Here is a 226,673-nt window from a genome sequence, read left to right as displayed (position 1 = left end):
TACGACAGCGTGCCCTCGTCCGTCACGAGAGCCGGGTCGTCGGCGCGGCCTTCGACGACGTGGCGGTCGAGGATGCGGAAGGCGAGGCTCGGCATGGGTCAGCGCCCCTGGAAGACGGGAGCGCGCTTCTCGGTGCGTGCTCGGGCGGCTTCCTTGACGTCCTCGCTCGCCCAGACGCGGGCGAACTCCGCCTCGATCGTCGCGTCGTCGGCGCCGGAACCGTTGAGCACCAGTTTGTTGTAGGCGAGCGTCAGGGGCGCGAGCGCGGCGATCTCGCGGGCCCACGCCAGCGCGTCGTCCAGCGTTCCGGGCCGGTCGACGAGACCACACGCCAGCGCCGCGTCACGATCGAGCGAGTCGGCGGCGAGCATCAGCCGTCGAGCCGGTCCCATGCCGGCCAGCTTTCCGAGCGTCCGGATGGTCCACGCGTCGACGGCCATACCGTTCTTGGCGGTCGGGACGGCGAAACGGGCCGTCGCATCGGCGACGCGCAAGTCGCAGGCGATGGCCAGCTGCGTGCCGGCGCCGATCGCGGCCCCGTTCACCGCGGCGATGATCGGGATGGGCAGCCGCGTCAGTCCGTGCAGCATGCCGTAGAGGGCCTCGAGGAACTCGTCACCGTAGACGCCGCCCAGATCAGCACCGGCACAGAACGCCGTGCCCTCGCCGGTGACGACCAGCGCTCGCGCTCCGTCCGCGACCGCCTCGTGGGCGGCCGCGTCGATCGCGCGGCACAAAGCGAGGTCGAGGGCGTTGCGTCGATCGGGGCGGCGCAACGTGAGCACGGCGACATCGCCGTCCCGGGAGGTGTCGAGGATCGCATCGGAGGCCATGGCGACACCGTAGCGAGTGACGTCGGCTCCGGCGCTGCGGGTCCGCGCGGTCGGCCTCAGGCGTCGGCGGCAGCGAGCTGGCCGCAGGCCCCGTCGATGTCGGATCCCCGGGTGTCGCGCACCGTGGTGGGGATGCCCTTGGCGACGAGGCGGCGCACGAACTCGCGCTCGTCCTCCGGACGCGAGGCGGTCCACTTGGAACCGGGCGTCGGGTTGAGCGGAATGAGATTCACGTGCACCCAGCCCCAGTCGCCGTAGGAGTTGAGCACGTCGGCGAGCATGTCCGCGCGCCACGCCTGATCGTTGATGTCGCGCATCATCGCGTACTCGATCGAGACGCGGCGCTTGGTGGTGCGGGCGTACTCCCAGGCCGCCTCCACGGTCTCCGCGACCGAGAAGCGGGTGTTGATCGGGACGAGTTCGTTGCGCAGCTCGTCGTCGGGCGCGTGCAGCGAGAGTGCCAGGGTGACGGGGATGCCCTCGCCGGCCAGCTGGCGCATACGCGGCACGAGACCGACGGTGCTGACGGTGATGTTGCGGGCGGACATGCCGAGCCCGTCGGGCGCCGGCGCGACCATCCGCCGCACCGCCCCGATGACCGCCTTGTAGTTGGCCATCGGCTCTCCCATGCCCATGAACACCACGTTGGACAAACGTCCGGGGCCGCCCGGTACGAGCCCGCGCGCCATCGCGGCGGCGCCGTCGACGACCTGGTCGATGATCTCCGCGGTGCTCATGTTGCGCTGCAGGCCGCCCTGACCGGTGGCACAGAACGGGCAGGCCATCCCGCACCCGGCCTGGCTCGACACGCAGATCGTGGCACGATCGGGATAGCGCATGAGCACCGACTCGACGAGCGCGCCGTCGAAGAGCCGCCACAGGGTCTTGCGGGTCGTACCGCCGTCGGCCTCCATCGTGCGGACGGAGGTGAGCAGCGGCGGAAGCAGCGACTCCACGATGCGGTCGCGGCTCGCCGCGGGCAGGTCGGTCATCTGGGCGGGATCGCGCTCGAGCCGACCGAAGTAGTGGGTGGCGACCTGCTTGACCCGGAAGGCGGGCTCGCCCATCGCCTCGGCGGCGGCCTTGCGTTCGGCGGCATCGAGGTCGGCGAGGTGCCGCGGCGGCTTGCCGCGCCCCTTGGGCGGCGTCAGCACGAGCGGGAGTGCTCGGGTCTGCTCGGTCATGGCGTCCATTCTCCCAGACGGCCCCTGAGTCGAACGAATCGTCAGGCGACCGGGACGAGGAGGTACAGCACCAGGTACGCCACCGGGGCAACCGCGATGAGCGAGTCGAGGCGGTCCATGACACCACCGTGACCGGGGAGGATGGTGCCCATGTCCTTCACGCCGATGTCGCGCTTGATGAGCGACTCGCACAGGTCGCCCACCGTGGCCATGATCACGGCCGCCGCGCCCAGGACGACACCGACCCACACCTCGCCGTGCAAGGCCAAGACGACCACCAGCGTGCTGAGGACGATGCCGGTGAGCATCGAGCCGGCGAAGCCCTCCCAGGACTTCTTCGGGGAGATGGTCGGCGCCATCGGATGTCTGCCGAAGAACACTCCGGCCGCGTAGCCCCCGATATCCGAGGCGATGGTGGCGACGATGAACGCGACGATCCGCCACGCCCCGTCGGGGTTGTCGAGCATGCGGACGACGAAGGAGCCCATGAGGAACAGATACGCGAGGCAGAACACGCCGCTCGTCGCGTCGCGGACGAAGCCGTCGGCCCCGCGCGGGAGCCGGTAGACGAGCGTCGCCAGCACCGTCAGGGCCAGGACGGCCGCTGCCGTCTCCATCTCGTCGAAATAGGCGACGCCGAGCATCACCAGACCGCCGACGAGCACCGGGGGCACCGGCACCTTGATGCCGGCAGTGGACAGTGCCTTGCTCAACTCGAGCACCGCGACCGTCAGCGCCAGCGCGACGACGAGGACGAAGACGTCCTTGACGAAGAACAGCGATGCCAGGACGACCGCGACGAGACCCACCCCGACGCCGATCGCCGCCGACAGGTCGCGCCCGGCCCGCCCGGAGGGCGGAACGGGCGCAGCCGGCTCAGATGTCAAGGAGCTCTGCTTCCTTCGCCTTGAGTGCCTCGTCCACTTGATCGACGTACTTCTTGGTGAGCGCGTCGAGGCGCTTCTCGGCGCCGACGTTCTCGTCCTTGCTGATCTCGGAGTCCTTCTCGGCCTTGTCGAGCGCCTGCTTGGCGCCTCGGCGGACGCCACGGATCGCGACGCGGCCCTCCTCGGCCTTCGCCCGAGCGAGCTTGATGTACTCCTTGCGGCGCTCCTCGGTCAGCTCCGGAAGCGTGACCCGCAGGACCTTGCCGTCGTCGGTCGGGTTGACCCCGAGATCGGAGTCGCGGATCGCCTTCTCGATCGCACCCTTGGCACCCTGGTCGTAGGGACTGATGATGACGGTACGCGCCTCGGGCACCTGGAATCCCGCGAGCTGCTGCAAGGGGGTCGGGGTGCCGTAGTAGTCGGCGGTGATCTGCGAGAACATCGACGGATGCGCACGTCCCGTACGGATCGCGGCGAACTCCTCGCGGGTGTGGGCGATGGCCTTCGTCATCTTCGACTCGGCATCACGCAGGGTCTGGTCGATCACGTCAATTGCTCCTTGTCGGGGGTCACGCGCAGGATCATCCCGCGTGGACGAGTGTTCCGATCTTCTCACCGCGCAGGGCGCGGGCGATGTTGCCGTCGCTCTCCATGCCGAAGACGATCATCGGCAGGCGGTTCTCCATGCACAGGGCGAAGGCTGCGGCATCGACGACCTTGAGACCGCGGGCCAGCGCTTCGTCGAACGTCAGCTGGTCGTATTTCTGGGCTTCGGGCGTCGTCCGCGGATCCGCGTCGTAGACGCCGTCGACACCGTTCTTGCTCATCAGCACCGCATCGGCCTTGATCTCCAGCGCCCGCTGCGCCGAGACCGTGTCGGTGGAGAAGTAGGGCATCCCGGCCCCGGCACCGAAGATGACGACCCGGCCCTTCTCGAGGTGACGCATGGCGCGGCGCGGGATGTACGGCTCGGCGACCTGGGCCATCGTGATGGCGCTCTGCACGCGGGTCTCGACGCCGGTCTTCTCGATGAAGTCCTGCAGGGCGAGGGCGTTCATGACGGTGCCGAGCATGCCGATGTAGTCCGCTCGGGAGCGCTCCATGCCGCGCTGGCTCAGCTCGGCTCCACGGAAGAAGTTGCCGCCGCCGACGACGATGGCGACCTGGACGCCCTCCTGGACCGCCTCGGCCACCTGGACGGCGATGCCGCTCACGACGTCGGGATCGATGCCGATCTGTCCGCCGCCGAAAACCTCACCGGACAGCTTGAGCAACACGCGACGCGACATGACCACGAGCCTATCGGATCGCCTGACGGAACCACCGAGGTGGCGAGCAGGCCCGCGCCGTCATGGAGCACCGAATGCGAGCGCTAGTAGGCGATGGAGAAGACCCAGACCGCCAGTGACATGCTCACGATGGTGATGAGCGCGATGCCGATGAGGTTGAGCCAGACTCCACCGCGGATCATCTGACCGATCGTGACGTATCCCGAGCCGAACGCGATGGCGTTCGGTGGGGTGGCGACCGGCAGCATGAACGCGCACGTCGCCGCGAGCGCGACGGGGATCGCCAGGAACAGCGGGTCGATTCCGATCCCCAGCGCCACGCCTCCGGAGACCGGCAGGAAGGTCGCGGCGGTTGCCGTATTGCTGGTGAGTTCGGTCAGGGCCAGGACGCCCGCGGCCACGATGGCGATGAGCACCACGGCCGGCACGCCGCCCAGTGCCTCGGTTTGCTCGCCGATCCACTCGGTCAGCCCGCTGCCGGTGAACTGCTCGGACAACGCAAGGCCTCCGCCGAACAGCAGGAGCACGCCCCACGGCAATTGCACCGCCGAGCTCCAGTCGAGCAACCGGACCCCGGGCTTGGCACCCGCCGGCAGCAGGAACAACAGGACGGCCACCACCATCGCGATGCCGGCGTCACTGATCGGCGGCTCATCGAACACCAACGGCACGGTGACCCAGCTCGCGGCGGCGAGCACGAACACGCCGAGGACGCGCCACTCCCTCGACGACATGGGGCCGAGCTTCTCGAGTTCGTCGGTCATCATCTGCCTGCCGCCGGGGATCTCGTCGAACTCGGGCCGGAACAGCAGCTTGGTGATGACCACCCAGCAGATCACCAGGAACACCACCGCGAGAGGAAGACCGACAAGCATCCACTGCCCGAATCCGATCTGCAGGTCGTGCGCCGAGTCCATGTACCCGACGAGCAACGTGTTGGGTGGTGTTCCGATGATCGTCGCGAGCGAGCCGATCGAGGCGGCGTAGGCGATGCCGAGCATGAGCGCGGTACCGAAGTCGGACCGCACGACCGCGTCGCGCACGTCCTCGTCGCTGGCCGTCTCGAGGTTGGCCACGAGAGTCAGCACCGAGACGCCGATCGGCAGCATCATCACGGCGGTCGCCGTGTTGGAGACCCACATGCTGATGAACGCCGTGGCGAGCATGAAGCCCGCCACGACCATCGCCGGGTTGGTTCCCATCGCCCGCACGGTGACCAGGGCGATGCGCCGGTGCAGATTCCACCGCTGCATCGCGAGCGCCAGCATGAAGCCGCCCATGAACAAGAAGATGATGTTGTTGCCGTAGGAGGCGCCGACGTCGTCGACCGTGACGTCATCGACCAGGATCGGGAAGACGATCAGCGGGACGAGAGCGGTCGCCGGGATCGGGATGGCCTCGGTCATCCACCACACGGCCATGAGAGCGGCCGTGCTCGCGGTGATCTTGCCGGCGAAGGAGAGGCCGTCCGGGAGGGCGGCGTAGACCAGCAAGGCGACGACGACACCGGCCAGCATCCCGCTCCACCGGATGCGACGTCGGCGGGACGGCACCTCGGCGGCCTGCGCCCCCGCCGCCTCGTCCCGCCCGTACCCCTTGTCGAAGACTTGCGAGCTGTTACTCACGGTGCCGCTCCTCCGTGTCGTGCTCTGTGTCACCACCACGTTAGGCGAGCACGCGCTGTCCTGCGCGCCGAGACGATCGGGAACGACGAACGCCCCGCGGGAGTCCCGCGGGGCGTTCGTTCGGACTGGCCTGGATCAGCCACCGACCTCGATGTGCGCGAAGCGCTTGACGGTCACGCCGGCCTCGTCGAGGACCTGCTTGACGGTCTTCTTGCTGTCGGTCACCGACGGCTGGTCGAGCAGCACGACCTCCTTGAAGAAGCCGTTGACGCGACCCTCGATGATCTTCGGCAGCGCCTGCTCGGGCTTGCCCTCCTCGCGCGCGGTGGCTTCGGCGATCTCGCGCTCCTTCTCCACGACATCGGCGGGCACCTCCTCGCGGGTGAGGAAGCGCGGACGCATCGCGGCGATCTGCATGGCGGCGCCGCGCGCGGCGTCGAGATCGTCGCCCTCGTACTGGACGAGGACGCCCACGGCCGGCGGCAGGTCGCTCGCCCGGCGGTGCATGTAGGTCGCGACCTGGCCGTCGAACGCGGCGACACGGCCGAGTTCGATCTTCTCGCCGATGACGCCGGCGAGGGCCGTGATCGTGTCTTCGACGGTCGTGCCGTCGTCGAGCGTCACGCTCTTGAACGCCTCGGCGTCGGCCGGCTTAGCGGCGTCGGCAGCAGCAGCAAGGCGGTCGGCGAGCTCGATGAACTGATCGTTCTTCGCCACGAAGTCGGTCTCGGAGTTGAGCTCGACGATCGCAGTTCCCGCGTTCGCGACGAGGCCTGCGGAGGCCTCGCGCTCGGCGCCCCGCTTGGCGGCCTTGGCCGCACCGCTGATGCGGAGCAGCTCGACGGCCTTGTCGAAGTCGCCGTCGGCCTCGGTCAGCGCCTTCTTGGCGTCCATCATTCCGGCGCCCGTGGCGTCCCGGAGCTTCTTGACGTCGGCAGCAGTGATTGCCATAGGTCTGTCTCGTTTCTGGATCGAATCAGATGGTCACTCGGCCGGCTTGTCGGCGCCGGGGGCGGCAGCCTCCGCGGTCTCAGCCGGCGTCGGGTCGGCGGTCTCGGCCTTGGCCTCCTCGATCGAGGACGCCTCGGCGGGCGCGTCGGCCTCGGCGGTGGACGGCGAGACCGGACCGGTCTGCGCAGCGTCCTTGCCCTCGAGCAGCTCGCGCTCCCAGTCGGCCAGCGGCTCCTCGGCGCCGAGCTCGCTGCCCGGGGTCTCCTCGCCGGACTTGGCACCGCCGCGGGCCATCAGGCCCTCGGCCACGGCGTCGGCGACGACACGCGTGAGCAGACCGACCGAACGGATGGCGTCGTCGTTGCCCGGGATCGGGTAGTCGACGTCATCGGGATCGCAGTTGGTGTCGAGGATCGCGACGACGGGGATGCCCAGCTTCTTGGCCTCGTCGACCGCGAGGTGCTCCTTCTTGGTGTCGACGATCCACACGGCGTTGGGCGTGCGGTGCATGTCGCGGATACCACCCAGCGTGCGCGAGAGCTTGTCGTACTCGCGCTTCATCTGGAGGAGTTCCTTCTTCGTGCGGTTCGAGCCCGCGACGTCGTCGAAATCGACCTCCTCGAGCTCCTTCATGCGCTGCAGACGCGCGCTGATGGTCGAGAAGTTGGTGAGCATGCCGCCCAGCCAGCGCTGGTTGATGTAGGGCATGCCGACCCGCTTGGCCTGCTCCTCGATCGGCTCCTGCGCCTGGCGCTTGGTGCCGACGAACAGGATCGTGCCGCCGCGAGCGACCGTGCTCTTGACGAAGTCGTACGCAGCGTCGATGTACGCGAGCGACTGCTGCAGGTCGATGATGTAGATGCCGTTGCGCTCGGTGAAGATGAAACGCTTCATCTTCGGGTTCCAGCGACGGGTCTGGTGTCCGAAATGCACGCCGCTCTCGAGCAGCTGACGCATGGTGACGACGGCCATGGCCGTATTCCTCTCTGCCTGGTTGACGGCACCGTCGAGCGACGATGCCCCTGGCGTCCGAACCGACACGAGCCACCCATCGGCTGATGGGACCAGGCCGTGCCCCGCATTCGGCGTGAGCGTCATACGGTGTCGGGCGCGCGAATTTCGCCTCGTTGGAGGCGATGCGGCAAGTCTAGCCGCCCGGTCCACGATGACGAAATCCACACGCCGCCGACCCGCGCCGGCTCTCCACAGGCTCGCGCACGACACTCGCGCTCGAGGCCCCCCGCGGCTGGACTGGCGTCATGGCTCTGGCTCCACGTCGCGCGTTCGCCGCCGCCGTCATCACTCTCCCACTCGCCCTGGTCCCCCACGACCGGCCCGCCCCCTGGGCGTGGCCGTTGCCGACCCAACGTGTGGAACGCGCGTTCGACGCCCCCCGCACCGAGTACGGGCCCGGCCACCGCGGAGTCGATCTCCCCGGCCGGCCGGGCGAGCTGGTACGCGCCGTCGACGCCGGCACGGTGACCTTCGCCGGGCAGGTGGGCGGTGTCATGACGGTGACCGTCGAACACGGCACCGAACGGTCCACCTATCAGCCGGTCGATCCGACCGTCTCGGTCGGCGACGCCGTGGACCGGGGCGCTCCGCTCGGCACGCTGCTGCCGCGTCATCCCTCGTGCGCGACCACGTGTCTGAACCTCGGGCGCCTGCGCGGCTCGGAGTATCTCGACCCGGCCGAGCGCCTCCGGTCAGGCGGCCGCTTCCGACTGATCTCTCCCGATGGCCCGCCCCCGGAACCACCCGGGTGGAACGGCTCCGGCCTGGTCAATCTGCTCGGCGGCCCGATCACCTCGGCGTTCGGCATGCGGGTCCATCCGGTCACCGGCGAGCGCAAGTTGCACGATGGCGTCGACATCGGAGCCGCGTGCGGCACACCCGTCCCGGCGCTGGCCGCCGGCCGAGTGAGCCGCTCGGAATACCGCGGCGCCTACGGCGAGCAGGTCGAGATCGTCCATGACGACGGCCGGGCGACGTCGTACAGCCACCTCAGCCGGCGCACGGCCAGAGTGGGCGACGAGGTCGCAGCGGGCGACATCGTCGGAGCGGTGGGGACGACCGGGCGGTCGACCGGCTGTCACCTGCACCTCATGCTGCTCGTCGACGGGAACCCCGTCGACCCGCTGACGGCTCGGGGCTAGTCCGCAGGGTCACCCCTCACGCGCGCGGCTCCGCCCCTCTATGGCTGGTTCTCCGCGGAGTCGCTCAAGCACGGGGCTTCGCCCCTCTATGGCTGGTTCTCCGCAGGGTCGCTCAAGCACGGGGCTTCGCCCCTCTATGGCTGGTTCTCCGCAGGGTCGCTCAAGCACGGGGATGGGCTTGGCGGTAGGCGGCGCGAAGTCGCTCGTTGCTGACGTGCGTGTAGATCTGAGTGGTACCGAGCGAGGCGTGGCCGAGGATCTCCTGTACCGATCGAAGGTCGGCACCGCCTTCGAGCAAGTGGGTCGCTGCGGTATGCCGGAGACCGTGCGGACCGAGATCGGCGACGCCGTCGACCGCACCCAACCGGTCATGCACCACCCGGCGAACGGTACGTGGATCGATCCGCCCCCCGCGCACCCCGAGAAACAGCGCGGCCCCGCTCTGCGACGCCGCCATCCGCGGTCGGCCCCGCCGGGTCCAGGCTTCGAGTGCTGCTCCGGCGGGCGCGCCATAGGGCACCGCGCGCTCCTTGCGGCCCTTGCCGAAGACGCGGATGACGCGACGCTCCAGATCCACGTCGTCGACATCAGCACCGACCAGCTCGCCGACGCGGATGCCGGTGGCGTACAACACTTCGACGATGGCCAGATCGCGCAGGCCGACCGGGTCCTCCTCGTCCACCTCGATGGCATCGATGACGGCGCGGATGTCGTCCTGACTCAGCGCGGGCGGCAGTTCGCGGTGCGCCTTGGGACTCGCCAGCAGGGCCCCGGCATCCTGCTCCGCGCGCCCGGTGCGGGCGAGCCAGGAGGTGAAGACCCTGGCCGCCGTCGACCGGCGCTGCAGCGTGGTCCGCGCGGCGCCGCGGGTCATGAGGTTGGCCAGCCAGCTGCGCAGCGAGCGCAGATCGAGTCGAGCGGGGTCGTCGATGCCGAGCCGCCCCGCATGCACCGCGAGACTGCGCAGGTCGACGAGGTACGCGCGCACGGAGTGCACGGACAGGTCGCGTTCACGGGCCAGGTGGGATTCGTACTCGCCGAGGACGCGCGCCCACCGTTCGCTGATCTCTTCCTCGCCGGACACTCATCCTCCTGCGAACGGCGGGAGGATGTCGACGGTCTCCGTGCCGTTCTCCACCTGGCCGCCGAACCCGCGACGCTCGCCGTCGACGAGCACGGAGCAGCCCTCCAGCACCGGGCGCGCGGCCGGCGAGACCGTGCTCAGCGCCTGCACCACCGTGCCCACCGTGGTCGGAGCGGTGAGGCCGAGACCGTCGAGGGTGAACTCGCCCTGCCCGACCGCGTGGCGAGCCGCGGCGAAGAGTCGAATCATCGTCATGGGCGATCACCCACCGATCTGACTCATCGATCGTTCCGGAGCGACGAAGCTCGCGTCGATGCCATGCGCCGCCGGCTTGCCCCACATCGCCGTACGCCAGAGCTCGGCAAGCTCCGCATCGCCCGCGCCGTCGCGCAAGGGCCCGAGCAGGTCCGTCTCGGTGCGGGCGAAGAGGCAGTGCCGCACCGTTCCCTCGGCGGTGAGACGTGTTCGCCGACAGTCGGCGCAGAACGGCTCGCTGATGGACGCGATGATCCCGATCGTGCCGCGTCGCGTGCCGTCGGCCGCGTAGACGTCGAAACGCTCGGCCGGGGCTCCGTCACGCGGGGCCGGGTGCGGGCGGAGCGCGACGCCGCGCTCCTCGAGCAGCGTTCGAACCTGAGCGGCGGTCACGAAGGTGGAGTGGTCCCAAGTGCGATCGGCATCCAACGGCATCTGCTCGATGAACCGCAGCTCGAAATCGCGACCCAGACACCACTCCAGCAACTCGACGGCGTCATCGCCGTCGTTGACGCCGGGCATGAGCACCGCGTTGATCTTGATCGGCGTCAGGCCCGCCGCCTCGGCCGCGTCGATCCCCTCGAGGACGCGAGGGAGCAAGGACCGGCGGCTGAGCAACTGGGCGTGAGTGGGATCGAGCGTGTCGAGCGAGATGTTGATGCGCTCGAGTCCGGCGTCGGCGAGCGCCTGCGCGCGTGACGCGAGCCCGACGGCGTTGGTCGTCAGGCTGAGGTCGACGTCGAGCGGGGCGAGATCGCCGACGATCTCGACGAGGTCGCGGCGCAGCAACGGTTCTCCGCCGGTCAGGCGGATGGAACGCACCCCGAGTTCGCGCACCGCCAGCGTCGCCAGCCGAGCGATCTCGCTACGCGTCATGAGCGCATCGTCGGGAGCGAGCGGCAGTCCTTCCGCGGGCATGCAGTAGGTGCACCGCAGATTGCAGCGCTCCGTGAGCGAGATCCTCAGGTCGTCGGCGACGCGGCCGTGGGCATCGAGCAGTCCGGTACCGGCACTGGGCGTCACGACCGAAGGGGACATGTTCCTCAGTATGACCCGGACGACCCAAGATGTGTGACGTAGGTCGTACGACCGCGGGTCAGCACGTCGGGCACGCTCCCCTCGTCCACGATCTGTCCTTCTTCGAGCACGACGACCCGATCCGCCAGGGCGGAGAGGTCGGCCGCGTCGTGGGTGACGAGCAGGACGGTGCACGGTTCCAGCAGCTCCGCGAGGGCCGCCCGGACGTCGATGGCCGACGCCACGTCGAGCGCGGCGAGCGGCTCGTCGAGCAGCACGACCTGCGGCTGGGCGGCGAGGGCTCTGGCCACCGCGACGCGCGCCGCCTGGCCCCCCGACAGCTGGTCGGCATACCGCCGGCGCCAGGTCTCCGCACCCAGACGTCGCAGTACACCGCGGGCTCGCGCTCGGCGATCGGGCCCGCGCAACGAGAACGCGACGTTGTCGAGCGCCGTCAGGTGGCCGAAGAGATGGCCGCGCTGCGTCAGGAGCGCCACCCCACGGCGATGCGGCGGAGCCGTCTCGACGGCTTCGCCGCCCACTGACACGGCGCACCCACGAGCGTGGACGACACCGGCGACCACCGACAGTAGCGTCGATTTTCCCGCCCCGTTCGGGCCGACCACGGCCACGGTCTCCCCCGCCGCGATGTCGAGCTCGACGTCGACCCCCCGCTCGGGAACGACGGCACGCACCGACAGCGCCGCGCCGGGACGGGGCGCGGCCCACTCGACGGACGCCGGGTCCGGCCCCGGGCGACGACGCCACGGTCCAGTGCGCTGGCGGCCGTAGGTCACCACGATGACCACGACCGCGACCGCGAGCAGCAACGCCGAGAGCGCTACGGCCCCGTCGGGATCGGTCTCGCGCTGCAGGTAGATCTCGAGGGGAAGCGTGCGCGTTACGCCCTGCAGGCTCCCGGCGGCGGTGATGGTGGCGCCGAACTCGCCGAGCGCCCGGGCGAAGACGAGGACGGTGCCGGCGGCCAGCGCCGGAGCGAGGCGCGGAAGCGTGACTCGCCAGAACACTTGAGCCGGACTCGCCCCGAGGGTCGCCGCCGCGACGTCGTCACCACCGTCGTCGCCGCGCAGCGCGCCTTCCACGCTGAGCACAAGGAAGGGCATCGCGACGAAGACCTGCGCGATGATGACGGCCGCGGTGCTGAACGCCAGCTCGACTCCCCACGCCTCCAAGGTGGCGCCGAGCAGGCCACGGCGACCGATCGCGCTCAGCACCGCGACGCCTGCCACGACGGGCGGGAGTACGAGCGGCAGCAGCACCAGTCCGCGCGCGAACGCCTTGCCGGGGAACGAGCACCGCGCCAGCACGAGAGCCAGCGGCACACCCGCGAGGACGCAGATGACCGTGGCGACGGACGTGGTGAGCAGGCTGAGCCGCAGGGCGGTCAGGGCGCTGTCGCTCGTGAGCAGCTCCGGGAGCCGACCGGGATCGACGCGCGCGAGCAGCGCGACGACCGGCACCGCCATCGCCACGGCGGCGATCACGGCGATGCCGATCGCCGCCCGCGGTACGCCGACAGCGCGGGGTCTCATGGCGCTCCGAAGCCGGCGGTCCTGAGCCGTTCCGCACCGGGCCCGGTCACGATGAAGTCCACGAACGCCGCAGCGAGATCGGGGTGCTCGGTGTCGGCGAGCACAGCCGCGGGGTACCGCACGATGTCCTCGGCGGAAGAGGTCTTCGGGTCGACCGCGGCCACGCGATCGCCACCTCGCGCGATGTCCGTGACGTACACGAGGCCGGCGTCGGCCTGCCCCTCGGAAACCGCGGTGAGGACTCCGCTGACCGACGACTCCTCGCTCGCTGGGCGCGCCGGCACTCCGGCGCGTGCGAGCAGCTGGGCACTCAGCGCACCGCATGGGACCTGAGGCGCACACAGCACGGTCGTGACGTCCGGCCGGGACAGATCCGCTAACCGTTCGATCCCGGCAGGGTTTCCGGCGGGCACCGCGATCGTCAGCCGGTTGGTGGCGAAGCGTTCGGGCTCCTCGGCGAGCTCCGCCTCGACGACGGTGGTCATCGTCCGCTCGTCGGCCGCGGCGAACACGTCAGCCGGCGCACCTTCGACGATCTGCTGCGCGAGGTCGGAGGAACCGGCGAAGGACAACTGGACGTCCACGCCCGGGTGTTCCGCCTCGAAGTCGGCGGCGATGTCCTCGAACACGTCCGTGAGCGAGGCGGCCGCGAACACCGTCAGGGTGCGACGCTCGGTCTCGGCCGATTCGGCGCAGGCACTCGTCGCGGCGAGCACGAGGAGCAGGACCGCGAGGACGGGACGCCTCATCGGTCGCCCTCCGCCGTCTCGACGATGACGGTCGTGGCTTTGACGACCGCCGTTGCGACGACACCGGGCTCGAGGCCCAGATCGCGAACGGACTCCGTGCTCATCAGGGACACGACTCGATGCGGACCGCACTGCAACTCGACCTGCGACATCACCGCGTCGCTCACGACCTCCGTCACGATTCCGACGAAGCGATTGCGGGCTGACCGCGCCACCCCGAGTCGATCCGCCGGCGCGACCGCGTGGTCGCGGGCATAGCGCCCGAGGCTCGCGCCGTCGACCGTGACCGGACTGCCACCGGCGGCCTCCAACTCATTGGCGGACAGCAGCCGCCGAACGGTGTCCGTGCTGACACCCAGGAAGGCAGCCGCTTCGGAAACTCGGATCTGCGTCACAATGTCGAGCATATCGGCGCATCTGCGACAGCGCCCCGGCGGATACAGTGTGCGCATGAGCACGTCCATCGAGGAGCACCGCGACGCTGTCGCGCATCTGATCCATTTGGCGGACGCACGGCGGCGCGAACGCGTCGAGGACGTGGCGGTGGAGGCGTTGACGAATCCTCGCCGATTAGCCGAGGACGTCCTCTCCGCTCACGACCTTCCGCCCTTCGACAATGCGCAGATGGACGGCTACGCCGTCGCCGCTCATGACCTGGCCGGGGCCACCCCTCAGCGTCCGGTCGCCCTCCCCGTGGCGTCTCCCATCCCGGCCGGCGCCGACACCGGCGTGCATTCACCCGGTACCGCCGCGCCGATCATGACCGGGGCGCCGGTGCCCAAGGGCGCGGACACCGTGATTCCCATCGAGCACGTCGAGCCGTCGCGCTTCGACGTTCCCGAGGTCCGGTTCTCGACCGCGCCGCCACCGGGGCAGTTCGTCCGGCCGCAGGGCGACGACGTGAGCCGCGGGGCGCTCCTTCTTCCGCGCGGCACGTGGACGACGCCCGCCGCGATCGGGTCACTCACCGCCGCCAGGGTGCGCAGCGTGCGCGTCGAGGGCGAGCTTCGCGTCGCGATCGTGAGTTCGGGCGACGAGATCGCGTCCGGGCAACTCGCCGACGGCAACGGCGTCGCGCTCACCGCAGCGGTGCGTGAGGTCGGCGCCTCCGCGTCTCGCCACGTCGTCCGCGACGACCCGCGCGAGTTCGCGTCACTGCTCGATGAGCTGACCAGCACGAGCGACCTCGTCCTCACCACCGGCGGCATCAGCGCGGGTGCCTACGAGGTCGTTCGCCAGGTGCTCGAACCGTTGCCCGCATCCTGGTTCGACCACGTGCCGCTTCAGCCGGCGGGACCGCAAGGCAGGGCATTGCGCAACGGCCTGCCCATCGTCTGCTTCCCGGGCAATCCCGTGAGCACACTCGTCTCCTTCGAACTGTTCGTCCGACCTGCGCTGGCCCGCAGCTGCGGTGTCGTGAACCCGGACCGTCCGGCGGGCTCGGGCCGGCTCGCCGCGCCCCTGACGTCGCCGGCGGGCAAGCTGCAGGTGCGTCGGGGGCGTGTCGACGACGACGGTCTCGTCCACCTGGTCGGCGGCGCCGGTTCTCATCTGCTCAGCAGTTATGCGGCGGCGACCCATCTGGTGTTCGTTCCCGCCGACGCCGATCGCCTCGCTGCCGGCGATACGGTGGCCTGGTGGAGGATCGCAACGCACTGAGCCACTACCGGAACGACGGATCGGCCCACATGGTCGACGTCTCCGGCAAGCCGCCCACGACGCGCACGGCGACGGCGACCGGCCGGCTCGTCACGCGTCCCGACGTCGTGCAGCAGATCGCCGAGGGCTCGCTGCCCAAAGGGGAAGCGCTGGCGACCGCCCGGATCGCAGGGATCCTGGCCGCCAAGCAGACCTCCTCGCTCATCCCCCTGTGCCATCCGCTCCCCCTGTCGAAGATCGAGGTCGATCTCGACCCCGGCGAGGATCACGTGCTCATCACCGCGACCGTCCGCACCACCGCGCCGACCGGTGTCGAGATGGAGGCGCTCACCGCGGTCAGCGTCGCGGGACTCACCTTGTACGACATGATCAAGGCCGTCGACCGGGCCGCCGTCCTGAGCGACGTGCGCGTCGACCGCAAGCAGGGTGGGACGACCGACTGGGAGCGGGACGATGCCTGACGTGCGCGTGGGGATCGTCGTCGCGTCGACGCGGGCCGCCGCTGGTGAGGCGGAGGACGGCACCGGGCCGGTGATCGCCGACTGGGCCCGGCAGCACGGATGGGCTGTGGATGGGCCTCACGTCGTGGCCGACGGTCAGCCGGTGGAGCGACTGCTCCGCGATCTGGCGGCTTCGGGCACCGCTCTCGTCGTGACGACCGGCGGGACCGGGATGAGCCCTGACGACGAGACCCCCGAACGCACTCGTGCCGTCATCGATCGTGAGGCGCCCGGTATCGCCGAGCGGCTGCGCGCCGCGGGTCTCCACCAGACGCCGATGGCCGCGCTGTCGAGGGGAATCGCCGGTATCGCCGAACGCACGCTCATCGTCAACCTTCCCGGCTCCCGAGGAGGCGTGCGCGACGGCCTCGCCGTTCTGGACGAACTCGCCGCGCATGCGCTCGCTCAACTCGGGCATCTCGCCGACGATCAGCCTCATCCACCTCGCGAAGGGACCTCCGCATGACCGTCGAACTGGCCGATCTGCGCGATGGCGATCTCGACCTCGCCGAACTCGTCGACCTGGTAGCGCACGAGAGCGCCGGTGCCGTGGCGACGTTCACGGGAGTCGTCCGCAACCACGACGGCGGCAAGCAGGTCACGCGACTGGAGTACGAAGCCCACCCCGAAGCCGCCGCGTACATCGAGGCCAGCGCCGGTCGGATCGCTGCTCGTCACGACGGCGTGCGCGTCGCCGTCGTCCATCGCACGGGTCCGCTCGCGATCGGCGACGCCGCGATCGTGGCCGCCGTGGCCGCAGCGCATCGCCGTGAGGCGTTCGCCGCCGTGGCCGACCTCGTCGACGACGTGAAGGCGACGGTGCCGATCTGGAAACACCAGTTCTACACCGACGGCTCCGACGACTGGGTCAACGCACCGTAAGGGCCGTCAGCGGCCGCCGTCGCCGGGGTCGCTGTCGCGCCCGCGGCTCTCGCGCAGCGCTCGACCTTGCTCGATGTACTCGCGCTCCTTCTTCTCGTCCTTGTCGATCTTGCGGGTATCGCGAGCCGGCAACTGCACGGTCTCCTCCGCTGCGATACCCGCCTGCAGTTCGCGCCCTCGCTCGAGCTCGCAGTCCAACTCCGCGCCGAAGAGCAACGCGAGGTTGGTGATCCAGAGCCAGAGCAGGAACACGATCACGCCGGCGAGGGCGCCGTAGGTGCGGTTGTAGTTGGAGAAGTTGGCGACATAGAAGCCGAAGCCGACCGATGCCACGATCCAGGTGAGGATCGCGACCACGGCGCCGACGCTCAACCAGCGGAACTTCGGCTGCTGGACGTTGGGCGTGGCGTAATACAGGATCGCGACGACCACGACCACCACGACGAGGACGCCGGGCCACTTGGCGATGTTCCACGCCGTCACCGCCGCGGAGCCGACACCGAGCGCGTCGCCGACCGCCTCGGCCACGGGTCCGCTGACGACCAAGGCCACCGCTGCGACGGCGATCAGGATGAGCGCGACGAGCGTGATGAGCAGCATCATCGGGCGCAGCTTCCAGATCGGGCGGCCCTCGCCGATCTCGTAGATCCGATTCATCGCGCGGCTGAAGGCGTTGACATAGCCCGACGCCGACCAGAGCGCCAGGGCGAGGCCGGCGATCAGTGCGAAGCCGGCACCGCCGGAGGTGGCCAGTTGCTCGATGGTCGGAGTCAGCGTCTCGGCCGCGGAGGGGTTGAGTTGCTCCACGACGTCGATGACGGTCTGCGCCGTACTGGGGCCCTGGCCGACGAGCCCGACCAAAGAGAACAGCGCCAACAAGGCGGGGAACAGCGCCAAGACGGCGTAGTGGACGAGGGCGGCGGCCAAATCGATGCATTGGTCCTTGGAGAACTCGCGCGCGGTCTTGCGCACCACGTAGAACCAGGACGGCTTGGAAATGTCGCTCAGTTCGTCGGGTTTCCGGTCGTCGTCGGGTGCGGGCGCCTCCCCGGTCTCGCGTGCGGACGCTTCTCGCGTTTCGTGCGGCCGGTGCTTCTTCCGCCCGAAGATCATCGACGCTTCCTCCACACCACGAACGCGACGACGAGTGCCACGGCGACCACGACCCCGGCCGGAAACGCCGGTCCGCTGCCGTGCACCGCTCGGTTCGCCTTCGCCTTCGTCTGGTCGAAGGTGTCCTGTGCCTGATGCTTGACGCCGGATATGCGACGTTTGGCCTGCTCCTTCACGTCCAGTCGTTCGCCGAGCGCGTCGACGGTGTCGGCGAGTCGTTCACGCGTCTGGGCGATATCGGCCTCGATCTCGTCGGGGGTGGCGTCCCGGGGCGGCTCTGGCATGGGATCAGCTGGTGTGGTCACGATGACGAGCCTCCTTGACGGCCTCGATGTCGTCCTTGATGGTGTCGACGGTGCGTTCGGGCTTCGGTGAGACCTGCTGCACCTGCTTCTTGCCGATCAACGCGGCGACGCCGGCGCCGACGAAGAGCACGACGGCGACGATCAGCGCTGCGAGCCAGGCGGGGGTCACGAGGTCGAGCGCGAGGATCGCGGCCGCGACCAACGCTCCGAAGCCGAACCACGCGAGGATCCCGCCGGCACTGAACAGACCCAGTCCCACACCGGCGCGCTTGCCGGTCTCGCTGAGCTCGGCCTGGGCGAGCCGGATCTCGTCACGGACGAGCCGTGACGTCTCCTGGGAGAGCCGGGCCAACAGCTCGCCGGTCGTGGTGTCAGAGGGCGCGGCCGATGTCCTCGCGTCGGCGCCCTCGGGATTCGCGTGCGACATGCGCTGCTCCTCACCCGCAGTTTCGTGGTCCCTTCCACCTGTTCCGTTCACCACGGACCGGAAATCGAAACCCCTCACGGAGCCGGCGAGGACGTCGCCGTCCGCTGCCACCCCTCCGCCGTCGCTTCGACAGCGCCGTCGGCCTCCAACCGCCGCAGGGCGCGCACGGTGTGCAAGGTGCCGATGCGCAGCTCACGGGCGATCTCCGCGGGCTGACGTGGCGACGCGTCGTGGAGCTGTCCGAACACCGCAGTCGCGACGGGGTCGACGTCGACCGCCCGATCTTTGGCAATCCGCCCGTGGAAGCCCACCAGCTCAGCCACCACGTCGGCGCCGCTGCCCACCAGGACCGCTTTGCCCGACCGCACCGCGTCGTGGGTGCCCTGCGACTGCGCCGAGGTGACGGGGCCGGGCACGGCCATCGTCGTGCGGCCGAGTCGGTCGGCCCACTGCAGGGTATTGAGCGATCCGCTGCGGTGCGCGGCTTCGACCACGACCAGCCCGTCGGCCAATGCGGCGATGAGACGGTTGCGCGCCAGGAAGCGGGAGCGCGCCGCCGCACGGCCCGGCGGATATTCCGACACCACCACCCCGTACTCGGCGATCCGGCCCAGCAACGACGCGTGAGCGCGCGGGTAGTCCAGGTCCGCGCCGCACGCGAGCACCGCGATTCCCGCGTCGCCGGCCGCCAGTCCCCCGCGATGGGCGGACGCATCGATGCCGAAGGCCGCCCCGCTGACCACGGTGAACCCGCTGGCGGCCGCCGATGCCGCGATGTCTCCGGCGACTTCAGCCCCGTACGTTGTGCAGTCGCGCGCGCCCACGACGGCCACCGCGTGCTCGCTGAGGAGCCGCAGATGACCGGTGCCGCGGCACCACAGTCCCAGCGGCGCGCCCCCGGCGCCACCCGCGGTCTCCACCTCGTCGAGCCCGGCGAGTTGCTCGGGCCACTCCTCGTGCCCGGGAGTGATCCACCGCAGCCCCTGCTCACGACCGACCCGCAGCATGTGTTCGACCTGATCCTCGGGACCGTCCGTCACGTGCTGCCAGGGCTCGGGCCACATCGCCGGCCGACGGCGGACCGCGTCGAGAAGCGCGGCGGCTCCTCCCTGCTCGCGCAAGGCGGACGCCAGGCGCGGGTCGCCGGGCTCGACGTTGAGGCTCAGGAGGAGTCGGGCGCGGTCGTCCTTCACGCTGCCTCCAGCCGCAGACGAAGCGGTCCGCCGATGCCGGTGCCGCGGCGCAAGGCGAGCGCCGTGGCGATGTCGTCGGCGGTGGGGCAGTCGTTGCCCACGAGATCGGAGACCGTCCACGCGACCCGCAGCACGCGGTCGGCGGCCCGAGCGCTGAGCTTGCCCGCCTGCACCTGGTCCTCGAGGACGGAGCGGCCCTCGATCGTGGGGGGAAACACCTTGCGCAGTTCGATCCCCGAGACCTCGCTGTTGAGCCGGTAGCCGATCTCGCCGAGCCGCAGCGTTTGACGCTCGCGGGCGGCGAGGACGTCCTCGCCCCAGGCGGCGCTGCTGCGTTGCGAGCCGACTCCCGCGAGCTCCGGACGCGTGGGAGCCCGCAGCATCCGATGGATGTCGATGCGGTCGCGTACCGGACCGCTGATCTTGTCGAGATAGCGGCGGCGGGTCACCGGCGGGCATTCGCACCGCTCGGTCATCGACCCGTGATACCCGCACGGGCACGGGTTGGCCGCGAGGATCAGTTGGAATCCGGCCGGGAAGGCGACCGTCTGGGCCGAACGGGACACCACGATCTGCCCGCTCTCCAGCGGCTGGCGCAACGCGTCGATGACGTTGACCGCGAACTCGGGAGCTTCGTCGAGGAAGAGGACGCCACGGTGCGCCAGACTCATGGCTCCGGGCCGGATCTGCCGGCTACCACCGCCCACGATCGCGGCCGCGCTCGCCGAGTGGTGCGGGTCCACGAACGGTGGACGACGCAGGAGCGGCGCATCCGCGGGAAGCACGCCGGCGACCGAGTGCACGGCGCTGACGTCGAGCGACGCGGCGAGATCGAGGTCGGGCAGCAGCCGTGGGAGCCGGCGCGCGAGCATCGTCTTACCGATCCCCGGTGGCCCGGTCATGAACACGTGGTGACCTCCGGCGGCGGCGATGACGACGGCGAGCCGGGCGTCGTCCTGCCCGGCGACGTCGGCGAGGTCGAGCTGGTCGACCCGGTGGCTCGACCAGCTCGACTCCTCGGCGACCTCGAGCGGCTCCACCGGCGGGTCGTCGGGAACCTCCTTGCCGGTCAGCAGCGCGATGGTGTGCCGCAGCGACCGCACCCCTACCGTCGTCACGCCAGGGACGAGGGACGCCTCGCCCACGTTGGCTTCGGGCACGACGACCCGCGCGACGCCCGCCTCGGCCGCAGCGAGGACCGCCGGCAGGATGCCGCGGACGGCGCGGATACGGCCGTCGAGGGCGAGCTCACCGAGGAAGACGGTCTCACCGATGCGCTCCGCCGGCACGAGTCCCTTGGCGGCGAACACTGCCACGGCGATGGGCAGGTCGTAGTGCGACCCGTTCTTGGGCAGGGAGGACGGCGCTAGGTTGATCGTGACGCGATGGTCGGGCCACGACGTGCCGGAGTTGACGACGGCGGACCGGACCCGGTCACGCGCCTCGCTGACGGTGGCGTCGCCGAGCCCGACCACGACGGTGGCGGGCATGCCGCTGGAGACGTCGACCTCCACCTCGATCGGTCGGCCCCGCAGGCCGTCCAGCGCCACCGAGCGCGTCACGCCCGCCATCACGCCACCCCGGTGATGCGCTCGACCTGCGGCGCGCCGCGCGGGGGTACGAACACCGAGAGGGCGTCGATGCGCACGCTCGGCGGGTGGAGGCCGTGGACCTCGAGCCAGTGCGCGGCCAGGCGACGCAACCGAGCGGCTTTCTGCGGTCCGACCGCCTCCAGTGGCGAACCGTAGCGGTCGCCCGTGCGGGTCTTGACCTCACAGACCACGAGCGTCGAGCCGTCCCGCGCGACGATGTCGACCTCGCCGTAGCGGCACGTCCAGTTGCGCGCGAGGATGACCATGCCCTCCGACCGCAGGTGGTCGGCGGCGACCTGTTCGCCGTAGGCGCCCAGCGCTTTGTTGCGTGCGTACGTCATGGCCCGAGCCTCGCCGCGAGGGCCGGGACTGCACTACCGCCGGGGCGCCGGCTGTGGACGAGGCGGGCCCTGTGGAGATCCCGCCCCGGCCCGCGAGGTGAGCGGTGCGCTATGACGCACGCGACCCGACAACGTGGGGGATATCTCACCGCCCGGCGCGCAGGTGCGGGATATCTCACCGCCCGAGGCGGCGGTCAGTCCTCGGGGAGCTTGAAGTCCGAGTCCTGCAGCTCTTCGACATTGACGTCCTTGAACGTCAGGACCTTGACGTTCTTGGCGAACCGGGCGGGACGGTAGATGTCCCACACCCACGCGTCGGCCATCGTGACCTCGAAGTAGGCGTCACCGGTCTCCGAACGCACCTTCACGTCGACGGCGTTGCACAGATAGAAGCGGCGGTCGGTCTCCACGACGTATTTGAAGATCCGAACCACGTCGCGGTACTCGCGGTACAGCGCGAGCTCCATCTCCGTCTCGTACCGCTCCAGGTCTTCAGCGCTCATGATGCTTCACTCGCTCGCTCATTTCGATCTTCTCCCGCCGCGCCGTCAGCACGGCGCGGACGTTCGCGTACGTCATCCGGTGCTCGGAGCACGGACCGTGCTCGCGGAGGGCCTGCTCGTGGCGCGGCGTCGAGTAGCCCTTGTGCACGGCGAAGTCGTACTGCGGGTAGCCCTCGTGCAACTGCTCCATGATCCGGTCGCGGGTCACCTTCGCGACCACGGACGCGGCCGCGATCGACGCGGAGACCTGGTCACCCTTCCAGACCGCGAGTTTGGGGACGCCCAGCCCGTCGACGCTGAACCCGTCGGTCAGCACGTACGCGGGGGTCTGCTCGAGCCGGGCGAGCGCGCGGCGCAACGCGGCGACGTTCGCCCGGTGCAGTCCCAGCGCGTCGCACTCGGCGGCCTCCACGACGACCACGGAGACGGCCGTCGCCCGCTCGTGGATGCGTTCGAAGCAGGCTTCGCGGCGCTTGGGCGTCAGGAGCTTGGAGTCTGCGAGGCCGTCGATCGGCCGCTCGAGGATGACGGCGGCCGCGACGAGCGGGCCGGCGCACGCCCCCCGCCCCGCCTCATCGACGCCGGCGACGGGCGCGAGTCCCCGCCGCGCGAGCGCGCGTTCGTAGCCGTAGAGCCCGGCGTCTCGACGGATCGTGGGACCGGAGAGCAGGGTGGTCACGGCACCCCTTCGAACGCGTCGCTGTGTTCGATGAAGCCGAACCGGCTGAACGGCCAGACGCGCAACCAGGCCTTGCCGACGACCGCGTCCTCGCGGATGAAGCCGCCCCCGGGGTCGCCGAGGTGGTAGCGCGAGTCCGAGGAGTTGCCCCGGTTGTCGCCCTGCACCCACAGGTAACCGTCCGGCACCTCGACGGTGAACGTCGGTTCGCCGTTGGCCGCCTGGTCGGCCAGGTACGCCTCCTCGACCGGCTGTCCGTTGACCATGAGCCGGCCGGCGCTGTCGCAGCACTCAACGGTGTCGCCACCGACGCCGACGACGCGCTTGATGAGGTGGCCGCCCGACGGGTAGAGCCCGATGACCTCGAGCGCCTTCTGGACCACGTTGCTCGGAGCCGTCGCCTCGGCCGAACCGAGCCAGCCTCCCGGGTCGTCGAAGACGACGATGTCACCACGATCGGGTGAGCCGCCCCAGTACGACACCTTCTGCACGAGCAGCTTGTCGTCGACCTGCATCGTGGGCTCCATCGACTCGGACGGAATGTAGAACGCCTGCACGAAGAACGTCTTGACGATGACGGCCAGGACCACTGCGGTGACGACCAGGAGAATGGATTCCTGCCACACGGGCAACTGGCGCTTCTCGGTCACCCGATGAGCGTACCGGTCCGCTCGACGCCGCTCGCCAAGACGCGCCCCGAGACAAACACCACGGCCCCGCCGAAGCGGGGCCGTGGTGGGTGAAGAAGATCGACGCCGGACTCAGTCCTCGCGCTTCTCCTTGATCTTGGCGGCCTTGCCGCGCAGGTTGCGCAGGTAGTAGAGCTTCGCGCGGCGCACGTCGCCGCGGGTCGCGACCTCGATCTTGTCGATGACCGGCGAGTGGACCGGGAAGGTCCGCTCGACGCCGACGCCGAAGCTCACCTTGCGGACGGTGAACGTCTTGCCGATGCCCGAACCCTGCACCTTGATGCAGACGCCCTGGAACATCTGGACGCGCGAGCGGTTGCCCTCGACGATGTTGACGTGCACCTTGAGGGTGTCGCCGGGACGGAAGTCGGGGACGTCGTCGCGCAGCTGGCCGCTGGCGATCTGATCGATGACGTTGGTCATGTCTACTCCTCGCCGGTGCCACAGGTCACCAACGGATACGAAACGATGATGGGCGGTGCTGTAGACGACGGGTCTCCCCTGTGGCAGAGGCGTCGGCACCAAGGGATCATTTTGCCACACCGCTCCACGGCGAGGAAATCCGACCTGTGCCGCAACAGCCCGAAGGGGCGCTCGGAGGCGCCCCTTCGAACCGACAACGAGAGGTCAGTCGAACTTGTACCCCTCGCCATGCAAGGCGAGATCGATCCCGGCGATCTCGTCCTCCTCGCGAGCCCGGAAGCCGATCGTCTTGTCGATCGCGACGCCTAGCGCATAGGCGACGGCGAACGAGTAGACGGCGACCGCCAGAGCCGGCACGATCTGCGTCAGCAGCTGGTCGATACCGCCGCCGGTGAACAGACCGGTGTCCGTCGCGAAGAAGCCCAGGTAGAGGCAGCCGACGAAGCCGGCCACCAGGTGCAGACCGACGACGTCGAGCGAGTCGTCGAAGCCCAGCGTGAACTTGAGATCGATCGCGAAACAGCAGGCGATGCCCGCGACCAGGCCGAGGACGATCGACCACCAGGGCGTGAGGTTGGCGCACGCCGGGGTGATCGCGACGAGCCCCGCGACGACGCCGGACGCCGCACCGACCGCCGTGGCCTTGCCGTCCTTGACGTGCTCCACGACGAGGAACCCGATGACGCCGGCCGCCGGTGCGGCGATGGTGTTGAGGAAGATGAGCGCGCCGGTGCCGTCGTCGCCCGCAGCGCCGGCGTTGAAGCCGAACCAGCCGAACCAGAGGATCGCCGCGCCGATCAGGACGAGCGGCACGTTGTGCGGAGCCGAGTCCTCCTTGGAGAAGCCGACCTTGCGCTGGCCGAGCACGAGCGCGAGCGCCAGTGCCGCGGCGCCGGCGCTGATGTGCACGACGGTGCCGCCGGCCCAGTCGAGCACCTCCGTGTCACCGAAACCGAAGGTTCCGATCCAGCCGGTGAGGTTGCCGTCGCCGTCGAGGCCCCATACCCAGCCCTGCGAGGGGAAGTACACGAGGGTCGCCCACAGCCCCGCAAAGACCATCCACGGGAAGAACCGCGCCCGATCCGCGACCGCGCCGGAGATCAGCGCCGTCGTGATGACCGCGAACGTCGAGCCGAAGGCGACGCCGGCCAGGCTGGCCGGATCCTCCGCGGCCATCGTACTCAGCGCGAAGTCCGAGAAGGGGTTGGCGAGGACACCGTCGATGATGTCGTCGCCGTTCGAGCCCATGTTGAAGCCGTAGAGGATCCACAGGACGAAGACCAATCCCATGGCGCCGAAGCTCAACATCATCATCGACACGACGCTCTTGGCCTTGACGAGGCCACCATAGAAGAAGGCCAGACCGGGCGTCATGAAGAGAACAAGCGCTGCCGTCACGAGCAGCCAGATTGTTCCGGGTTCCATATCAACCTCTTTGCGAGTCGGTGAAAGGGAAGCCACGACACGGCGGCGCTGCCGCGACTGGCACGTCATCGATGCTCACGAAGCGGCGTTACGTCCCCCTACCGCAGGTGTTTCCCCCGCGTTACGCGAACGCGGGGGTGGTTAAATCTATCGACACGCTCAGGGGGCGAGGTCCGGGCGGCGCTCTCGGGTACGGCGCAGCGCCTCCTCGCGGCGCCAGGCCGCGATCTGGCCGTGGTGCCCCGACAACAGCACGTCGGGAACCTCCCGTCCGCGCCAGGAGGACGGCTTGGTGTAGACCGGGTACTCCAGCAGGCCCTCGCCGGCGTGCGACTCCTCGCTGAGGGACTCGGGGTTGCCCATGAACCCGGGGATGAGCCGCACGATCGCCTCGGTCATCGCGAGCGCGGCCACCTCTCCCCCGTTGAGCACGAAGTCGCCGAGGGAGAGTTCCTGCACCGTCCAGCGATCGTTCGCCTCGTCGACGACCCGCTGGTCGATGCCCTCGTAGCGGCCGCAGCAGAAGACGAGGTGCGATGCCGAGCTGAGCGACTCGGCGTGGCCTTGGGTGAAAGGGATGCCCGAGGGGGTGGGCACGATGACGACGCTGTCGTCGCGACACACGGCGTCGAGGGCGGCGCCCCAGGGTTCGGGGCGCATGACCATGCCGGCACCGCCGCCGTAGGGCGTGTCGTCGACCGTGCGGTGACGGTCCTGGGTCCAGTCGCGCAGGTCGTGGACGACGACCTCGAGCAGACCTGCTCGCTGCGCCTTGCCCGGCAGCGACAGGTCGAGCGGCGCCAGATAGTCGGGGAAGATCGTGATGACGTCGATCCGCACGTCAGCGCCCTTCGGGCGGGGTAACGGTCTCGGCGGCGTCCGGATCGAGGAGTCCGGGCACGTCGGCGACGACCAGCACCCGGCGTTCGATATCGACCTCGGGAACCAGCGCGGCGACGAATGGCACGAGGATCTCGCGTCCTTCGGCGTCGATCGCGAGGGTGTCGTGGGCCGGCAGGTGCAGCACGCCGGTGACTTCACCCACATGCGCTCCGTCTCGACGTGCCACGCGCAGTCCGATGAGCTGGTGGTCGTAGAACGCGTCGTCGTCCTCGGGCAGTTCGGCCGGGTCGACGTCCGCTTCGATGACCTGGCCGCGCAGGTGTTCGGCGGCCGTACGGTCAGCAACCTGGTCGAAGGTGACCAGCAGTTTGCCGCTGTGCGGGCGGGCGGCCTTCACGGTAAGCGAACGCCCCGCACAGACGACCGACGAGCCCGGAGCGAAACGTCGCTCGGGCTCGTCGGTACGCAGGTCCACGGCCAGTTCGCCGCGGATGCCGTGGGCTCGGCCGATCCGGCCGATGACGACCAGCATCGTCGACCTCGCTCAGCGCTGGCGGTCGACGTCCACGAAGTCGATCCGTGCGCCGCCGCGGCCCGCGAGGGCCGAGACGACGGTACGGATCGCCGTGGCGGTGCGCCCAGCGCGACCGATCACCTTGCCGAGATCGTCGGGGTTCACCCGCACCTCGAACAGCTCGCCGCGGCGAGTCTGCTTGGTGCGGACGGAGACGTCGTCGGGATGATCGACGATGCCCGCGACCAGGTGTTCGATGACCTCGCGCAGGGGCGCACCCATGGTCACTCGGCCTCGGCGGCCGGGGTCTCTTCGTCGGCCTTGGCCTCGTCGGCAGCCGGCTCCTGGGCCTTGGGCTTGCTCGACTTGGTGGTGGCCGACTTCTTGGGCTCGGCGTGCAGCTCCTTGAGCGCCTCGTCGAAGGCCTCGGCCTTGTCGCGCTTGGGCTCCGGCTGCTTGAGGGTGTTCTTGCCGCCCTCGATGTCGCCGGTGAGCTTGAGGATCGCCGCGACGGCCTCGGTCGGCTGCGCGCCGACTCCCAGCCAGTACTGCGCCCGCTCGGAGTCGACGTGGATGGTCGACGGCTCGGTCTTCGGATTGTAGGTGCCGATCTCCTCGATCACGCGGCCGTCGCGCTTGGTGCGCGAGTCGGCGACGACGATGCGGTAGAACGGCGTGCGGATCTTGCCCATCCGCTTGAGGCGAATCTTGACTGCCACGAGTGTGGTGTCTCCTTGTTGATCTGAGCTGTCGGTGACGACGCCGTGACGTGTGGGGTAAGCCCGGCGGCATCCAGGGCCGGCGACTCACAGCTGAGAGGGTCTGAAAGCCCACCGGACACGATCACCCATTGTGCCAGAGGACGGCACGGCCCTCCAAACAGGCCGCGCCGGCGTCAGCTCGCCGGTGCGGCGAACTGCGCGGCGTACAGCCGCTGGTAGGCCCCGCCCGCCTCCAGCAGCTCCTCGTGCGTGCCCTGCTCGACGATGCGCCCCTGCTCCATGACGACGATGAGGTCGGCATCGCGAATCGTCGAGAGCCGGTGCGCGATGACGAAACTCGTGCGTCCGCTGCGCAGTCGGCCCATCGCCTCCTGTACGAGCGCCTCTGTCCGGGTGTCGACCGAGCTGGTGGCTTCGTCCAGGACCAGGATCGCCGGATCGGCGAGGAACGCCCGGGCGATCGTCAGCAGCTGGCGCTGGCCCGCACTCACTCCCCCGCCCTCGTCGTCGATCCGGGTGTCGTACCCCTCGGTGAGGGTCCGCACGAAGTGGTCGGCGTGCGCGGCCTGAGCCGCGGCGACGACCTCAGCCTCGCTGGCGTGCTCCGCCCCGTAGGCGATGTTCTCGCGGATCGTGCCGGAGAACAGCCAGGCATCCTGCAGCACGACGCCGAAGTCGTCGCGCAGGTCCGCACGGCGAAGATCCGTGATGTCGACCCCGTCCAACGTGATCCGGCCGTGGTCGAGCTCGTAGAACCGCAGCAGCAGGTTGGTGAGCGTGGTCTTGCCCGCGCCGGTCGGCCCGACGATCGCCACGGTCTGCCCGGGTTCGGCGACGAGCGAGAGGTGTTCGATGAGCGGCTCGTCGGTGTAAGAGAACGAGACGTCCTCGAAGGCGACCCGCCCCCGCACGGCCTCGATCACCCCGCCGTCCGCGGAGTCCGGACGTTCGCGCGGCTCGTCCAGCAGGCCGAAGACCCGCTCGGCCGAAGCCACACCGGACTGCAGCAGGTTGACCATCGCGGCGACCTGGGTGAGCGGCTGGGTGAACTGGCGCGAGTACTGGATGAACGCCTGCACCGAACCGATCGACAAGCGTCCCGACGCGACCTGCACCCCGCCGATGACGGCGACCAGCACGTAGTTGAGGTTGGAGACGAACATCATCACCGGCTGGATGACGCCCGAGATGAACTGGGCCCGGAACGCCGCGCCGAACAAGGCGTCGTTGCTCTCGTCGAACTGCTCACGCGCTCGCTGCTGATGCCCGAAGACCTTGACGACCTCATGCCCGGAGAACGTCTCCTCGACGTATCCGTTGAGGCGACCGGTCTGGGTCCATTGGGCGATGAACTGCGGCTGCGAGCGTTTCATGATCGCGCCGGTGATGGCGATGGCGACGGGAATGGTCACGACCGCGATGAGCGTCAGCAGCGGCGAGATGGTCAGCATCATCACGAGCGTGCCGACGACCATGAGCAGGCTGGTGATCATCTGGCTGAGCGTCTGCTGCAAGGACTGAGCGACGTTGTCGATGTCGTTGGTGGTGCGCGAGAGGATCTCGCCGCGTTCCTGCCCGTCGAGGTACGACAGCGGCAGCTGGTGGATCTGGTCCTCGACGTCGCCACGCAGCCCGGCGACCACGCGCTGGACGACGGTGGTGGCGAGGACGCCCTGCAGCCACATGAACAGCGAGGACACCAGATACAGGACGGCGGCACCGGCCAGCACCCAGGTGAGGGTGGAGAAGTCGATGCCTTCGCCCGGACGCAGGTCGACCGAGCCCACGAGATCGGCGAGCTGGTCCTGTCCGTCGGCACGCAGCTGCTCGACGACCTGCTCCTTGCTCGCTCCTGCCGGGAACCGGCTCGACAGGAAGCCGTCGAACACGAGGTCGGTGGCGTACCCGAGAATGCGTGGCCCGACGACGGCCAGCACGGTGCCCACGAGGCCGAAGACTCCCAGCCCCCACACGAGGAGTCGGTCGGCGAGCAGCATCCGGGCGAGGCGCCCGAACGTGGCGCGGAAGTCGGCCGGTTTGGCTGGCGGCTGTCCCTGGAAGCTCACGAGGCGGCCTCCTGCTCGCTCAGTTGCGAGAGCACGATCTCGCGGTAGACGTCGTTGCCCGCCATGAGCTCCTCGTGGGTCCCGGTGCCGACGACATTGCCGCGGTCCAGTACCACGATCCGGTCGGCGTCGCGGATCGTGCTGATGCGCTGCGCGACGATCACGACCGCGGCGTCCGCCGTCACCTCGGCGAGTTCTCGGCGTAGCGCGGCATCGGTGGCGTAGTCCAGTGCCGAGAACGCGTCGTCGAACAGATAGATCAGTGGCCGTTTGACGAGGGCGCGGGCGATGGCGAGTCGCTGCCGCTGCCCTCCGGAGACGTTCGACCCACCCTGGGTGATGGGGGCGTCGAGACCGGCGGGCATCCGCTCGACGAAGTCCCGTGCTTGCGCGATCTCGAGCGCACGCCACAGCTCATCGTCGCTCGCATCGGGCTTGCCGAACTGCAGGTTCGAGCGGATCGTGCCGCTGAACAGCACCGCTTTCTGCGGCACCAGGCCGATCGCCGCCCACACGTCCGCTGGGCGAAGGTCACGGACGTCGTGCCCGTCGAGCAGAACACGGCCTGCGGTGACGTCGAAGAGCCGGGTCATGAGCCCGAGGACGGTGGACTTGCCGCTTCCCGTGCCCCCGACAATCGCGGTGGTCTCACCGGGCCGCACGAGGATGTCGACCTCCCGGACCACGTCGTGCTCGGCCCCCGGATACGCGAATGAGGCGTGCTGCACGTCGATGCGACCCTGCTCGATCCGGACCGCGGGAACGTCGGGGCTCATGTCGATCGCCGGCGTCGTGCGGAGGACCTCCCCGATGCGCTCCGCCGACACGTGTGCCCGGGGCCACAGCATGAGCATGAAGGTGGCCATCATGACGGCCATGAGGATCTGAATGAGGTAGTTCTGGAACGCCGTCAAGGCACCGACCTCGAGGTCGCCGGAGCCGACTCGGTGCGCTCCCCAGCCGATCGCGAGCACGACCGACAGGTTCATGATGCCCATGAGCAGCGGGAAGAACATGCTCATGAGGCGGCCGGCGGAGATGGCCACGTCGCGGTACTGGACGTTGGCCTCGTCGAACCGCTCGATCTCGTGCCGCTCCTTGACGAAGGCACGGATGACCCGGATGCCCGCGATCTGCTCGCGCATGATGCCGTTGATCGCGTCGATCCGCGTCTGCATGAGTCGAAAGAGCGGCTGCATGCGACCGATGACGAGGGCGAGGCTCACGATGAGGACCGGCAGCACGATCAGCAGCACGCCGGAGAGTTCGACGTCCTGACGGAGCGCCATGACGAGTCCGCCGACTCCGGTGATGGGTGCGGCGACCAGCATCGTGAGTCCCATGAACAGCAGCAACTGCACCTGCTGGACGTCGTTGGTGGACCGCGTGATGAGTGTCGGGGCGCCGAACTGAGCCATCTCGCGGGAACCGAATCCCTCGACGGCGCCATACACGGCGGCGCGGAGATCGCGGCCCACCGCCATCGCGACCCGGGACCCGACGTAGACCGCGATCACGTTGCAGATGACCTGCAGCACGGTGACCGCCATCATCAGCCCGCCGACCTGCCAGATGTAGCCGATATCGCCTTGGGCCACACCGTCGTCGATGATGTCGGCGTTGAGCCCCGGCAGATAGAGCGTCGCCATGGTCTGGATCAGCTGAAACAGGCACACGACGGCGACCTGCCAGCGGTACGGACGCAGGTGACGACGCAGCAGTCCGATCAGCACCTCGTCAGACTACGGCCCCTCCCCGACAGTCTCGGACGGCCGGCGAGGTTCAGACGGGCCGCTCGGGGATCCGGTACCGGCGCAGGAAGGCGCGGGCGATGTCCTCGGGGGTCAACGTGATGTCGAAGACCCCGCCGTTCTCCTCGGGCTCCAGGGGCTCGAGGGTGTCTTGCTGGGACTGCAACAACGATGCCGGCATGAAGTGGTCGCGACCTTCCATCCGCTCGCGGATGAGATCGTGGTCGCCCACGAGGTGCAGGAAGATCGTGCGCGGCGCGGACCGCGTCAGCAGGTCCCGGTAGACGCGGCGTAGTGCCGAGCAGCTGATGACGCCGCCCACATCGTCATGCTCCGCGAGCCATCGCCCGATGTGCTCCAGCCAGGGCCAACGGTCCTCGTCGGTCAGCGCGACGCCCTGCGACATCTTCTCGACGTTGGCGGGCGGATGGAAGTCGTCGCCGTCGACGTACTCCACATCGATCAGGTCGGCGACCGCGTGCCCTACGGCGGACTTACCCGTTCCCGAGATCCCCATGACGACGACGAGGGGCGGTGCAGTCATGGTGACGACCCTAGGTCGAGTCGTCCGCCGACGCCAGGGCGCACAGCTGCCAGAGGTGACGAGGTCTCAGTCGTGCAGCGCCGCGGCGATGGCGCGCTCGAGGTCACCGTACGAGGCGAGCTCGACCGGTTCGCCGTCGACGAAGAAGGTCGGCGTCCCGTCCACACCGAGGGCGCGGCCGGTCTCGAAGTCGGCCGCAACGCGCAGCACGGTGGCGTCGTCGCCTACCGCGGCGTCGTACGCTGCCATGTCGAGTCCGAGCTCGGCCGCGTACTCGCGGAACAACGGGGCACGGTCCACGTCCCCGGATTCGCCCCACGCGTCCTGCCGCTCCAGCAGCATCCGGTACATTTCCTCCAGGTGGTCCTGCTGGGCTGCGGCCTCGACCGCCAGCGCGGCGGGAACGGAGTTGGAATGCCCCGGCATCGGGAAGTACCGCAGCGCAAACGCCACGCGATCGCCGTACTGCTCCCGGAGCCGCTCGACCTCCGGATAGAACGCGCGGCACACCTCGCACTCGAAGTCGATGAACTCGACGACCGTCACCTCGGCGTCGCCGGGACGGTCGAGGAAGCGGGTGTCGGCAGCCACCACGGCCGCCGCGGCGCCACTGTTCGTTCCCCGCGGCCCGGACTCGCGCTCGGTCCACGCGGCCAGCGCCCCGACGAGAGCGAGCGCGACGAGGACGACGGCACCACTCACCACGGCCCGCCTGCGCGTGGACATCAGAGCAGGTCGCGCAGTTCCTTGGGCAGCTCGAAATCGCCGCCGGCGGACTGGTCGTAGCCGAAGGCGGCGGCGCCGTCGGGCTTCTTCGCCGGAGCCTGCTGCGCTTGAGCGGCGCGCTTGGCCGGGTTGCCCGACACCTTCTTGCCCTTCTTGCCCTTCTTCGACTGAGGCTTCTGCTTCGCGCCCGCGCGCTTGCTGGCGCCGGGAAGCCCGGGCATGCCGCCCATTCCGGGCATCTGTGGCATGCCGCCGCCCTTGGCCATCTTCTGCATCATCTTGCTGGCCTCGAAGAACCGCGTGACGAGCTGATTGACGTCGCTGACCTGAGTGCCCGAGCCCCTGGCGATGCGGGCGCGGCGGGAACCGTCGATGATCTTCGGGTTCTCGCGCTCAGCCGGCGTCATCGAGCGGATGATGGCCTTGATCTTGTCGACCTCGCGCTCGTCGAAGTTGGCCAGCTGGTCCTTGAACTGGCCCATGCCGGGCATCATGCCGAGCAGCTTGGTCATCGAGCCCATCTTGGCGAGGGCTTCCATCTGCTGCAGGAAGTCAGAGAGCGTGAACTTGCCGCCGGCGACCTTCTCGGCCGCCTTGGCTGCCTCTTCGGCGTCGAACGCCTTCTCGGCCTGCTCGATGAGGGTGAGCACGTCGCCCATGTCGAGGATGCGCGAGGCCATCCGATCGGGGTGGAAGACGTCGAAATCGTCGAGCTTCTCGCCCATGGAGGCGAACATGATCGGCCGGCCGGTGACCGAGCGGACCGACAGGGCGGCACCACCGCGGGCGTCGCCATCGAGCTTGGACAGGACGACGCCGGTGAAGTCGACGCCCTCGAGGAACGCCTGGGCCGTGCCGACGGCGTCCTGACCGATCATCGCGTCGATGACGAACAGCACTTCATCGGGATTGACCGCAGCCCGGATGTCGGCGGCCTGCTGCATCAGCTCGGCGTCGATACCGAGGCGACCGGCGGTGTCGACCACGACGACGTCGTGCAGCGTCCGCTTGGCCTCGGTGATCGCGTCGCGTGCGACCTGCACCGGATCGCCGACGCCGTTGCCCGGCTGCGGGGCGTAGACCGTGACGCCGGCCTGCTCGCCGACGACCTGGAGCTGGTTGACGGCGTTCGGCCGCTGCAGGTCGGCCGCTACGAGCATGGGCGAGTTGCCCTGCTCCTTGAGCCACTTGCCGAGCTTGCCGGCCAGGGTCGTCTTACCGGCACCCTGGAGACCGGCGAGCATGATCACGGTCGGGGGGTTCTTGGCGAACCGGATGCGCCGGGTCTCGCCGCCGAGGATGCCGACGAGCTCGTCGTTGACGATCTTGATGACCTGCTGCGCCGGATTGAGGGCCTCGCTGACCTCGGCGCCGCGAGCGCGCTCCTTGACGTTCGCGATGAACTCGCGCACGACGGGCACGGCCACGTCGGCGTCGAGCAGCGCGACCCGGATCTCCCGGGCGACCTGGTCGATATCGGCGTCGGACAGCTTGCCCTTGCCGCGGAGCGTCTTGAACGCCGACTGGAGCCGGTCTTGGAGCGAATCGAACATAGGTCTTTAGGGTATCCGAGCGCCCGCAGCCTCCCGGTCGACCTCCCCGGCGCGAGCTGATCGTCCACGTGAAGGTCGGCGGTGCGTCAGCAACCTCTCGAGCCGCCGTTGGGGTTGAGCACGCACCGCCCGAAGCCAGGACACGTTGATCACGCACCGCCCGAAGGCGTGGAGGCTACGAGGTGAGGGCGGTGTGGACAGCGGCGCAGAGCTCACCCGCCGCGTCGGCCGAGAGCGGGAAGCCGTGGGCGTCGACGACGTAGAAGACGTCGCGGGCTTCGTCACCGTAGGTGCTGGTGTGCGCCGATCGGATCTGGTGCCCGCCGTCGGCGATCGTGCGCGCCACCGTCCACATCAGGCCTCGTCGATCGAGCGCGCGGACCTCGATGAGGGTCGCGGTCTGCTCCATCACGTCGAGGACGGACACGCGGGGCTGGTCGTCGACGGCGAAGAGCCGTGCGGCGAGATCGACGGTGCCGTCGAGCACGCGCCGGATGCGTTGATGGAGCACATGCGGATCGAGGTCGGGACGGCTCACTTCCCACAGCGTGACGGCGACGTCATCCACCGTGACGATGCGTGCTGAGCGGATCGAGAGGCCGGCCGTCGCCAGTGCCCCGGCGAGATCGGCCAGCAGCCCGGGACGATCCACGGACACGATGGTGACGAGCGATCCGTCGTGGTGGTTCTCCGAGCTCACGCGGATCGTCCCACCGGTCACCCCGGTGAGGTCGGGCAGCGGTCGCTCCGGTGGCCAACCCTCGTACTGCGCGCGGTCGTCGTCGGTCCCCGCGAGCACGGACCGCACCTTCTCGACCAACCCGAGCACCAGGCCGCGACGCCAACCGCTCCACGCCTGCTCGCTCGTCGCCATCGCGTCGCACGCGGTGAGCGCGGCGAGCAGATCCAGGAACGACGAGGACTGCACGATCTCGGCGACGTTGGCGGCCGTCCGGGGATCCTCGATGTCGCGTCCCGTCGCCACGGTCGGGAGCAGCAAGTGCCAGCGCACGAGGCGGGACACGACGTCCGCCTCGTCGGCGGAGAAGCCCCAGCGGCGGACGATGTGCTCGGCCATGGCCGCCCCGACCTCGCTGTGATCCCCCGGCCGCCCCTTGCCGATGTCGTGCAGCAGGGCGGCGACGGCGAGCAGGTCGGGACGGGCGACCTGGCGGTTGAGCTCGTCGGCTTGAACACACGCTTCGAGGCTGTGCCGGTCGATCGTGAAGCGGTGGACCGGTGACGACGACCCCCGAAGCCGGATGTCCGACCACTCGGGCAGGAAGCGGTCGACGAGCCCGGCGATGTCGAGTTCCTCCCACACCTCGACCGCTCCCCTGCCGGCGCTGAGGAGCTCCACGAACCACCGACGCGTGGTCTCCGGCCAGGGCTCGGGCAGCGGGCCGAGGTCACGCGCGAGTCGCGCCACGGCGGCGGCGTTCATCGGGAGCCTGAGCCGCGCGGCGGTCGCGGCGAACCGCAGGAGGACTTCCGGATCCTCGTGTGGATCGGCGTCACGGGTCACGACGACCTCGCGATCGAGCACGCCGACCCCGGGCGCCTGCGACTCGATCCGTGGCCCGCGCCGCCCGATGCGACGGTGACGGTCCCGTTCCAACGACTCGTCGAGCCGGTGCCAGGTCACGGCGGCGAGGTGAGCGGTGCGGCGCCCGAGGTCGCGTACGCCGACATCGAACTCGGTGGGCGTGAGCGACCAGCGGTGCGCGAGTTCGGGCACCAGCTCGGGGATCAGCTTGTCGGTCCTGCGTCCGGCGACCTCATGCACGGTGTCGCGCACATCGAGCAACCGCGTGCGCAACAGCTCGGCTTCGGCACGCGGCAGATCCACTAGCCAGGTGGCAAGCAGCGCCCGCAGGGTCACCGAATCGCGCAGTCCCCCGCCGGACTCCTTGAGATCGGGCACCGCGTCGTGCGCGAGCCAACCGGCCCGTTCAATGCGTGCCGCACGTGCCGAGCGCACCTCGGTCACCCGTTCACGCGCCCGCCGTCGCCAGCGTGCGAGCGCATCAGCGCGCACTCTCCGGACCAGGGTGGGATCGCCGGCGACACTGCGCGCGTCGAGCATTCCCATCGCGGCCCGGTGGTCCTCCTCCGCCCGGGCGAGCATCTCCCGCGTGGAGCGCACGGCATGGTCGAGGTCGATCCGCCGGTCCCACAGCGGGTACCAGATCGCGTTCGCCGCGTCCGCGACGTACGACGGAGCCGCCGCCGGGTCGTGGAGGAGCACGACGTCGAGGTCGCTGAACGGCGACAGCTCCTGGCGTCCGTATCCGCCGATGGCGACGATCGCGAGGCCGCCCGTGTCAGCCGAACCGGTGGCCTCGACGAACAGCTGACGCAGCAGCCGGTCGGCCTCGTCGGACCGATCGCGTCGCTGCTGCGCCAGCCGGGTGGACAGGTCCGAGGACCCGAGGAGCTCGGTCAGAGAGCTGCCTCGTCCGTCTCGCCGGTGCGGACCCGCACGACCGAGTCGACCGGGACGACCCACACCTTGCCGTCACCGATCTTGCCGGTCTGGGCGGCGGAGCTGATGGTGGTGACGACGGTCTCCACGTCGACGTCGTCGACGACGATCTCGAGCCGGATCTTCGGAACCAGCGAGACGTCGTACTCGGCGCCGCGGTAGACCTCGGTGTGCCCCTTCTGCTGGCCGTAGCCGCTCGCCTCGGTGACCGTCATGCCGGCGACGCCGGCGGCGGCGAGCGCCTCGCGCACCTCTTCCCACTTGTGCGGCTTGATGACCGCTGTCACGAGCTTCATCGTCAGGCTCCCGTCTTGAACGTGGTTCCGCCAGTGCTGGCCAGATCGTATGCGGACTCGCCGTGCTCGGCGAAGTCGATACCCGCGACCTCGTCCTCGGGATCGACCCGCCATCCCATGACGGCCTTCAGCGCGAGGGCGATGACGAGCGTCACGACACCGGCCCAGAGGACCGCGAAGAGCGCCACGACGGTCTGCACGACCAACTGGGCGACGCCGTCACCGTAGAAGAGGCCGCCGGAGGTCGCGAGGAAACCGATGCCGACCGTGCCCACGAGACCGCCGACGAGGTGCACGCCGACCACGTCGAGCGAGTCGTCGAAGCCGAACCGGTACTTCAGGCCCACCGCCAGGGCGCACAGCGCGCCGGCCACGAGGCCGAGCACGAGCGATCCCAGCGGGCTCAGCGCGCCGCAGGCCGGGGTGACGGCGACGAGGCCGGCGACGATGCCCGATGCGGCACCGAGGCTGGTGGCCTTGCCGTCGCGGATCTTCTCCACGACGAGCCAACCGAGGATGGCGGCCGCAGTCGCCGCGGTGGTGTTGATCCACACCAGCCCGGTCTCATCGACCCAGGAGGTGGCGAAGTCGAGGTCGTCGTAGGAGACGAACGACCCGACGTTGAACCCGAACCAGCCGAACCACAGGACGCCGGCGCCGAGCATCGTCAGCGGCAGGCTGTGCGGCCGCATCGGTTCGCTGCCGAAGCCGCGACGCGCGCCGATGACGAGCGCGAGGACGAGGCCGGCCACGCCGGCGTTGATGTGGACGACCGTGCCGCCCGCGTAGTCGATCGGCGCGACGCCGTCGTACAGCAGACTGGCGAGGCTGCCGTCCTCACCGCTGAGGAAGCCGCCGCCCCACACCATGTGGGCCAGCGGGAAGTACGACAGCGTCACCCAGATGGCGGCGAACACGAGCCACGTGGAGTACTTGGCCCGGTCGGCGATGGCACCGCTGATGAGCGCCACGGTGAGGATCGCGAACGTCATCTGGAACGCGACGCTGATCAGCGCGCCCGAGCCGTCCTCGCCGATGGCGCCCTGCACATCGGCGAGACCGAACATCTCGAAGGGATTGCCCATGAGACCGGCCGCGCCGTCACCGAACAGGTCGGTGCCGTAGGACGCGGACCACCCCCACAGGATGTAGATCGGAACGACGACGCCCATCGCGCCGAACGACATCATCATCATGTTCAGGACGGACTTCGAGCGAGTCATGCCGCCGTAGAACAACGCCAACGCGGGCGTCATCAACAGCACCATCGCACTCGACGCCAGCATCCAGGCGGCCTGGCCGGTATCCATGGAACCTCCCCTTGGGACGACAGGGACGCGATCGCGCCCCATCCCACAGTGCGGTTCCGCCGTTTCGCGGTCGGCACGCGTCTGTTGCGATCACGTGACGAGCCGGCGAGAAATGTTACGCGCCGATGTCAGGCCAGGAGCGCGTCGACGAACTCCTCGGCATCGAACGGCGCGAGGTCGTCGGCCCCCTCCCCGAGGCCCACGAATTTGACCGGCGCGCCGAGGGCGCGCTGGACGGCGATGACGATACCGCCCTTGGCCGTGCCGTCCAGCTTGGTGAGCACGATGCCGGTGACGTCGACGACCTCGGAGAACACGCGAGCCTGGGTGAGGCCGTTCTGGCCGGTGGTGGCGTCGATGACCAACAGGACCTCGGTGACCGGCGCCTGCTTCTCGATGACGCGCTTGACCTTGCCGAGTTCGTCCATGAGGCCGGCCTTGGTGTGCAGTCGGCCGGCGGTGTCGACGAGCACGACATCGGAGCCGTCGGCGATGCCCTGCTTCACGGTGTCGAAGCCGACGCTCGCCGGGTCGCCGCCCTCGGGGCCACGCACCGTGGAAACGCCCACCCGCTCGCCCCAGGTCTGCAGTTGGTCGGCCGCGGCGGCACGGAAGGTGTCGGCGGCGCCGAGGAGGACGGTCTTGTCCTCGGCGACCAGAACGCGCGCGAGGCGCCCGACCGTCGTGGTCTTGCCGGTGCCGTTGACGCCGACGACGAGCACGACGCCCGGCTTGCCGTCGTCGCCGGTGGCTTTGAGGGAGCGGTCGAGCGAGGGGCCGACCACACCGATGAGCTCCTCGCGCAGGATCTCGCGAGCGCGGGCCGGGTCGGACACGCCCTCGACGCGCAGTCGATTGCGGAGGTTCTCGACGAGCTCCCGCGTGGGTTCGACGCCGACGTCGGCCGCCAGCAGCGTGTCCTCGAGTTCCTCCCAGTCGTCCTCGGTGAGGTCGCCGCCGCCGAGCAGGCTCAGCAGTCCGCGACCGAGGCTGCTCTGCGAGCGGACCAGACGCGCGCGCAGGCGCATGAGACGGCCCTGCGGCGCCTCGGGACGCTCGATCGTGGGCGCCGCCGGCGTCTCGGGCTCGGTCGGCGCCTCGACGATCTCGACGAAGTCGTCCTCCAGAAGGCCGTCGTCGACCGGCCCGGGCTCGGGCTCCTCGGGGTGCTCGATCGTGCGTTCGGTGATCGCGTCGAGCTCGTCGGGCGGCGGCAGCCCCCGGCTCTTGCGCGACACGAGCAGACCGATGCCGGCGCCGGCCAGCACGACGACGCCGATGAGCAGGGCGATGAGCAGTTCGGTGGTCACACGTCCACCCTATGAGGTCGCGGGCGCCGGGACAGGGACCGGCTCCGCGCCGAGCGTCATCACCCGATCGAACCGCGCCAGCACGTCCGGAGCGTGACTGATCACCATGACGCTGCGGTGGGGTGCCAGCGCGAGAATGTCGTCCATCAGCGCGTCCGCCGTGTCCCGGTCCAGATGCTCGGTCGGCTCGCGAGTGGTGCAAATTCGTCGCCGCACACCGCCGGAGCCGCGAATTCGCACCACTCGCGAACCGATCTGCACCACTCGGTGGCGAACCGCGCCGTTCGCACGGTCGGCTTTGCGCGACTGTCGCGCAGAGCGTGCGCTCAACCCGTCCGGCGGACCGACCGTGGAGGCTCGGTGCGGACGAAACGGCGCAACCGTTCGGTCAGAGCCCGGCGTCCGGCTGCCGTGAGGGCGGATGCCCCAAGTTCGTCGCGCAGGAGGTCCGTCGGGCATCGCGAAACCGGCCAGCCCAGCACGCGGACGGCATCGCCGACGATCTCCTCGAACCCCGAAACGACATCCGGGAGCGTGTAGCCCCAGCGCTCGACGCCCCACCGCGCGAGCAGTCGGTCGCGTCGCAGGTCGCGGCGATGAACCTCCGGCGACCGGTGTGCTCCCCCGTCGTACTCGGGGGCGTAACGCGTACCGCGAATACGAAGATCGAGCCGCCAGATCACCTCGCCAATGTCGTTCCTGAGCTCGGGCTGCACCTCGACGGGTACACCGGCGAGCACATACACGAGCCGTAGTGACGACTCCCCCGGCGACTCCGATCGCCCGTCGACGTACGTCAACGCTCGGCGAAGAGTGCGCACGCCGCGTCGACCCGGCCGCATCGTGGCACGGATCTGATCTTCGGTCACGTGCCCAAACTGCAGTGCGCTGTCGATCGCGATGACCAGATCGAAGAACGACAGGTGTTCGGCCAACTCGATGATCGTCCACGCGGCCGACGCCACCGGAACGCCGCGATATCGCGTCCGGTGTTCCGGCGGGATGGCGCACCGACGCAGGTACACGCCGCGTCGTTCGAGGTGCGGCGCGTCGCCGTTAGTGCAGCCGATGAGGAGGTCGAGATCGGTTCGTGGCAACCACCACCCGCGCAACGCCGCGCTGGTGAGGTGCGTAAAGACATCCTGCGGCCCGAACCGCAGCGCCACAGCACGGCATCGCGGCACGAGATCGTGCTGGGTGCGCGCGTCCATCGCGACGCCGTCGACGGGATGAGCGAACCGAGCACCGCGCAGCTGCGCAGGCGTGATGCCGAGGGCACGCGCCTGCTCATGTCGAAAGGCGTCCATGCCCGTACCTTGCGCAGGTCTCGCGGATCCGTGACGCGTACTATCCACAGCCCCGGCCCGGGTGCCGTTCGGGCGCTGCGCCGGCGGCCGTCCGCGAGTGGTGCAGATTGTTGCGCGAGTGGTGCAGATCCGCGACGATCGCGACCGCCGGGTCGCCAAACTGCACCACTCGCGGAGGACGGCGCAGGCATAGGCGCTCGGAGCCCTTCTGTCCATGTGGACCGCACCAGCCGCGCGAGTGGTGCAGATTATTGCGCGAGCGGTGCAGATTCGCGACGATCGCGCTTCTTAGTCCGCGAGATTGCGCCACTCGCCGGAACCGGAGCGCGAGATTGCACCACTCGCCGCCCTGGAACGGACGGGGAAGGCGTGGTGAATCGGGTCAGTGGGTGAGGGGTTCGAGGACGGCGCGGATGGCCTCGGGGACGGGGGTGACGGCGCGGTCGCTCCCGCTGACGTAGACGTGCACGAACCTCCCGACGGCGGCAGGTTCGGGCGCCTCGCCCTGGAACAGACCGATCTCGTACACGACGCTGGAGCGACCGAGCTTCGTCACGACCAGCCCGGCCTCGACCGGCAGGGGGAACCGCAGCTCGCGCAGGAAACGACAGCCGGTCTCGGCGACGATGCCGTACGCGTCCAGCTGGCGGATGTCGACCCCCGTGGCGTCCAGCAGGTAGCCGTTCACGGCGGTGTCGAAGTACGAGTAGTACTTGACGTTGTTGACGTGACCGTAGACGTCCTCGTCCTCCCACCGCGTGCTGATGGTGCGGACCACGGGGTAGTCGCCGCGCGCGCGTTCCTGCCCCACTAGGCGGACTCCTCTTCCTCGCGCAGGCGCTGACTGATCACGGCCGAGACACCGTCGCCGCGCATGGAGACGCCGTACAGCGCGTCGGCGACCTCCATCGTGCGCTTCTGGTGGGTGATGACGATGAGCTGGCTGGTGGCGCGCAGCTCCTCGTAGATCTCCAGCAACCGCCCGAGGTTGGTGTCGTCGAGCGCCGCCTCGACCTCGTCGAGGATGTAGAACGGGCTGGGTCGCGCCTTGAACAGCGAGACCAGGAAAGCCACCGCCACGAGCGACCGTTCGCCTCCGGACAGCAGCGAGAGCCGCTTGACCTTCTTGCCCGGCGGGCGGGCCTCGACGTCGATGCCCGTGGTCAGCATCGATGACGGATCGGTCAGCACGAGCTTGCCCTCGCCGCCGGGGAACAGCCGGCCGAACACGTCGGTGAACTCCCGCTCGACGTCCTGCCAGGCCTCGGTGAACACCTGCTCGACCTTCTGGTCGACCTCGTCGACGATGTCGAGGAGGTCCTGGCGGGTCTTCTTCAGGTCGTCGAGTTGTTCGGACAGGAACTGGTGCCGTTCCTCCAGCGCCGAGAACTCCTCGAGCGCCAGCGGGTTGACCTTGCCGAGCATCGCGAGCGACTTCTCGGCGTTGCGCAGTCGCTTGACCTGCTCCTCGCGCACGAACGCGACGGGCTCGGCGTCCTCGTCGCCGATGACCGGGACCAGCTGGTCCGGGCCGTATTCGGCGACGAGGGTGTCGGGCTCGATGCCGACTTCCTGCAGCGCCCGCTCGTGCAACTGCTCCAGCTTGAGCAGAAGCTGCGAGCGCGCCATCTCGTCGCGGTGGACCGAATCCGTGAGCTGTTTGAGCTCGGCCTCGAGCTCGCGCAGCCGCGACCGCGTCAGCCGCAACTGCTCCTCGCGGCCGGCGCGGTCCTGTTCGATCTGCGTGCGGCGGGCCGCAGCGACGGCGACGGAGGTCTCCAGTCGCGCGAGCGCCTGCTCGATCCCTCGCAGGACCGCGCCGGCCACGGCGGCTTCGCGACGACGACGCTCGCGGCGCTCCGCGGCTCGCTGCCGGGCCTCGCGCTCGGCCGCCGCGTCGGCGAGCATCGACTCGACCTGGGCCGCGAGCGCCCGCGCCCGCTCCTCGGCCGTGCGCAGCGCGAGTCGTGCGTCGGTCTCAGCCCGTCGCGCGGAGGACGCCGCCTCGGCGAGCCGCTCCATCTCGGTGGTGTCCGGCTCGGTGTCCGGGGCCTGCTCGGCGAGCGCGACGCGTTCCTCGAGTTCGGCGAGTCCGCTCATCGCCTGGTCTCGGGCCGCCTTGGCCTGCTCGATCGAGGCCTCGAGCCGCTCCGCCTCTTCGGTCGACGCACGGCTGGTGGTGCCGAGTTCGCCGAGCTTCTCGGCGACGGCCGACATCGTGGCATCGGACTCGTGCAGCCGGTCGAGCACCGCCTCGACCCGGTCACGCGCCTGCGTCAAGGTCTGGCCGGCCTGTTCGGCCTCGAAGCGCAAGCGGTCGAGCGTTGCCGTGACCGCGGTCAGTTCCGCTTCGGCCTCGTCGAGGGCCGCGGTGACCTCGATGAGGCTCTGGCCGCCCGAGGACCCACCCTCGGCGAAGTGCACACCAAGCCGGTCCCCGGTGCCGGTAACGGCCTGGACCTCGGGAACCTGGGCGACCACACGGCGCGCCGCGGCCAAATCGTCGACGACGGCGACTCGGCTGAGCAGCCGGCGCAAAGCCGGACGAAGGGTGGCCGGAGCGTCGACCAGATCGATCGCATAGCGCGCGCCGGCGGGAAGCTCGGGCCAACCGTCGTCGTCGTCCGTTCCCCCGCCGACGACGATGCCCGCCCGACCGAGGTCACTGCTGCGCAGCCGCTCGATCGCACCGATCGCCGCGTCGACGTCGGCGACGGCGAGCGCGTCGGTGGCGGCGCCGAGGGCGGTCGCCAGCGCGACCTCGTGCCCGGCGTGGACCGTGATGAGCGAGGCGACCGACCCGAGCAGACCGTCGATCGCATCGGACTCCGCGAGCAGGGCACCGGCACCGTCCTTGCGCGAGAGTCCGAGCTCGAGGGCCTCCTTGCGCGCCCGCAGCGCGTCGTGGCGGCGTTCGGCCTCGTGCCGGCGCGCCGTGAGCGTCTCGACCGCCTCCTCGGCGCTTGCCAGCTCCGCCTCAGCGGCCTCGAGTTCCTCGTCGAGGCCGGACTCACCCGCGGTGAGACCGGCGATCTGGCTCTCCAGCGCGGTGAACTCGCGGTGCGCCCGGGCGGCGCGCTCGCGCGCTGCGGCCGCCGACGACTCTAGTCGCCCGATCTCCTCGTCCGCGCCGGCCGCGCGGCTCTTGAGCGCATTGAGCTGACCGTGCAGCCGGGCCAGTCCTTCGCGCTGATCGGCAGCGGCGCGCAACAGGCCGGCGATCCGCCGCTCCTCGGCCGTGTACTCCTCTTCGGCGCTCTGGCGCCGTGTGATCGCGGCCTCGAGAGCGTCGGCTGCCTCCTGCACGGACTGCTGAAGGGCCGCATGCTCCTCCTGGGCGCGCCGCGCATCGGCCTCGAGCTCATCGGGATCGCGACCGGGTACCCGGTCGTCCGACTCAGACTCCGCGACACGGATACGCTCGCGAGCCAACCCCGCCATGCCGTTGAACCGCTCGCGCAGGCTCGTCAGCGCGTACCAGGTGTCCTGCGCCTTGGCGAGCGTGGGCGCGTCGGTGGCCAGCGCCTGCTCGAGCTCCGCCTCGGCCTCGCGCGCCTCGCGCAGCGCGATCTCCGCTGCCGTACGGCGCTCCTTGAGCGCCTGCTCGTCGGCCAGCTCCGTGGCCATCGTGTCGCGAGCGGTGACGATGTCGTCGGCGAGGAGCCGGGCGCGAGCATCACGCACGTCGGCTTGGATCACCGCGGCCTTGCGCGCGACCTCGGCCTGGCGGCCGAGCGGCTTGAGCTGACGACGCAGCTCGGTGAGCACGTCGCCGAGCCGGGTCAGGTTTCCCTGCGTCGCCTCTAGCTTGCGCAGCGCCTTCTCCTTGCGCTTGCGGTGCTTGAGCACGCCGGCCGCCTCTTCGACGAAGCCGCGGCGCTCCTCGGGGGTGGCGCGCAGGACGCTGTCGAGCTGGCCCTGCCCGACGATGACGTGCATCTCCCGCCCGATACCGGAGTCGCTGAGCAGTTCCTGGACGTCCAGCAGCCGGCAGGTGTTGCCGTTGATGGCGTATTCCGAACCCCCGCTGCGGAACATCGTCCGCGAGATCGTGACCTCGGTGTAGTCGATGGGGAGCGCGCCATCGGAGTTGTCGATGGTCAGGACGACCTCGGCACGCCCCAGCGGCGGCCGACCGGCCGTGCCGGCGAAGATGACATCCTCCATCTTGCCGCCGCGCAGGGACTTGACGCCCTGCTCGCCCATGACCCACGACAGGGCGTCGACGACGTTGGACTTGCCGGAACCGTTGGGACCGACCACGGCGGTGATGCCGGGCTCGAGCTGCAGCGTCGTCGACGACGCAAAGGACTTGAAGCCCCGCAGCGTGAGGGTCTTGAGGTACACCACGGCTCCTGACGGCGGACTGGACTGCTAGGGCTCACCCTAGACCGGACCACTCCCCTCCCAGGGGAGCCGTCCCGGTGTCGCCGCGGACGATCAGTGGGTGACGGGTTCGAGCAGCTCGCTCACGTCGTCCACGCGCGAGCCGAGCGCCTCGACGAGGCCGTCGTTCTCGGCCTTCAGTCGAGCGACCTCGTTCTCGAGATCAGCAACGCGGCGGCGGAGCCGAGCCAGCTCCGGGGCGGCATGATCGTACGACGGGCCTGCCAGGTAACCGACGAGCGCTTTGGCCATGACTGTCCTTTGCAGGGAATTGCCGATGGGATGGGCAGCGATGACTGCCATCTGCCAGTATCCCACCGGTGCGGGAGACCGGTCAAATAGGGTGGGACGGTGTCTGACTTGTTCACGTCCCCGACCGGAGACTGGGTGGGCGTCTCGCCGCGCCTGGCTACCGCCCGCCGGATGCTCGGTGTGATCACCGGTGCCGTCCTCGTGCTGATCGGTGCGGTGCTCACCGTCCTGATCTGGTGGGCAGGCGTGCCGGCCATCGTCGTCGGCGCCCTCGGCGCCGCCTGGGTGTGGTGGTGGGCTCCCCGCAATCAGCGCAGCTGGGGGTACACGGAGGCGCCGGAGGACTTCGTCGTCCGCGGCGGCATCATGTTCCGCCGGCTCGTCGCCGTCCCCTATGGCCGGATGCAGTTCGTGGACGTGGAGGCCGGCCCGATCGCGCGGCACTTCGGTTTCGCCACGGTGACACTGCACACCGCCAGCACCAAGACGGCGGCGGGCATCCCGGGCGTTCCGATCGACGAGGCGAATCGCTTGCGCAACCGCCTCACCGAGCTCGGCGACTCGCGAGGCGCCGGTGTCTGAGCCCCACGAGGACGCCGACCTGCCGTTGGAGCCCGCTGAGGCGCCGGGCACTCCCCCGGTGCCCGAGGGCGCCCAGACACAGGGACGCCGCACGCACCCGCTGACCGCTCTCGTGCAAGGCGGGCTCTGGGCCGCCGGCGGCGCAATCGGCTTGTTCAACGCGTTCTTCAACGGCGACGGCTTCGGCGTCGTCCGCGGGCTGCTGAGCCTCGTTGCCGCGGTGGTGGGCGGTCTCGTCATCGGGCTGGTCGCCGGATACCTGCGCTGGCGGTTCACCCGCTACTTCATCGACGGCACGGAGGCGCGCATCGAATCGGGGGTGCTGTTCCGCACCTCCCGGCGCATCCCGTACGAGCGGCTGCAGTCGGTCGACATCGACGAGCCGTTCCTCGCCCGACTGTTCGGCCTCGCCGAGCTCCACATGGAGATGGCCGGTGGGAGCGAGTCGCGCACCACGCTGCGTTTCCTGCGGCTGGACGAAGCCCGGCAGTTGCGCCGCGTGCTGCTGTCGCGGGCGCACGGTACCCACGTGTCTGAGGGCGAGACGATCCCGGAGGAACAGCGCACCGTCATCGCCGTCGTCTCGCCTGATCGCATCATCGTCGGCACACTGCTCTCCCTGGATTTCCTCATCTCGGCCGGTGCGATCGTCGTACTGCTCGCGGTGGGGTTCGTCGTCCCGGACGCCTGGGCGCTGCTCGGCGGGATCATTCCCGCCGGATTCTGGCTGGTACAGATCATCGGCACGCGCGTCATCGCCCAGTGGAACTTCACGCTCTCGCGCGGCGCGCGCGGGTTGCGCATCGAGCGCGGTCTGCTCTCGCGCAGTTCGCAGACGATCCCGTTCGAGCGGGTCCAGGGCATCGCCGTCATCGAGCCGTTCCTCTGGCGCAAGATCGGATGGCAGCGCCTCTCGGTCGACGTCGCGGGCTACGGCGCATCGGCCGAGGAGGAGAGCGGCGTCTCCGACACCACTCTCCTCCCGATCGCCGATCCGCTGCTCGCCCGGGCCGTCGCCGAGGAACTCATCCCGCACTCGGACCCGGCCGTGGTCGAGCGCGTCGTGGCGTCGCCGCGCTCGTGGGTGTTCGCGCCGATCGGTTGGCGCTACCGGTGGGTGGCGGCCACGGATCGGACGTTCCTCGCGCAGGAGGGGTGGATTCAGCGCACGACCGACCTCGTCCCGCATCACAAGACGCAGTCGGTGGCGTTACGCCAGGGCCCGCTTCAGCGCCGGCGCGGTGTCGCGACGGTCGAGGTGCACACCCCGCCCGGACCCGTGGACGCCGCGGGTCGGCACCTCGACGCGGACACGGCGCGCGTGGTCGCCCTCGAACAACTCGATCGGGCGCGGCACGTCCCCGCTCCTCCGGTGCCACCGACCGCGAGTTGACGGCGCGCGGGGAGCCGCGGTCGCGCGGGAGGCTCAGCCGCCGCTCGTGGCGTCCTCGGCGGCGGCGTCGACGCTGCCGGCGAGTTCGCGAGAGTCCAGCCAGCCGTCGGGCAGGTGGACCCTCTTCGGCGAGCCTTGGCGCCCGCGCGGAGTGCCGAGCTCGGAAACCGGGTACGGCTCGGACGGATCGAGTTCGGCGAGCAAGGCGTCCAGCGCCGCGTACGAGGAGACCTTGCCGAGGTTCTCGCGGACCCGACTGCCGGCGCGGAAGCCCTTGAGGTACCACGCCACGTGCTTGCGGAACTCCACACAGCCGCGCTCCTCACCGAGCCAGTCCCCCAGGAGCTCGGCGTGCCGGCGCATCACGTGCATGACCTCGCCGAGCGTGGGCAGTTCCTGGACGGTCCTCCCGGAGAAGGCCGCGGCGAGGTCGCGGAACAGCCAGGGGCGGCCGAGGCAGCCGCGGCCGACGACCACGCCGTCGCAGCCGGTCTGCTCGACCATCGCGACGGCGTCGGACGCCTCCCAGATGTCGCCGTTGCCGAGGACCGGGATCGAGGAGACCGCGGCCTTCAGCTCACCGATCGACGACCAGTCGGCGCGGCCGGAGTAGTGCTGTGAGGCCGTCCGCCCATGGAGGGCGATCGCGGCGCAACCGGTGTCCTCGGCGATCCGGCCCGCGTCGAGGAACGTGAGGTGGTCGTCGTCGATCCCCTTGCGGGTCTTCATCGTGACGGGCACCCCGTAGGGGCGAGCCGCCTCGACGGCCTCGGTGAGGATCTGACCGAGCAGGGTGGCCTTCCACGGCAGGGCCGCTCCCCCGCCTTTGCGGGTGACCTTGGGGACGGGACAGCCGAAATTCAGATCGACGTGATCGACGCCGTGGGCGTCGCACAGGATCCGAACGGCCTCACCGACCGTACGCGGATCGACGCCGTACAGCTGCACCGACCGGATCTTCTCGTTCGGAGCGAAGGTCAGCATCGACAGACTCGTGCGATCGCCCTCGACGATGCCGCGCGACGTGATCATCTCGCACACGTAGAGCCCCGCGCCCTGCTCCGCGCACAGCTGCCGGAACGCGGCGTTGGTGACGCCGGCCATCGGAGCGAGCACGACCGGCGTGTCAACTTCGACGTCGCCGAGCACGAGACGGTCGGGAAGAGTCGCGGTGGGCATGGGATCCAGTGTCGCAAGCCGGGCAATGCCGACGGCCGCGACCCGGTGAGAGTCGCGGCCGTCGCCCCGGGGTCAGCGGCGGCGGCCGCCGATCGCCGACAGGCCCACCGCAGCGAGGATGATGACGCCCGTCGCGAGGTCCTTGAGCTGCGGGTTGAGGTTCATGATGTCGAACCCGTTGCCGATCAGCGCGATGAGGAACACGCCGGCAACCGAACGCCATACCGCGCCGATACCGCCGTTGATGCTCGTGCCGCCGAGGATGATGGCGGCGATGGCATCGAGTTCCATCCCGAGGCCGACCTGCGGCTGACCACTGGCGATGCGGGAGACGCCGATCGCCGCGGCCAGACCGGCCGCCAGACCGCTGAGCGCGAAGACCGAGAGGCGCAGCCGCGAGACGCGCACGCCCGACAGCTCAGCGGCGTGCTGGTTGCCGCCCACCGCGAAGACGTGGCGGCCGAAGACGGTCCGGTTGAGCAGGAACCACAGCAGCGCGACGAACACGACCATGACGATGACCGCGTAGAAGACCAACCCGATGCGACCGCGGCCCAGGGTGCTGAACCCCTCGACGGACACCGTGATGAGCGAGCCCTTGGTGATCAGCACCGCGATCGCGCTGAACACCATGCTGGTGGCCAGCGTCGCCAGGAACGAGTGGACCTTGAGCGTCGTGACGGCGACGCCGTTGAGGACGCCGAGCAGCAGACCGCACAGCGGGGCGGCCGCCAGCGCGAGCCACGGGTTCTGGGTCTCGACGGCGACGTAGGCGGCGACGACGGCACCGACGCTGAAGATCGCGCCCGTGGACAGGTCGAAGTTGCCCGAGATGATCACGAACGTCCCGGCCGCGGCGATCATCGCGAGCGGCACGTTCTGATTCACGATGTTCATGAGGTTCGCCGCCGAGAAGAACGACGGCGAGACCACCGCGAGCACGACGACGAGTAACGCGATGAGCAACAGCACCGCATAGTCGCGGATGAAGAGCAGGGCGTCGCGACCCGTGAAGGTGCGCGATGCGGGAGCGGTCGTGGTTGCCATGGGTCTTACTCCTCGTCCTCGACGGAGAACAACGTCCTCACGATTTCGTCGGCCGACACCGCGTCGGGGTCGACCTCTGCGACAGTGCGGCCGCCGCTCACCAAATAGGCCCGGTGGGCCAGTCCGAGCACTTCCTCGTGCTCACTGGAGATCACCAAGACCGCCATGCCACGAGCGGCCATGTCCGCGATCGCGCGATAGATCGTGCGCTTGGCGCCGACGTCGACGCCGCGGGTCGGCTCGTCGAGGATCATCAGCTTCGGGGCCCCGAGGAGCCAGCGGCCCAGCAACGCCTTCTGCTGATTGCCACCGGAGAATCCGCCGACCGGCAGCTCGATCGCCAGCGGGCGCATCTCCAGGTCCTCCATCGTGCGCCGCACGACGTCCTTCTCCGAGCGACTCGACAGAGCGCCGGTGGACGTGAACCGGTTCAGATGCGCCAGCGCGACGTTCTCGCGCACGGAGCGCTCCAGCACGAGCCCGTCGTGATGCCGGCTCTCGGGTACGAAGGCCATCTGCGCGGCTACGGCATCCGAGACCGACCACCGCTCGGGCAGTTCGCGTCCGTCGAACCACACGCGGCCGCCGGTACGTCCGTCCGCGCCGAAGAGCGCGCGGGCGAGCTCGGACCGCCCGCTGCCGACCAGACCCAGAAGACCCACGATCTCGCCGGGCCGGATGGTCAGGCTCGCGTCGACGACGCCCGTCTCGGTCGCCAGCGATTCGACCCGCAGCACCGGCTCCACACCGTTCGGCGGATCGGGCTTCGGCGGGAACACCGACTCGAGTTTGCGTCCGAGCATCGCCTCGATCACGTCGTCCTTCGACATCCCCGCCACCGGGCGCGAGGCGATGCGGACGCCGTCGCGGAGGACCGTCACGTGATCGCTGACCTCGAGTACCGCGTCGAGGAAGTGCGAGACGTAGACGACCGCGCAGCCCTGGACGCACAACGCGGCGATGACCTCATGCAAGCGTGCCGTCTCGTGCGCGGACAGCGACGACGTCGGCTCGTCCATGACGATGACCCTGGCCTCCCGGGCCAGCGCACGCAGAATCTCGACCTTCTGTTGGTCGGCGATGCTCAACTCGGCCACCACCGTGTCGGCGTCCAGCCCGAATCCCACCCGCTCGTCGAGAGCGCGGTAGCGGGCCTTGAGGCCGCCGCGCAGCACGCCCCAGCGGTGCTGCTCGATGCCGAGGAACACGTTCTCGGCCACGGTGAGTTCGGGAACGAGGGCAAGCTCCTGCGCGATCATCGCGACCCCCGCGGCCTGGGCGCGCGCGGGATCCCAGCGGTCGACCTGCGTCCCGCGAACCCGGACTTCGCCCGCATCGGGGCTGTAGATCCCCGCCACGACCTTGCCGAGGGTCGATTTGCCGGCGCCGTTCTCACCCACGAACGCGTGGACCTCGCCGGCGCGGAGTTCGACGCTCACCTCGTCGAGGGCGAGCGTCCCGCCGAAACGCTTCGAGACGCCTCGCACCTCGACCAAGGCGGCCGGGCCCTCCGTGGAGGGCCCGGCCATCGGCTGGACTCGCTCAGCCATTCCACTCGCCGACGAAGTCACCGAGCGTCTCCTTGGTCGCGTAGGGTTCGGTGCCGCCGACCTCGTCGGCGTTCACGTACGACTCGACCTCACGTCCTTCGAGGGCGTTGAGGACCTGGTCCATTGCGGCGCTGCCCATGCTGACCGGGAAGTTGAGGTAGTCGGCGGCCCAACGGCCGGACTTGACGTTCTCCACCGCCTCCTTGGTGCCGCCACCGCCGGTGATGAACACGCTCGACGGGTCGATGCCGGCGTCCTCGATGGCGAGGGTGGCGCCCAACGCGTCCTGGTCGGCGTTCGACAACAGCACGTTGAAGTCGCTGTTGGCCTGCAGCACGTTGGCCATCGAGGTCATCGCCTGGTCGCGGTCGTAGCCGCCCTCGACGGTCGCCACGACCTGAATGTTGTCGTGACTTGCGAAGGCCTGCTCGTACGCCTCCCGGCGCGCCGTGTCGAGCGGGGTGTCGAGCTGCCCGAGCATCAGGACGACCTTGCACGGGTCGAGCTCGGCGCAGTAGTCGACGACCTGCTCGGCCTGCTTGGCAGCGGCCTCGACCGGCGGCACAGCCACCGTGGTGGTCACGCCCTCGACCTGCGGTTCCATCTCGTTGATGTCCGGCCCGATCGGCGCGAGGACCGTGGCGACGGGCATCTCATTCGGCAGCGGGAACGCGGCCGCGAGACTGGGCCCGTCGTTCGGGACGACGATGACGCCGTCGTACTGGCCGGTCGTGGTGGCGTTCTGCAACTGCGACAGCTGCGTATTGGCGTCGAACTGGCCGTCGAGGATCTTCACCGAGACCTCGACGTCGGCGTCCTCGGCAGCCTGTTGGATTCCCTCGTACACGGCCTGGCTGTAGCCGTTCTGGCTCGAGGCCGCGAGGAACGCGATCTGGTACCCGTCGGACGACCCCCCGCCGTCGGCCCCACAGGCGCTCAGGGCGAGCGTCGCCGCCAGGGCGGACGCCCCGAGGACCATACTGTGCGGTCTGCGCATGCTTTCTGTACCTTCCGTGTGGCGTGGGCCTCACCCACTGGTGTGTGACATATTACCCATCACGTCGTGTCGCGCCACCACTTTCGTGTTAATTCCCGGTTGCGACTCACACATCGTGCCGCACGCTCTGGTCCTCGGCTTTCACCACGCGCTGCCGCACCTCGTACCGGCGCGCCGCCCCGACGGGGCCCACCAACTCCGGCAGCCCGGGGGCCGCGGCGGCCCGCCGCGGATGATCCAGCCACTCCTGGTACGCCGCCTCATCGGGCCACAGCGCGGTGACGACGATCTCGGGATGCTCGGGGTCGTCGATGTCCACGGCCAATTCCGAGGCGAGGGCGCGCGTCTGCTCCAGGGAGTAGGCCAGGACGTCGCCTGCGGCGTAGATCCGCTCGATCTCCTCGATCGCGGCAGGGTCGGGCGTGAACGTCAAGATCGTGCGGATCATCGGAACTCCTCGGAATGTGACGGTTGGGTAAATCGTGGCCTGGGTCTCGCCACGACGTGGTGAGGTGTGACATATTACTCACATCGTGACCATTCGATGGGAGAGGAACATGTCCCCGAGTACCCGCATCTCCATCGACGTCGGAGGGACCTTCACCGACGTCGTCAAGCTGGACCCCGCTACCGGCGTCCTGCGCTTCGAGAAGGTCCCCACCACGCCGCGCGACCCGAAGCGGGGCGTGCTCGACGCCTTCGCGAAGGCGGAGGCACCGCTCGATGAGGTGGCGTCGTTCAACCACGGCACCACGCTCGGGCTCAACTCCCTGCTGACCCGCACCGGCGCCCGGGTCGCCATCATCGGCACCCGCGGCTTCCGCGACGTCTACCTGCTCGGGCGCACCGACCGGCGGGCGATGTACGACATCACCTATCGCAAGCCCGCTCCTCTGGTCCGGCGGCGCGATACGTTCGAGGTCACCGAGCGGACGCGCTACGACGGTTCGGTCATGACGTCGCTCGATCTCGCCGACGCCGAACGCGTCGCCCGAGAGATCGCCGAGGGCGGCTACGAGGCCGTCGCGGTCGGGTTCCTGCACGCCTACGCCAACCCCGCCAACGAGATCGCCATGGGCGAGGTGCTCGCCCGGGTCGCGCCCGCCGTCGAGGTGACCCTCTCTCACGAGCTGTCCCGCGAGTACCGCGAGTACGAGCGCACCAGCACTGCGGTGCTCGACGCCTACATCAAGCCGATCGTGCGCAACTATCTGCGCGAGCTCTCCGACGAGCTGGCCAGCGGCAGCTTCGACGGCCGCTTCCTGATGTCGCGCTCCGGCGGCGGTGCGATGACGGCTCAGGCAGCGGCGGAGCAGCCGGTCAACCTGATCCTCTCCGGTCCCGCCGGCGGCGTGGTGGGTGCCGCCGCGCTCTCGCACGAACTCGGCGAGCCCAACATCATCACCATCGATATGGGCGGCACCAGCCTGGACGCCTCCCTCGTCCTCGACCACGAGCCGGTCATGTACCAGGGGGCCGAGTTCGAGGGACTCCCGATCAACACCCCCTCGCTCTACATCCACACGATCGGCGCCGGCGGCGGTTCGATCATCTCCCTCGACGAAGCCGGCGCCCTGCAGGTCGGCCCGCAGAGCGCGGGGGCCGACCCCGGTCCCGCCGCGTACGCACGCGGCGGCTCCGAACCGACCTTCACGGACGCCGCCGTGGCGCTGGGCTACCTCGGTGCCGACGTCGCCCTCGGCGGGGATCTCCAGCTCGACGAGCAGCTCGCGGACAAGGCGCTCGCCAGTGTGGCCGAACGACTGGGTATGGGCGTGGAGGAACTCGCGCGTGGCGCCGTCCAGATCGCCAACATGAAGATCGTCGGCGCCGTCCGCGCCATCACCGTCGAGCTCGGTCGCGACCCGCAGGACTTCGCCCTGATGTCCTTCGGCGGCGGTGGCGGTCTGGTCGCCGTCGACGTCGCGCGCGAACTCAACATCCCCCGCGTCATCGTCCCGCCGGGACAGGGCGCGTTCTCGGCGCTCGGCATGCTGATGGCCGACGTGCAGCATGATTTCGCCCGGACGTCCGTGCGGCCGCTGCGCGAGGTCGATCCGGCTTTCTTCACCGAGGCGTTCGGTGCCATGGAGGTCGAGGCTGCGGAGGCGCTGGAGCGGGAGGGCTTCGGCCCGCAGCACCGTGCTTACCAGCGCACGGTCGACGTGCGGTACGCCGGCCAGGAGCACTCCGCCACGGTCGTCTACCCCGAGGACTCCGCCGACGTCATCGCGGCCATCGAGGGGGAGTTCGCGGTCCTGCACCATCGCCTCTACGGCCACACGATGAGCGATCCGGTCGAGATCACCACGCTGCGGCTCAAGGCCACGGGTGTCGTCGAGAAGCCATCGTGGCCCCGCATGGACCAGCGTGCGGAGGGCACGCCGGAGCCGATCAGCCGCCGCGACGTGCACGCGACCGGCGTTGCGAGCGAGTACCGGGTGTTCAGCCGCGAGTCGCTGCTCGCCGGTGACGAGATCGCCGGACCCGCCGTCATCGCCGAGCACACCGCGACCACGGTGATGCACGAGGGCGATCGCCTCGTCGTCGGGCCGCTCGGCGAGCTCGTCATCCACATCAAGGCCGAAGGAGAGAACCGATGAGCAGCAACGCGATCACCCTCGAGGTCATCCGTCACAGCCTGCTGGCCGGCGCCGAGGAGATGGCGCGCAACCTGTGTCGCACGGCGTACAACACCGTCGTCTACGAGATCCACGACTACGGCATCGGCCTGCACGACGCGAACGGCGACGTCGTCGCCGACGCGCCCGGCATCGCGATCTTCACCCGCGGCAACGACCACGGCATCAAGAAGTCCATCGAGTACCTCGGTGCCGAGAACATGGCGCCGGGCGACGTCTTCATCCTCAACCACCCGTACTGGTCCTCGGCGCACACGCTCGATCCGCTCGTGTTCGCGCCGATCCACGTCGACGGTGCGTTGATCGGCTTCTCGTCGTGCCGCATCCACGTGCTGGATCTCAAGCAGAAGAACCCCGGTTACGTGCTGGATTCGGTCGACGCGTACGAGGAGGGTCTGGTGTTCCCGGCGAGCCGCCTGTACCGCGCCGGCGAGCCCAACGACGACATCCTCAACCTCATCCGGTTCAACAGCCGGATGCCCGAGCGCACCATCGGCGACATCCAGGCGCAGGTCTCGGCCTGCGTCACGGGCGTGCGACGGATGCAGGAGGTCGCCGCCAAGTACGGCACGCAGGAACTCCTCGACGCCATGGTCGCGATCAACGAGCACGGCGAAAAGCTCGCCCGCCTCGCGCTCGCGAAGCTTCCCAAGGGCACGTGGAGCGCCGAGGACTTCGTCGACAGCGACGGCATCGACCGCGACACCCTCGTCAAGATGAAGGCCACGGTGACCATCACCGACGACGAGATGATCGTGGACTGGACCGGCAGCGCGAAGGACGTCAAGGGGCCGATCAATCTTCCGGTCGGCCAGACCGAGGCACTGTCGAGCCTCGTGTTCAAGGCGATCACCACCCCGGACAGCCCGGTGGTCGCGGGCAACTTCGCGCCGCTGCGCGTCGTCACCGAACCGGGCTCGGTCATGCACGCCGTCCACCCGATGCCGACGTTCACGCTCTGGACCGGCCTGCTGGCCGGCGAGGTCGTGCTGAAGGCGCTCGCGCAGGGCATGCCGGACCGCATTCCCGCGTGCTCGGGCGGCGACGTCTCGTCGATGATGGGGTGGGGCACCGACCCGCGCACGGGTGAGGCGTGGCTCGAGGCCACCAACGAGGCCGTGGGCTTCGGTGCCCACGCCGGCGGCGACGGCGAAGACGGGATCATGCACCTGTCCGAGCCTGGCTGCCGCAACAACCCCGTCGAAGTGCTGGAGATGAAGGCCCCGCTGTTCATCGAGTCGTACGGATACGTGCCCGACTCCGGTGGCGCCGGCCGCTTCCGCGGCGGTGTGGGCGTCAACCGCACCTACCGCTTCGAGGCCGACTCGACGGGCATCTGCCTGGTGTACAAGACCAAGTCCGCGCCGTGGGCGCTCGAGGACGGTCAGGAAGCGGTGCCCGCCAAGATCGTGCTCGACGGTGGGACCGCCGAGGAGCGCGTCCTGCAGGGCGGCACCTACCCGCGCCCTGCCGGCAGCACCCTCGCCAACGTCACCGGCGGTGGCGGCGGTTACGGCGACCCGTACGAGCGCGATCCGCAGCGCGTCCTCGACGACGTCATCGACGGTTTCGTCACTCGCGAGAAGGCCGCGGAGCTGTACGGAGTCGTCATCGACGACACCCTGGCCGTCGACCACACCGCGACGGCCGAACGCCGCGACGCCCGGGCGACCGCATGAGCGGCACCGACCTCGTCCTGCGGTCGGGCCGATTCTTGGACCCGGCCACGGGGGACGTCGTGGAGGGCGATCTGCTCATCCAGGACGGGACCATCGCCGAGGTCGGCGAGGTGGGCGCGACGAGCGCCCCCTCGGTCGACCTCGGCGGGGCCACCGTCGTGCCCGGCTTCATCGACGCCCACTTCCACGCCTACTCGACGTGCCTCGGCGGGCTGGAGCTCGAACTGCGGCCGCTGAGCTACGTGGCGGTCAACGCGACGCGTCGGCTCGCGGCGGCCGTCCGACGGGGCTTCACCACCGTGCGGGACGTGGCCGGGGGCGATCCCGGCATCGCCTCCGCGATCGACGAGGGGCTCTTCCTCGCGCCGCGCTACCTGTACACCGGCGCGGCGCTCAGCCAGACCGGCGGCCACGGCGATCCGCGGCCCGGCGATCTCGACCTGTGCTTCGGCCACGGCCATATGAACGAGGTCGTCGACGGCGTCGACGACCTGCGCCGGGCCGTCCGCGACCGGTTCCGCCAAGGTGCCCACGCCATCAAGATCATGGCGTCGGGCGGGGTGGTGTCCCCGACCGATCCGCTGCGCATCCCGCAGTACTCCGCCGAGGAGATCCAAGCGGTCACCGACGAGGCCACCCGCCGCGGCAGTTACGTCGCAGCGCACGCCTACTCCAGCGAGGCGGTCGTTCACGCCGTCACGAACGGAGTTCGATCGATCGAGCACGGCAACCTCATCGACGAGGAAGCCGCGCGGGTCATGGCCGAGCACGGGGCGTATCTCGTGCCGACGTTGGCGCCCTACGACTCGATGAGCCGGCGCGGTGCCGAAGCGGGCCTCTCCCCCGTCGGCCAGGCCAAGAACGCGGAGGTGCTGCACGCCGGGCGCGGAGCCATCGAGCTCGCGGCGCGCGCCGGCGTCCCCGTCGGTTTCGGCAGCGACCTGATGGGGGATCTGGAGGACGATCAGCTGCAGGGGCTGCGACTCCAGGCCGAGGCGCAGACGCCTCAGGAGCTGCTGCGATCGATCACCGTGGTCAACGCCGCGCTGATCGGCCGTCCCGAGCTCGGCTCGCTGTCCGTCGGCACCCCGGCCGATATGGTCGTGCTCTCGGCCGACCCCTACCAGGACGTGAGCGTGCTCTGGGACGACACCCGGCCCCGCACCGTGGTCCGCGACGGCGTGCTCATCGGCTGAGCGACGCTGCACGAGAAGCCCCGGGCGGCCACACCACCATGGTGCGGCCGCCCGGGGCTTCTTCTCCGCCTCGCCAGGCGCGGACGGTTCAGGAACGATCGAGCGTTCGGGCGTGGCGCACGGACGCAGCGAACGCCTCAGTGAACAGCGCATCGGGCGATGCGCTCTCCAGCACCGCGACGGCGCGTTCGGTCGTGCCGCCCGGACTCGTCACCCGGCGCCGCAGTTCCTCGGCCGAAAGCCGCGACTCCTTGAGGAGCGCGGCGGCTCCGATGATCGTCTGGCGCACCGCCGCCTCGGCGTGGTCGGCGGACATCCCCGTGTCGAGCGCGGCGTTCGTCATGGCCTCGGCCAGGCGGAAGACGTAGGCGGGACCACTGCCGGAGACTGCGCTCAGGACGTTGACGGCGTCCTCGTTCGGCAGCGGCACGACGTATCCCACCCGGGAGAACCACTCGGCCAGCAGCGTGTGCTCCTCGGAGCCCTCGTGCTCGGTGAGGAGCCCGACCACACCCTCCCCCACTCCGGTCGGGGTGTTGGGCATAAGGCGGACCAGGCGTGGATCGGGACCGGTGCACCGTCGCAACGTCGAGAAGCTGACTCCCGCTGCGACCGACACCACGACCGACGCCGGCTCGAGAACCGGAGCGATCTCCTCGAGCATCGCAGGGAACTGATGCGGCTTGACGCAGACGAAGACCACGTCCGCCTCCGCGACGGCGCGCCGGTTGGCCGCCGGGTCCTCGTCGGTGAACAGCATCACCGCGTGCTCCGGATCGCCCTCGCGCCGTCCCGGAGCGCGACGGGTCGCCACGACCTCGGTCACCTCGGGGGCCTGTTCGAGGGCGGCGAGGATGCCGCGGGTGATCGACCCGAGGCCGAGGATGGCGACCTTCATCGAGGTGCCTCCATCACGGCGGCTGCGACGACGAGATCCTCCCACGCCATACCGACGGACTTGAAGAACACGGGACGACCCGCGGGGTGGACGTCTTCTCCGGCCACGTCGGCGAGCGTCACGAGATCGGCGGCGTCGAACGTCCCTGCCTCGACGGCCATGACGACGTCGCCGGCTTCCCGGAGCGCCGGGGCGCGGTCTTCGACGATCACCCGCGCGCGCCCGAGCAGCCTCTCGTCGACCTCGCGCGCGTCCGGATCGTGCGAGCCCACCGCGATGACGATCGCGTCGTCGCGCAGCAGAGCCGAGTCGAACACCGGCTCGCGAGCCGAGGTGGCGCAGTGGACGATGCCCGCCTGCCCCACGGCCCGGTCAGCCTCGACCGAGCCCACCTGCACCACGTCACAGGCGACGCCGGCGAGTTCGGCCGGGAGGTCCGCTCGCTCCGGGTCGCGGACCACGAAGGTCACCGAGGCGATCTCGCGGACGCCGTCGACGACATCGGCGGTCGTGGTGACATGGCGGATCGCTTGAATGCCGGCGCCGAAGGCGACGACCTGCAGCGGCGACGTGTCGGCGAGCAGGTGCTGCCGGACCCCGGCGAGCGAGACCGCGGGCGTCCGCAACGCCGTCAGCTCGATGCCGTCCAGGACGGCCCGGGGCGCGAGCGTCCGAGCGTCGAACAACACGTAGAGCCCCTGGATGCGCGGCAGGCCGTGCTCACGGTTGCCCGGCGCCACGGTGACGATCTTGACGCCGGTGTCCGCGCCGTGCTCCGCCGGCATGAGGATGTAGTCGCCATGGGTCAGCGGGACGAACTGGCGCGGCGTCGACCGGGCCGGGTCGAGCCCCTCGCGGAGCGCAACGACCAGCGCCTGGACGGCGTCTCGTGGTCGCAGTCGCGCCACCGCGGCGGCGTCGAGGTAGGCGATGGTGTCGGTCATGAGGCGCTGGCTCCTCCGATCGCGTGGGCGGGATCGTCGCGCCGCACCTCAGTACCGTCCCGTCAGCTCGCCCCAGGACGACGAGAGGCCGGCGGCGCTCCGGCGCTGCGGGATGCCCCACGGGTTGTCGTCGCGCAGCGCCGGCGGCAGGGCTGCCTGCGGAGCGTTCTGGAACGCCACCGCTCGCAGGAACCGGCCGATGGCCGCGGTCCCGACCGACGTCGAGTCCTGCGTCGTCGCGGGCACCGGACCGCCGTGCTGCATGGCCGCGGTCACCGACACACCCGTCGGCCAGCCGCCGAAGAGCACCCGTCCGCTCGTGCGAGCCAGCACCTCGAGCAGTTCGGACCACCCCTGCGGGTCCTCGCCGGAGCCCAGGTGGATCGTCGCGGTCAGATTGCCCGGGAAGAGCCGCTCGAGCACCTCGGGCAGCGCAGCGGTGTCGTCCCCGTACTCGACGATCACCGACAGCGGGCCGAACGACTCGTCGAGCACGGACTCACCGGCCGCCTCGAGCTGGGCGAGGGTGATGACGGTGAGGGTGGGGGTAGCCCAGCCGAAGCCCTCGTCGTCGACCTGGACGTCCCCCTCCACGAGCACCTCGACGCCCTCGGCCTTCAGCACGGCGTCGCGGCGCTCCTGGTACCCGGCCGTGATGCCGGCCGTCAGCTGCCGATGCGGCGCGACGTCCTGAGCCGCCGCGACGACAGCCTCACGAAGGGGCTGCGCGCTCGGGACGAACAGGAAACCGGGCTTCGTGCACAGCTGACCGCACGATCCCGCGACACTCGCCACGTACGCTTGCGCCAGACCTGCGGCGTCCTCGGCGACCGCCTGGGGCGTGGCGACGACGGGGTTGACGCTGCCGAGCTCGCCGTAGAACGGGATCGGCACCGGGCGGGCCGCGGCGATGTCGGCCAGCATCCGGCCCACCTGCGTGGAGCCGGTGAAGCTGGCTGCGCGCACGCGCGGGTCGCGCAGGGCCTCGACCCCCTCTTCGCGGCCGAACAGCACGTTGAAGGTGCCCTCGGGCATGCCCGCGTCGGTCAACGCCTCGGTCACGATGCGGCCGGTGAACTCGCTCAGGCGCGGGTGGCCGTCGTGTGCCTTGAGGATGACGGGGTTGCCGGCGGCGAGGGCCGCGGCGGTGTCGCCGCCCGCGACGGAGAACGCCAGCGGGAAGTTGGACGCCGCGAAGATCAGGACCGGCCCGAGCGGGACGTTGACCCGGCGAACATCCGGCCGGGGGCCGACGGCGTAGTCGGGATCGGCCTCGTCGATTCGCGCGTCGAGGTACGCGCCCTCGACGATGACCTCGGCGAACAGCCGCAGCTGCTGCGAGGTGCGGTTGAGTTCTCCGCGCAGCCGCGCCTCGGTGAGGCCGGTCTCCTCCTGGCCGAGGGCGACGATCTCGTCGCCGGCGGCGTCGAGCGCGCCCGCCAGGGCGACGAGCGCGGTGGCCCGTTCGCGGGGCGTGGTGCGGGCGAAGGCCGGCGCTGCCTGGGCGGCCGACTCGAGAATGGCATTGACGTTCATGGGACTCCTCAGAATTCGAATCCGGCGGGGAATGGATCGTGCGGATCGAGCAGGTATTGAGCCGTGCCGGTGATCCAGGCGCGGCCGGTGATCTCGGGAAGGACCGCCTCGTGCTCGCCGACGCGGGCCGTACCGACGAGTCGCCCGGTGAACTCCGAGCCGATGAACGACTCGTTGACGAAGTCGGTGTGCAGCGCGAGTTCACCACGGCTGTGCAGCTCGGCCATCCGGGCGGACGTGCCGGTGCCGCACGGAGAGCGGTCGAACCAGCCAGGGTAGATCGCCATCGCATGGCGTGAACGCACCGCGTCGGAGCCCGGCGCGATGAACTCGACGTGGTGGACGTGGTCGACCCCGTCGATCGTCGGGTGCTTGGGCGGCGCCGTCGAGTTGATCGCGTCCATGATCGCCAGTCCGGCGGCGATGATGTCCTGCTGGCGCGACCGGTCGAACGGCAGACCGACGTCGTCGAGTTCGACCATCGCGTAGAAGTTGCCGCCGAAGGCGATCGAGTACGGGACGCTGCCGTAGCCGGGGACCTCGACGACCTCGTCGAGGCGCTCGGTGAAGCTCGGCACGTTGGCGAGCGTCACGGCGGCGGCCCGGCCGTCCTCGACGCGGACCGTCGCGACGACGAGCCCGGCCGGCGTGTCGAGCCGGATCTCGGTGACCGGTTCGGTCACCTCGACCATGCCGGTCTCCACGAGCACCGTCGCGACGCCGATCGTGCCGTGTCCGCACATCGGCAGACAGCCGCTGGCCTCAATGTAGACGATGCCGAAGTCGCAGTCGTCCCGGGTCGGCGGCTGGAGGATCGCGCCGGACATCGACGCGTGCCCGCGCGGCTCGTTCATCAGCAGCCGGCGGATGTGGTCGAGATGTTCGATGAAGTACAGGCGCCGCTCGTTCATGGTGGCACCGGGGATGACGCCCACTCCCCCGGTGATGACCCGGGTGGGCATTCCTTCGGTGTGGGAGTCGACGGCGTGAAACACCCGTGACGATCGCATATGACCTCCTGAATCGAGTATGGGCGGCACCCGGTGAGTGTGACGTTTGGCGGGTATTTCTCGCGGTTTCACCCGCCAAACGTCACACTCAGCGCGTCAGCGAGCGGCGATCGCGGCGAGGGCGCGCTCGGTGTCGGCCTTCACCTGGGCGGTCTGGGCCTCGGTGAGCGGGCCGCGCGGCGGACGGGTGAGACCGCCGTAGGAGTTGCCGCAGACGTCCATCGACAACTTGATGGCCTGGACGAACTCCGTGCGCGAGTCCCAGCGGAAGACGGCCACGAGCTGCTCGTAGAGCGCCTTGGCGTCATGCCACTTGCCTTCGACGCACAGGTTGTAGAGCTCGACGGCTTCCTTCGGAAACGCGTTCGGGTAACCCGCGAACCAGCCCACCGCGCCGTTGACCATGAGCTCGAAGAGCACGTCGTCGGCACCGGCGATGATGTCGATGTCGCAGAGTTCCTTGATCTCGTACACGCGGCGGACGTCGCCGGAGAACTCCTTGATGGCGACGACCTCGGGGAACTCCGCGATGCGAGCGACGAGCTGCGGCGTGATGTCGACCTTGGTGTCGAACGGGTTGTTGTAGGCCATGATCGGCATGCCGACCTCGGCCACGCGGCGGTAGTGCTCGACGACTTCCTCGTCGTTGGCGCGGTACATCGTGGGCGGCAGGACGAGGACGCCGTCCGCGCCGTCCTCCTGCGCGTACCGGGTCCACTTCTGGGCCTGGTGCCAACCGACGCCGTGAGCACCGGCGACGACCACACCACGACCGTCGACGGCGTCGACGGCGACCTGGATGACCTTGCGACGCTCCTCGTCGGTGAGCGAGGAGTACTCGCCGAGCGAGCCGTTCGGTCCGACGCCGCGGCAGCCGTTGCTCATGAGGAAGTCGATGTGCTCGCCGAACTTGTCGTAGTCGACCGCGAGGCCGGCGGGCGCCGAGGCGTCCTCCTTGAAGGCCAGCGTGGTCGCGACGACGACACCGCCGAGGTCGATCGTGGGCTCCGACATGATGAGTCCTTTCACGGGATCTGATGAGGGGATGTTTCGGTGGACTGAGGCGCACGGGCGAGGTCGCCGATGCGCAAAGGGGCGGCGATGGGGCGCCGGTCGGTCGTGGTGCCGTCCGCGAACGCGGTGCACCCGGATGCCCCCGCGAGCAGCTGCTCGACCGTGCGGCCGCAGATGCGGCCCTGGCACAGCCCGAGCCCGGCGCGGGTGGTGAGCTTGAGGGAACGCAGGCCGACCGAGGCGGTCGACTCGGCCACGCGGTTCAGCGTCCCGGCGTCGACTTCCTCGCAGCGGCAGACGATCGTGTCGTCCTGGAGCCACGACGACCACGATGCGCCGATGCGATGGGCTGTCGCGATGCGCTCGGCGAACCGGGTGAACCGGTCGCGCGCGCGGCGCGCCGAGCGCACCGGTGCGTCCGCAGTCGACCCGCCCGCGGCCACCCAGCCGGCGATCTCGCCCTCGGCAAGCGCGAGGTCGACCCCGCCGATCGCGGTGATCTCGCCCGCCGCGAACACGCCGTCCACGCTGGTGCGCTGCTCACCGTCCACGCGCACGAAGCGCTCGTCGGTGAGCTCGCATCCTGCCGCGACGGCGAGCTCGAGACGTGGGGTGAAGCCGTGGCCCAGGCAGACGGCGTCGCAGTCGATGCGCCGCTCGGTGCCGAGGACGGGTGCCCAGTCGGCGTCGAGCCGTGCGACCGTCACCGCCTCGACCCGAGCGGTGCCGTGAATCTCGACGACGCCGTAGCCGGTGCGGTACGGCACGCGCCCACGCACGTGGTGCGCGACGTAGCCGGCGAGCTCGCTGACCTTGTGCGAGGCACCGGCCAGCTCCCAGGGGCGCGCGAGCCAGTGACGGGCCATGCGCGAGGGCCGAGATGCCTCGAAGACGCCGACGACGCGAGCGCCGGCTTGTCCGAGCGACGCGGTCACCGGGAACAGGAACGGTCCCGACCCGGCGACGACGACGCGATCGCCGACCGCAATGCGCTCCCCCTTGGCCATGGCCTGGGCGGCTCCTGCGGTGAAGACGCCCGGGAGGGTCCACCCGGGCACGGGCAGGGCGCGGTCATGCGCGCCAGTGGCGAGGATGAGCCGATCGGGCACGACGGACTCGGTGGCGCGGGTCCCGTCCACGTCGCCGGACGCGAGGTTGACGCGCAGGGTGCCGTCGGCACGTCGCTCGACGGCCCAGACCTGCGTCTCGGTGTCGATCGTGCATCCGGGGTCGAACTCGAGGGCCTGGCGCAGTGACTGGTACGTGTTCCACTGATGATGCAGGACAGCTTCGCGTCCGGCGGGCCGGCTTTCGGGCAGGTGCCGCCAGTACTGGCCGCCCGTGCGCTCGGCGGAGTCGATGACGCGGACCGTGGCACCGCGCCGCCGTGCGGCGGCGGCGGCCGCGAGACCGGCCGGGCCGGCGCCGATGACGAGAATGTCGGTCACGATCCTGCCCCCTCGACCCGCCGGGGCAGCTCATCGTGCTGGCGCTCCACCTGTGCTCCGTCACGAGCGGTGCGCTGGCATGCGCGGACGTCGCGCTGGCCGTCGACCGTCACGACGCAGTCGAAGCACACGCCGATCCCGCAGAACAGTCCCCGCGGCTCGTGGCGCGTGGAGCTGGTCCGCCAGTCGAGGACGTCGTTCGCGAGCAGGACGCCGGCGACCGACTGACCGCGGACACCGACGTACTCACGCCCCTCGAAGGTGATGGTCACCGAGTCCGTGGGGCCGGGCCGGATCGGGTCGCGCTTCGGGTCGACGGGTCGCGCGCTCATGAAGCGACCTCCTGCAGATGGGGAGTCAAGGTCGGGCGGTCGATGGCGAAGGGCGCAGGATCCAACGGCGGCGTCGTGCCGTTCATCAGGGCGAGCAGAATCTCCGCCGAGGACACCGAGAGGCCGATGCCCGCACCCTCGTGCCCGGTCACGTGGTAGAGGCCCGGGACCCGGGGATCCGCGCCGATGACGGGCAGGTGGTCGGGCATGTACGGGCGGAAACCGCCGTAGGTGCGCAGCACCTGCATGTCCTCGAGGAACGGGAAGAGCCGTAACGACTTTGTGGCGATCTCGCGGATGACGTCGACGTCGAGCCGGTCGTCGAAGCCGACGCGCTGTCGAGAGGACCCGATGAGCACCGTGCCGGCGGCCGTCGACTCCACGACGGTGGACGTCTGCAAGTCCGCGTCCCCGGACTGTGTCGCTCCCACGTAGTCGGCGTCGTACACCTTCCGGAACACCCGGTGCGGCATGCGCGTGGTCACCAGCACCATGCCGCGACGCGGCAGCACCGGCAGCGATAGGCCGAGTGCACCGGCGACCTCGCCCGCCCACGGGCCGGCGGCGTTGACGACGAGGTCGGCGTGGACATCGCCGCGCGACGTGCTGACGCCGGCCATCCGGCCCCCCGCGTCGTGCAGCGAGCCGACGACCTCCGTCGAGGTCATGACCCGGGCGCCTGCGCGGCGAGCCGAGGCGAGCAGCGCCTCGACCGCCACGACCGGCTGCACCTGCGCGTCCTGCGGGTAGTGGACGGCCGCGGTGATCTCGCGGCTGAGATGGGGTTCGAGTTCGAGCGCGTCGTCGGTCGCGATCTCACGGGCGTGGATGCCGACCGCGCGCTGCGACGCGGCGAACGCCCGCAACGGCTCGGCGCCCTCGGGCGTCATCGACACCACGAGTCCGCCCTTGGGCTCGAATTCGATCGACGGAAAACCGGGCCCGAGCTCGTCGTGCAGTTCGCGGGCGACGAGCGGCCACCGAACCGATGCGTCCACCGCGAGATCGAGCTCGGGGCCCGGAGTCTTATCCGAAACGAGGAGATTGCCTTCGCAGCTGGCAGAGGTACCGCCGGCGACGGCTCCACGCTCGACGACGGTCACGTCGTAGCCGGCCCGGGCAAGCAGTCGGGCACACGCGGCGCCGGTGATCCCAGCCCCGATGATCGCAACACGCATCGGCGTCTCCTCTCTGCCGGTAATATATCACATACTACCGGGGAGGGAACCCCTTCCGACCGCTCGCGCTTCAGGGTTCTGTCGCGCTGCGACTGGAACGTGACGCACTACCGGGGTCGCCGAGTAACGCCGCCGGCGGTCAGCGGACCGCGGTCACGGCCGAGTCCTCGGCCTCACCACTCCACCAGCCGAGCACGTGCCCGATGTGACGGTCCATCAGTTCGGCCGCGGCTTCTCCCTCACCGGCCTCGAGAAGGTCGAGGAGAGCAGCATGCTCGTCGATCGAGGCGCGGAGCTGCGCCGGCGTGATCTTGGAGGCGATGCCGACGGTGCGGGTCTGGTCACGCAGGTTGCCGACCACGTCGACGAGCACGGGGTTGCCCAGCAAACCCAGCAGGCCGAGGTGGAACGCCTTGTCGGACCGGACGTACGTCGCGAAATCGCGCGATTCGGCCGAATCGTTGATCGCGGCGATCAGTTCGTCGAACCGCGGACGGATCGAGGCGTCGAAGATCCGGGCCACCTCCACCATCGGCGGGCACTCGAGCATCCGCCGCGTCTTGACGAGGTGGTCGAGTTCGTCGCGCCCGACCTCACGCACGCGGAAGCCGCGGTTACGGACCGGCACGACGAAACCCCGCCGCGCGAGGTTCAGCATCGCCTCGCGCACCGGAGTCGCCGAGACGTCGTACTGCTGCGCGAGCACCGGCACCGTCAACAGCTCGTGCGGAGGCACCTGCCCGGCGATGATGGCCGCGGTCAGCGACTCCTCGATCTGCTCACGGAGGCTGTGTCCCGGTTCGATCCGAGGAGTCACCCAGCTCATGTCGTCGCCTTTCTCGCGAACTGCTGCGTGACATACTACGGCGCGGGCTGCTCGGGACGCCAGTGAATTGCCTCGGCCGCGTCCGCTACCTGCAGGTCCACGGACTCGAGGCTGGCTCCCTCGGGCAGCAGGTACACCAGGCACTGGGTGACCTCGTCGCCGGCGGGCAGGTCCGCGGGGATCGGTGTCGGCGCGCACGGCTCGAAGGTGCCGACGATCGCATTCGGCGAGATGAGCGTGTTCTCACCGTCGTTGGCGAAGATCGGCAGCGACGTGGTGCCCGGGGTGCCGGGCCCTTCGTTCGCCACGGTGACGGTGACGTAGAAGGGCGTCGAGGCAGCGTCCTCCGGCGAGAGCGAGAAGAGCGCGAAGTCCTCGATGCGTCCCTGCTGGATGGTGTCGACCGTGACCGTCAGGGCAGTCGCATCCTCGGTGTCATCGGGATACGCGACCGTGGCAGGATCGCCCGGGTCCAGCTCGCTTCCGCCCTCGGTCAGGCTGACCCCCTCGGGCAGCTCGAGACCGGTCGGCTCCTTCTCCTCGCCCTCCCCCGAGCAGGCGGCGACGAGGAGTGCCGCAGCCAGCACCGGTCCGGCGCAGCGCCATGTCCTTCTCACGACAGCAGGGTGCCCGACGGCGGATCAGGCGCCGATGAGGCGCGCCGCGAGGTAGGCCGGGACCTGGTCGAGCGCGACCCGCTCCTGGCTCATCGTGTCGCGTTCGCGGATCGTCACTGCCTGGTCGTCGAGAGTGTCGAAGTCGACCGTGATGCAGAACGGTGTGCCGATCTCGTCCTGGCGGCGGTACCGCTTGCCGATCGCCTGAGCATCGTCGAAGTCGACGTTCCAGTTGCGGCGCAGCTCGGCGGCGAGGTCGCGCGCCTTCGGCGACAGGTCCTCGTTGCGCGACAGCGGCAGTACCGCGGCCTTGACCGGGGCGAGGCGCGGATCGAGCTTGAGGACGGTGCGCTTGTCGACGCCGCCCTTGGCGTTCGGCGCTTCGTCCTCGGTGTACGCGTCGACGAGGAAGGCCATCATCGAACGGTTGACACCGGCCGCGGGCTCGATGACGTACGGCGTCCAGCGCTCGTTCTTCTGCTGGTCGAAGTACGAGAGGTCGGTGCCCGAGTGCTCGCTGTGCGTGGACAGGTCGAAGTCGGTGCGATTGGCCACGCCCTCGAGCTCGCCCCACTCCGAGCCGGTGAACCCGAAGCGGTACTCGATGTCGACCGTGCGCTTGGAGTAGTGCGACAGCTTCTCGGCGGGGTGCTCGTAGAGGCGCAGGTTCTCCGGATCGATGCCGAGCTCGGTGTACCAGGCCAGCCGCGTGTCGATCCAGGTCTGGTGCCACTGCTCATCGGTGCCCGGCTCGACGAAGAACTCCATCTCCATCTGCTCGAACTCGCGCGTGCGGAAGATGAAGTTGCCCGGCGTGATCTCGTTGCGGAAGCTCTTGCCGATCTGGCCGATGCCGAAGGGAGGCTTCTTGCGCGCCGTGGTCATCACCTGGGAGAAGTTGATGAAGATGCCCTGCGCGGTCTCGGGGCGCAGGTAGTGCAGGCCCTCGTCGGACTCGACCGGGCCCAGGAAGGTCTTGAGCAGTCCGTTGAACATGCGCGGCTCGGTCCACTCGCCGCGGGTACCGCAGTTCGCGCAGACGATGTCGGTCATCGGCACCGCGTCGGGGTCGTCCAGGCCCTTCTTCTCCGCGTACGCCTCCTGGAGGTGGTCCTGCCGGTACCGCTTGTGGCACGCGAGGCATTCGACGAGCGGGTCGACGAAGGCCGCGAGGTGCCCCGACGCCTGCCACACGGGAGTCGGGAGGATCACCGAGGAGTCGAGACCGACGACGTCGTCGCGACCCTGCACCATCGAGCGCCACCACTGACGCTTGATGTTCTCCTTGAGCTCCACGCCCATCGGCCCGTAGTCCCATGCCGATCGGGTACCGCCGTAGATCTCGCCGCACTGGTAGACGAAGCCGCGGCGCTTGCACAGGCTGATGACGGTGTCGAGGACTGAGTTCGGCATGGGAGGACTTCCGTTCCGGCTGGGTGTCGGAGGGCATGTGCGGTGCGTCGTAACGCTCCGCGCCCCTGGCCGGACCAGCCTACTCGGCGCGCGGCGGGGGTCGGCCGGTGGTCGACATCACCGTAGACGGATTTGACAATCGTTTCCGAGAGTAGTGACGATGATTCCCATGAAGCGTTCGGTCCTGCCTGCCCTCGTCGCGTCCGCCCTCGCCCTGTCCGCCTGCGGCGGCTCCGCCGACGACGGCAACGGGAACGAGGGTGACGGCGTCCGGGTGGTGGCTTCGTTCTATCCCGCGCAGTTCCTCGCGGAGCGCGTCGGCGGCGAGCATGCGAACATCGAGACCCTCACCTCGCCCGGCGGCGAGGCGCACGATCTCGAACTCACCGCCAAGCAGATCGGAGCCGTCCAGTCCGCTGACGTCGTGGTGTACCTCGACGGCTTCCAGACCGCAGTGGACGAGGCCGTCGAGCAGGCCGGACGCGATGAGGGCACGACCGTCGACCTCGCCGACGGCGTGGAGCTGCTCGACGCCGAGGCGTCCCACGACCATGGGCACGCTCACGAAGAGTCGCACGACCATGGGCACGCTCACGAAGAGTCGCACGACCACGACCACGACCACGAGGGCGAAGAGTCGCACGGTGACGAGGTCGAGGAGTCGCACGACCACGGCCACGGTGACGTCGACCCGCACCTGTGGCTCGACCCGACCAACCTGAAGCCGGCCGCGCAGTCGCTCGCCGACGCGTTGTCGCAGGCCGATCCCGATCACGCGGACGCGTACGCCGCGAATGCTCAGGCGCTCATCGACGACCTCACCGCGCTCGATGCGGAGTTCGCCGACGGTCTCGCCACCTGCGAGCGCCGCGACTTCGTCACGAGCCACGCCGCCTTCTCGTATCTCGCGCACGCCTACGACCTGCACCAGCTGCCGATCGCCGGCATCGACCCGGGGTCGGAGCCCAGCACGGCGCAACTCGGCCAGATCACTGAACTGGTGCAGACCGAGGGCATCACGACGATCTTCACCGAGACGCTCGCCTCCCCCGCGCTGGCCGAGACCGTGGCCCGCGAGACCGGAGCCACGACGGCTACCCTGGATCCGATCGAAGGCCTCACCGACGAGACCTCCGACCAGGACTACCTGTCGATCATGCGTGCGAACCTCGCCGCCCTCCAGAAGGCCAACGACTGCCGATGACACCACCCCTGCTCGCCCGTGGCGTCGAGGTCGACCTCGCGGGCGGGCCGGTCGTCCGCGGCGTCGACCTGACCGTGGGCAGCGGTGAGTTCGTCACACTGCTCGGCGCCAACGGCTCGGGCAAGTCCACCCTCGTCCGCGCGCTCGTCGGCCTCATCCCCGCGCGCGGCACGATCGAGCTCTTCGGTACGCCGCTCGCCCGGTTCCGCGAGCGCTGGCGGCTCGGGTACGTTCCGCAGCGTCCCGGGAGTGCGGCCGGGGTGCCCGCCACCGTGCGCGAGATCGTCACGAGCGGCCGCCTCTCCCACCGCCCGGTATTGGGGTTCGCGTCCCGCTCGGACCGTGCCGCGGTCGACGAGGCGCTCGAGCACGTGCGGTTGTCCGCGAAGGCCGACCAGCCCATCACCGAGCTCTCGGGTGGTCAGCAGCAGCGCGCTTACATCGCCCGGGCGCTCGTCGCCAACCCCCAACTGCTCGTCATGGACGAGCCCACGGCCGGCGTCGACGCCGAGAGTGCCGAGGTGCTGGCCGGCCTGATCGGCCATCTCGTCAGCGACCACGGCATGGCCGTCCTCCTCGTCGCCCACGAGCTCGGCCCGATGCGCCCGCTCGTCGATCGCGCCGTCGTCGTGGATGCCGGACGCATCGCCTATGAGGGTCGCGTCGAGGACATCCCCACCGACCACCCGCACGACCATCCGCACTCCGGCGCGCCGGAGCGCATCCGTCCGGTGCAGGAAGAGGGGCCGCTCGGATGAGTGAGTTGCTCTCGTACGAGTTCATGCGCATCGCGCTCGCGGCGGCGGTCGTCACCGGCCTCGCCGCGCCGGCGATCGGCACCTACATCGTCCAGCGCCGGCTCGCCCTGCTCGGCGACGGGCTCGGTCACGTGGCCCTCACCGGCGTCGCCCTCGGCCTGCTCACCCAGGTCACTCCCACGATCACCGCGGTCATCGTCGCGATCATCGGCGCGGTGGTCATCGAGCTGCTGCGCATGTACGCCAAGACGAGCGGCGACGTCGCCCTGGCCATGCTCTTCTACGGCGGCATCGCGGGCGGCGTGCTGCTGACCAATCTCGCCGGTGAGTCCGCGGCGACGTTGAACCGCTACCTGTTCGGCGCGATCACCACGATCTCGATGAGCGACCTGCTCGCCGTGCTCATCCTCGGCGTCGTGGTGATCGTCGCGGCGCTCGGCCTGTCGCCGCAGCTGTTCGCCGTCTGCCAGGACGAGGATCATGCGCGAGTCAGCGGCGTGCCGGTCCGGCTCTACACCCTCCTCGTCGCCGTGCTCGCGGCGATCACCATCACGGTCGCGATGCGAACCGTCGGCCTGCTGCTCGTGTCCGCGCTCATGGTCGTGCCGGTCGCCGCCGCCCAGCAGCTCACCCGCAGCTTCCGCGCCACCCATCTGGCGTCGATGGCCGTGGGCGTCGTCGCGGCGACCGGTGGTGTCGTCGCCAGCTACGAGATCGACACGCAACCCGGGCCGACGATCGTGGTGCTCGCGCTCGGACTGTTCGCGCTCGCCGCGCTGACTCGCGGCGTCACCGCGTTGCGACGTCGCTGATTACACTGGCCTCGATGAGCACCACAAGCGAGTCGCCCCAGCGCAACACCCGCCAACGCCGCGCCGTCGCGGCGATCATGGCCGATCTCGAGGGCTTCGCGAGCGCTCAGCAGATCCACGACATCCTCAAGCAGCGCGGCGAGTCGGTGGGGCTGTCCACCGTGTACCGCAACCTGCAGGCACTCGCCGATGCGGACCTGCTCGACGCTTTGCGCAACGACGACGGCGAGACCCTCTACCGGCGGTGCAGTTCCGGCCACCACCACCACCTCGTCTGCCGGCAGTGCGGGCGGACGGTCGAGGTCGAGGGCCCGACCGTCGAACGGTGGGCCGACGCCGTCGCCGACGACCACGGTTTCCGCGACGTCGAGCACACCCTCGAGATCTTCGGGACGTGCGGGGATTGCGCGTCCTGAGCCGAGCCGACTGGTCCGCACGTGCGGCAGCGCACCGCGAGCGAGTCGCCCCATGGACACGGGCCCGGGTCGAACGGCGCGAACGCGGTGAGGCGCACCCGGTCCACGACTTCCTGTTCGAGTACTACAACCTGTCCCCCGGAGCCTTGGAGCGCTGGCACTCTGGCCTTGGTGTCGCACTGGCCGAGGCGCCGGAGTACCGCGACGCGCGCGCCTACGTGGAGCTCGCCGACGGGACCGTGACGGCCGACGCGTCCCGCCTCGCCACCCGCCTTCCCGGGCTGCGCTGGACCCGCGAGCTGCTCGGCCGGACCGCCGGCCGCGCCGCTCGCCTGCAGTGCTTCGGCCTCCACGAGTGGGCCATGGTCTACCGCGAGCCCGAGGACCGACGCCACGCCGTGCCACTGCGGCTCGGTGCCGCCGGCACCGATGAGGTCGTCGAATCGCACAACCTCGTGTGCACCCACGTCGACGCCTTCCGTTTCTACACCGACGCCGCCCGGCCGTTGAACCGGCCCACTCCGGTGCGCGAGCGTCAGCTCGACCTCGAGCAGCCCGGCTGCCTGCACGCCAACATGGACCTGTACCGGATCGCCTTCCGGATGCTGCCGTTCATCGACTCGAGGCTCGTCGCGGACGCCTTCACCCTCGCGGTGGACATTCGCGAGATCGACATGCGGGCATCGCCGTACGACCTGGCGGCCCACGGTTACCCGCCCATCGCGATCGAGACGACCGAGGGCAAGGCGGAGTACGTGCGCCATCAGCGCGCGTTCGCCCGTCGGGCCGAGCCCCTGCGCCGCCAGCTGATCGAGCAGGCCGACCTTCTCATCGCCCGTGCACTGGAGGTCGCCGCATGACCGCATCGCCGCACGTGAAGCGCGGTGACGAGCTCACTGCCCAGGACGTGTACGGCATTTGGCGCATCCGCGACATCGTCTTCGCCGTCGAGCAGCAGTGCGACGAGCCCGATGTCGACGGTCTCGATCTACTCCCGACGACGACTCATCTGTGGTTCGCCGACGATCTCGGGCCGACGAGCTATCTGCGGACGTATGTGGGGACCGATGGCGTGCGCAAGGTCGGCCGCGTCGCCACCCGCAAGGAGCACCGCGGCCGCGGACTGTCGAGCGCGCTGCTGCGCGCGGTGCACGAGCGCTGGGGCGCAGACGAGATCCGCCTGGGTGCGCAGGCGTACCTCGAGCAGTGGTACGCCTCGTTCGGCTACCAGCGGTGCGGGGAGGACTTCATGGAAGCCGGCATCCTCCACGTCCCGATGCGCCGCCCCGGGCGGTGACCTATCCCGGACCCCGCGCGCCGGAGCGGTGTCCTATCCCACACTTCCTGGCTTCGGCTGCGGGATAACTCACCGCCCACCCCCGGCGCCGACGGCTCAGACGTTGTCGCCGGGTGCGTCGTCCGGCGCCGGCGGCTCGTTGCCTCCTCCGCCCCCTCCCAGGGGTGCCAGCCCGGCGATGGCGGCCTCCATCCGAGAACGCAACTGCGCCTCGTACTCCACAACCGGCTGCAACGCATCGCGGTACTCGGCGCCGTAGGTGAACGACGCGGCGCGGCCTGCATCGAGTTGCTGCGCGGCCCTCGTGGCCTCGTCGATGACGTGCTGCAACGCGGCGCTCACCCCAGCGGCGAGTTGCTCCTGCCGCGCGGGCACCGGAACCGACTCGAACTGCGCCTTGACCTGCTGCATCAGCGGAACGAGCTCGGTGCGCACCGGGTCTCCGCTCGCGACCGGTCCGCCGACGACGCTCTGCGGGATGTCGGCGTCGAGTGCCTCTTCGACCGCCGCGACGAACGGCGCGGCCGACGCCCACTCCCCCAACACGTCCACGGCGACGCCGAAACGTTCCTCGAGTGCCGCACGCCGGTCGAGGGCGGCGCGGTAGGCGCTGGAGTGCTCGGCACCGTACGACCCGACCTCGGCGGGACGTGGCAGCTCATCGCGCAGGCGGGTGGCCGTCTCGGCCAGGGCACCGGGCTCTCCGCTCGCTGCGAGCAACACCAGATCGTGGTGAGCTTCGTCCTGATAAGCCGCGAGCGCCTGACTGTAGCGGAGCGCCGCAGCGTCGGCCTGCTCGACCTCAGTCGACTTCTGATGGCGGTCGACGAGGTAGATCCCGACTCCGGCGACCAGCAGTAGGACGAGCGTGAGCCCGCCGACGGTGGGACGTACCTTCATCGCAGCGGTGTCACCTCGTGGAGCCGCAGCCCGTAGGTCACCGCATCGACGAGGGCCTCCCACGACGCCTCGATCATGTTCGCCCCGACACCCACCGTCACCCAGGAGTCCTTGCCGTCACTCGTCTCGATGAGCACCCGCGTCACCGCATCCGTGCCGTGTCCCTGATCGAGGATGCGCACGCGGAAGTCGATCAGGTGGAATCGCGTCACGTCGGGGTAGACCTGCTCGATCGCGTCCCGCAGGGCGTGGTCGAGCGCGTTGACCGGGCCGTTGCCCTCACCGATGACGGCAAGACGGCGGCCGCCCGCGGTCAGCTTGACCGTGGCCTCGGCGAGCGCCTCGCCGGACGCGGCTGAGCCGACGGACTCGGCGATGACCCGCCAGGACTCGACGTCGAAGTACGCCGGTCGAGCACCGTCGACCTCCTCGAGCAGCAGCAGCTCGAACGACGCATCGGCGGCCTCGAACGTGTAGCCCTCCTGCTCCATGGCCTTGACCCGATCGGTCACCCGGGCCAACGTGGCCGGATCGCCCGACAGGTCGATGCCGAGCTCGCGGCCCTTGAGTTCGATCGTCGCTCGACCGGCCATCTCGGAGACCAGCAGTCGCATGTCGTTGCCCACCAGGGCGGGGTCCATGTGCTGGTAGAGGTCCGGATCGACGCGGATCGCGCTGGCGTGCAGGCCGGCCTTGTGCGCGAACGCCGAGACCCCGGTGTAGGGCTGGCGCGCCGACGGCGGGTAGTTCGTGATCTCGCTGATCGCGTGCGAGATGCGGGTGGCGTCGCGCAGCGCGCCTTCGGGCATGACGTTCATGCCGAGCTTGAACTCGAGGTTCGCCACACAGGTGACGAGGTCCGCGTTACCGGTGCGCTCGCCGTAGCCGTTGATGCAGCCCTGCAGGTGGGTCGCGCCGGCCTGCACCGCGGCGAGCGAGTTCGCGACCGCACAGCCGGTGTCGTTGTGAGCGTGGATGCCGAGGCGCGCTCCGGTCGCGGCGGCGACCTCGCCGACGATGTCGGCCACCCAGTGCGGCAGCATGCCGCCGTTGGTGTCGCACAGCACCGCGACCTCGGCTCCGGCCTCGGCCGCCGTCCGCACGACTTCGATGGCGTAGCTCTTGTTGTCGAGGAACCCGTTGAAGAAGTGCTCGCAGTCGAGGAACACCCGCTGACCCTCGGCCCGCAGGTGCGACACGGTGTCGCGCACCATCGCGAGGTTCTCCTCGAGCGTCGTCCGCAGCGCGAGTTCCACATGCCGGTCGTGGCTCTTGGCGACCAGCGTCACGACCGAGGCCCCGCTCTCGCGCAGGGCGGCGACCAGCGGGTCGTCCGCGGCCGCGACACCGGCCCGCCGGGTGGCGCCGAAGGCGGCGAGGGTGGACCGGCGCAGATCGAGTTCCTTGGCCGCCAGCGCGAAGAACTCGGTGTCCTTGGGATTGGAGCCGGGCCAGCCTCCCTCGATGTAGCCGACCCCGAGCTCGTCGAGATGGCGCGCGATCGTCAGCTTGTCCTGGACCGAGAGGTTCAGGCCCTCTTGCTGAGCGCCGTCGCGCATCGTCGTGTCGTAGACGTGGAAGTCGCTCGGCGTGAGGGTGCCGGAGGCGGGGTTGCTGCTCATCGGTTCGTTCGGTCCTTCGTGTCGTGCGATCGTGCCCATCGACAACAAAAAAGCCCCCCGGGGTCGGGAGGCGGCGCGTCGAGTGGGTACCCGGCGCGCTAGGCGATAATGATCGCGGTGATGGTCACGGCGGAAAGTCTAGACTGAACCGCACCATGACCACCACAGCCGTCCCACGCCCCGGACACGTCGACATCATGTACGCCGTCATGACGGCCGAGGCGCTCGATCGTGACGACCGTCTACCCGAAGGTCTCGAACCGCTGCTGCGGCGCAACGGCGCGTCCGAGGAGCTCATGGCGATGTGGCGCGAGCGGCCGCACGCCCAGGTGCTCGTGCAGGTCGCGCCGCTGGCGGGCGCCGGCGACGCGCACGTGCAGATGCGCGCGGCCGCGTTCGCGTTGGCGGCCGAGCACGACGGGCTCGTCATCGACCTCGCACTCCCCCGGCTGCTGGAGCCGCCCCGCGGCGAGATCCGGCTCGAGTACGCGGACGCCTGGGTACTCGTCCACTACGACGTCGCGTCGCGCGGCGTGCTCGGGACGCGCGGGCTGGAGTCCTTCGGGCTGCCCGAGCTGTGCGTCAAGGTCCCCGAGGGAGCCGAGGCTGCGATGGTCGGCGCCGTGACGAGCGGGCTGACCCACCGTCTGCTGACCGAGTGGCCGCACGTCGATCCGGTGGGGCCGGCGGTCATCACGCTGCGCGACATCGCCTTCGGCCTCGGCGACCCGCAGGCCGACAGCATCGGCACCGAACGCCGCGTCCGCGTCGAGATCAGCTACGACGACGTCGCCCACGAGCTCGACGTCACGCTGGCCGACGACCCGGCCATCCTCTTTCGCTGACACACGGGCCCGATCGTCGGCCGCGTCCGCGGTGCGGTGTCAACCGTTCACGACGACGAGCGGTTCGTCACCAACGTGATGACCCTGGCGAGAGGTTGACCACGCACCGCCCCGTCGGGGCGGCGCCGAGGCTTCGCTGACGACGCTCACTCGGCCACGTGCGGGGGTTCGGGACGCGGAGCGAGGTTGGCGAGCGACTCCGGACGCAGGATCTGTTCGAGCCGCTCCGGGGGCAACAGCCCACGCTCTAGGACCAGTTCTGCCACACCGCGCCCGCTGGCCAGCGCCTCCTTGGCCACCTCGGTCGCCGCCTGATAGCCGATGTAGGGATTGAGCGCAGTGACCAGGCCGATCGAGTTGGCCACCTCGGCCCGCAGCAGATCGCGGTTGGCCGTGATGCCGTCGACGCACCGGCGGGCGAGCACCAGAATCGCCTCGCGCAGACGGGCCAGGCCCGCCGACAGCGAGTAGCAGATGACCGGCTCGAAGGCGTTCAGCTGCAGCTGACCGGACTCTGCCGCCATCGAGACCGTGACGTCGTGTCCGATGATCTGGAACGCCACCTGGTTGACCACCTCCGGGATGACCGGGTTGACCTTGCCTGGCATGATGCTCGAGCCGGCCTGCACGGCGGGCAGATTGATCTCGTTGAGGCCGGCGCGCGGACCCGACGACAGCAGCCGCAGATCATTGCACATCTTCGACAGCTTGACCGCGACGCGCTTGAGGGTTCCGGACAGCTGGACGAACGCACCGCAGTCCTGCGTCGCCTCGATCAGATCGACCGCCGGCACCAGGGGCAGGTCGGTGATCTGCGCCAGGTGCGAGCAGGCGGACTGGACGTAGCCGGCGGGAGCGTTCAGCTGGGTGCCGATGGCGGTCGCCCCGAGGTTGATCTCGTGCAGCAGCATGACCGCCTCGGAAAGCCGCGCGCGGTCCTCGGCGATCATCAGGCTGTAGGTGCGGAACTCCTGCCCGAGCGTCATCGGCACCGCGTCCTGCAGCTGCGTCCGCCCCATCTTGAGGACGTCGTGGAACTCCACGGCCTTGCGGGCGAAGGACTCCTCCAGCACCGCCATCGCGTCGAGCAGCGACTTCGTGGCGAGGATGACCGCGATCTTGATCGCCGTCGGGTAGACGTCGTTGGTCGACTGGCTGAGGTTGACGTGCTCGTTGGGGTGAAGGTAGGCGTAATCGCCCTTCGGCCGGCCCAGCAGCTCCAGCGCGCGGTTGGCGATGACCTCGTTGGCGTTCATGTTCGTGGACGTTCCCGCCCCGCCCTGGATGACGTCCACCACGAACTGGTCGGTCAGCGCACCGCCGCGAATCTCCTCGCACGCGTCCCGGATCGCCCGGAAACGCTCGTCGTCGAGCAGTCCCAGCTCGTGGTTGGCCGTGGCTGCGGCCTCCTTCACGGCCGCCAACGCCTCGACGAGGTACGGACTCTGGGCGATCGGGATACCGGTGATCGGAAAGTTCTCCAGAGCGCGCAGCGAATGCACGCCCCAGTAGACGTCCGCGGGAACCTCGCGGTCCCCGATGAGGTCGTGCTCGTGGCGCATGGGTTGGTCATCCATACGGCCAATCCAATCACCGCCGCCGAGGCGACCGGTGGGTAACCCGCTCAGAGCACGCGTGTCATCCAGCCGAAGCGATCCTCGGCCCGGCCGTATTGGATGTCGACCAGCGCCTGCCGGATCTCGGCGGTGACCTTGCCCAGCTCTCCGTCGCCGGCCGTGACCTCGCCGCCGCGCCACTTGAGCGTGCCGACCGGCGTCACGACGGCCGCCGTACCGCAGGCGAACACCTCGGTGATCGTGCCGTCCGCGGCGCCCTCCCGCCACTCGTCGATACTCACCTTGCGCTCGACGACGTCGTGCCCGAGGTCAGCGGCAAGGCGCACGATGGAGTCGCGCGTGACGCCTTCGAGGATCGAACCGCTGAGTTCGGGAGTGACGATCGAACCGTCAGACTGCACGAAGTACAGGTTCATTCCGCCGAGTTCCTCGACCCACCGATGCTCCACGGCGTCGAGGAAGGCCACCTGCGCGCATCCCTCGGCCGCCGCTTCCTGTTGCGGCAGGAGGCTCGCGGCGTAGTTGCCGCCGCACTTGGCCGCGCCCGTGCCGCCCGCACCGGCTCGGCTGTACTGCTCCGAGAGCCAGATCGAGACGGGCTTGATGCCGCCGGTGAAGTAGGCACCGGCCGGCGAGGCGATCACCGAATACGTGACGTGCTGGCTGGGGCGGACACCGAGGAACACCTCGGAGGCGAACATGAACGGGCGGAGGTAGAGGCTCTTCTCCTCGCCTCGCGGCACCCACGCGCGATCGGTCTCGATCAGCGCGCGCACCGAACCGAGGAACCAGTCCAGCGGAAGTTCGGGGAGCGCGAGCCGGTACGCCGAACGCTGCAGGCGCTCACCGTTGGCCTCCGGACGGAACAGCCAGATCGAGCCGTCGGCGTGGCCGTACGCCTTGAGGCCCTCGAAGATCTCCTGCGCGTAGTGCAGGACCGCGGTGGCGGGGTCCAACGAGAGCGGCCCGTAGGGCACGACGCGGGCGTCGTGCCACCCGCCCTGCGGCGTCCACTCCGCGAGGAACATGTGGTCGGTGAAGTGATGGCCGAAGCCGGGGTTCTCCAGAATCGCGGCGCGCTCGGCCTCGCTGCGGGCGTGCTGATTCTGCTCGATGCGCGGCGCGAACGTGATGGGGGTCATAGAGGTCACGGTACTGCTTCCTATGTCGAAGGGGTATGCGGTCAGGCGACCGTCGATACCTCTCCGGCCACGCGCGATGCGATGGCCTCCCCCACCTCCTCCGTGCTGCGAGCACCCGAGCGCTCGGCGATATCGGCCTCGACCGCCTCGGTGATCTGCGCGGCCGCCTCGGGCAGGCCGAGGTGATCGAGCAGCAGACCGGCCGAGAGGATGGCCGCGGTGGGATCGGCCTTGCTCTGCCCCGCGATATCGGGAGCCGATCCGTGGACGGGTTCGAACATGCTCGGCGCCGTGCGGTCCGGGTTGACGTTGCCGCTAGCCGCCAGGCCGATGCCCCCGGTGATGGCGGCGGCGAGGTCGGTGAGGATGTCGCCGAACAGGTTGTCGGTCACGATCACGTCGAAGCGGGCCGGATCGGTCGCCAGGAAGATCGTGGCGGCGTCGACGTGCAGGTAGTCGACCGTCACCTCGGGGTACTCCGCGGCAACGGTCTCGACCGTGCGGCTCCACAGGTGACCGGCGTGCACGAGCACGTTGTTCTTGTGCACGAGCGTGAGCTTGCGGCGCGGACGTGCCTGGGCGCGGGCGAACGCATCACGGACGACGCGCTCGACACCGAACGCCGTGTTGAGACTGACCTCGGTGGCGACCTCCTGTGGCGTGCCGACGCGGATCGCCCCGCCGTTGCCGACGTACGGCCCTTCGGTGCCTTCACGCACGACGACGAAGTCGATGTCGCCGGGCGCGGCGAGCGGCGTGGGGACGCCCGTGAACAGCTTGCTCGGCCGGAGGTTGACGTAGTGATCGAGCTCGAACCGGAGCTTGAGCAGCAGCCCCCGCTCGAGCACACCCGAGGGCACCGACGGATCGCCCACGGCACCGAGCAGGATCGCGTCGTGCTGACGGATCTCCTCGAGCACCGCGTCGGGCAGCGTCTCGCCCGTGGCGTGCCAGCGACGGGCGCCGAGGTCGTACTCGGTGCGCTCGAACGTCACGCCGTGCTGCGGAGCGAGAACGTCGAGGACGCGGAGCGCCTGAGCGGTGACTTCGGGGCCGATGCCGTCGCCGGGGACGACGGCCAGGGAGAACGGGCGAGTGGACGTCATGCCACCGATCCTAAGAGAGGCGATCTCATGATGTGAAACCGGGATCTCGGAAGGTGGTCAGTTGTCGTCGGGGCGGTCACCTGGTTCGACGAACTCGTCCTCGCGCAGATGTGCTGGTCCCCATTCGATCAGCGGATCGAGAATCATGATGGTCTTCCTTCGAGCTTCGAGTGATGGAAATGGAGCGCGGGATTCGGGTGAACCGGCGATTCCACGGGCCACAGACTCGACGTGTGTGCTCTCGAGCTCGATACAGAAAGGGGACCAGGTCGTGGTCAGGACATCTGCTGCGGAATCGTCGGGCCAACGCCGAAACTCCGCGGCAGGTGTGGCCCTAAGAGGTCCTGCCGCGGCAAGCGATGACTACGAGCTGCTTCCGCATGGCGACAACTGTAACCGCTCGTGAAGGAATTCGCGAGCACCTGACAACGGTATTTCCGCGCCGGTCCGGTCCGCGCTCCGTTTGTGGAGCCACCAGGTGTGCGGCACACTCGGGCCAGAATGTCGCCCCTGTGACCCACTTCACCCCGGGAGTTGATGATGGAACCCATCGAGCCGGTATTCGGCGCGACGACCCTACTGCTGATCGCGGCCGCCTCCGTGGCGCTGCTGCTCTTTCTCATCATCAAGGTGCGGCTGCACGCCTTCATCGCGCTCGTCCTGGTGAGTGTGCTGACGGCGATCGCTGCGGGCATCCCCCTCGCCGACGTCCCCGCCGCGCTGACGTTCGGCTTCGCGGACACCTTGGGATCGGTGGCGCTCCTGGTCGGTTTCGGCGTCATGCTCGGCCGGCTGCTCGAAGTCACCGGAGGCGCGCAAGTGCTGGCCGACACGCTCATCAACCGGTTCGGTGAGAAACGCGCCCCGCTCGCTCTCGGCGTCGCGGCCTTGATCTTCGGCCTTCCGATCTTCTTCGACGCCGGCCTGGTGATCTTCCTTCCGATCATCCTCACGGTCGCCCGCCGCTTCGGCGGCTCGGTGCTCTACTACGCGTTACCGGCCGCGGGCGCCTTCGCGGCGATGCATGCCCTCGTACCACCGCATCCTGGCCCCGTCGCGGCGGGCACCTCACTCGGCGGCGACATCGGACTCGTCCTGCTCGTGAACCTGCCGATCGTGATCATCGCCTGGTACGTCGGCGTGTACCTGGTGTCGCGCTTCCTCGGCCGCCGCATCGACGTGCCGGTCACCGACCTGCTGTTCGGTCCGGTCAACGGCGGCGACGACGGCGACGGTGACGGGGACGGGAACGGAACGACCACGAAGGTCGCCGCTCCCAGCTTCGCGACGGTGCTGACCTTGCTGATGATTCCGCTGGTGCTGATCGGCATCAACACCGTGCTCACCACCTTGATCGCCACCGAGACGGTCGACGAGAACACCGTGACCGACGCCTTCATCCTGCTCGGCAACACCCCGGTGGCGCTGCTGATCAGCTTGCTCGTGGCGATCGTGCTGCTCGGTACTCGCGGGCGCACCCTGAACGACACCATGTCCCTGCTGGACGCCGCACTCGCCCCGATCTGCTCGATCATCCTCATCACCGGTGCCGGTGGCATGTTCGGCGGTGTGCTGGAGCTGAGCGGGATCGGCGCCGCGCTCACCTCGGCGCTGTCCGGCGTCGGGATTCCGGTGCTGCTGCAGGCGTTCCTCATCGCTACCGCCCTGCGCGTGGCGCAAGGGTCGGCCACCGTCGCGATCACCACCACCGCGGGTCTGCTGGCCAGCCAGGCGGACCAGTTCAGCGACCTCCAGATCGCGCTGTTGGTCACCGCTGTGGCCGCCGGCGCCACCGTGCTCTCCCACGTCAACGACTCCGGGTTCTGGCTGGTCAGCCGCTTCTTCGGCATGGACGTGAAGACGACGCTCAAGACCTGGACCGTCATGGAGACCACGCTCGGACTCTCCGCGTTCGCCGTCGCGGCGGTGCTCTGGCCGCTGATCAGTTGACGGTTCGGGCGGTCCTCGCGCCGGCGTCTCGGCCAGCGACCGGCGGGAGGCGCCCGCGTCCGGGGGTCGTGCCAGACTGAGCAGGTGAGTGCCCCCGCCGAAGTTCCCGATCTCGTGGCCCGGACCCTCGACCTCTCGCGGCGCCGTGGCTTCATCACGTCGACCCGCAACGAGACGGGACGACTCCTCGCAGCACTCGCCGCCTCACGCGTGGGCACGCTCGCCGAACTCGGCACCGGATGCGGCGTGGGGTCGGCGTGGTTGCACAGTGGTGCGCCCAAGGAGGCCCGGATCGTCACGGCCGAGCTCGACCCCGAGCTGGCCCAGGACGTCCAGGAGATCTTCGCGAGCGCGGAGAACGTCAGCGTGCTCGCCGGCGACTGGTCGGCGCTCGAACAGTACGCGCCATTCTCGTTGTTGTTCGTCGACGTACGCGACGTGATGGCCGACATCGACGTCCTCGCCGACCTTCTCGCACCCGGCGGCATCACGGTGCTCGACGATTTCGTCCCGTCGAGCTTCTGGCCGCCGATCGTCGACGGTCAGGTGGACACGGTGCGCGAGCAGTGGTTGACCGACGAGCGGTTCGCCGCCGTCGAGATGCTCATCGACCCCGACGCCAGCCTCATCATCGCCACCCGGCGCTGATTCGACCTCAGCGCAGCCGCAGGAGTCGGGCCAGGGCATCGATCGCCGAACTTCGATGTCAGTCGTGCCAGGCGGTGTCCCAGAATCGCCATTCGTAGTCCACCGCGCGCGCGTACGCCTCGTGCATCGCGCTCAGCGCAGCGGGATCGGCGACTGCCCAACGGTCGGCGAGGTCCTCGCAGCGACGGGTGGCGTCGGCGAAGGACGGATCGGCATACGTCGCGATCCACTCGCGGTACGGGTGGTCGTCGCGCTGCGCCTGATGCAGCCGCTGCCCCACCTCGGCGTAGACCTTGAAGCACGGAAGCACCGCGGCGAGGCCGACGGCGGCCGGCGCGGTGGTGGCCGTCGACCAGAGGAATCCCGTGTAGGCGTCGCAGGTCGAACTCGGGGCCGAGGCGGTGATGGCCTCGCCGAGCTGGCCTTCGTGCAGAGCGCGCTCCGCCACCGCCGCGCCTGCGGCGAACTCCGCCATCGTTCCGACGTCGGCGATCGTCGGCGCCTTGGCCGCCAGCAGAGCGAGCACGCGCGCATACCGGTCGAGGTAGTGGGCGTCGTCGCACAGGTACCGCTCGAACACGGGCCAGGGCAGCGTCCCGTCGGCGAGCCCGACGAGGAACGGGTGCTCGATGATGCGATCGAAACCGTCGTGCGCGGCGTCCCACGCCTCGGAAGAGAAACTCATGACGTCTGGCTCCGCTGATCGATGAGGTGGTCGACCGGACCGTGACCCGCGCCGTACCGGCGGTCGACGGCGCCGGCGAGCGCGCGCTGGAGGAATGCTCGCGCGGAGGCGATGGCGTCGCCTACCTCGTCGCCGAGCGCGATCCGCGCAGCGATGGCCGCGGACAACGTACAACCCGTCCCGTGGGTGTTCGCGGAGTCGATCCGAGGGAGCACGAATCGCTTCACTCCCCCGGCTGACACGAGCACGTCGACGACCTCGCCCCCGCCCAGATGCCCGCCCTTGACCAGCACGTGCGCGGCGCCCGCCCCGATGAGGGCCCGGCCCGCAGCCTCGAAATCATCGACGCTGTCGACGTCCATGTCCGCGAGCACCTCGGTCTCCGGCACGTTGGGGGTGACGACCATCGCTCGCGGTACGAGTTGTGATCGGATCGCCTCCACCGCGGACTCCGGGACGAGCCGGTCCCCCGACGTGGCGACCATGACCGGATCGAGCACCACCGGGATCTCACGGCGCTGCTCCAGACGCCGGGCGATCGCCTCGATGACGTCGGGATCGCCGAGCATGCCGATCTTGACGGCGCGGACGTCCAGATCCTCGAGCACCGCGGACAGCTGCGCGTCGACGAAGGCGGCGGGGACGGCGTGGATACCCGAGACGCCCCGGGTGTTCTGCGCCGTCAGCGCGGTGAGCACGCTGGCGCCGTAGACGCCGAGCGCCGACGAGGTCTTGAGATCGGCCTGGATGCCCGCACCCCCTGAAGGGTCGGAACCGGCGATCGTGAGCATGACGGGCTCGCGGCTCATCGACGCCCCCTTCCCTCGCGGACCGCCTCGACCAGGTCGGCGACCGCTCGTCGTGGATCGTCGGCGCGGGTGATCGCGGTGACCACGGCGACCGCGTCAGCGCCCGCCGCGACGGCGCCGGCAGCACGGGCGACGTCGATCCCACCGATGGCGACTACCGGGAGATCGGTGCGACCGGCGATCGCTCGGATGCCCTCGAGCCCCAGCGGCGGCTGGTGATCGGGCTTCGTGTGCGTCGCCCACACCGGGCTCGCCGCGACGTAGTCGCACGCACGCATCTCCTCAACCTCGTCGAGCTGCCCGGGGTCGTTGACGCTCCATCCCACGATCGCGCTCGGCCCGAGGACCCGACGCGCCTTCGAGGGCGGCAGATCATCGACGCCCACGTGGACGCCAGCGGCGTGCTGAGCGGCGTCGAGGTCGTCGTTCACCACGATCGGGACGGCCACCCGGCGACGGAGATCCTGGACGATCTCGATCAACGCACCGGTGCTCGCGCCCTTGTCGCGCACTTGGACGAGGTCGACACCGCCCGCCACCGCGTTCGCGACGATGGCCGCGAGGTCGCCGGACGGCTCGGTGACGAGGTAGACGCCGTGCTCGAACTTCATCGCAGCACCACACGGGAGAGATCCTCCGGACGCTGTGTCCAGAGCGCGTCGAGCAGCGCCGGTCGCAAGGTGCCGGGGCCGTGCGCCGATCGGCCGGCACGTTCTCCAGCGTCCGCCAGCATGGCCATCGCCGTGACCGCCCCGGTGATCGGTGTGTCAGCGACCGCGGCGGCCGCGGCGACGAGGGCGGTCGCGCCGCAGCCGAGGGCGGAGATGAGCGGCATGCGCGGGTCCCCGCCGTCGACGATGACGGTCGCCGTGCCGTCGGTGACGACGTCCGAGACACCGCTGACGACCACGACGCTTCCGGTCGTCGCCGCGAGAGCCTTGGCCTGGTCGATCACCGCGGTCGAGTCATGCGTGCTGTCGGCACCGCGCCCCGCCCCCTGCGCCGTGGCGAGCGCGACGATCTCGCTGGCGTTCGCGCGGATGACCGTGGGCCGGTGAGTGAGCAGGTCGTTCGCGGTCGCACGGCGGTAGGCGGTGGCACCGACGGCGACCGGGTCCAGCACCCAGGGGATGCCGCGCTCAGCCGCGACCCGTGCGGCTTCGTGCATGCCGGTGACCCAGTGCGGGCTGAGGGTGCCGATGTTGACGACGACGGCCGAGGCCAACCCGGCCATCTCGGCAGCCTCGCGCTCGTCGTGCACCATCGCGGGCGAGGCGTGGGCGGCGTTGAGCAGGTTGGCGGCCAGATCCATCGAGACGTAGTTGGTGATGCACTGCACCAACGGTGACTGCTCGTGGAGGCGACGAACGGTGTCGATGACGGCATCGACGCGAATGCGCGCGGACATGTGGGCTCCCTTACGCCGGTACTAACCGGATCAGGTTCGGCGGGTGTGATCTCAGCCCTCGCGGGCACCCCGGCCAATGTTCAGTTGACGCTCCCGACCGTACCACTCGCCCCGGGCGCCCTTGTGTCACCCCTCAGGCCCTCCGGCCCGAGAAGTGGTCATTTCGGGTCACCAGCGCACCGTCAGGTGACAGGAAAGCGACCACATCTCGGGAGGGGTGGGCCGTCCACAGGGTGAACGCGGGCTGCTGACAAACGGACGAGTCGGCGCTACTTTCGAGAACACGACTTCGGGGGTGATTGGATGCGACGACTCGCGACGGCCATGGCGGCCGCCGTTCTCCTGCTCGCCGGGTGCTCGGGTGCGCCGCCGGATGAGCAACCCACCCCGACCGCGACGGCGTCCCCCACGCACGCGCCACCCACCATGCCCGAACTCGCCCTCGACGACTCCCCCGCCGGCGCCGAAGCCTTCGTCCGCCACTACATCGACGTTCTCAATTACGCCGCGCTCACCGGGGACACCTCCACCCTCGAAGAGCTCAGCAGCCCCGAATGCGACGGCTGCCGTTCCTACGTCGACTCAATAGTCGAGACATACAGAAGTGGCGGATACATCCGGGATGAGTCTTGGCGGGTGGAGGATGTCGAGAGCGAGTCAGTCGAGGCTGGGGTTGATGTCTTCGCGCAAGTGCACGTTTCTGCCGCCACCTTCCGAGAATCGCGTGAGTCGACCGAGAAGGCCAGTACTCCATACCGCGACTCGTTGCGCTTGACCGTGTCGATGACCGGGGACGGCGATCAGTGGCGCGTCCTTGCTTTTGTGAGGTCTAAGGCATGAGCGCGATAGTCCCCTCCGTTTTTATTGTGGCGTTCCTGCTCGGTTCAGTCGACATTGGGCCAAGCCCAACATCCACCGGCGTACGGCTGGAAGCCGAACGTTTCACGCCCCCTAGCCAACGCACCCCCGCCCAGCGCGCCGCGGCGCCTGCGCCCGCGAGCCGCCAGGCGCTCGATCCCGCGGCGCGACAGCGCGCGTTGATCGAGCAGACGTTCCGCGCCTACTGCCCGGTCAGGACCGCCATCATCGGCATGCCCTGCATGTTCGCGCCCGACCAACCCACGAGCCCGGGCGCCGCTCCGGCCGCGCCCGCCGCCCCCACCGAGGGCGACATCGAACGCGCGGTCCGCGAGCTGGGCCTCCCGCCACTGGAGGTTCGAATCGAACCCGCCACCACGACGCTCGTGAAGGTCCCCACCAACCTCTATGCCGAGCCCGAACCCTTCGAGCGGTCGGTCGATCTCCTCGGCACTCCGGTCCGCGTCCGCGCGACCCCGTCGTCGTTCACGTGGCACCACGGGGACGGCTCGTCGCAACGCACCACGTCAGCGGGCCGGCCCTATCCGCATCTCGACGTCACGCATCGCTATCAAGTCCCAGCGGAGGACGTCCAGGTCCGCGTCGACGTCACCTACGGCGTTGAGTACGCGATCGGTGACGAACCGTGGCAGGCGCTCGACGCGGCGATCGTCGCCACCGGACTGCCGACGACGCTCACGGTGCGCGAAGCGGCCCCGGTGCTTGTTCGACCGTGACCGGGGCCGGCTCAGAGCCCGACCATCGCAGCAGTCGAAGGAACCGCTGCGCCAGCGGCCCCACCGCCAGTGCATAAGCGACGGTGCCGATGCCGACGGTCCCACCGAGCGCCCACCCGAGGGCCAACACCGAGAGCTCGAGGCAGGTGCGCACCAACCGGACACTGCGGCCCGTGCGGGCGACAAGCGCCACCCACAGTCCATCGCGCGGCCCCGCTCCCAGGTCAGCGCTGACATACAGTGCCCCGGCGAACGCGTTGCCCACCACGCCGCCCACGAGCAGCGCCACGGACGGCAGCAGCGCGGACGGCTGCGACACCACGGCGAGGGTGGCGTCGACGGCCACCCCGATCACGATCACGTTGAGGACCGTTCCCACCCCCGGACGCTGGCGCAACGGAATCCACGCCAGCAGCACCAACGCGCCCACGGCCGCCGTCACGACCCCGAAGGACACGGGCACGTGCCGGGTGATGCCCTCGTGCAGGACGTCCCACGGGTTCAGGCCGAGGCCGGCGCGCACCATCATCGCCATCGTCGCCCCGTAGAGCCAGAGGCCCACGAGAAGTCGCAGCAGCCGCGCCGTCACGGACGGCTCTCGCGAGTCGGCTGACGGCGGTAACCATCGAGCGAGATGGCCCGCAACGTCGCGAGAATGCCGACGAGCGCGACGCCAATCAACAGAATCACCCAGAGCATGCCCCCACTTTCCGCCCAAGTGGCCTTGTGATCGATAGCCAATTGCGCGACAGTGGCGTCATGAACTTGAGCGCGCGCGCCCTCGTCACGATGGTGGGGCAGCCGGACGCTGCTGCCGGTGGCCCCGCTTATCGGCAGTGGGCGACGGCGATCGTCGCGGCCATCCTCGACGGTCGACTGCCTGACGGAACCCGTCTTCCGAGCGAGCGATCCTTCGCCGGAGCGGCCGGCCTGAGCCGCACGACGACCACCCGGGTCTACGCGTCGTTGCGTGACCGTGGCTTGGTCACCTCCCGGCACGGTTCCGGCACCACCGTGCGAGTGCCGGTCAGCGGGCGCGCCGCAGCGAGTCTGCTCGCGGTCCCCGAGCAGCCGGGCGTTATCGCCCTCACCAGCGCGGCCATGACCGCCCCACCCGAACTCGCGCATCTCGTGCAGCGTGCGCTCGACGGACTCCCGAGCCTGCTCGCCACGAACGGCTACTTGCCCGACGGTCTGCCGCTCCTGCGCGAACGACTCGCTCAGCGGTACAGCGAACAGGGCCTTCCCACCGATCCCGAGCAGATCATCGTCACCAATGGAGCCCAGGGTGCACTGGCGTTGCTCACCCGCACCTTGCTGCGGCCGGGCGACCGCGTCCTCACCGAGGCGTGCAGCTACCCCCATGCCTTCGACACGCTCGGGCACGCCGGCGCCCGCTTCCTACCCCTGCCGTTCGGCGGCACGCCCTGGCCGCTCGAGGACTTCCAGCGCCTCGCCCCGGCGGCACGAGCCGCCTACCTCATCCCCGACTTCCACAACCCCACCGGCGCCGTGATGGACGAGGAGCACCGCGCCGCGATCGGAGTGGCGCTGCGCCGGCACGAGGTCATCACCGTCGTCGACGAGACGATGCGTGATATCCGCATCGATCAGGACACCCCACTCCCCCATCTCGCCACGTGGCACCGCGACTCCCTGACCCTGGGCTCGGCGTCCAAGTCGTTGTGGGGCGGGCTCCGCATCGGCTGGTTGCGGGCGCCTCGCGCGCTCGTCCCGCGTCTCGTGCAGGCCCGCATGCATCACGACCTCGGCTCGTCGAGCTTCGACCAGCTCATCGTCGCCGAAGCGGTCGCCGAAGGTCTGCTGGACCGCCCGCCGCACCGCGCGACGATTCGCACCCGCCGCGACGCACTCATCGACGCGGTGCAGCGCGAGCTGCCGGGGTGGAAGGTCAACCGACCCGCGGGCGGCCTCAGCGTCTGGATCGAACTGCCGCGCCGGGCGGCCAGCGCGCTGGTGATCGCCGCCGAGGACGAAGGTGTGCGACTCACGCCGGGTCCACGGTTCTTCGGCGCACAGCCGAGTGCCGGCGAGGGATGGCTGCGCGTGCCCTTCGTTCACGACAGCGAGGTGCTCGACGACGCCGTCGCGCGACTCGCCCGCGCCTGGCGGTCCCTCGGCCCGGAAGCCGAGAACGCCGTGCGCGATCCCGACGCCATCGACCTCATTGCATGACGAAACCCGCTGAGTGTGACGTTTAGCAGCCGAAATCGCTCAATTCCGGTGCTAAACGTCACACTCAGCGGGTTGGTGACGCGTCAGGTCAGCGTGCGGCAGAGCCCTCGACGTAGTCGTCGGTGCCCTCGGCCTTGACCCAGCTCATGAGCGAGCGGAGCTCCTTGCCCACGGACTCGATCGGATGCTGGGCCGCCTTCTCACGCAGGGCGAGGAACTCCGGCGCGCCGGCGTCCTGGTCCTTGATGAAGCGGTCGGCGAAGGACCCGTTCTGGATGTCGGCGAGGACGGCCTTCATGCCCTCCTTGACCTCCGGGCCGAGCACGCGCGGACCCGAGACGTAGTCGCCGTACTCGGCGGTGTCGGAGACACTCCAGCGCTGCTTGGCGATGCCGCCCTCCCAGATGAGGTCGACGATGAGCTTGAGCTCGTGCAGCACCTCGAAGTACGCGACCTCGGGCTGGTAACCCGCCTCGGTGAGCGTCTCGAAGCCGTACTGGATGAGCTGCGAGACACCGCCGCACAGCACGGCCTGCTCGCCGAAGAGATCGGTCTCGGTCTCCTCGGTGAAGGTCGTCTTGATGGCACCGGCGCGCGTACCGCCGATGGCCTTGGCGTACGAGATCACGAAGTCCCACGCCGAGCCGCTGGCGTCCTGCTCGACGGCCACGATGTCCGGAACACCACGACCCTCGACGAACTCGCGGCGCACGATGTGGCCGGGGCCCTTCGGGGCGACCATGACGACATCGACGCCCGCCGGCGGCTTGATGTAGCCGAAGCGGATGTTGAAGCCGTGGCCGAAGACGAGGGTGTCGCCGTCGGCGATGTTGGGCTCGATGGCCTCGGCGTAGAGCGAGCGCTGCACCGGGTCCGGCGCGAGGACGACGACGACGTCGGCCTCCTCGACCGCTTCGGCGGGCGTGAGGACACGCAGGCCCTCGGCCTCCGCCTTCTCCCGGCTCTTGGAGCCTTCGGGCAGGCCGACGCGGACGTCGACGCCGGAGTCACGCAGGTTGAGGGCGTGGGCGTGCCCCTGGCTGCCGTAGCCCAGGACGGCGACGTGCTTGCCCTGGATGATGGTCAGATCTGCGTCGTCGTCATAGAACAACTCGGCCACGAGTGGATTCTCCTTGGGTTGAGGGGTGGAAGTCTGGCGGTCGGGAGGGTTCATCCGGCCTGGCTACCCGGAACGGCACGCAGGGTGCGGTCGGTGATGGACCGCGAGCCGCGACCGATCGCGACCCGTCCGGACTGGGCGATCTCGCGAATGCCGAACGGCTCGAGGACGTTCAGCATGGCGGCGAGCTTGCCCGCGTCGCCGGTGGCCTCGATCGTGACCGAGTCCTGGGCGACGTCGACGACCTTGGCGCGGAACAGCTGAACGGTCTCCAGCACCTGCCCCCGCGTCTGAAGGTCCGTCTTGACCTTGATCAACATGAGCTCGCGCTCGACGGCGCTGGTCGAGTCCAGCTCCACGATCTTGAGCACGTTGACGAGCTTGTTGAGTTGCTTGGTGACCTGCTCCAGCGGGAGGCTCTCGACGTTGACGACGATCGTCATCCGCGAGATCTCGGGAATCTCGGTCGGCCCGACGGCGAGGCTCTCGATGTTGAAGCCGCGGCGCATGAACAGGCTCGACACCCGGGCCAGGACACCGGGCTTGTTCTCCACGAGAACGCTGAGGGTATGACTGCTCACAGGTCGTCGTCCTCCCACTCCGGCGCGAGGTCTCGCGCGATCTTGATGTCGTCGTTGCTGGTGCCGGCGGCCACCATGGGCCACACCATCGCGTCACGCTCGACCACGAAGTCGATGACGACGGGAACGTCGTTGATGCTCATCGCCTTGGCGATCACGTCGTCGAGGTCGTCCTCGCTCTCGCAGCGCAGCCCGACACAACCGTACGCGTCGGCGAGCTTGACGAAGTCGGGGAGCCGTCGTGCGCCGATGGCCTCGGGTCCGGTATGGAGGTCGGTGTTGGAGTAGCGGCCCTCGTAGAACAGGGTCTGCCACTGCCGCACCATGCCCAGCGAGGAGTTGTTGATCACGGCGACCTTGATCGGGATGCCTTCGATCGCGCAGGTGGCGAGCTCCTGGTTGGTCATCTGGAAGCACCCGTCGCCGTCGATGGCCCACACCACGCGGTCCGGGTTTCCGGCCTTGGCGCCCATCGCCGCGGGCACGGCGTAGCCCATCGTGCCGGCGCCACCGGAGTTGAGCCACTGCCGGGGACGCTCGAAGTCGATGTAGTGGGCCGCCCACATCTGGTGCTGCCCGACTCCGGCGACGTAGGTGGCGTCGGGGCCGGCGATCGCGCTCAGCCGCTCGACCACGGTCTGCGGCGCCAGACCCTTCGCGGGCTTGTCGTAGGCGGGCTGGAACTTCCGCTTGAGCCCCAGCACGTACTGACGCCATGCGCCGTACTCGCCGGTGAGCTCGTCCTCCTCGGTCTGCTTCTGCAGGGCACGGATGAGGTCGGCGATGACCTCGCGGGCGTCCCCCACGATGGGCACGTCGGCGGCGCGGTTCTTGGAGATCTCCGCCGGATCGATGTCGGCGTGGATGACCTTGGCGTTGGGCGCGAAGGACTCGAGCGTTCCGGTCACCCGGTCGTCGAACCGGGCGCCGAGGGTGATCAGCAGGTCGCTGCGCTGCAAGCCGGCCACCGCGGCCACGGTGCCGTGCATTCCCGGCATGCCGAGGTGAAGCTCGTGCGAGTCCGGGAACGCGCCTCGTGCCATGAGGGTGGTGACCACGGGGATCTGCGTCAGCTCGGCGAGCATCTTCAACTCCGCGGCCGCGTCGGACTTGATCACGCCACCGCCGACGTACAGCACCGGCTTGGTGGCCTCGGCGATGAGCCGGGCGGCCTCGCGGATCTGCTTGTTGTGCGGGCGCGAGGTCGGCCGGTAGCCGGGCATGGCCAGCTCGCTCGGCCAGCGGAACGTCGTGCTGGCCTGCAACGCGTCCTTGCTGATGTCGACCAGGACGGGTCCCGGCCGGCCGGTGCTGGCGATGTGGAACGCCTCGGCGATGACGCCGGGGATCTCGTCGGCGTCGGTGACCAGATAGCTGTGTTTGGTGATCGGCATGGTGATGCCGCGGATGTCGGCCTCCTGGAAGGCATCCGATCCGATGACGCCACTGGCGACCTGGCCGGTCACGGCCACGATGGGCACCGAGTCGAGGTAGGCGTCGGCGATCGCGGTCACGAGGTTGGTGGCACCCGGGCCCGAGGTGGCCATGCAGACGCCGACCTTGCCGGTCTCCAGCGCGTAGCCCTCGGCCGCGTGCCCGGCGCCCTGCTCGTGGCGTACGAGGACGTGACGGATCGAGGAGTCGAACAACGGATCGTAGGCCGGGAGGATCGCGCCTCCCGGAATCCCGAAGATCGTGTCGACACCCGCGCGCTCCAGCGCCCGGACGAGGCTCTGGGCCCCGGTGATGGTCTCGGCCGGCGGTTCGGTCATCTCGCGGTCCATCTCTTGTCGGTCCTTCTGTGGGTCGTCATGCCGTCTGCATAAAAAAATCCCCCGGCCCGAAGGCATTCGAGGGAGACGCTGCGTCAGGGACGAAGCGTCTAGTGAAGTACGAGAATCAGGGCATGCACGCGATCAGTGTGCGCCCCCAACCAGTCAATGGTCAAGTTATGAGACGAACGCTTCCATCATGTGGACACGGACTCGACAGCTCAGCACCCGGCCGCGGGCGGCCGAAACGGACGCGATTGAATGAGGAGGAGCGCTTCATCTCAAGGGGGGCGCCAGGACATTCGAGGATGCATGATGAAGTTGCTGAAGACCGCCGCCGCTGCCGGTGCCGCCCTCACGCTGACGCTCGGCCTGAGCGCTTGCGGTGGCGGAGATTCGCGCCCCAGCGTGGAGGAGATCTCCACCTCGCTGCAGAGCGAGGACTCGGTCATTCCGGTTCCCGAGGCCGCCGCGGACTGCGTTGCCCAGGTCTTCCACGACTCCGACCTCTCCAACGCCGCCCTCCAGGCCATGGTGGAGCAGGACGAAGACTATGACGCCTCCAAGAAGGACGAGGAAGCCCTCGACGGCCTCGAGAACACCATGATCGAGGAGTGCGCCGACCAGCTCGCGCAGCAGTAAGACCCTGCTCGCACCCCGCCCCGCGCCGCCTCGGTGCGGGGCGGTCGTGCATTTCACGCCTCGTGGGCGGTGAGCTATCACGCACCTGCAGGCGCCAAGTGCGGGATAGCTCACCGCTCAGTCCGGCGATGCGGGATGACTCACCGCCCACGGCGCGGCGTTACCACGCGGCGGGGCGGTAGTCCTTGAGGAAGACGCCGTAGAGGTCCTCGCCGGCCTCGCCGCGAACGATCGGGTCGTACACGCGAGCGGCGCCGTCGACGAGGTCGAGCGGGGCCTTGAACCCCTCCTCGGCGAGTCGCACCTTCGTGGTGTGCGGACGCTCATCGGTGATCCAGCCGGTGTCGACCGCCGTCATGAGGATCTGGTCTGACTCGAACATCTCCCCCGCGCTCGTGCGGGTCAGCATGTTGAGCGCCGCCTTGGCCATGTTGGTGTGCGGGTGCCCCGGGCCCTTGTAGCCCCGGCCGAACTGCCCCTCCATCGCCGAGACGTTCACGACGTAGGTGCGTCGAGCACCGGCTTCGATCGCCGCCGCCATCGCCGGCCGCAGCCGGCTGACGAGGATGAACGGCGCGACGCTGTTGCACAGCTGCACCTCGAGCAGTTCGAGCGCGTCCACCTGCCCGACGTGCTGCACCCAGCTGTTGGTGTCCACCACGTCGGGCAGCAGTCCCCCGGCATCGATCCGGGACACGTCCGCCGAGCCGGCCGTGAGCGCCACCGCGGTCAGTGCATCGGCGGTCACCGCATCACCGGCCAGCACCGGGTGAGCTGCGACCGATCCGACGAGCGCCTCGGGATGAGCGTCACTGGTGTGGCCGAACGTCACGAGTTCGGGCAGCCGGCCCTCGGGAAGCGGCGCGGCCTCGGCCTCGATGAGCGACTGGTAGGCGCCCGGCGAGCGCTTGACGGTCTGCGCGGCGTTGTTGATGAGGATGTCCAGCGGACCGGACGCCGCGACGTCGTCGGCGAGGCCGATGACCTGGGCCGGGTCGCGCAGGTCGATGCCGACGATCTTGAGCCGGTCGATCCACTCACCGCTGTCGGGCATCGACTGGAACCGGCGGACGGCGTCGCGCGGGAACCGCGTCGTGATGGTGGTGTGGGCACCGTCGCGCAGCAGCCGCAGGGCGATGTACATCCCGATCTTCGCTCGTCCGCCGGTCAACAGCGCGCGCTTACCGGTCAGGTCGGTGCGGGCGTCGCGCTTGGCGTGGCTCATCGCCGCGCAGTCGGGACAGAGCTGGTGGTAGAACGCGTCCACCACGGTGTAGTCCTGCTTGCAGATGTAACAGGGCCTCGGAACGATCAACGTGCCCGCGGTGGCTCCACGCGCGCTGGACACCAGCGGCAGACCCGCGGTCTCGTCGTCGATCCGCCGCGCCGAGCCGGTCGCGGTCGCCTCGATCACCGCCCGATCCGCCGCGGCGACCGCCTCACGCTTGGCCTTGCGCCGCTGCTTCTTGACGTCCTTGTAGAACTTGCCGCACGCCCGGCGCAGCGCCACGTATGCCTCGTCCTCGTCGCCGAGGTACTGGGCGGCGTCGAGCACCTTCAAGGCGATGGCGAGCTCGTCGGGATCGATGTCAGACACCGCGCGATTCTACCGGTCGCGTCCGGACGGTCAGCGAGCGCGCAGCACCAGCACCGCGACGTCGTCCTCGGCGTCAGTCGCGAAGGTCGCGATGAGGTCGCACAGCGCGTCCGAACTGAGGTGCGTGTACCCCTGCAGCAGCGCGAGAAGCTCGTTCATGCCCTCGTGAACCCCCCGATCGCGACGCTCCACGAGCCCGTCGGTGTAACAGACCACCGCGTCGCCGGGCGCCAGCGGCGTGACGTGATCGCGGCGCGGGGAGGCCCCGTCGACGCCGAGCATGAGCTCCGGCGCCGTTTCCAGCAGCTGAGCGCTGCCGTCGGCGCACAGCAGGATCGGTGCCGGGTGGCCGGCGTTGCTCCACCGCATCTCGATCCCGTCGGGCCGCTCGTCCAAGCGAGCGAACAGGGCCGTCGCCACGGCGCCGACCCCGAGCCCCTCCAGAGCTCTGTCGAGCGCTTGCATGACGAGCCCCGGCGAGTCGGGTTGGGTGAAGGAGATTCCGCGCAGCAGATTCCGCACCTGGGCCATCGCCGCGGCGGCCTCGCGATCGTGGCCGGAGACATCGCCGACGGCGAAGGCCAACGACCCGTCCGAAAGCGGGAAGACGTCGTACCAGTCGCCGCCGATCTGCGCCTGCTCTGAGGCCGCCTGGTAGCGGACTGCCATCTCGAACCGCTCCGGCGAGGTCACCTCCGGCAGCAGACTGCGCTGCAACGTCTCAGCCAGCTGGCGGGTGAGTTCGCCGGCCCGCCGCTCGGCCTCCATCGCCGCCACCCGGTCGAGTGCCCGGCCGATGGTGTCGGCGATGACCTTGACGAACGCCGTGGTGTGGTCGTCGACGACCAACCCGGGGCTGAGAACGACATCGAGGGCCAATCGTTCCTCACCACTCGCTGCTCCGAGGTCCATCACGAGGCGCCGAGAATTCGTCGGTTCGGCATCCGTGGCCTCGAGCGGCCCGATCACCGCCGAGGCGAGATCGGTATCGCTTCGAGTCAGCACCTCGATCGCGCGTCGCACGGCGTCCTCGCGGCTCTGCGCGGGCAGGAGCGCGTCGGCCAGCTGGACGATGAGTTCGCTGCGTCGGCTGACGGCCATCTCGCGCGTGGTCTCCATCATGACGTCGATGACGCCCTCGATCTCACCTGACGGCCCGCGAACCGGCGAGTAGGAGTAGCTGAAGTAGCAGTCCTCGAGGAACCCGTGCCGGAACAAGGGCAGCTTCTGATCGATGACATGCGTCGCCACGCCGGTCTCGCGGGCTTGGCGCATCAACGGCCCGATGACGTCCCATGCCTCGGGGAAGGCCTCACGCGCTGGCCGCCCGAGCGCGGACGGGTGCTTGTCACCGATCACCGGCACGTACGCCTCGTTGTACACGAGCACGAACTCCGGCCCCCACAGCAGTGTCATCGCGAACTTGCTGTGCAGCATCAGATCGACGGTGTCTCGTAACGTCACGCTCCACGTGGAGGGGTGACCGAGCGGCGTCGCGTCCCAGTCGACCTCGTCGTACGCCGAGCGGATCGTCCCGGCGGCCGAGAATACGTCACGATTCACCCCCGAAGTATAGGGGGCGGCGATGCTTTCAGCGCGCTGAAAGCGTTGCCATCGCAGGCGCGTCGCAGCCTGCCGTACCCCTCAGCCGCAGACGGCGCCGTCGGCAGCCGACGACACGAGCTTGCGGTACTTGGCCAGCACGCCGCTGGTGTACTTGGGGGGCAGCGGGCTCCACCCCTCCTTGCGGCGTTCGAGCTCCTCGGTGGCGATCTCGACCTCGAGCGTGCGGTTGGCCATGTCGAGCTCGATGATGTCGCCGGTCCGGACGAAGGCGATGGGGCCACCGTCCACCGCCTCGGGCGCGACGTGGCCGACGCAGAGGCCGGTCGTACCGCCGGAGAACCGGCCGTCGGTGAGCAGGAGCACGTCCTTACCGAGGCCCGCACCCTTGATGGCACCGGTGATCTTGAGCATCTCGCGCATGCCCGGGCCACCCTTCGGCCCCTCGTACCGGATGACCACGACGTCGCCGGGCACGATCGTGCCGTCCTCGAGCGCGTCCATCGCCGCGCGTTCGCCGTCGAACACCCGGGCCGTACCGCGGAAGACGTCGGAGTCGAAGCCCGCGCTCTTGACCACGGCGCCCTCCGGAGCGAGGGATCCGTGCAGCACCGTGATGCCGCCGGTGCGATGGATCGGCTCGTCCAGCGGGCGGATGACGCTACCGTCGACCCCGCCGTCCAGGCCCAGGTCGGCCAGGTTCTCGGCCATCGTCTTGCCGGTGACGGTGAGCGTGTCGCCGTGCATCAGGCCGGCGTCGAGCAGCGCCTTCATGACGACCGGGATACCGCCGACCTTATCGACGTCGTACATCACGTACTTGCCGAACGGCTTGAGGTCGCCCAGGTGCGGGACCTTGTCGCCGATGCGGTTGAAGTCGTCGAGGGTCAGCGGGACCTGCGCTTCGCGCGCGATCGCGAGCAGGTGCAGCACGGCGTTCGTCGAACCGCCCAGGGCCATGACGACGGCGATGGCGTTCTCGAAGGCCTCGAGCGTCATGATGTCGCGGGCGGTGATCCCCTTGCGGAGCAGATTCACCACCGCCTCGCCCGACGCCTTGGCGTACCCATCGCGGCGGCGGTCCACGGCCGGCGGAGCGGCCGAGCCCGGCAGACTCATGCCGATCGCCTCGGCCACCGAGGCCATCGTGTTGGCGGTGTACATGCCACCGCAGGCGCCCTCGCCGGGGCAGATGTTGCGCTCGATCTTGTCGAGCTGCTCGCGGGAGATGAGACCCTTCATGCACGCTCCGACGCCTTCGAAGCCGTCGATCAGGGTGACGTCCTCGCCGTCGACTTTGCCGGGCATGATCGTGCCCGCGTACAGGAAGACGCTCGCGAGATCGAGGCGGGCGGCGGCCATGAGCATGCCCGGCAGGCTCTTGTCGCAGCCGGCCAGCAGCACGGAGCCGTCCAGTCGCTCGGCCATCATGACGGTCTCGACCGAGTCGGCGATGACCTCGCGGCTGACCAGCGAGAAGTGCATGCCCTCATGGCCCATCGAGATGCCGTCGGAGACGCTGATGGTGCCGAACTCCAGCGGGTAGCCCCCTCCGGCGTGCACGCCCTCCTTCGACGCCTTGGCCAGGCGGTCGAGCGAGAGGTTGCACGGCGTGATCTCGTTCCAGCTCGAGGCGACGCCGATCTGAGGCTTCTCCCAGTCGTCGTCGCCCATGCCGACGGCGCGGAGCATGCCGCGCGACGCGGTGGCCTCGATGCCGTCGGTGACCGTTCGGCTGCGCGGCTTGATGTCGATCTGGTCGGAGGTGTGGTCCGCGGGGGTCATGGAAAAAGGGTACGCCGCAGCTCTCGCGGTTCGGTTGCGGGTCAGAACAAGGGGACGGCTGCGAACGCCAGCGCCCAGCTGACGAAACTGCCGACCAGGACGTACTCGGCCCGGCTGCCGCCAGCGGCGTCGCGTGAGATCTCCGGAAACCGCAGCACTCCCTTGGCCGCCATGACCGCTGCGACGGCGGCGTACTGACCGGCCAGCGCCATCGCGAAGATGAACACCCGCTCGATGGGGCCGAGGATGCGTCCGCCCTGAAGCTCCTGCTCTTCGTCGAGCACTGCGGGACCGGCCTTGCGCAACACCGCGCGGACCACGACATTGGCCGACTGGACGAGAAAGAGCACGACGGACAGACCGAGTACCGCGGTGTCGAGTGAGACGCCGTGCAGAGCTGGGATCTCGAGCCCGGTGTACCACTGCCCGATCGGTGGTTCGTGGCGCGGCACGTGCTGTCCGAACAGCAGCGCGACGAACAGCGCCGCGGCACCGGCCATCAGCCCGTCAAGCCGAGCCTGACGCTGCGCCGCGAGCCAACTCGCCACGACGGCCATCGCCGGGACGGCCACCCAGATGCCCTCGCGCCCGTAGCCCAAGGCGGCGGCGCCGAGCACGAAGACGGCGAGCGCGGCGAGGAAGGGAAGTTCCAGTGCCCGGGTGCGCGCGCCGGGGCGGCGGACGAGGTCGGCGACGCCGAGCGCAGCGAGCAGGAGCGAAGCCAGGATCATGAGCGGGTCCAGAGCTCCTTGAGCACGAGCGCCCCGCTGCGGCGCAGGCTTTGGGAGACGGCCGACCTGGTGATGCCCTCCTCGTCGGCGAGTTCGGTCTGGGTGCGGCCGTCGAGGGCGCCGAGGGCGAGCCGGCGCTGCCGCGCGTCGAATCCGCTGACGATGTGGTCACGGCAGGCGGCGTAGCCGTTCACGTACTCCTCCTTCTGTCGCTCCTCGGCCCAGTGGACCCGCGTGCGCACGCCGGGGACGCGCCGTTCGCTCGCTTCGAGCGACTCCAGCGCCTCGCGGGCGGCCCACCACGCGGATCCGTCTTGCGTGAGACCGTACGAGGTCGCGCCGACAACCGCCACGTCCCCCACGCCGATACCCACCCGGCAGTCCGCCGGGTGCGGGAGCGCGAGTCGCAGCACGAGCACGGCGTCGACGGCATCGGCGAGGTCGGCGTAGACTGCTTGGAACTCGTCGCCGATCGTCGGTTCGGGCGGTTGTTCCGCCCCGGGGATCCGCTGGTCGGCAGCATCGCACGCGGCCAGGAGGGCACGGTGCAGCGCCGCGCGATCATCCCACCCGCGCGAGTTCACCAAGTCTCCGATCAGAGCGACAGCCATATGCTTACCTTCTCACAAATCAAGTCATATGGTTGACAAGCGCGCTACGGCAGCGCGCGAGGCGAGAGCACGGGTCCCTCCGGATGCTTGGCGACCCACCGCTGCGCCGCGGTATGGCCGGCCTCATAGAGGCTCTGCTGCTGCTCGGGCGTCAAGTCGAAATCAGTCCAACGCACGCCCCGGGGCTTGGCGAAGATGCTGCGATCGACATCGACCGGATCACTGACGTGGCGGATCTGCGTCGAGTCGACCGTCGTGAAGATCAGGTTCATCAGCAGCGAGACCGGTCCCGTCACCGGCTTGGCTTTGGCGCGCTCCCCCGCGGGTGAACTGAGCCGCACACCGATCGTCGGCCATCGGCTCGGCCGCCCGTCCGTGCGGTCGAACGCCTCGACCGGATAGCTGCGCAAGAGTGAGCCGTCCGCGAGCGTCGACAGTCCGAACGAGGACTTCATCCGCACCGGCTCGAACAGGAACGGGATGGCCGCCGACGCGCGGACAGCGCGAGCGACTGGAAACGCGTCCGCGTCGCGGCCGTATGCCGCGAGGTCCCAGGGCAGATACATGACGCGTTGCCGCGAGAGGTCGCTGGCGGTGGTGACGAGGCGGTAGGAGAGGCCCGGGGCCAACGAGGTGCCCGGGTCGTCGAAGCGCAGGTCACCGAAGGTTCGCACCCCGAGGTCGCCGAGGACGCCGGCGAGCCAGCGTTGCAGATGGGCGCCGCGGTACGCGCCGAGATGGAACAAGACGCCCCATGCGTCCGCGGCGCGCGGCCACCAGCGCAACAGGCGACCGCCGCGCCGACGGTCCAGCATCGCCCGGTAGTCGACCGTGCGCATGATGTCGTCCACGCGGTCCATCGACTCGCCGCGTTGTTGCATCGCCGCGATGATGGCACCGACCAGAGCACCGGCCGATGATCCCGCGATCCGCTCGAACCGGTACCCGTGCTCGGCCAGCGCGACCGCCGCTCCCACCAGGGCGATCCCTTTGACTCCCCCACCCTCGAGGACGAGATCGGCGCTGCGCTGCATCGTCACGCGCCCAATCTAGGCCGCTGCGGCATCGTCCGCGAGCGGCGTAGGAACGGGCCCCGATCGCGTCGATCCGGGCCCGTCCTGTCCCACCTGAGCTGAAGGAAGGCGGTCAGCTGAGCTTCTCGAGGATGAGCTCGCGCACGCGGGCTGCATCGGCCTGGCCGCGCATCTGCTTCATGACGGCACCGATGAGCGCGCCCGCCGCCTGCATCTTGCCGCCACGGATCTTGTCCGCAACGTCCGGATTGTCGGCGATGGCCTGATCGACGGCGGCGCTGAGGGCCCCGTCGTCCGACACGACCTCCAGACCACGTGCCGCCACGACCTCCTCTGCGCTGCCTTCGCCAGCGAGCACCCCGTCGAAGACCGAGCGCGCGAGTTTGTCGTTGATCCGGCCCGCGTCGATCAGCGACTGGATCTCGGCCACCTGCTGCGGGGTGATCGGCAGCGCGGCGATGTCGACGCCCTGCTCGTTGGAGCGGCGGGCCAACTCACCCAGCCACCACTTCTTGGCCGCCGCCGGTGACGCGCCGGCCTCGATCGTGGCCGCGACGAGGTCGAGCGCGCCGGCTCCGACGGTGTCGCGCATGTCCAGGTCGGAAAAGCCCCACTCGCTCTGCAGCCGCTTGCGTCGTTCCGCCGGCGGCTCGGGCAGCGTCGCGCGAAGCTCGTCGACCCAGGCCCGCGAGGGGGCGACGGGCGCGAGGTCCGGTTCCGGGAAGTAGCGGTAGTCCTCGGCATCGGACTTCTCCCGGCCCGCCGACGTGCTGCCGTCGGACTCGTGGAAGTGTCGCGTCTCCTGCACGACCGACCCGCCGGCGTCGAGGATGCCGGCGTGCCGGCTGACCTCGAAGCGGACGGCCCGTTCGACCGAACGGAACGAGTTGACGTTCTTGGTCTCGCTGCGCGTACCGAACGTCGTGGTGCCGGACGGCCGCAGCGAGAGGTTGACGTCTGCACGCAACGAGCCCTGGTCCATCCGCGCATCGGAGACCCCGAGCGCGAGCATCAGATCACGCAGGTGATTGACGTAGGCGCGGGCGACCGCCGGGGCCTTGTCCCCCGGCACCTCGATCGGCTTGGTGACGATCTCGATGAGCGGGATACCGGCGCGGTTGTAATCCAGCAGCGAGTGCGACGCGCCGTGGATGCGGCCCGTGGAGCCGCCCACGTGCAGCGACTTGCCGGTGTCCTCCTCCATGTGCGCGCGCTCGATCTCGATCCGGAAGATCTCGCCGTCGACCTCGACCTCGGTCCAGCCGTCGAACGCGATCGGCTCGTCGTACTGCGAGGTCTGGAAGTTCTTCGGCATGTCCGGGTAGAAGTAGTTCTTCCGGGCGAACCGGCACCACTCCGCGATCTCGCAGTTGAGTGCGAGCCCGATCCGGATGGCCGACTCCACGGCCTTCTCGTTGACCACCGGCAGGGCACCGGGCAAGCCGAGGCACACCGGGCAGACTTGCGTGTTCGGCTCGGCGCCGAACGCGGTCGCGCAGCCACAGAACATCTTGGTGGCGGTGTTCAGCTCGACGTGAACCTCCAGACCCATCACCGGCTCGTACCGCGTGAGGGCATCCTCGAAGGGGACGAGGGTGCTGCTGCGCTCGTTCACTTGATCTCCTCCAGCCGCGGCATGTCGACGAGTCGTTCGAGGGCGGCGGCCGCGTTGTACAGCCGGTCATCGGCCATCGCCGGCGCCAGGAACTGCACCCCCACGGGCAGGCCCGAGTCGTCGGCGAGCCCCACCGGGAGACTCAGCCCGGGCACACCGGCGAGGTTCGCCGGGATGGTGGCGACGTCCTCGAGGTACATCGACAACGGATCGTCGGACTTCGCGCCGAGCTTCCAGGCGGTCGTGGGAGCGGTGGGCGAGACGAGGACGTCGACCTGCTCGAAGGCGGCCTCGAAGTCGCGGGCGATCAGGGTGCGCACCTTCTGCGCCGAACCGTAGTAGGCGTCGTAGTACCCGCTCGAGAGCGCATAGGTGCCCAGCACGATGCGGCGCTTGACCTCATCCCCGAAACCGGCGTCACGGCTCGCAGCCATGACCTGTTCGGCACTCGCACCGTCGTGCGGCATCACGCGAAGGCCGTACCGCATCGCGTCGAAACGGGCGAGGTTGCTGCTGACCTCGCTCGGCATGACCAGGTAGTACGCCGCGATACCGTGCGAGAAGTGCGGGCAGCTGACCTCGACGACCTCGGCGCCCGCCTTGACGAGCAGCTCGACCGAACGGTCGAAGGCCGCGCGGACGCCCGGCTGGAAGCCCTCGCCACCGAGTTCGCGGACGACTCCGATACGCAGCCCGGCGACATCGCCGCGCCGCGCCGCCTCGACGACCGCGGGCACGGGACGCTCGATGCTCGTGGAGTCGAGCGGGTCGTGGCCGGCGACGAGTTCATGGACGAGCGCGGCGTCGAGCACCGTGCGGGCCATCGGGCCCACCTGGTCGAGGCTGCTGGCCATCGCGATGACCCCATGACGCGACACCCCGCCGTAGGTCGGCTTGACGCCGACGATCCCGGTCATCGCCGCGGGCTGGCGGATGGAGCCGCCCGTGTCGGTGCCCAACGCGAGCGGGGCCTCGTACGCGGCGACCGCCGCGGCCGAGCCGCCGCTGGAACCGCCCGGAATGCGGGTGGTGTCCCACGGATTGCGAGCGGACCCGTACGCGGAGTGCTCATTGGACGAGCCCATCGCGAACTCGTCGAGGTTGGTCTTCCCCAGAATCGGGAGGCCGGCCTCGCGCAGACGGGTGACGACGGTCGCGTCGTAAGGCGGGACCCACCCCTCGAGCATCTTGGAACCCGCCGTGGTGGGCTGGCCGGTGGTGACGATCAGGTCCTTGACCGCGATCGGAACGCCCGCCAGCGTGGCCAGCTGCTCGCCGGCCTCTCGGCGGGCGTCGACCGCACGCGCCGTGGCCAGAGCGCCCTCGGCGTCGACGTGCAGGAAGGCGTTGAGCTGGTCGTCAGCACCGGCGATCCGGTCCAGATAGGACTGCGTGACCTCGGTCGACGTGGTCGTGCCGTCGGCGAGCGCCTCCGCGAGCGCGGCAGCGGTGGCCGTGGTGACGTCGATACTCATTCTTCTCCCAGAATCTGTGGGACGAGGAAGCGCTGCTCCTCGCTCGCCGGCGCTCCGGCCAACGCCTCGTCGGGGGTCAGCCCCGGCCGCGGGACATCGGCGCGGAACACGTTCGCCACGGGAATGGGATGGCTCATCGGCGGGACATCGTCGCCGGCCACCTGCTGGACCACCTTGACGTGCTCGAGGATCGCGGGAAGTTCCGCGCCCAGACGGTCGAGCTCGTCGTCGGACAGGTCGATGCGAGCCAGGCTCGCGAGGTGGGCGACGTCGTCACGAGAGATCGCAGAAGACGACATGCCCTCCATCCTAGTGAGTGGGCGGGACGTCGGACCCCTCGCCGTCGATCTGCCTCGGGACCGGGCCGAGGTCGGCCTCGATGCGCTCGATCAACGCGTCGAAGACCTGCTGATTGCGCGACACCACCGACTGGGTGGCGCGGGTGGCCAGAGCGGCCGCGTGGCGGATCTCCGGCTGACTGGCCCAGGGTTCGGTCTCGCGCCCCGGCACCAGCGAGGCGAGGTAGTGAGCCGACACGAGCCCGGGCCAGGACACCACGTCCTTGTCCGAGCGCAGCGGCCGCGTCCGCATCGCCCGTTCGTTGAACATGTCGATGCTGCCGTCGATGAGCGTCACCCGCTCGTGGTCGTAGCGGCCGAGGTGGCGGTGCCCGCCCGACGTCTTCAGCTGCACGCCGCGCACCTGGTAGCCGTTCAGCCGGTTGACCACGATGAGGTCGACATTCGCCGAGCCGGCCATGTGCTCGAATTGCGGCGGCGCCGGGAGCACGTACGTGCCGGGTACGCGCTGGCTCAGTTCCAGCAACGCGACCATGCCGTCCATCTCGGTGAGCGCGCCCAACGACCACCGCCGCAACTCGTCGAGTTCCGCATCGAAGTACATGCCGCGCTCGACCCACTCGTCGCGAGATCGGATCACCGCCATGGCGGTCTTGGCGAGTTCGTACCGAGCGCGGGTCACGTTCGGGCCGGGCCCGTCAGCCGTCTCCGGACCGTAGAGCAGCGGCTCCCACCAGCTCGTCACGGGTGCGTTGAGCCGATGGAAATGGAGTTCCATGAACACCCGAGTGAAGTCCTCCGGCGATTCCAGGGCGTCCAGCAAGTCGTCGATCTGCGGTTCGAGGCCGCCCATGCCCTGGTTGAGCCAGCTGGTGTATCTCACCGCCCAGGTCTGGTACTGGTCGCGCCGGGGCAGCCGCCTGCCAGTCAGCGCGTCGTGCAGGACGCGACCGAAGCCGTGGGCATAGGCACGCGGGCGGACGAGCATCTTGTCGACCCGCGGGCCGTATGAGCGCGGCACCGCGGGGTCGCGCCGGTAGGCCAGCGCGAACGTGCGCGGATCCATCAGAGTTCTCCCGTGATCGCCATACGCCCACCATACAAAAATGAGCGGACGATGTGGGTCGATTTCACGAAGAGGTCGAATCACCCTGCAGTGCGTGCGGCCCCTGCTCGAGCAGGAGCTCGAACTGCTCCTCGTCGAGGATCGGAACACCCAGCTGCTCGGCCTTGTCGGCCTTGGAACCCGGCGAGTCGCCCACGACCACGTAGTCGGTCTTCTTGCTCACCGACCCTGACGCCTTTCCGCCGCGCGCGATGATCGCCTCCTTGACGGAGTCGCGGGTGAACCGCTCGAGCGAACCGGTGACGACGACCGTGAGCCCCTCCAACGTCCGCTCCACCGACGCGTCGCGCTCGTCCTCCATGCGCACCCCCGCGGCCTGCCAGGCGTCGACGATGCCGCGATGCCAGTCGACCGTGAACCACTCGGCGACGGCCTCGGCGATGGTGGGGCCCACCCCTTCGGCGGCGGCCAACCGCTCGGCGCCCGCCGCACGGATCGCGTCCATCGAGCCGAACTCGGTCGCCAACGCGCGGGCCGCCGTGGGGCCGACGTGGCGGATGGAGAGGGCCACGAGCACCCGCCACAGTGGCTGGCTCTTGGCCTTCTCGAGATTCTCGAGCAGAGCGACGCCGTTCGCGCTGAGGACACGCTCGGGAGCCCCGGCCTGCCGCTCCGCCCGCTTGGCTGCCCTCGTGTACAGGGGCACTCTGAGGAGATCGTCCTCGGTGAGGGCGAACAGCCCGCCCTCGTCCACGAGCACCCCGGCATCGAGCAGCGCGGTGGCCCCTTCCCAACCGAAGACCTCGATGTCGAAGGCGCCCCGGCCGCCGACGTGCGTGAGCCGCTCACGCAGTTGGGACGGGCACGAACGCTGGTTGGGGCAACGGATGTCGGCGTCGCCCTCCTTCTCCGGACGCAGTTCGGTGCCGCACGCCGGGCAGTGCGTCGGCATGACGAATTCGCGCTCGGAGCCGTCGCGCAGAGCCGGGACGGGGCCGACGATCTCGGGGATGACGTCGCCGGCCTTGCGGAGCACGACCATGTCGCCGATCAGGACGCCCTTGCGTTTGACCTCGTGTTGGTTGTGCAGCGTCGCCATCTCCACGGTCGACCCCGCGACCTTGACCGGCTCCATGACGCCGTAGGGCGTCACCCGGCCGGTACGACCGACGTTGACCCGGATGTCCAGCAGCCGGGTGTTGACCTCCTCGGGCGGGTACTTGAACGCGATCGCCCACCGCGGCGCGCGCGACGTGGAGCCCAATCGGCCTTGTAAGGAGACCTGATCGACCTTGACGACGACGCCGTCGATGTCGTGCTCGACGTCGTGCCGGTGTTCGCGGTAATACTCGATGAACTGGCGCACCTCGTCCATCGAGCCCACGACCTTGGCGCGATCGCTCGTGGGCAGGCCCCACGCCTTGAGCGCCGCGTACGCCTCGGACTGCCGGTCCGGGGTGAAGCCCTCGCGGTAGCCCAGGCCATGGCACACCATGGACAACGGTCGCGAGGCGGTGACCGAGGCGTCTTTCATGCGTAGCGATCCGGCGGCAGCGTTGCGCGGGTTGGCGAACGGGGTCTTTCCGGACTCGGCCCAGGCGGCGTTGAACTCCTCGAAAGCCTGGGTCGGGAAGTAGACCTCGCCGCGGATCTCGACGTAGGCCGGGACCGGGTAGTCGTCGGAGCCGGCCAGCCGATGCGGGATGACCTTGACCGTCTTGACGTTGCCGGTGACGTCCTCGCCGATGCGGCCGTCGCCTCGCGTGACGCCTCGGGTGAGCACACCGTTCTCGTACGTGAGGGAAATGGCGAGGCCGTCGACCTTGAGCTCGCAGAGGAAATCGGCGCTCTCGGCCCCCTCGCGAACGATGCGCTGGTGCCAGGCGTCCAGCTCCTCGGAGCTGAACGCGTTGTCCAGGCTCATCATGCGCTCGCGATGCTCGTACGGCGCGAAGCTGCTGGACGCGTACCCGCCCACGGTCTGCGTGGGTGAGTCGGGGGTGCGCAGCTCGGGAAGTCGCTCCTCGAGCTCCTCCAACTCCCGCATCAACGCGTCGTACTCGGCATCCGAGATCGTGGGCGCGTCCTCGACGTAGTAACGCTGGCGATGCTCGTGCAGCTGCTCCGTGAGCTCCTTATGGCGCTGGCGCAGCGCGTCCTCGTCGTGGGCGATCTCGTCCTCGGCCATGAGGTTGACATTAGCGCTAGCAACGGACAACGACCGGCCGCGCTCGGCGAGGGTCAGAAGCGTGCAGCGATACGTTGTGCGTCGGCGAGAGCGCGGCGAGCCTCCGCCGGCGTGCTTCCGGCGAGGCCGCACGGCGGAGTGATCACACTGCGTTCGCCGTAGGACGCCGGTTCATACCCCAAGCGCCGCATGAACGTCTCGACCGCCGGCTCGTCGAGGGACCCGAGCCACAGGTCCACACCCTGCTCGAACGCCTCGGCCCACGCATCGTCAGGACGCGCGAGCGACAGATCAAAACCGATCGCGGCGAAGCCGACTCCGGCGAGCAGCGCGACCGGCACGTGAGCGGCGCAGCAGTGCACGACGGGCGTCGCGCCCGCGTCCGTCGCCGCCTCGACGACCGATCGCAGCAGTGCGTCCGCCTCGGGCGGGTGGACGGTGCGGTACCTGCCGAATCCGCTCGACGTGGACACCGAGCCGGTCAGCACGGCCTGGATGCCCGGTTCGTCGATCTGCAGCACGAGCTCGCGCCCGGGAAACCGTCGGCGAAGATCGGCGAGGTGCTCTCGCACTCCCTCGGCCAGGGCCCCGGCCAGGTCACGCCGCGCGCCGTGGTCGGCGAGCACTCGCTCGCCGCGCGGAAGGGCGACCGAGGCCGCCAGCGTGAGCGGCCCGGTGATCTGTTGCTTGACGGCGCCGTCGTACTCCTCGAGATGCTCTTCGACTGCGTCGAGGTCGCGTGCGAGCAACGAGACGGACCGGCGATGGTCGACGCCGTCACCGGGAGCGAGTCGCCAGCCCGCGGGCTGGAGGTCGATCGCGAGCTCGGAGACGATCCCGAGCGTCCGGCCGATCATTCCGGCGGCCGCGCCGCGGGCCGGCAGCTCGGGGACGAAGGCGAGATCGGACAGCTCACCGGTGACCACCTTGAGCGTCTCGAGGTAGTCCTCCCCCGGCATCGAACCCACCCCAGTCGCACGCATACCCCGATTCTCCCAGCCCGCCGTTCACCGCACGCCGGCGGACGCCGAGTGGTGCAGATTCGCGATCTGCCGCCGCTCCCTGCCGCGCAGCCCGCCGTTCACCGCACGCCGGCGGACGCCGAGTGGTGCAGATTCGCGATCTGCCGCCGCTTCCTGCCGCGAATTCGCACCAGTCGCTGACGCATTGGCACCACTCGCGGTGCAGCACGGAGCGCTCGCTACGCTCGCTGCGTGACGATCCGGCGCGCCGAACCTGCCGACCTGCCCGAGCTTGCTGCGCTCGCGGCACTCACGTTCCCGCTCGCGTGTCCGCCCCACCTGTCACAAGCGGACATGGACGCGTTCGTATCCGCGAACTTGTCGGCCGAACGCTTCGCGGAGTATCTGACCGACGCCGAGCGCGCAGTCTTCGTCGCCGAGGACGGCGGACGGCTGGCCGGCTACACGCTGGCCGTGACCGGCGAGCCGTACGACCCAGAGCTGGCGCGTCTCGTCCGACACCGCCCCACGGTCGAGCTCAGCAAGTGTTACGCCGCACCGGAAGCGCACGGATCGGGAACTGCGGCCGCGCTCCTCACGCACACGGTCGCGTGGGCCACCGCGGAGGGCGCGGCGAGCGTCTGGCTCGGGGTGAACGGATTGAATCAGCGCGCCCAGCGTTTCTACGCCAAGCACGGTTTCGAGGTCGTCGGCGAGCGCCGCTTCCAGGTCGGTCAGCGGATCGAGGACGATCTCGTGCTCGAGAAGCCGCTCAGCTGACGGCCTCGGCAGGGCGCGCCGTGAACCGCGGCGTGAGGCCCCGCCAAGTGGTGCAATCGCGTCGGCGAGTGGGGCATCTTCGCTGTCGGAACGCCGGTTCCATCGCGAATGTGCACCACTCGCGGACCGCGAGGGGACGGTGCCGTGGCACTCCGGGACGTCGGGACGATGTCAGGAGCGTGCGGCGGCGACGCGCTCGGTCCGGCTGATGGTGCCCGAACCCACGACTCGGGTGCCGTCGTAGATGACGCACGCTTGGCCGGGAGCAATCCCGTCGGCCGGATCGAGCAACGCGACCTGGAGTCGATCGTCGTCGAGCACGGTCACGCGGGCGCGGTGCTCGGCCCCATGCGCTCGCAACTGCACCGTGCACTCGAGGGGCTCGGTCGGGGACGCCCCGCACCACAGCGGTCGCACGCACTCCAACGTGTCGACGAGCAGATGCTCTCGAGGGCCGACGGTGACCGTGCCGCTCACCGGCTCGATGTCGAGGACGAAGCGGGGCTTGCCGTCGTCGGCGGGCACGCCGAGGCGCAGTCCCCGCCGCTGACCGATGGTGAACTGGTACGCCCCCTCGTGCTCGCGCAGCACGCGGCCGTCCTCGTCGACGATCTGACCCGGCTTGGGTCCGAGCTTCTCGCTGAGCCAGCCGGCATTGTCGCCGTCGGCGATGAAGCAGATGTCGTGGCTGTCCGGCTTGTGCGCCACCTGCAGACCGCGGCGCTCCGCCTCGGCGCGGACGACGTTCTTCGTGTCGCCGCCGAGCGGGAACAGCGAGCGCTTCAGTTGCTCCTGCGTGAGCACACCGAGCACGTACGACTGGTCCTTGCCGTGGTCCAGCGCGCGGTGCATCTCGATCGTGCCGTCGCCGGCGGTTCGCAACTGGGCGTAGTGCCCCGTGGCGACCGCGTCGAAGCCGAGCGCGAGCGCGCGGTCCAGCACGGCGGCGAACTTGATCTTCTCGTTGCAGCGCAAGCACGGATTGGGGGTGCGACCGGCCGTGTACTCGGCAATGAAGTCCTCGACGACCTCGTCGGCGAACTCGTCGCTCATGTCCCACACGTAGAAGGGGATACCGATCGTGTCAGCGGCGCGTCGGGCGTCACCGGCGTCCTCGATCGAGCAACAGCCCCGCGCGCCGGAACGGTACGAGCGGGGGTTGCGACTCAGGGCCAGGTGAACGCCCGTGACGTCGTGCCCGGCCTCGACCGCGCGGGCGGCCGCCACAGCCGAATCGACTCCGCCGGACATGGCGGCGATGACCCTCATCGCGTCCCTCCGCGAACCAGGCGCGCAGCCCGCGCGCGTTCGTGAACGGCGGGAAGCACCTCGAGGACGCGGTCGACGTCGGCCTCCGTCGAGGAGTGGCCGAGGCTGAAGCGCAACGACCCACGAGCGGCGATCTCGTCGAAGCCCATCGCGAGTAGTACGTGGCTGGGCTGCGGCACTCCGGCCGCACATGCCGACCCGGTCGACACCTCGACGCCCTGCGCGTCGAAGAGCATCAGCATGGCGTCGCCTTCGCAGCCGGGGAAGGTCACGTGGGCGATATTGGGCAGCCGGTGGTCGTGGCCGGAGTGCGGATCACCGTTGACGACGGCGTCGGGGACGAGGCGGGTGATGCCGTCGACGAGCCGCTGCCGCAGGCGCTCGATCCGGCTCGCCTGTTCAGCCTGTCGTGCGACGGTCACGTCGAGTGCTTTCGCGAACGCCGCGATGAGCGCGACGCCGACGGTGCCGGAGCGCAGATCGCGCTCCTGTCCCCCGCCGTGCAGTAGCGGCGTCGGCGTCACGTCGCGCTTGATGACGAGCGCGCCGACGCCGACCGGACCGCCGAGCTTGTGAGCCGTGACGGTCATCGCGTCGAGTTCGCTGCTCGTGAAGTCCAAGGGCACGTACCCCGCCGCCTGCACGGCATCCGAATGCACCGGGATGCCGTGGGCGCGCGCCAGCTCCACCACTTCACGAATCGGCTGGATGGTGCCCATCTCGTTGTTCGCCCACATGGTGGTGAGCACCGTGATGTCGGCGGGATTCTGCTCGACCGCGTCGTGCAGTGCATCGAGCTGGATGCGGCCTTGTCGATCGACCGGCGTCACGTCGATCCGTGCGCCTTCGTGGGCGGCGAGCCACGTGACCGGATCGAGAAGTGCGTGGTGCTCGATCGAGCTGAAGACGATGCGCTGGCGCTCCGGCGAACGTCGGGCCCAGAACAGGCCCTTGATCGCGAGATTGTTGGCCTCGGTGCCGCCGGAGGTGAACACGAGCTCGGACGGGCGGGCTCCGAGCCGCTCCGCGATCAACTCACGCGACTCCTCCACGACCCGGCGGGCAGCACGGCCGGACGCGTGCAACGACGAGGCGTTCCCCACCCGTCCCAGCTCGCGCGACATCACCTCGATGGCCTCGGGCAGCATCGGGGTGGTGGCGGCGTGATCGAGATAAGAACGGGCGACGTCCATAGCGTTTCCAGCGTACGTCACGGGCCTGGGGGGATGGTCGTACCGGTCAGCCGGGGACGCTGGCCGGTTGTCGTGCTGTCATGGTCTCGCCGCGCCGCGTCTGCGGCGCGTCCTCATCGATGAACGAGGACGTCTCGCGCTGGTGCCGGCGACGTTTCCCGACGTCGCGGAGCGGACCTGCAGGCAGCAACGACCCACCCACACGACAGAGGGCGCCCGGCCTGTCGGCGGGGCACCCTCGTCTACGGAGTCAGGCTCAGCGAAGGCCAGCGGCGAGCTGCTCGTCCGTGTCTTCCAGCGTCTGAGCCGCGGTGTTGAGGTACTCACCCATGCCGGTGAGTCCTTCGATGACCTGCCGCGCACCCTGATTGAAGTCCTCGTAGGAGGCGTCGAACGCCTTCGAGGACTTGTCGGTCACGTAGCCGCTGCTCACCAGCTCCTGGACAAGCGACTTGAGCTGATCGAGGGTGCCCTCGATCTCGTTCTGGCCGCTCTTGAGACGAGTCGCAGCACTACGCATCTCTTCATAGGTGACGTTCACATTTGCCATAGGTTCAGCCCCTTTGTCTGAGGTTCGGCTCCCCCCGACTGCCGGCCGGCGATCGGATCAGCCACGGTCAGCACGACTGTACCTAATCCGAATCATTCTCGTCACCCGCTAACCCGGACTAACCGAGGTCAGTGACGAGGCTTTGCACTTCGCGCACGGGCACCGTCGCGGTTCCCGAGGCCGAGGCCGTCAGCAGACCCGACAGCGCATCCGGAACGTCGACCAGGTTGCCTCCGTCCTCGAAGCGCACGCTGTATTCGACGGTCATGGTCGCGGTGTAGTCGCCGGCTCTGCGGTAGGCGGAGCGGCATTCGTCTGAACGGGACGTCACCAGCCGGCACTCGAGGCGCGAGCCGTCACCCGTCTCGACTGTCATGGTCTCGGGCGTCGCAATAGCCCGCAAACCATACGCGGGGGGACCCACGATCTCACCGGCCGGGAGGCCCTCCGCCCACCACCAGGTGTCCAGATTCACCAGTGTCCGGGTCGGCGGGTTGAAGTTCACATCGACACCGGGAAGCTGTAAGAGACCATGCGCGGCGAACACTCGATCCGCGAGGGATGGACCTTGTTCCTCGTCCAGTTCGGAGTCCCAGAGGTACTGGTCCTCTCGTTCCTGTCCCGGTGCCTTGCAGCTGATATAGACGAGATGGTTAGCGTCTTCGGGCTTCGGGCCCACCCCGGCGGCTTCCGGATTCTGCAAATGCGCAGGGTCAAACATGTAGCAGGCTTTCTCACCCCTGCAGAACTGGTTCCAGATCCCCTCGAACGTGCACGTCGGAGTCGGGGCAGGGCCACCTCCCCCATTACCTCCGCCGGGACCACCCGTGCCCGGCTCGTGGACAATGCAGGTGTAAACCAGTCCGTCGGGCGTTTGAACGTAGCCGTATTCCGCGCACTCCGCCGACGCGGAGGCCGCTGAGACCATCAAGAAGCCCCCGATGAGGGCGATCAGGCTCGCACCCTGCAGCAGACGTTTCAGCATTTCTTCTCCGCAAGAATCGTCTCGTCATCGACCGCGGCGGTCACCAGCCAGGTATCGCCTTGGCGCTCCAATGTCGCGGCGTGAGCACTGAGGCCGCCCGGAGGCTGTTCGACGGGCTCCCCGTTCACTTCTGCGCCCCATTCACTGTCATCGACGCAGACAAATGCCGTGGCGGTATCCCCGTCAACGTCGGCGCTGAAATCAGTGAGCGTGGGTTCCCCCACACGGCGAAGCCCACTCTGCTGGTTCTGCGCGATCACGGCGTACTGGCCTTCCAACGCCGCGCCGACAGCAACACCGTCGAGCGCGTTGGCCGGAAGCTCCCCCGCCGACTGGCCCTGAATGCGGATCTCCCAGTATCGCTCGTACTGCTCGATCACCGCTTCTTCGTCGGCGGTAGGCGCCGCCGTGGTCGAGGGCGGCGTGTCATCGAGGATGTTGGACTCCTCAGATCCGCAACCTGCCAGCAGTGCGAGTCCGACAACTGCCCAGGCGACACTGCTGCGCGCCGCGAGTCCCCCGCGTGTGCTCATGGCGAGTAGCCTAGCGTCTCCCGCTCCTGCGTCGAATTCTGGCAGTCGGCGCGGCCCGCGCAACCGTATGCTGGGCGCATGCGTGTCGAGATCACCGTGGTCAATACTCGTGTCGGTGCCGCACGGGATCTGTTGATCGACGCGGAGGACTCGACTCCGGTCAGTGATGTGATCGATCAGGTCCTGACCGCCATGGGCGAAGCCACCGCCAGTGCGAGCGTGGTTTCCCTCGATGCCCGCAGGCAAGGCCGCGTGACCAGCGCAGCGACCGACGTCTACCTGCGTGGTGAGCCGCTCGATCCGGCTCAACCGTTCGCCGAGTCGGGCATCACGGTCGGGTCGCTGCTGTCGCTCGGCGATCCCGCCGCCTCGATCGTCGACGAGCCCGAGGGGCTCGTCGAACTGCGCGTGGTCGCGGGCCCGGGTGCCGGCGCCGTGCACCGGCTCTCCATGGGCGAGGTGACCATCGGCTCGGATCGCACGTGTGCCGTGCGGCTCGACGACGGCCGAATTCCGCCGGTGGTCGCCCACGTCGAGGTCGATGCGCGCGGGCACGTGCGCGTTCGCGCGACCGAGGGCGCCGGTGAGGTCCTCGCCGAGCTCTTCCCGCTAGCCGACTCACCGCTGTCGCTGGACCGCGCCCCGCTGGAGGAGTCGGCGCAGGACTGGCCGGTCGGCGCCCAGCTCGCGATCGGTCAGAGCCTGTTCGAACTCGAGGAAGTCACCGCTCCCGACGCGGCCCTCGAGCCGTCGGCCGAGCCCGGCTGGCTCGACTACAACCGTCCGCCTCGGCTCCTGGCTCCCGAGCGACAGACCAAGTTCCGCCTTCCTGCCGAGCCCAAGGAGCAGAGCCGCAGCGGCCTGCCGTGGCTCACCATGATGATGCCCATCATCATGGGCGTGAGCCTCGCGCTGATCTTCCAGCGCTGGTACATGCTCACGATGGCGGTCTTCTCGCCGATGATGCTGCTCGGTTCGTACATTCAGGGCAAGAAGCAGGGCAAGACGAGTTACCGCCAGCAGCTCGCCGAGTATCGCCAGAAGAAGGCCGACGTGGAGGCCGACGTCGAGCAGGCCGTAGTCGACGAGCGTCTGGCACGGCGGCTCGAGGCGCCCGATCCGGCGCTCACCTTGCTGATCGCGCACGGTCCGCGGTCGCGGCTGTGGGAGCGCCGGACCGACGACCCGGACTACCTTTCGCTCCGGCTCGGCGTGGGCGACCTGCCGTCGGAAGTCACGGTCGACGATCCGAATCAGCTGGAACACCGCCGCAGCTCCCAGCGCACGGCGTTCGACGTCCCGATCACGGTGTCGCTACGCGACCGCGGCGTGATCGGCATTGCCGGCTACGACGACCTCCCCCGTCGCCTGGCGATGTGGGCGGTCGCCCAGATCGCCACCCTGCAGAGCCCGCACGACACGCAGCTGTACGTTCTCACCTCCGGCGAGCAGGCTTCGGCCTGGGAATGGATGCGCTGGCTGCCGCACGCCCGCCCCCAGGAGGGACAGGACACCGTCGTCACGCTCGGGCTCGACACCGAGACCTCGGCTCGGCGTGTCGCCGAGCTGTCGGCGATCCTGGCGGCCCGGCAGCAGGCGACCTCCAAGGTGGGCTCGAAGCTCCAGGCGCCCGACATCGTGGTCGTGTTCGACGGCGCCCGGCGTCTGCGCTCGCTTCCGGGCGTCGTGTCGCTGCTCAAGCAGGGCCCCAAGCTCGGGATCTATGCGATCTGCCTCGACAGCGACGAACGGTTACTTCCCGAGGAAGCCAGCGCGGTGGTGGTGGAGACCCAGCAGGGCATCACGTTGCGGCAGCAACGGACCACGGTGGTCGACAACATCACGCCCGATCTCGTGGAGGACGAGTGGCTCGACCGGGTCTCGCGCGCCTTGGCTCCTCTGCGCGACATTTCCGGTGGCGACGACGATGCCGTCCTGCCGACCGCCGCCCGGCTCACCGAGGTCCTCGGCATCGAGCCCCCCACGCCCGAGCAGATCCGGACTCGCTGGCTGCTGCAACCGCGCTCCACCGAGGCGACCGTGGGCGTCTCACTCGACGGCCCGTTCGCCATCGACCTGCGCCGCGACGGGCCCCACGGTCTGGTCGCCGGCACGACGGGCGCCGGCAAGTCCGAGCTCCTGCAGACCATCGTCGCCTCGTTGGCGGTGGCGAACCGTCCCGACGGGATGACCTTCGTCCTGGTGGACTACAAGGGCGGTGCCGCCTTCAAGGACTGCGTCGATCTGCCGCACACCGTCGGCATGGTCACCGACCTCGACACCCACCTGGTCGAACGGGCGCTCGTGTCTCTGGGCGCCGAACTGACCCGGCGCGAGCATCTGCTCGGCGACGCGGGCGCCAAGGACCTCGAGGACTACGTCGACCTCCAGGCCAAACGCCCCGAACTCGCGCCCATCCCCCGCCTGCTGATCGTCATCGACGAGTTCGCCTCGCTCGCTCGCGAGTTGCCCGACTTCGTCGCAGGACTCGTCAACATCGCCCAGCGCGGCCGTTCGCTCGGGATCCACCTCATCTTGGCGACGCAGCGACCGTCGGGAGTGGTCTCCCCCGAGATCCGCGCGAACACCAACCTGCGGATCGCGCTGCGCGTCACCGACGCCTCCGAGAGCAACGATGTCATCGATGCGCCTGACGCCGGGAAGATCGCCAAGAGCACACCAGGCCGCGCCTACGTGCGGCTCGGGGCCAACAGTCTGGTGCCGTTCCAGTCCGGGCGCGTCGGCGGTCGACGCCCGGGCGTGGCGAATGCGCAGGCGGCCGCCCCCTGGATCACCAGGCTGGAGCTTCACGCGCTGCCGCAGCCCGCTCCCGTCAAACCCAAGGTCGAGGTGACCGACGACGCGGAGATCACCGACCTCACGGTGCTCGTCAGCGCGATCCGTGAGGCGAACGGCGCCCTCGGCATCCCCGAGCAGCACAGCCCCTGGCTCCCGGCCTTGACGACGGACGTGCGGCTCAGCGAGCTCCTCGCCCAGCCGACCACCGCCTCCCGCGGCGACATCGCCGCCTTGCCCTTCGGGATGGAGGACATTCCGGCGCAGCAGGCGCGACGGCCTGCCACGATCGATCTGGCGGACTTCTCGCATCTGGCGGTCGTCGGTGGCCCGCGCTCGGGCCGATCGCAGGCACTCCGCGCGATCGCCGGGTCGATCGCCGAGCTGACGAGCCCTGCCGACGTGCACCTGTACGCGCTCGACTGCGGTAACGGCGCTCTGCTCCCGCTCGCCGACGTCCCGCACTGCGGTGCCGTGGTACAGCGCATCCAGCCCGACCGAGCGAACCGGCTGTTCGCTCGGCTCTCGGCCGAGCTGCGCCGACGCCAGGAGCTGCTGGCCGCGAGCGGATACGCGGACCTCGACGAGCTTCGCGCCGCCGACGATGTCGCCGAACGCCCGCCGCACATCGTGTTCATGATCGACCGGTGGGAGGGATTCCTCGGCGCCCTGGCCGATGCCGACAACGGTGCGCTGCAGGATCAGATCTTCACGTTCCTGCGCGAGGGCGCCTCGGCAGGTCTGCACCTGATCATCACGGGCGACCGGCAGCTCGTGAACGCCCGGATGGGCTCGCTGCTCGAGAACAAGATCGGCCTGCGTCTGCCCGACCGAGCGGACTGGTCGCTGCTGGGACTGCAGCCGCGCACGATGCCCGAGGAGATCCCCGACGGGCGGGCGTTCCGCTCCGAGTCCGGGATCGAGCTGCAGATCGCGCTGCTCGACGGCGACCCGGGCGGTCAGTCCCAAGGTGCCGCGCTGCGCGCCATGGCCGCGGCGGCGCGCGACCGCCACGCCTCCGTACCCCGGGAACAGCGTCCCTTCCGCGTCGACGTGCTGCCCACCCGCATCACCGTCGACGAAGCCCTGCGCCTCGTCGAGCCCGATCCGCTGCCGCCGTTGTGGGCGCTCGCGGGCGTCGGCGGCGACGAGCTCACCGCTCTGGGCCTCGACCTCGCTCGTACTCCGGTCGCGATCGTCGGCGGACCGCCGCGCTCGGGCCGCTCCACCGTGCTGCTGTCGCTGGCCGAATCCCTGCTGCGCGGCGGGGCCGAACTCGTGGTCGCCACGCCGCGCCCCTCCCCCTTGCGCGCGCTGGAGGGACGCGAAGGGGTTCGCGCGGTGCTCACTGACACGGATCTGGACGAAGCGACGCTGGCCCCGCTCATGGACGGTGATGGACACGTCGTCCTGATCGTGGACGACGCCGAACTGCTCAAGGACATCCCGGCGAAGGACTACCTGAAGTCGCTCCAGCGCCGCGCGGCCGACCTCGGCCGAGCGATCGTCATCGGGGGCGATTCGAGCGAGATCGGCAGCGGCTTCAGCGGCTGGCAGGTGGACATGAAGGGGCGCCAAGGTGTCGTGACCGCCGCACAGTCCTCCACCGACAGCGAGCTCATCGGCGTGCGGATCCCGCGCAGCTCGATCGGGCAGCAGGCACAGGCCGGTCGGGTGCTGGCCCACCTCGGCGACGGGGTCCTTCGGACACTGCAGGTGCCGACGGCGGAGTGAGTTCGTCGAACGTCGCGCCCCAACGAGGCAGGGCGGTGGGACAGCGTTCGTACGTCACACGACGACGGACGCGTCCCCACCGCCCGCGACGGTATCGAAGCCCACTGCCGCGACGTCAGCCGCTCTCGGGAAGAGACTGCTCGCTGGGCACCAATTCGTCGAGGAGGGCTTCGGTCTCGGCCTCGATCGGCACTGCGCGCAACGCCTCGGCCATCTGGTCGGTGGTACGGCGCACCCCGGCGACTCCCTCTGCCGCGTAGCTGGCGCGCAGCAGCTCACGCCACAGACCCTGATGGCCGGGAACGGCCCGCAGGCCCGCGGACGCAGCGAAGCTGGTCGTCTCCGGATCGCCGTCGACGAGCGCACACAGACGCACGGCGGTGCGGGCGACGAGAACGGCCATCTGCCGCCGCAGGTCCTCATAGGCCACCCAGGCGTAGCGACCCGCTGGCGCCTCGGCGAACGGTTCGCCCCGCACCAGTGCGAGTGCCCGCCGCAACAGGTCGATCTCCTTCTCCCGGCCCCCGCTCTGGCGGGCCTGAGCCACGAGGCTCCGGAACACGTCCCAATCCACCAGGACGCCGGGCGCGAGGGTCAATCGCCCGTCGTCGCCCTCGCGCAAGAAGTACGCGCCGTCATGGTCGGCGCCCAGAACCTCACGGGCGCGCTCGATCGCCGCATCGCGCACGTCGGCCGGAACCCCCCGCGGCCACACCGCGGCTGCGAGCGCGTGCGGGTGGACGCCGTCGGGATGCAGCGCAAGGTGCACCACGATCTCGGTCACCTGGTCGATGCGCTGCGCATCGATGGCCTCGACCCCACGCAGTCCGATGGGTCCGAGCACGCCGACCCGCCGCTGAGCGGTGCTCCAGTCCAGGTCCGACTGCAGGCGGCTGGGGGCGAGGAAGCCGAGTTCGGCGTCGCCGGTGGTGTCCTCGGTCGACGACGCGGCGGCGTCGAACAACTCCAGCAGCGCGGTGACCTCACCGTCGGTGACCCTGTTGGCGTCCACCGTGAGATCCAGCAAGGGAGCGCGCAGCGCCCCGTGCTCGTCGATCGACAACTGCCAGCGCGCCCCTCGAACCTCACCTGCGACGACCACGGAGAACGCCTGCCGCTGGGGTCCGACCACGTCGCGCAGCGCCTCCGCCTGTGTCTCGTCCACGCCGTCGGCACAGACGAGCAGCCGTGAGCCCGACCCACGACGACGCAGTCGGCCGGTCAGCACATCACCGCGCCACTCGTCGATTCGCGCTCGGACCGAGTGCAGTTCTGCGCTCACATCGCGGGTGACGTGCAGCCGCTCAGGAGCGATCTGCTCCAGGTCGGCCGGGACGCCGGCGGCGGTGACGGACACCGCCTCGCTCCACGGCGACGTGGCCGCCTGAACGGCGATGGCCGTCGCGGCATGGCGTGCTTGCACGCTGTCGCCGGTGATCGCGATGACGCCCCCGGCCGCCTCCACGTCGAGCAGGACGTCCCGACCGTCCGGGTCGACGCCGAGCGAGACGAGCGCCGGGTACGGCACCGCGCTACCGTCCGACTCGACGTCGCCGACATCCGCGATATTCATGCGCCAGCGAGCTCCGTCGTCGACCGATTCCCATGTCGGCACGACCTCGTTCGAGGGCGGCGAAAGCCACAGCTCGACGGCGTCGTCATCGACCGATGCGGCGTACACCGACGGGAGCGCCGTCCGCTGCTCGCGGCATTGCTGTGCGAGCAGTCGCAGCGCACGCGCCAGATGTTCGGAGCGCTCGGGCGAGGCCTTGATCAGCAACGTGGCCTCGGCATCGAGAGCGTCGTCATCGGGACGGCGCCCGAGGGCCCGGCGCCGGCGCACCAACAGCGCGCCCAGCACGCCGGCGGCGAGCAGGCCGACGCCCGCGACGTCACGGCCCTCCACGGCATCGGCGGCCGCTTCGCTGTCGACACCCACATTCGCGTCCGTCGGCACGGGGGCGGGCGTCGCCGGAGCTTCAGCGCTCACCACCGGCACGGCGACGGCGTCATCGGGCATCACGAGCTGCCAGCCGGGCTGGATCAACCGGGCGAGTTCCAGCCGCCCGTGGTCCGGCTGGACGCGGTCCTTGTTGAGCTCGTAGATCTCGTGGTACCGCCGGCCGTCGCCGAGGTGACGCTCGGCGATGTCCCAGAGATTGTCGTAGTAGCCGTTGTTGGGCGGTTGCACGGTGTACACCTTGCGTCCCTGCAGCTCGCCCGCCGGGACCTCGGTGTCAGCCAGCTGGGCGGCCTCCGCCTGCCGCTCGGCTTCGTCCACCTGTGCGATGGTCTCCTGCGCGTCGCTGAGCGTCGTCGCGACGATGCTCGGCGCGGCGGGCGCGACCGAGGGACTGGCGGATACGGCCTGCGCGGGCCCGGCCACGACGCCGGTGAGCAGCAGCGCACCGATGAGCGCACGAGCGAGTCGCTGCATCGGCCCGGCGAGCGGCAGTTTCCGGGCGATGCCACCGCGCAAGGTGGCCACGAGTTCGACGGCGAGACAGACCACGAAGTACAACCACGCCAACCACACCACCGCGACGAGGACGCCGACGAGATCCTCGAAACTCAACTGACGTACGGCGTCGCGCACCGACGGCACACCGGTGGGGATCGGCGGCGGTCCGGCCAGCGCGATCAACACCACCGGGACGCCGACGACGATGGCCAGGACCGCCACGGCAGCACCGACCGTCTCCCCGATGCTGCGCTGCGGCGCGGCCTGTGTCGCCGCGACGCGGCGGGCGAACCGGGTGGGGTCGGTGGACTCGGGCTCCCGGGTCTGTTCGGGCGTGGTGGGTGTCATGACTCCCCCTCGGGTCCAGTCTGCGGTGAGGACGTGGCTCGTGCCGCGACCTCGTAGGAGTTGATGCCGATCAGTTTCAGTAGATAGGTCTCGCTGGTACCGCGCACTTCGACACGCACTGATTGATCGCTGGCCGGAAGGACCTCGAAGCGTCCGGGGCTATACCCCCGGTCCATCAGATAGCTCTCGGCGCGCTGCCGGGCCAGGGCGGGGTTGATGGCGATCTCGCCGGTCTCGCGCAGCAGCTCGAGGTTGATCGAGTCGGCAGCGACGCGGGACGCCTGTTCAGCGTCGTCGGCGACGCGCATGCGGGCGGCGATACCCATGCCGCCGTCCACGACCAGCCCGGCGCAGACGAGCAGCACGATCGACATGCCGACGACGAAGACCGTCGCGGCGCCGCGTTCCATGTGCCGATCAGGGCGATGACGGATCATCCGGTCCTCCGATAGGTGTCGATCGGCGCGCTGCCCGAGGCGCTGAGCCGGTAGGTTCCCGACAACCCGATGAGTTCCAGCCCGCGGTTGCTGACCTCGCAGTTGAGCGTTACGTCCACGACGCCACCGGAGCGGAAGTTCCCGCTCAGCTCGGCGACCTGGCAGTCCGACGCGCCGCTGAGCGATGACGCGGCGATGCTCCGGGCGGCGTTCTGCGCCGCCGGGTAGGTGCGCTCCATCGATGCCGCGCGTGCCGCATCGCGCGCAGCGGCCTCGATGTCGACGCGTGCCGTCACGTAGCGGCCGCCGGCCACCACCAGCAAGGTGAAGGCGATGAGGATGGGGAACATCAGCACGACCTCGACGGACATCGATCCCCGCTCGCCACGACGTCTCATGGCACATCCTCCCGGAACTGTTCGAGCGGGCCCTGGACCTCTTCGGTGACCGTCGGCGCCGGGAACATCGGAACGAGCCGGGGTGCGTTGCCGCTCACCGTGGCACGCACCAGCGTGTCGCCGACCGGTTCGATGGTGACCGTCGCGTTGGTCAACACGCCGCGGCCCAGATCGCGGGCGTAGCTGAGACCCCGCTGCTCGGCCGCCGGGAAGTCGCCGGTGACTCGAGCCACTCGCGACGCCTCGCGCGCTGCGGCGGACGCCGCCTGGTTGCCCAGGTAGATCAGCGCGAACTGCACCGTCGCGATGATGGCGAGCATGAGCAGCGGCATGTAGAGCACCAGCTCGATCGGGCTGGCGCCCTCTTCGCGTCGCTGCCTGTCGCGCGGCACGGGGTCAGCCGCCGCCGATGCCCGGGTTTTCGATGTCATCACCGATGTTTCTGGCCGAGTTCTGCAACGCGCCCAGGAGAATGTTGCCGACGATGAGGCAGATGCCCACGACGATCGCGGCGATGATGACCCACTCGACAGCGGACGCACCGCCTTCGAGCCGCCGAGCCCGGTCGACTTTCGCTCCGAGCAGGGTCAGGGCGAATTGGAGGGGGACGAACATGATGATGACCTCTCGTAAGGTTCAGATACCGATGATTTGAGCGACGGCGGGAAAGACGAGGAAGGCGAGGAAACCGAGGGCGAGGAGCAACTGCGCGACGAGCATCGACTGCGACTTCTCCTGAGCACGGCTTTCGGTGTCGGCGAGCTCGCGCTGCCGCATGGAGACCGCTCGGGCGGAGAGCGAGTCGCGGACCTTCGCGCCGTCCTCGGCGACGAGCGCCAAGGCGGCCGCGAGATCGCGCAGTTCCTTGACGTCCATATCCTCCCCGAGCTCCCCGAGCGCGGCCCACGGAGTCACGCCCTGAAGCCGCGCGGACTCCATGGTGTCACGAAGCCGGATCATCGCCCAGCCCTCGCTCACGCCGGCCGCTGCACTCAACGCCTCGGGCACGCCTCGGCCGCCGGCGAGGTTCATCGCCACGAGATCGAGGAACGCGCTCACCACGTGGCGGAAGTCGCGCCGCCGTTCGGCCGCTTCGGACTTGAGCTGAGCGGTGGTCAGGAGGCCGCCGGCCAGCGCTCCCACGACGGACAGCCACAGCGGAATGGTGATGCTGAAGCCGTCCCCGAGGGCGAACGGAAGGACGACGACGAACGGCGCGAGGAAGCCGGCGAGCGCGCCGAGCACGCTCATGGCCAGGTGCGCCTCGAGCGACCGTCCCATGACGGACAGATCCGCTCGTACCGAGGCGGGCAGTTCCCACCCGCGTGCTGACATGAACGACGAAAGCTCAGCACCGAAGCGCCGCAGCCGTACCGACTCCTCCTGGTGACGACGGTCGGCCAACAGCGAACGATCGCTCCGCGAGCGGTGGCGCATCGAGTCGAGCCGCGCGAGTTCCGCCGCGGCGGTGCCAGAACCCCGGTCGAGACGAAGCACGAGCCAGAAAGCGGCCAAGCCGGTCACCGCTCCGGCCAAGAGCACCCAGGTCATCGGCGGACCTCCGGCACGGAGGAGGCCCGGGCACCGAACAGGAACCGCTGGGGCAGTTCGACATCGGAGAGGCGGCGCATCCACGCGAATCCTGCGGCGAAGAGCCCGAGGATCAGGAGCAGAACCATCTGCCCCACGGGAGACGTGTACGGCGCGACGTAGCTTCGATTGAAGATCGACAAACCGAAGACGAACACCACCGTGATCACCATGACGATCTGCACGCTCCGACGGGTCGACGCGCGGCTCGCCGTCACCCGCCGTCGCATCTCCAGCTCTTCGCGCGCCGACCGGGCCAAGGACCCCAGCACTTCGCGAAGGCCGGGACCCCGCAGTCGAGAGTTCAGGACGAGTGCCGCGACGATGAGGTCGGCACTCGGATCGTCGAGGTCGTCGGCGAACCGTTGCAGCGCGACGGGCATCGGCGTACGAACGCGCAGCCGATCAGCGAGATCGGCCAAGGGCTGGGCGATGGTCGGGGAGGCGGCGTAGGCCGTCGCCGGGATCGCCTGCTCCAGGCCCACCGCTCCGGCGATGGTGTCGCGCAGTGACTCCGTCCAGCTCGCGAGCCCCTCCAGCCGCTCGATCGAGCGTCGCTCGGCCGCGGCACCGCCGATGAGCGCGGGACCGAACACCACGAGCACCCCCGCCGCGATGGCGAGCACCGGCCAACGGGTCAGCAGCAGGATGACGAAGCCCGCGCCCACGGCCCACGGGATGCGCGATCCGCCGCTCTTGAGCTCCTCGAGCAGGCGGGACTGCCGGCCGACGACGGCCGGCTTCGGCTCGGCCGGGGTCAGGCCGGCGATGAGGACGACCGCACCGACACCGACGAGCGCGCCCAGCAGCACGATCATCAAGAGCTCGGGCGAGATCACGTCACATCACCTGGCTCTCGAAACCCATCGGGCTGTACCCGACGGCGAGCAGGTCGTCGAGGCAGCTGATGGCGGCGCCGGGGACGAGCATGCCGTCCTGATCGACGAAGACCTCGCTGGAGAGCACCTGCCCGTCGACACCGTTGACCTCGCGGATCGAGGTCACGCGTCGTCGCAGTCCGCCGCCGGCGTGGAAGTCGTTGGTGCGCTCGACGAACACCACGAAGTCGATGGCGCCGGCGATCAGCATGCGGGTCGCCTCGGCGGGGAGCCGCTCGGCCGACTGGATCGCATACGTGCTGATGCGGTTGAACACCTCGATCGAGGAGTTCGCGTGGATCGTCGACAGCGAGCCGTCGTTGCCCTGGCTCATCGCGTTGAGCATCGTGACGATCTCGTCGCCGAGCACCTCGCCGACGATGACGCGGCTGGGGTTCATGCGCAGCGAGCGGCGCACCAGCTCGGCCATGCCGATGGCGCCTTGACCTTCGGAGTTGGGAAGCCGCTCCTCGAAGGCCACGACGTTGGGGTGGAGATCGCGGAACTCCCCCAACCCGAGTTCCAGCGCCCGCTCGACGGTGATGAGCCGCTCGTGCGGCGGGATCTCGTTGGCGAGGGCGCGCAGCAACGTGGTCTTACCGGCGTTGGTGGCGCCGGCGATCATGATGTTCTTGCGCGCCGCGACCGCTGCCGACAGGAACGAAGCGGACTCGGGGGTGAGCGTCCCGTTGTCGACCAGCATGTCGAGCTTCACCCGGTTGAGGCGTGCGCGGCGGATCGACAGAGCAGGCCGCGACGTCACGCCCATCACCGCGGACAACCGGCTGCCGTCGGGGAGGCGCAGGTCCAGCTGCGGGTTCGCGGTGTCGAACGGGCGGCTGGTGAGCCCGGAGTAGGAGCCCAGCACCTGCACCAACTCGATGAGCTCGTCGTCGCTGTCGGCGACCGGAGGAAGCTGCTTCTCCTCACCGTTGGCGTATCCGACGAACACGTTGTCGTAGCCGTTGATGTCGATGTTCTCGATCTCGGGATCGTCGAGCAGCGGCTGCAGCCGCCCGACCCCGTAGAGCGCCGCGTGGATGCCGTACGCGAGCTCTGCCTCCTCGGCCTGGTCCGGCGGCGTCCGACCCGCCGCGATCTCGCTGCGCGCATGGGATTCCAGGACGCGCGAGATGACGGCGCGGGCGAACTGGCGCTCGTCCTCCGACGTCATGGGGGGAAGACCGGCGTCGGCGTCCTCGCGCCGTTGCCGCGACAGGACGTCGGCGACCTCCTGGCGGAGCCGGCGCAACAGCACCTGGTCGGCCATCAAGCCACCCCCTGCTCGGATGATGCCTGGGGCACGGTGCCGACGAAACGCGCGAGCTTGTCGGCCACGACCTGAGCGGAGCGGATGTAGAGCGAACGCCTGATTCTGCGCTCGGAGTCGGTGCGAAGCCTGCCGACGGTCCGCGGGTCGAACGCGATGACCCCGAGCAGTTCGGCGCGAAGCCCGGCGGAGGCGAACAGCCGCTCCGTGTCGGCGGCGCTGCGGGTATCGGTCGGGTCGCCCACCAGCACGTATCCGAGCTTGACGGTGCCGAGGCCGCCGCTGTGCCGGCTCTCCTCCAGCATCGCCAAGCGATTGCGCAGATGCGCCAGCCCCTCGATGGAATCGCGCGCGACGAAGACCAGTGCGGTCGAACGCTCGACGACGGGCATCGCCGGCATTCCGGTGGCGAATCGACCACAGTCGGCCAGCACATCCCGGCCGGCCGCCCTGAGCGCGGTGCCCACGGCCGACCAGGTCGTGGCGAGACCCTGCATCTGCGCGGGGGTGGTGACCCCGAGGCAGACGTCGAGGCCGGCGTCGGTGATTTGGACGTGGTCGTCGATATTCACCTCCTGACCGACCCGCGCGGCCGCAGCCAGCGAGAGCAGGCCTCGGTCGTCGCCGAGTGTGCTGCCGTCGGCGGCGCGCTGCCGCAGCTCGATGTCGCTGCCTTGCGGGTCGAGTTCCACCACGACCGGGCGCTGCGGCCACAGGCCCGCCAGCGTGGTCACCGTCGTCGTGACCCCGGGCGCGCCCTTGGCCGAGACGAAGGACACGAGGCTCATTCGACGGACTCCCCCGTCACGCTTCCACCCGAGGTGAGGTTGGCGTCCTCAGGAGTGACGCCGCGACGGATCAGCGCCATGCCCAGTTGATCGGACCCCGCCGCGTTCACGATCGCGTCGGCGGCCTGCGAGGTCACCAGCACGGTCGCCGACGAACCGCTGCCCTCACCGCTGAACGCGCCTCCGCTCTCCCCTTCGGCGGACCCGAGGATCAGGCCCGTGCCGAGGAGTGCGCCGCTGCCGGTGCTGTCGCCGACGCGGATCAACCGCACCTCGTCGCCGTCACGCAGCCCGTCCGGCACCTTGCCGGCCACCAGCGGTACTCCGACGCGCACGCTGCCGGCCGGGTAGGGCGACGAGGTCTGCAGCATCGTGGTGTCGAGCAACTGGCCTTCGCGCAACGTGGTTCGCGCGTAGGTGCCGAGCACCTCATCGGCCTCGCTGACGGGAATGAGGTTGAGTCCCTCGGCCGCCACATCGGCGGTGCGCAGCATCTCGGCGGTGATCTCCGTGCCCGCGGGAATCGTCCGATCCACGACGATCATGGGCTCACGCGCATCGAGGCGCAGCGCGAGGAGTCCGGCGAGCGCCGCCCCGCCGACGATGAGCAGCACGCCGATCGCCACGAGCGCCGGGCGGCGACGGCGCGGAGGGCTCGGTTGCTGACCGTTGGGGGTGGACGTCGCGCGCGAGCGAATCCCGCGCGACGCGCGCTGACGTTCGCGGTCCTCGCGCGTCGGAGCCGACGTGTCGGTGGCCATGTATCACATTCCTCGGTCTGTGCCGCGAGGAATGCGCATCATCAGCTCTCCTCGGACGAGGCTCCCCGCGAAATGACTACAGCGATGCGATCCTAAGGCAGATTCCGTCCGCATTCCCAATCGGGACCTGATTTGCCGTTGGCGTCCTCGGCGTGGGCACCGCAACCGCCTCTGGACTAGGCCGCCGCTTTCTCCAGCGCACTCACGGTGGTGGCCAGTTCCTCGTCACTCACTCCCGCGCCGAACGTGAAGCGCACCGCGGTCTGTGCAAGCGCGGCGTCGTAGCCCATCGCCGTCAGCACGTGGCTCGGCTCGTCCTCCCCCGCGGCGCACGCGGAGCCGCTGGAGCAGTAGATCCCCTGGCGTTCCAGGTCCAGCAGGATCGACTCTCCGCTGCGCCCGGGGAAGACGAACGAGGCGTTGCCCGGAAGGCGTCGGGTGGCGTGTCCGGTGAGCTCGGCCGTGGGTACCGCGGCGAGAACATCCGCGACGAACCGATCCCGTCGGGCCCCGAGCACCGAGGACGCGCCCGGCTCGGCGCAGGTCTCGAGCGCGACGGCCATCCCCACTGCGGAGGCGACGTTCTCGGTACCCGAGCGCCGCCCTCGCTGCTGCCCCCCGCCATGGACGAGCGGTTCGAACGGCACCCTGCGCCGCAGGTAGAGCACGCCGACCCCCTTCGGCGTGCCGATCTTGTGCCCGGCCAGGGCCATCGCCTGCACGCCGAGGCGCTCGACGTCGAGGTCGAGCGCACCCGCCGCCTGCACCGCATCGGTGTGGAACGGGACGTCGTACTCGGCAGCGACCTCCGCGAGCACCGCGACGTCCTGCACCGTGCCGACCTCGTTGTTGGCGTACTGGATGCTCACGAGCGTCGTGTCCGGCCGAATGAGGTCGCGCAGGGACTGCGGCGACACCACCCCGTCGTGGTCCACGGGAACTCGTTGCACCTCGAAACCCCAGCGGGTCAGCCAGGCGGCTGACTCGAGCACCGCCGGGTGCTCGACGGCGCTGACCAGCACGTGCCGTCCGCGCGGAGCCGCCAGCGCGATGCCCTTGACGGCCGCGTTGTCGGCTTCGGTGCCGCCCGAGGTGAACACGATCTCCCCCGGCCGGGCGCCGAGGCGGGCCGCCACCCGCGCTCGCGCATCCTCCAGTGCACGAGCCGCGAGCTGACCGGGCTCGTGCTGACTGGCCGGGTTCGCGAACTGCTGCGTGAGGTAGGGCCACATCGCCTCGAGCACCTCGCGCCGCACGGGCGCCGTGGCCGCCTCGTCGAGATAGCTCATGGTCCCATCCGCACGTCGAGGCCCAGGTCGAGCGCCCGGACCCCGTGGGTCAGGGCCCCGACGCTGATGACGTCGACGCCGGTCCGTGCGATGTCGCCGACGGTCTCCAGCGTGACCCCGCCGCTGGCCTCGACGATCGCGCGCCCGGCGACGAGCTCGACACCGCGGCGCAGGTCGTCGAGGGAGAAGTTGTCGAGCATGATCGTGTCGACGCCGCCCTTGAGCACCGGCTCGATCTGGTCGAGCCGGTCCACCTCCACCTCGAGGTGGGTGGTGTGCGGCAACGTCGCCCGCGCCGCGCGGATCGCCTCGGTGATGTCGTCGACGAGCGCCAGGTGGTTGTCCTTGGCCATGACCGCGTCGGACAGCGAGAACCGATGGTTGTGCCCACCCCCGCAGCGCACGGCGTGCCGCTCGAGGACGCGCAGGCCGGGCGTCGTCTTGCGGGTGTCCACCACCCGAGCACCGGTGCCCGCCACCGCGGCGACGTACTGCGCCGTCAACGTCGCGATGCCGCTCATGCGCTGCGTGAGATTCAGGGCGACCCGTTCGGCTCGCAGGACCGAACGCGCCGGTCCCTCGACGGACGCGAGCACGTCGCCCGCGCGGAAGCGCTCCCCCTCACCCAGCAGACCCCGGACCTCCACCGTGGCGTCGAGCGCCGTCATCGCCACGGCGAACACCCCACCTCCGCTGAACACGCCCGCCTCGCGAGCGACGAGATCGGCTCTCGCCACCGCGGCCGCGGGGATGAAGGCCTGCGACGTGAGGTCGCCGAACGGCGCGTCTTCCTCCAGTGCCAGGCGAACGACGTGGTCGATGTGGTCCTGCGTGAGCATCAGGCCTCCCAGCGCACGAACGAATGTCGTGCCGATCGTGCGGTGTCGGGTGCGTCCGTGCGGCAGTGGGCGCCGCGCGATTCCTTGCGGGCGAGTGCGGTGGCGGCGACTGCCTGAGCCACGAGAAGCAAGTTGGCGTCTTCGGCCGATTTCACGTCGGTGGGGCTGGCGACCTGCCAAGAGCCGAGTGTCTCGAGGGCACGCTCGAGCGTTCGGCCGTCGCGCTCGAGCCCGAGCGCTTCCCACGCCAGTTGCTGGATGTCGTCGCGGCCGCACCAGCGCTCCGCGGCGGCGGCTCGCAGGGCGATCGGTTCGGCGTCGGCCGTGAACCCCGTCCCAGCTGCGCGCGGATTCGTGAGCGCGTCGACCGCGCGGCGGCCGAAGACCGCGCCTTCCAACAGCGAGTTGGAGGCGAGTCGGTTGGCCCCATGCAATCCGGTCCACGCCACTTCGCCGACGGCCAGCAGGCCGGGAACGCTCGTGCGACCCCACAGGTCGGTCGCGACTCCGCCCATGAGGTAGTGAGCGGCGGGGGTGACCGGCACGGGGTCGGTGGACCAGTCGATCCCCCGCGCTCGCACGGTCGCATCGATCGTGGGGAATCTGCGGGAGAGGAACGCGGCCCCGAGAGCGGTCGCGTCCAGGTGGACGGGCGCTCCGTGCTGAGCCGCCATCTGCCGGGCGATGGCCCGGGCGACGACGTCTCGCGGGGCGAGCTCCGCGTCCGGGTGGACGTCGAGCATGAAGCGGCGACCGTGCACGTCCCGCAGCACCGCGCCCTCCCCTCGCACGGCCTCCGAGACCAGCACGTTGCCGCCCACGGCGAGCGACGTGGGGTGGAACTGCACGAACTCCACGTCCGCGAGCACCGCGCCCGCGCGCAGGGCGAGCGCGAGGCCGTCGCCGGTCGCGACGGCCGGATTGGTCGTGTAGGGATACAGGTGCCCAGCACCGCCGGTGGCCAGGACGACCGCGTCGGCCTCGATGACGTCGCCGTCGAGCAACCGCACGCCACGCGCCCGGCCGCCCGAGACGACCAGGTCGGCCACCATCGTGTGTTCGCGCACGCCGACGCCGGCGTCGCCGGCGCGGGCGACCAGCGCACCGGTGATCGCGGCGCCCGTCGCGTCGCCGTCCGCGTGCAAGATGCGCGCTCGCGAGTGCGCGGCTTCCAGTCCGCGCGCGAGTTGACCGCCGGTGACGTCGAACCGCACGCCCGCCGCGATCAGCTCGGCGACGGCGTCGGCTCCGGCGGCGCAGACCGCCTCGGCGGACGGCCGTTCGCTGAGACCCGCGCCGGCGCGCACGGTGTCGGCGACGTGGCTGTCGACCGAGTCGTCGTCCCCCGTCACGGCCGCGATGCCGCCTTGCGCGTAGCGCGTGTTGCTCTCGGCGAGCAGCGACTTGGTGATCACCGTGACGTCGATGCCACGTGCGTGAGCCGCGAGTGCCGCGGTCAATCCCGCGACCCCGCTGCCCACGACGATGAGGCGCTCGGTCATGTCATCCTCCGCTCAGCGCGGCTTGGCCGCCAGCATCCGCTCGAGCGCGACCTTGGCATCACCCGCGACATCGGCGTCGACGCTAATCTGATTGCGGACCTCACCGTCGACCAGGCCGTCGAGCACCCAGGCGAGGTAGCCGGGGTGGATGCGGTACATCGTCGAACACGGGCACACCACCGGGTCGAGGCAGAAGATCGTCCGGTCGGGGTACTGCGCCGCCAGCCGGTTCACGAGGTTGATCTCGGTGCCGATCGCGATGACGTCACCGGGCTCGCTCGCCTCGACAAAGGTCCGGATCGCGTCGGTGGAGCCGGCAGCGTCGGCCGCATCCACGACGGGCTTGGGGCACTCCGGATGCACGATGACCTTGCAGCCCTCGTACTGTGCGCGGGCCTGCTCGATCTGCGCGACGGTGAAGCGCTTGTGCACCGAGCAGAAGCCGTGCCACAGCAGCACCTTGGCGTCGCGCAAGGTCTCCTCGGTCTGCCCGAGACCCGGCTTGTGCACGTTGATCATCGGCGTCTGCTCGGGTGGGATGCCCATCGCGGAGGCGGTGTTGCGTCCCAGGTGCTGGTCCGGGAAGAACAGCACGCGCTGGGCCCGCTCGAAGGCCCATTCGAGGACGGTCGCGGCGTTCGACGACGTGCAGACGATGCCACCGTGGCGGCCGCAGAAGGCCTTAAGCGCGGCCGAGGAGTTCATGTAGGTGACCGGCATCAGCGGCATCCGCCCGTCGGCGTCCGGTTCGGTGCCGTACAGCTCGACGAGCTCCTCCCAGGCGGTCTCGACCGCGTCTTCGTCGGCCATGTCGGCCATCGAGCAGCCGGCCGCGAGGTTCGGCAGGATCACGCGCTGGTCGGCACCGGCCAGGATGTCCGCCGTCTCGGCCATGAAGTGCACGCCGCAGAACACGATGGACTCGGCGTCGGGGCGCGTGAGCGCGGCGTTGGCCAGTTGGAAGGAATCGCCGACGAAGTCGGCGTACTGCACGACCTCGTCGCGCTGATAGAAGTGCCCGAGGATCACCAGCTTGTCGCCCAGCGTCTTCTTGGCGGCGCGGATGCGCGCGTGCAGCTCGTCGTCGCTCATCTTCTGGTAGGCGGCGGGAAGCTGCCCGGGCCGAACGACCGGCAGCGGATTCGCGTCGGCGCTGGACGCGCCCGGCCCGTAACCGGGCATCGCGTCGAACTCCCACGGGCCTTTGGCCAGCTCGACGTCACAGCTCTGCGACGGGCTGCCTTCGATCCGGTCGGTGACGGACAGAGTCATGCTGTCTCCTCGATGGTGAGGGTGGCGCGGGGACGCGCCAGGTTGGATCGGTAGAGCGCGGGCGGCCGATGACTGGTGCCCGTGAGGTGGCGTCCGGTCGGCTCGACCGTGCCTTGCGCGAGGATCTGGCGGCGGAAGTTGGCCGGGTCGAGCCGGCGACCGAGCACGGCCTCGTAGACCTCACGCAGCTGAGCGAGCGTGAACTCGTCGGTGAGGAACGCGTGCGCGATCGGCGAGTACGTGATCTTCGCGCGCAGCCGGTCGAGGGCGTACCGCACGATGACGTCGTGGTCGAAGGCCAGCCCGCACACGTCGTCGGCGGGGAACCACTCGACGTTCTCTCCGTCGATCGCCTGAGCGTCCTCGTCGGGACGGACGAGTGTCCAATACACGATCGAGACGACGCGAGCGCCCGGCGACCGGTCGACGTCGCCGAAGGCGTACAGCTGCTCGAGATAGCGAGGGGCGAGTCCGGTGGTCCGCGCGAGGGTCGCGCGAGCCGAGGCGGCGAGGTCCTGGTCGTCCTCGAGAGGACCGCCGGGCAGCGCCCACAGGCCGTCGTACGGCTCACGGATCCGGCGCACGAGCGGGAGCCACACGGTCAGCCGCCCGGTCCGCAGGTGCGGACGCAGGGCGAACACCACGGTCGAGACGGCCAACGAGAGCCGCTGCTGGGTGGTGTCGGTCATGAGCCTCTTCCTTAAGGTGCTCCTGACACTATGCACCCGAGCTTTTTGTCACGTCAACCCTAAGGCCGGTGTCCGGCCGGCTCCGTGTCGTACGGGGCCGCACCGAAGCCCGACTGCGGATCCAAACCGGTGCGCATCCGCCAGGCCACCAGCGCCAGCGAGAGCGCCGCCACATGACCGCTGTGGCTGAGATCCACGCCGAGGAGGCGCTCGATGCGCGCCAGGCGCGCATACAGGGACTGTCGGCGGATGCCGAGCCGATCCGCGGCCTCGCGCTTCGACCCGCGACAGGCGACGAACGCATCCAGCGTCTTGACCAACTGCGATGCATGAGCGCGATCGTGATCGATGAGTCCGCCCATCTGCTCGCTCACGAAGTCGCTGACGGCGGCCGCGTCGACGCGCGACAGCAGCCGCTGAAGCCCCACGTCGCGCTGGAGCAGGGTGCCCGACTGCTGTCCGATCGTCCGGGCGAACCGCACGACGTCGCGTGCGCTGCGGACCGCGTCCGGCAGGTCACCCGGTTCCGCTACCGGCCTCGCGACGCCCAGGAGCAGTTCACCACCACGGGCGGTCGTCAGCCGTTCCGCGATCTCGGCCGCTTGCTCACGCAGCCGATGGGGCGCCGGAACGCCACGACCGATGACCACGACGTGGGTGCTGATCGATCCGACCAGGACTTTGCCCCAGGTCGGGGAGAACGCCTCGTCGGCCGCGGCGATCTCATCGACGATCGGACGGCGCGGGTCCGCATCGACGACGGCGACCGTGGCGCCCTGCCACCGTTCACCGCCGGCCCATCCGGCCTCCGCCAGACGGCGGAGCACGTCACCGGACGACAGCAGGCTCCCGGCCGCCAGATCGGCGACGAGGGACTGAGCGAGCGAAGGACGGGTCACGACACCGGTGAACCGCGACAGTTCCAGTGCCACCGCGACGGCACCCCGCTCAGCGACGGCGTGCCGGTGAGACGTCTGCTGGCCCCGCAGGACGAGCGTGCCGAGGGGACCGACGGCTCCGCGGACCTGCGTCGCCACGTGCTGCGTCGCCGACACGGTGGACGAGATACGGCTGCGCTCGACGAGCTGACCCTCGACCCCGAGGAATTCCACCTCGCATCCGGCCGACCGCGAGATGGCGTCCAGGAGTGCGCGCAGCCCTTCGCCCGCGAGCACGACGGCCAGCAGATCGTCCCAGGAGTGCTCGCCGTAGCGATAGGCGCCGAGTTTGCGTTGCAGCACCAGATCGTGGAAATCCTCCACGATGCGCTCGAAGGGCACCACGGTGTGCAGCGTCACGAACACGATCTGCTGGCGCCGCGCCTCCGCCAGCATCGACTCGGGAACCGAGAAGAACGAGCGGCCCATCTCCATCACCACGGCCACGCACCCGGCCTCGGCGACTTCACGGACGTAGGAGGCGAGCTGCTCCGACGTCCGTCCGTGGAGACCGAGGCCGCTGGTCAGCAACACCTCTCCCCCGGCCAGTAGCGAACCCATCTCGAAGACCTCGGACGAATGCACCCACCGCACCATGGCCTGCTGAGGGTCGCCGGTGTGCACGACGGGGTCGGCGGCCCGGAAGGCCGGCATCTGCAGCACCTCGGCGAGCGGGATCAGCATGAGGCCCTCCTCGGAGTCGTCGGCGCTGACACTGTGTCAGCCGATTAACGCGACCTCCACGACAGTATGTCCCTTTACGGCGCCCCGCGGACATGATGCAGTGGCGTACATCACACCCGCTCGCTTCCAGGAGAATCCCATGACCCTCCAGCAGTCACACCGCACGTTCCTCGATCTGGCCATCGAACAGGCCCAGATCGGCTGGGACGAGGGCGGTATCCCGATCGGGGCAGCACTCGTGCGCGGCGACGAGGTCCTCGCGGTCGGACGCAACCGCCGGGTGCAGATGGAGAGCGCCATTCGCCACGGCGAGACCGACTGCATCGAGAATGCCGGCCGGCTCCCGGCGAGCGTCTACCGCGAGAGCGTCCTCTACACGACCCTCTCGCCGTGCACGATGTGTGCGGGGACGGCCGTGCTCTACGGCATTCCACGCATCGTCATCGGTGAGAACCGCAACTTCGAAGCCTCCGAGGCCTGGCTTCGCTCCAACGGCGTCGAGGTCGAGGTCGTCGACGATCCGGCCTGCCGGGCGCTCATGGACCGCATGATCGCCGAGCGCCCGCAGCTGTGGGCCGAGGACATCGGCGAGGAGGCCTGACCTATGGTGAGACGCGACGACTCCCCGCTGACCGACGTCGAGGCCGAGGCCATCGACCGCGACTACCCCGTCACCCCGGTCCCGGCCCACGCCCGCAAGACCTTCTTCTCGCTCGCCGTGGTGCTGCTGGGCTTCACGGTCTTCACGCCCACGATGCTCGCCGGGGCGGCCCTCGGCACCGCCTTCAGCTTCGGCGACCTCCTGCTCGTCGTGCTCGTCGGCTCGCTGATCCTCGCCGGGTACGTCTGCGCACTCGGCTACATCGGGGCACGGACCGGGCTGACCACCGTCGTCATGGCCCGATACACCCTCGGCACGCGCGGCTCCAAGCTCGCGTCGATCCTGCTCGGCGGGACCCAGATCGGCTGGTACGGCGTCATCATCGGCACGATCGGGACACTCACGGCTCGGGCCTTCTCCTGGGACTCGTACGCGGCCGAGGCCGCCGTGATGATCGCCGCGAGCGTGCTCATGTGCTTGACCGCGTGCTACGGCTACCGCGGCATGTACTGGGTCTCGCTCGTCTCGACGCCACTCATCCTCATCCTCGCCTTCTGGGTCGTCGCGCGGTCCCTCGATGAGGTGGGCGGCTGGTCCGGGCTGACCAGCGTGGAGCCGAGTGCGACGATGACGTCCGCCGTCGCCATCACGACCGTCGTCGGCACCTTCGTCTCGGCCGGTACGCAAGCACCGAACTGGACGCGTTTCGCGCGGACCGGCCGGCACGCCGTCCTCGCGTGCATCGTCGGCTTCCTCATCGGCAACGCCCTGATGATCCTGTTCGGGGCCATCGGCGCGATCACCTTCGGTGAAGGCGACTTCGTGCTCGTGCTCTACCAGCTGGGGCTCGTGGGCTGGGGCCTGCTGCTGCTGTTCGGCAACTTGTGGAAGAGCAACGCGGACACGGCGTACGCCTTCGGCGTGGCGGGTGCGGAGTTGTGCGAGAAGCCGAGCAAGACGCCGTTCGTCATCGGCGGATCGGTCATCGGTACCGTCCTCGCGCTGGTCGGGATGCACCATCACCTCGAGAGCTACCTCGTCATGCTGGGCATCTTCATCCCGCCGCTCGGCGGCGTCATCATCGGCGACTGGATCGCGCGCTGGCGGGCGGGGATGCCCGAGGGCACGCCCCTTCCTATGGTCAACGGCGTCAACCTCGCCGTCTACGCCGTGGCGAGCCTCCTGGCCTGGCTCTCGGACCAGTACGGCGTCGGCATCCCGCCGCTCATCGGCATCCTCTCGGCCATGGCCCTGGCCCTGGTCGCCAGCCGGGCGATGCCGCGTTCGGACGCCCGTACCTGATCGCGCCCTCCGGGCGGTGAGTGAGCACGCAACCGACACCTCGCGATGCGCGCTCACCCGCCGCCCGCGGGCGGGTTCGAAACACGACAGACTGAGCACCATGACTCTGGACATCCGGCCGGTCACCGAGGACGACCACGATCAGCTCAAGGCGCTGCTCATCGAGGCGTTCGGCACGATGAACACCGGCGAGAACTGGGACGGTCTGACCCGGCCGGGACAGACCCGGTGGGGCACCTTCGTCGACGGCCGGCTGGCCGCGACGATCAATCACCGCGAGTTCACGTCGTGGTTCCGCGGGGTGGAGGTGCCCACGGCGGGGGTCACCGGGGTGTCCATCGCGACGGAGTTCCGGGGCCAGCGGCTTCTCGGCCCCCTGATGGACGAACTGGTGCGTCACGCCCGTTCTCGCGGCGAGCACATCGCCACGCTGTTCGCCACGGCGACCGGGATCTACCGCGCGCGCGGCTTCGCCCGGATCGTGCAGGTGGCCAACGTGCACCTGCCCGTGGCCTCGCTCTCCCGCATTCGTGGATCGCTGGGCCTGCGGCGCGCGACGGAGGCCGATCGGCAGCTTCTCGACGACCTGTACACGCAGTGGGCACGCCGGTACGACGGACCGCTGACCCGACGCGGCGAGGTGTTCGCGCGGCCGCATCCGCAGCTCAAGGACGTGCACGGCATCAGCGTCGTGGAGGGCGACGACGGACCGCGGGGGTACGTGGCGTGGAAGCGCGGAGCCTCTGCCGACTGGGCCGATTCGGTCATCGAAGTGCCCGAGTTGGTCGCGCTCGATGACGAGGCGGCGCGCACCGCGCTCGCGGCGATCGCGAGCTTCGACTCGGTCGCCTCACGCGTGCGGCTGTACACGCCCGGCGACGTCGACCCGCTGCGGTGGTTGCTGCCGCAGAACGCGTGGTTCCCGCTCGCTGATGCCGAGCCGTACATGCTGCGGGTGCTCGATCCGACCGGGTTGGCGGTGCTGCCCGCCCCTCTCGGCGTCTCGGCCACGTTGCCGTTCACCGTGGACGGTGAAGGCTGGGTGGCGCACGTGGCGGACGGACGGATCGACGTCGAGCGGGACGCCGCGGCGCGCGGCCGCGAGTTCGCGCCCGGTGGGCTCGCCGTGACCTTCGCCGGCGCCCTCCCCAGCCGCGGCCAGCGCGCGGTGGGCCTGCTCTCCGGCGACGACCGCGACGACGACCTGTGGGACCTGGTGTTCACGAGCGGCCGACAGCTCGCCATCCGCGACTCGTTCTGACCCGCCGCAGCGGTGAGCTGTCACGCACAGCGAGCGCGAGCGGTGAGTGATCACGCACGCGGGGCCACGAAATGCGGGACAGCTCACCGCCCACATCAGCGGAAGTCGCGGGCCCGGTGCTTGGCCGGGAGCGCCGCGGCGGCCTGCGGATAGAGGTTCTCGATGCGTTCGAGCGTCTCGGCCTTGAGGTTGACCGCGCCGTCGCTGTGCTCGAGGACGCCGCGGATGACGACTCCCGCGGCGCCGCGGGCCACCCGGCGGTGCCGCTGCCAGACCGACTCGAACACCACGACGTTGAGCATGCCGGTCTCGTCCTCGAGGTTGAGGAAGGTGACCCCGCCGGCCGTGTACGGCCGTTGCCGGTGCGTGATGAGGCCGGCGACGCGGACGCGCCGCTGCGGCTCGTGCGTCGCGAGATCGCTCACCGCGAGGATGCCGTGCTCGCGCAACAACGGCCGCAGATGCTGCAACGGGTGCTCCCCCGGCGAGATGCCCGTGGCCCACAGATCCGCCGTGGTGACCTCGACCTCGCTCATGCCCGGCAGCATGTCCGGCGGCGGAGCGTCGACACCGGAGCCTTCGAGGTGGTCCAGCCGATCGACGTAGCCGGCGTTCCACAGGGCCTGCCGGCGACTGAGTCCGAAGCCGTCGAACGCCCCCGCCGTGGCGAGCGACTCCATCTGCGCCACCGACAGCTCCGCCCGACGCGCGACATCGGCCATATCCCGAAACGGCCGCTCCCGACGCGCCGCGACGATCCGTTCGGCATCGGCCTCGCCGATCTGCTGCACGCTCACCAGACCGAGCCGGACCGCGTGATGACCGTCGCGCCGATGCTCCTCGAGCCGGTGGTCCGCGGAGGGATCGAACGGCGGCACCTCGGGCTGAGCGTGATCGCGGCAGCAGTCGAGCCCGGTCGGTCCGGTCCTGTGGGGCGCGACCGCTTCGAGGTCGGCCTGGGCTTGCGACAGCTGGATGTCGGGCCGGCGCACCTCGACCCCGTGACGACGCGCATCGGCGACCAGCGACTGCGGTGAGTAGAACCCCATGGGTTGCGCGCGCAGCAACCCGGCGAGGAACGCCGCCGGATAGTGCAGTTTGAGCCAGGAGCTGGCGTAGACCAGCAGAGCGAAGCTGATCGCATGGCTCTCGGCGAATCCGAAGTTGGCGAACGCCTGGATGCGCGCGTAGATGTCGTCGGCGAGCTGCCCGGTGATCCCGTGCTCGGCCATGCCCGCGTACAGCTTGGCCTCGAGCCGCTCGATCTTCTCGACTCCCCGCTTAGAGCCCATGGCCCGCCGCAGCAGATCGGCATCATCACCGGTGCACCCGCCAACCGCCATGGCGATCTGCATGAGCTGTTCCTGGAACAGCGGCACGCCCATCGTGCGCTCCAAGACCGGCTGCAACGCAGGATGCAGGTAGTCGACCTTCTCCGTGCCGAGCCGGCGACGGATGTAGGGATGCACCGCGCCGCCCTGAATCGGGCCGGGCCGGATGAGCGCGATCTCGATGACGAGGTCGTAGAAACAGCGGGGACGGAGCCGCGGCAGGGTGCCGATCTGGGCGCGGCTCTCCACCTGGAAGACCCCGATGGAATCGGCGCGGCACAGCATGTCGTAGACCGCGGCCTCCTCCTTGGGAAGGGTGGCGAGCTCCCACCGCTCCCCCGTGTGCGCCGCGACCAGATCGAAGGTGTGCTGCATCGCGCCGAGCATGCCGAGCCCGAGCAGGTCGAACTTGACCAGGCCCATCCAGGCGCAGTCGTCCTTGTCCCACTGCAGGACCGTGCGCCCCTCCATCCGCGCCCGCTCGATCGGGACGACCTCGCCCACCGGCCGCGCCGTCAGCACCATGCCGCCGGAGTGGATGCCCAGATGCCGCGGGGCGCCGAGCGCTAGACCGGCGAGCTCGATGACCGGTTGGGGTGGCGCGCCGGCGTCCTGCGGATCCTCCACCGCCACCTCGGACCACGAGTCGATCCGTTTGCTCCAGGCGTCCTGTTGGCCCGGCGAGTACCCCAGCGCCTTGGCCATGTCGCGCACCGCCGACTTGGGCCGGTAGCTGATGACGTTGGCAACTTGCGCAGCGTTGCGGCGCCCGTAGCGCTCATAGACCCACTGGATGACCTCCTCACGGCGATCGGAGTCGAAATCGACATCGATGTCGGGCTCCTCGTCACGCGTCGCGGACAGGAAGCGCTCGAACGGCAGACCGAACTTGATCGAGTCGACCGCCGTGATCCCCAGGGCGTAGCAGACCGCCGAGTTGGCGGCCGAACCTCGCCCCTGGCACAGGATGCCGCGGCCCTTCGCGTACTGGACGATGTCGTGGACGATGAGGAAGTACCCCGGAAAGTCCTTGGCCTCGATGACGGCGAGCTCACGCTGGAGCCGCTCCTCGGCCTCCTCACGCTGGTGGGCGTAGAGCCGGTCAGCGCCCTGCCGGACCAGCTCGCGCAGCCAGGTCATCGGCGTATGCCCGTCCGGGACGGGGAACCGCGGGAGAGCCGGGGAGGCTCGCCGCAGGTCGAACCCGACCTCGCGGGCGATCTGCACCGAGCGCTCGACCGCCCCGGGGTACCGGGCGAAGCGCTGCTGCATCTCGGCACCGGACCGCAGATATCCCACGGAACCGAGCCAGCCGTGCATCTCGGCCAGACTGCGCCGCGCCCGCACCGCGGCGAAGGCCTGGGCGAGCCGGACGTCGCGAGGCCGCGCCGCATGGACGTTGCCGGTGGCCACGACGGGAAGCCCGTGCTCGCGGGCCAGCGCAGCGAGCGTGTCGTTGACGGCGCTGTCCTGCGGATAACCGTGGTCGGTCAGCTCGACGACGACGTTGTCGGCCCCGAACCGCTCGATCAGGGCAACGAGTTCACGACCGGCCGCCGGTGCCCCGTCGCTGGCCAGCGCTTGGCGGACCGCTCCCTTACGGCATCCGGTCAGCACCACGACGCGATCGCGCAGCTGGTCGGCGAGCGCGTCGAGGTCGTACTGTGGGCGGCCCTTCTCGTCTCCGGCCAGCTGCGCATCGGTGATCGCCCCGGACAGCGCGTGGTAGCCCTCCACACCGCGGGCGAGGACCAGCAGATGGGTGCCTTCGGGATCGGGGCGTCCGTTCTGCGGCGAGGTGAGGCCGAGGGAGAGCTCGGCTCCGTAGGCCGTCGACATCCCGTGCAGGGTCGCCGCTTCGGAGAAGCGGGCCGCCCCGTAGAAGCCGTCATGATCGGTGAGCGCCACCGCGGACAGCCCGAGCCGCACCGCCTCCTCCACGATCTCCTCGGGCCCGCTGGCTCCGTCGAGGAAGCTGAAGTCGCTGTGACAGTGCAGCTCGGCGTAGGGCACCACGGCTTCGGACGGGCGTTCCAGGCCCTCCGGCGCGTCGTAGGCGCCGCGCTTGCGCGACCATGCGGGGCCGTCCCCGCCGTCCGGTTCGTGCCGGTGCGGGACCCGGCCGGACAGTCGCGCCTCGAGCTCACGCCACGAGATATCCGGGTTGTGCCATCCCATCTCTCCCCTCCTCCCTCAGTACGGGACCCGCTGAGTGTGACGTTTCGCAGGTGATTTCCGTGGTTTACCTGGCGAAACGTCACACTCAGCGGGTACACCGGTCAGTCGTAGCGGGCCTCGGTCCACCAGTGGCCGTTCTCGACGCACATGAGCCAGGCGCTGCCGTCGACGCCGACGACCTGGAAACGGGCGACCCGGCGCGCCGCATGCTCGTCCCACCACAGGTCGTCGATCGGCCAGGGTCCGGCCCAGGCCGCCACGGGCTGCCAGGCCTCGTCCGGACGGGGCCGGAACCGGGCGGGTTCTCCGGTCAGGCCGCCTCGCCCGGTGACCACGACGCTCTGCCCTTCGGCGCCCACGACCTGCGCCGGCGCCGGCTCGGGCAGGACGCGAGCCGGGGCGGGAGTGGCCGGGATCGATCCCGGCCACGGAGCCTCGGTGGCCCGGACCCCCACGGGACGGTCGCCCCAGGGCGCGGTCAACTGGCGCTCCCGCGGATCTCGCCCTCCCTGCACTCCCGCGGACCGCACGGCCTCGGGACCGACGAGGCTCTGCACCCGGGCCACTCCGCGCTCGACCTGCTCGTCGACCCCGCCCCCGAACAGGCTCTCGGCGTGCTCGCCCAGGGTGGCGACGGCTTCGGGGACGATGCGGACTTCGTCGACGGGGCGGGTGATCACGCCAGGTGCCTGCAGCTGCCACCGCACCCGGTCGACCAGATCGGCCGAGGAGAACCATCGTGGGTGCCTCCAGGAACGCTCGTGCGCGAGTGCACCGTCGGCATCGATCTCGATGCGCACGGCCGTGGCCACCTCGCCGCGCTCGGTCAGGGCCGCCACGAAGGACTCGGCTGTGGTGCGCAGACTGAACGCGATGGCCTCACTGCTGCTGAGCGGGGGCTCGAACACCGCGCGTCCGACGAGGTCGGGCGGCACCTCGCGCCGGGCGACGAGTCGGTGGTCCTCGCCGCGGGCGAGCCGGTGGGCCATCGCCCCGAGCGGGCCGAAGCGGGTGTGGACGTCGCGCGCCGGGAGCCGTGCGAAGTCGCCCAGGGTGCGCAATCCCAGCCGTCGCAGCAGATCGACCATGTCGGCATCGTCGAGGACGTCGAGCGGCAGATCGCGGACGAAGTCCGGTGAGCCACCGGCCGGGACGACGAACGCCTCTTGCACGGGCGCGCGACGGGCGGCCTGCTCGGCGGTGAAGAGGTCGTCGGCGATGCCGCACCGGACATCCCACAGACCGTGCTCGACGAGCTGCTCGGTGATGACCGCCGCGGCCTCGGTCTCACCGCCGTAGTAGCGCGCCGGGACCCCCAGCGCGCACAGTCCCGGACGCAACGGGGCCACCCCGGGGCTCAACGACTCGATGAGGGTGAGGACGGGCTCGAAGGCGCGGGCGTCGGCGTCAGCGTCGTGGTCGCGGAGCACGAGTTCGGGACAGCGGGCCTGGGCGTCACGGCGTCGCATCCCGCGCCGCACCCCCTCTTCCCGAGCCCGCGGTGAGCAGGCCAGGACGGTGCCATCGCGTTCCAGGACGGCCATGGGGGTATCGGGCGGCAGGTCAGGCAGCTGCGCCACGACCGGCCAGTCGGGGCACCAGAGCACCAGGATGCGCGCCATGGTCAGCCCACGCTCCGCAGCCGTGGTGACGACGGCTCGACGGCTCGGACCTGCTGATCGCCGTCGGGCAACCAGAAGCGACGCCGTGCCGCCGGCCGACCGACCTGCTGCACCTCGATCGTCGCCTGCCGCGACTGCAGATGCCCGCTCCCGCGCTCCACACCGTGCCACACGACATCGGTGAGCCGGACGTGAGCGCGTGCCCGGGGCCAGGCGCCGTCCCACGCGATGATGATGCTCTGGCGCTCGTACAGCCGGGCGGCCATGCGCTGCGCGTCGCGCGCGGAGATGTCCCGCCCGGCCACCACCACGACAGAGACCACGTCGACGAGCGCCGCGACGACGGCGAGCCAGTCCTCCCCCGGATCGGGAACGAGCACCGTGCGCTCGAGATCGACACCGAAAGACTGTGCGGCCTCCATGCCGAAGTCGCCGGCCCCGACCACCGCGCACCAGGCGCCGTCGTGCGAGGACGGGCCGGCCATGACGAGCATCGCGAGGGTGGCCGAGTCGACGGTGTAGGCGTGGCCGACCTGCAGGTCGAGCATGCCGGCCAGCGCGGGATGAACGGTCAGGGACGCGACCTGCGGGCGCCCCTCGAGCTGGCGCACCTTGGCACGCAGATCATCGATCAGAGCAGCACGGGACACCCTCCCAGTATCGAACACCTGTTCGAACAGGTCAATCCGGAGGAGTCCTTCTCGCGCGGCACTGGGAGCGGTGTGTGGTCAACCTGACGAGCACAGCGGCGGTGCTTCAGCAACGTCACCGAGCATCGGAAAGGTCGACCACGCACCGCCCCGTGATGGGGCGATGCGTGGTCTCCTGGTCAACTGTCAGCTTGCGAGCTCGATGGAGCCGCCGGGGATGGCGTCGAGCAGTTTGCGGGTGTACTCCTCGCGCGGGCGGTCGAAGACCTCGGTCACCGTCGCCTGCTCCACCACCTTGCCGTTCTGCATCACCAGAACGTCGTCGGCGATCTGCCGGACCACCGCGAGGTCGTGGGTGATGAACAGGTAGCTCAGACCCAGCTCAGCCTGCAGGTCGTTGAGCAGGGTGAGGATCTGTGCCTGCACGAGCACATCGAGCGCGGAGACCGCCTCGTCGAGGATGACCACCTCGGGGTCGAGCGCCAGGGCCCGGGCGATCGCCACGCGCTGACGCTGGCCACCGGACAGCTCGCTCGGGAACCGCCGCATCACCGCCGACGGCAGCGACACCTTGTCGAGCAGATCGCGGATCTTGGCCTCGCGCTCCTTGTCGCTGCCGATCTTGTGGGTGCGCAGCGGTTCCTCGATCGAGCGGTAGATCGAGTACATCGGATCGAGCGAGGCATACGGGTTCTGGAACACCGGCTGCACCCGACGCCGGAACGCCAGCTGCTGCTTCTTGTCGCGCAGCGTGGTGATGTCGATGCCGTCGAACTCCACCGAACCACTCGTCGGCTCCAGCAGATCCAGGACCATCCGGGCCACGGTCGACTTACCCGATCCGGACTCCCCCACGATCGCCGTCGTGGTGCCGCGCCGGAGCCGGAAGGACACGTCGTCGACGGCCGTGAAGTCGATCGAACGGCCCGGCGCGCCGCCGGGGAGCTTGAACACCTTGGTGAGGTTCTTGGCCTCGACCACGGCATCGGTGACCTCGCCGCCGAGCTCGCCCTCGGCCACGATCTCCGCCGCGATCTCCCCTGCGGTCTTGACCGAGCTCTCCCGCACCTCCGCACGCAACTGCGAGGTCAGGCGCTGGGACGCCAGCGAGGGCGCCGACGAGATGAGCCGCTGCGAGTACGGATGCTGCGGGTTCTTGAGAATCTGCAGGGCAGGTCCTGACTCCACGACCTGGCCCTTGTACATCACGACGAGGTGGTCGGCGCGCTCGGCGGCCAGCCCGAGGTCGTGGGTGATCAGCAGGACCGCAACGCCCAGGTCCGTCGTCAGCGTCTCCAGGTGGTCGAGGATCTGCTTCTGCACCGTGACGTCGAGCGCCGAGGTGGGCTCGTCGGCGATGAGCAGCTTCGGTCGCGCCGCGAGACCCATCGCGATCAGCGCACGCTGGCGCATGCCGCCGGAGTATTCGTGCGGGAACTGGCGGGCGCGGCTGGCCGCGTCGGGCAGGCCGGCTTCCTCCAGCAGTTCCACCACGCGCTTGTCGGCGGCTTTGCCTCGGGCCACCCCATTGGCCTCGAGGGACTCCTTGATCTGCTTCCCGACCCGCACGAGCGGATTGAGGTTCGACATCGGGTCCTGCGGCACGAGACCGATCTGGCTGCCTCGGATCGCCTCGCGCTCTCGGCGCTTGAGGTGGGTGATGTCGCGACCGTCGAACACGATCGAGCCGCCCGTGACATGGCCCGTTCCGGGGAGCAGGTCGATGATGGCGTGCGCGGTGGTCGATTTGCCCGATCCGGACTCGCCCACGATGGCGACGGTCTGGCCGGGATACACGGTCAGACCGGCTCCACGCACGGCGGGGATGTCCTGCTTGCCGGCGCGGAACGCGACCTGGAGGTCGGTGATCTGCAACAGGGGCTGGGTCATGACTTCTTGGCCTTCGGATCGAGGGCGTCGCGCACGGCGTCACCGAGCAGCATGAAGCTCAGGACGGTGATCGCGAGGGCACCGGCGGGGAAGAACAGGACGTGCAGGTTGTTGCCCGACCGCACCTGGCTCTGGGCCGCGGCGATGTCGTTGCCCCACGAGACCACGCTCGGCGGCAGCCCGATGCCGAGGAACGACAGCGTGGCTTCCGCGACGATGTACACACCGAGCGACACCGTCGCGGTGACGATGACCGGAGCCAGCGAGTTGGGGATGACGTGCCGCCACAGGTTGCTGCGCTTGGTCGCCCCGATGGCGCGTGCCGCGTCGATGAACTCGAGCGACTTGATCTCCAGCACCGCTCCGCGCGCGATACGGGTCATCTGCGGCCAGCCGAACACGGCCAAGACGAGGACGACCGCGAGCACGCCGCCCCAGTAGCCGCGGTTGGACCACACGTTGTTGAGCGTCGACAGCAGCACGATCGCGCCGAGGATCAGCGGAATCGCGAAGAAGATGTCAGCGACACGGGAGATGGCCGTGTCGACCCACTTGCCGTAGAACCCGGCGACCGCGCCGGTCAACAGCCCGACGACCGTCACGAACAACATCGTCAGGATGCCGACCGTGACCGAGGCCCGAGCGCCGTAGACGACCCGCGAGAACACGTCGTAGCCCTGGCGATCGAAGCCGAACCAGTGGTCGGCCGACGGGCCCTCGAGGCTGCGTGACAACTGCGCCTGTCGCGGATTGATGTCCGTGAAGAGTCCCGGGAAGAGGACCACGATGAAGATGATGACCAGCAGGACCGCCGAGACCCAGAAGATCCAGTTGCTCCGCAACTGCTTCCAGGCCTCCTTCCACTGGCCCTCCGGCGGTGCGCTGGTGTCGACGGTGCCCGTCTCCTCGAGCGGCGTCCCGTCGGTGGGCGCGACGTAGATGGTCTGCCCGGGCAAAGGAGTCATGTCAGGCATAGCGAATCCTCGGGTCCAATGCGGCGTACAGCAGATCGACGAGCAGGCTCATCACGACGTAGACGAGCACCATGATGGTGACCACCGAGACGACCGTCGGCCCTTCGCCACGCAACACCGCCTGGTACGCGAGGTTGCCGATGCCGGGGATGTTGAAGATGCCCTCCGTCACGATGGCGCCGGCCATCAGCGTGCCGAGGTCGGCGCCGAGGAAGGTGACGACGGGGATCAGCGAGTTGCGCAGCACGTGCTTGCGGTTGACCTCGGTCTCACTCAGCCCCTTGGCCCGGGCGGTACGCACGTGATCGGCACCGAGGTTCTCGACCACCGAGGTGCGCGTCAGGCGGAGCACGTAGGCGAAGGAGACCAATCCGAGCACGACGGCCGGCAAGATCAGGCGCTGGAACGAGGCGTCGCCGCCGACGGTCGCCGGCGCCCACTGCAACTGGACACCGAAGACGAGCTGGAGCATGAAGCCGAGTACGAAGATCGGGACGGCGATGACCAGCAGGGACACCACGAGCATCGTGGAGTCGAAGATCTTGCCGCGCCGCAAGCCGGCGTAGAACCCGGCGATGATGCCGAGCACGGCCTCGATCACGAGGGCCATGAGGGCGAGTTTGAGGGTGACCGGGAAGGCCCGGCCGATGAGATCGGCGACGGGCTGACCGGAGAATGAAAGGCCGAAGTCACCGGTCAGGGCGCCACCGAGGAAGAGCAGCCACTGAATGATGAACGGCTGGTCGAGGTTGTACTGCGCCTCGAGTTCAGCCTTGACGGACTCGGAGACCGGCTTCTCTCCGAACAGCGCCAAGATGGGGTCGCCCGGCTGCAGGAACACCATCGCGTAGATGAGCAACGTGGCGCCCAACACCACGGGAATCGCCTGCAGCAGGCGCTTTCCGACATACCACCACATGGGCAGGACCTCCTGATCGAGGGATCAATCTACTCCCCTGCGGTGGGTCGCACCGTCGGGCGGGGGGAGGGTGGGATCACACAGGGGTGGGGCGACACCCCTCGAGGTGTCGCCCCACCCGCCGTGGTGATTACTTGGTGACGCGCTGGAGCTCCGGCTTGTTCTGCCAGTTGAACTCCACGTTGTTGACACCCTCTGCCGCCGCGGCGGAGATGTTGGTGTTCCACAGCGGGATCGCCGGCAGATCCTCCATCAGGATCGCCTGCGCCTCGGCGAGCGCCTGGTAGCGCTCATCATCGTTCTGCGCGCTCGAGGCCTCGACGAGCTTGGCGTCGAACTCCGGGTTGCTGTAGTCGCCGTCGTTCGAGCCCGCGCCGGTTCCGAAGATCGGGCCGAGGTAGTTGTAGATCGACGGGTAGTCGGGCTGCCAACCGGTACGGAACGCCGTGCCGATCGTGCGGTTCGTGACCAGCTCACGCAGCTCGGCGAAGGTCGGGAACGCCTTGGGCTCCGCCTCGATCTCGAGGTTGGTGCGCCACTGGTTGACTACCGCCTCGACCCACTCCTTGTTGCCCGCGCCGTCGGCGTTGTACGACAGCTCGAACGTGCCCTCGAAGGGGCTGATCGCGTCGGCCTGGGCCCAGAGGTCCTTGGCGGCGTCGGCGTCGAACTCGAGAACCTCGTTGCCTTCGATGTCCTCGGTGTAACCCGGCATCAGCGGGGAGCTGAAGTCGGTCGAGGGGGTGCGCGAACCGTCGAAGATCTTGGAGGTGATCTCCTCACGGTCGATGGCCATCGAGAGGGCCTGACGGCGCAGCTTGCCCTCCTCGTCCTCCGCGAAGTGCGGGAGCGACGACGGGATGGTGATGGTGGCGTTGACCGAGCCGGGTTCGGAGAACGCCTGCACCGAGTCGTCGGTCTCGTAGGTGGTCAGCGCGCTCGGCGGCACCTGATCGAGGACGTCGAGGTTGCCCGACTGCACATCGGTGTAGGCCGCGTCCGGATCCTGGTAGAACTTGTAGGTGATGCCGTCGTTCTGAGGCTTGCGGTTGCCGTCGTAATCCTCGTTCGGCACGAGCACGGCCTGGACGTCGTGCTCCCAGGACTCGAGCGTGTAGGGGCCGTTGCTGACCGGCTTCTCGCCGAAGGCCTCCATGTCCTCGAACGCGACCTCCGGAAGCGGGAAGTACGCCGCGTAGCCCAGACGTCCGGGAAAGTCCGACTCGGGGTTCTTGAGCTTGATCGTGAAGGTCAGGTCGTCGACCACGTTGAGACCGGAGATCGTGTCGCCGCCGCCCTCGATCGTGCCGTCGCCCGTAGTGCCTTCGATCGGGTAGTAGAAGTACGCACCGAGCTGAGCGTTCTCGGGGTTGGCGCCGTAGTTCCACGCGTCCACGAAGGAGCTGGCCGTCACGGGGCTACCGTCGGAGAACGTCCACCCGTCCTTGAGCGTGACGGTCCAGGTGATGTTGTCCTCGGACTCGATCGACTCAGCGACCTCCATCTCGGTCTCGCCGTCGGTCGTGTACGACACGAGTCCGGCGAAGATGAGGTCGATGATGTTGCCGCCGCCCACCTCGTTGGTGTTGCTCGGCACGAGGGGGTTCTGGGGCTCGATGCTGTTCGACGTGATGACGTTGTCGGCGTTGTCGCCGCCACCGTCTCCACCACCGCAGGCAGCCAGGGTGAGGCTGCCGGCCGCGACCAGCGCGATGCCCGCCAGGCGTGTCCGCCGAGTGAGTCGCATGGGGTTTTCCTCCTGTACATGGGTACGCCAGATCAGGCGCATCCTCATTGCTATCACTCAGGACGGGTGCTCCGACAGAGGGCGGCGCTCACCTTAATCAAAGTGTTACCGAACCGATGAGCCATCGCGAACGACTCGCCCGGGCCATAGACAGCACGAAGGCCCCCGGGTTTCCCAGGGGCCTTCGTGAGCGAAGGGTCGGACGACGACGCTCCGCGGTGCTCAGGGACTCAGCCCTTGCGCTTCTTGATCTCCTCGGTCGCCTGCGGCAGGACCTGCTTGAGATCGCCCACGACGCCGAAGTCGACGAGCTCGAAGATCGGCGCCTCCTCGTCCTTGTTGACCGCGACGATCGTCTTGGACGTCTGCATGCCCGCCCGGTGCTGGATGGCGCCGGAGATGCCGTTGGCGATGTAGAGCTGCGGGGAGACGGTCTTGCCGGTCTGGCCCACCTGGAAGGTGTGCGGGTACCACCCCGAGTCGACCGCGGCGCGCGAGGCACCCACGGCCGCGCCGAGAGCGTCGGCGAGCGCCTCGACGTCGGAGAAGTCGCCGCCGGTTCCGCGGCCGCCGGAGACGACGATCGCGGCCTCGGTGAGCTCGGGACGACCCGAGGTCTCCTTCGGCTTGTTGGACGTGATCTTGGCCGTCTTGGAGGACTCCGCGACCTCGGCCGACACGGCCTCGACCGCGCCGGCGCCCGCGGCCTGCTCAGGTGCGGCGGAGTTCGGCTTGACCGCGATGATCGGCGTGCCCTTGGTGACCTGCGCGGCGACGGTGAAGTTGCCGGCGAACACCGACTGGGTCGTCGTGATCGTGCCGCCGTCGACGGTCACGTCCACGGCGTCGGTGATCAGGCCGGACTCGGTGCGCAGCGCGACCCGTGCGGCGACCTCCTTGCCCTCGGTGGTGGAGGGAACGAGGACGGCGGCCGGGTTCTTGTCCTTGACCAGCTGCGTCACGCCGTCCGCCTTCGGGGCGACGAGGAACTCGCTGTACGCGGCGTCGTCGAAGGTGTAGATCTTCTCCGCACCGTACTCGGACAGCACGCCCGTGTCGGCGTCGCCGAACACGACGGCCGAGGGCTCGCCGATGCGACGTGCGATGGTGAGGAGCTCCAGCGAAGGCTTGGTGACCTTGCCTTCGAGGGCATCGATGAGAACGAGGACTTCACTCATGATTCAGGCTCCTACTCACACGAACTTCTTGGAGGCGAGGAACTCGACGAGCTTGGTGCCGCCGTCTCCCTCGTCGGTGACGATCTCGCCGGCCGTGCGCGGCGGGCGCGGGGTGTAGGACTCGACCTTGGTCCAGGCGTTGTCCAGGCCGACCTCGCTCGCGTCGATGCCCAGATCGGCGAGCGTCCACTCCTCGACCGGCTTCTTCTTGGCGGCCATGATGCCCTTGAACGACGGGTAGCGAGCCTCGCCGGTCTGGTCGGTGACGCTCACGACGACCTTGCCGCTGGCCTCGATCTCCTGGGTGGCGGCGTCGCTGTCGCGGCGGATCGTGACGGTGTCGCCGTCGACGCTGACCTCGGACGCGTACGTCACGGCCGGCAGACCCAGCCGCTCGGCCACGAGCGTGGGAACAACGCCCATCGACCCGTCGGTGGAGGCCATGCCGAAGAACACCATGTCGTACTCGAGCTTCTCGATCGCCTTGGCGAGCACGAGCGACGTCGCGAAGGCATCCGAACCCGCGATCGCGTCGTCCTCGACGTGAACACCGGAGTCGGCACCCATCTGCAGCGCCTTGCGTACGGCATCGGCGGCATCGGCGGGACCGACCGTGAGCACGGTGACCTCACCCTCGCCGGCCTCGACGACCTGCAAAGCCTGTTCGACGGCGTACTCGTCGAGCTCGGACAGCAGTCCGTCGACGTTCTCGCGGTCGACGGTGTTATCGGCTTCGAACGTGCGGTCGGCCGTGGCGTCCGGCACGTACTTCACAGCGACAACGATCTTGGTCACGAGGACCCTCCTGTGAAATCGGGGCGTGAGCCCGGCTGGGACCCACGGCAGTCTGACGACTGGTCGGATCAACCTTGCCATGTGAAGAATTCACAGGGTGAGGCGACCCTTTCTTAACGAGCGATGTTACCCACAGGTTAACTACGCCACCGCTCAGCGCGCAGTGTCCTGGGTCACACCCGCCGCCGCCGTCCGGTGATCTGCCGGGAGAACGCCTGGAGTGCGAACCCGATGATGAGGTAGGCGATCGCCGCGACGATCCACGTGACGAGCGTGTCGAGGGGGGAAAGCTCCGCTCCCGTGCCGAGCGCCAATGTCCGACACAGCGGCTCGATCGCCTCGAAGATCCGCACCGGCCGCTCCCCCAACGCCAGCGTGAGCGCTCCGAGCGCGAGAAGGATGGAGGCCAGGCTTCCCAGCGCGACCGCGAGCGAACCGAGGAGCCGTACGATTCGCACCAGCAGTGAGCGACGGGGGCTGGGCGGCGCCGGGACGGCCCGCTCGTCGCGTGGCTGGGTCGCGAACTCCCGCGGCGCGGCGGGCAACCCGACCGTCATGCTCGACGCATCGGCGTCGTCGCGATCACTCTCGCCCGGCGGCTCGTCGGCTCGTTCGACGACCGGGTCCGGTTCGGTCGCGTCAGGTCCCGCGGGCTCCGCGCCGTGGGCAGGTGACTCGTCCCGGAGAACGACCGTAGGCTCCACCGGCTGCTGCTCCTGCTCCGGCTCCTCGATCGGCTCGACGACGACGGTCTCCTCGACCCGCCGCCGCTCGTCCTCTTCGGCACGGCGCTCGGCCGCCTCCCGCTCCGCGGCTTCCGCGGCGAGCCGTTCGGCCTCCTCGGCCCGACGCTGCTCGGCCTCCTCTTCGGCACGGCGCTCGGCCGCCTCCCGCTCCGCGGCATCCGCGGCGAGCCGTTCGGCCTCGAGCTGTGCGCGCGCCTCGGCCTGAGCCCGTTCCAGGCGCTCCGCCGCGGCACGCTGCGCCTCGTGCAGCGCGTCTCGCTCAGTGCGCCGCTCGGTCCGCTCCTGGTAGCGCCGCAGCGCTTCGTCCCGGCGGCGTCGACGAGCCTCGGCGCGCAGTTGGCGCGCCCGCGCCTTGTCGTCGGGGGCGTCCATGGGTCAGCGCCCGCTGAAGGTGGCCTTGCCCGGGCCGTTCTCGATGAAGGACGCCATACCGGCCTTCTGGTCGTCGGTCGCGAACAGCCCGGTGAATCCGGCCCGCTCGATCTCGAGTCCCGTCTGCAGATCGGTCTCGAGCCCGCGATCGACCACGTCCTTGGCGACGCGCAGTGCGAGCGCGGGACCGCCGACGAACTGCCGCGCCCAGGAGAGCGCCTCGTCGTAGACACGGTCGGCCGGATGAACGGCGTCGACGAGTCCGATGCGCAGGGCCTCGTCGGCGTCGACGAAGCGCCCCGTGTAGATGAGCTCCTTGGCCTTCGCCGGTCCGACGAGACGGGCCAGGCGCTGAGTGCCGCCGGCACCGGGGATGATCCCGAGGAGGATCTCGGGCTGACCCAGCTTGGCGTTGTCGGCACAGAACCGCACGTCGGTCGCGAGCGCGACCTCGCACCCGCCGCCGAGAGCGAAGCCGGTGATGGCGGACACCGTGGGCTTGCCGATGGCCGCGAGAGCACGGGTGAACTCCTGAAGCAGGTGGCCGTGCGCGAGCATCGCGCGGTAGCCCATCGCCGCCATCTCCTTGATGTCCGCGCCGGCGGCGAAGACCCGTTCCCCGCCGTAGACCACGACGGCGGCGACGTCCTCGCGCCGGTCTGCCTCCCGGGCGGCCTCGACGATCTCCTCCTGCATCTGGGCGTCGAGGGCGTTCATCTTGGGACGGTCCAGGCGAAGCGTTCCGACACCGTCGGCGACCTCGAGCCGTGCGTACTCTCCCACTACCGCGTCCTTTCCTCTCGGCGCTTCCCGCCGTCTACCTTCTGCATCGTGCCATGTCCCGCGCGTGGAGTTGACAGAGACGTGACCCACGTCGCAAACTCACATGAAGCCACACAAACACACACATATCCACGAACGTGGCTTGGGAAAGAAGACGTCATGACCGACCTCATCGTCTCGGACCTCGTCGCCCTCGATGTCGACCTGGGCGCCGACCCCCGCTCCGTCATCACGGCGCTCGCCCAGCGGGTCGAGGACGCCGGACGCGCGGACGCCGTCGGCCTCGCGGCCGACGCGCTCAAGCGCGAGGGCCAGTCCGCGACCGGACTACCTGGTGGCATCGCCATCCCCCACTGCCGTTCGGCCGCCGTGCGGGAGGCGTCGCTCGCGTTCGCCCGGTTGAGCGCTCCTGCACCCTTCGGCGCGCCGGACGGGCCGGCAGAGCTCGTCTTCCTCATCGCGGCCCCCGCCGAGGGCGACGCCGATCACCTCGCCCTGCTGTCGGCGCTCGCTCGCGCACTCGTGCGTTCGGACTTCACGGCGGCCCTGCGCTCGGCGACCACGCCCGAGGAGATCGTCGCGCTCGTCGACGAGGCAGTCGCCCCCGCGTTGCCCACTCCTTCGGCGGCCGACGAGTCCGCGGACGAGCCGACGTCGGACGCGGTCGAGACCGAGGAGGCCTCGGAGCCGGTCTCGCTAGTCGCCGTCACGTCCTGCCCCACGGGCATCGCCCACACCTACATGGCAGCGGAGGCGCTCGAGCGGGCGGCGCGCGAGGCAGGGGTGGAGTTGCACGTCGAGCCGCAAGGCTCCTCCGGCAGCAAGCGGCTCGATCCGGAGACCGTCGAGCGCGCCGGCGCGGTCATCTTCGCCACCGACGTGGGAGTCAAGGACAAGCAGCGTTTCGTCGGCAAGCCCGTCGTCGAGAGCGGAGTGAAGCGCGGAATCGACGACGCCGACGGTCTGGTGCGCGAGGCGCTGGCCGCTGCCGCTGACCCCGACGCCCGCACCGTCAGCCCGGTCCGCGGGGGCACCTCGTCCGCCGGTGCCGGCAGCGACGAGCACGCTTCGTTCGGTTTCAAATTGCGGCAGTGGCTCCTGACCGGCGTCAGCTACATGATCCCGTTCGTCGCCGCCGGCGGCCTGCTGATCGCCCTCGGCTTCCTGCTCGCCGGTTACGAGGTCGCCGGCGACGCGGCGTCGACGATCCTTCAGGACAACTCGCTGACCAATCTGCCCGAACCCTTCGAGCACACGCTGTTCGGCAGCCCGCTGCTGGCCTACCTCGGTGCGCTGCTGTTCCTGCTCGGGTCCTGGGCGTTCAGCTTCCTCGTCCCGGCGCTGTCGGGTTACATCGCCTACGCGATGGCCGACCGTCCCGGAATCGCGCCCGGATTCGTCGTCGGGTTCCTCGCGAACCAGATCGGCGCGGGCTTCCTCGGCGGTATCGCCGGCGGTCTGCTGGCCGGCATGGTGGCCGGCTGGTTCACCCGGCGCGAGGCACCGCGCTGGCTCGCCGGGCTCATGCCGGTCGTGATCATCCCCCTCGTGACCACCCTGGTGGTCGGCCTGCTCATGCTGCTGCTCATCGGTCGGCCCATCGCCGACGCCAGCTCCGCACTCACCGACTGGCTGAACGGCCTCAGCGGTGGCTCGGCGCTGGTGCTCGGCGCGATCCTCGGCCTCATGATGGCCTTCGACCTCGGTGGTCCCGTCAACAAGGCGGCGTACGTCTTCGCGACGACGGGCCTCACCGCCGACGCCATCGCCTCCGGCGACGCCACCCAGCTCAAGATCATGGCCGCCGTGATGATCGCGGGCATGACGCCGCCCCTCGCGCTGGCCCTGTCGACGGCGCTGCGTCCCCGCCTCTACACCGAGGAGGAGCGCGAGAACGGCAAGGCCGCCTGGCTACTCGGCGCGGCGTTCATCTCCGAAGGGGCGATCCCCTTCGCCGCCGCCGACCCGCTGCGGGTGATCCCCTCGATGATGCTCGGTTCGGCGGTCGCCGGTGCCATGGCCATGGGCACCGGAGTCACCCTCGCCGCTCCGCACGGCGGCGTCTTCGTGTTCTTCGCCGTCGACCAGGTCCTGTGGTTCTTCGTCTCGATCGTCGCCGGTACCGTCGTCAGTGCGATCGCCGTGACGGCGGCCAAGCAGTTCGGCCGCCGCGAGCCGGCCGCGTCGTCCGGGGCCACCGCGCCCGTCAACGCCTGAGAGGACCGTCATGCCCAGTAAGACCGTGACCGTCGGTTCGTCCGTCGGTCTGCACGCCCGCCCCGCCTCCACCATCGCGCAGGCGGCAAGCGAGGCCGGCGTTCCCGTGACGCTCGCCACCGCCGGCGGACAGCCCGTCGACGCCGGTTCGGCGCTGCTCATCATGACGCTCGGCGCGAAGAAGGGCGACGAGGTCACCGTCGAGAGCGACGACGCGAGCGTCATGGAGAAGATCGCCGAACTCGTCGAGTCCGACCTCGACGCCTAGGCTGCGCCAACGCGTTGAGTGTGACGTTTGGCCGGTGATATCGCCCGTTCTCCCTGCCGAACGTCACACTCAACGGGTTTCGCGGCTCCGGCGGTAGCGGCCGGACACGATGCCGGTCAGCCATTCCACCGGTCCGCGGCCCACCCAGTGCGCCCAGGCCCAGCCGGCCACCGCGACGCCGAGGACGATGAGCCACCACCCGGACCAGTCGTTCTCGAGCACCGGTCGCAATTCATCGCGGTTCAGCCATGCGATGATGGCGATCTGCAGCACGTACAGCGACAGCGCGACCGTGCCGAGCTCGCGCAGCGGACGAAGGACCGGTTCCGCAGGGCGCCACGCCACCAGCAGACCGCACACCCCCAACGCGAGCGTCACGAGTGCCGCGTCGTGCACCGCATCGGGCAGCGACCCGGATTCCACCACGTCGCCGAGCGCCGCACGCCACCACGTCGCGACGAGTTCGAGCCCGCCCCCGACGCAGACGGCCGCCAGCGACCAGCTCGGGTCCGGACGGCGGGCCGTCCCGCTCCAGGCCAGCAGCGCTCCCGCAAGGAAGAACGGCAGCAGTGACGTCACCCGGTAGTGGGGATCGGCGATGAACCATCGGACGAGGAGTTCCCCGGGATTCGGAGAGTTGGCGATGTCGGCGTGGTATCCGCCGGGCCAGTCGATCGCCCGCTGCACAGCATCGTTGACGACCGGGGCGGCGACGAAGACCACGACCGCGATCGCCGCCACGGCGCGGCCTCCCAGCAGCAAAACCGGCGTACCGACGACGAGAAGGCAACCGAGGATCGCGAGCACGATCGCCACCCAGCTCCCCCACGTCTCGAGCCAGACTCCGAGGCCGATGAGCACGCCGCCGCGCAGGACGTTGTGCCACACGACTCGCCACGCCGGCTCGCTGTTCGACCGAAGCATGATGGCGGCGGACATCCCCATGACGAGACCGAACAGCGGCGACGCGACGTCGTTGAGTCGGGCGAAGATCTCGCTCACGAACTCGGGCCGCTCAGGAATCAACACCTGGGCGTGAGCGATGAGCATCGCCACGATCGCGAAGCCCCGGGCGAGGTCGGGCAACGCCCAGCGGGCGGTCGCCGAGGCGACGCGAGGGGCGTCCGGGACGGGCATGGGCTGATTCCATCACACGATCACGGCGCCGGGCAGCCCCGTCGGCACCAGGTAGCCTCGGGACCGTGACTGAGGCACTGAGCGACGGTGAGCTGACCCTGCAGCCGACGTCGGGCTCGTCGGAGTTCATCGGCTTCGCGGTCCTCGTCGACGACGAACGCATCGGCACCGTCGCACTGCGGCCCGAGGGCAAGCACGTGGGAACGCTGCGGTGGAACTTCGGTCACCGCGCCGAACCGCTCCTCGCCAGTCGCGCCCTTCGGCTCGGCATCCATCACGCCTTCAGCGAGCTGGGATGGCACCGCGTATGGGCGCAGGTCGACGCTGATTCCCCCGCTGACCTGCGCGCCGCCTCGATCGCCGGGCTGCGACGGGAGGGCATCGCGCGCCAGGCCGACGGGCAGGACACCGTCACCGTCGCGCGGCTGGTCAATGACCCCCCGATCGCGACCCGCGACGGTTTCATCGCGATCCTCAACGCTGGGTTGCCGCGCAAACGGGTGATCGGCCAGGGCCTCCTGCGCGACGAACGCGGGCGCTATCTCCTGTGCGAACTGACCTACAAGCGCGAGTGGGACCTGCCCGGCGGCGTCGTCGAGGTCGGCGAATCGCCCGCGACCGGGTTGGTGCGCGAGCTCCACGAAGAGCTCGGCATCGCCGTCGAGGTCCAACAGCTCGTCACGATGAACTGGCTTCCGCCGTGGCGAGGATGGGACGACGCCTGCCTGTTCGTCTTCGATCTCGGCACGGTCTCCAGCGAGGCGGTTCAGGCCATGGCACTGCAGCGCAGCGAGATCAAGGCGGTGCACTGGTGCGATCTCGACACCGTCCGAGAGCGGGCGACGGGCGCGACGGCCGAGTTGCTCGAAGCGGTCGAGACCGGAACCCTGCCGGCGTACCGCGAGGCGCCGCTGCAACCGGAATGATCCGGCTCACTGACCTGCCGAACCGACGACTCCCCCGAACGTGCCCAAGGTGGCCGCCGACTCGTTCGAGCCGGCCGGGGGGACCCGGACCAGCACCTGGTGGTAGTAGCGCAGCGACCCGCGCCCCACGACACCATCGGGCCAGAACGCGCGCTGCGGTGAGTCTTCGGGCCAGGTGACGCGAAGCCCCGCCTCGACGTCGAACGTGTCCTGCCGCAGGAGGGTGCCGAACACCAAGGCACCACCGTCGGCGGTGCGCAAGGCGTACACCTGCTCGTCGGCGGCCCAGCTCTGCGCGAAGTTGCTGCCCTCGAGTTCGGCGTTCTTGGTGGCCGTCTCCCGCATCTGAACGACGAAGGGATCCTCGGCCCACGCGGCCGACTCCTCCGCTTCCGGCTCATCGAGCGCCGCGGCCAGCGCCTGCAACGCGGTGAGCGGCGCGGCCGCCATGCCCGCGCCGTCATCGACCCCCACCCGTCGTGTCGCGTCACCGACGCGGCGCATCTCGGGAAGCGGCGTGTCACCGGCGAGTTCGGGGTTCGCGGTCAACAGCCAGGGGTCGGCCGCGGTCGTCCGCTCGTACACCTGGAGCTGACGGCGCCCGGTCTCCTCGTCGCGAACGAGCGCCGCGAACCAGAGCGGATACCTGCTGAACCGAGGCAACATCGTGGTCTCGACGGTGAACGGACCGTCGAGCGCGAACTCCTCGCGCTCGAGCAGTTCGGCCACCTCGAACGTCCCGGTGTCGACCGCCAGCACGGGACCGGCCTCCACCGTGGACAGCGGCTTGGCGTCGAGGGCGTCGACCGCGGCGCTCCGCACCTCGCGGTACTTCGCGACCACGTCCTCGACCTCGACGGGGGCGACGGCGATCTTCGCCGGACGGAGGTCCTCGGCGGCGCGCTCACGCGGGATCGCGCACGCGGTCAACGCCAACGCGGTCACGAGCACCCCGGCCACCATCGTGGCGCGCCTCATCGCGGTGGCTCCTGCTCGACCGGCGTGTCCTCCACGACGGTCTCTTCGACCACCTCGTAACTCCCCAGCTCGTCCAACTCGTCCGCCGAGATCTCGCGCTCGGTGCCGTCCTCGTCCACCACGACGTAGACGACGTCCTCGACGACATCCTCCTCGTCCTCACTGCGCACGAGCAGCAGCTGCACGAGCGCGACGATCGCGGCGCCGGCCGCGATGAGCCCGAGCGACCGGGCGAAACCGCCGTGGAGGCCGTACGCGACGCTCACCTCGAGACCGCGCAAGTTCGCCTCACCGACCGCGACGATGGCCACCGAGACGGTCTCGTCGGGGAGCCGCGTGTCGATGGCCGCGCCGCCGAGGCCGCCCTGTCCGTCGAGCCACCAGTCGAGCGCCGTGGGCGCGGCCGGTGCTGCGGGATTGCCGTCGATCAGCTCCATCTGAGGCGACCAAGGGGTGCGGAAACCGGTGACCTCGAGCCGGCGCGTCGAGTCGAGATAGCTCATGACGTCGACGCTGTTGCCGAGTCCGACGAAGACCGGCTTGTTGGCCGGAACCTCGGCCAGCACCTCGACCTGCAGATTCTCCCAGGTCAGGACTCCGGGCTGCGTCACTACCGCGGACACGTCGGTGTCGATCGCGTGCGGCCCGGTGACGAAGCGACTGTCCGGTCCGAGGACGACAGCACCGGCGACGCCCGTCAGGAACGCCACGCCCGCGAGCGCCTGGAGCACTCGCCACCACCCGACCCGCACGATTCCCTCCCCTCGGCCGATGGGAAGAACCGTAGCCGAGGTGCGATCAGAACAACGCCGTGGCGAGGGCACGGCGCGCCGTGGAGACGCGCGGGTCGTTGATGCCGACGACGGTGAACAGCTCGAGCAGCCGCTGGCGCACCCGTTCGCGCTCGTCGCCGCTCGTGCGGCGGACGAGGTCGATCAGGCGGGCGAACGCGTCGTCGACGTGGCCACCGGAGACGTCGAGGTCCGCGACGAGCAGCTGCGCCTCGATGTCGTGGGGACGGTCGGCGGCTGCCTGCCGGGTTGCGACGAGGTCGGCGCCCTGCGTGCGCGCCATGAGCTTGACTCCGGCGAGTCGCTCGCCGATCTCGCTCTCACCGGGGTGCTGGGCCTGCAGCTTCTCGTATTCCGCGATCGCGGTGGCGAAGTCGCCGGCGGCGAACGCCTCGTCGGCCGCCGCGAAACGTGGATCGTCGGCCGGCTCGTCGTCGTCGGCCGGGGCCTCGGCCGCCTGACCCGAGGGGGCGGCGCGGCCGGTCAGCCCGTGCTGGGCCGCGAGCTTCACGAGCTCGTCGAAGTACCGGGCGATCTCCGCTGCGTCGACGGTGCCCTGGAACAACGGCACCGGCTGCCCCTTGACGAGGCCGACGACGAGCGGCACCGCCTGGGCACCCAGCGCTTGCGCGATGCCGGGGTTGGCGTCGACATCGACGCGCGCGATCTGGATCGCTCCCTGGTAGCGCGTCGTCGCCTGGACGAGGAGGTCCGTGAAGTCACTGCTCTGCGGCGAACGTGGCGACCACAACGCCAGCACCACGAGGTGCTCCAGAGAGGACTGGATGATGTCCTGGAAGTCCTGCTCGGTCGCATCGATGACATAGACCGCGCCGTCGGCGGCCTGACTCGGCGCAGCCGAGCTCGCCGACGGGGAGTTCGCGAGAGCGGACAGATCGATGGCACCGGGGCGCGAGAACGTCATGCGCCCATTGTAGGAAGTCGCCCCGCGGCGTGCGGCGGGGTCGTGGGACGGAGTGCGACAGCCGAAGCCGGGAGTCGGCCCCGGGCAGATCAGCAGACTCCTCGAGGTGCTCGGAGTCCGCCTCCACGACGGTCCGCGCGCCGTAGCACTCGGCCACCATTTCGCGGAGCAGTTCTCCCGATGCCCCGATCCGAAGCCCTCCGCCGCAGCTCAGCCGGGTGTGGCGGCGAGCAGCGCATCCGCGGCGGTGAACGGGTCGGCTCGGCCCGACAACACGTCCTCGGCCAGCTGGTCGAGACGGTCCTCGTTGCCCACCTCGAAGCGGCGGCTCATCTCCGCGAGGGCGATGCGTTCGACCTCGCGCCGGGCCCGCGCGTGCCGCCGCCGCCGCAACTCGCCGCTGGCGCGCAGATGCGTGCGATGATCGTCGATCGACTCCACGACCGCGTCGATCCCCTCGCCGGAGGTCGCCACGGTCATGACGATCGGCGGGGTCCAGGCGCCGTCGGGCCGGTGCGTCATCGAGAGCATGGTGCGCAACTCGCGCCGGGTCGTCGTCGCCCCGTCGCGATCGGCCTTGTTGATGCAGAAGACGTCGCCGACCTCCAAGATGCCTGCCTTGGCCGCTTGAATACCGTCGCCCATGCCCGGCGCGACGAGGACGAGCGTGGTATCGGCCAGGCCGGCGATCTCGACCTCCGACTGCCCGACCCCGACGGTTTCGACGAGGATGACGTCACACCCCGCGACGTCCAGGACCCGGATCGCGTGCGGTGTGGCCCACGACAGCCCGCCGAGGTGGCCCCGGCTGGCCATCGAGCGCAGGTACACGCCGGGATCCGTGGCGTGCTCCTCCATGCGGATGCGGTCGCCGAGCAGGGCGCCTCCGGTGAAGGGCGAACTCGGGTCCACCGCGAGCACCCCCACGGTGCGCCCCTGACGCCGCAGCGCCGCGACGAGCGCCGAGGTGCTGGTGGACTTGCCGACTCCGGGCGAGCCGGTCAGGCCGATCACGTGCGCACCTCCCGCGTGGGGCGCGAGAGCCGCACTGACCTCGCGGAGCACCGGCGATTCGGCCTCGACGAGGGAGATCAGACGTGCCACCGACCTGGCCTCACCGCGACGAGCGCGGGAGACCAGGTCGGTGACGTCGTGGGGCCGGGAGCCCACTCAGTTCTTCGGGACGCGGACGATCAGCGCGTCACCCTGGCCGCCGCCACCGCACAGGGCGGCAGCGCCGACCCCGCCACCGCGGCGGCCCAGCTCATTGGCCAGATGCAGCACGACGCGTGCGCCGCTCATACCGATCGGATGACCGAGGGCGATGGCGCCGCCGTTGACGTTGACGATGTCGGTCGAGATGCCGAGCTTGTTCGCCGAGGCGATACCGACCGCTGCGAACGCCTCGTTGATCTCCACGAGATCGAGGTCGTTCGCCGACAGCCCCTCCTTCTCCAGCGCCTTGGCGATCGCGTTGGCCGGCTGCTCCTGCAGCGTCGAGTCGGGGCCCGAGACGACACCGTGCGCACCGATCTCGGCGATCCAGGTCAGCCCGAGCTCCTCGGCCTTGGCCTTGCTCATCACCACGACCGCGCACGCGCCGTCGGAGATCTGGCTGGCCGTGCCGGCCGTGATGGTGCCCTCCTTGGAGAAGGCGGGACGCAGCTTGCCGAGCGACTCGGCGGTGGTGTCGGCACGCACGCCCTCGTCGGCCGCGACCACGACCGGGTCGCCCTTGCGCTGCGGGATCTCGACCGGCACGATCTCGTCGTCGAAGACGCCGTTCTTCTGCGCTTCGGCAGCGAGCTGGTGCGAGCGGGCGCCGAAGGCGTCCTGCTCCTCGCGGCTGAGGCGGTCGACCTCCCCGTTGCGCTGCTCGGTGAGCGCACCCATGGCCTGGTCGGTGAGCGAGTCCCACAGACCGTCGTACTCCATGTGGTCGAGCATCGTGGTCTTGCCGTACTTGTAGCCCTCGCGCGAGCCGGTGAGCAGATGCGGAGCCTGGGTCATCGACTCCTGACCACCCGCGACGACGATGTCGTACTCGCCCGCGCGAATGAGCTGATCGGCCATCGCGATCGCGCTGATGCCCGAGAGGCACACCTTGTTGATGGTGACTGCCGGCACGTCGAGCGGAATGCCGCCCTTGTGGGCCGCCTGGCGAGCCGGAACCTGACCGGCACCGGCGCCGAGTACCTGGCCCATGATCACGTAGTCGACCTGGTCACCGGAAACGCCGGCCTTTTCCAGGGCGCCCTTGATGGCGATGCCGCCGAGATCGGAACCGGACAGGGACTTGAGGCCGCCGAGCAGACGTCCGATCGGGGTGCGCGCACCGGCGACGATGACGGACTGGGTCATGGGAGAACTCCTTCGCGTGACGTTGGGGTCACTTTACTCGCGGTTAACATTCGCGGGTACCCGTGTGGCAGGGGTCACAGGACGGCCCGTCGACGTGGCACTACGCTGCGACCATGTCCAGCGAACAACTCGTCCCCGGCCACCTGCTCGTGGCCATCGATCACGTCGGCATCGCGGTGCCCGACCTCGACGACGCCCTCGAGTTCTACGCCCGCGTCTTCGGCCTGCAGTCGATCCACGAGGAGGTCAACGAGGAGCAGGGCGTGCGCGAGGCGATGCTCGCGGTCGGCGACTCCGGCTCGTGCATCCAGCTGCTCGCCCCCCTCGACGACAGCTCCACGATCGCGAAATTCCTCGATCGCAACGGTCCCGGCATCCAGCAACTCGCCTATCGGGTGAGCGACATCGACGCCGTCTCGGCGACCTTGCGCGATCGCGGCGTACGCCTGCTGTACGACGCCCCCAAGCGCGGCACCTCCGACAGCCGCGTCAACTTCGTGCACCCCAAGGACGCCGGCGGCGTCCTCGTCGAGCTGGTCCAACCGGCCGCCGACGCCCACTGAGCCAGCGACAGGAGACCTGCGTCACACGCCGGAGCGTGGCGGACCAAGTTTCCCGTCGGTAACATCACGGCAACACCCCGACACCGGAGGACATCCCGTGCAGAACATTCTCGACGCCATCATGGCCGGCGACACCTCCTCGGAGGAGTTCGCCGCCATCGACATTCCCGAGTCCTATCGTGCGATCACGGTCCACAAAGAGGACGAGACGATGTTCGAGGGCATCGCCACCAAGGAGAAGGACCCGCGCAAGAGCCTGCACCTCGACGAGGTACCCGTGCCGGAGCTGGCACCCGGAGAGGCTCTCGTCGCCGTGATGGCCAGTGCCATCAACTACAACACCGTGTGGACCTCGATCTTCGAGCCCGTCTCGACGTTCCGCTTCCTGGAGCGGTACGGGCGGCTGTCCGAGTACACCAAGCGCCACGACCTGCCGTACCACGTCGTGGGCTCCGACCTCGCCGGCGTGGTCTTGCGCACTGGCCCGGGCGTGAACGCGTGGAAGCCGGGCGCCGAGGTGGTCGCGCACTGTCTGTCGGTCGAGTTGGAGAGCCCCGACGGCCACGACGACACGATGATGGACCCCGAGCAGCGCATCTGGGGCTTCGAGACGAACTTCGGCGGACTGGCCGAGCTGGCGATCGTCAAGACGAACCAGCTCATGCCCAAGCCGGCGCACCTGTCGTGGGAGGAGGCCGCGAGCCCGGGCCTGGTCAACTCGACCGCGTACCGCCAGCTCGTGAGCCGCAACGGCGCCAACATGAAGCAGGGTGACGTCGTACTGGTCTGGGGCGCCTCGGGCGGCCTCGGCTCGTACGCGACCCAGATGGCCCTCAACGGCGGCGCGATCCCGGTCTGCGTCGTGTCGAGCCCCGAGAAGGCCGACATCGTCCGCTCGATGGGCGCCGAGCTCGTCATCGACCGGTCGGCCGAGGGTTACAAGTTCTGGAAGGACGAGCGCACGCAGGACCCGAGCGAGTGGAAGCGGTTCGGCAAGAAGATCCGCGAGCTCACCGGCGGCGAGGACCCGGACATCGTCTTCGAGCACCCGGGCCGCGAGACGTTCGGCGCCTCGGTGTACGTCGCACGCAAGGGCGGCACGATCATCACGTGCGCGTCGACCTCGGGCTACATGCACGAGTACGACAACCGCTACCTGTGGATGAACCTCAAGCAGATCAAGAGCTCGCACTTCGCGAACTACCGTGAGGCCTACGAGGCCAACCGCCTCATCGACAAGGGCCTCATCCACCCGACCGTCTCGAAGGTCTACCCGCTGGCCGAGACGGGTCAGGCAGCCCTCGACGTGCATCACAACAAGCACCAGGGCAAGGTCGGCGTACTGACGCTCGCCCCCGAGGAAGGGCTGGGCGTGCGCGATCAGGAGAAGCGCGCCAAGCACCTCGACGCGATCAACCGCTTCCGCGGCGTCTGATTCGGTCACCCGCAGGGCCCGGTTCCGTCAGGGACCGGGCCCTGACGCGTTCAGGGCGTCAGCGCGGGACGTCCTTGAAGACCGCGGTGGTGCGGTCGGCGTAGGCTGAAGAGTCGGCCTGTTCGATCGGGCCGTCCCAGGTCTCGGGCAGCGGTACCGCCACGTCGGGGGCCAACCGGGCCACGATCTCGTCGAGGACGCGCTCGGTGTCACCGACCCACAGGTGCTTACCACCCTCGACCGCGACCACCTCGGCCTGCGGCACGGCAGCGAACCGCTCACGCGCCTCCGGCGGCTGCAGATAGTCGTCGTGCTCGGGGACGATGGCGGCGAGCGGCTTACCCGACTCCGCCCACGCCGCCAGGTGCTCGGGCTCGCTGTACCGCAGCGGTGGCGACAGCAGCACGGCACCGCGGACGGCCGGGTCGAGCCCGTACATCAACGTCAGATCGGTACCGAACGACCATCCGACGAGCCAAATGTTGGGCAAGTCGTGGAACTCGGCGTATTCGAGAGCCGCGGCGACGTCCCACTTCTCCCCCACCGCTCGATCGAACTCGCCGTCGCTCTTGCCCTGGACGCTCTCGGTGCCGCGGGTGTTGAAGCGAAGCACCGCGATCCCGGCCAGCGCGGGGAGACGGTACGACGCTTTGCGGAAGACGTGGCTGTCCATCATGCCGCCATGCGTGGGCAACGGGTGGAGGCAGACCATCGTCGCGACGGGCGGCCGGTCCTCGGGCAGCGCCAGCTCGCCGACGAGCGTCAGCCCGTCAGCGGTGTGCAACTCGATCGGCTCGCGCCGGGCGGGCAGCACGGAGTTGCCGCGGATCTTCTCGGCCACGTCACACCTTTCGTCGCCAGCAGGCGGTGTGCCAGTGCCGGCGTTCGTTGATCGCGTCGTCACTGAGCAACGACTTGAGTTCCGGCCACGCGACGACGTGCGGCGTGGCCGGCGGGATGGGCCGCAGGCAGCCCGGACAGGTGTAGGGCTTGGTCGAGGACGATCCGGTCAACGAGCGCACCCACCACCGTCCGTCGCGTTTCTCCACGAGCTCCTCGGGAGGTCGCACCCGGCCCTGGGGACGCGAAAGCCGCTGCGCGCGAGCGGCAGCGGCTTTGCGTCGAGACATGGCTCCATCCTACGGGCGCGGGCCCGCGGACGAGTCTCAGTAGCGGTGGAAGCCCTCCTTGGTCTTACGGCCGAGCTTGCCGTCGGCCACGAGCTTCTCCAGCGTCGGAGCCGGGGTCCAGCCGTCGTGGCCGAAGGCGCCCACGAGGGTCTGCTGGATCGCGAGCGACACGTCGTTGCCCACGACGTCGAGCAGTTCGAACGGCCCCATCGGCAGCCCGGTCGCCTTCATCGCATCGTCGATCTCCTCCAGCGACGTGCCCTCGGCCTCGTGCAGGCGGACGGCGTCATTGAGGTACGGGAACAGCAGCGCGTTGACGATGAAACCGGCCCGGTCGCCGCAGGACACCGGGTGCTTGCCGGTCGCGATGCACAGGGCACGCACGGTCTCGTCGACGTCGTCGGCCGTCTGCTCGGTGGTGACGACCTCGACGAGCTTCATCACGGGGGCCGGGTTGAAGAAGTGCATGCCGATGACGTCGGCGGGACGGCTCGTGACCTCCGCGCACTGGGCGATGGAGAGCGATGACGTCGTCGTGGCGAGGATGGCGCCCGGCTTGCAGATCCGGTCGAGGTCGGTGAAGAGCTGGAGTTTGATGTCGAGGTCCTCGGCGATCGCCTCGACGACGAGGTCGACGTCGCCGAGCGCCTCGCGCTCGGTGGCACCGGTGAGTCGGGCGAGCACCGCGGCCTTCCCGTCCTCGTCGAGCTTGCCGCGCGCGACGGCCTTGTCGAGGCTCTTGGCGATGCGGTCCAGGACACCCTGCACCTTCTGCTCACCGCGGCCGACGAACACGACGTCGTAGCCGGACTTGGCGAACACCTCGACGATGCCCGAAGCCATGGTGCCGGTGCCGACGACGCCGACCTTCGCGACGGGCCGGCGCACCTGAGGTGCCTCCGCGGCGGCGTCGGGACCCTCGGAGAAGGAGCCCTCACCCGCGGCGTGCTCGACCAGCACCGGAGCCGGCTCGTGCAGCGGGTCGCCGGTGCGCTGGTGAAGCTCTCGCAGCCCCTTCACCACGGTCCCGGCGCCGAGGGCGTCGATCAGCGTCAACGGGCCCACCGGATAGCCGCAACCGAACTTCATGCCCGCGTCGATGTCGGCGGCCGTCGCGTAGCCGCTGCCGAACATCGTTGCGGCGTGGTTGAGGTAGGGGTAGAGCAGCGTCCGGGCGATCTGACCGTCGCGGTCGTCGGCCACGATGCGGTCCACGATGTCCTGCATGCCATAGTCTCCTTCGGGACGTCCTTGCACGAGCCGGTTACCGGCTAGTAGCAAAGCGTAGCCCACGCCACACCTACCCGAAGGGGAGACTCGCGTTGAGGGTCGTCATCGCCCGCTGCCAGGTCGACTACGCCGGTCGGCTCACCGCCCACCTGCCACTCGCCACTCGGCTCATCATGGTCAAGGCGGACGGCTCGGTGCTCGTGCATTCGGACGGGGGCTCCTACAAGCCGCTCAACTGGATGAGCCCGCCGTGCCGCCTCCAGGAGGGCGTCGCCGACGACGGTGTCATCGAATGGACGGTCTCAGCGACCAAGTCCGACGACACGCTGCGCATCCGGATCGAGGAGATGCTGCATGACTCCTCACACGATCTCGGCGTGGATCCGGGTTTGCAGAAGGACGGCGTGGAGAAGCACCTGCAGGAGTTGCTCGCCGAACACACCGCCGCGCTGGGCGAGGGCATGAGCCTCGTCCGCCGCGAGTTCATGACGGCCATCGGCCCGGTCGACCTGCTGTGCCGCGACGCCGCCGGCGCCTCGGTGGCCGTCGAGATCAAGCGCCGAGGCGAGATCGACGGCGTCGAGCAGCTGACGCGCTATCTCGAGCTCATGAACCGCGATCCCGCGCTCCGGCCGGTGCGCGGCATCTTCGCCGCGCAGGAGATCAAGCCGCAGGCCCGCGTGCTGGCCGAGGACCGGGGCATCACCTGTGTCGTCGTCGACTACGACGAACTCCGCGGCATCGACGACCCGAGCCTGCGCCTGTTCTGAGGCCACGCACCCGCTGAGTGTGACGTTATGGCAGCAAAAGCGGGCGTTTCACCTGCGAAACGTCACACTCAACGGGTACTCAGGCGCCGGCGATGGGTGGGGCGGTCGGGTCGGACTCCTCGCCGGTCTCCTCGCGGGCGACCCAGTCCTCGATCCGCTCGAGGTCGTCCTTCGAGCGCGTCACGACGGCCAGCAGATCGCTCATCTTGGCGACCTCCTCGACCTGCTCCTTGATGAACCACTGCATGAATTGGTCGGACGCGAAGTCCGACGACTCGCGGGCGATGCGGGTGAGCTCGTTGATCTGCGCGGTGACGCGCTTCTCCTGATCCAGCGCGAGCTGCACGGGCGCGACGACGTCGGCGAAGCCCATGATCGGCGCTTCGAGCGCGGGGATGACGACCTGCTCGTCGGCGTCCAGCAGGTACTGCACCATCATCATCGCGTGGTCGCGTTCCTCGATCGCCTGCGCGTAGAACAGCGCTGCCATCTGCGGCATCGTCAGCGCGTCGTAGTACGTGGCGATCGCGACGTACTGCTGGTGGGCGGCGAACTCGTGCCCGATCTGCTCTTGCAGCTTCTCGACGAATGCCGGAGCGGCCATGTGGTGTTCTCCTGTCTCGCGAAGTGAGGGCAGCCTCACTTCCGGTGGTAATCTCGCCATGTGCCCAAGCCGAAGAAGAAGTGCTGCGAGAGCAAGCCGCGCTGCAAGCGCTGCCCCATCCGCATGCTCAAGGACGGCACACTCCCCGACGGCTACACGGTCAAGAAGCGCAAGCTCGTGAAGGTCAAGAAGAAGAAGGACCCCGTCAGCAAGGCCGCCTGATCGCGTGGCACCTCGAGCCTAGGCGAGCGGGCGCTGTCGCGCTACGAAGGCCAGGCACACCCAAGATCGGTGTGCCTGGCCTTCGTCGCGATCAGCTTAAGCCGTTGGCCTTGCGGATCTCCTCGATCACCCGGCCCATGATCTCGGTCATGCCGAAGTCCTTGGGGGTGAAGACCGCGGCGATTCCGGACGCTTCGAGGCGTCGCGCGTCCGATTCGGGGATGATGCCGCCGACGATGACCGGCACGTTGTCCAACCCCGCCTCCACCAGCCCGCGTTGAATCTCGGGCACGAGTTCCATGTGTGAGCCCGACAGGATGGACAGACCGACGACATCGACGTCCTCGGCGACGGCCGCGGAGACGATCTGACTCGGTGTGAGTCGGATGCCTTGGTAGATGACCTCGAACCCGGCGTCGCGGGCGCGCACGGCCACCTGCTCGGCTCCGTTGGAGTGACCGTCGAGTCCGGGCTTGCCGACGAGGAACCGGAGCCGGCGACCGCCGAGCTCCTCCCCCGTCGTCCTGACCCGCTCGCGAACCGCGGTGAGCTCCGCGCCGGCCTCGGTGACCCCGACGACACCGCTGACGCCCGTGGGAGCCCGGTACTCGCCGAAGACCTCGCGCAGGGCTCCGGCCCACTCCCCGACCGTGGCGCCGGCGCGGACGGCGGCCAGCGTCGCCTCCATGAGGTTCTCGTCGGTCTTGGCGACGGCCTGCACCGTGGCGAGTGCCTCGTCGACCGCCGCCTGGTCGCGTTGTTCGCGCCACGCCTGCACGTCCGCGACCGCATTGGCCTCGGCCTGCGGGTCGGCGACCATGATGGCGGCGTCCAGGTCGGCGGTCAGCGGCGAGGGCTCGGTCTCGGTGTAGGAGTTCACCCCGACGACCTTGATGTCGCCGGCTTCGATCTTGGCGCGGCGCTCGGCGTGCGAGGACACGAGCGCCTGCTTCATGTAGCCCGACTCGACGGCGGCGACCGCACCGCCCATCGCCTGAACGCGGTCGATCTCGGCCCTCGCGCCCTCCACGAGCTCGGCGACCTTGGCCTCGATGACATGCGACCCGTCGAAGATGTCGTCGTACTCGAGCAGATCGGACTCGAAGGCGAGGACCTGCTGCAGGCGCAGCGACCATTGCTGGTCCCACGGCCGCGGCAGGCCGAGCGCTTCGTTCCAGGCCGGCAGCTGCACGGCACGCGCACGAGCGTTCTTGCTGAGCGTCACCCCCAGCATCTCCAGCACGATGCGCTGCACGTTGTTCTCGGGCTGGGCCTCGGTCAGGCCGAGCGAGTTGACCTGCACGCCGTACCGGAAGCGGCGCATCTTCGGGTCCTGCACCCCGTAGCGCTCGCGGGTGATCTCGTCCCACAGCTCACCGAAGGCGCGCATCTTGCACATCTCCTCGATGAACCGCACGCCGGAGTTGACGAAGAACGAGATGCGGCCGACGACCTTCTCGAACTTGTCGTCCGGCACCTGCCCGGAGTCCTTGACCGCATCGAGCACGGCGATCGCCGTCGACAGCGAGAAGGCGAGCTCCTGCACCGGCGAGGCCCCGGCCTCCTGGAGGTGGTAGCTCGAGATGTTGAGCGGGTTCCACTTCGGAATGTGGTTGACCGTGTAGGCGATCATGTCGGTGGTCAACCGCATCGAGGCCTCCGGCGGGAACACGTAGGTTCCGCGCGAGAGGTACTCCTTGATGATGTCGTTCTGCGTCGTGCCGGCGAGGGCGGCCGCGTCGACCCCCTGCTCCTCGGCGGCGACCTGATACATCGCGAGCAGCCACATCGCGGTGGCGTTGATGGTCATGGACGTGTTCATCTCGCCCAGCGGGATGTCCTGGAACAGCCGGCGCATGGCACCCAGATGCGGGATCGGAACACCGACCTTGCCGACTTCACCGCGGCTCAGCTCGTGGTCGGGGTCGTATCCGGTCTGCGTCGGCAGGTCGAAGGCGACCGAGAGTCCGGTCTGGCCCTTGGCGAGGTTGCGACGGTACAGCGCATTCGACTCGGCCGCAGAGCTGTGGCCGGCGTAGGTGCGCATCACCCAAGGCTTGTCTGGCATGGCCACACGTTACCGCTAGGTAACGCTACGGGGCACCCGCCGTACTGTGATGCGGACCACGCGAAACGGCAGCCGATCGTGTGGCGCTGGCCATACCGGCACCTCGGACGCTAGGATTGAACCACGTTTCACTTCTTCGAGGGGCGTTTCATGCCGTACCGGGAAACCGAGGCCACTCGCCGTCGCGCCGAGGAGCGGCGCGCGAATCTGCTGCGTGCCGCGCGCGATCTGGTGGCCCGACATGGGTTCGCAGGAGCCAAGATCACCGCGATCGCCGAGACCTGCGGCACGAGCGTCGGCCTCGTGTACACGTACTTCGACAACCGTGACGAGCTCCTGGCGACCGTGTTCCGCGAGTCGGCCTCACATGAGCTCGCCGCCGTGCGGGCCGGAACGGCGGCCGCCGGCCCCGCACCACGCGAGCGGCTCGACGCGTTCATCCGCACCTTCGCCGGCCGGGCATTGCGGGGACGCCAGCTCGCATGGTCGCTGTTGTTCGAGCCCGTCTCCCCCCTCGTCGAGGCCGAACGCCTGACCTACCGACGCGCCTACGTCGACCTCGCCGAGAGCATCCTCCGCGACGGCATCGCTGACAACACGTTCGCGCAGCAGAACGTGGGACTGAGCGGCGCGGCGACGATCGGTGCGATCAGCGAGTCGCTCGTCGGGCGGCTCAACCCCGTGGGCTACGACGGCCTCGACGGTCTCGACGACACGGTGATCGTCGACGACATCGTCGTCTACTGCTTCCGCGCCCTCAGCGCCCCGTCCACCTCCCCCGCACCCACCCGTCAGGAGACACCATGAGCACAGCGACCCACCAGGTGACCAACCAGGCTCCCCCGCGCATCGGGATCAACGAGTTCACCAGCAACCCCGCGCTCGTCGAGGCCGTGCACCGCTACGGCGGGGGCTGGGCTCACGACCGGCTGTCCGACATCGGCGACCTCGTCGGGCGAGCAGACTTCCAGCGTGACGCGGAACTGGCGAACGTCTTCACGCCCGAGTTCAGCAGCCACGACCGCTGGGGACACCGCGTCGACGACGTGCGCTTCCATCCGGCGTACCATCGCATCTTCGGCGACGCGATCGCGCACGGGGCCCACACGTCGTGCTGGGCCGAATCGCGGGAGGGCGCCCACGTCGCCCGCGCCGCGACCTTCATGGCGTTCGCCCAGATCGAACCCGGCCACGCGTGCCCCGTCAGCATGACCCATGCGGTCGTCCCGTCGCTGCGGCTGGCCGACCCGCAACTGACCGACTTCTGGCTGCCGAAGGTCCTCGCCACCTCCTACGACCCCGAGCTGCGCGACCCCGCGACCAAAGCCAGCGCCGTCTTCGGCATGGCGATGACCGAGAAGCAAGGCGGCTCCGACGTCCGCGCCAATACCACCCGTGCCGTGCCCGCACCCGACGGGACCTGGCGTCTGACCGGTCACAAGTGGTTCTGCTCGGCGCCGCAGTCGGACGCGTTCCTGGTGCTCGCCCAGACCCCCGAGGGACTGTCGTGCTTCCTCGTCCCGCGCGTCCTGCCCGGCGGAGAGCGCAACGGGTTCTTCATCCAGCGCCTGAAGAACAAGTTGGGCAACAAGTCCAACGCGTCCTCGGAGATCGAGCTGCTCGACGCCACCGGCTGGCTCGTCGGAGAACCGGGCCGTGGCGTGCGGACCATCATCGAGATGGTCAACCAGACGCGGTTGGACTGCATCCTCGGCTCCGCCGCCGGGATGCGTCAGGCCGTGGCGGAGGCGTCCTGGCACGTCGCGCACCGCGAGGCCTTCGGCGCGCCCCTCGTCGACCAGCCGGCGATGACGGCGGTCATCGCCGATCTGCAACTCGAGGCCGAAGCCGCGACCTGGACGGCCATCCGGGCGAGCGCCGCCTTCGACGACACCGACGACGAGTCGTCCGCGTTCGCGCGGCTCGCGACGGCCGTCGCGAAGTACTGGGTGTGCAAGCGCGGACCGCACCACGCCTATGAGGCGCTCGAGTGCCTCGGCGGCAACGGCTACACCGAGGACTTCCCCCTCGCCCGCCGCTACCGCGAACAGCCGGTCATGGCGGTGTGGGAGGGCTCGGGCAACGTCATCGCCCTCGACGTGCTGCGCGCCATGGCGCGCGAGCCGCAGGCGGTGGACGCGTTCGTGCGCGAGGTCGGCCACGCGGCCGGGCACTCGACGACCTTCGACGCGCACCTCAAGCAGCTGCATGCGCTCCTCAGCGAGGCAGCCGCCGACCCGCAGGCCGCTCCTCGGATCGCACGGCGGGTCATCGAGTCCATGGCGCTCGCGCTGCAGGCGTCGATCCTCATCCGCGAGGCGCCGGCGGTCGTCGCCGACGCATTCGTCGCGGCACGACTGGGCGAGGATCGAGGGACGGAGTACGGAGCGCTTCCGACGGGAGTGGACGCCGCCGCGCTCGTCGCCCGCTCCGGCATCGAACGCTGACCGACCGGTCGCGCCGCCTGCGAGGAACGTGCGGCAATGGAGCCGCGGCAATGGGCGTAGGCGCCACGGAGCACGCCCAGGTGACGACACGTGGTCTCGATACGGTCGGTCGCTGAGCGACCTTCCTACTCGACCACCAAGTGCTAGCTGGGCGAGGGCCCCGTGACGCCGCATGGGCTCGATACGGTCGGTCGCTGAGCGACCTTCCTACTCGACCACCGAGTGGTAGCTGGCATGGTCTCGATACGGCCCTCGTCGCGCCTCGCCTGCCGGCTTGTCCCTTCGAGCGATGGGACCGGGGACCGGCGGGGCCGATCGAGCCTAGACTCGGGACATGGTGAATCTGACGCGCATCTACACGCGCACTGGCGACGACGGCACGACGGCGCTCGTCGACATGAGCCGTACCTCGAAGAACGATTCCAGGCTCGCCGCTTACGCGGACGTCGACGAGACGAACTGCCATATCGGTGTCGCCTTGTCGCTCGGAGAGCTCGACGAGGACGTCGTCGCGGTGCTCACGCACATCCAGAACGACCTGTTCGACGTCGGCGCTGATCTCGGCGCTCCCGTGGTCGACGACCCCGAGTACCCGCCGCTGCGCGTCGAGCCCGACTACGTCGAACGGCTCGAGCAGTGGTGCGACAGCTACAACGAGGCCACGCCCAAGCTGCGGTCGTTCATCCTTCCGGGCGGAACCCGGGCTGCGGCCGAGCTCCACGTCGCGCGGACGGTCGCCCGACGTGCCGAGCGCTCGGCGTGGGCCGCTCTGGATGAGCACGGCGACAGCATGAACGTGCTCACCGCGAAATACCTCAATCGACTCAGCGACCTGCTCTTCATCCTCGCGCGCTACGCCAACCGCGAGCACGGCGACGTGCTGTGGGTGCCCGGGGGCGAACGCTGAGGGGTGCGGACACCACGAAGGGACCGCCCGCTGGACGGCCCCTTCGTGGTGCGTCTCTCAGTACCAGTCGATACGAGTCGGCGTGTACCAGTCGATCGCCGGCTTGGCCGGCTTGACGACGGCACTCTTGGCGGTGTCCACTGTGGCAGCGTTCGAGGGGGCCGGGATGCTCAACACAACCGCGGCGGCCACGAACGTGGAGGCGATCATCTTCTTCACAAGATCATCCTGACACAGAAGAACTAGTCCGCGCACGCCTTTTCGGCCATGGTGACTAGACGACCTTGTTGACGCCGCGGCCCGGAGGCGACGATTCGAGCCATGCCAGCAATCCGGTGAGCGACGACGGGCTGAGCGCCAGCTGGCGGACGGGAGTGGGATTCTCGGTCCGCACCACGACGTGTCCGTCATGGATCGCGTACCCCTCGGCCCCCTGCGGCTCTCGACGTCCTTCGATGTGGACGTCGCCGCGCGGGAACCGGTACTTCGGCCGCAGCGACAGGGAAAAGGTACGGTACCAGCACACGTGGCCCGCGCCGTAGACGGCGATTCCAAGCAACCACCCTCGCGCCGAGGCCTCTTCGTTACGGTTGACGCTCATCTCGAACGCACCGCCTCGCCGAGTGAGCCACCGACGGCGCACCCCGAGGGTGACGAGCAGCACGATGCCCAGGACGACGAGGACGGCGAGGGAGTCAACCAGCCACAGCCACAGCGGCATGATTCACTCCCTCGCCCAACTCAGGCTGCCTTACCGAGCAGGCGCAGCTTGACCTCGGCGCGATGACGTGCGTCGTCGTCGTTGGCCGCCTCGGCCTCGGCAAGCTCGCGGCGCACCTCGGTCTCATCGATCTCCTCGAGCAGCCAGGTGTCCTCGCTGAGGATCGAGACGTGATCGTCGGCGACCGAGAGGAACCCGTCCCCGACCGCCGCCTGCACGATCGGTCCCTCGAGTGGCTTGATCATCACGACGCCCGGGACCAACAGCGAGAGCAGCGGGGCGTGGCCGGCGAGCACACCGAGGTCGCCCTCGGACGTCCGCGCGATGATCTCCGAAGCCTCGCCGGACCAGACCACGCGGTCGGCCGCGACCAGCTCGATCTGCAAGGGCCCCGCCATCAGGAGTTCTTCTGAATCTCGGCCCACTTCTTGTCGACGTCGTCCAGACCGCCGCACATGAAGAAGGCCTGCTCGGCCACATGGTCGTACTCGCCGTCGCAGATCTTGGTGAAGGCGTCGATCGTCTCGTCGAGCGGGACGGTCGAGCCCTCGATGCCGGTGAACTGCTTGGCGACGTAGGTGTTCTGGCTGAGGAAGCGCTGGATGCGACGAGCGCGCGAGACGATCGTCTTGTCCTCCTCGCTCAGTTCGTCGACACCGAGGATCGCGATGATGTCCTGGAGCTCCTTGTTGCGCTGCAGGATCGACTTCACGCGCGTCGCGGTGGTGTAGTGCTCCTGCGTGATGTAGCGCGGGTCCAGGATGCGCGACGTCGACGTCAGGGGGTCGACGGCCGGGTAGATGCCCATCGAGGCGATCTCACGGTTGAGCTCGGTCGTCGCGTCCAAGTGGGCGAACGTCGTCGCCGGAGCCGGGTCCGTGTAGTCGTCGGCGGGCACGTAGATCGCCTGCATCGAGGTGATCGAGTGACCGCGCGTCGAGGTGATGCGCTCCTGCAGCACGCCCATCTCGTCGGCGAGGGTCGGCTGGTAGCCCACGGCGGAGGGCATGCGGCCCAGCAGCGTGGAGACCTCCGAGCCGGCCTGCGTGAACCGGAAGATGTTGTCGATGAACAGCAGCACGTCCTGCTTCTGCACGTCGCGGAAGTACTCCGCCATCGTCAGCGCGGACAACGCGACGCGCAGACGCGCTCCCGGCGGCTCGTCCATCTGGCCGAACACCAGGGCGGTCTGTCCGAGGACGCCGGCCTCTTCCATCTCGGCGATGAGGTCGTTGCCCTCACGCGTGCGCTCGCCGACGCCGGCGAACACCGACACGCCGCCGTGGTCGCGCGCGACACGGGCGATCATCTCCTGGATCAGCACGGTCTTGCCGACGCCGGCTCCACCGAACAGGCCGATCTTGCCGCCCTGCACGTAAGGCGTCAGCAGGTCGATGACCTTGATGCCCGTCTGGAACATCTGCGTCTTCGACTCGAGCTGGTCGAACGCGGGCGACTTGCGGTGGATGCCCCAGCGCTCGGTGGCCTCGAAGGTCTGGCCTTCTTCGAGGTTCAGCACATCGCCGGTGGTGTTGAACACCTTGCCGAGGGTCTCGTTGCCGACCGGAACCGTGATCGGCTCTCCGGTGTTGATGACGGTGCTGCCGCGCACGACGCCGTCGGTGGGACGGAGGCTGATGGCGCGGACCATGCCGTCGCCGATGTGCAACGCGACCTCGAGCGTGAGGGTCTCCCGCACACCCGCGACCTCGGTGTCGACCTTGAGCGCGTTGTAGATGTCGGGCATGGCGTCGGACGGGAACTCGATGTCGAGCACCGGGCCGATCACCCGGGCGACGCGGCCCGTGGCGGTCTTCTTCTCTTCGACGGTGGCAGTCATGTCTCTCACTCACTCCCAGCGGCGTCGGCGAGCGCGTTCGCGCCACCCACGATCTCGCTGATCTCCTGGGTAATGCCAGCCTGGCGGGCCTGGTTGGCAATGCGGGTGTACTTCTGGATGAGGTCCTCGGCGTTGTCCGTCGCGGACTTCATGGCCTTCTGGCGCGCTGCCAGCTCCGAGGCCGCCGCCTGCAAGAGGCAGTAGTAGATCCGGCTGTGGACGTACTTGGGCAGCAGTGCGTCCAGTACCTCGTTGGTGCTCGGTTCGAACTCGTACAGCGGAAGCAGATCACCTTCGGCCGGCGGCTCGGTGCCTTCGACGACCTCCAGCGGGAGGAGACGGATCGTGGACGGCTCCTGGGTCAGCATCGACCGGAAGCGCGTGAACACGATGTGCAACTCGTCGACGGCCAGCCGCGGGTCCACCGACGCCTCGTCGACATCGTCCGACTCCTCGGTTTGGAACGCCGCGACGAGCGTGTTGCCCATCGTCCGGGCATCGTCGTACGTGGGCTTGTCGGAGAACCCGGTCCACGACTCGATGAAGTCACGCTGCCGGAACTTGAAGTACGTTTCGGCCTTGCGTCCAGCGAGGTAGTAGTCGACCGACTTGCCTTCCCCGCGCAGCTTCTCTCCGAGGCGCTCGGCCTCCTTGAGCACGCTGGCCGAGTAGGCACCCGCCAGACCGCGGTCGCTGGAGATGATCAGCACCGCGGCCCGGGTCGGGTTCTCCTTCTCGGTGGTCAGGGGGTGGTCGACGTCGGAGAACGTGGCCACCGCCGAGACCGCGCGAGTCAGCTCACGGGCGTAGGGCGCCGCCGCCGCCGCCTGCTGCTGTGCCTTGATGATGCGTGAGGCGGCGATCAGCTCCATGGCGCGCGTGATCTTCTTCATCGACTGGGTCGACTTGATCTTCGCGCGGTATTCGCGGAGCGAAACGGCCATGCTCAGCCTCGCTTCTGCTTGACGATCTGCTCCTGCTCGACGTCCTCGTCGCCGAGTGCCTCGAACTCCTCGCGCCCGGCCTTGATCGAGTGACCTTCACTGGTCTCGAACTGGTCGAGGAACGAGTCGTACGCGGCTTCGAGAGCCTGCTCGCTGTCGTCCTCGAACTTGCCGCTCTCGCGGATCGCGTCCAGGACGCCGGCGTGCGAACGCTTGACGTAATCGAGGAACTCGGTCTCGAAGCGGTGCACGTCGGTGACGGGCACCGGGTCGAGCTTACCCGTGGTGGCCGCCCAGATGGACACGACCTGCTGCTCCACCGGGAACGGCTGGTACTGGTCCTGCTTGAACAGCTCCATGAGGCGCTGACCGCGCGCCAGCTGCGCCTTCGAGGCGGCGTCGAGGTCGGACGCGAACATCGCGAAGGCCTCCATCGCCCGGTACTGGGCGAGCTCCACCTTGAGCGAGCCGGTGACGGCCTTCATCGACTTGGTCATCGCCGCACCACCGACGCGCGACACCGAGATACCGACGTCGACAGCGGGGCGCTGGTTGGCGTTGAACAGGTCCGACTGCAAGAAGATCTGGCCGTCGGTGATCGAGATGACGTTGGTCGGGATGTACGCCGACACGTCGTTGGCCTTGGTCTCGATGATCGGCAGACCCGTCATCGAGCCCGCGCCGAGCTCGTCGCTCAGCTTCGCGCAACGCTCCAGCAGGCGGCTGTGCAGGTAGAACACGTCACCGGGGTAGGCTTCACGGCCCGGCGGGCGGCGCAGCAGCAGCGACACGGCGCGGTAGGCCTCGGCCTGCTTGGAGAGATCGTCGAACACGATCAGGACGTGCTTGCCCTGGTACATCCAGTGCTGGCCGATGGCCGAGCCGGTGTACGGGGCGAGGTACTTGAAGCCGGCCGAGTCCGACGCGGGAGCCGCGACGATCGTCGTGTACTCCAGGGCGCCGGCGTCCTCGAGGGCACCGCGCACGGAGGCGATGGTGGAACCCTTCTGGCCGATGCCGACGTAGATGCAGCGGACCTGCTTGCTCGGATCGCCGCTGTCCCAGAACTCCTTCTGGTTGATGATCGTGTCGATCGCGATGGCGGTCTTGCCGGTCTGACGGTCGCCGATGATCAGCTGACGCTGACCACGGCCGATCGGCGTCAGCGAGTCGATCGCCTTGATGCCGGTGAGCAGCGGCTCGTGCACGCTCTTGCGCTGGACGACGGAGGGTGCCTGAAGCTCGAGGGCGCGACGACCTTCGGTCTCGATCTCGCCGAGGCCGTCGATCGGGTTGCCCAGCGGGTCGACGACGCGGCCGAGGTAGCCCTCGCCCACAGGAACGGAGAGGACCTCGCCCGTGCGGCGGACCTGCTGGCCCTCCTCGATGCCGGCGTAGTCACCCAGGATGACGACACCGATCTCGCGCACGTCGAGGTTCTGGGCGAGGCCGAGGGTGCCGTCCTCGAACTCGAGCAGCTCGTTGGCCATCACCGAGGGAAGACCCTCGACGCGGGCGATGCCGTCACCGGCTTCCGCGACGATGCCGACTTCTTCGGCCTTGTCCGCGGTCGGCGAGTAGTCCGACACGAACTTCTGCAACGCGTCGCGGATCTCGTCCGGACGGATCGAGAGTTCCGTCATTTTGTGCCTGCCTTCTTGAGGTAGAGATCGGGGTTAGCCAGCGAGCGCCCGGCGGGCGGTCTCGAGGCGGGTGGACATCGTGGCGTCGACGACCTCGTCGCCCACGGTGACGGCGATGCCGCCCACGACAGCGGGATCGACGATCACGTTGAGCTGGACGTCGTTGCCGTACTTGCGCTGCAGCGCCGCAGCGAGCCGGTCACGCTCGGTCTCGTCGAGCTCGTACGCGACGCGCACCGTGGCGATCGTGCGGCCCCGACGCTGAGCGACGAGCTCATCGAAGCGACCGAGCACCTTCTCGAACGAACCGGTGCGACCCACGGATGCCTGCTGGAGGACGGCGAGAGCCTCACCGGTCACCTTGCCGCCGAAGACCTCCGCAAGGAGCTGCTTCTTCAGCGGGGCGGGTGCCGCCTTGTCGCTCACCGCGCGACGCAGCCCCATGTCGTCGATGACGACCTGGCGGGCCTCGAACAGTTCGTTCTCGAAACGCTGCGCGATTCCAGCCTTTTCAGCCGCTCGCACATAGGCCACGATACCGGCCTGTTCCAAGCCGTCGGTGAGGTCGCGGCCCGCGGCCCACCGGCCGGCGACCGCTGCGTCGAGCACCTTCTCGGTGTCGGACGTGACCTTGCCGCCGAAAATCGACCGGACGAGGGCCTGCTTCGCCTCGGTCGCCGTCGACGGGTCTGTCAAGACCCGGCGCAGGGCCGGGGCTTGATCGATCGCGTCGACCACGGTGAAGAGCTGGGCGCCGAGTTCACCGGCGTCGCCCTGGGCCGCGTCGACCGCGGCCAGGACGGCGTCCAGTGACGTCGCTGACGTTCCGCGCATCAGTTGGCTGACCCCTCGAGCTCGTCGATGAACCGGGCCACGGTGCGCTTCTGGCGGTCGTCATCGGCGAGGGACTCTCCCACGATGCGGCCCGCCAGCTCGGTGGCCAGGGCGCCGACCTCGCTCTTGAGCTGGGCCACCACCTGAGCCCGCTCGGCCTCGATCTGCGCGTGCGCACTCGACGTGATGCGATCGGCCTCGGCCTGAGCCTGAGCACGCATCTCGGCGATGATCTGTGCGCCCTGCTCCTTGGCCTCCTCGCGGATGGCTGCCGCCTCGTGGCGGGCATCCGCGAGCTGCGCCGTGTACTGCTCGAGTGCGGCCTTGGCCTCGGTCTGTGCCTGCTCGGCCTCGGCGATGCCCCCCTCGATCGCGGCGGTCCGCTCGGCGTACGCCTTCTCGAAGCGCGGGACCACGAACTTGGCGATCGCGGCGACGAGCAGGAGGAAGACGACCGCGCCCAGAACGATCTCGACGGTGTGCGGGACGAGCGGATTCGGCTCGCCGGCGGCCGCCATGAGCGATTCGGACATGCTGCTCCTTGGTGTTAGTACGCCAGTAGGTCGCCGGCGATCAGATCACGAACGCGAGGGCGATACCGATGATGGCGAGGGCCTCGGCGAGAGCGAAGCCCAGAATGGCGATCGGCTGCAGGCGGGACTGCGCCTCGGGCTGACGGGCGACGCCGTTGATGTACGCGGCGAAGATCAGACCCACGGCGACGGCCGGACCGATGGTCGCAAGACCGTAGCCGAGCATGTTGAGGGAGCCTTCCACGGCTTTTCCTTTCGTCGTGACGCTCCAAGCGTCTGTTCTGGACCCGAGCGGTCCGGGAATGGTGGGACGTATTCAGTTGTGCCGCTCCGTGGCCGGAGCGAAGTCTCGTCGCTCAGTGCTCGTCGGCGAGCGATTCCCCGAGGTAGGTGGCGGTCAGCAGCGTGAACACGTAGGCCTGCAAGAACATGATCAGCAGCTCGAGCACCGTGACGGCGCCGAACATCACGAACGACAGCACACCGGCGATGCCGTTGATGAGGCTCGTGGACTCGAAGAGCAGGTACTCGCCGCCGAACGCGAACAGCATGAGCAGGAGGTGTCCGGCGAACATGTTGGCGAACAGACGCAGCGACAGCGTGGCCGGCCGCACCAGGATGTTGGAGAGGAACTCGAGCGGGATGATGATCGCGAGCACGGGGCCCTTGACGCCGCTGGGGATCGTGATGTGCTTGAGGTAGCCCAGGAAACCGTGCTTCCCGATGCCCACGCCGATGTAGAGGATCCAGGTCAGCAGCGCGAGGCCCAGCGGGAAACCGAAGTGCGACATCGGCGGGTACTGGATGAACGGGACGAGCCCGAAGTAGTTGTTCACCGCGACGAACAGGAACAGCGCGAACAGATACGGCACGAACTTCATGAAGTGCTCAGACCCGATGCTCTCGCGGGCGATGCCATTGCGCACGAAGCCGTAGACGTACTCGCCCGCGAACTGCAAACGCCCGGGCACAACGGCGGCCGGGCGTGCAGCAAGATACGTGAAAGCGAAAACGAGGACCGCGGCGAGCACGACGAGGAGCATCGGCTTGGTGACCTCGCCGAACAACGGCGGCAAGTGGAAATCGGCGGGCCCGGGCGGGGCGAACCCTTCACCGCCGGAAGCGGCGCTGATCACGGTCGCGATCGTCAAGTCGTCAATCCTTCTGTGGCGCGGTTGCGTGGCGAACCGCCTGGGCTTGCGTCACGGGAGCACAGTGCGCGGGAGAGACGCCGCTCACTGCCCCTCCAACGTATCAGGGGCACTGTCAGAGTCATCAGGCAGGTCGAAGGTCGGCACCCTGGCGCGGGTGTCGTCGATGGTGCGGGTCACGAGCCAGACGATGGTGGCGACGATGACGGTACCACTCAGGATGCCACGGTCGAGGGGTCCGGCGGGGCGAGTGAAGTCCTGGAGCACCACGAACAGCGCGAGCAGCGCGGCGATCTTCGTGAGGTAGAACAGCATGGAGGTCGCCATCGACGCGTGCGGCAGCACTTTCACCATCGGCCCGAGCACCGCCGCGGTCGAGCCCAGGAACACGATCACCACGGCGCCGCCGACCAGCGCGGACACAGCACCTGCGATTCCGTCCTGATGCGCACCGAACCCGGCGCACACGGCGACCACGACGAGGGCGACGAGACCGGTGATCCGCCGAGGACGTCTCACTTCCACACCTTCGCCTCGAAGCGGGGCAGCAGGACGATCGCCCCCACGACGAGCACCGTGAGCAGGCCGAAGACGGTGACGAGCTGCCACCCGCTGAACAGGCTGAAGATCACCACGCCGAACGCCACGAGGGCGGCGGCCGCGTACATGAGCAGGACCGCGCGCCGGTGCGAGTGGCCGATCTCGAGCAGCCGGTGGTGCAAATGCATCTTGTCGGGGCTGAAGGGCGAGCGGCCCGCGCGCGTGCGCCGGATGACCGCCAGCCCCATGTCCACGAACGGGATGGACACGATCGCGAACGGCAGGATCAGCGGGAGGAAGGCCGCCACGAAACTCGCGTCCGACCCGCCGATGCCCTCCGAGATGCTCGTCGCGGGGAACTGGCCGGTGAGGCTGATCGCCGAGCAGGCCAGGACGAAGCCGACCAGCATCGAGCCCGAATCGCCGATGAACATCCGCGCCGGAAAGAAGTTGTGCGGCAGGATGCCGAGGCACACCCCGGCCAGCCCGGCGGTGAGCAACGCCGACGACATCGCCCGCGACTCGCCGTTCTCGACCGCGAGCACGAAGGCGTAGATGAAGAACGCGATGGCGCCGATACCGACGATGCCGGCGGCGAGTCCGTCGAGCCCGTCCACGAAGTTGACGGCGTTGACGGTCGCCACGATCAGCAGCACCGTGAGGATCATCGCCTGAACCTGATCGAGGCCGAAATAGGTACCCGGCAACGGCAGATAGACGAACTGCACGCCCATCGCGACCACGACGACGCCGGCGAACACCTGGCCGGCGAACTTGCTGAGCGCATCGAGTTCGAAGACGTCGTCGATGATTCCCACGGCGCAGATGAGCGCTCCGCCGACGATCACCGCACGAACGTCCTCGAAGACGGTCGTGTCACCGCGGGACAGGAACGGCAGATGGGTCGCCACCAGATACGCGGCCAGGAGGCCGCCGAGCATGGCCGGACCGCCGAAGTACGGCATCGGCACCGCGTGCACGTCGCGATCGCGGACCCGGGCGACGGCACCCAGGGTGTGGGCCGACTGCCGGGCGATCGAGGCCAACAGGTAGGTCACCCCGAGGGCGATACCGAAGACGACGAGGTACTCGCGCACTACTCCCCCGCCGCCGGTTCGATGGTGTTGTTGAACTCGTGCAGGCGGTCGAGCGGGACCGCGCCCTGCCGCAGGATACGTGGCGTCGCGCCCGTGACGTCGAGGATCGTCGACGGCACGGCCTCGCCCGACGGCCCCCCGTCGAGGTACACCGCGACGCTCTCGCCGAGCATCTCCTGCGCCTCCTCGACCGTCGTGGCCGCAGGCCGGCCGGTGAGGTTCGCGCTGCTGACCGCCAGCGGGCCGGTCACGTCGAGCAACCGGCGGGCTCGCTCATCGCCGGGGACGCGCACTGCGACGGTGCCGTGCGTCTCGCCCAGGTCCCACGTCAGGGACGGCTGCGCGCGAAGCACCACCGTGAGCGCGCCGGGCCACAAGTCGTCCAGCATCCGGCGCAACCACCCCGGGATGTCGATGGCGAGCGCATCGAGGGTGCCGGCCCGGCCCACGAGCACCGGAGGCGGTTTCTGCCGGGTACGGCCCTTCGCCTCGAGCAGCCGCTGAACGGCCGCCGGCGCGAACGCGTTGGCGCCGACGCCGTAGACGGTGTCGGTCGGGAGCACGACCAGATGACCGTCGCGAACAGCGCGTTCGGCAGCGGCGATACCGGCCTCGAGATCCTGCGCCAAGTCGTGCGTTCTCACGCGGGACAGCGTAGTCGCCGCCACCGCATCGCCGATCCCCGGACGCGGCCCGGGTTCTCTCAGTGGGCGGCGAGGGCGATCGGGACGGCGACGACGGCGAAGCGGGCGAGCCGTCCGACGAAGACCGCGACCGCGAACAGCACGATGTTCTGGCGCGCGACGCCGGCCATCACGGCGACGACGAACAGCGGCGGAATCCCCACGGACGCCGCCAACAGGATCGTCAACGGCCCGAGGCGCGAGTCCCCGAGCCAGGCCATCAGCAGATCGCTCGTCTGGCGCAACCACAGCTTGAAGCGCGTCGCGGGCAGCGGCTTCTCCTCGCCGTTCATGGCCTTGCCGACGCCGAACTTCTCCGAGCCACGGCTCGCCAGCACGAACAAGAAGAGCTTGCCGGCGACCGTACCGACGGCCATCGCGAGCACCGCGATGGCGGTGATTTGCGGCCGCGCCGCCGCCGCCACGACACCGACGTACAGCTCGGAGTTGAACAGCGGGATGATGGACGACAACACACCGAAGCCCAGCGCGCTGAGCACGGTGAGCAGATCGCTCACGCCACCGACTCTCGGTGGGTGCTGAGCCGAGCCACCTTCACTGCGCTGACGATCTTGACGGCGAGCTGCGCGAGCACGATCACGAGCGCGAGCCAGAGGTTGCCGATGACGACGGCGACGACGATTCCGACGTTGTTGAGGGCCTTGGCCGGGTGCGACCAGTTGTATCGGAAGACGGTCTGGTCGACCTGGCCGAAGTAGTTGGGGCTGACGATCGGCCACAGCAGGAACGACAACGAGAGCACGTTGTCGACGACCATGAAGTTCAGCAGGAAGATCGCGATCGGCACGACGAGGTGCGGCTGCTCCAGCGCCAGACCGCAGGCGAGGATCGCGGTGCAGAGGCGGTCGCTGCAGATGTCGAAGACGGCACCGGCGCGTGTCTCCTGGTGCAACAACCGGGCTAGGAGGCCGTCGAGGCTGTCGCCGAGCCAGTAGGTCAGGTACCCCGCGATGAGCCACGGAACGCGGTCGTCGACGCCGAGTGCGATGAGGCCGAGCGCGGTCGCCGCCACCGTGCGCACGACGGTGACGAGGTTCGGGATCGTCTTGAACGGCCCCGGACCGGGCAACTGCGCGCTCACGTGTCAACCCTACGCTGCAGCGTTACCGCGCCGACGTCAGCCTGGCTTGCGCGCCGTGACGAACCGGGGTCGTCCCGCGAGATCACGGTGATCGTGGACCTCGGCCCATCGTTCGGCGAACACCCCGGGCGCCGTCTGCCCCTGGGCATCGGCGTGCTCGGCCCCGACGACTCCCCCGGGCTTGAGCAATCGCCACGCCACCTGCTCCACGACGCGCATCGCATCGAGTCCGTCGTCGCCGGACCACAGCGCGAGCGCCGGGTCGTGGTCGCGCGCCTCGGGCGCGACGCTCTCCCACGCCTCCAGCGGGATGTAGGGAGGATTGGTCACCACGACGTCGACCGACCCGTCGAGGTCGGTGAACGCCTCTGCCATGTCCCCCTGACGGAGGTCGACGCCCGTCCCGTCGAGATTGCGCTGCGCCCACCCGAACGCCTTCTCGTCGAGTTCCACAGCGTGAACGCTCGCCTGGGGTACCTCGTGGACGATCGACAGCGCGATCGCGCCGGAGCCGGTGCACAGGTCGACGACGACCGGCCGCTCGTGCGGCGCGGCCTCCTCGATCGCCCAGCCCGCCAGGAGCTCGGTCTCGGGGCGCGGCACGAAGACGCCGGGCCCGACCTCGAGATCGACGTAGCGGAACGCGGTGCTGCCGGTGAGGTACTGAAGCGGGACGCGCCGGGCCCGCGCGTCCACGAGCTCGGCGAAGCTGCGCCGCTGGACGTCGTCGACCCGTGCCGCCACGACGAGGAGCGCGCGCGGCATGCCGGTGACGTGGCTGAGCAGCAGCTCTGCGTCGACGCGAGGCGACGCGACGCCCGCCTCGGCCAAGCGGGCGGTGGCCTGCTCCAGGAGGGCCTTCGTGCTCACTCGGCCGACTCCAGGGAGGCCAGGCGCTCGGCGAGGTCGGCCTCGACGAGCGAGGTGATGACGTCGTCGAGCGCTCCGTCCATGACCTGGTCGAGGTTGTAGGCCTTGAAACCGGTGCGGTGGTCGGAGATGCGGTTCTCCGGGAAGTTGTAGGTGCGGACGCGTTCGGAACGGTCGACCGTCCTGACCTGCGATTTGCGCACGTCGGCGGCTTCGGCGTCCGCGGCCGCCTGCGCGGCGTCGAGCAATCGCGAGCGGAGCACGCGCAATGCCTGCTCCTTGTTCTGCAGCTGGCTCTTCTCGTTCTGCATGCTCACGACGATCCCGGTGGGCAGGTGCGTGATGCGCACCGCCGAATCGGTCGTGTTGACACTCTGACCGCCGGGTCCGGAGCTGCGGAAGACGTCGATCCGCAGGTCGTTGTCGTGGAGCTCGACGTCGATCTCCTCCGCCTCGGGCAGCACGAGCACGCCGGCGGCGGAGGTGTGGATGCGTCCCTGCGACTCGGTGACCGGAACGCGTTGCACGCGGTGGACACCTCCCTCGAACTTCAGCAGCGCATAGGGCGCCTCCCCCGGCTCCGGGGTGCCCTTCGCCTTGACCGCGACGGTGACGGACTTGTAGCCGCCCAAGGCCGACTCGGTGGCGTCGAGGATCTCCGTGCGCCAGCCGTGTTGCTCGGCGTAACGGGTGTACATCCGCACCAGGTCGCCAGCGAACAACGCCGACTCTTCGCCGCCTTCCCCGCCCTTGATCTCGAGGATGACGTCCTTGCCGTCGGAGGGGTCGCGGGGCACGAGGAGCCGCTGCAATCGCTCTTCGAGCTCGGGGATGCGCCGTTCGAGGTCGCCGACCTCGTCGTCGAGGCCGAGTTCGCGGGCTGCCTCGATGTCGTCACTGGCCTGCTGCCAGTCACGGTAGGTCCGCACGATCGCGGTCAGCTCCGCGTAGCGCTGGCCGAGCTTCTTGGCGCGTGCAGGATCGGCGTGCACGGCCGGATCGGCCATGGCGCTCTCCAGCTCGCGATGCTCGCGCACGAGCCCCTCCACCGCCTCGAACACTCCCGCTCCTTACTCGCTCATCCGTACGACGCCTGCGCACAGGAGAACGCCGGTCCTGCACTGCAGGACCGGCGTTCTGACGGCGTTATTTCTTGCCGTAGCGCTTCTCGAAGCGGGCGACGCGTCCGCCGGTGTCGAGGATCTTCTGCTTGCCCGTGTAGAACGGGTGGCAGGCCGAGCACACGTCGGCGCGGAGTGTGCCCTCGGTCGCGGTGCTGCGCGTCGTGAAGGTGTTGCCGCAGGTGCAGGTGACCTGGGTCTCCACGTACTCGGGGTGAATGCCTTGCTTCATGGTGAGTCCTCTCTGTCGGTCGCTGGGTCGGACCACGGCGCAGTCCGTGAACCAGAACCAAGGGGCAATTCTGCCAGTTGCCTCTCGTACAACCAAGTCCGGGCCCGTCTTGTTCCCCGGAACCGCGCGCCCGCACGTGGGAGCGGTGCGTGGCCAACCTTTCCCGAGCGCCCGCACCTGGGAGCGGTGCGTGGCCAACCTTTCTGGAGCGTCATGAGGTTCACCACGCACCGCTCCCTCGGCCGATACGTTCACCACGCACCGCCCCACCTGAGGACAGGTTGACCCCGCACCGCGCACGGTACCGCTCGTGCAGCGAGGCGAGGTCGACGTCATGGCCACCGAAAGCCGGGACGCCGCATGACGACGAGCGCCACCCGTCCAGAGAACCCGGACAGGTGGCGCTCGATGCCGACGATGGCGGTCGGCCCGCAGTCGGCCCGCAGTCGGCCGCGGCAGCCGTGACCGCGACGGACGTCGCGATCAGTCGTCGCCGTTGCTGGCGCCGCCGGGCATCGTCTTGTTGATCTGCATGAGGAACTCGACGTTGCTCGACGTCTTCTTGAGCTTGTCGAGCACGAGTTCGAGGCCCTGCTGACCTTCCAGGCCCGAAAGGACGCGCCGCAGCTTCCAGACGATCGCGAGCTCGTCCTTGGCCATGAGGAGCTCCTCACGACGGGTGCTCGACGCAGCGACATCGATGGCCGGGAAGATGCGCTTCTCGGCGAAGTCACGACGCAGGCGCAGCTCCCAGTTGCCGGTGCCCTTGAACTCCTCGAAGATCACCTCGTCCATGCGCGATCCGGTCTCCACCAGCGCGGTGGCGAGGATCGTCAGCGAGCCGCCGTCCTCGATGTTGCGCGCCGCACCGAAGATCTTCTTCGGCGGGTACAGCGCCGAGGAGTCGACGCCACCGGACATGATGCGGCCGGACGCGGGAGCGGCGAGGTTGTACGCACGACCCAGGCGTGTGATGCCGTCGAGCAGCACGACGACGTCGTGACCGAGTTCGACGAGTCGCTTGGCGCGCTCCACCGCCAGTTCGGCCACGGTCGTGTGGTCCGACGCCGGACGGTCGAAGGTCGAGGCGATGACCTCGCCCTTGACGGTGCGCTGGAAGTCGGTGACCTCCTCGGGGCGCTCGTCGACGAGCACGATCATGAGGTGGCACTCGGGGTTGTTCTCGGTGATCGCGTTGGCGACCTGCTGCATCGTCATCGTCTTACCGGCCTTGGGCGGCGAGACGATGAGGCCGCGCTGGCCCTTGCCGATCGGCGAGACGAGGTCGATGACGCGACCGGTGGTGCCACCGGCCTCGCTCTCGAGGCGAAGGCGCTCGGACGGGTAGAGCGGCGTCAGCTTGCCGAAGTCGACGCGACGCTTGCCTTCCTCCGGCTCCATCCCGTTGACCGAGTCGATCTTGACCATCGGGTTGAACTTCTCCTTGCGCTCGCCCTCGCGGGGCTGGCGCACCTGACCGACCACGGCGTCACCGCGGCGCAGACCGAGGCGGCGCACGAGCGACATGGAGACGTACACGTCGTTCTCGCTGGGCAGGTAGCCCGTCGTGCGGACAAACGCGTAATTGTCGAGGATGTCGAGGATGCCGGCCGCAGGGACGAGAACGTCGTCCTCGGTGAAGCTCGGCTCAGCCTCCATGCCGCGGTTGTTGCCACGGCCTCGGCCGCGACGGTTGCGGCGGCGGTTGCCCCCGGCGTCGTCGCGGTTGTCGTCGCGATTTCCGCCGCCACGATTGTTGTCGCGCTGGTTGCCACGGTTGTCATTGCCGCCGCGGCTGTCGTTGCCGCCGCGGTTGTCGTCGCGCTGATTGCCGCGGTTGTCGTTACCGCGGTCGCGCTGCTCGTTCTTGCCGTCGGACTTGTTCTTGTCGTCGCGGTCGTTCTTGTCGCCGCGATCGGACGTGCTCTTGTCGCGGTCGGCAGCGTCGCGCTTCTTGGCCTCGCCGCCCTTGTTGGCGCTCTTGGCCTCGGTCTCGTTGCTCGACGACTCCTTGGCGGCGGTCTCGCTCGTCGGCGCGGAGGCCTGGTCGGAGGCGTCGTCGCTCGGCGCGGCCGTGCGGCGGGAGCGGCGCGCGGGTGCCGCCTCCTGCTGCGACTTGCCCTCGCCGGCCTCGTCGGCGGCGGGAGCGGTCGAAGACGCGGCGGCCGGCTTCTCAGCCTTGGGGGCCTCTCCGCGCGCTTCCTTGATGGCGTCGATGAGCTGGCCCTTGCGCATCTTCGAACCGTCGATGCCCAAGCCCGCGGCGATCTCCTGCAGTTCGGCGAGCACCTTGCCGCCGAGGGAGCCTCCGGACTTGCGCGCCGGCTTCTTCGGCGCTGCTTCGGTCTCGGTGGTGCTGGTTTCAGTCACTCGGTTTCAATCCTTCTGAACAGCCACTAACCCATTGGCTCGGTATGGAAGCACCACAACCCGAGCGGATTCTCAACATGGGCGGGCCCGCATCTGACGGGCACTGAAGGTGGCGTGGCGTCGGGGAGAAGACTTCTCGACTCCGACATTCACCACTGTAACACCCCAGGGCGACGGAGTATTTCCTCCGGGGTACGAATTCTGCGTGTCGGTCTCGAGCGCTCAGGCGACGATGCGCGTACCGAGCTTCGCGACGCCGAGTTCGTGGACGCTCCAGCCGCTGGGAGCGGCGTCGGTGATGCCGTGCGCGAAGGCCAGCACGCTAGGACCCGCACCCGAGATCACCGCGGGAACGCCCTCGACCCGCAGCTGGCGCAACAGCTTGTACGAAGCCGGCATGGCCTCCGCACGGAACGACTGGTGCAGACGATCTTCCGTCGCCGAAATGAGTCGCGCGGGCTCGTCACGTAGCGCCGCGATCAGCAGCGCGGCCCGGCCGGCGTTGAACGCGGCATCGGCATGCGCGACCTCGGCCGGGAGCAGCCCGCGGGCGGTCTCGGTCGCCACCGCCTGGGGCGGGACGAAGACGGTCACGTCGGCGTCGACATCGAGGCGCACCGCCTCGGCCGCCGCCCCGTCGATCCACGCGATCGCCAGGCCGCCGGACAACGCTGCGGCGACGTTGTCGGGGTGGCCTTCCAGATCCGTCGCCAACTGGAGCACGGCGCGGTCGTCGAGCCGGTCATCACCGCCGTCGACGAGGGCTCGGGCGAGCACGATACCGGCGCTGATCGCCGCTGCGGAGGAGCCGAGGCCGCGCCCGTGCGGAATGACGTTCTCGCACGTCAGCCGCAGCCCCGCGGGCGTTTCGCCCAGCAGATCGAAGGCTGCGGACATCGCACGGTACAGCAGGTGCGAGGCGTCGCGCGGGACCTCGTCGGCCCCCTCACCACGGACCTCGATCGACAGGCCGTCCCCCTCGACCTCGGCTGTCACGGTGTCGTGCAAGGTCAACGCCAGGCCCAGCGCGTCGAACCCGGGGCCGAGGTTGGCGCTCGTGGCCGGCGCCTGGACCGTGACCGGGTGCTGGACGAAACTCATGCGAGCCCCGCCGCCTCGGCCGCGGCCTCGACGGTGGGATCGACGACGTCGTCGACGATCGACCCGATGCGTGACAGCGGGGTGTCGATGTCCTTCAGGCCGTGACCCGTGACGGTGATGGTGATCGTCTGGCCGGGCGCGACCTCGCCGGCGCGGGCGGCCGCCAGCAGTCCGGCCACACCGGCCGCCGAGGCGGGCTCGACGAAGACGCCCTCATGCGCACCGAGTTCACGCTGAGCCTCGAGGATCTGCTCATCGGTCACGGCCGCGATCCGGCCGCCGGACTCGTCACGCGCCGCCTCGGCGAGCGACCAGGAGGCCGGGTTGCCGATGCGGATGGCGGTGGCGACGGTGTCGGGTTCGCGCACGATCTCGCCGCGCACGAGCGGTGCGGCGCCTGCGGCCTGAAAGCCCCACAGGGCCGGCCGGCTCGAGGCGAGGCCGGCCTCGGCGTACTGGCGAAAGCCCATCCAGTAGGCGGAGATGTTGCCGGCGTTGCCGACCGGCAGGACGTGGACGTCCGGGGCCTTGCCGAGCACATCGACGATCTCGAAGGCAGCGGTCTTCTGGCCCTCCAACCGCACGGGGTTGACCGAATTGACCAGTGCGACCGGGTAGTCCTTGGCGAGCGCGCGCGAGACCTGGAGGCACTCGTCGAATCCGCCGCGAACCTGGATGATGTCGGCACCGTGCATGACGGCCTGCGCCATCTTGCCGGCGGCGATCTTGCCGTGCGGCACCAGCACGATCGGTGTCAGGCCGGCTCGCGCCGCGTAAGCGGTCATCGAGGCCGAGGTGTTCCCGGTGGACGCGCACACGACCGCCTTGGCACCCTCGCCCGCCGCGACCGAGATCGCCGCGGTCATACCGCGGTCTTTGAACGAGCCGGTCGGGTTGTCGCCCTCGACCTTCACGAAGACGTCCCCGCGGACGAGTCCGGAGAGCCACGACGAGTGGACGAGCGGCGTGCCGCCTTCACCCAGGGTGATGGTGGGCGTCGCATCGGTGACCGGGAGCCACTCGCGGTACTCGGTGATGACTCCGCGCCACGGCTGCGCCATCAGGACACTCCTTCCACGCGCATGACGGACGACACGCCTCGCACCATGTCGAGCTCGCGCACGTCGGCGACGGTGGCCGACAGCGCGGCGTCCTCGGCCTCGTGCGTCACCACGACCAGCTGCGCATCGCCGCCGTGGCCTTCCTGACGAACGGTCTTGATCGAGACGTCGTGCGCCGCGAACGCCTGCGCGACGGCCGAGAGGACACCCGGGCGATCGTCGACGTCGATCGCCACGTGATAGCGCGTGCGGGCCCGGCCGATCGGCACGATCTCCAGGCTCGCATGGGCGGACTCGCCCACGCCGCTGATCCCCGCGAGCCGGTGCTGGGCGACCGTGACGACATCGCCGAGGACGGCACTCGCGGTCGGGGGCCCTCCGGCGCCGGGCCCGTAGAACATGAGCTGGCCGGCGCCCTCGCTTTCGACGAAGACGGCGTTGTAGGCGCCGCGCACGCTCGCGAGCGGATGCGAGGTGGGGATCATCGCCGGATGCACTCGTGCCGAGACGGCGCCGTGGCGGTCGAGTTCGCAGATGGCGAGCAGCTTGACGACCGAGCCGATCTCCTCGGCCGATCGCACGTCGGCGGCGGTGACCTCGGTGATGCCCTCGCGGTGCACGTCGGAGATGGTGACGCGCGTATGGAAGGCGAGTCCGGCCAAGATGGCGGCCTTGGCGGCCGCGTCGAAGCCCTCGACGTCCGCGGTCGGGTCGGCCTCGGCGTACCCGAGCCGTTGTGCCTCGTCGAGCGCGTCGGCGAACCCGGCGCCCGTCGTCGACATCGCGTCCAGGATGAAGTTGGTGGTGCCGTTGACGATGCCGAGCACACGGGTGACCCGGTCACCGGCGAGCGACTCGCGCAGGGGACGCACGATCGGGATCGCCCCGGCGACGGCCGCCTCGTAATACAGGTCGCGCTCGGCTTTGGCGGCGGCTTCGTAGAGCGTCTCCCCGTCCTCGGCCAGCAGGGCCTTGTTGGCGGTGACGACCGAGGCACCGTGCTCCAGCGCCGCGAGGATGAGTTCGCGCGCGGGCTCGATGCCGCCGATGACCTCGATGACGACGTCGATGTCGCCGCGAGTGACGAGTCCCATCGCATCGGTGGTGAACAGGTCGTCGGGCACGTCGAGGTCACGTCGGCGGCCGGCACGGCGCACGGCGATGCCGACGAGCTCGATCGGAGCACCGATGCGGCGGGCGAACTCCTCGGCGTCGCTCGTGAGGACCCGGGCCACTTCGGTGCCGACGACACCGCACCCCAGCAGGGCGATGCGCAATGGGCGGCGGTCCGCGAGAGGCATGGTGGTCACCTGCTCAGCCTATCGGCGTCGGCGTGAGCTCCGACGCCATGTCCCGACCTGCGGTCAACGACTCTCGTCGGGGACGACTCGCATCGACACCGGCACGGCGATGACGGCGACCACGGCCGCGATCGCGAAGACAGCGATGAAGGGGGTCGCGCCGCCGCTGGCCAGCAGGCCCGCGAAGACCCCGCTGCACACGGCGATCACCAAGGCTTGGAGCACGGCATCGCTCGTCTGCATCGAGGCGCTGTTGCGCCCCTGGGTCTGCGATGTCGACAGGTCGAGGACGAGGACGCTGAGGGTCGGCATCGCGATGCCCATCCCGAGGCCGCCGACGGCCCAGCCGGCCGCGATCAGCGCGAGGGGGACAGCGTCGACGGTCGCTGCCGCCGCCGCTGCGACCGCGGCGACGACCGCCCCGGACCCGAACACGGTGCGCCGACGGCGCGACTGCCACCACCGCGAGCGGGTCGACCACCATGACCCGGCGAACCAGAGCACCGCGGTCGTGGTGAGGAACAGTCCGGCGGCCGTCGCGGACAGACCCCGCAACTGCACGAGCGCCAGCGGTAGAAAGGACTCGACCGCGAAGAACGCGGTGCTCGTGAGGCTTCGGGTGGCGATGACCGACGGGAGCCCCCGGCGCGCCCGGAACGTCCCCGGCGGCAGGAGGGCGATCACGGCGGCGGCCGCGGTCACGGCACCGGCGACGACGAGCACGGGCCACCACCCCACCGTTCGTTGACCGCCGACGGTCACCGCGAACACTGCTAAGGCGACCACGACCGAACGGCGAATCCGCCCGGCGTCGGCCACCGCCGTCGCGTCCGCGCGCGAGCTGGCAAGCGCGGGCCGTAAGAGCCCGAGGGCCGCCAAGGCGAGCATCGGCACTCCGAGGAACACCCAGCGCCAGCCGAGGTGTTCGGCGACGGTACCGGCGAGCACCGGACCCACGATCGCCGGCAACACCCATGCGCTGGTGAGCACGACGAAGGCCCGAGGACGAAGCTCTGGCGGAAAGGTGCGGCCGACGAGCACGTAGAGCGCGACCCCGATCAGTCCGCTCCCCACCCCCTGCACCCCACGGCCGACGACGAACTGCGTCATGGTGCTCGCGACTCCGGCCGCGAGCAACCCCGCGGCGAAGACGAGCACGCCGCTCACCATGACGGGCGCATGGCCGTACCGCTCGCATCCCCATGCGGCCACCGTCATCGCCGCGACGGCTGTCGCCGCCGGAGCCGCGAAGGACACCGCGTACAGCGACAACCCGTCGAGATCCTCGGCGACGATCGGCAATGCCGTCGCCACCGCCAGTGACTCGAAGGCGACGAGGAACGCGGTGATGAACAGTCCGATGACTGCGGGGCCCAACCCGCTCGCGCGCCACGGGCTCCTCAGCTCGACGGCCGTCATCGCACGACCCGGGCGAGCGACGCGTCGCGCAGTGCCTCCCGCACGCGCCGGGCGTGCTCGATGTCGCGCAGAGGCGCGGAGGAGGGCTGGTCGCTGCGGGGTGGGAGGGCGCGGACGGCGAACACCGCGAGCCATGAGATCGTCATGCCATCGATCGAACAACCTGAAGTAAGGTTGAGGTCAACGCGAAGGAGAGTGATGTGTCCCACCGTGAATTGCGCAGCCACTCGTTGGGCCCCGGAGAGATCGCCCGGCGCACCGGCGTCGCGGTGTCGACCCTGCACTACTACGAGCGGGAGGGACTCATCGCCAGCGAGCGCACGGCGGGCAATCAGCGCCGCTACCACCGCGACATCCTGCGGCGCGTGGCATTCATCCGCGTCTCGCAGAGCGTCGGCATCTCGTTGACCCGTATCCGGGCGGCGCTGAGCACGCTACCGGAGGATCGTTCTCCCACGAAGACCGACTGGGCCAGGCTGAGCCGAGGATGGCGCGAGGAACTCGACGAACGCATCGCCGGGTTGCAACGATTGCGCGAGAAGCTCGATGGCTGCATCGGCTGCGGCTGTCTCTCACTCAAGTCCTGCAGTCTCTACAACCCCGACGACCGCCTGGCCGACGAAGGCCCCGGCCCCCGACGCATGCCCCCAGCCCGCGCGGGAAGGCACCCGGCGGAGTCGGTCGAGTAGCGAGGTCGCTCAGCGACCGACGACGGAGCCGTCGCACCTGGGGCATAGCCGCGGCGGAGCGAGACCAGCTTGCGTCATGGTCTCGATACGCTCCCTCGTCCCTCGGTCGCTACTCGACCACCTAACCACCGTGTAGGTGGTCGAGTAGGCCGGAGCCCTGCGGAGGCCGCATCGAGACCACGCCACCGCGGTGTAGGTGGTCGAGTAGGAAGGTCGCTCAGCGACCGACCGTATCGAGACCACGTTGCGCAAGCCGGTCTCGATACGCTCCCTCGTCCCTCGGTCGCTACTCGACCACCTCACCCGCCCGTAGGTGGTCGAGTAGGCCGGAGCTCTGCGGAGGCCGTATCGAGACCACGTTGCGTCGTGGTCTCGAGGCGCTCCCTCGTCCCTCGGTCGCTACTCGACCACCTAACCCGCCCGTAGGTGGTCGAGTAGGCCGGAGCTCTGCGGAGGCCGTATCGAGGCCACGTTGCGTCGTGGTCTCGATGCGCTCCCTCGTTTCGGGTCCTGCGGAGTTCAGCCGAGGTCGAGGGCGAGGAGGTCGTCCTCGGTCTCGCGGCGCAGCAGCAGACGCGCCTCGCCGTCGCGCACGGCGACGACGGCCGGACGCGGCACGTGGTTGTAGTTGTTGGCGAGTGAACGGCAGTACGCGCCGGTACCGGGGACCGCGAGCAGATCCCCCGGCGCGACGTCGGCGGGCAGGTACTCGTCCTTCACGACGATGTCGCCGCTCTCGCAGTGCTTGCCGACCACCCGGCTGAGCACCGGCTCGGCGGTCGACTCACGCGACGCGAGCGTGCACGAGTAGTCCGCGCTGTACAGCGCGGGGCGGATGTTGTCGCTCATGCCGCCGTCGACGGCGACGTAGTGCCGCGCACCGCCACCGTCGAGCGCGACTCGCTTCGTCGTGCCGATCTCGTAGAGCGTGAAGGTCGAGGGACCCGCGATCGCGCGTCCCGGCTCGATCGACAGGCGCGGAACCTCGACGCCGAGCGCCGCACACTCCCCCTCGACGATCTCGCGCATCCCGCGCGCGAGCGTCTCCGGACTGCTGGGGTCGTCCTGCGTCGTGTAGGCGATGCCGAAGCCGCCGCCCAGGTCGAGTTCGGGCGCGACCACTGAGAACTCGCGCGCGATCTGGGCGTGCAGCCGCAGCACCCGACGCGCGGCGACCTCGAAACCGTCGGTGACGAAGATCTGCGACCCGATGTGCGAGTGCAGGCCGAGGAAGTCGATACCGTCATCGGCCAGGATCTGGCGCACGGCTTCCATCGCGTCGCCGCCGGCGATCGAGAAGCCGAACTTCTGGTCCTCGTGCGAGGTCGAGATGTACTCGTGCGTGTGCGCCTCGACGCCGGCGGTGACGCGCACCATCACCGGTGCCCGTACCCCCAACTCCGTCGCGAGGGCACCGAGCCTGGCGATCTCCTCGAAGGAGTCGACGATGATCCGGCCGACACCGACCTCGAGCGCACGCCGCAGTTCGGCGACGGACTTGTTGTTGCCATGCATGCCGATGCGCTCGGGCGGGAACTCCGCGCGCAGCGCGACCGCCAGCTCGCCGCCCGTGCAGACATCGAGGCTGAGCCCCTCCTCGGCGATCCACCGAGCGGCGGCCACCGACAAGAAGGCCTTGCCCGCGTAGTACACGTCGGCCCCGGCGAACGCGTCGCGGAACGCGCGGGCGCGATGACGGAAGTCCTCCTCGTCGAGGACGTACAGCGGCGTACCGAACTCGCGGGCGAGTTCGTCGACGCGGACCCCCGCGACAGTGACCACGCCGTCGCTCTTGGCGACGTTCTCGGCCCACAGCGAGGGCACCAGGGCGTTGACGTCCTCGGGGTACCGCAGCCACGCGGGGCCTCGGTCTCCGGCCTGCCCGTGCAGGGCGCCTGCTTCATGTGCGCGCATCATCACATCCGATCGGGGGCCGAGACGCCGAGCATCGTCAAGCCGTTGGCGACGACCTGCCGCGTCGCCGCGACGAGGACGAGGCGGGCGCGGTGGACGTCGTTGGTCTCCTCGTCGCCCTGCGGCAGCACTCGGCAGGTGTCGTAGAACTTGTGGAACGCCGAGGCCGTGTCCTCGAGATACCGCGCGATCCGGTGCGGCTCGCGCAGCTCGGCGGCTTGGGCGACCACGCGCGGGAACTCCGCGAGCGAGCGCAGCAGATCGCCCTCGCGCTCCGTCGAGAGTTGCGAGGGATCGAACGCGGCCAGCTCGGACTTCAGTCCGAGGTCCGCGGCGTTGCGCACGATGGAGGCGAGCCGGGCGTGCGCGTATTGGACGTAGTAGACCGGGTTGTCGTTGCTCTTGCGCGTCATCTCGGCGACGTCGAGAGTCAGCGGCGAGTCGGCCGGGTAGCGGATGAGCGTGTACCTCAGCGCATCGACGCCGATGAGATCGATGAGCTCGCGCAGCGACACGATCGTGCCGGCGCGCTTGCTCAACTTGAGCTCCTGCCCGTTGGCGAGGATCTTGACCAGCTGACCGATGAGGATCTCGATCTGCTCGCCGGGCGTGTCGCCCACGCACGCGGCCATCGCCGACAACCGTCCCACGTAGCCGTGATGGTCGGCGCCGAGCAGGTAGAGGCACTGGTCGAAGCCGCGCTCGCGCTTGTTGACGTAGTACGCGGTGTCCGAGGCGAAGTAGGTGAGCTCGCCGTTGGAGCGGACGAGCACGCGGTCCTTGTCGTCACCGAAGTCCGTCGTGCGCATCCACGTCGCGCCGCCGTCCTCGAACAGCCGACCCTGCTCGCGCAGTCGCTTCATGCCGTGTTCCACGGCGTCGGACTCGTGCAGAGACCGCTCGGAGAACCACACGTCGAAGACGGTGCGGAACTCCTCGAGCTCGCTGCGCTGCTCGGCGAGCTGCATCGCGTAGCCCTCCTCGCGGAACGCCAGCAGCTGCTCGTCCTCAGGCAGCTCGAGGATTCCCGGATGCGCCGTGACGACCTGATCGGCGAGGTCGGCGACGTACGCGCCGTGGTAGCCGTCCTCGGGGGGCTCCTGGCCGAGAGCCCGGGCGCGCAGCGAGGCGCCGAACTTGTCCATCTGCGAGCCGCGGTCGTTGATGTAGAACTCGTTGATCACCTCGTTACCGGCGGCGCGAAGGACCCGCGAGAGCGCGTCGCCGACGGCGGCCCACCGGGTGTGGCCCAGGTGCAGCGGGCCGGTGGGGTTGGCGCTGATGAACTCGAGGTTGATCCGGCGGCCCGTCGACTCGTTCGCGTGCCCGTAGGCCTCGCCGGCCTCGAGCACGTGCCGTGCGACGTCGCCTTGCGCCCCGGCCGCCACCCGGATGTTGAGGAAGCCAGGTCCCGCGACTTCGGCGCCGGCGATGCCGTCGGACGCGCTGAGCCGGTCGGCGAGCAGTTCGGCGATCTCGCGCGGCGGACGGCCCGCCTTCTTGGTCAACTGCATCGCGACGTTGGTGGCGTAGTCGCCGTGCTCCTTGACCTTGGGTCGCTCGACGCGCACAGAGGCGGGGACGCCGTCGCTCAGCGTGAGCGAGGAGTCGTCGACGAGGGACTGCAAGGCGGCGACGATCGCCGCGGAAAGCTGGTCGGGAGTCACCGTCCCAGCCTACCGACGGGTCACCCGCGCTCGGCCCGTCGGTCGGCGATGACGCGCTCGATCGTGGCGACGAGCGCATCAGGATGGAACGGCTTGGTGACATAGGCGTCGACCCCGGCGCGTCCGGCGCGCGCGACGTCGTAGTGCTGGCCCTGGGTCGTGACCATCACGATGCCCAGTCCGCGGCACCGCTCGTCAGCACGGATACGCTCCACGGCGGTCACGCCGTCCATCCGCGGCATCATCATGTCCATCGTCACCGCATCGGGCAGCGGATCGCACGCGGCGAGCATGTCCAGCGAGTCCTGGCCGTCGAACGCCTCGATCACCCGATGGCCGGCCAACTCCAGGTTGGTGCGGATGAGGAAGCGGATCGACGGGGTGTCGTCGACGACGAGCACGGTGGCCACGGCACCACGCTAGCGGAGCATGCGGTAGGCTCGCTGACGCGATATCGGCCCCCGTAGCTCAGGGGATAGAGCACCGCCCTCCGGAGGCGGGAGCGCAGGTTCGAATCCTGCCGGGGGCACCCATGTGATGCCTCAGGACATCTGCAAGGTCCGAACCTACGGAAGTGGGTTCGGATCGTGTTTTTCTGGGGTTGGTCGTCGCGGCCGGTGTCGACGTTGAGCTCTCTGAGGTGAGGTCTTCGGTCGCCTTGACGGTGGGCCCCAGCGCAGCGTCTCGCTCGGCTGCATAGCGGGCTTCGACCTTGTCGACCCACGAGCGGTGGACGCCCCGTATCGGGTGGCGACGTCCGAGCGTCTCTGGTGCTCGACAAGCAGAGCAGTGACGACCAGACTGCCGGGGCGCCGAGGAAGCATCGAACGAGCGCCCACGGCCGCGCGCCACTAGCGTGCAACTATGGGGATTTTCAAGAAGGCCGGAGCGCTCGGCATCGCCAAGCTGGTCTACGACCAGGCTCGCAAGCCGGAGAACCAAGCGCGGCTCAGGCAGGCCGTCGACCAGGTCAAGGCCCGCCGCGACCGCGGTCGCCCGCGGTGAGGGAGAAGCACGCATCCCAGGGGTCGACCAGCTCGATGCCTGTCCGCGCGCAGTTCGCGAGGTCTCGCGCGTTGAACCCGGCGCTGCGGACTCGGCAGATCGCAGTCGTCTGAGCGTCGGCGCCCATCGACTGCTGCACGACTTCGCGTGCTCGTTCCGGGAGCGGGTCGACACCTCCGCGCTGCGCCGTATCGATGCGAGGACCGTCTTGGCGGCGGCGAACACGCCCGCGATGACGGCTCGAGGGCAACCCTTCGGGCGAGGCCGTCCCTCATTGGATGATGTCACCGCACCTGTCAGCCGATGCTGACGCTTTCGGGCTGCGGTGACTCGTCATCAACGCTCGTCTGGGGTGTGCACGTCGAGGCGATTCCGGTCGTTGCGCGTCTTGCGAAGGCTCGCGACGGTCGCCACAGCGATCGTCGCGCCGATGAACAGCAGCGAGAGCCAGATCGGCACCTCGGGGACCCAGAGCAGCGGCTCGCCGCCGTTGATGAACGGCAGTTCGTTGACGTGCAGCGCGTGCATGAGCAGCTTCACCCCGATGAAGGCGAGGATCACGGCGAGTCCTTGGGCGAGGTAGACCAGGCGTTCGAGCAGACCTCCGATGAGGAAGTACAACTGGCGCAGTCCCATGAGCGCGAACGCGTTGGCCGTGAAGACGATGTAGGCCTCCTGGGTCAGCCCGTAGATCGCCGGGATCGAGTCGACGGCGAAGACGAGATCGATGAAGCCGACGGCGATGATCGTGAGGAGCATCGGGGTGACGAACCGGCGGCCGCTCTTGCGGACGGTGAGGCGGTCCCCGTGGTACTCGTCCGTCACCGGCAAGTGGCGGCGGACGAAGCCCATGAAGCGACCCTGCGCCGGGTCGCTGTCGTCGTGGCTGACGGCCTGTCGGTAGGCCAGCACGAGCAGCAACGCACCGAAGAGGTAGAAGACCCACGAGAAGTTCTCGATCAAGGCGGCGCCCACCGCGATGAAGATGCCGCGAAGGATCAGCGCGATGACGATGCCGATCATCAAGACCTTCTGCTGGTAGATCTTCGGCACGGCGAAGCCGCTCATCACGATGAGGAAGACGAAGAGGTTGTCGACCGACAGCGCCTTCTCGGTGAGGTACCCCGCGAAGTACTCGCCGCCGTAGGTCCACCCGGAGACGGCCCCGATGCCGACTCCGAACAGCAGGGCGAGCCCGATGTAGAACGCCGACCAGCGGGCCGATTCGCCGATGGTGGGCTCGTGGGGCCGGCGGACGTGGGCGAAGAACTCGTAGACGAAGAACCCGATGGTGACCGCGATGGTGAGGGCCCAGATGGACGGCGTGATGTTCATGCGCAACTCCGAGAACTTGGCGTGACGATTGACGCCAAGGTCTTCCCCATCCCTGCTGCCAGGGACCGGAGGCCCGGGATGCGGCATGCACCCGTAATGACGAGCCGACCGTGTCGGAGTACTCCCCTTGGACTTCGCAGTCTAGAGGACAGCCTCACCGTGGCGGCGACGACCCGCTGTGCGGTCGCTCACGGGCTGGAGCCGCACTGCACTTGATAGGCAAGCCGTCGCTTGCCTATGGTGCGATGGTGGTCACGATCTTTCGCGCGCTCGACGACGAGACTCGGCGCCTCGTCCTGGACGAACTGGCGTCGCGCGACGGCCAGACGTTGTTCGAGATCTGCTCCACCCTCGCCACGCGTCACGGGCTCAGCCTCACCCGCCAAGCCATCTCCCAGCACCTCGGTGTCCTCGAGGAGGCCGGGCTCGTGATGACCGAACGGCGAGGGCGCTCCAAGTTCCACTACTTCAACCCCGCCCCGCTCGCCGAAATCACTCGGCGGTGGCCCATCCCCGAGAGGACGGATCCATGAGGATCGAACTCACCAGCCTGTTCGTCGACGACCAGCGCCGCGCGCTCGCCTTCTACACCGACGTTCTCGGCTTCACCAAGCGTCACGACATCTCCGTGGGCGACGACTTCTGGCTCACCGTCGTCTCGCCGCAGTCTCCTGAGGGACCGGAGCTGTTCCTCGAACCCGCCGACCACCCCGCCGTCAAGCCGTTCCGCGACGCGTTGATGGAGGACGGCATCCCGCTCGCGCAGTTCGCGGTCGACGACGTCGAGGCCGAATACGAGCGGCTGACCGGGCTGGGCGTGACGTTCACCCAACCCCCGACGGACGCGGGCGACGCCGTCGTCGCGGTCTTCGACGACACGTGCGGCAATCTCGTCCAGATCATCGCCATGAAGCCGGAGCGGGCGTCCAGCACCTGAGCCATCGGCCGAGGCCCCCTGGCAGGCTGGCGGGATGGACGACGACTTCCACCATCGCCTCGGCTTCTGGATCGCGTCGACGCTCTTCGTCGCCACCGTCGCCCAACTGCTCGTGGGGACGTTCGTTCCCGGCATCGAACGCTACGAGAACAAGGGGTTCGGATACCGGCTCGTGCTGAACAGCGCACTCATGCTGCTGGCACCGGTCACGTGGACGCTGTTGCGCCGCCGCCGGCCGCACATGGGTCCCGTGCCGTGGTGGCCCTGCGCGCTCATCGTCGCGTCGTTCTGCTTCGACGCCCTCGGCAACACACTCGACCTGTACGACTCGTGGGGCCGGTTCGACGACGTCAGCCACCTGGTCACCTGGTTCTTGCTGCTCTCGGGGATCGGGCTCCTCCTCGCCCGCACCGCCGTCGAGCCGAGGTGGGCGCTGGCCCTGATCGTCACCGGGCTGGGGGCAGTACTGGCCATCGCGTGGGAACTCGGCGAGTGGTTCACCTTCATTCGGCGTGGCATCGAACTCGACGGGGCCTACCAGGACACCCTTCTCGACCAGGCGCTCGGCCTGCTGGGCGCCGTCCTGGCCGCCGTGCTCGTCGACCACCGACGCACACGGAGCGTCCGAGATAAGGATGACGTCGCGTTCGGCTTGTGTCATCGAGCTGGACGACTAGCGTCGGCTGTAGGTCACCAACGACGAGGAGGCGACATGCCCACACGCACCGCACGCACCGCCTGGGACGGCGGAATTCAGGACGGCTCCGGGGAGGTCGAACTGAGCAGTTCGGGTCTCGGCACCTTCGAGATGTCGTTTCCCAAGCGATCGTCGGAGGACGGCGGTGGGACGACCAATCCCGAGGAACTCATCGCCGCCGCTCATTCGGCGTGTTACTCGATGCAGCTCAGCGCACTGCTCGGTGAGCGCGGAGCCACGCCGATCACTCTCCAGACGTCGGCCGATGTCACCCTCGGTCCCGACCCGGCGGGCGGCTTCCGTATCACCGCGATCGCCCTGCGCGTCCGAGGCGAGGTCGACGGCATCGATGAGAACGGCTTCCTCGAAGCAGCCGAAGAGGCCAAGGACACGTGCCCGGTCAGCAAGGCGCTCGAAGGCGTCGACGAGATGACGCTGGACGCCGCCCTCGAGACCGCTTGATCCACTGGAACGCCCGGCCGGCGCCGCCAAGCGCGTCGGCTGGGCGTCCCCGTCGACGCGGCTCGTCGCACCCGCGACACCGCTCGCCGATCCTCGGCCCGACCTGAGTGTCGACCTCTCCGCCACCGCGTTAGGCTTGACGGCGTCTCCACTCAAGCTCTCAGCACTTCCGGAAGAGGCGATTCAGGCCGTGGCCGAGTCCTCCACCACAGCGTCCAACTCCACCGGCGCTCACTCCCCCGACTTCGGAGCCAACGAATGGCTGGTCGAGGATATGTATGAGCGGTTCACCGAAGACCCGTCGTCCGTCGACGCCGAATGGGCGGAGTTCTTCCGCCGCGGTGGTTACACGGGCGAGAACGGGGCCGGGGGTGGCACCGCCGGTACCGCGTCTTCCAAGCCCGCAGCGAAGCCGGATCCGGCGGCCGAGACCGCTGCCGCCGCCAGCGCCCCCGTGAACCAGCCGGCCGACAAGACCGCCAGCGGTGAGCGTGCCCAGACGCGCGAGCCCGCGAAGGACACCGTCGTCACGCCGGCCAGCGACAAGAAGACGGAGCCCAAGGCTCCGGCCAAGCCGGCCGCCCCGGCCAAGAAGAGCGGCACCAAGAAGGCTGCGGCCGAGGAGAAGAAGCCGGTCGGCCCGGGCGAGGTCGAGCGGGTCACGCTGCGCGGCGCCGCCGCTCGGACGGCCACCAACATGGACCAGAGCCTGTCGGTGCCCACCGCCACCAGCGTGCGCTCCGTCCCGGTCAAGCTGCTGTTCGACAACCGCATCGTCATCAACAACCACCTCGCCCGCGCCCGCGGCGGCAAGGTTTCGTTCACCCATCTCATCGGCTACGCCGTGGTCCAGGCGATCAAGGCGATGCCGGAGATGAACACCGGCTTCGAATACGACGAGAAGGGCAAGCCGGTCCAGCTCAAGCCCGAGCACGTCAACTTCGGCCTCGCGATCGACCTGCAGAAGCCGGACGGTTCGCGCCAGCTGCTCGTTCCCAGCATCAAGGCTGCCGAGACCATGGACTTCGCGGAGTTCTGGCAGGGCTACGAGACGATGGTCAAGAAGGCTCGTGACGGCAAGCTGGAGGTCTCGGACTTCCAGGGCACCACCGTGAGCCTGACGAATCCCGGCGGCATCGGCACCAACCACTCGGTGCCGCGGCTCATGTCCGGCCAGGGCCTCATCGTCGGTGTCGGTTCGATGGAGTACCCGCCGGAGTTCCAGGGCGCTTCTGACCACACCATCGGGCAGATGGCCGTGTCGAAGATGATGACCCTCACCTCGACGTACGACCACCGGGTCATTCAGGGCGCGCAGTCCGGAGAGTTCCTGCGGCGCGTGCATCAGCTCCTGCTCGGCGAGGACGACTTCTACGACGACATCTTCCGGTCGCTGCGCATCCCCTACGAGCCCATTCGCTGGGCCCGGGACATCGCCGTCAGCCACGACGACGAGATCCATCGCCAGGCCCGCGTGCTCGAGCTCATCCACGCCTTCCGCGAGCGCGGCCACCTGATGGCCGACACGAACCCGATCGAGTACAAGATGCGCACGCATCCCGATCTCGACATCGCCTCGCACGGCCTGACGCTGTGGGACCTCGACCGCGAGTTCGCCACCGGCTCGTTCGGCAAGGCGTCGGGCAAGCCGCTCATGAAACTGCGCGAGATCCTCGGCATCCTGCGCGACTCCTACGTCCGGACCATGGGCGTGGAGTACATGCACATCCAGGACCCGGGCGAACGCGCCTGGTTCCAGGACCGCCTGGAACGCCCGCACGTCAAGCCGCCGCGCAGCGAGCAGCTGCGCATCCTGCAGAAGCTCAACCAGGCCGAGGCCTTCGAGGCGTTCTTGCAGACCAAGTTCGTCGGTCAGAAGCGCTTCAGCCTCGAGGGCGGCGAAACCGCGATCCCGCTGCTCGACGAGATCTGCTCGGCGGCTGCGTCGGACAAGCTCTCCGAGGTCTGCATCGGCATGGCCCACCGCGGCCGCCTCAACGTGCTCGTCAACATCGCCGGCAAGGACCCGGGCCAGGTGTTCCGCGAGTTCGAGGGCAACATCGACCCGCGGACGGTCCAGGGCTCCGGCGACGTCAAGTACCACCTCGGTGTCGAGGGCGAGTTCACCTCCTCCAAGGGTGACAAGGTCAAGGTCTCGGTGGCCGCCAACCCGTCGCACCTCGAGGTCGTCGACCCCGTCCTGGAGGGCATCACCCGCGCCAAGCAGGACCGCCTCAACATGGGCGAGGCCTTCCCCGTGCTCCCCGTGCTCATCCACGGTGACGCCGCGTTCGCCGGGCAGGGTGTCGTCGCCGAGACGCTCAACCTCTCGCAGTTGCGCGGTTACCGCACGGGCGGCACGATCCACCTGATCGTCAACAACCAGGTCGGCTTCACCACGAGCCCCTCGTCCTCACGCTCGTCGACGTACTCCACCGACGTCGCCCGGATGATCCAGGCTCCGGTGTTCCACGTCAACGGCGACGATCCCGAGGCCTGCATCCGCGTCGCGCAGCTGGCCTACGAGTACCGCCAGACGTTCCACAAGGACGTCGTCATCGACATGGTCTGCTACCGCCGTCGCGGCCACAACGAGGGCGACGACCCGAGCTTCACGCAGCCGCTGATGTACGACTCGATCGAGCGCAAGAAGTCGGTGCGCAAGCTGTACACCGAGGCGCTAGTCGGCCGTGGCGACATCACCCTCGAAGAGGCCGAAGAGGCGCTGAGCGACTACCAGAAGCGACTCGAGGCGAACTTCGCCCGGGTCAAGGAGTCCTCGGACCTTCCGGACTACACCCGGATCCCGGAGTACCCGGAGAAGCCGTTCGAGAGCGGCTACGTCACCGCGATCACGCCGGAGGTCCTCAAGGCTGTCGCCGACGCGTACACGAACGTGCCCGAGGGCTTCACGGTCCACCCGAAGGTCGCCCCTCAGCTCCAGCGCCGTGCGCAGTCGATCACCGCAGGCCCGATCGACTGGGGCACCGGCGAGATCATCGCGATGGGCTCGCTGCTGCTCGAGGGACGCCCGGTCCGCTTGGCCGGTCAGGACTCGCGCCGCGGAACGTTCTCCTCACGATTCGCCGTCATCATCGACCGGCACACGGCGGACGAGTGGACCCCCCTCTCGCACGTGAGCGAGGACCAGGGCACGTTCTACATCTACGACTCGCTGCTGAGCGAGTACGCCGCGCTCGGCTTCGAGTACGGCTACTCGGTGGCACGTCCCGAAGCGCTCGTCATGTGGGAGGCGCAGTTCGGCGACTTCGTCAACGGCGCCCAGTCGGTCATCGACGAGTACATCTCCTCGGGCGAGACCAAGTGGGGCCAGAAGTCCGGCGTCGTGCTGCTGCTCCCCCACGGCTACGAGGGCCAGGGCCCGGACCACTCGTCGGGTCGCATCGAGCGGTTCCTGCAGCTCGCGGCGAACGACGAGATGCGCATCGCACAGCCCTCGACGCCGGCGTCGTACTTCCATCTGCTGCGTAAGCAGGCTCTGGAGGCCGACCACCGACCGCTCATCGTGTTCACGCCCAAGCAGCTGCTGCGTCGCAAGGCCGCCGCGAGCCAGCCGGAGGAGTTCACCAGCGGCGAGTTCCGACCCGTTCTCGGCGACACGACGGTCGACCCGGGCAAGGTCGAGCGCGTGCTGCTGACCTCGGGCCGAGTCGCCTACGACCTCATGGACGAGCGTGACAAGCGGGAGAAGGACCAGTCCCGTACGGCGATCGTGCGCGTCGAGCAGCTCTACCCGCGTCCGGCGGAGCAGCTGCTGGCCGAGGTCGAGCGATTCACCGGCGCCAAGGAGATCCGCTGGGTGCAGGACGAGCCGGAGAACCAGGGCCCGTGGCCGCACATGGCGCTCCACTTCGGTGACGCCTTCGGCGACCTGCCGTTCACGGTCGTGTCGCGGCCCGAGTCGAGCACCACGGCGGTGGGTTCGCACGCGGTCCACGTGACCGAGGCTCGCGACCTGATGGACCGCGCCTTCGCCTGATCGGAGCGGCCGTGTACTTCACCGATCGCGGTATCGAAGAGTTGGCCGCCCGCCGGGGAGACGAGGACGTCTCCCTGGCGTGGCTGGCCGAGCAGCTCTCGACCTTCGTCGACCTCAACCCGGAGTTCGAGGTCCCTGTCGAGCGGTTGGCCACCTGGCTCGCCCGCCTCGACGACGAGGACGAATAGAACGGCGGTGGCGTTCGAGGAGTGGCCGGTCGTCCGCGTCACGTGCGGCGAACCGTGGCCTGCGGACTGGTCGGCCCGGATTCCCGCGGTGCGCCATCTCCTCGCGCACGGGCTCGAGCTCGGCCCCGGCGTCACGTTCCTCGTCGGCGAGAACGGCTCGGGAAAGTCGACGCTCGTCGAGGCGATCGCGGCCGCCTACGGCCTCTCTCCCGAAGGCGGCAGCACGCAGGGTCATCACCAGACGCATCGCAGCGAGTCAGCGCTCAGCGACTCGCTGACGCTGCACCGTGGCATCGGCGCGCCGCGGTGGGGATTCTTCTTGCGGGCCGAGACGATGCACGGCTGGTACACCTATCAGGCCGACGAGGCACGGGGCGAGAACTTCCACGCGATGAGCCACGGCGAGTCGTTTCTCGAGGTGGTGCGTCAGCGCTTCACCTCACCCGGCTTCTATGTTCTCGACGAGCCTGAGGCTGCCTTGTCGTTCTCGTCGACGCTCGCGCTGCTCGGGGCGTTCCACGACCTCGTCGACGAAGGCGCGCAGATTCTGTGCGCGACGCACTCCCCGATCCTCGCATCGCTTCCCGCCGCGACCCTCCTGGAGACGGGCCCGTGGGGTCTGCGCGAGACGAGATGGAAAGATCTCGAACTCGTCCAGCACTGGCAGGAGTATCTCGCCCGACCGGAGCGATACCTGCGCCATATCCTCGAATAGACGCCGCCCTCACCGGGTCTCGATACGCCGCTCGCAGAGCTCGCCGCTACTCGACCACCCACAGCCGACCAGCTGGTCGAGTAGGCCCGAGGAACGAGGGCCGTATCGAGACCACCACCCGGTCTCGATACGCCGCTCGCAGAACTCGCCGCTACTCGACCACCCACAGCCGACCAGCAGGTCGAGCACGCCCGGACTCCCCATAGCTGGTCGAGTAGGCCCGAGGAACGAGGGCCGTATCGAGACCACCACCCGGTCTCGATACGCCGCTCGCAGAGCTCGCCGCTACTCGACCACCCACAGCCGACCAGCTGGTCGAGCACGCCCGGACTCCCCATAGCTGGTCGAGTAGGCCCGAGGAACGAGGGCCGTATCGAGACCACCACCCCGGTCTCGATACGCCGCTCGCAGAACTCGCCGCTACTCGACCACCCACAGCCGAGTACCGAATCGAGGCCGCTCCCGGACTCTCGTCAGCGGGTGAGGACGATCTTGCCGAAGACGTCGCCGTCGATCACGCGCTGGAGGCCCTGTGCGGCGTCCTCCATCGCGATCTCGCTGTCGATGAGCGGGCGGGTCTCGGTGACCGCGAGGAACTCGGCCAGCCGCCGCAACTCCTCCCGCGTGCCCATCGTCGAACCGTGAACGCGCATCTGCTGGAAGAAGATGCGGGTCAGTTCGGCCGCCTTGGGAGCGTCACCGGAGGTCGCGCCGGCGATGACGAGCGTGCCGCCGGGACGCATGGACTTGATCGAGTGCGACCACGTGGCCGCCCCCACCGTCTCGATGACGGCGTCGACCTTCTGCGGGAGCCGAGCGCCGGACTCGAAGGCCTCGTGCGCACCGATCTCCAGCGCTTGCGCGCGCTTGTCCTCGTCGCGGCTCGTGGCGAAGACGCGGAAACCGGCTGCCCGCGCCAGCACGATCGCTGCGGTCGCCACGCCACCGCCCGCACCCTGGATGAGCACGGCGTCGCCGGGATTGAGGTCGGCCTGGGTGAACAGCATGCGGTAGGCCGTCAGCCACGCCGTGGGCAGGCACGCGGCCTCGCCCATCGACAAGCCGGCGGGCTTGGGCACGACGTTGCGCCGCGGCACCGCCACCTTCTCGGCGAAGGTGCCCGGGTACCGCTCCGAGAGCAGCGAACGCCGAGGGTCGAGGGTCTCGTCGCCGCTCCACGACGGATCGGAGATCACCGCGTGGACGATCACTTCGTTACCGTCCTCGTCCAGGCCGGCGGCGTCGCAGCCGAGGATCATCGGCAGCGACTCCTCGCGCAGACCGACCCCCCGCAGACTCCACACGTCGTGGTGGTTGATCGAGGCGGCCTTGACGGTGACGGTGGTCCAGCCCTCGGGGACCTCCGGCTCGGGCCGCTCCCCCACCACGAGGCCCTTCAGGGGGTCGTCGGGGTTGATGGCGTCGGCGTAGACGGCGAACATGCTTCTCCTGTCGGACAGTCAGTACGGACGTCGGGCGAGGCCCTCGCGGCGCGCCGTGTCGGTGACGGCGCGCGCCACGACCTGCGCCACACGCGGATCGAAGGGCGACGGGATGACGTAATCCTCCCGCAGCTCATCACCCACCAGGTCGGCGAGCGCCGTGGCGGCCGCGAGCTTCATGCTCTCGGAGATCGCCGTCGCGCGCACGTCCAGGGCGCCGCGGAAGATGCCGGGGAACACCAGAACGTTGTTGATCTGGTTCGGGAAGTCCGATCGGCCGGTGGCGACGACGCGGGCATGGCGCCGCGCCACGTCGGGGTGCACCTCCGGGTGCGGGTTGGCCATCGCGAAGACGATGGCGTCGTCGGCCATCTGCGCGACCGCCGACTCCGGCACCGTACCGCCGGACACACCGATGAAGACGTCGGCGCCCACGAGCGCATCGGCACAGCTGCCCGCCGACGCCCACGGAGCGCAGAAGTCCGCGAGCCAGCGCTTGATCTCGGTCAGGTCGTCACGCTCCGGGACGAGCACACCGGCTCGATCGACGACGCTGATCTTGCGCACCCCGGCCGCCCGTAGGATCTTCGCGATCGCCACGCCGGCCGCGCCGGCCCCGGAGATCACGACCTTGAGCTCGTCGAGATCGCGGTCGGTGAGGCGGGCGGCGTTGATGAGCGCCGCGAGCGTGACGACGGCGGTGCCGTGCTGGTCGTCGTGGAAGACGGGGATGTCGAGCCGCTCGATGAGGCGCCGCTCGATGTCGAAGCAGCGGGGCGCGGCGATGTCTTCGAGGTTGATCCCACCGAAGGACGGGGCGAGCCGCACGATCGTCTCGACGATCTCGTCGACGTCGGTGGTGTCGAGGGCGACCGGCACCGCGTCGACGCCGCCGAACTGCTTGAACAGCACGGCTTTGCCCTCCATCACCGGCATGGACGCGGCGGGGCCGATGTCACCGAGCCCCAGAACCGCGGTGCCGTCGGTGACGACGGCGACCGTGTTCGAAACCCACGTGTACTCGTGGGCCAGTTGCGGGTCCGTCGCGATCGCTTCACAGACTCGGGCCACACCCGGCGTGTAGGCCAGGGAGAGGTCGGCGGCATCGCGCAGCTCGACCGTCGAGGAGATGGCCATCTTGCCGGCGCGGTGCAACGCGAAGACCGGGTCCTCGTCATCGGGCAGCGTCATGTCGATGTCGGCGGATTCGAGTGGGGTGAGGTCTTGGGCGACCATGCGGCACTTCCTTGAACGCGTCTACGTGGAACGTGGAGGCGGTCACCGATCCGGCGGCCGGTGCGGCGCTGAGGGGCCGCGGAGAAGGCAAGGGGTGGAGCCGCGGTCAGTCTCTCACAGCGTCATTCCTCGTCGATGGCCAGGCTCATGGCGCGTCGCCCGGGTCCGGACAGGAGGCAACCCAGCACGATCACGGCGGTCACGACGAGAAGCGGCTGCAACCACGTCACCACGGAATCCTCTGCTCCACGCAGGTTCCACGCCAGGCCGAGCGCGATCAACTGGGCGACCAGCACCGGGCCGCGGGCGCCCTGGCGTGCGAGTGCGACGCCCGCTGCGGCGGCGAGGAGCCCCGCACCCAGGACGATGAGGACCACCGCGATCCCGATGCCCAGGCCGAGGCGATCGTCGCCGAGATGTGCGAGATCGGCGACCGCGAGCACCACCAGGGCGAGACCCTGGAGACCGCTCACGAGCCCGGCGATGCCCAACAGGAGACGACCGGCAGAGGTGTCCGACACCGGGCCAGGGTAACGACGCGCTTCTCGTGTGAGGAAACCGACACCCGTCATCGGCCCGTAACTCTTGTCATGTATGGGAAACCTTGCGAAAGTAGACAGCGAATGCCGTCGGGCCCTGGGGGTCTGCCCCATTCCATCCACGATAACTGCCATTTGGGAAGGAGCGTCCTCATGGACTGGCGCCACCGTTCCGCCTGCCTGGACGAGGATCCCGAGCTCTTCTTCCCCATCGGCACCACCGGCCCCGCGATCATGCAGATCGAGGAGGCCAAGGTGGTCTGCCGCCGTTGCGATGTCCGCGAACAGTGCCTGCAGTGGGCGCTGGAATCCGGTCAGGACCACGGAGTGTGGGGAGGCCTGAGCGAGGATGAGCGCCGCGCTTTGAAGCGTCGTAACGCGCGGGCCCGCATTCGGACCGCGTAACCTCAACCGCTGAGCCCCGGGTGCCTTTCGGCCCCGGGGCTTCGTCGTGTCCGACGGGTCAGTGCACGTCGAAGGTGATCGTGGCGGTCGCTCCGCCGACCGGAGATCGCTCGAACGCGAGCGATCCGCCCAGTTCCCCTTCGACCAGGGTCGACACGATCGACAGCCCCAGACTGCTGGTGGCGTCGAAACCGGCGGGCAGCCCGTTGCCGTCGTCGCTCACGCGCAGCCGTAGCCGGTTGCGGATGCGGTTGACCGCGACGGTCACCCGGCCGGACCGACGCCCCTCGAAAGCGTGCTCGACGGCGTTCTGCACGAGTTCGGTGACCACCATGGCCAATGAGGTCGCCGCGTCGCCGGGGATGCTCCCGAACGAGCCGATCCGTTCGGCTCGTACCTCCACCCCGTCGGCGAACTCCGGGATCGTGCGCAGCAGCGTGTCGGCGATGTCGTCGAAGGCGACGGTCTCGTCGAAGGACTGGCTGAGGGTCTCGTGGACGAGCGCGATGGACCCGACCCGCCGCTCGGCCTCACGCAGAGCCTCCTTCGCTTCCGGCACGTCGAGCCGGCGGCTCTGCAGGCGCAGCAGCGCCGCCACGGTCTGCAGGTTGTTCTTTACCCGATGGTGGATCTCGCGGATGGTCGCTTCCTTCGAGACGAGTTCGCGTTCGCGGAGCCGCAACTCGGTGACGTCGCGCAGCAGCACCAGGTAGCCCTCGCGGGCGCCCCCGTAGGTGAGCGGGATGATGCGCATCAGCAGCGAGGCTTCGCGCCCCTCGATCTCGGCCGCAGACTCCGCGGGCCCGAACATCGTGGCGAAGCTCCGGTCGGTGGGCCGGCGTTGCAGGAGGCCGGTGGTGATCGCGATGAGATCGCGGCCGACGAGGTCGCCGGCGAGTCCGAGCCTGCGGTACGCCGACAACGCGTTGGGACTGGCGTACGTCACGGTGCACGCGGCGTCCGTGCGCACCAGACCGTCCCCGACCCGCAACGAGTCGGCGATGTCGGACCGGTCGCCCCCGACGGGGAACTGCCCGTGCCGGACCATCTCGACGAGCACGCCGCTCGTCTGCAGGTACGCCTGCTCGAGGGCGCTCGGCGAACGCTGCGCTTCGCGGTATCGCCGCTGCGTGATGATGCCGATCGGCTCGTCGGCCCCTCCGACCTCGATGACGTCGATCAGCACGACGGTGCCGTCGTGCAAGGTCTCCTCCGCAGCGAACCCCTGCCGCGGGACGAAGGTGCCCACGACGTCCTCGAGCAGCGTGGTCGGCCCGGTGGTCGGCCGGATCTGGGCGGCCGCCCACCGGCCCTTCTTCTCCGCGTCCGGCAACCAGAGGACGAGATCGCAGAAGGCGAGGTCGGCGATGATCTGCCAGCTGCCCACGAGTGCCTGGAGCCGCTCGACCTCCGCAGCGCCGAGCGCCGTCTGCGAATCTGCGATGTCGTCCAACGTGGGCACGGCGCCAGCCTAGTCCCCGCGCTCGGGCCCCGAGTTGAATGACTCCGCGCCCAACGACTCGGCGCGAACGCGCGAGTGTCACCGAACGCGGGGCACGGTGGCGACCGGCCAGTAACCTACGTCACATGACGAGCGACGAGAACGCCTTCCCCGAGCCCAGCGGCCCGCACGGCGGCCACCACGCCCTCGAGATCGCCAAGGCCCACGGTGTCGAGACGATGTTTACCCTGTCCGGCGCGCACGTGTTCCCGATGTACGACGCCGCCGTGAAGTCCGACGACCCCATGCCCATCATCGACGTGCGCCACGAACCTTCAGCGGTCTTCGCCGCCGAGGCGATCGGCAAGCTGACCCGCACTCCCGGTCTCGCGGTCCTCACTGCCGGTCCGGGCGTGACCAACGGCGTCAGTCCGGTCGCTCAGGCCTACTTCTCGGGGTCCCCCCTCGTGGTGGTCGGCGGGCGCGCACCGGCGGCCACGTGGGGCGCGGGCACGCTGCAGGAACTGGATCACCCGCCGATCTTCGAGACCATCACCAAGTCCGCGCGCACGGCGGGGAGACTGGCACAGATCGCACCGGTCGTGGACCAGGCGTTCACCGACGCCGGCTCGTCCCATCGTGGCCCGGCGTTCGTCGACATCCCGATGGACGAGTTCTTCAACAGCGGCCCGATCGAGCACCGGTCCACCGGTGGGGCGATGACGCCCGTCGAGCCCGACGGCGACCGGATCACGCAGATCGCCGCGCTGCTGGCACGTGCCGAGCGACCGGTCATCATCCTCGGTTCGGACGTCTGGTCCGACCACGCCGAAGAGGCAGCGCGACGGTTCGTCGAGGAGGCCGGCGTTCCCGCGATCGCCAACGGCATGGGCCGCGGCGTGCTGCCCGGCGGACACGAACTGCTCGTCACCAAGGCCCGCTCGCGCGCGCTCGGCACGTGCGACCTCGCCGTCGTCGTCGGCACGCCCCTGGACTTTCGACTCGGCTTCGGCCGGTTCGGTGGCAAGGACGGCGCGCCCGCGGCCACCACCGTGCACATCGCCGATTCGCCCGGCCAGGTGTCGACGCATGCCGAGCTCGGTGCGTCGGTCGCCGGCGACCTGACCCAGGTCTTCGACGGGCTGCTCGCCGCGCTGCAGGCGCAACCGGCCAAGCCGGATTGGACGGTGTGGGCCAGCGACCTCCAGGCGCAGGTCGCCGCGGCCGTCGAGCGCGACGCGGCGCTCCTCGGCGCGGAGGCCGACCCGATCCATCCGGCCCGGATCTACGGCGAACTGCTTCCGCGACTCGCCGACGACGCGGTGGTCATCGGCGACGGCGGCGACTTCGTGTCGTTCGCCGGCAAGTTCGTGGAGCCGAAGCGCCCGGGCGGCTGGCTCGATCCGGGCCCGTACGGGTGCCTCGGTGCCGGACTGGGCGCCGCCATGGCCGCCCGGATCGCCCGGCCCGACAGTCAAGTGGTCGTGCTGTTCGGCGACGGTGCCGCCGGCATGTCGCTCATCGACGTCGACACGCTCGTGCGGCACAACCTGCCGGTGGTCATGGTCGTCGGCAACAACTCCGCGTGGGGACTGGAGAAGTCACCGATGCAGATGCTCTACGGCTACGACGTCGCGGCCGATCTCGCCCCGCAGACCCGCTACGACCAGGTGGTCACCGCGCTCGGAGGCGGCGGCGAGATGGTCACCGATCCCCGCGAGATCGGACCGGCGCTCGACCGCGCGTTCGCGTCCGGCATCCCCTATCTCGTCAACGTCATGACCGACGTCAACGCGCAGTACCCGCGGGCCACGATGGGCGTCTGAGCACCACCTCCACGCTCGAACGGAGGCAGCCATCGGCGGTGTCGGGGCGCCGTGCCACGATGATCGATGTGATCACGATCGAGGTGCGGCGGCCCGACGCTGCCGAGCTTCACGCTGCCGGTCGGCTCACCGTCGCCGCCTACGTCGCCGACGGGCACCTGGAACCCGGCGACGACTACGGCGACTGGCTGGCCGATACCGCCGCCCGGGCCGACGACGTGGTCGTCGCTACGGCCGGCGACGAGGTCCTCGGAGCGGTCACGTGGTGCCCGCCCGGCTCACCGCATCGCGAGGTCGCGCAGGCCGACGACGAAGGCGAGTTCCGGGCGCTCGCCGTCGATCCAGAGCATCGCGGGCGTGGCGCAGCGCGCGCCCTCGTCGAGGCCTGCCTGCAGCGTGGTCGCGAGCTCGGCCTGACCAGCGTCTGGTTGTGCTCCCTGGCCGAGATGACGAAGGCGCACCGGCTCTATGAGTCCCTGGGTTTCCAACGAGCGCCCGAGCGCGACTGGGTACCGCACGACGCTCCTGATCTCGTGCTCCTGGCGTTCTGCCGCACGCTGTAGCGATGTCGTCGTCCTCACCTGTCCCGGGCACCGGATCGGGCATGCTGCGTCGCACGATCTGGCGTCAGCGGCGCCGGCTGCTTCTCGGCTTCCCGCTGCTCATCGCGTGGCAGCTGGGCGAGGCGATGACACCGGTCGTCATCGGGATGGTCGTCGATCACGGCGTGGCGACCGGTGACACGCGAGCCTTCCTGCTCTGGCTGCTCGTCCTCGCTGCCCTCATGGCGGGCTTCAGCCTCTCCTACCGTTTCGGCGGACGGCTCGGCCTGCGCAGTATCCAGGAGGAGTCGCATGCGCTGCGCTCGGAGATCGCCGGGCACGTGCTCGACCCGCGTGGAGCCGACACCGACGAACTGCCCGGCGAGGTACTGTCCCTCGCCACTGCCGACGCCGACATGACCGGAATGGTCGTGCGGCAGCTCGGATTCGCGCTCGGCTCGATCGTCGCCGTTCTCGCGATCGGCGGGTACCTGCTCGTGACCGACTGGGTCGTAGGCGTGCTGGTGCTGGTGGGCACGCCGCTCGTCGTCGCCGTCACCCAACTGCTGGCGCCCATGGTCGCGCGTCGCACCGAGGCCCAGCAGGAGACGGTCGCGCGCGCGTCGGGCGTGGCGAGCGATCTCATGGCGGGTCTGCGGCCGCTCAAGGGCATCGGAGCCGAGGACGCCGCGACCCAGCGCTACCGCGTCGCCAGTCGGGCCGCCCAGCGCGCGAGCATCACGATGGCGGGGGCCTGGGGCGTGCTGGCCGGCGTCAGCTCCGGCCTGAGCGTACTGTTCCTCGGGGTCGTCGCCGCGGTCGCGGGCGTCCGAGCTCTCGACGACGCGATCACCCTCGGCCAGTTCATCGCGATCGTCGGCGTCGCCCAGTACCTCGCCGAGCCGATCCTCGCGCTGGGCGAACTCTCCGCGCAGGCCGCCGCTTCCCTCGCCTCCGGACGGCGGATCAGCCGTTTTCTGCAGACTCCGGCACTCGTCGAGGGCGGGGCGCTGACGCCTGCCGCGCCGCCACGAACGCTCCGGTTCGACAAGGTCACGGCGGGTCCGCTGAAGGATCTCGACCTCGAGGTGCGTCAGGGCGAACTGGTGGCCCTCGTCGCCGACACTCCCCTCGCCGACGACGCCGTCATCCGCCTCCTGCACGGCACGCTCCGGCCCGATCGCGGCCGCGTGCTGCTCGGCCCGCATCCGCTCGATGACCTGACCCTCGCGTCTCGACGGGACGCCCTGCTCGTCAACGACCACCACGCGGACCTGTTCGAGGGGAGCATCCACGACGCGATCGATCCGCGACGCGATCTCTCCGAGGAGCAGCTGTCGGCCCTGCTCGCGGCGTCGGCCGGCACGGACGTCATCGCCGCGCACCCTGAAGGCCTCGACCATCGCATTCGGGCAAGCGGCGGGACGCTGTCGGGCGGCCAACGCCAGCGGCTGACGTTGGCCCGCGCCCTGGCGGAGAACCGCCCGGTCCTCGTGCTGCACGAACCGACGAGCGCTGTGGATGCCGTCACCGAGCAGCGGATCGCGGCGGGACTACGCGAAGCGCGCCGCCCCCACGCGACCCTCGTCCTCACGGCGAGCCCTGCCCTGCTCGACGTTGCCGACGTCGTCGTGGTCGTGAGAAACGGCACCGTCGTCGGCCGCGCTCGTCATCGTGAGCTGCTGCGTCGCGACCCCGAATACGCCGGGAGGGTGGCTCGATGACGGCGCGGGCCATCTTGCCGATCGCCGATCCCGCGACGACGACCCGAAGGGCGTGGAGACTGCTGCGGCGTCATCGGCGGCCCCTCGTGGGCAGCGTGCTGCTGTTCGCTCTCGTCGGGCTCAGTGGCGTCGTGCCGCCGTACGTTCTCGGCACCATCGTCGACCTCGTCCAGGACGGGACCGGCTCTCGCGGACAGGTCCTGGCGCTCGCCGCCGTGATCGTGGTGTCGGCGCTCGTGGGCGGCGCCGCGACGGCAGCATCGGCGGCGTTGCTGGCCCGGGCCGCCAATCCGGCGCTCGCGGAGCTGCGCGAGGACGTGCTCGACCGTGCGCTCCATCAGGACGCCGAACGGCTGGAGCAGGCGGGAACGGGCGACGTGATGTCCCGAGTCGGCGACGACGTTCGCGCGATCAGCGAATCGCTCGACAACGCCGTGCCGGAGTTCGTGCGGGCCGTCGTCGCGATCGTCTTCACCATGTTCGGCCTGCTCGTCCTCGACTGGCGTCTCGCGCTCGCCGGTCTCGCCGCGGGACCCTTCTATCTCGTCGCTCTGCGCTGGTACCTGCCGCGGTCGGCGCCGTACTACCGCCGCGAGCGCATTGCGCAGGGCGAGCGGGCCGAGGCGCTCATGGCCGGCATCCACGGAGCGCCGACGCTGCGCGCCCTCGGGCGACACCACCTCGCCCTCCAGCGCATCGACCACCACTCTCGCGCCGCCCTGGTCCAGGCCGTCGACGTCTACGCGCTCCTGACCCGCTTGTTCGGCCGCATCAACCTCGCCGAATGGGTGGGCCTCACCGCCGTCCTCGTGACCGGTTTCCTGCTCGTGCGCGACGACGCCGTCACCGTGGGAGCGGCCACCGCCGCGGCCTTGTACTTCCACCGCTTGTTCAATCCGATCGGCGCGGTGCTGCTGATCTTCGACCAGATTCAGGCCGCCGGGGCCTCGCTCGCCCGGCTCGTCGGTGTGCTGGAGCTGCCCGAGCCGCGACCCTCGTCGGAGGTCGTCCTCCGACAGCCCGTCCTTCGCCTGACCGGCGTGGCGCACCGCTACGGTGACGGTCCCGACGTCGTGCGCGACGTCGATCTGACCATCGCTCCGGGCGAGCACGTCGCGGTGGTCGGGTCCACCGGCGCCGGCAAGACCACGTTGGCGTCGATCGTGGCCGGCCAAGTGATCCCCTCGCATGGTGAGGTGACGGTCGCAGGGCGCCCGTACGGGGCCATCCCGTCCGTCGACCTGCGTCGTGCTCTCGCCCTCGTGTCGCAGGAGGTTCACGTCTTCGCCACCACGGTGCGCGAGAACGTGGCCATGAGCCGCCCCGAACTGAGCGACGACGACGTCTGGGCCGCCCTGCGTGTCGCCCGCTGCGCAGGCTGGGTCGCCGCACTCCCCGACGGCCTGCAAACCCGGGTGGGGCACCTGGGGCATCCGCTGTCGGCCGCGCAGGGTCAGCAGCTCGCGCTCGCCCGGGTGGCAGCCCACGACCCGTCGATCGTCGTGCTGGACGAGGCGACGGCGGAAGCCGGTTCGAGCGGCGCCCGAGACCTCGACCTGGCCGCGCGGGCCGTCCTCGAGGGGCGCTCGGCGCTCATCGTCGCGCACCGGCTCAGCCAGGCTCGGTACGCCGATCGAATCCTGGTGATGGAGCACGGTCGGATCGTCGAGGACGGCACTCATGACGCTCTCGTGGCCCGCGCCGGCCGCTATGCGCAGCTGTGGTCGGCGTGGAGCGCACGCTGATCCTTGTAGGGTGACCGCCATGGCTGCCACCGTCACTCACGTCGTCGGTTCCGAGCACACCGCCCGCGCCGTCGGAAGCGGTGACCTGGAGGTGCTCGGCACCCCGGTCGTCGTCGCCTGGCTCGAGGAAGCCACCTGTGCGGTCCTCGACCTGCCGCCCGAACAGACCAGCGTCGGCACCCGTATCGAGATCGATCACCGTGCGCCCAGCCCCGTCGGCGCGACGATCACGACGACCGCCTCACTGGCCCACCAGGACGGCCGCCTGCATCGCTTCCAGGTCGCAGCGCACGACGACCGGGGCGCGCTCGTCGCGACCGGGGAGATTCGCCGGATCGTCGTGGATCGGGAGCGATTCCTCGCCCGCGTGCCCGGTATGGGAGACTAGACGCCGAATCGTCACCAGGAGGACCTCATGGGCAAGACCGGACGCAAGCGCCGCGCACGTCGCAAGAAGAACTCGAACCACGGCAAGCGCCCCAACGCCTGAGCCGTCGGTTCGACACAGCTCAAAGCCCCATCCGGCCGGATGGGGCTTTCGCTTTTCCTCCCGAGCCATCCGTGCTCTCGCTCGAGTGGCGGGCCGCCGGAAAGTTGTTAGGTTCGCAAAGGACGTCACCTTGCCCTGACGTCCTTCGCCCACGGATCGAGGGAGCCGATGGAAGACTCAGCCGATCCGGCCGACCTGGTCGTCCTCCTCGACCAGGACGCACGGCCCTCCGGCACGGCGCCCCGCACCACGGTTCACGACCAGCACACTCCACTGCACCTGGCGTTCTCGTGCTACCTCCTCGACGACGAGGACCGCGTGCTGCTCACGCGTCGCGCCCTGGAGAAACGCACGTGGCCGGGCGTCTGGACCAACTCCTTCTGCGGGCACCCGCGTCCTGGCGAACGGGTGGACGACGCCGTGACCCGGTACGCCGATCGCGAGCTCGGCACGACGGTGCGCGACCTCCGCTGCCTCCTGCCGGACTTCCGCTACCGCGCGGTCGACCCGAGCGGTGTGGTCGAGAACGAGGTCTGCCCCGTCTACCTCGCCCGGCGGAACGGGCCGCTGACCCCCGCTCCCGCTGAGGTCCTCGAGATCCGCTGGGTGTCGCTGCACGACCTTCGTGTCGCAGTCATGAGCGCGCCGTGGGCCCTCAGCCCGTGGCTCGTGTCGCAGGTCGAGGAGATCGAATCGGCCGGCAGTTGGGAAGGCACCGCACTCGCGGCCCGGCCATGAGTCTCTTCGCCTTCCGCCCGGCTGCTCCAGCCTCCGCCACCTCCCGCTACGACGCGGTCGCGGAGGCCAGCGCCGCGCTGGTCCTCAAGCGCTACTCCACCTCCTTCGGCATCGCGAGTCGCTTGCTGGCCGAGCCGACACGAACTCACGTGCGCAACGTCTACGCCCTGGTGCGGGTGGCCGACGAGATCGTCGACGCGCGGCCACCTCGCGACCCGATGAGCCAGCACCGGCTGCTCGACGCGCTGGAGGCCGACGTCGGGTCGGCGCTCCACGAGGGTCACAGCGCCAATCTGGTCGTGCACGCGTTCGCCCGCACGGCGCGGTCCTGCTCGATCGAGCCCGCGCTGGTCACCCCGTTCTTCGCGTCGATGCGCACTGATCTCGAACGCCGCGAGCACGACGCCGAGAGCTTCGCCCGCTACGTGTACGGCTCGGCCGAAGTCGTGGGCCTCATGTGCCTGCGGACGTTCCTCGTCGGCTACCCCGAGGGGCGGTACGAGGCCCTCGCTCCCGGAGCGCGGCGGCTTGGCGCAGCGTTCCAGAAGGTCAACTTCCTGCGCGACCTGGCCGAGGACCACCAAGAACTCGGACGCCACTACTTCCCGGGACTCGAGCCCGATGCGCTGACCGATGCCCAGCGTGACGCCCTGCTGGACGACATCGACGACGATCTGCGCGCGGCAGACGTCGCCGTTCGCGGGCTTCCGCCGAGCAGCCGGCGGGCAGTGCAGGTCGCTCACGCTCTCTTCGCCGAGCTCTCCTGGCGTCTGCGGAGGACGCCCGCCGCCGAGATCGCCCGCCACCGGGTGCGGGTGCCGGCGCCCGTGAAGCTGCGGGTCGTCACCAACGCCCTCGTCAAAGGGGACACGTGAGCACCCGCGCGGTCGTGATCGGGGGCGGTATCTCCGGCCTCGCGTCGGCCGCCCTGCTGGCGCACGACGGCTGGGAGGTCGACCTCGTGGAGCGTGCCGACCGCCTCGGAGGCCGCGCCAGGGTATGGGAACAGGACGGGTTCGTGTTCGACGCCGGCCCCTCGTGGTTGCTCATGCCCGACGTGTTCGACCACTTCTTCCGGCTCCTGGGCACGAGCGTTCACGAGCAGCTCGATCTCGTCCGGCTGGACCCTGGATATCGGGTCTTCTTCGAGAGGTTCCCCGAGCCTCTGGACGTGCGCGCCGACCGAGCCCGCAACGTGGCGCTCTTCGGTTCCGTCGAGCCCGGCGCCGACGACGCACTGGAGCGCTATCTCGACTCCGCTCACGAGGTCTACCGCCTGGCGGTCCGGCGCTTCCTCTACGGAACCTACGAGCGGACGACGTCGATGGTCACTCCCGACGTCGTGCGCTCGATTCCCCGCTTGGCCGGACTCCTCACCCGGTCGCTCCACCACCACATCGCCCGGCGATTCGCCGATCCGCGGTTGCAGCAGATCCTCGGCTACCCCGCGGTCTTCCTGGGAACGTCTCCGGACCGCGCTCCGAGTCTCTACCACCTGATGAGCTGGATGGATCTGGCCGACGGCGTCTACTACCCGCGGGGCGGATTCGGCACCCTCATCGACGCCGTCGAACGCCTGGCGCGGCGGGCCGGGGTGCGCATCCACACCGCGACCGAGGTCACGGCCGTCGTCGTGGACCGATCCGGGCGTCGTCCCCGCGCCGCGGGCGTCGAGATCACGGACGGAGCGGGCAGGGCCTCGGTCATCGACGCCGACACCGTCGTGGCCGCGGCGGACCTCCACCACGTCGAGACCGGTCTCCTCCCCCACGACCTGCAGACCTATCCCGAACGCTGGTGGCGCATGCGCGACCCAGGACCGGGTGCGGTGCTCGTCCACCTGGGCGTCGATGGGGAGCTTCCGCAGCTCGCCCATCACTCGCTGTTCTTCACTGCCGATTGGGACCGCAACTTCCGTGCCATCTTCGACGCGCCGACCCGCGTCCCCGAGCCGGCTTCGGCCTACGTCTGCCGGCCCTCTGCCACCGATCCGTCCGTCGCGCCCGACGGTGCTGAGAACGTGTTCGTGCTCGTTCCGGTGCCGGCCGACGTCGCGATCGGACGAGGCGGCCCCGAGGGGACCGGTGACCCGCTGGTGGAGGAGATCGCCGACGCCGTCATCGCCCAGATCGCCGCCTGGGCGGACGTTCCGGACTTCGCCGAACGGGTCGTGCTGAGACGCACCGTCGGTCCCGGTGACTTCGCCGCGGATCTCCACGCCTGGCGCGGCGGTGCACTCGGCCCCGGACACGTCCTGAAGCAGAGTGCGTTCTTTCGCGCCGGCAACGCCTCGCGGAAGGTCGACGGCCTGCTCTACGCGGGCTCCAGCACCATCCCGGGCATCGGGCTGCCGATGTGCCTCATCAGCGCCGAGCTGGTGCTCAAACGGGTGCGCCGCGACCGCAGCACCGGTCCGCTACCCGAACCGCTGGCCGTGGGAGTGCGCCGATGAGCTGGCTCTACCTCCTCGCCATTCTCGGATCGACGTTCTGCATGGGTTTGGTCGACCGGCGGTGGCGGCTCTTCCTGTTCGACCGTCCACGGCGCGCGGTGGCGATCGTCGGCGTCGGCGGACTGCTGTTCGTGAGCTGGGACCTCGTCGCCATCGCGCTGGGCATCTATCAGCGAGGAGAATCCCCGGCGATGACCGGCATCGAGGTCGTTCCCGAGCTGCCGCTGGAGGAGCTCTTCTTCATCGTGTTCCTCTGCTACCTGACGATGGTGCTCCACGGCCTGTTCTCGATGGTGTTCGCTCGCCGGGAGGTGCGGACATGACCTATGCGGGACTCGCCCTTCCCTTCGTCGGCGTCAGTGTCGGCTTGCTGGCCGCCGGTGTCCTGCTCCGGCGACCGGGCCGCGGCTGGTGGCTGGCCACCGGAGCCACGCTCATCGCGCTCCTCGTGCTCACCGCGGTCTTCGACAACCTGATGATCGCTGTCGACCTCTTCCGGTACCAGGAGGACCAGATCTCGGGCATCACGCTGGGGCTCGCCCCCATCGAGGACTTCGCCTGGCCGATCGCCGCGGCGCTCGGACTGCCCGGTCTCTCGCTGCTGCTGGCACGACCGAACGATCGGACGGGGCGCGAATGACCTCGACCGCATTGCACCGACGAGACCCTCGCCCCTCGGTCGTACGTCAGGTCATCGGCACCTCGCGACCGCTCAGTTGGGTCAACACGGCCTATCCTTTCGGGGCCGCATACCTGCTCGCGGGCGGCGGACTGGACGTGGTCTTCTGGCTCGGCACGTTGTACTTCCTCGTGCCGTACAACCTGCTGATGTACGGGGTCAATGACGTCTTCGACTATGAGTCGGACCTGCGCAACCCCCGCAAGGGGGGCGTGGAGGGAGTGGTTCTGGACCGTCACGTCCACCGGCTCACGCTGATCCTGTCCGCGGTGACGAATCTGCCGTTTCTCTACGCACTCGCGGTCCTCGGCGATGCCGCCTCGACCGCGGTACTCGCCGGGGTCGTGTTCGCGGTGGTCGCCTACTCCGCCCCGGTCCTGCGCTTCAAGGAACGCCCGGTGCTCGATTCGCTGACGTCGAGCACCCATTTCGTCGGGCCCGCCACGTTCGGACTCGCCATCGCGGGGCCCTGGCCGTCCGGCGCGTGGATGATCCTCGCAGCGTTCTTCGCGTGGGGAATCGCCTCGCACGCCTTCGGAGCCGTGCAGGACATCCGCGCGGACCGCGACGCCGGTATCGCGTCGGTCGCAACGGCGCTGGGCGCTCGGCCCACCGTCTGGCTCGCGCTCGCGGCGTACCTGGCATGCGCGGTGCTCCTTCTCGCCGCCGGATCGATGGCGGCGATCGCGGCCGTGCTGGTGGTCCCGTACCTGCTCAACGTCGCGCCCTACGCCCGCATCCGCGACGACGAGTGCGAACGGGCGCACCATGGCTGGCGCAGGTTCCTGTGGCTCAACTACCTCACGGGGTTCTTCGTCACCCAACTACTCATCTGGGCGACGATCGGCTGGTAGCGGTCCCGCCACCGCAGCCAGGGCGGTCGGACCGCCCAGTTCAGCCGCAAGGTGCGCAGGGCCCGGTCGAGCCGTCGCCGTCGCTGGCGACGACCCCGCAAGGAGCGGGCCGAGACCCCCACCCCGACCGGGACGAGCCGGATCCGGGCTTCGGGTCCCAGCGCGAACGCCAGGTCGAGATCGTCGTGGATCTCGGCGTCGGTGCGATGGACGTCGTCGCGGACCGCGTCCCAACTGCTCCGCCGCAACGCCATGTTCGAGCCCCAGAGGCTCGTATGACCGAGCGCGAGATGCGTGGCGAGATAGTAGGCACCGAGATAGGCAGCGGCGGTGAGGTGCCGACTACCCCGGGGCAGGTCGTGGAACCAGCCGAGACCGGTCACCGCGTCGAGCGCCGGATCGGCCGCCAACGGTGCCACCAGGCGCTCGAGCCAGCCTCGTCCGCCGACGGTGTCGGCGTCGCACCGCACGATGACGTCGCCTCTCGCGGCGTCGTAGCCACGGGCCGCGGCCGCCGCGATCCCCACCCGAGGTTCGGCGACGAGCCGAGCCCCGTGTGCCCAGGCGACGCGTGCGGTGTCGTCGCTCGAGGCGTTGTCGACCACCACGACCTCGAGGGGCCGTAACGTCTGACACGACAGGCGCTCGAGGCACGCCGCGAGCGCCGGGGCGTCGTCGCGGACCGGGATCACCACCGAGACGCTCGGCCGGGCGCCCGGATTCACCGGCGCCTGCCAGTCAGGGGCGACCCGCGAGGGATCAGGACGGCCACCGCCGCGGCCGCCACCAGATCACCGATCCGGTCGGCGGCTCCGGTGCGGATCGCGAGCACATCAGCCATGGCGGCAACCTCCCGAGGTCGCGCGCCACCGGCCGGGCGTCAACGTTCCTGCTGGATCTCGATCTGCACCGAACGGATGGAGAGCAGGACGCGGTCACGCAGCGGCTGCGGCGCGACCTCGCTGCACGAACGCGAGACGAGCGTCTTGACCAGTACCTCGAGGTCGAACTCGCTCAGGCAGTCCTGGCATCCGTCGATGTGTGCCTGGATCTCGTCGCAGCTGGCGTTGTCCAGCTCATGGTCGATGAACAGGTAGAGGCGCTCGAGCGCCTTCTCGCAATCAGGTCCCTCGCAGCTCATGCCTCGTCACCTGCCTTCGCCACCGCCATGCCACGCTGACGGGCGTAATCGGCGAGCATCTCGCGCAGCTGCCGACGGCCGCGGTGGAGCCGAGACATGACGGTACCGATCGGCGTGTCCATGATCTCGGCGATTTCCTTGTACGGGAAGCCTTCGACGTCCGCGAGGTACACCGCGTAGCGGAAGTCCTCCGGCAACGCCTGCAGCGCTTCCTTGACGTCGTTGTCGGGAAGGCGCTCGAGCGCCTCCATCTCCGCGGACTTGAGCCCGCTCGAGGTGTGCGACTCGGCAGCGGCGACCTGCCAGTCCTCGATCTCCTCGCTGACCTGCTGCGGCTGGCGCTGCTTCTTGCGGTAGGAGTTGATATAGGTGTTGGTCAGGATCCGGTACAGCCAAGCCTTGAGATTCGTACCGGGCTTGAACTGGTGGAACGCGGTGAACGCCTTGGCATACGTCTCCTGCACCAGGTCCTCGGCATCAGCCGGGTTGCGGGTCATGCGCAGGGCGGCCGAGTACAACTGGTCGAGGAACGGCAACGCGTCGGCCTCGAACCGCGCCTGTCGCTGTTCGGGGGTCTCTTGGTCGAGCGCTACGTCGTCAGCCATCCCTGCCAAGTCTAGGGGGCTGGTTCTTTCCGGGCACGCGAGCATCGATGTCCTCCTCACGAGGGTCAACGGATCGTGCCCGCGCCCTATTCCGCGCGGAGAGGTTGGATGAGCTCCGGACCGTTGTTGCGGACATTGTTGACGGCGGTCGACACCGGCCATAGCTCGAGCGCGCCCGGGGTCGCGGGCGCCAGCTCGCCCAGTACCTCCCCGCCCTCCTGGCCCGGGTCCAGCCACGCCTCGTGCAGGTCCGCTGGGACCAGCAGGGGCGCGCGGTCGTGAATCCGCCCGTCGTCACCTTCCGCCGACGTGGTGAGAATGGTGTAGCTGAGCACCCACTGCCCTTCCGGGTCCTTCCAGAACTCGTAGAGACCGGCGAGGGCGAGGCCCTGACCGTCCTTGCCGGTCAGGTAGAACGGCTGCTTGCGTGGCTTGGCCTCACCCTCGCGCGGCTGAGGC

223 protein-coding genes, 1 tRNA gene and 1 riboswitch (2 of these 225 cut by a window edge) are annotated in these 226,673 nt (G+C 69.4%); of the genes, 60 read left to right on the top strand and 164 right to left on the bottom strand.

The annotated features are described in order from the left end of the window. From D9V41_RS04225 to rpsB, 9 genes are all read right to left on the bottom strand, one after another. Positions 1–95, bottom strand: the 5' portion of a protein-coding gene (locus D9V41_RS04225; protein ID WP_121793276.1) for an AMP-binding protein. It extends 355 nt beyond the left edge of the window; the window shows 95 of its 450 coding nt (coding positions 1–95); it begins with the start codon at positions 93–95; its stop codon lies beyond the left edge, outside the window. A 3-nt stretch (positions 96–98) separates the two neighbouring features. Continuing rightward, positions 99–833, bottom strand: a complete 735-nt coding sequence (locus tag D9V41_RS04220; protein WP_208006732.1) for an enoyl-CoA hydratase — start codon at positions 831–833, stop codon at positions 99–101. Positions 834–889: 56 nt separating this feature from the next. Next, positions 890–2,017 (bottom strand): dual-specificity RNA methyltransferase RlmN, encoded by a 1,128-nt coding sequence (rlmN, locus tag D9V41_RS04215; protein ID WP_121793379.1) that lies wholly within the window; start codon positions 2,015–2,017, stop codon positions 890–892. Positions 2,018–2,058: 41 nt separating this feature from the next. Then, on the bottom strand, positions 2,059–2,904 hold the full coding sequence (locus tag D9V41_RS04210; RefSeq protein WP_121793275.1) for a phosphatidate cytidylyltransferase: 846 nt from the start codon (positions 2,902–2,904) through the stop codon (positions 2,059–2,061). Next, positions 2,894–3,448 (bottom strand): ribosome recycling factor, encoded by a 555-nt coding sequence (frr, locus tag D9V41_RS04205; RefSeq protein WP_208006742.1) that lies wholly within the window; start codon positions 3,446–3,448, stop codon positions 2,894–2,896. Before frr ends, D9V41_RS04210 begins: the two co-directional genes overlap by 11 nt. 37 nt (positions 3,449–3,485) lie before the next feature. Continuing rightward, entirely contained in the window at positions 3,486–4,193 is a 708-nt protein-coding gene (pyrH, locus tag D9V41_RS04200; protein WP_121793378.1) for a UMP kinase, read from the bottom strand. 83 nt (positions 4,194–4,276) lie between these two features. Then, complete coding sequence (locus tag D9V41_RS04195) at positions 4,277–5,818, bottom strand: SLC13 family permease (protein ID WP_208006731.1); 1,542 nt, start codon at positions 5,816–5,818, stop codon at positions 4,277–4,279. Positions 5,819–5,953: 135 nt separating this feature from the next. Then, positions 5,954–6,769 carry a translation elongation factor Ts gene (gene tsf, locus D9V41_RS04190; protein ID WP_121793273.1) on the bottom strand — a complete coding sequence of 272 codons (816 nt, stop codon included), beginning with the start codon at positions 6,767–6,769 and terminating at the stop codon, positions 5,954–5,956. A 33-nt stretch (positions 6,770–6,802) separates the two neighbouring features. Next, positions 6,803–7,741: a 30S ribosomal protein S2 gene (gene rpsB / locus D9V41_RS04185; RefSeq protein ID WP_121793272.1), complete on the bottom strand. Its 939-nt coding sequence runs from the start codon at positions 7,739–7,741 to the stop codon at positions 6,803–6,805. 287 nt (positions 7,742–8,028) lie between these two features. Between rpsB and D9V41_RS04180 the strand changes: the two genes are divergently transcribed. Beyond that, entirely contained in the window at positions 8,029–8,925 is an 897-nt protein-coding gene (locus D9V41_RS04180) for a M23 family metallopeptidase (protein ID WP_121793271.1), read from the top strand. Positions 8,926–9,085: 160 nt separating this feature from the next. On the opposite strand, the gene D9V41_RS04175 is transcribed toward D9V41_RS04180, so the two are convergent. From D9V41_RS04175 to D9V41_RS04150, 6 genes are read right to left on the bottom strand one after another with little or no spacing between them, the layout of a single operon-like run. Continuing rightward, the gene (locus tag D9V41_RS04175) at positions 9,086–10,009 is read right to left on the bottom strand and encodes a tyrosine recombinase XerC (RefSeq protein WP_121793270.1); all 924 of its coding nucleotides are present in this window, start codon (positions 10,007–10,009) and stop codon (positions 9,086–9,088) included. Next, a complete protein-coding gene (locus tag D9V41_RS04170) occupies positions 10,010–10,264 on the bottom strand; it encodes a MoaD/ThiS family protein (RefSeq protein ID WP_121793269.1) in 255 nt (84 codons plus the stop codon). It lies immediately after the preceding gene. A gap of 6 nt (positions 10,265–10,270) precedes the next feature. After that, positions 10,271–11,302: a GTP 3',8-cyclase MoaA gene (gene moaA / locus D9V41_RS04165; protein WP_121793268.1), complete on the bottom strand. Its 1,032-nt coding sequence runs from the start codon at positions 11,300–11,302 to the stop codon at positions 10,271–10,273. Between the two features lie 5 nt (positions 11,303–11,307). Continuing rightward, positions 11,308–12,834, bottom strand: coding sequence for an ABC transporter permease (locus D9V41_RS04160; protein WP_121793267.1), 1,527 nt, complete (start codon positions 12,832–12,834; stop codon positions 11,308–11,310). After that, complete coding sequence (modA, locus tag D9V41_RS04155) at positions 12,831–13,583, bottom strand: molybdate ABC transporter substrate-binding protein (RefSeq protein ID WP_121793266.1); 753 nt, start codon at positions 13,581–13,583, stop codon at positions 12,831–12,833. Before modA ends, D9V41_RS04160 begins: the two co-directional genes overlap by 4 nt. Further along, positions 13,580–13,978, bottom strand: coding sequence for a TOBE domain-containing protein (locus D9V41_RS04150; protein ID WP_166375907.1), 399 nt, complete (start codon positions 13,976–13,978; stop codon positions 13,580–13,582). The genes modA and D9V41_RS04150 overlap by 4 nt, the downstream gene beginning before the upstream one ends. 55 nt (positions 13,979–14,033) lie before the next feature. Here D9V41_RS04150 and D9V41_RS04145 point away from each other — a divergent pair, with 55 nt between their 5' ends. From D9V41_RS04145 to D9V41_RS04130, 4 genes are read left to right on the top strand one after another with little or no spacing between them, the layout of a single operon-like run. Then, the gene (locus D9V41_RS04145) at positions 14,034–15,242 is read left to right on the top strand and encodes a molybdopterin molybdotransferase MoeA (RefSeq protein WP_121793264.1); all 1,209 of its coding nucleotides are present in this window, start codon (positions 14,034–14,036) and stop codon (positions 15,240–15,242) included. After that, on the top strand, positions 15,221–15,703 hold the full coding sequence (moaC, locus tag D9V41_RS04140) for a cyclic pyranopterin monophosphate synthase MoaC (RefSeq protein WP_121793263.1): 483 nt from the start codon (positions 15,221–15,223) through the stop codon (positions 15,701–15,703). Before D9V41_RS04145 ends, moaC begins: the two co-directional genes overlap by 22 nt. After that, on the top strand, positions 15,696–16,208 hold the full coding sequence (locus tag D9V41_RS04135) for a MogA/MoaB family molybdenum cofactor biosynthesis protein (RefSeq protein ID WP_121793262.1): 513 nt from the start codon (positions 15,696–15,698) through the stop codon (positions 16,206–16,208). Before moaC ends, D9V41_RS04135 begins: the two co-directional genes overlap by 8 nt. Beyond that, positions 16,205–16,624 (top strand): molybdenum cofactor biosynthesis protein MoaE, encoded by a 420-nt coding sequence (locus D9V41_RS04130; protein ID WP_121793261.1) that lies wholly within the window; start codon positions 16,205–16,207, stop codon positions 16,622–16,624. The genes D9V41_RS04135 and D9V41_RS04130 overlap by 4 nt, the downstream gene beginning before the upstream one ends. Before the next feature lie 6 nt (positions 16,625–16,630). Here D9V41_RS04130 and D9V41_RS04125 read toward each other — a convergent pair whose 3' ends face one another. The 29 genes from D9V41_RS04125 to D9V41_RS03985 all read right to left on the bottom strand — a co-directional run bounded on the left by D9V41_RS04125 (position 16,631) and on the right by D9V41_RS03985 (position 45,430). After that, positions 16,631–17,737 (bottom strand): YihY/virulence factor BrkB family protein, encoded by a 1,107-nt coding sequence (locus tag D9V41_RS04125; RefSeq protein WP_208006730.1) that lies wholly within the window; start codon positions 17,735–17,737, stop codon positions 16,631–16,633. Next, the gene (locus D9V41_RS04120; RefSeq protein WP_133434110.1) at positions 17,734–18,042 is read right to left on the bottom strand and encodes a DUF3618 domain-containing protein; all 309 of its coding nucleotides are present in this window, start codon (positions 18,040–18,042) and stop codon (positions 17,734–17,736) included. Before D9V41_RS04120 ends, D9V41_RS04125 begins: the two co-directional genes overlap by 4 nt. After that, positions 18,026–18,469, bottom strand: a complete 444-nt coding sequence (locus D9V41_RS04115) for a phage holin family protein (protein WP_121793259.1) — start codon at positions 18,467–18,469, stop codon at positions 18,026–18,028. Before D9V41_RS04115 ends, D9V41_RS04120 begins: the two co-directional genes overlap by 17 nt. Before the next feature lie 74 nt (positions 18,470–18,543). Then, the gene (gene dprA, locus D9V41_RS04110) at positions 18,544–19,662 is read right to left on the bottom strand and encodes a DNA-processing protein DprA (protein ID WP_121793258.1); all 1,119 of its coding nucleotides are present in this window, start codon (positions 19,660–19,662) and stop codon (positions 18,544–18,546) included. Beyond that, positions 19,659–21,233, bottom strand: coding sequence for a YifB family Mg chelatase-like AAA ATPase (locus D9V41_RS04105; protein ID WP_208006729.1), 1,575 nt, complete (start codon positions 21,231–21,233; stop codon positions 19,659–19,661). Before D9V41_RS04105 ends, dprA begins: the two co-directional genes overlap by 4 nt. Further along, complete coding sequence (locus D9V41_RS04100; protein ID WP_121793256.1) at positions 21,233–21,595, bottom strand: YraN family protein; 363 nt, start codon at positions 21,593–21,595, stop codon at positions 21,233–21,235. The genes D9V41_RS04105 and D9V41_RS04100 overlap by 1 nt, the downstream gene beginning before the upstream one ends. Positions 21,596–21,789: 194 nt before the next feature. Beyond that, positions 21,790–22,098, bottom strand: a complete 309-nt coding sequence (locus D9V41_RS04095) for a DUF2469 domain-containing protein (RefSeq protein ID WP_121793255.1) — start codon at positions 22,096–22,098, stop codon at positions 21,790–21,792. Beyond that, positions 22,088–22,768 (bottom strand): ribonuclease HII, encoded by a 681-nt coding sequence (locus D9V41_RS04090; RefSeq protein WP_166375916.1) that lies wholly within the window; start codon positions 22,766–22,768, stop codon positions 22,088–22,090. The genes D9V41_RS04095 and D9V41_RS04090 overlap by 11 nt, the downstream gene beginning before the upstream one ends. Before the next feature lie 5 nt (positions 22,769–22,773). Further along, on the bottom strand, positions 22,774–23,427 hold the full coding sequence (gene lepB / locus D9V41_RS04085) for a signal peptidase I (protein WP_243697149.1): 654 nt from the start codon (positions 23,425–23,427) through the stop codon (positions 22,774–22,776). 111 nt (positions 23,428–23,538) lie between these two features. Next, positions 23,539–23,889: a 50S ribosomal protein L19 gene (gene rplS, locus D9V41_RS04080; protein ID WP_121793253.1), complete on the bottom strand. Its 351-nt coding sequence runs from the start codon at positions 23,887–23,889 to the stop codon at positions 23,539–23,541. A gap of 204 nt (positions 23,890–24,093) precedes the next feature. Then, positions 24,094–25,314 (bottom strand): ammonium transporter, encoded by a 1,221-nt coding sequence (locus tag D9V41_RS04075; RefSeq protein ID WP_121793252.1) that lies wholly within the window; start codon positions 25,312–25,314, stop codon positions 24,094–24,096. A 159-nt stretch (positions 25,315–25,473) separates the two neighbouring features. After that, entirely contained in the window at positions 25,474–26,154 is a 681-nt protein-coding gene (gene trmD, locus D9V41_RS04070; protein WP_121793251.1) for a tRNA (guanosine(37)-N1)-methyltransferase TrmD, read from the bottom strand. Between the two features lies 1 nt (position 26,155). Then, entirely contained in the window at positions 26,156–26,689 is a 534-nt protein-coding gene (gene rimM / locus D9V41_RS04065; RefSeq protein WP_121793250.1) for a ribosome maturation factor RimM, read from the bottom strand. Positions 26,690–26,701: 12 nt separating this feature from the next. After that, the gene (locus D9V41_RS04060) at positions 26,702–26,953 is read right to left on the bottom strand and encodes an RNA-binding protein (protein WP_121793249.1); all 252 of its coding nucleotides are present in this window, start codon (positions 26,951–26,953) and stop codon (positions 26,702–26,704) included. Between the two features lie 2 nt (positions 26,954–26,955). After that, positions 26,956–27,390, bottom strand: coding sequence for a 30S ribosomal protein S16 (rpsP, locus tag D9V41_RS04055; RefSeq protein WP_121793248.1), 435 nt, complete (start codon positions 27,388–27,390; stop codon positions 26,956–26,958). 176 nt (positions 27,391–27,566) lie between these two features. Further along, positions 27,567–29,459 carry an ABC transporter ATP-binding protein gene (locus D9V41_RS04050; RefSeq protein WP_243697148.1) on the bottom strand — a complete coding sequence of 631 codons (1,893 nt, stop codon included), beginning with the start codon at positions 29,457–29,459 and terminating at the stop codon, positions 27,567–27,569. Continuing rightward, positions 29,456–31,192: an ABC transporter ATP-binding protein gene (locus tag D9V41_RS04045; protein ID WP_121793247.1), complete on the bottom strand. Its 1,737-nt coding sequence runs from the start codon at positions 31,190–31,192 to the stop codon at positions 29,456–29,458. The genes D9V41_RS04050 and D9V41_RS04045 overlap by 4 nt, the downstream gene beginning before the upstream one ends. Before the next feature lie 49 nt (positions 31,193–31,241). Further along, on the bottom strand, positions 31,242–31,754 hold the full coding sequence (locus D9V41_RS04040; RefSeq protein WP_121793246.1) for a gluconokinase: 513 nt from the start codon (positions 31,752–31,754) through the stop codon (positions 31,242–31,244). Positions 31,755–31,820: 66 nt separating this feature from the next. Beyond that, positions 31,821–32,480 (bottom strand): DsbA family protein, encoded by a 660-nt coding sequence (locus tag D9V41_RS04035; protein WP_121793245.1) that lies wholly within the window; start codon positions 32,478–32,480, stop codon positions 31,821–31,823. Further along, positions 32,480–34,033: a signal recognition particle protein gene (ffh, locus tag D9V41_RS04030; protein ID WP_121793244.1), complete on the bottom strand. Its 1,554-nt coding sequence runs from the start codon at positions 34,031–34,033 to the stop codon at positions 32,480–32,482. Before ffh ends, D9V41_RS04035 begins: the two co-directional genes overlap by 1 nt. Before the next feature lie 175 nt (positions 34,034–34,208). Beyond that, positions 34,209–36,542 carry a [protein-PII] uridylyltransferase gene (locus D9V41_RS04025; RefSeq protein WP_121793243.1) on the bottom strand — a complete coding sequence of 778 codons (2,334 nt, stop codon included), beginning with the start codon at positions 36,540–36,542 and terminating at the stop codon, positions 34,209–34,211. Further along, the gene (locus D9V41_RS04020; protein ID WP_121793242.1) at positions 36,476–36,814 is read right to left on the bottom strand and encodes a P-II family nitrogen regulator; all 339 of its coding nucleotides are present in this window, start codon (positions 36,812–36,814) and stop codon (positions 36,476–36,478) included. Before D9V41_RS04020 ends, D9V41_RS04025 begins: the two co-directional genes overlap by 67 nt. A gap of 2 nt (positions 36,815–36,816) precedes the next feature. Continuing rightward, the gene (locus D9V41_RS04015; protein WP_208006728.1) at positions 36,817–38,124 is read right to left on the bottom strand and encodes an ammonium transporter; all 1,308 of its coding nucleotides are present in this window, start codon (positions 38,122–38,124) and stop codon (positions 36,817–36,819) included. Between the two features lie 128 nt (positions 38,125–38,252). Then, positions 38,253–39,434, bottom strand: a complete 1,182-nt coding sequence (gene ftsY, locus D9V41_RS04010; RefSeq protein WP_121793241.1) for a signal recognition particle-docking protein FtsY — start codon at positions 39,432–39,434, stop codon at positions 38,253–38,255. Positions 39,435–39,443: 9 nt separating this feature from the next. Beyond that, positions 39,444–39,581 (bottom strand): hypothetical protein, encoded by a 138-nt coding sequence (locus tag D9V41_RS17730; protein WP_166375906.1) that lies wholly within the window; start codon positions 39,579–39,581, stop codon positions 39,444–39,446. Positions 39,582–39,760: 179 nt separating this feature from the next. After that, entirely contained in the window at positions 39,761–40,741 is a 981-nt protein-coding gene (locus D9V41_RS04000; RefSeq protein WP_121793239.1) for a hypothetical protein, read from the bottom strand. 382 nt (positions 40,742–41,123) lie between these two features. Then, positions 41,124–41,552, bottom strand: a complete 429-nt coding sequence (locus D9V41_RS03995; protein ID WP_121793238.1) for an acyl-CoA thioesterase — start codon at positions 41,550–41,552, stop codon at positions 41,124–41,126. After that, the gene (gene smc, locus D9V41_RS03990) at positions 41,552–45,088 is read right to left on the bottom strand and encodes a chromosome segregation protein SMC (RefSeq protein WP_121793372.1); all 3,537 of its coding nucleotides are present in this window, start codon (positions 45,086–45,088) and stop codon (positions 41,552–41,554) included. Before smc ends, D9V41_RS03995 begins: the two co-directional genes overlap by 1 nt. A gap of 93 nt (positions 45,089–45,181) precedes the next feature. Next, on the bottom strand, positions 45,182–45,430 hold the full coding sequence (locus D9V41_RS03985; RefSeq protein WP_243697147.1) for a hypothetical protein: 249 nt from the start codon (positions 45,428–45,430) through the stop codon (positions 45,182–45,184). Between the two features lie 48 nt (positions 45,431–45,478). On the opposite strand from D9V41_RS03985, the gene D9V41_RS03980 reads away from it, so the two are divergent. Both D9V41_RS03980 and D9V41_RS03975 read left to right on the top strand, forming a co-directional pair. Further along, positions 45,479–45,961, top strand: a complete 483-nt coding sequence (locus tag D9V41_RS03980) for a PH domain-containing protein (RefSeq protein WP_243697146.1) — start codon at positions 45,479–45,481, stop codon at positions 45,959–45,961. Next, a complete protein-coding gene (locus D9V41_RS03975; protein WP_121793236.1) occupies positions 45,954–47,354 on the top strand; it encodes a PH domain-containing protein in 1,401 nt (466 codons plus the stop codon). The genes D9V41_RS03980 and D9V41_RS03975 overlap by 8 nt, the downstream gene beginning before the upstream one ends. A gap of 33 nt (positions 47,355–47,387) precedes the next feature. Here D9V41_RS03975 and dusB read toward each other — a convergent pair whose 3' ends face one another. The 5 genes from dusB to D9V41_RS03950 all read right to left on the bottom strand — a co-directional run bounded on the left by dusB (position 47,388) and on the right by D9V41_RS03950 (position 52,575). Further along, positions 47,388–48,533, bottom strand: a complete 1,146-nt coding sequence (gene dusB, locus D9V41_RS03970) for a tRNA dihydrouridine synthase DusB (RefSeq protein WP_121793235.1) — start codon at positions 48,531–48,533, stop codon at positions 47,388–47,390. A 72-nt stretch (positions 48,534–48,605) separates the two neighbouring features. Continuing rightward, entirely contained in the window at positions 48,606–49,580 is a 975-nt protein-coding gene (locus tag D9V41_RS03965) for an ABC transporter permease (protein ID WP_121793234.1), read from the bottom strand. Positions 49,581–49,585: 5 nt separating this feature from the next. Continuing rightward, positions 49,586–51,130 (bottom strand): sugar ABC transporter ATP-binding protein, encoded by a 1,545-nt coding sequence (locus tag D9V41_RS03960; RefSeq protein ID WP_121793233.1) that lies wholly within the window; start codon positions 51,128–51,130, stop codon positions 49,586–49,588. Next, positions 51,123–52,127 carry a sugar ABC transporter substrate-binding protein gene (locus D9V41_RS03955; RefSeq protein ID WP_121793232.1) on the bottom strand — a complete coding sequence of 335 codons (1,005 nt, stop codon included), beginning with the start codon at positions 52,125–52,127 and terminating at the stop codon, positions 51,123–51,125. Before D9V41_RS03955 ends, D9V41_RS03960 begins: the two co-directional genes overlap by 8 nt. A gap of 106 nt (positions 52,128–52,233) precedes the next feature. Beyond that, a complete protein-coding gene (locus tag D9V41_RS03950) occupies positions 52,234–52,575 on the bottom strand; it encodes an antibiotic biosynthesis monooxygenase family protein (protein ID WP_121793231.1) in 342 nt (113 codons plus the stop codon). A 109-nt stretch (positions 52,576–52,684) separates the two neighbouring features. On the opposite strand from D9V41_RS03950, the gene D9V41_RS03945 reads away from it, so the two are divergent. The 3 genes from D9V41_RS03945 to D9V41_RS03935 are packed head-to-tail and all read left to right on the top strand — an operon-like array spanning position 52,685 to position 57,644. Continuing rightward, positions 52,685–54,730: a hydantoinase/oxoprolinase family protein gene (locus D9V41_RS03945; RefSeq protein WP_121793230.1), complete on the top strand. Its 2,046-nt coding sequence runs from the start codon at positions 52,685–52,687 to the stop codon at positions 54,728–54,730. Continuing rightward, positions 54,727–56,448 (top strand): hydantoinase B/oxoprolinase family protein, encoded by a 1,722-nt coding sequence (locus D9V41_RS03940; RefSeq protein WP_121793229.1) that lies wholly within the window; start codon positions 54,727–54,729, stop codon positions 56,446–56,448. Before D9V41_RS03945 ends, D9V41_RS03940 begins: the two co-directional genes overlap by 4 nt. Then, complete coding sequence (locus tag D9V41_RS03935; protein WP_121793228.1) at positions 56,445–57,644, top strand: metal-dependent hydrolase family protein; 1,200 nt, start codon at positions 56,445–56,447, stop codon at positions 57,642–57,644. Before D9V41_RS03940 ends, D9V41_RS03935 begins: the two co-directional genes overlap by 4 nt. A gap of 88 nt (positions 57,645–57,732) precedes the next feature. On the opposite strand, the gene proC is transcribed toward D9V41_RS03935, so the two are convergent. The 11 genes from proC to D9V41_RS03880 form a co-directional block, all read right to left on the bottom strand. Further along, the gene (gene proC / locus D9V41_RS03930; protein ID WP_121793227.1) at positions 57,733–58,542 is read right to left on the bottom strand and encodes a pyrroline-5-carboxylate reductase; all 810 of its coding nucleotides are present in this window, start codon (positions 58,540–58,542) and stop codon (positions 57,733–57,735) included. Then, a complete protein-coding gene (locus D9V41_RS03925) occupies positions 58,539–59,486 on the bottom strand; it encodes an ornithine cyclodeaminase family protein (RefSeq protein WP_121793226.1) in 948 nt (315 codons plus the stop codon). Before D9V41_RS03925 ends, proC begins: the two co-directional genes overlap by 4 nt. Before the next feature lie 48 nt (positions 59,487–59,534). Beyond that, complete coding sequence (locus D9V41_RS03920) at positions 59,535–61,022, bottom strand: aldehyde dehydrogenase (NADP(+)) (RefSeq protein ID WP_121793225.1); 1,488 nt, start codon at positions 61,020–61,022, stop codon at positions 59,535–59,537. Between the two features lie 8 nt (positions 61,023–61,030). Beyond that, entirely contained in the window at positions 61,031–62,032 is a 1,002-nt protein-coding gene (locus tag D9V41_RS03915; RefSeq protein WP_121793224.1) for a proline racemase family protein, read from the bottom strand. Positions 62,033–62,128: 96 nt separating this feature from the next. Then, on the bottom strand, positions 62,129–63,046 hold the full coding sequence (locus D9V41_RS03910; protein WP_121793370.1) for a dihydrodipicolinate synthase family protein: 918 nt from the start codon (positions 63,044–63,046) through the stop codon (positions 62,129–62,131). A gap of 11 nt (positions 63,047–63,057) precedes the next feature. Then, positions 63,058–64,494: an NAD(P)/FAD-dependent oxidoreductase gene (locus D9V41_RS03905; protein WP_121793223.1), complete on the bottom strand. Its 1,437-nt coding sequence runs from the start codon at positions 64,492–64,494 to the stop codon at positions 63,058–63,060. Continuing rightward, positions 64,491–64,826 carry a (2Fe-2S)-binding protein gene (locus tag D9V41_RS03900; RefSeq protein WP_121793222.1) on the bottom strand — a complete coding sequence of 112 codons (336 nt, stop codon included), beginning with the start codon at positions 64,824–64,826 and terminating at the stop codon, positions 64,491–64,493. Before D9V41_RS03900 ends, D9V41_RS03905 begins: the two co-directional genes overlap by 4 nt. Next, positions 64,823–66,004 carry an NAD(P)/FAD-dependent oxidoreductase gene (locus D9V41_RS03895; RefSeq protein ID WP_121793221.1) on the bottom strand — a complete coding sequence of 394 codons (1,182 nt, stop codon included), beginning with the start codon at positions 66,002–66,004 and terminating at the stop codon, positions 64,823–64,825. Before D9V41_RS03895 ends, D9V41_RS03900 begins: the two co-directional genes overlap by 4 nt. Before the next feature lie 139 nt (positions 66,005–66,143). Then, positions 66,144–66,830, bottom strand: a complete 687-nt coding sequence (locus D9V41_RS03890) for a GntR family transcriptional regulator (RefSeq protein WP_121793220.1) — start codon at positions 66,828–66,830, stop codon at positions 66,144–66,146. Positions 66,831–66,865: 35 nt separating this feature from the next. Further along, positions 66,866–67,447: a COG1361 family protein gene (locus D9V41_RS03885; protein ID WP_133434109.1), complete on the bottom strand. Its 582-nt coding sequence runs from the start codon at positions 67,445–67,447 to the stop codon at positions 66,866–66,868. Positions 67,448–67,471: 24 nt separating this feature from the next. Next, positions 67,472–68,860, bottom strand: a complete 1,389-nt coding sequence (locus D9V41_RS03880; RefSeq protein ID WP_121793218.1) for a glycine--tRNA ligase — start codon at positions 68,858–68,860, stop codon at positions 67,472–67,474. A 169-nt stretch (positions 68,861–69,029) separates the two neighbouring features. Between D9V41_RS03880 and D9V41_RS03875 the strand changes: the two genes are divergently transcribed. Genes D9V41_RS03875 through D9V41_RS03850 form a run of 6 tightly spaced genes read left to right on the top strand, consistent with a single transcriptional unit; the run spans position 69,030 to position 73,347 of the window. Next, a complete protein-coding gene (locus tag D9V41_RS03875) occupies positions 69,030–70,064 on the top strand; it encodes a metal ABC transporter solute-binding protein, Zn/Mn family (protein ID WP_208006727.1) in 1,035 nt (344 codons plus the stop codon). After that, positions 70,061–70,822, top strand: coding sequence for a metal ABC transporter ATP-binding protein (locus tag D9V41_RS03870; protein ID WP_121793217.1), 762 nt, complete (start codon positions 70,061–70,063; stop codon positions 70,820–70,822). The genes D9V41_RS03875 and D9V41_RS03870 overlap by 4 nt, the downstream gene beginning before the upstream one ends. Beyond that, positions 70,819–71,634, top strand: coding sequence for a metal ABC transporter permease (locus D9V41_RS03865; RefSeq protein WP_121793216.1), 816 nt, complete (start codon positions 70,819–70,821; stop codon positions 71,632–71,634). Before D9V41_RS03870 ends, D9V41_RS03865 begins: the two co-directional genes overlap by 4 nt. Positions 71,635–71,648: 14 nt before the next feature. Further along, the gene (locus D9V41_RS03860; protein ID WP_121793215.1) at positions 71,649–72,050 is read left to right on the top strand and encodes a Fur family transcriptional regulator; all 402 of its coding nucleotides are present in this window, start codon (positions 71,649–71,651) and stop codon (positions 72,048–72,050) included. Next, complete coding sequence (locus D9V41_RS03855; protein ID WP_121793214.1) at positions 72,029–72,910, top strand: 3-methyladenine DNA glycosylase; 882 nt, start codon at positions 72,029–72,031, stop codon at positions 72,908–72,910. The genes D9V41_RS03860 and D9V41_RS03855 overlap by 22 nt, the downstream gene beginning before the upstream one ends. Then, positions 72,907–73,347, top strand: coding sequence for a GNAT family N-acetyltransferase (locus D9V41_RS03850; RefSeq protein WP_121793213.1), 441 nt, complete (start codon positions 72,907–72,909; stop codon positions 73,345–73,347). The genes D9V41_RS03855 and D9V41_RS03850 overlap by 4 nt, the downstream gene beginning before the upstream one ends. A gap of 96 nt (positions 73,348–73,443) precedes the next feature. Here D9V41_RS03850 and D9V41_RS03845 read toward each other — a convergent pair whose 3' ends face one another. After that, entirely contained in the window at positions 73,444–74,247 is an 804-nt protein-coding gene (locus D9V41_RS03845) for a hypothetical protein (RefSeq protein ID WP_121793212.1), read from the bottom strand. After that, on the bottom strand, positions 74,244–75,869 hold the full coding sequence (gene cimA / locus D9V41_RS03840; protein ID WP_121793368.1) for a citramalate synthase: 1,626 nt from the start codon (positions 75,867–75,869) through the stop codon (positions 74,244–74,246). The genes D9V41_RS03845 and cimA overlap by 4 nt, the downstream gene beginning before the upstream one ends. 155 nt (positions 75,870–76,024) lie before the next feature. On the opposite strand from cimA, the gene D9V41_RS03835 reads away from it, so the two are divergent. Then, a complete protein-coding gene (locus D9V41_RS03835; RefSeq protein WP_121793211.1) occupies positions 76,025–76,714 on the top strand; it encodes a hypothetical protein in 690 nt (229 codons plus the stop codon). A gap of 146 nt (positions 76,715–76,860) precedes the next feature. Here the strand turns inward: D9V41_RS03835 and D9V41_RS03830 are convergent, their stop codons facing one another. The 3 genes from D9V41_RS03830 to D9V41_RS03820 are packed head-to-tail and all read right to left on the bottom strand — an operon-like array spanning position 76,861 to position 80,539. Beyond that, the gene (locus D9V41_RS03830) at positions 76,861–78,291 is read right to left on the bottom strand and encodes an aspartate ammonia-lyase (RefSeq protein ID WP_121793210.1); all 1,431 of its coding nucleotides are present in this window, start codon (positions 78,289–78,291) and stop codon (positions 76,861–76,863) included. Positions 78,292–78,338: 47 nt separating this feature from the next. Next, positions 78,339–79,433 (bottom strand): branched-chain amino acid aminotransferase, encoded by a 1,095-nt coding sequence (locus D9V41_RS03825; RefSeq protein ID WP_121793209.1) that lies wholly within the window; start codon positions 79,431–79,433, stop codon positions 78,339–78,341. Positions 79,434–79,474: 41 nt separating this feature from the next. Then, positions 79,475–80,539: a 3-isopropylmalate dehydrogenase gene (locus D9V41_RS03820; RefSeq protein WP_121793208.1), complete on the bottom strand. Its 1,065-nt coding sequence runs from the start codon at positions 80,537–80,539 to the stop codon at positions 79,475–79,477. Positions 80,540–81,079: 540 nt separating this feature from the next. On the opposite strand from D9V41_RS03820, the gene D9V41_RS03815 reads away from it, so the two are divergent. Further along, a complete protein-coding gene (locus D9V41_RS03815; RefSeq protein WP_121793207.1) occupies positions 81,080–82,489 on the top strand; it encodes a GntP family permease in 1,410 nt (469 codons plus the stop codon). 84 nt (positions 82,490–82,573) lie between these two features. After that, on the top strand, positions 82,574–83,137 hold the full coding sequence (locus tag D9V41_RS03810) for an O-methyltransferase (protein WP_121793206.1): 564 nt from the start codon (positions 82,574–82,576) through the stop codon (positions 83,135–83,137). A gap of 58 nt (positions 83,138–83,195) precedes the next feature. Here the strand turns inward: D9V41_RS03810 and D9V41_RS03805 are convergent, their stop codons facing one another. The 4 genes from D9V41_RS03805 to thiM all read right to left on the bottom strand — a co-directional run bounded on the left by D9V41_RS03805 (position 83,196) and on the right by thiM (position 86,039). After that, positions 83,196–83,822 (bottom strand): TenA family protein, encoded by a 627-nt coding sequence (locus D9V41_RS03805; RefSeq protein ID WP_121793205.1) that lies wholly within the window; start codon positions 83,820–83,822, stop codon positions 83,196–83,198. Continuing rightward, complete coding sequence (thiD, locus tag D9V41_RS03800; protein WP_121793204.1) at positions 83,819–84,631, bottom strand: bifunctional hydroxymethylpyrimidine kinase/phosphomethylpyrimidine kinase; 813 nt, start codon at positions 84,629–84,631, stop codon at positions 83,819–83,821. The genes D9V41_RS03805 and thiD overlap by 4 nt, the downstream gene beginning before the upstream one ends. After that, positions 84,628–85,242: a thiamine phosphate synthase gene (gene thiE / locus D9V41_RS03795; protein ID WP_121793203.1), complete on the bottom strand. Its 615-nt coding sequence runs from the start codon at positions 85,240–85,242 to the stop codon at positions 84,628–84,630. Before thiE ends, thiD begins: the two co-directional genes overlap by 4 nt. Next, positions 85,239–86,039, bottom strand: coding sequence for a hydroxyethylthiazole kinase (gene thiM / locus D9V41_RS03790; RefSeq protein ID WP_121793202.1), 801 nt, complete (start codon positions 86,037–86,039; stop codon positions 85,239–85,241). The genes thiE and thiM overlap by 4 nt, the downstream gene beginning before the upstream one ends. After that, positions 86,029–86,121: riboswitch (TPP riboswitch) on the bottom strand. It overlaps the preceding gene by 11 nt. 221 nt (positions 86,122–86,342) lie before the next feature. On the opposite strand from thiM, the gene D9V41_RS03785 reads away from it, so the two are divergent. Both D9V41_RS03785 and D9V41_RS03780 read left to right on the top strand, forming a co-directional pair. Further along, on the top strand, positions 86,343–86,879 hold the full coding sequence (locus tag D9V41_RS03785) for a DUF6318 family protein (RefSeq protein ID WP_341770304.1): 537 nt from the start codon (positions 86,343–86,345) through the stop codon (positions 86,877–86,879). Next, a complete protein-coding gene (locus tag D9V41_RS03780) occupies positions 86,876–87,634 on the top strand; it encodes a hypothetical protein (RefSeq protein ID WP_133434107.1) in 759 nt (252 codons plus the stop codon). Before D9V41_RS03785 ends, D9V41_RS03780 begins: the two co-directional genes overlap by 4 nt. On the opposite strand, the gene yczE is transcribed toward D9V41_RS03780, so the two are convergent. Then, positions 87,594–88,223, bottom strand: a complete 630-nt coding sequence (yczE, locus tag D9V41_RS17725) for a membrane protein YczE (RefSeq protein WP_166375904.1) — start codon at positions 88,221–88,223, stop codon at positions 87,594–87,596. The two genes, D9V41_RS03780 and yczE, sit on opposite strands and share 41 nt — an antisense overlap. A gap of 170 nt (positions 88,224–88,393) precedes the next feature. Here yczE and yczR point away from each other — a divergent pair, with 170 nt between their 5' ends. After that, entirely contained in the window at positions 88,394–89,830 is a 1,437-nt protein-coding gene (gene yczR, locus D9V41_RS03770; protein ID WP_121793199.1) for a MocR-like transcription factor YczR, read from the top strand. 88 nt (positions 89,831–89,918) lie between these two features. Here the strand turns inward: yczR and ilvC are convergent, their stop codons facing one another. Genes ilvC through D9V41_RS03755 form a run of 3 tightly spaced genes read right to left on the bottom strand, consistent with a single transcriptional unit; the run spans position 89,919 to position 93,303 of the window. After that, entirely contained in the window at positions 89,919–90,950 is a 1,032-nt protein-coding gene (gene ilvC, locus D9V41_RS03765; RefSeq protein ID WP_121793198.1) for a ketol-acid reductoisomerase, read from the bottom strand. Positions 90,951–91,000: 50 nt separating this feature from the next. Beyond that, positions 91,001–91,531, bottom strand: coding sequence for an acetolactate synthase small subunit (gene ilvN / locus D9V41_RS03760; RefSeq protein ID WP_121793197.1), 531 nt, complete (start codon positions 91,529–91,531; stop codon positions 91,001–91,003). Beyond that, the gene (locus D9V41_RS03755; RefSeq protein ID WP_243697145.1) at positions 91,528–93,303 is read right to left on the bottom strand and encodes an acetolactate synthase large subunit; all 1,776 of its coding nucleotides are present in this window, start codon (positions 93,301–93,303) and stop codon (positions 91,528–91,530) included. Before D9V41_RS03755 ends, ilvN begins: the two co-directional genes overlap by 4 nt. A 315-nt stretch (positions 93,304–93,618) precedes the next feature. Here D9V41_RS03755 and D9V41_RS03750 point away from each other — a divergent pair, with 315 nt between their 5' ends. Further along, positions 93,619–93,945: a hypothetical protein gene (locus D9V41_RS03750; protein ID WP_133434106.1), complete on the top strand. Its 327-nt coding sequence runs from the start codon at positions 93,619–93,621 to the stop codon at positions 93,943–93,945. Between the two features lie 160 nt (positions 93,946–94,105). Here the strand turns inward: D9V41_RS03750 and D9V41_RS03745 are convergent, their stop codons facing one another. The 12 genes from D9V41_RS03745 to D9V41_RS03690 form a co-directional block, all read right to left on the bottom strand. Next, positions 94,106–95,542 carry an SDR family NAD(P)-dependent oxidoreductase gene (locus D9V41_RS03745; protein ID WP_121793194.1) on the bottom strand — a complete coding sequence of 479 codons (1,437 nt, stop codon included), beginning with the start codon at positions 95,540–95,542 and terminating at the stop codon, positions 94,106–94,108. Positions 95,543–95,572: 30 nt separating this feature from the next. Further along, positions 95,573–97,105 (bottom strand): SpoIIE family protein phosphatase, encoded by a 1,533-nt coding sequence (locus D9V41_RS03740; RefSeq protein ID WP_121793193.1) that lies wholly within the window; start codon positions 97,103–97,105, stop codon positions 95,573–95,575. An 81-nt stretch (positions 97,106–97,186) separates the two neighbouring features. Beyond that, positions 97,187–98,890, bottom strand: coding sequence for a dihydroxy-acid dehydratase (gene ilvD / locus D9V41_RS03735; RefSeq protein WP_121793192.1), 1,704 nt, complete (start codon positions 98,888–98,890; stop codon positions 97,187–97,189). Between the two features lie 41 nt (positions 98,891–98,931). After that, positions 98,932–99,621, bottom strand: a complete 690-nt coding sequence (locus D9V41_RS03730) for a hypothetical protein (RefSeq protein WP_121793191.1) — start codon at positions 99,619–99,621, stop codon at positions 98,932–98,934. Next, positions 99,618–100,232 (bottom strand): SatD family protein, encoded by a 615-nt coding sequence (locus D9V41_RS03725; protein WP_121793190.1) that lies wholly within the window; start codon positions 100,230–100,232, stop codon positions 99,618–99,620. Before D9V41_RS03725 ends, D9V41_RS03730 begins: the two co-directional genes overlap by 4 nt. A gap of 44 nt (positions 100,233–100,276) precedes the next feature. Continuing rightward, positions 100,277–101,266, bottom strand: a complete 990-nt coding sequence (locus D9V41_RS03720) for a patatin-like phospholipase family protein (protein ID WP_121793367.1) — start codon at positions 101,264–101,266, stop codon at positions 100,277–100,279. Between the two features lie 112 nt (positions 101,267–101,378). Then, positions 101,379–102,881: an Asp-tRNA(Asn)/Glu-tRNA(Gln) amidotransferase subunit GatB gene (gene gatB / locus D9V41_RS03715; protein ID WP_121793189.1), complete on the bottom strand. Its 1,503-nt coding sequence runs from the start codon at positions 102,879–102,881 to the stop codon at positions 101,379–101,381. After that, positions 102,878–104,356 carry an Asp-tRNA(Asn)/Glu-tRNA(Gln) amidotransferase subunit GatA gene (gene gatA / locus D9V41_RS03710; protein ID WP_121793188.1) on the bottom strand — a complete coding sequence of 493 codons (1,479 nt, stop codon included), beginning with the start codon at positions 104,354–104,356 and terminating at the stop codon, positions 102,878–102,880. The genes gatB and gatA overlap by 4 nt, the downstream gene beginning before the upstream one ends. Then, the gene (gene gatC / locus D9V41_RS03705) at positions 104,353–104,655 is read right to left on the bottom strand and encodes an Asp-tRNA(Asn)/Glu-tRNA(Gln) amidotransferase subunit GatC (RefSeq protein WP_121793366.1); all 303 of its coding nucleotides are present in this window, start codon (positions 104,653–104,655) and stop codon (positions 104,353–104,355) included. The genes gatA and gatC overlap by 4 nt, the downstream gene beginning before the upstream one ends. A gap of 10 nt (positions 104,656–104,665) precedes the next feature. Next, positions 104,666–105,721, bottom strand: coding sequence for a hypothetical protein (locus tag D9V41_RS03700; protein ID WP_121793187.1), 1,056 nt, complete (start codon positions 105,719–105,721; stop codon positions 104,666–104,668). 64 nt (positions 105,722–105,785) lie between these two features. Beyond that, complete coding sequence (gene ligA, locus D9V41_RS03695; RefSeq protein WP_121793186.1) at positions 105,786–107,909, bottom strand: NAD-dependent DNA ligase LigA; 2,124 nt, start codon at positions 107,907–107,909, stop codon at positions 105,786–105,788. Positions 107,910–107,962: 53 nt separating this feature from the next. Then, positions 107,963–108,892 (bottom strand): uroporphyrinogen decarboxylase/cobalamine-independent methonine synthase family protein, encoded by a 930-nt coding sequence (locus D9V41_RS03690; protein ID WP_121793185.1) that lies wholly within the window; start codon positions 108,890–108,892, stop codon positions 107,963–107,965. Between the two features lie 231 nt (positions 108,893–109,123). On the opposite strand from D9V41_RS03690, the gene D9V41_RS03685 reads away from it, so the two are divergent. After that, positions 109,124–109,651 (top strand): GNAT family N-acetyltransferase, encoded by a 528-nt coding sequence (locus D9V41_RS03685; protein WP_208006724.1) that lies wholly within the window; start codon positions 109,124–109,126, stop codon positions 109,649–109,651. Positions 109,652–109,822: 171 nt separating this feature from the next. Here the strand turns inward: D9V41_RS03685 and mnmA are convergent, their stop codons facing one another. The 5 genes from mnmA to D9V41_RS03660 form a co-directional block, all read right to left on the bottom strand. Beyond that, positions 109,823–110,920, bottom strand: a complete 1,098-nt coding sequence (mnmA, locus tag D9V41_RS03680; protein WP_121793184.1) for a tRNA 2-thiouridine(34) synthase MnmA — start codon at positions 110,918–110,920, stop codon at positions 109,823–109,825. Further along, positions 110,917–112,113 (bottom strand): cysteine desulfurase family protein, encoded by a 1,197-nt coding sequence (locus D9V41_RS03675; protein ID WP_121793183.1) that lies wholly within the window; start codon positions 112,111–112,113, stop codon positions 110,917–110,919. The genes mnmA and D9V41_RS03675 overlap by 4 nt, the downstream gene beginning before the upstream one ends. Before the next feature lie 256 nt (positions 112,114–112,369). After that, positions 112,370–112,663, bottom strand: a complete 294-nt coding sequence (locus D9V41_RS03670; protein ID WP_121793182.1) for a WXG100 family type VII secretion target — start codon at positions 112,661–112,663, stop codon at positions 112,370–112,372. A 118-nt stretch (positions 112,664–112,781) separates the two neighbouring features. Beyond that, positions 112,782–113,648 (bottom strand): hypothetical protein, encoded by an 867-nt coding sequence (locus D9V41_RS03665; protein ID WP_121793181.1) that lies wholly within the window; start codon positions 113,646–113,648, stop codon positions 112,782–112,784. Beyond that, positions 113,642–114,181 (bottom strand): hypothetical protein, encoded by a 540-nt coding sequence (locus tag D9V41_RS03660; protein ID WP_133434105.1) that lies wholly within the window; start codon positions 114,179–114,181, stop codon positions 113,642–113,644. Before D9V41_RS03660 ends, D9V41_RS03665 begins: the two co-directional genes overlap by 7 nt. Before the next feature lie 78 nt (positions 114,182–114,259). Between D9V41_RS03660 and D9V41_RS03655 the strand changes: the two genes are divergently transcribed. Beyond that, positions 114,260–118,711 (top strand): FtsK/SpoIIIE domain-containing protein, encoded by a 4,452-nt coding sequence (locus tag D9V41_RS03655; protein WP_121793179.1) that lies wholly within the window; start codon positions 114,260–114,262, stop codon positions 118,709–118,711. Positions 118,712–118,826: 115 nt separating this feature from the next. On the opposite strand, the gene D9V41_RS03650 is transcribed toward D9V41_RS03655, so the two are convergent. The 16 genes from D9V41_RS03650 to D9V41_RS03575 all read right to left on the bottom strand — a co-directional run bounded on the left by D9V41_RS03650 (position 118,827) and on the right by D9V41_RS03575 (position 134,855). Then, the gene (locus tag D9V41_RS03650) at positions 118,827–121,520 is read right to left on the bottom strand and encodes an AfsR/SARP family transcriptional regulator (RefSeq protein ID WP_121793178.1); all 2,694 of its coding nucleotides are present in this window, start codon (positions 121,518–121,520) and stop codon (positions 118,827–118,829) included. Next, entirely contained in the window at positions 121,517–121,957 is a 441-nt protein-coding gene (locus tag D9V41_RS03645; RefSeq protein ID WP_133434104.1) for a TadE/TadG family type IV pilus assembly protein, read from the bottom strand. Before D9V41_RS03645 ends, D9V41_RS03650 begins: the two co-directional genes overlap by 4 nt. Continuing rightward, a complete protein-coding gene (locus D9V41_RS03640) occupies positions 121,954–122,355 on the bottom strand; it encodes a TadE/TadG family type IV pilus assembly protein (protein ID WP_121793176.1) in 402 nt (133 codons plus the stop codon). Before D9V41_RS03640 ends, D9V41_RS03645 begins: the two co-directional genes overlap by 4 nt. Further along, positions 122,352–122,747, bottom strand: coding sequence for a TadE/TadG family type IV pilus assembly protein (locus D9V41_RS03635; protein ID WP_243697144.1), 396 nt, complete (start codon positions 122,745–122,747; stop codon positions 122,352–122,354). Before D9V41_RS03635 ends, D9V41_RS03640 begins: the two co-directional genes overlap by 4 nt. 4 nt (positions 122,748–122,751) lie before the next feature. After that, positions 122,752–122,970 (bottom strand): hypothetical protein, encoded by a 219-nt coding sequence (locus D9V41_RS03630; RefSeq protein ID WP_121793174.1) that lies wholly within the window; start codon positions 122,968–122,970, stop codon positions 122,752–122,754. Between the two features lie 21 nt (positions 122,971–122,991). Beyond that, on the bottom strand, positions 122,992–123,906 hold the full coding sequence (locus tag D9V41_RS03625; protein WP_121793173.1) for a type II secretion system F family protein: 915 nt from the start codon (positions 123,904–123,906) through the stop codon (positions 122,992–122,994). Further along, positions 123,903–124,784: a type II secretion system F family protein gene (locus D9V41_RS03620; protein ID WP_208006723.1), complete on the bottom strand. Its 882-nt coding sequence runs from the start codon at positions 124,782–124,784 to the stop codon at positions 123,903–123,905. Before D9V41_RS03620 ends, D9V41_RS03625 begins: the two co-directional genes overlap by 4 nt. Before the next feature lies 1 nt (position 124,785). Next, the gene (locus D9V41_RS03615) at positions 124,786–126,093 is read right to left on the bottom strand and encodes a TadA family conjugal transfer-associated ATPase (RefSeq protein ID WP_243697143.1); all 1,308 of its coding nucleotides are present in this window, start codon (positions 126,091–126,093) and stop codon (positions 124,786–124,788) included. Beyond that, positions 126,093–126,881, bottom strand: coding sequence for a CpaE/TadZ family protein (locus D9V41_RS03610; RefSeq protein WP_121793171.1), 789 nt, complete (start codon positions 126,879–126,881; stop codon positions 126,093–126,095). The genes D9V41_RS03615 and D9V41_RS03610 overlap by 1 nt, the downstream gene beginning before the upstream one ends. Further along, positions 126,878–127,642: an SAF domain-containing protein gene (locus tag D9V41_RS03605; RefSeq protein WP_121793170.1), complete on the bottom strand. Its 765-nt coding sequence runs from the start codon at positions 127,640–127,642 to the stop codon at positions 126,878–126,880. The genes D9V41_RS03610 and D9V41_RS03605 overlap by 4 nt, the downstream gene beginning before the upstream one ends. Positions 127,643–127,818: 176 nt before the next feature. After that, entirely contained in the window at positions 127,819–128,931 is a 1,113-nt protein-coding gene (locus D9V41_RS03600) for a cysteine desulfurase family protein (protein WP_121793169.1), read from the bottom strand. Next, the gene (gene nadC / locus D9V41_RS03595) at positions 128,928–129,770 is read right to left on the bottom strand and encodes a carboxylating nicotinate-nucleotide diphosphorylase (RefSeq protein WP_121793168.1); all 843 of its coding nucleotides are present in this window, start codon (positions 129,768–129,770) and stop codon (positions 128,928–128,930) included. Before nadC ends, D9V41_RS03600 begins: the two co-directional genes overlap by 4 nt. Further along, positions 129,770–131,272, bottom strand: coding sequence for an L-aspartate oxidase (gene nadB / locus D9V41_RS03590; RefSeq protein ID WP_121793167.1), 1,503 nt, complete (start codon positions 131,270–131,272; stop codon positions 129,770–129,772). Before nadB ends, nadC begins: the two co-directional genes overlap by 1 nt. 12 nt (positions 131,273–131,284) lie before the next feature. Continuing rightward, entirely contained in the window at positions 131,285–132,544 is a 1,260-nt protein-coding gene (gene nadA / locus D9V41_RS03585) for a quinolinate synthase NadA (RefSeq protein WP_121793166.1), read from the bottom strand. Beyond that, positions 132,541–133,233: an NUDIX hydrolase gene (locus D9V41_RS03580; protein ID WP_121793165.1), complete on the bottom strand. Its 693-nt coding sequence runs from the start codon at positions 133,231–133,233 to the stop codon at positions 132,541–132,543. The genes nadA and D9V41_RS03580 overlap by 4 nt, the downstream gene beginning before the upstream one ends. 59 nt (positions 133,234–133,292) lie before the next feature. After that, entirely contained in the window at positions 133,293–134,855 is a 1,563-nt protein-coding gene (locus D9V41_RS03575) for a PucR family transcriptional regulator (protein WP_121793164.1), read from the bottom strand. 139 nt (positions 134,856–134,994) lie between these two features. Here D9V41_RS03575 and D9V41_RS03570 point away from each other — a divergent pair, with 139 nt between their 5' ends. The 3 genes from D9V41_RS03570 (at position 134,995) to D9V41_RS03560 (ending at position 138,019) form a co-directional block, all read left to right on the top strand. Then, positions 134,995–135,456, top strand: coding sequence for a nucleoside deaminase (locus D9V41_RS03570; protein WP_121793163.1), 462 nt, complete (start codon positions 134,995–134,997; stop codon positions 135,454–135,456). A 3-nt stretch (positions 135,457–135,459) separates the two neighbouring features. Further along, the gene (gene codB, locus D9V41_RS03565) at positions 135,460–136,758 is read left to right on the top strand and encodes a cytosine permease (protein ID WP_121793162.1); all 1,299 of its coding nucleotides are present in this window, start codon (positions 135,460–135,462) and stop codon (positions 136,756–136,758) included. 100 nt (positions 136,759–136,858) lie between these two features. Then, positions 136,859–138,019 (top strand): GNAT family N-acetyltransferase, encoded by a 1,161-nt coding sequence (locus D9V41_RS03560; RefSeq protein WP_121793161.1) that lies wholly within the window; start codon positions 136,859–136,861, stop codon positions 138,017–138,019. A 95-nt stretch (positions 138,020–138,114) separates the two neighbouring features. Here the strand turns inward: D9V41_RS03560 and D9V41_RS03555 are convergent, their stop codons facing one another. The 11 genes from D9V41_RS03555 to D9V41_RS03505 form a co-directional block, all read right to left on the bottom strand. Beyond that, positions 138,115–141,528 (bottom strand): error-prone DNA polymerase, encoded by a 3,414-nt coding sequence (locus D9V41_RS03555; RefSeq protein WP_121793160.1) that lies wholly within the window; start codon positions 141,526–141,528, stop codon positions 138,115–138,117. Positions 141,529–141,629: 101 nt separating this feature from the next. Next, complete coding sequence (locus tag D9V41_RS03550; protein ID WP_121793159.1) at positions 141,630–143,150, bottom strand: DNA polymerase Y family protein; 1,521 nt, start codon at positions 143,148–143,150, stop codon at positions 141,630–141,632. 2 nt (positions 143,151–143,152) lie between these two features. Continuing rightward, positions 143,153–143,800 (bottom strand): hypothetical protein, encoded by a 648-nt coding sequence (locus tag D9V41_RS03545; protein ID WP_121793158.1) that lies wholly within the window; start codon positions 143,798–143,800, stop codon positions 143,153–143,155. A 186-nt stretch (positions 143,801–143,986) separates the two neighbouring features. Beyond that, entirely contained in the window at positions 143,987–145,690 is a 1,704-nt protein-coding gene (locus D9V41_RS03540) for a dipeptide ABC transporter ATP-binding protein (RefSeq protein ID WP_121793157.1), read from the bottom strand. Further along, positions 145,687–146,664: an ABC transporter permease gene (locus D9V41_RS03535; RefSeq protein WP_121793156.1), complete on the bottom strand. Its 978-nt coding sequence runs from the start codon at positions 146,662–146,664 to the stop codon at positions 145,687–145,689. Before D9V41_RS03535 ends, D9V41_RS03540 begins: the two co-directional genes overlap by 4 nt. Next, positions 146,657–147,583, bottom strand: a complete 927-nt coding sequence (locus D9V41_RS03530; protein ID WP_121793155.1) for an ABC transporter permease — start codon at positions 147,581–147,583, stop codon at positions 146,657–146,659. The genes D9V41_RS03535 and D9V41_RS03530 overlap by 8 nt, the downstream gene beginning before the upstream one ends. Before the next feature lie 130 nt (positions 147,584–147,713). Continuing rightward, positions 147,714–149,330, bottom strand: a complete 1,617-nt coding sequence (locus D9V41_RS03525; protein WP_121793154.1) for a peptide ABC transporter substrate-binding protein — start codon at positions 149,328–149,330, stop codon at positions 147,714–147,716. A 230-nt stretch (positions 149,331–149,560) separates the two neighbouring features. Beyond that, positions 149,561–150,508 (bottom strand): electron transfer flavoprotein subunit alpha/FixB family protein, encoded by a 948-nt coding sequence (locus D9V41_RS03520; protein WP_121793153.1) that lies wholly within the window; start codon positions 150,506–150,508, stop codon positions 149,561–149,563. Positions 150,509–150,523: 15 nt separating this feature from the next. Continuing rightward, on the bottom strand, positions 150,524–151,303 hold the full coding sequence (locus D9V41_RS03515) for an electron transfer flavoprotein subunit beta/FixA family protein (protein ID WP_166375903.1): 780 nt from the start codon (positions 151,301–151,303) through the stop codon (positions 150,524–150,526). A gap of 173 nt (positions 151,304–151,476) precedes the next feature. After that, a complete protein-coding gene (locus D9V41_RS03510; RefSeq protein ID WP_121793152.1) occupies positions 151,477–152,421 on the bottom strand; it encodes a hypothetical protein in 945 nt (314 codons plus the stop codon). Between the two features lie 3 nt (positions 152,422–152,424). Then, on the bottom strand, positions 152,425–153,204 hold the full coding sequence (locus tag D9V41_RS03505; RefSeq protein ID WP_121793151.1) for an enoyl-CoA hydratase/isomerase family protein: 780 nt from the start codon (positions 153,202–153,204) through the stop codon (positions 152,425–152,427). A gap of 159 nt (positions 153,205–153,363) precedes the next feature. Here D9V41_RS03505 and D9V41_RS03500 point away from each other — a divergent pair, with 159 nt between their 5' ends. Then, positions 153,364–155,421, top strand: a complete 2,058-nt coding sequence (locus tag D9V41_RS03500) for a PTS fructose transporter subunit IIABC (RefSeq protein WP_121793150.1) — start codon at positions 153,364–153,366, stop codon at positions 155,419–155,421. 10 nt (positions 155,422–155,431) lie between these two features. Continuing rightward, on the top strand, positions 155,432–155,689 hold the full coding sequence (locus D9V41_RS03495; RefSeq protein WP_121793149.1) for an HPr family phosphocarrier protein: 258 nt from the start codon (positions 155,432–155,434) through the stop codon (positions 155,687–155,689). 69 nt (positions 155,690–155,758) lie between these two features. Here D9V41_RS03495 and D9V41_RS03490 read toward each other — a convergent pair whose 3' ends face one another. Beyond that, positions 155,759–156,826, bottom strand: a complete 1,068-nt coding sequence (locus D9V41_RS03490; RefSeq protein ID WP_121793148.1) for a DUF418 domain-containing protein — start codon at positions 156,824–156,826, stop codon at positions 155,759–155,761. Between the two features lie 65 nt (positions 156,827–156,891). On the opposite strand from D9V41_RS03490, the gene D9V41_RS18285 reads away from it, so the two are divergent. Continuing rightward, the gene (locus tag D9V41_RS18285; RefSeq protein WP_208006721.1) at positions 156,892–157,752 is read left to right on the top strand and encodes an NUDIX hydrolase; all 861 of its coding nucleotides are present in this window, start codon (positions 156,892–156,894) and stop codon (positions 157,750–157,752) included. A 6-nt stretch (positions 157,753–157,758) separates the two neighbouring features. Here D9V41_RS18285 and D9V41_RS03480 read toward each other — a convergent pair whose 3' ends face one another. From D9V41_RS03480 to D9V41_RS03460, 5 genes are all read right to left on the bottom strand, one after another. After that, positions 157,759–158,730, bottom strand: a complete 972-nt coding sequence (locus D9V41_RS03480) for a DUF8094 domain-containing protein (RefSeq protein WP_133434102.1) — start codon at positions 158,728–158,730, stop codon at positions 157,759–157,761. Beyond that, complete coding sequence (locus D9V41_RS03475) at positions 158,727–159,482, bottom strand: hypothetical protein (protein ID WP_133434100.1); 756 nt, start codon at positions 159,480–159,482, stop codon at positions 158,727–158,729. Before D9V41_RS03475 ends, D9V41_RS03480 begins: the two co-directional genes overlap by 4 nt. Before the next feature lie 46 nt (positions 159,483–159,528). Then, positions 159,529–160,446, bottom strand: a complete 918-nt coding sequence (locus D9V41_RS03470; protein ID WP_121793145.1) for a tetratricopeptide repeat protein — start codon at positions 160,444–160,446, stop codon at positions 159,529–159,531. A 210-nt stretch (positions 160,447–160,656) separates the two neighbouring features. After that, a complete protein-coding gene (gene meaB, locus D9V41_RS03465) occupies positions 160,657–161,616 on the bottom strand; it encodes a methylmalonyl Co-A mutase-associated GTPase MeaB (RefSeq protein ID WP_121793144.1) in 960 nt (319 codons plus the stop codon). Next, a complete protein-coding gene (locus D9V41_RS03460; protein WP_121793143.1) occupies positions 161,617–162,807 on the bottom strand; it encodes an acetyl-CoA C-acetyltransferase in 1,191 nt (396 codons plus the stop codon). It abuts the gene before it with no gap. A gap of 113 nt (positions 162,808–162,920) precedes the next feature. On the opposite strand from D9V41_RS03460, the gene mce reads away from it, so the two are divergent. After that, positions 162,921–163,370: a methylmalonyl-CoA epimerase gene (gene mce, locus D9V41_RS03455; RefSeq protein ID WP_121793142.1), complete on the top strand. Its 450-nt coding sequence runs from the start codon at positions 162,921–162,923 to the stop codon at positions 163,368–163,370. A gap of 97 nt (positions 163,371–163,467) precedes the next feature. Continuing rightward, positions 163,468–164,805 carry a crotonyl-CoA carboxylase/reductase gene (ccrA, locus tag D9V41_RS03450; RefSeq protein WP_121793141.1) on the top strand — a complete coding sequence of 446 codons (1,338 nt, stop codon included), beginning with the start codon at positions 163,468–163,470 and terminating at the stop codon, positions 164,803–164,805. Positions 164,806–164,863: 58 nt separating this feature from the next. Here ccrA and D9V41_RS03445 read toward each other — a convergent pair whose 3' ends face one another. Genes D9V41_RS03445 through D9V41_RS03435 form a run of 3 tightly spaced genes read right to left on the bottom strand, consistent with a single transcriptional unit; the run spans position 164,864 to position 167,162 of the window. Beyond that, positions 164,864–165,646: an alpha/beta hydrolase gene (locus D9V41_RS03445; RefSeq protein WP_121793140.1), complete on the bottom strand. Its 783-nt coding sequence runs from the start codon at positions 165,644–165,646 to the stop codon at positions 164,864–164,866. Between the two features lies 1 nt (position 165,647). After that, complete coding sequence (locus D9V41_RS18445; protein WP_121793139.1) at positions 165,648–165,935, bottom strand: hypothetical protein; 288 nt, start codon at positions 165,933–165,935, stop codon at positions 165,648–165,650. A gap of 36 nt (positions 165,936–165,971) precedes the next feature. Then, complete coding sequence (locus tag D9V41_RS03435) at positions 165,972–167,162, bottom strand: 3-hydroxyacyl-CoA dehydrogenase family protein (RefSeq protein ID WP_121793138.1); 1,191 nt, start codon at positions 167,160–167,162, stop codon at positions 165,972–165,974. A 95-nt stretch (positions 167,163–167,257) separates the two neighbouring features. Here D9V41_RS03435 and nucS point away from each other — a divergent pair, with 95 nt between their 5' ends. Beyond that, entirely contained in the window at positions 167,258–167,935 is a 678-nt protein-coding gene (gene nucS, locus D9V41_RS03430; protein WP_121793137.1) for an endonuclease NucS, read from the top strand. A 79-nt stretch (positions 167,936–168,014) separates the two neighbouring features. Here nucS and D9V41_RS03425 read toward each other — a convergent pair whose 3' ends face one another. Beyond that, complete coding sequence (locus tag D9V41_RS03425) at positions 168,015–168,539, bottom strand: ferritin (protein ID WP_121793136.1); 525 nt, start codon at positions 168,537–168,539, stop codon at positions 168,015–168,017. A 60-nt stretch (positions 168,540–168,599) separates the two neighbouring features. On the opposite strand from D9V41_RS03425, the gene D9V41_RS17720 reads away from it, so the two are divergent. Further along, positions 168,600–168,761 (top strand): hypothetical protein, encoded by a 162-nt coding sequence (locus D9V41_RS17720; protein WP_166375902.1) that lies wholly within the window; start codon positions 168,600–168,602, stop codon positions 168,759–168,761. Positions 168,762–168,852: 91 nt separating this feature from the next. Here the strand turns inward: D9V41_RS17720 and D9V41_RS03420 are convergent, their stop codons facing one another. Continuing rightward, positions 168,853–170,829: a protein meaA gene (locus D9V41_RS03420; protein WP_243697141.1), complete on the bottom strand. Its 1,977-nt coding sequence runs from the start codon at positions 170,827–170,829 to the stop codon at positions 168,853–168,855. A gap of 150 nt (positions 170,830–170,979) precedes the next feature. Between D9V41_RS03420 and D9V41_RS03415 the strand changes: the two genes are divergently transcribed. From D9V41_RS03415 to D9V41_RS03405, 3 genes are all read left to right on the top strand, one after another. Beyond that, positions 170,980–171,636 (top strand): TetR/AcrR family transcriptional regulator, encoded by a 657-nt coding sequence (locus D9V41_RS03415; RefSeq protein ID WP_121793134.1) that lies wholly within the window; start codon positions 170,980–170,982, stop codon positions 171,634–171,636. Beyond that, positions 171,633–173,276, top strand: coding sequence for an acyl-CoA dehydrogenase family protein (locus D9V41_RS03410; protein ID WP_121793133.1), 1,644 nt, complete (start codon positions 171,633–171,635; stop codon positions 173,274–173,276). Before D9V41_RS03415 ends, D9V41_RS03410 begins: the two co-directional genes overlap by 4 nt. A 334-nt stretch (positions 173,277–173,610) precedes the next feature. Then, positions 173,611–174,183, top strand: coding sequence for a cob(I)yrinic acid a,c-diamide adenosyltransferase (locus D9V41_RS03405; protein ID WP_121793132.1), 573 nt, complete (start codon positions 173,611–173,613; stop codon positions 174,181–174,183). Between the two features lie 57 nt (positions 174,184–174,240). Here the strand turns inward: D9V41_RS03405 and D9V41_RS17715 are convergent, their stop codons facing one another. The 24 genes from D9V41_RS17715 to D9V41_RS17710 form a co-directional block, all read right to left on the bottom strand. Further along, positions 174,241–174,402, bottom strand: a complete 162-nt coding sequence (locus D9V41_RS17715; protein ID WP_166375901.1) for a hypothetical protein — start codon at positions 174,400–174,402, stop codon at positions 174,241–174,243. A 55-nt stretch (positions 174,403–174,457) separates the two neighbouring features. Continuing rightward, the gene (locus D9V41_RS03400) at positions 174,458–174,904 is read right to left on the bottom strand and encodes a DUF2550 domain-containing protein (protein ID WP_121793131.1); all 447 of its coding nucleotides are present in this window, start codon (positions 174,902–174,904) and stop codon (positions 174,458–174,460) included. 20 nt (positions 174,905–174,924) lie between these two features. Then, positions 174,925–175,302, bottom strand: coding sequence for a F0F1 ATP synthase subunit epsilon (locus D9V41_RS03395; RefSeq protein ID WP_121793130.1), 378 nt, complete (start codon positions 175,300–175,302; stop codon positions 174,925–174,927). Next, the gene (gene atpD, locus D9V41_RS03390) at positions 175,302–176,744 is read right to left on the bottom strand and encodes a F0F1 ATP synthase subunit beta (RefSeq protein WP_121793129.1); all 1,443 of its coding nucleotides are present in this window, start codon (positions 176,742–176,744) and stop codon (positions 175,302–175,304) included. Before atpD ends, D9V41_RS03395 begins: the two co-directional genes overlap by 1 nt. A gap of 5 nt (positions 176,745–176,749) precedes the next feature. Next, on the bottom strand, positions 176,750–177,688 hold the full coding sequence (locus D9V41_RS03385) for a F0F1 ATP synthase subunit gamma (RefSeq protein WP_121793128.1): 939 nt from the start codon (positions 177,686–177,688) through the stop codon (positions 176,750–176,752). A gap of 2 nt (positions 177,689–177,690) precedes the next feature. Further along, entirely contained in the window at positions 177,691–179,331 is a 1,641-nt protein-coding gene (gene atpA / locus D9V41_RS03380; protein ID WP_121793127.1) for a F0F1 ATP synthase subunit alpha, read from the bottom strand. Between the two features lie 33 nt (positions 179,332–179,364). Further along, a complete protein-coding gene (locus tag D9V41_RS03375) occupies positions 179,365–180,165 on the bottom strand; it encodes a F0F1 ATP synthase subunit delta (RefSeq protein ID WP_121793126.1) in 801 nt (266 codons plus the stop codon). Further along, positions 180,165–180,698 (bottom strand): F0F1 ATP synthase subunit B, encoded by a 534-nt coding sequence (locus D9V41_RS03370; RefSeq protein WP_121793125.1) that lies wholly within the window; start codon positions 180,696–180,698, stop codon positions 180,165–180,167. The genes D9V41_RS03375 and D9V41_RS03370 overlap by 1 nt, the downstream gene beginning before the upstream one ends. A gap of 40 nt (positions 180,699–180,738) precedes the next feature. Beyond that, positions 180,739–180,924 carry a F0F1 ATP synthase subunit C gene (locus tag D9V41_RS03365; protein ID WP_208001963.1) on the bottom strand — a complete coding sequence of 62 codons (186 nt, stop codon included), beginning with the start codon at positions 180,922–180,924 and terminating at the stop codon, positions 180,739–180,741. Positions 180,925–181,054: 130 nt separating this feature from the next. Further along, positions 181,055–181,849 carry a F0F1 ATP synthase subunit A gene (gene atpB, locus D9V41_RS03360; protein WP_243697140.1) on the bottom strand — a complete coding sequence of 265 codons (795 nt, stop codon included), beginning with the start codon at positions 181,847–181,849 and terminating at the stop codon, positions 181,055–181,057. 84 nt (positions 181,850–181,933) lie between these two features. Next, complete coding sequence (locus D9V41_RS03355; protein ID WP_121793123.1) at positions 181,934–182,368, bottom strand: Cg1360 family ATP-synthase-associated protein; 435 nt, start codon at positions 182,366–182,368, stop codon at positions 181,934–181,936. Next, complete coding sequence (locus D9V41_RS03350) at positions 182,365–183,486, bottom strand: MraY family glycosyltransferase (RefSeq protein WP_121793122.1); 1,122 nt, start codon at positions 183,484–183,486, stop codon at positions 182,365–182,367. The genes D9V41_RS03355 and D9V41_RS03350 overlap by 4 nt, the downstream gene beginning before the upstream one ends. After that, a complete protein-coding gene (locus tag D9V41_RS03345) occupies positions 183,486–184,130 on the bottom strand; it encodes an L-threonylcarbamoyladenylate synthase (protein WP_121793121.1) in 645 nt (214 codons plus the stop codon). The genes D9V41_RS03350 and D9V41_RS03345 overlap by 1 nt, the downstream gene beginning before the upstream one ends. A 59-nt stretch (positions 184,131–184,189) precedes the next feature. Beyond that, complete coding sequence (locus D9V41_RS03340) at positions 184,190–184,687, bottom strand: hypothetical protein (protein ID WP_121793120.1); 498 nt, start codon at positions 184,685–184,687, stop codon at positions 184,190–184,192. Further along, positions 184,684–185,271: a CDP-alcohol phosphatidyltransferase family protein gene (locus D9V41_RS03335; protein WP_121793119.1), complete on the bottom strand. Its 588-nt coding sequence runs from the start codon at positions 185,269–185,271 to the stop codon at positions 184,684–184,686. The genes D9V41_RS03340 and D9V41_RS03335 overlap by 4 nt, the downstream gene beginning before the upstream one ends. Positions 185,272–185,307: 36 nt before the next feature. After that, entirely contained in the window at positions 185,308–186,141 is an 834-nt protein-coding gene (gene prmC / locus D9V41_RS03330) for a peptide chain release factor N(5)-glutamine methyltransferase (RefSeq protein ID WP_121793118.1), read from the bottom strand. Continuing rightward, positions 186,138–187,202 carry a peptide chain release factor 1 gene (gene prfA, locus D9V41_RS03325; RefSeq protein WP_121793117.1) on the bottom strand — a complete coding sequence of 355 codons (1,065 nt, stop codon included), beginning with the start codon at positions 187,200–187,202 and terminating at the stop codon, positions 186,138–186,140. The genes prmC and prfA overlap by 4 nt, the downstream gene beginning before the upstream one ends. 85 nt (positions 187,203–187,287) lie before the next feature. Beyond that, a complete protein-coding gene (rpmE, locus tag D9V41_RS03320; RefSeq protein ID WP_121793116.1) occupies positions 187,288–187,494 on the bottom strand; it encodes a 50S ribosomal protein L31 in 207 nt (68 codons plus the stop codon). 483 nt (positions 187,495–187,977) lie between these two features. Next, the gene (gene rho, locus D9V41_RS03315; RefSeq protein WP_121793115.1) at positions 187,978–189,864 is read right to left on the bottom strand and encodes a transcription termination factor Rho; all 1,887 of its coding nucleotides are present in this window, start codon (positions 189,862–189,864) and stop codon (positions 187,978–187,980) included. 222 nt (positions 189,865–190,086) lie between these two features. Next, positions 190,087–190,965: a homoserine kinase gene (thrB, locus tag D9V41_RS03310; RefSeq protein WP_121793114.1), complete on the bottom strand. Its 879-nt coding sequence runs from the start codon at positions 190,963–190,965 to the stop codon at positions 190,087–190,089. Next, positions 190,962–192,026 (bottom strand): threonine synthase, encoded by a 1,065-nt coding sequence (gene thrC, locus D9V41_RS03305; RefSeq protein WP_121793113.1) that lies wholly within the window; start codon positions 192,024–192,026, stop codon positions 190,962–190,964. The genes thrB and thrC overlap by 4 nt, the downstream gene beginning before the upstream one ends. Continuing rightward, a complete protein-coding gene (locus D9V41_RS03300; protein WP_121793360.1) occupies positions 192,026–193,327 on the bottom strand; it encodes a homoserine dehydrogenase in 1,302 nt (433 codons plus the stop codon). Before D9V41_RS03300 ends, thrC begins: the two co-directional genes overlap by 1 nt. Positions 193,328–193,390: 63 nt before the next feature. Then, entirely contained in the window at positions 193,391–194,746 is a 1,356-nt protein-coding gene (locus tag D9V41_RS03295) for an MFS transporter (RefSeq protein ID WP_166375900.1), read from the bottom strand. Further along, positions 194,743–194,892, bottom strand: a complete 150-nt coding sequence (locus D9V41_RS17710) for a hypothetical protein (RefSeq protein WP_166375899.1) — start codon at positions 194,890–194,892, stop codon at positions 194,743–194,745. The genes D9V41_RS03295 and D9V41_RS17710 overlap by 4 nt, the downstream gene beginning before the upstream one ends. 54 nt (positions 194,893–194,946) lie before the next feature. Between D9V41_RS17710 and soxR the strand changes: the two genes are divergently transcribed. Continuing rightward, positions 194,947–195,435 carry a redox-sensitive transcriptional activator SoxR gene (gene soxR / locus D9V41_RS03290; RefSeq protein ID WP_208006720.1) on the top strand — a complete coding sequence of 163 codons (489 nt, stop codon included), beginning with the start codon at positions 194,947–194,949 and terminating at the stop codon, positions 195,433–195,435. 519 nt (positions 195,436–195,954) lie between these two features. Here the strand turns inward: soxR and lysA are convergent. Genes lysA through D9V41_RS03275 form a run of 3 tightly spaced genes read right to left on the bottom strand, consistent with a single transcriptional unit; the run spans position 195,955 to position 199,426 of the window. After that, positions 195,955–197,352, bottom strand: coding sequence for a diaminopimelate decarboxylase (lysA, locus tag D9V41_RS03285; RefSeq protein ID WP_208006719.1), 1,398 nt, complete (start codon positions 197,350–197,352; stop codon positions 195,955–195,957). Beyond that, entirely contained in the window at positions 197,352–199,016 is a 1,665-nt protein-coding gene (gene argS, locus D9V41_RS03280) for an arginine--tRNA ligase (RefSeq protein WP_121793111.1), read from the bottom strand. Before argS ends, lysA begins: the two co-directional genes overlap by 1 nt. A gap of 20 nt (positions 199,017–199,036) precedes the next feature. After that, positions 199,037–199,426, bottom strand: coding sequence for a response regulator (locus D9V41_RS03275; protein WP_121793110.1), 390 nt, complete (start codon positions 199,424–199,426; stop codon positions 199,037–199,039). 47 nt (positions 199,427–199,473) lie between these two features. On the opposite strand from D9V41_RS03275, the gene D9V41_RS03270 reads away from it, so the two are divergent. Together D9V41_RS03270 and D9V41_RS17705 are read left to right on the top strand one after the other, a co-directional pair. After that, positions 199,474–199,545: transfer RNA gene (locus D9V41_RS03270), tRNA-Arg, on the top strand. Between the two features lie 335 nt (positions 199,546–199,880). Next, a complete protein-coding gene (locus D9V41_RS17705) occupies positions 199,881–200,021 on the top strand; it encodes a hypothetical protein (RefSeq protein WP_166375898.1) in 141 nt (46 codons plus the stop codon). A gap of 336 nt (positions 200,022–200,357) precedes the next feature. Here D9V41_RS17705 and D9V41_RS03265 read toward each other — a convergent pair whose 3' ends face one another. Beyond that, entirely contained in the window at positions 200,358–201,356 is a 999-nt protein-coding gene (locus tag D9V41_RS03265) for a TerC family protein (protein ID WP_121793109.1), read from the bottom strand. 248 nt (positions 201,357–201,604) lie between these two features. Here D9V41_RS03265 and D9V41_RS03260 point away from each other — a divergent pair, with 248 nt between their 5' ends. The 6 genes from D9V41_RS03260 (at position 201,605) to D9V41_RS03235 (ending at position 208,355) form a co-directional block, all read left to right on the top strand. Continuing rightward, entirely contained in the window at positions 201,605–201,889 is a 285-nt protein-coding gene (locus D9V41_RS03260) for an ArsR/SmtB family transcription factor (protein WP_208006718.1), read from the top strand. After that, on the top strand, positions 201,886–202,293 hold the full coding sequence (locus tag D9V41_RS03255) for a VOC family protein (RefSeq protein ID WP_121793108.1): 408 nt from the start codon (positions 201,886–201,888) through the stop codon (positions 202,291–202,293). Before D9V41_RS03260 ends, D9V41_RS03255 begins: the two co-directional genes overlap by 4 nt. 34 nt (positions 202,294–202,327) lie before the next feature. Beyond that, positions 202,328–203,452 (top strand): OsmC family protein, encoded by a 1,125-nt coding sequence (locus tag D9V41_RS18575; protein WP_279432329.1) that lies wholly within the window; start codon positions 202,328–202,330, stop codon positions 203,450–203,452. Between the two features lie 190 nt (positions 203,453–203,642). Further along, positions 203,643–207,452: a multifunctional oxoglutarate decarboxylase/oxoglutarate dehydrogenase thiamine pyrophosphate-binding subunit/dihydrolipoyllysine-residue succinyltransferase subunit gene (locus D9V41_RS03240; protein WP_121793107.1), complete on the top strand. Its 3,810-nt coding sequence runs from the start codon at positions 203,643–203,645 to the stop codon at positions 207,450–207,452. An 11-nt stretch (positions 207,453–207,463) separates the two neighbouring features. After that, positions 207,464–207,640: a DUF6104 family protein gene (locus tag D9V41_RS17700; protein WP_166375897.1), complete on the top strand. Its 177-nt coding sequence runs from the start codon at positions 207,464–207,466 to the stop codon at positions 207,638–207,640. A 7-nt stretch (positions 207,641–207,647) separates the two neighbouring features. Next, the gene (locus tag D9V41_RS03235; RefSeq protein WP_121793106.1) at positions 207,648–208,355 is read left to right on the top strand and encodes an AAA family ATPase; all 708 of its coding nucleotides are present in this window, start codon (positions 207,648–207,650) and stop codon (positions 208,353–208,355) included. Positions 208,356–208,828: 473 nt separating this feature from the next. Here the strand turns inward: D9V41_RS03235 and D9V41_RS03225 are convergent, their stop codons facing one another. The 3 genes from D9V41_RS03225 to D9V41_RS03215 all read right to left on the bottom strand — a co-directional run bounded on the left by D9V41_RS03225 (position 208,829) and on the right by D9V41_RS03215 (position 211,554). After that, positions 208,829–209,797, bottom strand: a complete 969-nt coding sequence (locus tag D9V41_RS03225; protein WP_121793104.1) for a zinc-binding dehydrogenase — start codon at positions 209,795–209,797, stop codon at positions 208,829–208,831. 18 nt (positions 209,798–209,815) lie between these two features. Further along, entirely contained in the window at positions 209,816–211,033 is a 1,218-nt protein-coding gene (locus D9V41_RS03220) for an NAD(P)-dependent malic enzyme (RefSeq protein ID WP_121793103.1), read from the bottom strand. A gap of 122 nt (positions 211,034–211,155) precedes the next feature. Then, positions 211,156–211,554, bottom strand: a complete 399-nt coding sequence (locus D9V41_RS03215; protein WP_121793102.1) for a hypothetical protein — start codon at positions 211,552–211,554, stop codon at positions 211,156–211,158. Positions 211,555–211,725: 171 nt separating this feature from the next. Between D9V41_RS03215 and D9V41_RS03210 the strand changes: the two genes are divergently transcribed. Further along, positions 211,726–211,977 (top strand): WhiB family transcriptional regulator, encoded by a 252-nt coding sequence (locus tag D9V41_RS03210; protein WP_121793101.1) that lies wholly within the window; start codon positions 211,726–211,728, stop codon positions 211,975–211,977. 58 nt (positions 211,978–212,035) lie between these two features. On the opposite strand, the gene D9V41_RS03205 is transcribed toward D9V41_RS03210, so the two are convergent. After that, positions 212,036–213,439, bottom strand: a complete 1,404-nt coding sequence (locus D9V41_RS03205) for a sensor histidine kinase (RefSeq protein WP_121793100.1) — start codon at positions 213,437–213,439, stop codon at positions 212,036–212,038. Between the two features lie 125 nt (positions 213,440–213,564). On the opposite strand from D9V41_RS03205, the gene D9V41_RS03200 reads away from it, so the two are divergent. From D9V41_RS03200 to D9V41_RS03155, 12 genes are all read left to right on the top strand, one after another. After that, positions 213,565–215,244 carry an acetolactate synthase gene (locus D9V41_RS03200; protein WP_121793099.1) on the top strand — a complete coding sequence of 560 codons (1,680 nt, stop codon included), beginning with the start codon at positions 213,565–213,567 and terminating at the stop codon, positions 215,242–215,244. A 59-nt stretch (positions 215,245–215,303) separates the two neighbouring features. Next, entirely contained in the window at positions 215,304–215,807 is a 504-nt protein-coding gene (locus D9V41_RS03195; RefSeq protein ID WP_208006717.1) for a GNAT family N-acetyltransferase, read from the top strand. A 2-nt stretch (positions 215,808–215,809) separates the two neighbouring features. Continuing rightward, positions 215,810–217,510 carry an ABC transporter transmembrane domain-containing protein gene (locus D9V41_RS03190; RefSeq protein WP_121793098.1) on the top strand — a complete coding sequence of 567 codons (1,701 nt, stop codon included), beginning with the start codon at positions 215,810–215,812 and terminating at the stop codon, positions 217,508–217,510. After that, entirely contained in the window at positions 217,507–219,255 is a 1,749-nt protein-coding gene (locus tag D9V41_RS03185; RefSeq protein WP_121793097.1) for an ABC transporter ATP-binding protein, read from the top strand. The genes D9V41_RS03190 and D9V41_RS03185 overlap by 4 nt, the downstream gene beginning before the upstream one ends. A 19-nt stretch (positions 219,256–219,274) precedes the next feature. Further along, positions 219,275–219,643, top strand: a complete 369-nt coding sequence (locus tag D9V41_RS03180) for a thioesterase family protein (RefSeq protein WP_121793354.1) — start codon at positions 219,275–219,277, stop codon at positions 219,641–219,643. A gap of 27 nt (positions 219,644–219,670) precedes the next feature. Then, on the top strand, positions 219,671–219,745 hold the full coding sequence (locus D9V41_RS18670) for a 50S ribosomal protein bL37 (protein WP_378079941.1): 75 nt from the start codon (positions 219,671–219,673) through the stop codon (positions 219,743–219,745). Between the two features lie 168 nt (positions 219,746–219,913). After that, positions 219,914–220,483: an isopentenyl-diphosphate Delta-isomerase gene (gene idi / locus D9V41_RS03175; RefSeq protein ID WP_121793096.1), complete on the top strand. Its 570-nt coding sequence runs from the start codon at positions 219,914–219,916 to the stop codon at positions 220,481–220,483. Then, positions 220,480–221,358, top strand: a complete 879-nt coding sequence (locus D9V41_RS17695; protein ID WP_166375896.1) for a phytoene/squalene synthase family protein — start codon at positions 220,480–220,482, stop codon at positions 221,356–221,358. Before idi ends, D9V41_RS17695 begins: the two co-directional genes overlap by 4 nt. Next, complete coding sequence (gene crtI / locus D9V41_RS17690) at positions 221,355–222,935, top strand: phytoene desaturase family protein (protein ID WP_166375895.1); 1,581 nt, start codon at positions 221,355–221,357, stop codon at positions 222,933–222,935. Before D9V41_RS17695 ends, crtI begins: the two co-directional genes overlap by 4 nt. Beyond that, positions 222,932–223,258, top strand: a complete 327-nt coding sequence (locus D9V41_RS03165) for a lycopene cyclase domain-containing protein (RefSeq protein ID WP_121793095.1) — start codon at positions 222,932–222,934, stop codon at positions 223,256–223,258. The genes crtI and D9V41_RS03165 overlap by 4 nt, the downstream gene beginning before the upstream one ends. Next, on the top strand, positions 223,255–223,575 hold the full coding sequence (locus tag D9V41_RS03160) for a lycopene cyclase domain-containing protein (RefSeq protein WP_121793094.1): 321 nt from the start codon (positions 223,255–223,257) through the stop codon (positions 223,573–223,575). The genes D9V41_RS03165 and D9V41_RS03160 overlap by 4 nt, the downstream gene beginning before the upstream one ends. Next, entirely contained in the window at positions 223,572–224,468 is an 897-nt protein-coding gene (locus tag D9V41_RS03155; protein ID WP_121793093.1) for a prenyltransferase, read from the top strand. The genes D9V41_RS03160 and D9V41_RS03155 overlap by 4 nt, the downstream gene beginning before the upstream one ends. On the opposite strand, the gene D9V41_RS03150 is transcribed toward D9V41_RS03155, so the two are convergent. The 4 genes from D9V41_RS03150 to D9V41_RS03135 all read right to left on the bottom strand — a co-directional run. Then, positions 224,411–225,193, bottom strand: coding sequence for a glycosyltransferase family 2 protein (locus D9V41_RS03150; protein WP_121793092.1), 783 nt, complete (start codon positions 225,191–225,193; stop codon positions 224,411–224,413). The genes D9V41_RS03155 and D9V41_RS03150 overlap by 58 nt on opposite strands. A 155-nt stretch (positions 225,194–225,348) precedes the next feature. Then, positions 225,349–225,609, bottom strand: a complete 261-nt coding sequence (rsrA, locus tag D9V41_RS03145) for a mycothiol system anti-sigma-R factor (RefSeq protein WP_121793091.1) — start codon at positions 225,607–225,609, stop codon at positions 225,349–225,351. After that, positions 225,606–226,214: a sigma-70 family RNA polymerase sigma factor gene (locus tag D9V41_RS03140; protein WP_208002037.1), complete on the bottom strand. Its 609-nt coding sequence runs from the start codon at positions 226,212–226,214 to the stop codon at positions 225,606–225,608. The genes rsrA and D9V41_RS03140 overlap by 4 nt, the downstream gene beginning before the upstream one ends. A gap of 86 nt (positions 226,215–226,300) precedes the next feature. Further along, positions 226,301–226,673, bottom strand: the 3' portion of a protein-coding gene (locus D9V41_RS03135) for an SOS response-associated peptidase (protein ID WP_121793089.1). It continues 344 nt past the right edge of the window; only the last 373 of its 717 coding nucleotides appear in the window; its start codon lies off the right edge, out of view; its stop codon occupies positions 226,301–226,303.

This window comes from Aeromicrobium phragmitis, assembly GCF_003674095.1.
Classification (GTDB): domain Bacteria; phylum Actinomycetota; class Actinomycetes; order Propionibacteriales; family Nocardioidaceae; genus Aeromicrobium; species Aeromicrobium phragmitis.
Note: the sequence above shows the minus strand (reverse complement) of the source record. Positions and strands in the feature narration are given on the sequence as shown.

Excerpts from the sequence above, each read along its gene's own strand:
- D9V41_RS03180 (WP_121793354.1), top strand. The coding sequence starts at position 219,275 with ATGGCTGCCACCGTCACTCACGTCGTCGGTTCCGAGCACACCGCCCGC.
- ffh (WP_121793244.1), bottom strand. The coding sequence starts at position 34,033 with ATGTTCGATTCGCTCCAAGACCGGCTCCAGTCGGCGTTCAAGACGCTC.
- D9V41_RS03520 (WP_121793153.1), bottom strand. The coding sequence starts at position 150,508 with ATGAGTGAAGTCCTCGTTCTCATCGATGCCCTCGAAGGCAAGGTCACC.
- D9V41_RS03940 (WP_121793229.1), top strand. The coding sequence starts at position 54,727 with ATGAGCAGCAACGCGATCACCCTCGAGGTCATCCGTCACAGCCTGCTG.
- D9V41_RS03875 (WP_208006727.1), top strand. The coding sequence starts at position 69,030 with ATGAAGCGTTCGGTCCTGCCTGCCCTCGTCGCGTCCGCCCTCGCCCTG.
- nadB (WP_121793167.1), bottom strand. The coding sequence starts at position 131,272 with ATGACCGAGCGCCTCATCGTCGTGGGCAGCGGGGTCGCGGGATTGACC.
- D9V41_RS03720 (WP_121793367.1), bottom strand. The coding sequence starts at position 101,266 with ATGCAGCGCAGCGCCGATCTCGTCCTCGAGGGTGGGGGAGTCAAAGGG.
- D9V41_RS03730 (WP_121793191.1), bottom strand. The coding sequence starts at position 99,621 with ATGATCCTGGCTTCGCTCCTGCTCGCTGCGCTCGGCGTCGCCGACCTC.
- rplS (WP_121793253.1), bottom strand. The coding sequence starts at position 23,889 with ATGACCAACGTCATCGATCAGATCGCCAGCGGCCAGCTGCGCGACGAC.
- D9V41_RS04180 (WP_121793271.1), top strand. The coding sequence starts at position 8,029 with ATGGCTCTGGCTCCACGTCGCGCGTTCGCCGCCGCCGTCATCACTCTC.
- moaA (WP_121793268.1), bottom strand. The coding sequence starts at position 11,302 with ATGTCCCCTTCGGTCGTGACGCCCAGTGCCGGTACCGGACTGCTCGAT.
- yczR (WP_121793199.1), top strand. The coding sequence starts at position 88,394 with ATGAACTTGAGCGCGCGCGCCCTCGTCACGATGGTGGGGCAGCCGGAC.
- D9V41_RS03265 (WP_121793109.1), bottom strand. The coding sequence starts at position 201,356 with ATGAACATCACGCCGTCCATCTGGGCCCTCACCATCGCGGTCACCATC.
- D9V41_RS03420 (WP_243697141.1), bottom strand. The coding sequence starts at position 170,829 with ATGCCAGACAAGCCTTGGGTGATGCGCACCTACGCCGGCCACAGCTCT.
- D9V41_RS17695 (WP_166375896.1), top strand. The coding sequence starts at position 220,480 with ATGAGTCTCTTCGCCTTCCGCCCGGCTGCTCCAGCCTCCGCCACCTCC.
- D9V41_RS03220 (WP_121793103.1), bottom strand. The coding sequence starts at position 211,033 with ATGGTCGCCCAAGACCTCACCCCACTCGAATCCGCCGACATCGACATG.
- D9V41_RS04135 (WP_121793262.1), top strand. The coding sequence starts at position 15,696 with ATGCCTGACGTGCGCGTGGGGATCGTCGTCGCGTCGACGCGGGCCGCC.
- codB (WP_121793162.1), top strand. The coding sequence starts at position 135,460 with ATGGTGAGACGCGACGACTCCCCGCTGACCGACGTCGAGGCCGAGGCC.
- rsrA (WP_121793091.1), bottom strand. The coding sequence starts at position 225,609 with ATGAGCTGCGAGGGACCTGATTGCGAGAAGGCGCTCGAGCGCCTCTAC.
- D9V41_RS03575 (WP_121793164.1), bottom strand. The coding sequence starts at position 134,855 with ATGCTGATCCCGCTCGCCGAGGTGCTGCAGATGCCGGCCTTCCGGGCC.
- rlmN (WP_121793379.1), bottom strand. The coding sequence starts at position 2,017 with ATGACCGAGCAGACCCGAGCACTCCCGCTCGTGCTGACGCCGCCCAAG.
- D9V41_RS04060 (WP_121793249.1), bottom strand. The coding sequence starts at position 26,953 with ATGGGTGCGCCCCTGCGCGAGGTCATCGAACACCTGGTCGCGGGCATC.
- D9V41_RS04095 (WP_121793255.1), bottom strand. The coding sequence starts at position 22,098 with ATGAGCGCTGAAGACCTGGAGCGGTACGAGACGGAGATGGAGCTCGCG.
- D9V41_RS03870 (WP_121793217.1), top strand. The coding sequence starts at position 70,061 with ATGACACCACCCCTGCTCGCCCGTGGCGTCGAGGTCGACCTCGCGGGC.
- D9V41_RS04015 (WP_208006728.1), bottom strand. The coding sequence starts at position 38,124 with ATGGATACCGGCCAGGCCGCCTGGATGCTGGCGTCGAGTGCGATGGTG.
- D9V41_RS18445 (WP_121793139.1), bottom strand. The coding sequence starts at position 165,935 with ATGTCTCGACGCAAAGCCGCTGCCGCTCGCGCGCAGCGGCTTTCGCGT.
- D9V41_RS03640 (WP_121793176.1), bottom strand. The coding sequence starts at position 122,355 with ATGAGACGTCGTGGCGAGCGGGGATCGATGTCCGTCGAGGTCGTGCTG.
- idi (WP_121793096.1), top strand. The coding sequence starts at position 219,914 with ATGGAAGACTCAGCCGATCCGGCCGACCTGGTCGTCCTCCTCGACCAG.
- D9V41_RS04000 (WP_121793239.1), bottom strand. The coding sequence starts at position 40,741 with ATGGACGCCTTTCGACATGAGCAGGCGCGTGCCCTCGGCATCACGCCT.
- D9V41_RS03815 (WP_121793207.1), top strand. The coding sequence starts at position 81,080 with ATGGAACCCATCGAGCCGGTATTCGGCGCGACGACCCTACTGCTGATC.
- D9V41_RS17705 (WP_166375898.1), top strand. The coding sequence starts at position 199,881 with ATGGGGATTTTCAAGAAGGCCGGAGCGCTCGGCATCGCCAAGCTGGTC.
- D9V41_RS04115 (WP_121793259.1), bottom strand. The coding sequence starts at position 18,469 with ATGTCGCACGCGAATCCCGAGGGCGCCGACGCGAGGACATCGGCCGCG.
- D9V41_RS03920 (WP_121793225.1), bottom strand. The coding sequence starts at position 61,022 with ATGAACGTCAATGCCATTCTCGAGTCGGCCGCCCAGGCAGCGCCGGCC.
- ilvD (WP_121793192.1), bottom strand. The coding sequence starts at position 98,890 with ATGACCCCCGCGGACCACACCTCCGACCAGATCGACATCAAGCCGCGC.
- D9V41_RS03955 (WP_121793232.1), bottom strand. The coding sequence starts at position 52,127 with ATGCGCAGACCGCACAGTATGGTCCTCGGGGCGTCCGCCCTGGCGGCG.
- D9V41_RS03490 (WP_121793148.1), bottom strand. The coding sequence starts at position 156,826 with ATGCCCGTCCCGGACGCCCCTCGCGTCGCCTCGGCGACCGCCCGCTGG.
- D9V41_RS03915 (WP_121793224.1), bottom strand. The coding sequence starts at position 62,032 with ATGCGATCGTCACGGGTGTTTCACGCCGTCGACTCCCACACCGAAGGA.
- D9V41_RS03700 (WP_121793187.1), bottom strand. The coding sequence starts at position 105,721 with ATGGATCCGCGCACGTTCGCGCTGGCCTACCGGCGCGACCCCGCGGTG.
- D9V41_RS03370 (WP_121793125.1), bottom strand. The coding sequence starts at position 180,698 with ATGTCCGAATCGCTCATGGCGGCCGCCGGCGAGCCGAATCCGCTCGTC.
- D9V41_RS03945 (WP_121793230.1), top strand. The coding sequence starts at position 52,685 with ATGTCCCCGAGTACCCGCATCTCCATCGACGTCGGAGGGACCTTCACC.
- D9V41_RS03525 (WP_121793154.1), bottom strand. The coding sequence starts at position 149,330 with ATGCGACTCACTCGGCGGACACGCCTGGCGGGCATCGCGCTGGTCGCG.
- D9V41_RS04075 (WP_121793252.1), bottom strand. The coding sequence starts at position 25,314 with ATGGAACCCGGAACAATCTGGCTGCTCGTGACGGCAGCGCTTGTTCTC.
- D9V41_RS03600 (WP_121793169.1), bottom strand. The coding sequence starts at position 128,931 with ATGAGCTATCTCGACGAGGCGGCCACGGCGCCCGTGCGGCGCGAGGTG.
- rpmE (WP_121793116.1), bottom strand. The coding sequence starts at position 187,494 with ATGAAGCAAGGCATTCACCCCGAGTACGTGGAGACCCAGGTCACCTGC.
- D9V41_RS03570 (WP_121793163.1), top strand. The coding sequence starts at position 134,995 with ATGACCCTCCAGCAGTCACACCGCACGTTCCTCGATCTGGCCATCGAA.
- thrC (WP_121793113.1), bottom strand. The coding sequence starts at position 192,026 with ATGGCGCAGCCGTGGCGCGGAGTCATCACCGAGTACCGCGAGTGGCTC.
- D9V41_RS04160 (WP_121793267.1), bottom strand. The coding sequence starts at position 12,834 with ATGAGACCCCGCGCTGTCGGCGTACCGCGGGCGGCGATCGGCATCGCC.
- D9V41_RS03880 (WP_121793218.1), bottom strand. The coding sequence starts at position 68,860 with ATGCCGAACTCAGTCCTCGACACCGTCATCAGCCTGTGCAAGCGCCGC.
- D9V41_RS03400 (WP_121793131.1), bottom strand. The coding sequence starts at position 174,904 with ATGCCGCTGTGGCTGTGGCTGGTTGACTCCCTCGCCGTCCTCGTCGTC.
- D9V41_RS03755 (WP_243697145.1), bottom strand. The coding sequence starts at position 93,303 with ATGACCGAACCGCCGGCCGAGACCATCACCGGGGCCCAGAGCCTCGTC.
- D9V41_RS03825 (WP_121793209.1), bottom strand. The coding sequence starts at position 79,433 with ATGACCCCCATCACGTTCGCGCCGCGCATCGAGCAGAATCAGCACGCC.
- mnmA (WP_121793184.1), bottom strand. The coding sequence starts at position 110,920 with ATGAGGGTCATCGCCGCCATGTCCGGCGGAGTCGATTCGGCTGTGGCG.
- D9V41_RS03895 (WP_121793221.1), bottom strand. The coding sequence starts at position 66,004 with ATGCGTGTTGCGATCATCGGGGCTGGGATCACCGGCGCCGCGTGTGCC.
- lysA (WP_208006719.1), bottom strand. The coding sequence starts at position 197,352 with ATGATGCGCGCACATGAAGCAGGCGCCCTGCACGGGCAGGCCGGAGAC.
- D9V41_RS03190 (WP_121793098.1), top strand. The coding sequence starts at position 215,810 with ATGTCGTCGTCCTCACCTGTCCCGGGCACCGGATCGGGCATGCTGCGT.
- D9V41_RS03165 (WP_121793095.1), top strand. The coding sequence starts at position 222,932 with ATGAGCTGGCTCTACCTCCTCGCCATTCTCGGATCGACGTTCTGCATG.
- nadC (WP_121793168.1), bottom strand. The coding sequence starts at position 129,770 with ATGCTCACGCAGGACCACATCGACCACGTCGTTCGCCTGGCACTGGAG.
- D9V41_RS03630 (WP_121793174.1), bottom strand. The coding sequence starts at position 122,970 with ATGTTCGTCCCCCTCCAATTCGCCCTGACCCTGCTCGGAGCGAAAGTC.
- D9V41_RS04125 (WP_208006730.1), bottom strand. The coding sequence starts at position 17,737 with ATGATCTTCGGGCGGAAGAAGCACCGGCCGCACGAAACGCGAGAAGCG.
- D9V41_RS03675 (WP_121793183.1), bottom strand. The coding sequence starts at position 112,113 with ATGGACGTCGCCCGTTCTTATCTCGATCACGCCGCCACCACCCCGATG.
- D9V41_RS03425 (WP_121793136.1), bottom strand. The coding sequence starts at position 168,539 with ATGGCCGCTCCGGCATTCGTCGAGAAGCTGCAAGAGCAGATCGGGCAC.
- D9V41_RS03835 (WP_121793211.1), top strand. The coding sequence starts at position 76,025 with ATGACCACCACAGCCGTCCCACGCCCCGGACACGTCGACATCATGTAC.
- D9V41_RS17730 (WP_166375906.1), bottom strand. The coding sequence starts at position 39,581 with ATGGACGACATTCTCGCGCTGGCACCCCACCGCAGCGTCATGGTGATC.
- D9V41_RS03950 (WP_121793231.1), bottom strand. The coding sequence starts at position 52,575 with ATGATCCGCACGATCTTGACGTTCACGCCCGACCCTGCCGCGATCGAG.
- D9V41_RS03690 (WP_121793185.1), bottom strand. The coding sequence starts at position 108,892 with ATGCGTGCGACTGGGGTGGGTTCGATGCCGGGGGAGGACTACCTCGAG.
- thiE (WP_121793203.1), bottom strand. The coding sequence starts at position 85,242 with ATGAAGTTCGAGCACGGCGTCTACCTCGTCACCGAGCCGTCCGGCGAC.
- D9V41_RS03385 (WP_121793128.1), bottom strand. The coding sequence starts at position 177,688 with ATGGCCGTTTCGCTCCGCGAATACCGCGCGAAGATCAAGTCGACCCAG.
- D9V41_RS03365 (WP_208001963.1), bottom strand. The coding sequence starts at position 180,924 with ATGCTCGGCTACGGTCTTGCGACCATCGGTCCGGCCGTCGCCGTGGGT.
- D9V41_RS03910 (WP_121793370.1), bottom strand. The coding sequence starts at position 63,046 with ATGTCGGAGCCCACGATCGACCTCGGCGGTGTCGTCGTCGCGACCACG.
- mce (WP_121793142.1), top strand. The coding sequence starts at position 162,921 with ATGTCCAGCGAACAACTCGTCCCCGGCCACCTGCTCGTGGCCATCGAT.
- D9V41_RS03805 (WP_121793205.1), bottom strand. The coding sequence starts at position 83,822 with ATGAGTTTCTCTTCCGAGGCGTGGGACGCCGCGCACGACGGTTTCGAT.
- D9V41_RS03500 (WP_121793150.1), top strand. The coding sequence starts at position 153,364 with ATGACCGACCTCATCGTCTCGGACCTCGTCGCCCTCGATGTCGACCTG.
- modA (WP_121793266.1), bottom strand. The coding sequence starts at position 13,583 with ATGAGGCGTCCCGTCCTCGCGGTCCTGCTCCTCGTGCTCGCCGCGACG.
- D9V41_RS03405 (WP_121793132.1), top strand. The coding sequence starts at position 173,611 with ATGGTGAATCTGACGCGCATCTACACGCGCACTGGCGACGACGGCACG.
- D9V41_RS04220 (WP_208006732.1), bottom strand. The coding sequence starts at position 833 with ATGGCCTCCGATGCGATCCTCGACACCTCCCGGGACGGCGATGTCGCC.
- D9V41_RS03510 (WP_121793152.1), bottom strand. The coding sequence starts at position 152,421 with ATGGACGCCCCCGACGACAAGGCGCGGGCGCGCCAACTGCGCGCCGAG.
- D9V41_RS18575 (WP_279432329.1), top strand. The coding sequence starts at position 202,328 with ATGGACGACGACTTCCACCATCGCCTCGGCTTCTGGATCGCGTCGACG.
- gatA (WP_121793188.1), bottom strand. The coding sequence starts at position 104,356 with ATGAGTATCGACGTCACCACGGCCACCGCTGCCGCGCTCGCGGAGGCG.
- D9V41_RS03470 (WP_121793145.1), bottom strand. The coding sequence starts at position 160,446 with ATGACGTTCTCGCGCCCCGGTGCCATCGATCTGTCCGCTCTCGCGAAC.
- D9V41_RS03725 (WP_121793190.1), bottom strand. The coding sequence starts at position 100,232 with ATGGCTGTCGCTCTGATCGGAGACTTGGTGAACTCGCGCGGGTGGGAT.
- D9V41_RS03255 (WP_121793108.1), top strand. The coding sequence starts at position 201,886 with ATGAGGATCGAACTCACCAGCCTGTTCGTCGACGACCAGCGCCGCGCG.
- D9V41_RS03785 (WP_341770304.1), top strand. The coding sequence starts at position 86,343 with ATGCGACGACTCGCGACGGCCATGGCGGCCGCCGTTCTCCTGCTCGCC.
- D9V41_RS03550 (WP_121793159.1), bottom strand. The coding sequence starts at position 143,150 with ATGGCGCGCATCCTGGTGCTCTGGTGCCCCGACTGGCCGGTCGTGGCG.
- rpsB (WP_121793272.1), bottom strand. The coding sequence starts at position 7,741 with ATGGCCGTCGTCACCATGCGTCAGCTGCTCGAGAGCGGCGTGCATTTC.
- D9V41_RS03480 (WP_133434102.1), bottom strand. The coding sequence starts at position 158,730 with ATGAGGCGCGCCACGATGGTGGCCGGGGTGCTCGTGACCGCGTTGGCG.
- atpD (WP_121793129.1), bottom strand. The coding sequence starts at position 176,744 with ATGACTGCCACCGTCGAAGAGAAGAAGACCGCCACGGGCCGCGTCGCC.
- D9V41_RS03200 (WP_121793099.1), top strand. The coding sequence starts at position 213,565 with ATGACGAGCGACGAGAACGCCTTCCCCGAGCCCAGCGGCCCGCACGGC.
- D9V41_RS04035 (WP_121793245.1), bottom strand. The coding sequence starts at position 32,480 with ATGTCCACGCGCAGGCGGGCCGTGGTGAGTGGTGCCGTCGTCCTCGTC.
- D9V41_RS04100 (WP_121793256.1), bottom strand. The coding sequence starts at position 21,595 with ATGACGTACGCACGCAACAAAGCGCTGGGCGCCTACGGCGAACAGGTC.
- tsf (WP_121793273.1), bottom strand. The coding sequence starts at position 6,769 with ATGGCAATCACTGCTGCCGACGTCAAGAAGCTCCGGGACGCCACGGGC.
- D9V41_RS03460 (WP_121793143.1), bottom strand. The coding sequence starts at position 162,807 with ATGACCCAGTCCGTCATCGTCGCCGGTGCGCGCACCCCGATCGGACGT.
- D9V41_RS03185 (WP_121793097.1), top strand. The coding sequence starts at position 217,507 with ATGACGGCGCGGGCCATCTTGCCGATCGCCGATCCCGCGACGACGACC.
- D9V41_RS03625 (WP_121793173.1), bottom strand. The coding sequence starts at position 123,906 with ATGACCTGGGTGCTCTTGGCCGGAGCGGTGACCGGCTTGGCCGCTTTC.
- D9V41_RS03665 (WP_121793181.1), bottom strand. The coding sequence starts at position 113,648 with ATGCTGAAACGTCTGCTGCAGGGTGCGAGCCTGATCGCCCTCATCGGG.
- D9V41_RS03900 (WP_121793222.1), bottom strand. The coding sequence starts at position 64,826 with ATGAGCGCGCGACCCGTCGACCCGAAGCGCGACCCGATCCGGCCCGGC.
- D9V41_RS03780 (WP_133434107.1), top strand. The coding sequence starts at position 86,876 with ATGAGCGCGATAGTCCCCTCCGTTTTTATTGTGGCGTTCCTGCTCGGT.
- D9V41_RS03650 (WP_121793178.1), bottom strand. The coding sequence starts at position 121,520 with ATGACACCCACCACGCCCGAACAGACCCGGGAGCCCGAGTCCACCGAC.
- D9V41_RS04040 (WP_121793246.1), bottom strand. The coding sequence starts at position 31,754 with ATGACTGCACCGCCCCTCGTCGTCGTCATGGGGATCTCGGGAACGGGT.
- D9V41_RS17710 (WP_166375899.1), bottom strand. The coding sequence starts at position 194,892 with ATGACGATCTCATGGCTCGCGGTGTTCGCCGTCCGCGCCCTCCCACCC.
- gatC (WP_121793366.1), bottom strand. The coding sequence starts at position 104,655 with ATGTCGTCTTCTGCGATCTCTCGTGACGACGTCGCCCACCTCGCGAGC.
- D9V41_RS04170 (WP_121793269.1), bottom strand. The coding sequence starts at position 10,264 with ATGACGATGATTCGACTCTTCGCCGCGGCTCGCCACGCGGTCGGGCAG.
- thiD (WP_121793204.1), bottom strand. The coding sequence starts at position 84,631 with ATGAGCCGCGAGCCCGTCATGCTCACGATCGCCGGTTCCGACCCTTCA.
- D9V41_RS03865 (WP_121793216.1), top strand. The coding sequence starts at position 70,819 with ATGAGTGAGTTGCTCTCGTACGAGTTCATGCGCATCGCGCTCGCGGCG.
- D9V41_RS03560 (WP_121793161.1), top strand. The coding sequence starts at position 136,859 with ATGACTCTGGACATCCGGCCGGTCACCGAGGACGACCACGATCAGCTC.
- D9V41_RS03960 (WP_121793233.1), bottom strand. The coding sequence starts at position 51,130 with ATGGCTGAGCGAGTCCAGCCGATGGCCGGGCCCTCCACGGAGGGCCCG.
- D9V41_RS03410 (WP_121793133.1), top strand. The coding sequence starts at position 171,633 with ATGAGCACAGCGACCCACCAGGTGACCAACCAGGCTCCCCCGCGCATC.
- D9V41_RS03195 (WP_208006717.1), top strand. The coding sequence starts at position 215,304 with ATGATCGATGTGATCACGATCGAGGTGCGGCGGCCCGACGCTGCCGAG.
- D9V41_RS03415 (WP_121793134.1), top strand. The coding sequence starts at position 170,980 with ATGCCGTACCGGGAAACCGAGGCCACTCGCCGTCGCGCCGAGGAGCGG.
- D9V41_RS03555 (WP_121793160.1), bottom strand. The coding sequence starts at position 141,528 with ATGGGATGGCACAACCCGGATATCTCGTGGCGTGAGCTCGAGGCGCGA.
- D9V41_RS03660 (WP_133434105.1), bottom strand. The coding sequence starts at position 114,181 with ATGAGCACACGCGGGGGACTCGCGGCGCGCAGCAGTGTCGCCTGGGCA.
- D9V41_RS03300 (WP_121793360.1), bottom strand. The coding sequence starts at position 193,327 with ATGCCTCTCGCGGACCGCCGCCCATTGCGCATCGCCCTGCTGGGGTGC.
- pyrH (WP_121793378.1), bottom strand. The coding sequence starts at position 4,193 with ATGTCGCGTCGCGTGTTGCTCAAGCTGTCCGGTGAGGTTTTCGGCGGC.
- D9V41_RS03820 (WP_121793208.1), bottom strand. The coding sequence starts at position 80,539 with ATGACGTCCACTCGCCCGTTCTCCCTGGCCGTCGTCCCCGGCGACGGC.
- D9V41_RS03655 (WP_121793179.1), top strand. The coding sequence starts at position 114,260 with ATGCGTGTCGAGATCACCGTGGTCAATACTCGTGTCGGTGCCGCACGG.
- D9V41_RS03615 (WP_243697143.1), bottom strand. The coding sequence starts at position 126,093 with ATGGCCGACCAGGTGCTGTTGCGCCGGCTCCGCCAGGAGGTCGCCGAC.
- D9V41_RS03530 (WP_121793155.1), bottom strand. The coding sequence starts at position 147,583 with ATGTGGTGGTATGTCGGAAAGCGCCTGCTGCAGGCGATTCCCGTGGTG.
- D9V41_RS03935 (WP_121793228.1), top strand. The coding sequence starts at position 56,445 with ATGAGCGGCACCGACCTCGTCCTGCGGTCGGGCCGATTCTTGGACCCG.
- D9V41_RS03535 (WP_121793156.1), bottom strand. The coding sequence starts at position 146,664 with ATGCCTGACATGACTCCTTTGCCCGGGCAGACCATCTACGTCGCGCCC.
- D9V41_RS03140 (WP_208002037.1), bottom strand. The coding sequence starts at position 226,214 with ATGGCTGACGACGTAGCGCTCGACCAAGAGACCCCCGAACAGCGACAG.
- D9V41_RS03225 (WP_121793104.1), bottom strand. The coding sequence starts at position 209,797 with ATGTTCGCCGTCTACGCCGACGCCATCAACCCCGACGACCCCCTGAAG.
- D9V41_RS03925 (WP_121793226.1), bottom strand. The coding sequence starts at position 59,486 with ATGACCGACACCATCGCCTACCTCGACGCCGCCGCGGTGGCGCGACTG.
- D9V41_RS03295 (WP_166375900.1), bottom strand. The coding sequence starts at position 194,746 with ATGACGGCCGTCGAGCTGAGGAGCCCGTGGCGCGCGAGCGGGTTGGGC.
- rimM (WP_121793250.1), bottom strand. The coding sequence starts at position 26,689 with ATGCTGGTCGTCATCGGCCGGATCGGCCGAGCCCACGGCATCCGCGGC.
- thrB (WP_121793114.1), bottom strand. The coding sequence starts at position 190,965 with ATGAGTTTCGTCCAGCACCCGGTCACGGTCCAGGCGCCGGCCACGAGC.
- D9V41_RS03155 (WP_121793093.1), top strand. The coding sequence starts at position 223,572 with ATGACCTCGACCGCATTGCACCGACGAGACCCTCGCCCCTCGGTCGTA.
- D9V41_RS03890 (WP_121793220.1), bottom strand. The coding sequence starts at position 66,830 with ATGAGCTGGGTGACTCCTCGGATCGAACCGGGACACAGCCTCCGTGAG.
- D9V41_RS03375 (WP_121793126.1), bottom strand. The coding sequence starts at position 180,165 with ATGCGCGGAACGTCAGCGACGTCACTGGACGCCGTCCTGGCCGCGGTC.
- D9V41_RS03605 (WP_121793170.1), bottom strand. The coding sequence starts at position 127,642 with ATGGCCACCGACACGTCGGCTCCGACGCGCGAGGACCGCGAACGTCAG.
- D9V41_RS03985 (WP_243697147.1), bottom strand. The coding sequence starts at position 45,430 with ATGGCAGTCATCGCTGCCCATCCCATCGGCAATTCCCTGCAAAGGACA.
- cimA (WP_121793368.1), bottom strand. The coding sequence starts at position 75,869 with ATGAGCAGCAACCCCGCCTCCGGCACCCTCACGCCGAGCGACTTCCAC.
- D9V41_RS03850 (WP_121793213.1), top strand. The coding sequence starts at position 72,907 with ATGACCGCATCGCCGCACGTGAAGCGCGGTGACGAGCTCACTGCCCAG.
- proC (WP_121793227.1), bottom strand. The coding sequence starts at position 58,542 with ATGAAGGTCGCCATCCTCGGCCTCGGGTCGATCACCCGCGGCATCCTC.
- thiM (WP_121793202.1), bottom strand. The coding sequence starts at position 86,039 with ATGTCCGCGCGCATTCGCGTCGATGCCGTCATCGACACCGTTCGTCGC.
- D9V41_RS03845 (WP_121793212.1), bottom strand. The coding sequence starts at position 74,247 with ATGAAGGTACGTCCCACCGTCGGCGGGCTCACGCTCGTCCTACTGCTG.
- D9V41_RS04145 (WP_121793264.1), top strand. The coding sequence starts at position 14,034 with ATGAGCACGTCCATCGAGGAGCACCGCGACGCTGTCGCGCATCTGATC.
- D9V41_RS03435 (WP_121793138.1), bottom strand. The coding sequence starts at position 167,162 with ATGCAGGACATCGTGGACCGCATCGTGGCCGACGACCGCGACGGTCAG.
- D9V41_RS04020 (WP_121793242.1), bottom strand. The coding sequence starts at position 36,814 with ATGAAGCTCGTGACAGCGGTCATCAAGCCGCACAAGTGGGAAGAGGTG.
- D9V41_RS04105 (WP_208006729.1), bottom strand. The coding sequence starts at position 21,233 with ATGGCGGGCGTGACGCGCTCGGTGGCGCTGGACGGCCTGCGGGGCCGA.
- dusB (WP_121793235.1), bottom strand. The coding sequence starts at position 48,533 with ATGCCCACCGCGACTCTTCCCGACCGTCTCGTGCTCGGCGACGTCGAA.
- D9V41_RS03860 (WP_121793215.1), top strand. The coding sequence starts at position 71,649 with ATGAGCACCACAAGCGAGTCGCCCCAGCGCAACACCCGCCAACGCCGC.
- D9V41_RS03495 (WP_121793149.1), top strand. The coding sequence starts at position 155,432 with ATGCCCAGTAAGACCGTGACCGTCGGTTCGTCCGTCGGTCTGCACGCC.
- D9V41_RS03160 (WP_121793094.1), top strand. The coding sequence starts at position 223,255 with ATGACCTATGCGGGACTCGCCCTTCCCTTCGTCGGCGTCAGTGTCGGC.
- D9V41_RS03830 (WP_121793210.1), bottom strand. The coding sequence starts at position 78,291 with ATGGATGACCAACCCATGCGCCACGAGCACGACCTCATCGGGGACCGC.
- D9V41_RS03210 (WP_121793101.1), top strand. The coding sequence starts at position 211,726 with ATGGACTGGCGCCACCGTTCCGCCTGCCTGGACGAGGATCCCGAGCTC.
- D9V41_RS03580 (WP_121793165.1), bottom strand. The coding sequence starts at position 133,233 with ATGACCGACACCACCCAGCAGCGGCTCTCGTTGGCCGTCTCGACCGTG.
- D9V41_RS03750 (WP_133434106.1), top strand. The coding sequence starts at position 93,619 with ATGAAGTTGCTGAAGACCGCCGCCGCTGCCGGTGCCGCCCTCACGCTG.
- D9V41_RS03670 (WP_121793182.1), bottom strand. The coding sequence starts at position 112,663 with ATGGCAAATGTGAACGTCACCTATGAAGAGATGCGTAGTGCTGCGACT.
- D9V41_RS03965 (WP_121793234.1), bottom strand. The coding sequence starts at position 49,580 with ATGGCAACCACGACCGCTCCCGCATCGCGCACCTTCACGGGTCGCGAC.
- D9V41_RS03395 (WP_121793130.1), bottom strand. The coding sequence starts at position 175,302 with ATGGCGGGGCCCTTGCAGATCGAGCTGGTCGCGGCCGACCGCGTGGTC.
- D9V41_RS03540 (WP_121793157.1), bottom strand. The coding sequence starts at position 145,690 with ATGACCCAGCCCCTGTTGCAGATCACCGACCTCCAGGTCGCGTTCCGC.
- nadA (WP_121793166.1), bottom strand. The coding sequence starts at position 132,544 with ATGACTCTGTCCGTCACCGACCGGATCGAAGGCAGCCCGTCGCAGAGC.
- D9V41_RS03645 (WP_133434104.1), bottom strand. The coding sequence starts at position 121,957 with ATGATCCGTCATCGCCCTGATCGGCACATGGAACGCGGCGCCGCGACG.
- atpA (WP_121793127.1), bottom strand. The coding sequence starts at position 179,331 with ATGACGGAACTCTCGATCCGTCCGGACGAGATCCGCGACGCGTTGCAG.
- ligA (WP_121793186.1), bottom strand. The coding sequence starts at position 107,909 with ATGGCCGAGGACGAGATCGCCCACGACGAGGACGCGCTGCGCCAGCGC.
- D9V41_RS04130 (WP_121793261.1), top strand. The coding sequence starts at position 16,205 with ATGACCGTCGAACTGGCCGATCTGCGCGATGGCGATCTCGACCTCGCC.
- D9V41_RS03610 (WP_121793171.1), bottom strand. The coding sequence starts at position 126,881 with ATGAGCCTCGTGTCCTTCGTCTCGGCCAAGGGCGCGCCCGGGGTCACG.